This window comes from Comamonas suwonensis, from assembly GCF_012844455.2.
Taxonomy (GTDB): Bacteria; Pseudomonadota; Gammaproteobacteria; order Burkholderiales; family Burkholderiaceae_C; genus Comamonas; species Comamonas suwonensis.
Genome location: NZ_JABBCQ020000002.1, coordinates 1 through 228,519, shown reverse-complemented (window position 1 = coordinate 228,519; position 228,519 = coordinate 1). Strand labels below are relative to the sequence as shown.

The following is a 228,519-nucleotide window of genomic DNA, read 5'->3' as shown; positions in this document are numbered from 1 at the left end:
CTGCAGGCATGCGTGCAAAGGGGGCGTATTTGGGCTGATCCGCATCGACGCGGCTGTCGAAGAACCAGCCGGAGCCGTCCTTGGCATCTTCACGCAGCAGATTGATCTCGTGGTTGCCCAGCACCGCATGGGCTTTGCCCGAGGCCAGCATGGCCCCTACCAGCGCCAGCACGGAAGGACTGTCTGGCCCGCGGTCGCAAAAGTCGCCCACAAAGACCAGGCGTCTGCCGTCTGGGTGATTGCCTTGCAGGTCATAGCCCAGGTTGGCCAGAAGCTGCACCAGCGCGGAGTATTCGCCGTGGATATCGCCAACGATGTCGAGGGCGCCAGGGGGAAGGGGCTGGACTAGGCTCATGGTGAAGGGCTGTGGGCTTGCGCGGTTGGGGAAGGCGACCGGTAACGGACTTGCCATTGTCATACGGCAAGCCAGCGTGAACCTGACGATTGTTGCAATGCAGCAGTCATGCGGCAAGAGGGATGCTGTCTCTTGCTGGACTGTCTATGTGTCAGTTGGTGGAGTTATGGAGCCCGCTGTTCAAAGCGCACAAAGCTGTAGGGAAGGCCATTGGCTGCAGTGTGGCTGCTGCGGCGCACTTCCTTCCACTCGGTGCCCAGCTCGGGCGCGTGGGCATCTCCTTCGTAGTCGCGGCCAATTTCTGTGACTTCGACGGCATCGGCCAGTGGCAGGGCCTGCGCGTAGATTTGCGCGCCGCCTATGACCCAGATATCTTGCGACAGTTTCTGGGCCTGCTCCAGCGCCTCTTCAAGGCTGGCAGCGCGAACCACTTTGTCGGATGCAGGTTCGGGCTGCCAGTCGCCTTGGCGGGTGACGACGATATTGGTGCGACCGGGCAGGGGGCGAAAGCGCACGGGCAGCGAGTCCCAGGTCTTGCGGCCCATGATGACGGCGCAGCCCTGTGTCAGCTCTTTGAAGTGCGCCATGTCTTCTGGCAGGTGCCAGGGCATGGTGTTGTCCTTGCCGATGACGCCGTTGGCTGCGCGGGCATAAATGAGTTGGATGGCCATAGCTATCAATAAAGAAGCTGCTAGCGCTTGTTATTCATAGATTTCAGATACTAAAAATCTTGAAGCCTATTGAAATCAAGCGCAAGCAGCTTTGATTTTTATAGTGAACAGTGTGCGGCTTAAACCGCGACAGGCGCCTTGATGCCCGCGTGGTGCTGATAATCCAGCACTTCAAAGTCGTCAAACTCGTAGTCGAAGATGGAGTCCGGCTTGCGCTTGATGTTCAGCGTCGGGTAGGCAAAGGGCTGGCGCGTCAGCTGGGTTTGCACCTGCTCGAAATGGTTGTTGTAGATATGGCAGTCGCCGCCGGTCCAGATGAAGTCACCTACCTCCAGGTGGCACTGCTGGGCCAGCATATGGGTCAGCAGCGCATAGCTGGCGATGTTGAACGGCACGCCCAAAAAGATATCGGCGCTGCGCTGGTACAGCTGGCAGCTGAGCTTGCCTTCGGCCACGTAGAACTGGAAGAAAGCGTGGCAGGGCATGAGCGCCATCTGGTCCAGCTCGGCCACATTCCAGGCGCTGACGATGATGCGGCGGCTATCGGGGCTGTTCTTGAGCTGCTTGACGACTTCTGCAATCTGGTCGATATGTGTGCCGTCGGCCTTGGGCCAGCTGCGCCACTGCACGCCGTACACAGGACCCAGGTCACCCGTGGTCTTGTCAGCCCATTCGTCCCAGATGGTGCAGCCGCGCTCTTGCAGCCACTTTACGTTGCTGTCGCCACGGAGAAACCACAGCAGTTCCAGAATGATGGACTTGAGGTGAACCTTCTTGGTCGTCACCAGCGGAAAGCCTTCGCTCAGATCAAAACGCATCTGGTGGCCGAACACGCTGCGCGTGCCTGTGCCGGTGCGGTCGCCCTTGGCCACGCCTTGCTCAAAGACATGGCGCATAAAGGATTCGTACTGGTTGCGCACGGGGCGCAGGGGGATGTTGGCGTTCATGGTGCTATTGATGGACGGGACGGCCGAGCGTACAGGACGGGGGCCGACTCTTGAATGGGGCTGGCACCCAGATCAGAACTCTGTGCGGGCGCAATGGTTTGAGTTTGCCACGTGTAGGTTGATTGGCTGTGCGGGATAGGTCAAAGAGCCTATGTGCTGCGGCGTTAAGTGGGCTGATGCATTTTTGCACCTGCACAATTGAGCCATTACCTAAGGAGTTGTTGGATGTCGCGAATTTTGATGACGGCTGCCGCCAGTGCACTGGCCTGCGCGGCTTTGCTGGCGGGCTGTGACCAGACCAAGGCCCCTGCAGCATCAGCCCCGCTTGATGCCCCTGTGCAAGTGCCTGCACCGGCCCCAGAACCAGCAGCCGTGCCTGCGGCCACTGCACCTGAGCAAGCCCCTGCGGCGACCGCGCAGGTCGTGCCTGGCCCTGCCGTTGAGCAAGTGCGCGTGCTGTATGTGGCCAAGGATGGCCAAGAGGGTCTGGCCAGCCTGAAAAGCATGGAAGGCAAGTACCGCTGGGATGGCGTGGACTACCTGAAAACCGGCGTACTGGCCGAACGCCTGAAGGCGCTGACGGGCAAGTACTATGAAACCGTGCTCAAGAATCTGGAGACGGTGGGCCCGCTGGAGACGCAGGAAAATATGCTGACCGTGTTCGGCAACCGCCAGCGCATGGGGGGTGAAGAGTCTGCGGGCGTGGTGATTGACCCTGCCCGCAATGGCCTGCGCATCTGGCTGCTGACGGAGGGCAAACAGATCGTGTTTACCGATGTGGATGGCGCAGACATTCCATGGCCTCAAGATATGCAGACCTTGATTGCCAATCAGCAGCCCGCTTCCTGAGTCGTGAACATGCCAAAAAGCCCTGCAATTCCTCGCAGGGCTTTTTTGTGGGCGCTTGGCAATCAGGCTCGCGTCAGCACCACGCCAGGGTTCATGAGGCCTTGCGGGTCCAGTGCATTTTTGATAGCGCGCATCATTTGCAGGGCAACAGGGGACTGGTATTTTTCCAGCTTGTCCGTCTTCAGCGCGCCCACGCCATGCTCGGCCGAGAAGGAGCCGTCAAACTTCGCCACGGCTTCATAGACGAGGTGGTTGACCAGCGCTTCTTTCTCGCGCAGAAACTGCTTGCCGTCTTCGCCCTCGGGGACTTGCACGTTGTAGTGCAGATTGCCGTCGCCCAGGTGGCCGAAGTTGACCAGGCGTACGCCGGGAATTTCGCGCTTGAGCACCTCATCCGCGTGCTCCACAAAGGCCGGAATGCGCGATGCGGCGACCGAGATGTCGTGCTTGATGTTCAGGCCTTCCTCGGCCTGCGCCAGCGGAATGCTCTCGCGGATATGCCACAGGTCATGGGCTTGGCTCAGGCTCTCGGCCACCACGGCGTTGACCACACAGCCGTCTTCAAAGGCGAGTTCGAGAAGGTGCTCAAAGCGCAGGCGGGCGTGCTGTTCGGATTCGCTGTCGCTGTTTTCCAGCAGCACGCAGTAAGGGGCTTCGTCACCCATATCGGCGAACGGTACGCGCAGCTGCGGCATGTGCTTGACGACCAGAGACAGCGCAAACTGCCCCATGACTTCAAAACCCGTCAGGCCCGCACCCAGATGCTGGTGCGCCAGACCCAGCAGTCGCACGGCGGCTTCCATGCTGGGCACGGCGGCAAAGGCGGTCAGCTGTGCTGCGGGCTGGGGGAACAGCTTCATGGTCGCGGCGGTGATGATGCCAAGAGTCCCTTCGCTGCCGATGAACAGGTCGCGCAAGTCGTAGCCGGTGTTGTCCTTGCGCAAGCCTTTGAGGCCATCCCAGACCTCGCCCTGCGGCGTAACGACTTCCAGGCCCAGACACAGATCACGCGTATTTCCATAGCGCACTACCTGTGTGCCGCCTGCGTTGGTGCCCAGATTGCCTCCAATCGTGCAACTGCCTTCGGCGGCCAGCGACAGAGGAAAGAGCAGGCCTTGCTTGTCTGCCAGTTCCTGCAGGTTTTGCAGAATGCAACCCGCTTCGACGGTGAAGGTCAGGTTGTCCTTGTCGATATGGCGCACGGCATTCAGGCGCGTGAGGTTCAGCACGATTTGCTGGCCGCTGTTGTCGGGCGTGGAGCCCACCGACAGCCCGGTGTTGCCGCCCTGGGGCACGATCTGCACGCCAGCGGCTGCGCAGGCCTTGACCACGGCGGCCACTTCGGCCGTATTGCCGGGACGCACCACGGCCAGGGCCTTGCCGTGCACGCGCTTGCGCCAGTCCTGCTCGTAGGCGGACAGATCGCCGTCGGTCAGCACATGGTTGGCAGTAACGATCTGGCGCAGGGAATCAAGCAAAGCAGTGGAAGTCATGGCAAGCGGGCCGCAGCAGGGGCGGCAGAGAGGAGAAACAGAGGAAATCCTAAGCCACATAGCGGCACTGGCCGAGGAAAACCACGAAGCCGCAAGCGTAGAACATGGCAAACTTCGGGGCAATCGAAATAAATTGATGGGTTATGCCAGTTTTTCCGAATAATGTCAGCCTGCGCCAGCTGCGTGCCTTTGATGAGGTGGCGCGGCAGGGCGCGTTTGCCCCGGCAGCGCGGGAGCTGTGTCTGACGCAGTCGGCCCTGTCCGAATCCATTCGTCAGCTGGAAGACGCGCTTGGTATGCGCCTGTTTGACCGCACCACGCGCACCGTGGGGCTGACCAGCGCGGGCCAGGCCTTTCTGGTCGATGTGCGCCAGGCTTTTGACACGCTGGAGCAAGGCTTTCAGAACCTGGGCGACTTGGCGGCGTTGCGCCGGGGCAAGGTGCGCATTGCGGCTGCGCCATCGGTGCTGGCTGTGTTGCTGCTGCCGGTGTTGCCCGCGCTGCGTGCGCAGTACCCGGGTATTGAGGTGGATCTGATTGAAGACAGCGCCGAAGGTATTGCCCAGCGTGTACAGGCCGGGCTGGTAGATTTTGGCGTGGGTGCGGCCCACCCGGCAGGCGGAGATTTGCTGACCCAGCCGCTGGTGAGCGATGCGATGGTGTTGGTCGCCCGCGCAGATGAGCCATTGCTGCTGGCCACACGACTGGTGGCGGCTGATCTGGCCCATCTGCCGTTTGTGGGGCTGACCACCGATACCGCCATCAGCCAGTTGTTGGCCGCTGCGCCGGGCATGCCGGCGAATGTGCTGCAACCGTCGCTGCGCCTGTCTAACCCGCAGTTGCTGTTTGAGGCAGTGAGTCTGGGGCTGGGCGTGAGCATTGTCCCGGCACTGACGGCGCGGCATCCGTCGCTGGGATTACAGGGGGACTTGGGTTTTCGTCTGCTCGATGCACCGCGCATTCTGCGCCGCACCTTGCTGATTCAGCGGCCACGCCGGGCTCTGTCACCCGCTGCGCAGCTGCTGTTTGAAGCGTTGGCCGCTCAGGTGCAGACGCTGGCGCGCTATGAGGGCATTGCGCCGGATTGAGCTGTGGCAGCAGCCATGGCGGCCTTGGCTGCCTTCTGGCGCAGGCGCACATGGGCCGCGCAGGCGATGAAGAGCAGCACGCACAGTCCCACCTCCATCAGCGCCAGCCAGCGGCTGGGGGCAGGGTCGCTCCAACCGCGCACCACGCCTTCGGTGAAGTACAGCCACACCAGCAGGCTCATCCAGCGATAGGTGTACATGCGGCGCTTGAGCAGACCAATCACGGCAAAGGCCAGCGGCAGCGCCTTGAGGAAGAGCAGCGTGCCGCCGGGGCGCACGGGCGCAAGCCACAGCTCCCAGGCCACGCACAGCACCATCAGCGCAAGCAGACAGCCAACGGCCAGCCAGCGGGTAGCGGCCACGTCAGTGCCGGGCTGATTGATTGGTGAGGAAGTGTTTTCGGGGGCGCGGGGCGAGAGGGCGTCGGTCATAGCAGTGGCATCATATCGACCATGGCAGCTTCCTTTGAATCCGGATTTTTTCTTTTCAATCTTGCGTTTGATTTTGCGCAGGCCCCTGACTCCTTTTTCTCCCTTTTTCGCGTGAAAGGAGTGCAGCCATGAAGAAAAATGACCGCACTGGTTTCTGGACTGCGTTGGAAGGAAATCCGCAGGCACAGCCGCCATCACCAGCGGGTGTGACACCTTTGCCCGAGCCGCATCTGCGCCAAGAGCCCAGCTTGCACGAGCCGCAGTTTGATGCCCAAGAACCTCCGTTCGCGCCGCCATTGAATTCGTCCCATGCGGACCGGCCTCCGCAGCAAGCCGTTCCATCTGGTGCTCCGTCCGTTGCGCCACAGACTGCATCCTTCAGTCAGGCGGGTCAGAGCTGGTCTGGCTACGCTTCGCCTTCAGCACCAAACATGCCGTCAGCCCAGGCGCATCAAGCGGAAACTGCTTCTATTTCAGGAGTAAGTTCAGAAATAAGAAAAGCGTCTGCCGACAGGTTTGGCAAGGCCAAAGTGCTGCTGGCGGGTTGTAAAGACTTGGCCGGGCGCATTCCCAAACCACGCGTGCCCAGCAAGCAAGAGCTGAGGGACGAATTCCACCGCCAAAGCCGCCGCGTGCAGTTGCGCCTGCGTACCTTCCCATGGAAAAACACCGCGCAGGTGCTGCTGGCCCGCTTCAAGGAAGACCGGCTGGGTGTGACGGCCAGCAGCCTCACTTTCACCTCGCTGCTGGCGCTGGTGCCATTTTTTACCGTGGCGCTGGCTTTGTTCACGGCCTTCCCCATCTTTGGCAAGGCGCAACTGGTACTGGAGCGCTGGCTGATGGACAGCCTGATCCCCGAGACCATTGCGCGGCAGGTGCTGGGTTATCTCACGCAGTTTGCGTCCAAGGCCAGCCAGCTGGGTCTGGTGGGTTTTTCCATTTTGATGGTGACGGCGCTTGCGCTGATCCTGACCATTGACCGCACGCTCAACAACATCTGGCGTGTGCGCCAGTTGCGTCCGCTGGGCCAGCGCGTGCTGATTTACTGGGCTGCCATCACGCTGGGGCCGCTGCTGCTGGGTCTGAGTCTGGTGCTGTCGTCGTATGTGATGTCTGCATCCAAAGGGCTGGTCAACGCGCTGCCAGCCAGTTTGCGCTTTGTGTTTGACTCCATCGAATTTGTCGTGCTGGCCGCAGGCATGGCCGGGCTTTATCACTACGTGCCCAACACGCCGGTGCGCTGGCGCCATGCCGTGGTGGGTGGCGTGTTTGTGGCTGTTTTCATGGAAGTAGCCAAGAAGGCGCTGGGTGTTTACCTGGCGTCGGTGCCCACCTATTCGGTGATTTACGGCGCATTTGCCACGCTGCCCATTTTGCTGATCTGGATGTATGTGGCCTGGAGTATTGTGCTGACGGGTGCTCTGGTCACCGCCTATCTGCCCACCATCCTCAGCGGGGTGGAGCGGATGACGGGCCACAGGGGCTGGCAGTTTGAGCTGGCCGTCGAGGTACTGCAATGCCTGGCCAAAGAGCGAGAGCTACCCCACAAAGGCCTGTTTGTGCACCAGCTCTCGCGCCGTCTGCGCATCGAAGCTTCGCAGATTCAACCGGTGCTGCAGGCGCTGGCCCAGCTGGACTGGGTGGGCGCCGTGCAGCCACCAGATGCCTATGTGTCGCTGGAAAGTACGGAGCCTCGTTATGTGCTGTTGGTAGACCCGCAGACCACGCTGGTCGAGCCACTGGTGCAGCGCCTTTTGCTCCAGCCCTCTGAAGCGGTGCAGCCGTTGTGGCAGCGCGCCCAGCTGGATGTGATGACTGTGGCCGAGCTGATTGCGGTCCCTATAGAAAATATTCATAGAGTTGATGAGGTCCGCAAAACTCTATGAATAGTCATCGCGATAAGCTAGCTATTTGATAGCGGGTTCGCCTCTCCTGAAGGGGCGTTGCACAATCAGTTGACCCATTCACCTACTCGGCGGACTGGGGCCTGATGTCGCAAGCACGCTGCTTGCGCAGGTCCAGCCTTCGGGCGAACTTCATTCCAGCCTACAAACATGGTCGGAGCATGGCTCTAGCCTGCGTTTTGTTGCATTTTATTTTTTGATGTTTATGAGCCAATCTGTTTTGGGTCAACCGCTTACCCAACCCTGGCAGCAGCGCAGCCTGGCCCACATGCTGCAAGCGCGCGTGGCGGCCACGCCTGACTTGTCTGCCTATCGTGAATTTGCGGGCAAAGACCAGCCCTGGACTCAGCTCAGCTGGGCGCAGGCAGGTGTCGCCGTCATGCAGTTTCGTGCGGCCTTGCAGCAAAGCGCGCTGCAGCATGGGGACCGTATCGGCATCTGGCTGCCCAACAGCGTCAACGCCATGTGCGTAGATCAGGCTGCCTTGCAGATGGGCGCGATCTCGGTGCCCGTGCACACCACGGACAACCCGGCCAGCATTGCCTATATTTTTGATAACGCCGACATCAGCCTGCTGGTGCTGAGCAGCCTGAGCCAATGGGAGCGCCTGCGCGCCACAGACTATGCCATGTCCAGCCTGCAGACCGTGGTGGTGGCGGACGGCTTGACAGCCCCGCAAGTCAGCCTTGGCCAGCCCCGAGTGCTGGCGCTGGCAGACTGGCTGCAACAAGGCTCAGCCATGGCAAGCCAGCCCGCACCGGCTCTGCCAGAGCCTGGCGATGTGGCAGCCATCGTCTACACCTCGGGGACCACGGGCAAGCCCAAGGGCGTGATGCTGACCCACGCCAATGTGATGGCCGATGTCTCAGACTTTGCCGAGCGCGTGCACCCGCGCCAGGACGATCGCTTTTTGTCCTTTCTGCCGCTCTCGCACACCTTTGAGCGCACCGTGGGCTACTACCTAGCCATTGCCAGTGGTGCCTGCACGGCCTATGCGCGTTCTGCCGCCTTGCTGATGCAAGACATGCAGACCGAAAAACCCACCATCCTTGTCTGCGTGCCACGCATTTATGAGCGCGTGCATGCCAAGTTGCTGGAAAAATTTCTTGCCGGCCCCGAAGCCGAGCGCCAGGCCTTTGAGGCGGCTGTGGAATGGGGCTGGGCCAACTTCTGTGCGCGCCAGAACATTACCGACCTGCATAAGCACGATGCGTCGCTGATTGGCACGCCCGCCCCTGCGGCCCATGCGCAGCTCGGCCAGCAGATCGCCCAGATGTTTGGCGGCTGCGTGCGCATGGCGATTACGGGTGGCGCTGCCATTCCGCAAAGCACGGCCCGTACCTTTCTGGCGCTGGATGTACCGCTGCTGCAAGGCTATGGCATGACGGAAACCACGCCTGTGATCTCCGTCGTCACGCTGGACAGCAATGACCCTGCCACCGTGGGTGAGCCCCTGCCAAGCGTTGAGGTTCGTATTGGCGAGCAGCATGAGTTGCAAGTACGCGGCGCGATTGTGATGAAGGGCTACTGGAAGCGCCCCGAAGAAACGGCTGCGGCGTTCACCGAGGACGGCTGGCTGCGCACCGGGGATCAGGCTGAGCTGGTCAAGGGCCGCATCCGCCTGATGGGGCGACTCAAGGAAATCATCGTCACCTCGACCGGCGAGAAAATATCGCCCGCTGATCTGGAACTGTCGCTGCTGGCCGACCCGCTGATCGAGCAAATCATGGTGCTGGGCGACCACCGTCCCTATGTGAGCGCGATTGCAGTGCTCAATGCAGAAAACTGGGCTTTGTTTGCCCGCGAAAACGGCTGGGATGCAGACAACCCCGAAACCCTGCGCCAGCCATCGGTGGTGCAGGCTGTGCTCAAGCGCCTGCAGGCCCTGAGTGTGGATTTTCCCAGCTACGCCCAGCCGCGTGCATTGCTGCTGACGCTGGAGCCGTGGAGCGTGGAGAACCAGTTGCTCACTCCCACGATGAAGGTCAAGCGCGCCCCCATTCTGGCCCGCTATGCTCATGAAATTGAGAGCATCTACGGCAATCGCCGCATGGGCTAAGCGCCAATTGATTCATCAAAACGGGCCATGCGGCCCGTTTTTTGTTGGTGCGCGTGATCACATCTTGATGCGGCCCAGCAAGATATCGCGCCACATCATCCAGTCGCCGCGAAAGCTGTAGAGCGGGCGCTTGAAGCTGGCAGGCCGGTTCTTCTCAAAACCGAAATGGCCCACCCAGGCAAAGCCGTAGCCGCAGACCAGCGCGGCCAGCAGATACCACCAGTCACCCGTCAAAAATAGCACCAGCAAAAAGCCCAGCGACAGGCTGGTGCCGATGAAGTGCAGCCGTCTGCAGGTGGTGTTGCTGTGCTCACCCAGATAGAAAGGGTAGAACTCGGCAAAGCTCTTGAATTGGCGAGGGTCAACGGTGGTTGCTCCAGCTGCGTTGCCTTCCCGTTCGGTGGTTGTGGACTGAGACATGGCAAACCCCGGTTTGATGTGACCTTTTCTTATACTGCCGAGCGTGCAGCGGAGCCAGCGGGTAAGTGCGTGGCTGCTCGCATTCATCCGTCACCTGCAAGACAGGTCGTGCAAGGCCAGACTGCGCAAAATCTGCCGGGTCCACTACCGTTGCGGCCGCAGGCGCGTTCTTGCTAAGGTCTCAGCTTCGTACCTTGCTCTCAAACCCGAAACTGCCCATGTTTGACAACACCATGCCGCCTGTTGAAATCGCTATGAGTGACATCCGTGTTGCTACGCCTGACGGGTATTTGTTCGTCAAACGCTGGCAGCCGCCTGTCGGGGAGGGTAAAGCGTCTAAAGCTCCACTTGTGCTCATGCATGACTCGCTGGGCAGCGTGGCTCTTTGGCGTGATTTTCCTGAGCAACTGGCCGCTGCAACAGGGCGTGAAGTCATTGCCTATGACCGGCTGGGTTTTGGGCAGTCTGATGCCAACCCGCACCAATTGGGACCGCGTTTTGTCGAGGCTGAGGTGGAGGCAGGCTTTAGCCCCATTCATCAGGCGCTGGAGCTGGATGCCTTTGTCATGCTGGGCCACAGCGTGGGTGGCGGCATGGCGGCCATGGCGGCGGCGGCGTATCCGGCCCAGTGCAAGGCTCTGGTAACCGAATCTGCCCAGAGTTTTGTGGAAGACCGCACGCTGGAGGGCATTCGCGCCGCACGCGACAGCTTTGCCCAGCCGGGCCAGCTGGAGCGGCTCTCGCGCTATCACGGAGACAAAGCGGCATGGGTGCTGTCAGCCTGGGTCGATACCTGGCTGAGCGAGCCCTTTGCCCATTACCGGCTGGATGCGGCCTTGAAGCAGGTGCACTGCCCGGTGCTGGCCATTCATGGCGAGCTGGATGAGTTTGGCTCTCTCACCCATCCCGAAAATATTTGTACCTGGGCGCAAGGCCCGTGCGAGGCCGAAATCATTGCGGGCGGCGGCCATGTGCCGCACCGCGAACTGCCTGAGCGCATTACCGGGCGTATCGCACAATTTTTGTCAAAAATCGCCTGATTCGGGCTCAGCGCTCTGGTTGTGCGTGTGGGCAAAGTCCACCAGATCGGCGGGGTAGTGGGGCAGGGTGCGCAGCTCAGCATCGTCCCAGCCGTAAAGCACAGACAAGGCCCCCACTTCCAGTGCCCAGAAAAACGTGCCCAGCCAGGGCTTACCTTTCTTTTGCTGCGAAGGTGAGAGGCGCAAGAAATCGGCGTACTGAGCTTGAACATAGGCCACCAGCGGCTTGGGTGATGGCTCGCCCAGCAGCTCAAAAAACGGTAGCAGCGCGCCATAGGGGCGCGGGTGGAACAGTGTTTCGTTGACTTCTTCCAGCTCAATAGCCGCAGCGCTCAGGTAGTCGAGCAGGCGGTCGGTATCAAAGTCCAGCACTTGCTCGATGATGGCGGGGATTTCCTCGGGCGCATCGAGCAGCACGGCCAGTGCCATCAGGATGACGGCGTATTGGTACTCCCCGCTGCGGGCGTTGATGGGCGCGGGCACGCCATAGTCCTCACCGGAGGCCTGACGCATGCTGGTGCGCGCGTGGCTGGCCACGGCGGCTGCGTCTTTCCAGAGCGCCACAGTCTCCAGATAAATAGGCCGAAGCACATCGCCGGGCAGGCCCAGATCCATGCCGTAGATCAATAAATGGCAGGCCTCTTGCCCAGCAGCCTGCCAGCCCCAATAGTTCTCCAGCGCTGCATGGGCTTGGAGATCCAGTGGTGCCTGGTAGCCGGGGCTATTGGCAAATCGTTGCAGTGTGGCCAGTGCTGCCTTCCAGTCGGCTTTTTTGTCTGTCAGATTGAGTGTGCGGCGCGCAGTTCTACCGGTCAGAGGGATCTGCTGCCAGCTGGCGCAGGCTGCGGCAAGCTGGCTATAGGGAATGAAAGCTCGGGGCATGAAAGCGGTGGTCATGCCCCAGAGCTTAGTGGCAGATATGCCTGTTTTACGCCGCCAGAAAATCCCGGATCGCAAACAGCGTAGCGTCGGGCGATTCTGTCATCTGGTTGTGGCCGTTGGCGATCATTTGCACTTTGACTGTTTTACCTGCCGCTTGTGCCGCGTCGATCAAGCCCTTGGCGGCCTTGGGCGTGGTCATCTGGTCTTGTTCCCCCAGCACAAACAAAACCGGGCAGGTGATCTGGGCCATGGCCGCTTCACCATTCGCATAGCGGTCGCAGGCGGTGAAGCCTGCGTGCAGCAAGTTGGTATCGGCATTGCTGGCCAGCACGCGGCGGCCCAGCGCCATGCCGGCGCCGAACACCCAGCTGCCCGCGCCATTGGGCGGGGACAATGTTGCGCGCGAAAAGGTGTTGACCATGGCAATGGCTTTTTCGGGTGTGTTCAGGGCCGATTCCAGAAGCGCGGGCGAGACCTTCATGGGGAAGGCAGTGCCCACCAGCACCAGATGGCTGATGCGGTCTTTGAGCGTGGCGGCAGCTTCCATGCAAATCAGACTGCCCCAGCTGTGGCCGATCAGCGCGGCTTTTTGCAATCCCGCGGCATCCATCAGCTGGCCGATGAACGTGGCGGCATCTTCAACCGTCTTTGGCGCTGCGCCGCCGCTTTTGCCATGGCCGGGAAGATCCAGTGCCAGCACATTCCAGCCGTGGTTGGCGATATAGCGGCTTTGCAGCGCCCATACGCTGTGGTCGCACAGCACGCCGTGAATGAAGATGGCGGTGGGCTTGGCGGCATCGAAGGCCTTGCCTCCGGTATAGGCATAGACTTTGGCGTTGTTAACTTCGAAAAACATAGCTGTCTCCGCAATAAGGGTAAGCGCTAGAGGCTGTTTTTTATATAAATATGAGTGATGCAGAGGGCGGTCTCAAAGGTCGGGAATTAGCCGCTTGCCCAGGCTTACTGTCTGGTCGTCGGCATAGTCCAGGCTCTCATAGAAGGCGATCACGGCTTCATTACCAGCGCGAATCTGCAGATTGAGCTTGGGGCAACCTTGCTCCGTCAGTACCTGCTCGGCGCGCTTCATCAAATCTCGGGCATGGCCTTGGCGCTGGTGCGCTGGGTGCACGGCCAGGTAGTTGATCCAGCCGCGGTGACCGTCATAGCCCACCATGATGGTGGCGATGACCTGGCCGTTGACATCGCAGCCCACCCAGAACAGATCGGGCGATACGCTGCGCTTGCGCGCAATGTCTTTGTACGGATCGTTCCAAGGGCGGGTCAGTCCGCAGTCTTGCCATAACTGCACCACGGCTTCGCTGTCGGCGGGGGTGAAGGTGCGAACCTGCATCAAGCCGCTTTCTCTGCCGCCTTCAGCGCGCGCTTGAGGTCGTCGATCAGGTCGTCGGCATCTTCCAGGCCAATCGACAGACGAATCGTGCCTTGACTAATGCCTGCTTGCGAAAGCGCTTCGTCGCTCATGCGGAAGTGCGTGGTGCTGGCGGGATGAATCACCAGAGAGCGGCAATCGCCCACATTGGCCAGGTGGCTGAAGACCCTGAGCGTTTCGATAAAGGTTTTGCCCTGATTGCGGTTGCCCGCAATGTCAAAGCTGAACACCGAGCCCGCGCCGCGCGGCAGCAGCTTTTGCGCCAGCGCATGGGAGGAATGCGTCTCCAGCATGGGGTGGCCCACACGGCTGACCAGCGGGTGGGTGGCCAGAAACTGCACCACTTTTTCGGTGTTCTTCATGTGGCGCTCCATGCGCAGCGGCAGGGTTTCTATGCCTTGCAGAATCAGCCAGGCGCTGTGCGGGCTCAGGCAGGCGCCAAAGTCGCGCAGGCCTTCGCGGCGGGCGCGCAGCAAGAATGCGCCCACGGTTGATTCCTCGCTGAACACCATGTTGTGAAAGCCATCATAGGGCTCGGTCAGCTCGGGAAATTTTCCCGATTTTTCCCAGTCAAAACTGCCGCCATCCACCACGATGCCGCCGATGACCGTGCCGTGGCCCGACAGAAATTTGGTGGCCGAGTGGTAAACAATGTCGGCCCCGTGTTTGAGCGGCTGCATCAGCCAGGGCGAGGTGAGGGTGGAGTCCACCAGCAGCGGCACGCCGGCCTCATGGGCGATAGCGCTGATGGTGGGGATGTCCAGCACATCCAGCCCGGGGTTGCCCACGGTCTCGCCAAAGAACAGCTTGGTATTGGGGCGCACGGCTGCTTTCCAGCCGTCAATGTCGCCGGGTTTGACGAAGGTGGTTTCAATGCCAAAACGGCGCAGCGTGTAGTGCAGCAGGTTCTGGCTGCCGCCGTACAGCGCCGTGCTGGCCACAATGTGGCTGCCCGCGCCCATCAGTGTGGCAATCGACAGATGTAGCGCGGCTTGACCGCTGGCCACGGCAATCGCGCCGACACCGTTTTCCAGGGCCGACACGCGTTGCTCCAGCACCGCATTGGTCGGGTTGCTGATGCGACTGTAGACGTGGCCGGGGCGCTCCAGGTTGAACAGGCTGGCGGCGTGGTCGCTTGATTCAAAGACAAACGATGTCGTCAGGTGAATGGGCGTGGCGCGTGCGCCGGTAGCGGGGTCAGGCTGAGCGCCTGCGTGCAAGCTCAGGGTGTCAAAACCGGGGTCTGAGTAGCCGGGCATGTCTTGTCTCCGTGATGATTTTGATCATTGAAGGCGACATTGCGCCCGCAACAAATGTTCTGATTTGACGAATTGATGATTGATTTTGTAGAAAATCAACTGTTTCGTCGGTATTTTCGTTTTTCTGACCTCGTCCCATTGTGGGCTATATTGGTGCACGCACTCGCATTTTGCGCACAGTGATGCCGCACGTGCTGACACGTGCAGGACAAATACGGCCAGAGTGCAAACCAGATTCGGAGAACAGCAATGAAAGTAAGTGACATACTGCGCGTCAAAGGCAACACCCTGTATACGGTGTCGCCCGATGAAAGCCTGGCTGCTGCGGTGCAGGTGATGTCGGAAAAGGACATCGGCTCGCTGGTGGTCATGGAGCATGGCGATGTGGTGGGCATGCTCACCTTCCGCGAAGTGATTCAGGGCTTTGTGAAAACCGGCGGCGTAGAGCGTGCCTCTGTGCGCGGTGCCATGGACGATGCGCCAATGACCTGCACCATGGAAACGGATATGGATGAGGTGCGCCGAATGATGCTGGACCGCCATGCGCGCTATATGCCAGTGATGGACAAGCGGATGCTGATGGGTGTGATCTCTTTGTATGACGTGGCCAAGGCTGTGGTGGACAGCCAGAACTTTGAAAACCGCATGCTCAAGGCCTATATCCGCGACTGGCCCGAAGGCGAGCGCCAAGGCGCGGACTGAGCGGTCTGTATTTCCAGGTCAGCTTGAGTCTTTCTCACTTTAGGGTGAATGGAGCGGGCTGGTACTGAGGGCACAAACGACACACCCCGCATGCGCGGGGTGTGTCGTTTGTGCGGCCATCGGCGATTTCACATCGCCCGCACGCTATCAGCAAAGCTTGGTTTAAACCATGGCTTCACCGGTGCGGCGTGCTTCGCGTATATCGCGAAACAGGCCCACGCACAGCACCAGCATGACCATGGCGGCCATGAAAGGCCATACCAGAACGAAGGCGGTGAAGAAAAAGCTGCTCATATCAAATCTCCTTTGAGTTACTTTAATAAAACGTTCCAACCGATGCCGCGTCTGACATTCAGTGCGGCGAGCGCTGAAAGGCGACAACGCGCTCGGCAATGCGGTCAAAGTTGAATCGCTTTTGGTTGCGAAGGCTGAGCCCCACGCAGACCAAGGTGCTGACGCCGTACGCCGTGAGTGAACTCAGGAGTACGGGGTAGTCACGCAGGAAATTGAGGCTCAAGGGAAGCATCGCTGCCATGGCCAACGTACCGGCGATCAGGCCTGCGGTACGGCCCAGAAAGCCAAAAGCCATCAAACCGATCACGACGCCGCCGCCCACGGAGCTGAGAAGCTCAAAGAAGATGCCAACCGCGCCCTCCATGGGCAACCAGCCAAAGCGAACGACGAGGAACATGGCAAAACCGGCCAGTACGGCACCGGTAAAGGCAAAGTTGTTCACGCGAGGCCAGTACAGGCTGGCGATGACAGGGAAGACAATCGTGCCCCAGAGTGCGCCAACAAAGATCAGCATGGTCAGGATGTCGAGTTTGAGGCTGGCGAAGACCACGCCCACCACGGTCGCCACAATCATGGTCATGCGGCCCACCCACAGCATGGTGCTGGCTTTGGGCTTGCCCTTGGCGATGTTCTTGCCGTAGATATCGGTCATCACAATGGCTGACAGAGCGGCCAGATCGGAATCCGCTGTGGAGGACAGCGAGCCCAGCACCATGATGAAGAACATGCCGATCATGAAGGGCGGCAGATAGGTCGACGCCATTTGGGGGATCAGGTTGTTGAGGTCGCCATCCATGGGCTCAATACCTGCCAGCAAGGCCAGCACGCCAATCATTCCCAGGCCAATCACAATGGAGCCGTAGCCAATGGTGGCAGTGATGAAAGACGGTTTGATCAGGTCTTCTCGCACGGCAAAAAGGCGTTGGGCAATGGTCTGATTGCCAATGGCGTAAGCCAGTACGGCCACAAAGTAGGGTGCTCCTTGCTCCAGGAAAGCAGTCTTGGAGAAGAAGCTTGCCTGCTCGGGGGTAAGGCGGTGAATGCCTTCGACAAACAGCTCGGAGCCACCCAGCGTGAAATAAATCATGGGAATGATGATCACGGCCGCCAAAATCATGGCGATGAGCTGACCGAAGTCCGTCATCACCGAGGATCTGAAGCCCGACCACAGGGTATAGGACAGAACGCCCAGACCCGCGAGCACCACGCCCTGAATAAAGGACAGCGGGGTGAGCATGTCCACCAAGGTACCCGCGGCGGTGAAGTTCACCATCAGGCTGATGCAGCTGCCCAGGATATTGGAGCCTGCCAGGATGAGCTGACTGGACCGGCCATGGCGCGCGTGCATGATTTCGGCCAGCGTATGAGCCTGAGGTGCAAGGGCGCGAAAGCGTCGCCCGAAGGGGTAGATGAACAAGATCATCAAAGCGCCCCAGAAACCATAGTGCAGTGCGCCGGACAGTCCGTATTTGTAGCCGGAAGAGGCTGCCGCATAAAAAGAAGCGGCCCAGATCCAGGTGGCAGTCATGCTGGCTGCCGACATGCCAAAGCCGATAGAGCTGTTGGAGACCATGTAGCCATCGACATTTTCTTTTTTCTCGCCAATGCTCAGGGACATCAAAAACGTAATGCCATAGAACGCCAGCAGCAAAACGATTGCCGTGGTGGTTGAGAGCTGATACAAAATTCCTCCTTGGCGCGCACGGCAAAGCGCCAGACTTGTAAAAAGTCAGGCCAGTGGGCGCAGTTCAGTAGCGGCGCAGCGCGAAAACGCTGGCGCGGGCCTGCAAGTGGCTAGGCCCAAATCGCTTAATCAATGAAAGTGGCTGACAGGTGGGCTCAAGCCCTTAATCCATCCTGCGCAAGGGGCAGGGCCTGCAGTCGCTAACCAGAGTGACTGGTAAAAGCCGACGCGGAACTGGCGAAAGTAGTGTCCAGGTGTCCGCAACGACCCGGATATTTTAGCAGCAATGGGTTTGCGGTCTTTTGTCGTGTCAATTATTTGACAAAAATCGAAGGTGTGTCGCTCGCTTTGGTACGCGACGGATGGCATGGGTTGGTGGCTGCGCAGGCATAATCCGCAGCCTATGAGCGGCAATACCTTCGGCACAATTTTCACGGTCACCAACTTTGGTGAATCCCACGGTCCAGCCATTGGCTGCGTGATTGACGGCTGTCCCCCGGGCATGGCCTTGAGCGAGGCAGATATCCAGTTCGATCTGGACCGCCGCCGCCCCGGCACCAGCAAGTTCGTCACCCAGCGCAACGAACCTGATGCGGTCGAGATTCTCTCGGGCGTGTACGAGGGCAAGACCACGGGCACGCCAATTGCGCTGCTCATCCGCAATACCGACCAGCGCAGCAAGGATTACTCCAACATTGCGCAGAGCTTTCGCCCTGGCCACGCTGACTATGCTTACTTTCAAAAGTACGGCATCCGCGATCCGCGCGGTGGTGGCCGCTCCTCGGCACGCCTGACAGCGCCCACGGTGGCTGCCGGTGCCGTGGCCAAGAAGTGGCTCAAAGAGAAATTTGGCACCGAATTCCGTGCCTGCATGACGCAGATCGGCGAGCTGCCCATCGGCTTCGAAAGCTGGGAGTACGTTCCCCACAACCCTTTCTTTGCTCCTGTGGCTGATGTGAGCCAGTACGAAGAGTACATGGAGCAGCTGCGCAAGAGTGGTGATTCCTGCGGTGCGGCGCTGCGTGTGAATGCCAGCAACATGCCCGTGGGTCTGGGTCAGCCCCTGTATGACCGTCTGGATGCCGATATTGCCTACGCCATGATGGGCTTGAACGCCGTCAAGGCCGTAGAAATTGGTGCGGGGTTTGACAGCGTGGCCCAGCGCGGCACCACGCACGGTGATTCTCTGAGCCCCGAGGGCTTTCGCAGCAACAACGCTGGCGGCATCGTGGGTGGCATCAGCACCGGGCAAGACCTGGAAGTGCGCATCGGCATCAAGCCCACCAGCTCCATCATTACGCCGCGTGAATCGATTGATGTGCATGGCAATACTGCCGAAGTGATTACCAAGGGCCGCCATGACCCTTGCGTAGGCATTCGCGCTGCACCCATTGCCGAGGCGCTGCTGGCGCTGGTGGTGATGGAGCATGCGCTGCGCCACCGTGCGCAGAACGCAGATGTGGATTCGGGCCAGGCCCCCATTCCTGCTTCAGCTGCCTGACATTAAAAAGACCATTTTGTGCGGTACAACCAGAGGCTCAGGAGAGTCGTGATGGTTGTAGCAAACAATAAGATCAATCAACGCCAGCCCCGCGCTTTGTCACCGGGCTGGCGTTGTGCATTTCGAACCATGGCCGCAGGCCTTGCTGTGGCGCTATTGCCGATAGGTCTGTCGGCCTGCGGTGGTGGCACGATCAAGCCAACCAGCATGGACATTACCTTGCTTGGCTTCAATGACTTTCACGGCAACCTGGAACCGCCCAAACAGGCTGTGGCGGCCAAAAACGCGCAAGGACAGCGCGTAGCGGTGCCCGCAGGGGGCGCAGCCTATCTGGCGCAGGCGGTTGCCGAGCGGCGTGCTGCCAGCCGCCATGTGGCGGTGGTGACGGCGGGGGACATGATTGGGGCATCGCCCATCGCGTCATCGCTGTTTCTGGATGAGCCCACGATTGAAGCGCTGAACCTGATGAAGGTGGACTTTGCCGCGACCGGCAACCATGAATACGACCAGGGCGCTGACGAGCTGCTGCGCATGCAAAACGGCGGCTGCGAGAGGTTCACGAGCAAAGAGCCTTGCCAGCTCAGCAAGCCCTTTAAGGGGGCGTCGTTTCAGTATCTGGCGGCCAATACGCTGCGCGAGGATGGGAAACCGCTGTTCCCGTCCACAGGCGTGAAGTTTTTTGAGCAAGACGGCTTGCGCATTGGCGTGGGTTTTATTGGCATGACGCTGAAGAACACGCCGCACATGGTGCGCCCCAGTGGCGTGAAAGGGCTGCGCTTCACGGCAGAGGCGCTGACGGCCAATGCGCTGGTTCCGCAGCTGCGCGCGCAAGGGGCGGATGTGATTGTGGTGCTGGTGCATGAAGGCGGCAGCACCACAAGTAGTCTGCAGGACCATAGTTGCCAAGGATTGTCTGGCGATATCGTGCCGATTCTGGAGCAGCTCTCTGACGAGGTGGATGTCGTCATCTCCGGCCACACGCATCAGGCCTATCTGTGCGACTACGCCAAGGTCAACCCGAAGAAGCCATTTTTGCTGACCAGCGGTGGCATGTACGGTACGCTGCTGACGGAGGTAAAGCTCACTGTCGATACGCGCACGCGCCGCGTGAGCCAAAAGACAGCACGCCAGAATATCGTCCAAGGCGAGGCCTACACCGGTAGTGCAGGCGTGGTGGCGCTGCAGTCTGATTTTCCGGTCTTTGGTGCTGATGCGGATGTGGCGCAGCTGCAGCCTTGCGCATGCCCCACAGCAATGGCGAAAGCGTGATGGGCCGCATGGTGGCAGACAGCATTCTGGCCGCCACGCGAGATAAGGCAGCAGGCGGGGCGCAAGTGGCCTTCATGAATTCTGGCGGCGTGCGCGCCGATCTGGTGCCAGATGCCAGCGGGCAGGTCACTTACGGCCAACTTTTCAGCGTGCAGCCCTTTGGCAATACGCTGATGGTGATGAGCTTGACGGGGGAGCAGATTCGCCAGGTGCTGGAGCAGCAATTCAACAGCGGCACCAACACTGTGGATGCGCCGCGCATCCTGCAGGTGTCGCAAGGCTTTGGCTACCGTTTTGACCGCAGCCAGAATGCAGGGCAGAGGGTGAGCGATATTCGCCTCAACGGCCGCCTGCTGGACATGGCGCAAACCTACCGCGTGGGCCTGCAAAGCTACCTAGGCACGGGCGGCGACAACTTTAGTATTTTTATGCAAGGCACTGAGGTCGTGGGCGGCATGCTGGATGTGGATGCGCTGGTCGAGCATGTGCGCGCGCAGAGCCGGGTAGCACCCATGGCGCTACCGTTACAGGAGCGTATTGCGCTTGTCCATTAATGAAAATGAATCAAAAAAACCTTGGATCCATTGATTAGAAGGCACTACATGCTCTTGAGTTAATAGCAGTATCAGTTTGGAGCCGCCCAAAAACAAAGCCACCGGAGGGTGGCTTTGATGTGTCTGATCGATGTATCAGCTGGCAGCTGGTTTCTTGGGCGCTTTGGCCTTGGGGCTGCGGACTTCATCCATGATGTTGGTGAAGTCGTCCACATCCTCAAAGCTGCGATAGACGCTGGCAAAGCGGATATAGCCCACTTTGTCCAGGCCCTTGAGCTCATCCATGACCAGCTCACCAAGGCGGCTGGAATCGATCTCGCGCTGACCCAGATTGAGTAGCTTGTCTTCGATGCGCTCTATGGCAGCATCAATGAGCGCGGTGCTCACCGGGCGCTTGCGCAGCGCGATCTTGAAAGAGCCTTGCAGCTTGGCGCGCTCGTATTCGATGCGGCGGCCATCTTTCTTGACCACGGTCGGAAAACTGACCTCGGGCCGCTCATACGTCGTAAAACGCTTGTCGCAGCCACCGCAGCGGCGGCGGCGGCGGATGAAGCCCCCATCCTCGGACTCGCGTGTTTCGACAACTTGCGTGTCCGGGTTGCTGCAGAAGGGGCACTTCATGGTGTGTCAGCGCAGCCGAATTTACTTGCTGTAGACGGGCAGCTTGGCGGTCAGTGCGGCAACCTTTTCACGCACGGCAGCCAGGGTGGCTTCGTCTGTGGGGTTCTCCAGCACGTCGGCCACCAGGTTGGCAGTGATGCGGGTTTCTTCTTCGCCGAAACCACGGGTGGTCATGGCGGGAGTGCCGATGCGGATGCCGCTGGTCACGAATGGCTTTTCGGGATCGTTAGGGATGGCGTTCTTGTTCACAGTGATGTGAGCCAGACCCAGAGCCGCTTCAGCAGCCTTGCCGGTAATGCCCTTGGCGCGCAGGTCCACCAGCATGACGTGGCTTTCGGTGCGGCCGGAGACGATGCGCAGACCGCGAGCGGTCAGCGTGTCGGCCATGACCTTGGCGTTCTTCACGACTTGTTCCTGGTAGGCCTTGAACTCGGGAGTCAGGGCTTCCTTGAACGCGACGGCCTTGCCGGCGATCACGTGCATCAGGGGGCCGCCTTGCAGGCCAGGGAAGATGGCACTGTTCAGCGCCTTCTCGTGCTCAGCCTTCATCAGGATCACGCCGCCACGGGGGCCGCGCAGGCTCTTGTGCGTGGTGGTGGTGACCACGTCAGCATGGGGCACGGGGTTGGGGTAGACGCCCGCAGCGATCAGGCCAGCGTAGTGAGCCATGTCGACCCATAGGATGGCGCCGACTTCCTTGGCGATCTTGGCGAAGCGCTCAAAGTCAATGTGCAGAGCGTAGGCAGAGGCACCGGCCACGATGATGCGTGGCTTGTGCTCACGGGCCAGCGCTTCCATCTTGTCGTAGTCGATGGCTTCGTTGGTGTCCAGACCGTAAGAAACGGCATTGAACCACTTGCCGGACATGTTCAGTGCCATGCCGTGGGTCAGGTGACCGCCTTCGGCCAGGCTCATGCCCAGAATGGTGTCGCCGGGCTTGGCAAAGGCCATCAGCACAGCCTGGTTGGCTTGCGAGCCGGAATTGGGTTGCACGTTGGCGGCTTCAGCGCCAAAAATTTGCTTGATGCGGTCGATGGCCAGTTGCTCGACCACGTCCACATGCTCGCAACCACCGTAGTAACGCTTGCCGGGGTAGCCTTCGGCGTACTTGTTGGTCAGTTGGGAGCCCTGGGCTTCCATCACGGCGGGCGAGCAGTAGTTCTCGCTGGCGATCAGCTCGATATGCTCTTGCTGGCGATGATCTTCAGCCTGAATGGCGGCAAACAGTTCGGGGTCGACTTTAGCGACGGTATCGGTGCGTTGAAACATGGCAGTCCTGTGAACTTGAAATTCCCTTGAGGCCAAGGGCTGCCCAGGCGAACGGCTGAAACGCTTGCGGGTTGCAATCGCTGCGACCTTGGGCGGTACGCTCCCCGGTGGTTCACAAACCTTGCAGTCTGCTGGTTTCCACGTCAGCGGCAGAAAAACTCTGCGCCTATCGCCAGTTGCGTACACCCTCTAGTGTAGCTGAGCTGACATATCTCGGAACCGTATGCCCGCTTTTCTCGCAGGCTTGCGTTCGGGCATAAAAAAAGCTGGCACTCAGGCCAGCTCGAAAAAAATCGACAGTTTATGGTTTGAAGACTTACAGGCTGGAATCAGCCACAGTGACTTGCTGAGCATGAGATACCGTGGTGGCTTCTGCCGCCTTGGGCGCAGCAGACTTGGCTGCTGGCGTCACCGTATTAGCGGCAACCAAAGGATTGGCGGCGCGCAAGCCTGCACCCTGGCGCATACGCTGATGCTCGGCCAGCACCTTGGCCGCATAGCCACCATCGCTCGGCAGATTGGCTGCGCCCACGTAGTAGCGCAAGCCACCTTCGATGGAGCCAGCACGTGCAATGCATTCCTTGAGCACCTTGACGCCGACCTTAAGATTGGTCACGGGATCAAACGCGGCATGTTGGCCGCCAAAGCTCTCGTACTTGTCGGTGTGAATCTTGGTCATCACCTGCATCAGGCCTTGGGCGCCGACCGGACTTTGGGCAAATGGGTTGAAGCTCGATTCAATGGCCATGATGGCCAGAATCAGCGTGGGGTCCAGCTTGTTGGCTTTGCCTTGTGCATAGGCTTCGCTGACCAGAGCGGCAATGGGCTCGGGAGCCACGCGGTACTTGGTGCTGAGCCAGTAGGCGACCGCAGCTTGCTCCTTGGGCAGGCTTTTGGGGTTGACTGCGGTGGCGCGATCGCTGGCGACAATGATCTCAGAAATGGGGGCTTCTTCGATGCTGGCTTCAGCAACCACGGGCAGGCGGGCATCCAGCCACTGACGCAGCTGAGATTCGCCAGCCAGGCGCAGGTCTGGGCGAGAGATGAAAATCAAGGCCGAAATGGCCACGGCCAAGCCCAAGAGGGCGAAACCGTTGTGGGTAAGAGCAAGAAAACCGTTGGCCGTTTTGTGGCCCAACGTTCGCGCAGAGGCGACTAATTTTCCTGACGCTGGCATAGCTTGTCCTTTCTTGGCTATCGCCCGAGGTGGAACCGGGTCTGTGACACGGTGCGACCAGGGCAGCACGCCGATGAGGTTTGCTGCGGGCCGATTAAAAGCGCCCCGGCGGGGCGCTGATCGGTCTGCTCAGTCGTGAGGCAGCGGAAACAAAAAACGCTCATTTCGAGCGCTGGCGGATTCTAAAAGTCCTCTTAATACATAGTCAACACTAACAAAAATATTTTTTAGACTTTTAAATAATATAAAAACTGTATGAATATACAGCATGTAAATAAATTGACAGTAAACCTCACTGTGCGCAAGAGGGGTTCATGCTGATTTCGTGACATCTGTCATGAAGGCGAAAAAAAGTGCAAAAAAGCGGGTAACCCTTCACGAGCACAGATATAGTGAATCTGCCTGCACATCGCAGGTGCTTGCCAAAGGAAAGGGAAAGCAAACTCCGTCATGGCCTTTGATTCCACAGGCTACTGGCACTTGCTCTTTATCTTCGCTTGAGGCACCAAAGGGAGCAATCTTTGCTTCCAGCGGCAGGGACCACACCCTCCTTGACCGCGAAAGACGGCCCCGGTCTTGTACCGGCCGTGAAGCCCGGAATGACGGTTTTGACCGCTTCCGGGCTTTGTCGTTTCTGGGCGGTTGTTGCCTGTCGCCATATGCCGCGCATTGTTTGCATTTCTCTGTGATTTCAAGAGGTGCAAGGCATGGCCTGTGGCGCAAACTTCTCCTAGGAAATCTTCTTGTTCTCTATTTATATATAGAGCGCTGTTTTTCAAGGCCGCAAGTCGCGCAAGGTACAGTTGTCCCATGGCGTGTGATGCGCCTTTTTTCTGAAAGCCGGAGGGGCTTTCAGCCTTTGCTTGAATAAAAAAATACCCATGTCATTGCTCACATCGAATCGCTGGTTGCGCCGACTGCTCGGGTCTGTTCTTGTGCTCTTGCTGCTATGGCTGCTTTTGTGGGCCGTGGTGCCTGTCGTGGCCAAAAGCCAGCTGGAAAAACAGGCTTCTGACAAGCTCGGTCGCGGTGTGCATGTGGGAAAGATCGAGTTTTCGCCATGGGCGCTGTCCATCACCTTGCATGATCTGGTGATTGATAAAGCGATTAAAAAAGTAGCTGCAAGCGCTGATTCAGAAAGCGCTGAAGGCCAAAAAGACCTTGAATCTGCCGCCCAGCCCCAGCTGGAAATCAAGCGCATCTTTGTCAATGCCAGTGCGCAGTCTCTGTTCAGGCTGGCCCCTGTGCTGGATGCCATTGAGGTCGATGCGCCGGTGGTGCGCCTGACCCAGCACTCGCTGGGCAAGCTCGATATTGATGATGTGATCACCAAGCTCTCCGAGCCCAAGGACGAAGAGCCGTCCAAGCCGGTGAACTTTGCGCTCTACAACATTGCGTTGCGCGATGGCCGTGTTGAGCTCAATGATGAGTCTGTGCAGCGCAAGCATGAACTCAAGGGCTTGCAGCTGAGCATTCCTTTCATCAGCAATCTGAAGTCCAAGCGCGAGATCAAGGTCTTGCCACATCTGGCATTTGACCTCAACGGCAGCCAGTTCGACACCTCGGGCGAAAGCACGCCGTTTACCGATAGTCGCCAGACGGCAATGACATTGAAGTGGGGCAAGATCGATCTCACCCCCTATCTGGGCTATGTGCCCGCCAGCGTGCCGGTTCTGCCGCGTTCAGGTGTGCTGGATACGGACTTGCAAATTCGCTTTGAAGCAAAAGACCAGCCGGTGGTGAGCGTCAGCGGCAAGCTGGCCTTGTCGGGTGTGGAGTTGCAGGATCGCCAGAATGCGCCGCTGCTGAGCTTCGAGGCGCTGGAAGTTCAACTCAAGAACGTGCAGCCGCTGCAAAGCCAGATTGCGCTGGAGTCAGTGCGCTGGGTCAAGCCTGAGGTGCACGCCAGCCGTAATGCGCAAGGCGTGATCAACTGGCTGGGCTTGAACACGGCTGCGGCTCCTGCCGAGCCGCAGGCGCAAGCATCGGTAGAGGCGGCTGGCAAGGCGGAAGCAAAGGCTGAAATGCCTGCCAAGCCTTTGACAGTCATCGTGCAGCAGTTCGATATTGATAGCGGAACCCTGCATTGGCAAGACCTTGCAGCAGGCACCAAGCCTGCGGTCCTGACCCTGGCGCCGCTGGCCGTGCAGGTCAAGAACATTGCCTGGCCCATGAGTGAGCCGCTGAATCTGACGGCAACGGCTGGCCTGCATTCTGGCGAGCAAGCCAAGGCCGATGGCGCTGCCCAACTGGTGTTAGATGGCCAAGCAACGGTGAAGGACGGCAAGCTCAAGCTGAAACTGAAGCAGCTGCCGCTGCAGTGGGTACAACCCTATATTGAGGCGCACTTCAAGCCGCAGCTGAGCGCCACACTCAATACCGAGGCTGAAGTCTCCTGGGGTGAGGGCGGTGTAATGGCGCAGGTGGCAGAGCTGACTGCAGACAAGCTGCAGCTGCAAGACAAGCTGGCCCCTGTCGCGGTGGAACAGATCAAAGTTAGCGGCGTCCAGGTCGATCTGGCTGCGCAGCTGGTGCAGGTGGAGTCGATTGCCGTGCAAAAACCCCAGCTGGCCGCGCTGCGTGATGCACAAGGCCATTGGATGTATGAGCGCTGGTTGCCAGCGCCGGGAGCCAAGGCGGCAAAGCAGGGTGCGAAGGCTGATAAAGCAGAGCAGGGCAGGCCTTGGTCCGTCAAGCTGGCTGCGATAGCGGTAGATGGCGGTGTGGTGCAACTCCGCGATGCCGCGCCTGTGCAAGGGCAGAATGCGCAGCCTGTGCAGCTGGATGTGAGCGCGCTGCGTGTGCGACTGGGCGCTTTCGAGCCGCTGGCGACCAAGGCCGCGCCTACGCCGCTGGAAGTATCGGCACAGCTGGCTGCCAATCGCCGGGTACAGGCGGGCAACCTTCAGTTCAAGGGCCAGTTCGGCCTGACGCCTGTGTCTGCCCAAGGGCAGTTGCAGGCCCGCGCTGTGCCTCTGCATGCGTTTGAGCCTTACTTCGGCCACAAACTCAATGTGGATCTGATTCGAGCGGACGGCAACTTTAGGGGCAAGGTCAACTATCTGGCCCATGCCAAGGGCCCACAAGTCGCCGTGCAGGGCGATGCGGAACTCAACGACCTGCGCATGCGCTCCACCCTGGCTGCGCCCGTGCAGGAGGAGGCAGGCAAACCCACTACGGCCAAGGGCGCGTTGACGGCGGTTCTCAACGATTCCACAGCGGACCGCGCCAAGGCCATGGCGGCCAGAACGGGTCTGGGGCTGGGCGATGATTTGCTGGCCTGGAAGACGCTGGCCCTGCGCGGTCTGGATCTGAATATGCAGCCTGCTCAGCCGCTGCGCGTGAGCGTGCGCGAGACGGCGCTGAGCGACTTTTTTGCCCGCGTTATCGTGCAGCGCAACGGTCGTATTAATCTGCAGGATATTGTGAAGACCGAAAAGTCCGAGCAATCCGTGGTGCAAAACGAGCAGAGTAACGCGAAAGTGGCCGCGGGTGAAAAGCCTGAGGGGAATAAGGCCGTGGTTGTGGCTGAACCTGCCAAGCCTGCAGAGAGCGGCCCTGCGCCTGTCATCAAGGTTGGCCCCATCGTGCTGACCGGTGGCAAGGTGCAGTTCTCTGACTATTTCATTCAGCCCAATTACTCGGCTGATCTGAGTGAGCTGAAAGGTCGTTTGAGCGCTTTCTCGTCTGAAGCGCCTGTAGGCCAGGCAGAGCCGCAAATGGCGGATCTGGAGATCAAGGGCAAGGCGCAAGGCACGGCGACGCTGGATATTGGCGGCAAGATCAACCCGCTCGCCAAGCCGCTGGCACTGGATATCCGTACCCAGATGAATGACCTAGAGCTGTCGCCGCTGTCGCCTTACTCCATCAAGTACGCGGGCTACGGCATTGAGCGCGGCAAGCTGTACATGGATGTGACCTACAAGGTGCAGCCTGATGGGCAGCTCACGGCATCCAATAAATTGGTGCTGCGCCAGCTGACCTTCGGCGACAAGGTTGAAAGTGCTCCTGCATCGCTGCCTGTCAAGCTGGCCGTGGCCTTGCTGTCTGACCGCAATGGCGTGATTGATCTGGATGTGCCGCTGAGCGGCTCGCTCAACGATCCTCAGTTCCGTCTGGCGCCCATCGTCTTCAAGGTGCTGGGCAACATCATCATGAAAGCCGTGACTGCGCCGTTTGCATTGCTGTCGGGCGCGTTCTCGGGCGGCGATGAATCCGGTGGAGTGAGTTTTGCTCCGGGCAGTGCGCAGCTTGATGCCAAGGCCAAGGATCAACTGGCCAAAATCGTCAAATCGCTTAATGACCGTCCGGCACTCAAAATGACGGTGGTGGGGGAGGCGCGTGAGGTGGAAGACAAGGAAGCCTGGAAATCGGTTGAGCTCGATAGGCTGCTGCTGGCCCAGAAGCGCCGCGCAGTCATCCGTGATGGCAAGAGTGGTGACGAGGTGTTTGAGATCAGCGATGCCGAGCGTCCCGCGCTGCTCAAGGCGGTTTACGGCCGCGCCGACATCAAAAAGCCCCGCAACATGGTCGGAATGGCCAAAGAGCTTCCCGCCGACCAGATGAAGGCCTTGCTGGTGGCCAGCATCGCCGTGCCAGATGACGCCATGCGTGAGCTGGCGCTGGCACGTGGGGTGGCGGTGCGTGACTATCTGTCCACCCAGCAGCTGCCTCTGGAGCGTCTGTTTCTGGGCGCTCCCAAGCTCGATGTGAAGGATAAGGACTGGACGCCGCGCGCTCAGCTGAGTCTGTCTGCACAATGAAAAAAGCAATGCGAAATCCTTTGTGATTTCGCATTTTTTGGCTTGCCTTTAAATAAAGGCGAAAATACCGCTTTGTCCAAGCATGAAGATGCTTGGACTTGCGCTTGGAAAGCCTGCCCTCATGTGGGTTGGCATTGGTCTGTTGCAGCGTTGACTGCGAGGGCCTCCAGGCATTTTCTGACCCCTACATGACATCTATCTCTCCTAGCAGCACCATGTCTGATGCATCTGAAGTGAACCCGGCCTCTGCCAAGAATTCTGAGCAACATCCGCTGGATGCATTGACAGGTGGTGCTTTCTCCGCCGAAACCTCGGGTGATCGCGCTGCGCGCATCCGCGATTGGCTGGCCACTCAACCCACGGTTGAGCAACTCCAAGACGTTCACAAGGAACTGAGCAAGGGCGACAAGAGTGCCGCCCGCGCCGTGCGTGAGCGTCTGGATGAAATCCGTCGCACTGCCAACCAGGAAAAAATTTCTGTGGAATGGGCCGAAAAGGCTCAGGCCCTGCTGGCTGCCGTGCCTTTCGATGCTGCCGCCGCTGCCGCATGGCAGCGTGACGCGGCCAAGGCGGGTGCCGCTCTGTCGCGTGAGCCGCTGTCGCAGTTCAAGGCCCAGCTGGCCGAGCGTGTGAAGGCTGTGGAAGACCTGCAGCACCGCACGCAAGTGCAGCGCGAAGTGGCCTTGCTGCTGGCTCAGCGCATCGAAGTGCTGTCCACCAAGTCCTGGAAAGACGCCAAGTCCGTGCTTGAGGCACTGGGCGCGGATGTGGCCCGCTGGCAAGACCAGGCCAAGGAACTGACTGGCGACGCCAGCTGGACCAGCGTGGATAGCCGTTTCCCTCCTCAATTGGAAGCAGCATCTGCACAGCTGGCACTGGTTTGGGATGCTTTTCAGTCTGCACTGGCTCAAACCGAAGCGTCTGCCGCTGACGAAACTGCTCCTTTGCCTTCCGTCCCCGTCTGGGCCGATGAAATCCGCGTGGCCCGCGGCTTGCCACCCGAAGCGGCCGCTGCTGAAGCTGCCAAGCCCGCAGCGGCTCGTCCTGCGGCTGGTGGCCGTGGCAAGCCTGCTCCTGAGCAGGTCGAAGCTGCCAAGGCCGGTCTGAACCAGGCTCTGCAAGCGCTGAAGGCTGAAACGGCTGCTGGCAACAGCAAGGCAGGCTCTGAAGCGGTGCAAGCCATGCGCGCTGCCATCAAGGCTCATGGTCGCTTTGTCGACGAGGCTCTGGTCAGCGAAGTGCACGAAGCCCTGATCGCCGCCGGAGAAGCTACTGGTTGGCTGCGCCAGAACGCGGACAAGCTGCGCGAAGAGCTGGTGGCCAAGGCTGAAGCCATGCTCAACCGTCCAGACGGTCAGGTGCTGGGTGGCCGCAAGATTCAGGAAACCCTGCGTAACCTGCGTGAGCAGTGGAAGCTAGCCGACCAGGGTGCCATGGCTAACCATGCGCTGTGGAAGAAGTTTGACGAAGCCTGCAACGCAGCCTACAAGGTGGTTGAATCCTGGCACGACAAGATTCGTCAAGACAGCACCGAAGCCAAGACTCAGCGTCTGGCTCTGGTGGAAGAAATCAAGGCATGGGCTGCTGAAAACGCCGCCAGCCAGGACTGGAAGAACATGCTGCGCGCGCTGCGCCAGTTTGGTGAGCGCTGGCGCGAAAGCGGCCATATCGGCGAAAAGCTGTTTGCTGAGCTGCAGCCGTTGTTCAAGCAAGCGATGGCTGCTGCCGAAGCGCCTTTGCAAGCTGCACAAAAGGCCAGCCTGGAGCGCCGCCACGCCATGATTGATGAGGCAACGGCTCTGGGTGAAGCTGCCAGCCTGCGCATTGATGCTGTCAAGGCGCTGCAGCAACGCTGGCAAGCCGAAGCACAGGTGGTGCCTCTGGATCGCAAGCATGAGCAAAAGCTGTGGGATGCATTCCGCAAGCCTCTGGACGATGCCTTCAACCGCAAGAGCGTGGAGCGTGGTTCGCGCGCGCCAGCTGTTGAATTGTCTGAGCATGATCGCCGTGTGATGGAGGCTTCCAAGTCTGTGGAAGTCGCCAACGCCAGCGGTGATGCGCAGAAGATCCGTTCGGCTCTGGCCGAGCTGGAAGCGGCCATCAAGGCTCAGCCTGCTGCCGCTGCTGCTACCAATACAGAAGAAAAACAAGCGCAAGCCCAGGCAGATCAAGCGCCTGAAGCTACTGAAACAGAAGCAGTTGCAGAAACTCCTGTGGCCGCCAAGCCTGCTCGCCCCGTGGTGGCAGTGCGCGGTGATGACCGTCCCGGCATGAAGAAGGAAGCGGCTCCTGCCGCTGGTGGGCGTCCAGGTGATCGCCGTGATGGCGGTCGTGGTCGTGACGGTGCTCGTGGTGCTGATCGCGGCGGCCGTGATGGCCGTGACACAGGTCGTGGCCCGCGTGAATTCATCCGTGAGGATCGCGGTCCACGTCTGGCTGATCCGGCCTTCCGTGCTCAACGCGATGCGGTCGAGCATGCTCAAGAAGCCCTGCGCAAGCTGGCAGCTCAAGCCCATGGCGAAGCGCTGACACAACTGCTGGGTGCCTGGCAAGCGCGTGATGCAGAGCAACTGCCGTCGGCCCAGCAGCTGGGTGGAAAAGTAACGGCTCCTGTGCGCACTTCATGGTCTGCCGCTGTGGTTGCTGCTCCTAAGGGCAATGCCGCTGAAGCGCTGCTGCGCCTTGAAATGGCTGCCGATGTGCATACACCTGCTGACCAGCTGAACGCCCGTCGTGCGCTGCAGCTGCAGATGTTGACGCGCCGCAATGAGGCATCGCCCCAGCAGACATGGGGTCAGGACGTGGCAACGGTGCTGTCTAGCACCAGCGACGAGGCTTCTGCCCGCCGCCTGCAGACTGCGCTGAAGCAACTGCTGCGCAAGTAAGGAATGGCTGCTGCTGCCCGCTGTGGCGGTAGCAAACGCCAAATTAAAAAAGGGGAGCCATCAGGCTCCCTTTTTCTTTTGTGGCTCAGCGTGTTGTAGAGGCTGAGTTCAAGGGGCATTGGGGTAAACGAAAAAGCCGTTGCATTTGCATGCAACGGCTTTTTGTATTTGGTGCCCAGAAGAGGACTCGAACCTCCACGATGTTACTCGCTAGTACCTGAAACTAGTGCGTCTACCAATTCCGCCACCTGGGCTTTCAGAGTGATTGAATTATATAGCGGGAAAACCAGCACTCAGGCGATTTGCTGCGCTTTTTCCAAAAAATGTAGGTTCGGGGAAAAGGCAGGCAACAAACGAAAAAGCCGTTGCATTTGCATGCAACGGCTTTTTGTATTTGGTGCCCAGAAGAGGACTCGAACCTCCACGATGTTACTCGCTAGTACCTGAAACTAGTGCGTCTACCAATTCCGCCACCTGGGCTTTCAGAGTGATTGAATTATATAGCGGGAAAACCAGCACTCAGGCGAGTTGCTGCGCTTTTCCGAAAAAATGTACGGTCGGAGAAAAGGCTGGCGGGAAACGAAAAAGCTGTTGCATTTGCATGCAACAGCTTTTTGTATTTGGTGCCCAGAAGAGGACTCGAACCTCCACGGAGTTACCCGCTAGTACCTGAAACTAGTGCGTCTACCAATTCCGCCACCTGGGCATCTCAGGAAAGACATAGATTGTATATCAAGAAAATGAACCCTCGCGAAAAAGTTGCCGGTATGAATGAAGAAGTTTTGGGTACTGTGCAGGGCCACCGCGACGGGCATGGTTTTGTCGTTCGTGACGATGGCGAGCGTGACATTTACCTTTCATCCAGCGAGATGCGTGCGGTGCTGCACAAGGACAAGGTTCAGGTGCGCATTGCGCGTCAAGATCACCGTGGCCGTCCCGAAGGGCGTGTGCTGGAAATTGTGGAGCGCCCCGATCAGCCCATCATTGGTCGTTTTTTGCAGGAGAGCGGCGTGTGGCTGGTCGCCCCTGAAGACAAACGCTACGGTCAGGACATTCTGATTCCTGCCAAGGCCACAGGCTCTGCCAAGGTCGGGCAGATCGTAGTTGTGAAGCTGACAGAGCCGCCTGCGCTGTTTGGTCAGCCCGTGGGCCGCATTGTTGAAGTGCTGGGTGAGGTTGATGACCCCGGCATGGAAATTGAAATTGCGGTGCGCAAATACGGCGTCCCGCATATTTTTTCAGAAGCTTGTCTGGAGCAGGCCAAGGCCTTGCCCGAGAAGGTGCTACCCGCCGATCACGCCGGGCGTATTGACCTGACCGATATTCCTCTGGTCACAATCGACGGCGAAGATGCGCGCGACTTTGACGATGCCGTGTATTGCGAACCTGCCAAGGTAGGTAACAGCAAGGGTTGGCGTCTGCTCGTAGCGATTGCGGATGTGAGCCACTATGTGACCACGGGCAGCGCCATTGATATCGATGCCTACGACCGCGCGACCAGCGTCTATTTCCCGCGCCGCGTGATTCCTATGCTGCCGGAAAAGCTCAGCAACGGGCTGTGTTCGCTCAATCCGGATGTGGATCGTCTGTGCATGGTCTGCGATATGCTGATCACGTCGCAGGGCGAAATTCACGCCTATCAGTTTTACCCGGCGGTCATGCACAGTCATGCGCGCTTTACCTATACCGAGGTGGCGGCTATTTTGGCCAATACCCGTGGTCAGGAAGCTGCCAAGCGCAAAGACCGCATGCAAGATTTGCTGAATCTGTATGGCGTCTTCCAGTCCCTGCTCAAGGCGCGCGAAGTGCGCGGTGCGGTTGACTTTGAGACCACAGAGACGCAAATCGTCTGCGACGATAACGGCCGTATTGAAAAAATCGTGCCGCGTACCCGCAATGATGCGCATAAGCTGATTGAAGAAGCCATGCTGGCGGCCAACGTCTGCAGTGCTGACTTTATCGACCAGAGCGGTCAGCTGGGTCTGTTTCGTGTGCACGACAAGCCTTCGATGGAGAAGCAGGAAATCCTGCGTAACTATCTCAAGGCCATGGGTGTGAGCATGAGCATCAGCGAGAACCCGACCACAAAGGAGTTCCAGCAGATTGCCGCGGCGACCAAGGATCGCCCTGACTCCCAGCAGATTCACACCATGCTGCTGCGCTCCATGATGCAGGCCTTCTATACGCCGGAAGGCTCGGGTCACTTCGGTCTGGCGTTTGAGGCTTATACCCACTTCACCAGCCCGATTCGTCGCTACCCCGACTTGCTGGTGCACCGTGTCATCAAGGCTGAGCTGAACGGCACGCACTACAAATTACCTAACTTGCCAGCGCCGGGTGAGGCTGAAGCCAAGATGGCCAAGCGCCTCGCGTCGCGTGTGGTTGCTCCCGATCAAAAGCCGCGCAAGAAGCGCTCTGCAGCCAAGGATTTCCAGGCTTGGGAAGCTGCAGGTCTGCACTGCAGTGCCAATGAGCGCCGCGCCGATGAAGCCAGTCGTGACGTGGAAGCCTGGCTCAAGTGCAAATACATGCGCGAGCATCTGGGTGAAGAATTCTCGGGCGTGGTTTCTTCGGTCACTACCTTCGGTATCTTTGTGACGCTGGACGCCATGTATGTGGAAGGGCTGGTGCACATCACCGAGCTGGGTGGCGATTACTTCCGCTTTGATGAGGCGCGCCAGGAGCTGCGCGGCGAGCGCACCGGTGTTCGTTACGGCATTGGCGCGCGAGTGCGCGTGCAGGTCAGTCGTGTAGATCTGGATGGCCGCCGCATCGATTTCCGTCTGCTCCGCGACGGGGAAGATGCCCCTGTGTCATCGACCCGTGGCAACAGTGCAAGTGGTGTCGGCAAGAGCAACGGCAGTGCTGGTCATGGCGGTGGTGCTCGTACTCAGGGCAAGGATGACGGCCGTGGTCGCCGCGAAAACCGTGGCGGACGCGATGGTCGTGATGGCCGGGATAACCGTGAGCCACGTGCACCGCGCGATGAGCGCGGTAGTGGTGACAAATGGAGCCGCCGGGATGCCAAGTCCAACCGTGCGCAGCGCAATGCCGCCCAGTCGCCCGCACCGGCGCGAGCCCCGGAGCAGAACAAGAGCTGGAAAGATCGCAAAGAGGCTCAGAAGCCTTTGCACGAAAGTGTGAATCTGGCGGCGCTGGAAGCTGAGTATGACCGCGAGCGTCGGGCGATCAAGTCTGCATCTGTGGTGGTGCAGCCTCCTGCCCCGGCAGCGGTGCCCGCCCCCGTGGCCAGCAAGCCGCGCAAAACTGCGGCTAAGGCTGCGAAGAAGGTTGCCGCTAAAGTAGCCGACGAGACGGTAGTTAAGCCGGTGGATAAGGCAGAGGCGAAACCAACAAGCAAGTCCGCGCCTAAAAAGAAGGTTGCAGCTTTGCTTGCGCCTTCTGCTCCTGTGGAGTCCGCTGCCTCTGCGGAACCTGCCAAGGCCGCTAAACCTGTGAAGGCAGCAGCCAAGGCAACCGCTAAAACGGCGGCGAAGACTTCTACCGGCGAGACTAAAAAAGCCGCTGAAAAAGCGCCTGCTAAAACGCCTGTGAAGGCGGTGGCAAAGCCTGTGGCTAAGGCGGCTTCAGCCAAGGCAGCTTCAGCCAAGTCGGCTGCTGTCAAAGCGGCACCGGCCAAGGCCAAGCCCAAGCCTGCAGCCAAGACCAGCAAACGCAAGACAGAGTCTTAATCGGTCCTGTATTGATAGCTAAAAGGCCTTGCCAGATAACGGTGAGGCCTTTTTTTTGTTCAGTGCCGTAAACACAATCCTTGATGCAGCGCTGCTTTGTTTGGTCATACTTTTATGCCGCCTGCGGCTTCGCGGCTTGTCGCAACCGCAAAGCTTGGCTTTGCGGGGGCGCTCTTACTGCGCGAGGTGCATGGCCAGTGCGCCGGCGCTGAACGGTCGATCTGCAGGCCATTGATCTGCGGTGTGACCGTGTTTAAAGGCGCCCTGAATCGCCGCTTCGTCAGCATTGCTGCCTTGTGCCCACAGAGCGCCGATCAGCCCGGCAAGCACATCGCCTGTGCCGCCTGAGGCCAAGCGGGCGTTGCCGCTGGAATTGACCCAGATTTTCCGCTGTGCATTGGCAATCACCGTGCCCGAGCCCTTGAGTAGGGCTGTGCACTGAAATTTTTGCGCCAGTTGCAGGCAGGCCTGCAGGCGATGGGCTTGAATGGCTGTGGTGCTGGTTTGCAGCAGGCGCGCGGCCTCGAGTGGGTGGGGTGTCAATATTGTGGGTTGCTGGCGTGCTGCGCGTGCAGTCAACTGCTGGGCCAGCGCAGGGCTGGCGGCAATGGCGTTGAGTGCGTCGGCATCCAGTACCAGCTGCGGGGCTTGCCCCAGTATGTGCGGAAGCCATGCTTGCACGGCTTCGCCACCTCCGCAGCCGCAAACCACCGTAGGCTGGCTCCAGTCTTGTGCAGATGGCCGGCGCAGCATGATTTCTGGCCAGGGGGGAATGCCTTGCGGTGCGTGCTCGTCCAGCAATGCCAGCATGACTCGGCCAGCTCCGCTGTGCAGGGCTGCAAGAGCAGCCAACCAGGCTGCGCCCGTCATGGAAAGGCCACGCTGGCTAAGGCCTTCGCCGCCCAGCACGGCTACATCACCAAAACTGCCTTTGTGGCTGGTGTGTTGGCGAGGCTTTGCTTGCAAATTGGCAATGGTGCTGAGATGTGCCACGGGTTGAGTAGTGGATGCGTCCGCCTGATGGCTGGCAATGCCGCAACCCAGGTCATTCCACCAGATTTGCCCGCAGGCATCTCTGCCTTGTGCTGTAAACAGGCCGGGCTGCAATGTCAGCAGAGCCAATGTGTGGCGCGGGCTTGGGTTGCTCATGGCGTGGGGGGCAAACTCCGGCAGATATTGACCGGTGTTTGCATCAAGGCCTGAAGCAATGTCTAGGCATAGTACCGGGCAGACGGATTGGGTGACTTGCTTGAGTAATTGCTGCAGGCGCTGGTCTGCGTCTGAGGGTTTACGGTCGGCGCGATGATGAATGCCTATGCCCAGTAGCGCATCTATGCACAGGTCTTGCGGGCTCAGGTCGCTGGGGCAGTTGCTGACCCATTGCACGCCCGCTTGCTGGGCCTTGTGCCATGAGATTTGTGCATCTGCGGGCAGTTGGCTGGGCTCGCGCACCTGGCTGACCATGATGCGCGTGTGAGGTAGCCTCACTTGGAGTTGGGTGGCAGCCTCAAACCCGTCGCCGCCGTTGTTGCCGGGGCCGCAGGCAATCCAGATGCGCTGCGCATGTGGGGCGAGGGCCATGGCCAGTCGTGCAATGGCAAGGCCTGCGCGCTCCATCAAAGTGTGGGGTGGCAGTCGGCTTGCGCAGGCTTTCTCTATCTGGCGGGTGGCTGAGGTGTTGAAAAGCGGCCAGCCTTGATTCTCTGATATGGAGGTGGGAGGGGCGTCGAGAGAGGAAATGCGCAGCATGATTTGAGCATAGCGTCAGGCTGCGAATTTCTGAAATTTGATGTGTTTTATGCCGCTAGTGCTTTGCTGATAAGCGCTAGCAGCTATCAAAAAAGTAGTTAATTGGGATTCAAAACCGCCTCGATGCCTGCGCTGATGTTCAGCACGTCATCGTCGTGCAGGGCTGCGTGCCAGACCATCAGGCCCATGGGGAGTTCGTCTGGCTGGTGGCAGGGCAATGATAGTGCGCAGCCATCCAGCATGTTGACCACGCTGGTGTTGCGCAGCAGCAGTCCGTTGACGCGCACAAACTCCTCATCACGCTGGGCATCGGCTGCGGCATCTTTGCCATCGGCGGGAGCTACCGAGGCAATGGTGGGCGCAACAATAGGGGTGGTGGGCGAGAGCAAAGCGTCATAGGGGGCGATGGCGCTTTGCATCCGGGCGATCCAGTTCTTGCGGGCCGCCAGCAAGTCCAGGTAGTCGGCTGCGCTCATGCGAGCGCCGCGCTCGATACGGGATCGCACGCGTGGGTCGTACAGCGCAGCTTTATCGGGGTCTTGCAGAAAGTGGCGGTGCCAGGCATAGCTTTCAGTGGGCGAGAAACCGCCGATGGCGTTGACGCGGTCCAGCTCATGCAGCTCTGGCAGATCAATCCACTCAATTTGCGCACCAGCGGCTTGCAACTGCGCAATGCTGCGCTCAAAGGCGCTGAGAACAGCGTGCTCGATGTCGTCAAAAAAAACGGCGCGGGGCACGGCCAAGCGCCATTGGCTCAGGCTGCGATCATTCTTGGCGACCTTGCGGTCGGCCAGAACTTCATGAATCAGCACGGCATCGCGCACGCTGCGGGTCAGGGCGCAGGCCGTGTCTAGTGTGGGGGACAGAGGTACGGTGCCATCGGTGGGCACCAGGCGCGCCGTGCTTTTGAAACCCACCAGGCCATTGAGCGCGGCGGGAATGCGAATGGATCCGCCAGTGTCTGAGCCAAGGGCAGCCCATGCAGCTCCGCTGGCGACGGAGACTGCTGCGCCAGACGAAGATCCGCCTGGAATGCGCGCCGGGCGCGAGGGTGCCAGTTGCGGGTTGGCGGGGTGGCGGGCATCGAGTGCGGCGGGTGTGCCAAAGTGCGGGTTGACGCCCATGCCTGAGAAGGCGAACTCCACCATGTGTGTGCGACCGATGATTGCGGCACCTGCCGCAATCAGGCGGGCAACGGCGGCGGCATCGGTCTGGGCTGCGGGCGCATCCTGCAGCACGCGTGAGCTGGCTGCGCTGGTTGAGTCCTGGGTGTCAAACAAGTCCTTGATGGAAATAGCCAAGCCCGCCAAAGGGGCTGCGGGGGGCGTTTCTGCGGCTGCCCAGCGGGCTTTGTCAAAAAATGTCTGACTGAAAACATGGGCGCACAAAGGGCTTTGCGCGGCTGTAATGCTCATTTGCATGAGGTTTGAGGCGCTGTTGCGGCCTTCGCGAATCTCAAGAGCTGCGTGACTGAGGTCGAATTGCATGGCAGTGTGCTAAAATTTTGCGGCTTTGCTAAGGGTTAGTCCGTGAGGGGTAACTTGAAAAGCTCTGGGAGTGATTGATGCAGCGGCGCTTTTGCCTGCTACAGCACTTGCTTTCAGGTCAGCAAGGCAAATAGCAAACCGGCCTATTCAAGGTGTTGCAGCTTCCCGTTCATGGGGCGCTGCAATCGTTGGGCCGGATTTTAGACCCAACCTTTGAGGTAATTAACATGGCAGTAACAATGCGCGAGATGCTGGAAGCCGGCGTCCACTTTGGTCACCAAACTCGTTTCTGGAATCCCAAGATGGCTCCGTTCATCTTCGGTGCCCGCAACAAGATTCACATCATCAACCTGGAAAAGTCGCTGCCGATGTTCCAGGACGCCCAGAAGTTCGTCAAGCAATTGACTGCTAACGGCGGCACCGTGCTGATGGTGGGTACAAAGCGTCAAGCCCGTGAAGTGGTTGCTGAAGAAGCGAAGCGCGCTGGCGTGCCTTTCGTTGACCAGCGCTGGTTGGGCGGCATGCTGACTAACTTCAAGACCGTGAAGACCTCTATCAAGCGTCTGAAGGACATGAAGGCTCAGCAGGAAACTGGCCTGGAAGCTATGTCCAAGAAGGAACAGCTGATGTTTGTTCGCGAACTGGAAAAGCTGGAGAAGGACATCGGCGGCATTCAAGACATGAACGGTCTGCCCGACGCCATCTTCGTGATCGACGTGGGTTTCCACAAGATCGCTATCGCTGAAGCCAAGAAGCTGGGCATTCCTCTGGTCGGCGTGGTTGACACCAACCACAACCCCGAAGGTATCGACTACGTGATCCCCGGTAACGACGACTCCGCCAAGGCAGTCGAGCTGTACGCCCGCGGTATCGCTGACGCGATCCTGGAAGGCCGTGAAGCCCGTCTGAACGACGTGGTGAAGGCTGCTGCTGGTGACAACGGCGACGAATTCGTGGAAGTGGAAGCATCCGCCGCCTAAGCGAAGTCCGGCTGCGCGACCGCATCGCGAAAAAAAGCGGGGCTCTAAGTAGCCCCGTTTTTTTAGCCGAAATCCTGTAACGAATCGAACTGATACTGGAGAAATACGATGGCAATTACTGCAAGCATGGTCGCTGAACTGCGCGCCAAGACCGACGCCCCCATGATGGAATGCAAGAAGGCTCTGACTGAAGCTGATGGCGATATGGCCAAGGCTGAAGAGCTGCTGCGCGTCAAGCTGGGTACCAAGGCTGGTAAGGCGGCTTCCCGCGTGACCGCTGAAGGCGTTGTGACTGCTTTCATCGACGGCGGCAAGGGCGGCTTGATCGAAGTGAACAGCGAAACCGACTTCGTGTCGAAGAATGACAGCTTCCTGGCCATGGCTAACGCCGCTGCCAAGCTGGTCGCTGAAAACAACCCCGCTGATCTGGAAGCTCTGGGCGCTATGGCCTACGAGCAAGACGGTTTCGGCCCCACTCTGGAAGACGTGCGCAAGGGCCTGATCGGCAAGATCGGCGAAAACATGTCTTTCCGCCGCTTCAAGGCCTTCAACGGCTCCGTGGCTGCTTACGTGCACGGCACACGCATTGGCGTGGTTGTCGAGTTCGAAGGCGACGCTGCTGCTGCCAAGGACGTGGCAATGCACGTGGCCGCCATGAAGCCCGTGGCTCTGACTTCCGCTGACGTGCCTGCCGATCTGATCGCCAAGGAACGCGCTGTGGCTGAAGCCAAGGCTGCTGAATCCGGCAAGCCTGCTGACATCGTCGCCAAGATGGTTGACGGTTCCGTGCAGAAGTTCCTGAAGGAAGTTTCCCTGGCTGACCAGGTCTTCGTGAAGGCTGCTGACGGTAAGCAAACCGTGGCTCAGATGCTCAAGGCTGCCAACACAACCGTGAAGGCATTCACCATGTTTGTGGTGGGCGAAGGCATTGAGAAGAAGACTGACGACTTCGCTGCTGAAGTGGCTGCCCAAGTGGCTGCAGCCAAGGCTGGCGCTTAAATCTAAGCCTTAGCAACAATCGCGGCCTTGAGCCGCGATTGATTTATTCCCCTCCCGTTTTCATACTTATTTAATTTCCATCGGAGAAACACCATGTCCAACGCCAAACCAGCTCACAAGCGAATTTTGCTCAAGCTGTCGGGGGAGGCGTTAATGGGAGATGACCAGTTCGGCATCAACCGTGCCACGATCGAGCGCATGGTGTCTGAAATCGGGGAAGTGACCAAGGTGGGTGTGCAAGTCGCCGTAGTGATCGGTGGCGGCAATATCTTCCGCGGTGTGGCAGGTGGCTCGGTCGGCATGGACCGCGCAACGGCCGACTATATGGGCATGCTGGCAACCGTGATGAATGCGTTGGCTCTGGCGGATGCCATGGACAAGCAGGGCATGACTGCCCGTGTGATGTCTGCGATTGCGATTGAGCAAGTGGTAGAGCCCTATGTGCGCCCCAAGGCGCTGCAGTACCTCGAAGAGGGCAAGGTTGTGGTGTTTGCCGCTGGTACAGGCAACCCTTTCTTCACCACCGATACAGCCGCTGCGCTGCGCGGTGCCGAAATCGGCGCTGAAGTGGTTCTGAAGGCCACCAAGGTGGATGGCGTGTACACGGCCGATCCCATGAAGGATTCCACAGCGACTCGCTACGACAAGCTGGCTTTTGATGAAGCCATCTCCCGCAATCTGGGCATCATGGACGCTACCGCTTTTGCGCTGTGCCGTGACCAGAAGTTGCCAATCCGCGTGTTCTCCATCGTCAAGCCTGGCGCACTCAAGCGCGTGGTCATGGGTGAAGACGAAGGCACTCTGGTGTACGCTTGAGCGTTTGCCGCCTACTGCCCGCAAAGGAACAAGAACATGACGATTGCTGAAATCAAAAAGAACACTGAAACCAAGATGGGTCAATCCATCGAGGCTCTGAAGAACAATCTTTCGCGCGTGCGTACAGGTCGCGCCAATCCCGCACTGCTGGACACGATTCACGTGGAGTACTATGGCTCCATGGTGCCCCTGTCTCAGGTGGCCAATGTGTCCCTGCTGGATTCGCGCACCATCAGCGTGCAGGTCTGGGAAAAGCCCATGGGTGCCAAGGTGGAGAAGGCCATTCGCGAAAGCGATCTGGGCCTGAATCCCGCTTCGCTGGGCGACCTGATCCGCGTGCCCATGCCTCCCATGAGCGAAGAGCGCCGCAAGGAAATGACCAAGCTGGCTCGTAACGAAGGCGAAAACTCCAAGATTGCGATTCGCAATCTGCGTCGTGACGCCAACGAAAGCGTGAAGAAGCTGGTCAAGGACAAGGAAGCGTCTGAAGATGATCAGAAGCGTTCTGAAGCGGACATTCAGAAGATCACCGACAAGCATATTGCCGAGATCGATGCGCTGGTGACTGCCAAAGAGCAGGACATCATGGCGGTCTGAGGCTTGGCCACAGGACTTGCACTTTTGACATCCTCAAAAAACGGCGCGGTTCCGCGCCATATCGCCGTCATCATGGATGGCAATGGGCGGTGGGCCAAGCGCCGACTGCTCCCGCGCCTTGCGGGTCACAAGCAGGGCGTGGAGTCCCTGCGCCGCTGTGCTCGCGCTTGCGTAGAGCGCGGCGTGCAGGTTCTCACGGTATTTGCGTTTTCTTCCGAGAACTGGAATCGTCCGCAGGAAGAGGTTTCTGGACTCATGAGCCTGCTGGCATCGGCTCTGGCCAAGGAAGTTGCGCAACTCAGTCGTGACGGCGTGCGTCTGTACTTCGTGGGTGACCGTCAGGGTTTGAGCGACAAGGTGCGCGCAGGCCTGCAAGAGGCGGAGCGCACCACCGCGCACAATACGCGCCTGATTCTCAATGTGTGCTTCAACTACGGCGGTCGCTGGGATATTGCCCAGGCCGCGCAAAAGCTGGTGGCACAAGGCATGGAGCTGACGCCCGAGAATCTGGACCGAGCCATGGCTTTGGCGCATGTGCCGGATCCGGATCTGATGATTCGCACCGGCGGCGAAACCCGCATCAGCAACTTTCTGCTCTGGCAGGCTGCCTACACCGAGCTGTTCTTTAGCAATGCCCTGTGGCCCGAGTTTGACGAGGCTGCGTTGGATGAGGCTATTGCGGTGTTCAGTGGTCGTGAACGGCGTTTTGGCCAGACTTCAGAACAAATTCAACCATCGTCCGCCGTCCCTCAGACGGCTTAACTACAAGAGGTGCCATGCTCAAGCAGCGCGTCATTACCGCCTTGATTTTGCTGGCAATCCTGTTGCCCGCATTGTTTTATTCGGGCAGCAGCGTGCCATTTGCCGTGTTGATGCTGGTGTTCATGGCAGCCGGTGCCTGGGAGTGGGGGCACCTCAACGGTTTTGGGCAGGGAGGTTCTCTGGTTTTGGGAGCCGTCTGCACGGCGATGTGTGCAGGCTCCTGGTGGGCGGGCTGGCTTGACCAGTCTCTGACGACGGTCTGGCTGATTGCTGGTGCTCTGTGGGTGCTGGGTGGCGTGCTGATGCTGCGTGCAGGCGTGGCCGGCTGGCCGCATATCCCGCCTGCCGTGCGACTGGTGGGCGGTGTGCTGGCTCTGTGGTTGTCGTGGATGGCAGTCGTTCAGGCGCGCAATATTGGCATCAATTACCTGATGTCGGTGCTGGTGCTGGTCTGGGTAGCCGACGTGTTTGCCTATTTCGCGGGCCGCACCTTCGGCCTCAAATTCACCAAGAACAAATTGGCACCCTCCATCAGTCCCGGTAAAAGCTGGGAAGGGGTGTGGGGCGGCATGCTGGGGGTGATTGTTCTGGCTCTGGTCTGGAGCTGGGCTGATCGCCACTATGGTGCCAGCGTTCTCAGTTTCTATTCGGTACTGCAGTCGCGCGGGCTTTGGTTCCTGCTACTGGCCGCAGTGTTTATGGCTGCGATGAGTGTGGTGGGCGACCTGGTCGAATCCCTCATTAAGCGCAGCGTTGGTGTCAAGGACAGCAGCGGCTTGCTGCCCGGCCATGGTGGTGTCCTGGATCGCATTGATGCGCTCCTGCCCACGCTGCCGTTGGCGATGATGCTCTCATCCTTTGTGCATCCATGAAACAGAAAATCACGGTTCTGGGTTCTACCGGTTCTATCGGAACCAATACCCTGGATGTGGTGGCGCGCCACCCTGAACAATACGAAATTTTTGCCTTGAGCGCTTCCACGCAAGTGGATCTGATGCTCAGGCAATGTGTCCAGTTCAAGCCGCGCTTTGCGGTGATGGCGAGCGCTCCTCATGCGCAGCAGCTGGCTGAGGGAATCAAGCAAAACGGGCTTGTAACGCAAGTGCTGCAAGCGCAAGATGCTCTTGAAGTCATAGCGTCTCATCCCGATGTCGATGCCGTAATGGCCGCGATTGTGGGTGCAGCCGGTCTGGCACCCTGTCTGGCTGCGGCCAAGGCGGGCAAGCGCCTGATGCTGGCGAACAAGGAAGCGCTGGTCGTGGGCGGTGCGCTGTTCATGGACACCGTCAAGCGCCATGGCGCGACGCTGCTGCCGATTGACAGCGAGCATTCGGCCATCTTCCAGTGCCTGCCTGAAGACAGCAGCACCTGGGCTGATCGCGTTGATTCCTTATTGCTGACCGCATCCGGTGGTCCGTTCCGCCAGCGCGATCCAGCAACGCTGTCTCAGATTACGCCCGAGCAGGCCTGTGCTCACCCCAATTTTTCCATGGGTCGCAAGATCTCGGTGGACTCTGCCACCATGATGAACAAGGCGCTGGAAGTGATCGAGGCGCGTTGGTTGTTCGACATAGCACCCGAGAAAATCAAGGTCGTCATCCACCCGCAGCAGATCGTGCACTCCATGGTGCAGTTCAAGGATTCATCGGTGCTGGCGCAACTGGGCACACCCGATATGCGCGTGCCCATTGCCTGTGGTTTGGCCTGGCCAGAGCGCATTGCCAGCGGGACGCCTGTGCTTGATTTTGCCAGGCTGGCTGCGCTGACCTTTGAAGTGGCTGATGCCCAGCGCTTCCCCGGTCTGCACCTGTCCTGGCAGGCGCTGCGCGCACCTGAAGGTACAACCACGGTGCTGAATGCGGCCAATGAAGTCGCGGTGGCTGCATTCCTGGATCGCCGCTTGTCGTTTGATCGCATTCATGCAGTGAATTTGCAGACGCTTGAGTCTGTCCAGCCCGGCCCAGTCTCCACTCTGGAAGACTTGATGGCTCTGGATGCGCGTGCGCGAGAGCGCGCTGGTGTTATTGCCCAGCAGTGGGTTTGCTGATCTGCTGCACAGTATTGAGTAAGTGCAAGGTATACGTGGGCGGCGATTGAACTTGCCGCCTATTGAGCACTCCAAACTGACATTCAAATAAAGGAGTTCAGGTGCTGCTGACTGTTGTCGCTTTTGTTGTGGCTCTTGGAATTCTGATCGCGGTGCACGAGTGGGGGCACTATCGCGTGGCCGTCGCCTGTGGTGTCAAGGTATTGCGCTACTCCGTGGGTTTCGGCAAGCCTTTGCTGAGCTGGACCAGTAAAAAATCTGGCACCGAATATGTGGTGGCTGCACTGCCGCTAGGTGGCTATGTGCGCATGCTCGACGAGCGTGAAGGCGACGTAAAGCCCGAAGAAAAACACCTCGCTTTCAATAACCAACCCTTGCGCTCCCGTGCACTCATCGTGGCTGCGGGGCCTGTTGCCAATCTGGTGCTGGCCGTTGCTTTGCTGGCAGCGGTGAATTGGCTGGGCATGAGCGAGCCTGCTGCGCGACTGGCGGCTCCACCTGCTGGGTCGTTGCTGCAAACGGCGGGCGTGCAGAGCGGTGAGTGGGTGCAAAGAGTCTCTGTCGGTGGTCAGGAATGGCAGCCTGTGCGCGCCATGGGCGATTTGCGCTGGTTGGTGACCACGGCGGCGATTGAAGGCGAGTCGCTGCAGCTGGAAGTAGTGCGGCAACCGAATGGCGCTGCACGCGTGGTGCCGTTGAATCTTGCCGCTTTGCAGCAAAAAGAGCCCGATGCCGCTTTCTTTGAAAAAATAGGTTTGCAGGGTGCCTGGAGCAGCCCGGTCATTGAAGATGTGGTTGCAGGTGGCCCGGCGGATAAGGCAGGGCTGAAGAAGGGCGATGTCATCATCAGCATCAATGACCAGCCAGCACTGGATGGAGCGCAGGTGCGCGCTGCCATTCGTGCTTCTGGCGCAGAAGGTCATGTCGATGCGCAGGACTGGGTCATCGAGCGGGCCGGGCAGCGCCTTTCCTTGCAGGTTCAGCCCGAGATGCTGCCTGCCAAAGAAGGCCAGCCTGCAAGCGCCCGTGTGAATGCGTTTATCGGCAGCCAGCCAGAGATGGTTCAGGTGCGCCGTGGCTTCTGGGATGGTTTGGGCGCTGGTGTGCAGAAGACCTGGGAGCTGTCTTCCATGACGCTGCGCATGATGGGGCGCATGGTGATTGGCCAAGCCTCGCTCAAGAATATCAGCGGCCCTTTGACGATTGCCGATTATGCTGGCAGGTCTGCCAGCATGGGTCTGGTTCAGTACTTGTCGTTTCTCGCGCTCATCAGCATCAGTTTGGGCGTTCTCAACCTGCTACCATTACCCGTTCTCGACGGTGGGCACCTGATGTATTATCTTTGGGAAGGCGTGACGGGGCGGAGCGTCTCCGATGTCTGGGCCGAAAGGCTGCAACGCGCAGGCGTGGCAGTAATCCTGTTGATGATGTCAATCGCCTTTTTCAACGATATCAATCGGCTCTGGGGCTAACTTTTACCGCTACGGTAGGCCGCACTCGCGGCGATTTCCACTCATGAAAAAACATTTCAATCGCTTGGGCATGCGCTCTGCAACTGCCTTGGCTGCTATGGTTTTAGCTGCGCAGGCAGCATGGGCGCTGGAGCCCTTCAAGGTTCAAGATATTCGCGTCGAGGGCTTGCAGCGTGTAGAGGCCGGTACGGTCTTCGCCTCCATGCCTTTGCGCGTGGGAGATGACTACAACGACGAAAAGGGCGCAGCCGCTATTCGCTCGTTGTTTGCTCTGGGTCTATTCAAAGACATCCGTCTGGAAGCCAATGGCAATGTGCTGGTGGTGGTCGTTGAAGAGCGCCCCACCATTGCCGAAGTGAACTTCGCCGGCACCAAGGAGTTCGACAAAGACACCTTGACCAAGGCCATGCGCGATGTGGGGCTGGCTGATGGCCGCCCATTCGACAAGGCACTGGCGGACCGTGCGGAGCAGGAACTCAAGCGTCAGTACATCAACCGTAGCCTGTACGGCGCGGAGGTGGTGACTACGGTGACGCCTATTGAGCGCAACCGTGTGAACCTGACGTTCACTGTCTCTGAGGGTGACCCTGCCAAGATCAACGAAATTCATATCGTTGGTAACAAGGCATTCAAGGAGTCCACGCTCAAGGACCTGTTTGATCAGGACACCGGCAACTGGATGAGCTGGTACACCAAGTCGGACCGTTACGCTCGCAACAAGCTCAATGCCGATCTGGAGGCCTTGCGTTCCTACTATCTGCAGCGCGGCTATCTGGAGTTCCGTGTGGAGTCCACACAGGTTGCCATCTCGCCAGACAAGCAGAGCATTGGCTTGACCGTCAATGTGCATGAAGGAGACCAATACGTGGTTTCTGGCGTGAAGCTGGACGGCAACTTCCTGGATCGTGACGATGAGTTCAAGTCTCTGGTCAAGATCAAGCCCGGCGAGCCCTATAACGCTGACCAGGTTGCTGAAACGATCAAGGCTTTTACCGACTATTACAGTAATTTTGGCTTTGCCTTTGCCAAGGTTGAAGCGGTGCCTGAAATTGATCGCGCCAATAATCGCGTGAACATCGTCCTGCAGGCCCAGCCTTCACGCCGTGCCTATATTCGTCGTATCAGCGTCAGCGGTAATAACAAGACTCGCGACGAAGTGATTCGCCGTGAGTTCCGCCAGTTCGAAGCGTCATGGTATGACGGCCAGAAAATCAAGCTGTCGCGCGACCGCGTTGATCGTTTGGGCTTCTTCACGCAAGTGGAGATTGAAACGCAGGAAGTGCCGGGCTCTCCCGATCAGGTTGATCTGATGATCAATGTGGTGGAAAAACCCACAGGCTCGATTCAGCTGGGTGCTGGTTTCTCGAGTGCTGAAAAGGTTTCGCTGTCTTTTGGTATCAAGCAGGAAAACGTTTTTGGCTCCGGTAATTACCTGGGCCTGGACGTTAATACCAGCAAATACAACCGCACCATGGTGGTTTCGACCACCAATCCGTATTTCACGGATACGGGCATCTCGCGCACTTACGACCTGTACTACCGTACAACGCGTCCTTACTATGATGATGCTGCTTACAAGATCATCACCAAGGGTGCAAGCGTGCGCTTTGGTGTGCCGTTCAGTGAGGTGGATACCATCTTCTTTGGCGCAGGTGTCGAAGGCAATGAAATCAGGCCCGGCTCGTATATGCCGGGTATCTACAGCGAGTATTGTGGCGGTACGACTGCATCTAATACGGGTTGCTCCAAGACTGGCATTCCTCTGACTTTGGGCTGGTCTCGTGATAATCGAGATAGCGCACTGGCACCTAATGCCGGCCGTTATCAGCGCCTGAATCTGGAAGCGTCGTTCATGAGCGATATGCGCTACATGAAGGCTAATTACCAGGTCCAGCAATACATTCCCCTGAACAAGAAGTACACGATTGCGCTGAATGGCGAGTTGGGCTGGGGTAAGGGTATTGGCGGTAACCCATATCCTATTTTCAAGAACTTCTATTCGGGTGGTCTGGGTTCGGTGCGTGGTTTTGAACAAGGCTCGCTGGGTCGCCGTGATACCGTGAATACGAATCTGGCGCTTGGTGGTACACGCAAGCTGACTCTGAATGGTGAATTCATGGTGCCGTTCCCCGGTGCTGGTAATGACAGAACCCTGCGTCTGTTCACATTTGTAGACGTAGGTAATGTATGGGCGGAAGGTGAAAGCATGGAGCTGAACTCCCTGCGTGCCTCCACAGGTATCGGTATTAGCTGGATTTCGCCATTGGGCCCCCTGCGTTTGGCTTATGCTCAGCCTATTCGCAAGGAAACCGGCGATAGAATCCAGAAACTGCAATTCCAAATCGGAACATCTTTCTAATGAAATCTCTTTCTAGCCATCTTTCTCTGGCTGTGCTGCTGGGCGCCATGGCCGTCTCTGCGCATGCACAGGAATTCAAGGCAGGTTTTGTGAATACGGATCGTATCTTCCGTGAAGCATCTGCAGCCAAGGCTGCCCAAGCCAAGCTTGAGCAGGAATTTTCCAAGCGCGAAAAGGAATTGGTCGATCAAGGTAACACCTTGAAGACTGCTTCGGACAAGTTCGAGCGTGAAGCCCCCACGATGGCTGAAAGCCAGCGTGCTTCGCGTCAGCGTCAGCTGGTGGATCAGGATCGTGAATTTCAGCGCAAGCGCCGCGAATTCCAGGAAGACCTGAATGCCCGCAAGAACGAAGAACTGGCAACGGTTCTGGATCGTGCGAACAAGGTGGTCAAGCAAGTCGCCGAAGCTGAAAAGTACGACGTGATCCTGCAAGAAGCTGTGTATATCAACCCCAAGTTTGATATCACAGACAAGGTGATCAAGACCTTGAACGGCGCAAAGTAATCTCAAGGATACTTTTGTGAGCGTTCTATTGGGACACATTCTCGATGCGCTCGGCGGAGAACTGGTGGGTGGCGATCGCGAGATGACTATTTCTCGCATCGCTCCACTGGACTCCGCAGACCATGGTGATCTGAGCTTTTTAAGCAATCCCCGCTATCGCCAGCAACTGGCCGCCTCTCAGGCGGCTTGTGTCATTGTGGCTCCACCTCTGCGTGATGAAGCGGCGCAGCGCGGTGCTTGCATCGTCACGGCTGACCCCTATGCTTATTTCGCACGGGCTACCCAGTGGTGGAAGGCACATCAGCAGGGTGGAAAGCTGCAAGGCATTCATCCCACAGCCGTGGTCGAAGCGTCTGCACAAGTTCATGTCACGGCCTATGTCGGGCCGCTGTGTGTGGTGGAAGCGGGCGCCGTGATTGGCGCGGATACAGTGCTCAAGTCGCGCGTCACCATCAGCAGTAGCTGTGTGGTGGGCGAGCGCTGCATTGTGCATGCTGGCGTGGTGATTGGTGCGGACGGCTTTGGCTTTGCACCTTCGGCAGGTCAGTGGGAAAAGATTGAGCAGCTGGGCTGCGTACGCATTGGCAATGATGTCGAAATCGGTGCCAACACCTGCATAGATCGCGGGGCACTGGACGACACCATCATTGAAGACGGCGTCAAGATCGATAATCTCGTTCAAATTGCCCATAACGTGCACATTGGTGCCCATACGGTGATTGCAGGCAACACCGGCATTGCGGGCAGTGCGCGCATTGGCAAGCGCTGTCAGATTGGCGGCGCGGCAAATATTCTGGGGCACTTGACGATTGCGGATGGAACGGTGATCTCGCCGACCTCCATGGTCACTCGTTCCTTGCCCAAGGCAGGTTTTTACACAGGCATCTTTCCGTTGCAAGAAAACGAGCAATGGGAAAAGAACGCTGCAACATTCAGGCAGCTGTATGCGCTCCGTGAGCGCATCAAAAAGCTTGAACAAACGCTGGCTGAGGGTCAGCGTAGCAACAACGGAAATTGATGATGGATATTCAAGAAATTCTCAAGCAACTGCCTCACCGCTATCCCTTCCTCCTGGTGGACCGGGTGCTGGAGCTTGAGAGCAACACTCGCATCAAGGCGATCAAGAACGTCACTTTCAACGAGCCGTTCTTCACAGGTCACTTCCCTGGTCGTCCCGTCATGCCTGGCGTGCTGATTCTTGAAGCCCTGGCACAGGCCGCAGGCCTGCTGGCCTTTGATGCCATGGGCCAGGTGCCCGATGAAAACAATATCTACTATTTCGTGGGTATTGATTCCGCACGTTTCAAGCGTCCCGTGGTGCCGGGAGATCAGCTGGCTCTGGAAATCACCATTGATCGCGTGCGCGGTGGCATCTGGAAGTTCAATGCTGTTGCCAGCGTGGACGGCGAAGTGGCTGCGGAAGCGCAACTGATGTGCACCATGCGCCACGTGGGATAAGCATTGATGGCGTCAGCGAGTTTGATTCACCCCACCGCAGTTATCGACCCTGCGGCGCAACTTGATACCTCTGTATCGGTGGGGCCTTATGCCGTCATCGGGCCAGATGTGCGCATTGCTGCCAACACCAAGGTGGGGGCACATTGCGTGATTGAAGGTGCGACCACCATTGGTTGCGATAACCAGATTTTTCAGTTTGCTTCGCTGGGTGCTCAGCCCCAGGACAAGAAGTACGCGGGCGAGCCTACGCGGCTGGTGATCGGCGACCGCAACACGGTGCGCGAGTTCTGTACCTTCAATCTGGGTACGGCGCAGGATCGTGGCGAGACCACGATCGGTGACGACAACTGGATCATGGCCTATGTGCATATTGCGCACGATTGCATCGTGGGCAATAACACCATTTTGGCCAACAACGCCACACTGGCGGGTCATGTGCATGTGGACGACTGGGCCATCTTGGGCGGCCTGACTGGCGTGCACCAGTTCACCCACATCGGTGCGCATGTGATGGCCGGCTTTGCCAGTCATATCTCTCAAGATGTGCCGCCCTTCATGATGGTGGACGGCAACCCGCTGGCGGTGCGCGGCTTCAATGCCGAAGGCCTGCGCCGCCGCGGTTTTACACCGGAGCGACTGGCTGCCGTCAAGCAAATGCACAAGTTGCTGTACCGCCAGGGCTTGACGCTGGAGGCGGCCAAGCAGGCGATTGAAGCCATGAAGGCTGATATGCCTGAGGCCGCGCAAGATGTAGAACGCATGCAGGCCTTTCTGGCGGCATCGACACGCGGTATTGCGCGCTGAGTAAGTCTCAGGCTCTGCAAAACTGATAGCGGCTAGCGCTGCTTCCATCAAAGATTGAGACGTGAATAGCTCTGAAACCTCCAAGCAGATAGCGCAAGCTACTGCAGACTCCGTAGCGCCCAGCATTGCCATGGTGGCGGGTGAGGCCTCGGGCGATTTGCTCGCTTCCCTGCTGCTCGATGGCCTGCGCCAGCGCTGGCCTGATGCAACGTCGATGGGCATTGGCGGCGAGAGGATGCAGGAGCGCGGTTTTGAGGCGTGGTGGCAGTCTGAACGACTGGCCGTGCACGGTTACAGCTGGGAGGTTCTGGCCCGCGTGGCGGAGCTGCTGGGCATTCGCAAAAAGCTGCGCCAGCGCCTGATTGCGCACCCGCCCTCGGTCTTTGTGGGGGTGGATGCGCCGGACTTTAACTTGGGTCTTGAAACCAAGCTGCGCGAGGCCGGTGTTAAAACCGTGCATTTCGTGTGTCCCTCCATCTGGGCCTGGCGTGCGGATCGCATCGAAAAGATCCGCCGCGCGGCCGACCATGTGCTGTGCATCTTTCCGTTCGAGCCAGAGCTGCTGGCCCAGCACGGCATTGAGGCGACCTATGTCGGTCACCCGCTGGCTCAGGTGATTCCGCTGCACCCCGATCGCGCTGCCGCGCGAGGGCGTCTGGGTTTGCCTGAAGAGGGCTTGGTGCTGGCTTTGCTGCCCGGCAGCCGCCGTTCCGAGGTGCGCTATATCGCTTCCGGCTTTTTTAAGGCTGCAGCCCTGGTGCAGAAAGCGCTGCCAGCTACAAAAATTGTAGTGCCTGCCGTTCCTTCTTTGTATGAAGAAGTCAAGCGCATTGCTGCAGAGGCAGGCATGGCGGACAAGGTGCTCATCGTCAAGGGTCAGTCCCACGATGTATTGGCCGCCTGCGATTGCACGCTGATTGCCAGCGGCACCGCCACGCTGGAGGCCGCGCTCTACAAGCGCCCCATGGTCATCAGCTACAGCATGCACCCCTGGAGCTGGCGCCTGATGAAGCGCAAGCAGCTCCAGCCATGGGTGGGGCTGCCCAATATTCTGTGCGGCGATTTTGTCGTGCCCGAGTTGCTGCAAGACGCCGCAAGCCCGGAGGCACTGGCGCAAGCCGCACTGTGCTGGCTCCGAGCCAGCCAGGATTCTCCTGCCACCATTGAAGCGCTGGTTGAGCGCTTCACTGCGCTACATCACGAACTGCGTCGAGATACTGCCGAACTGGCTGCCCATGCGATCGAAAAAATCATTGCCTCCCCTGCTGCTTGAGCAAGATAGCCTGCCCTGGCATCCGCCCGGGCTGGTTGCAGGGGTGGATGAAGCTGGGCGCGGCCCGCTGGCGGGCCCGGTGGTGGCTGCGGCCGTCATCCTGGATGACATGAAGCCCATTACGGGTCTGAACGACTCCAAAAAGCTCACGGCCAACCGCCGTGAGGTGCTGTATGACGAAATCCGCGCCAAGGCGCTGTGCTTTTGCATAGCGCAGGCATCCGTGCAGGAAATTGACGAAATCAACATTCTTCAGGCCACGCTGCTGGCCATGCGCCGCGCGGTGATGGGCTTGCGCCTCAAGCCCGTGCTGGTGCTGGTCGATGGCAATCAGCTGCCGCAGATTGATGTGCAGGCCGAGGCCATCATCAAGGGCGATTCGCTGGTGCAGGCCATCTCTGCCGCGTCCATTCTGGCCAAGGTCACGCGCGACCGCTGGTGCGAGCGGCTGGATGCCCAATATCCGCAATACGGTTTTGCAGGCCACAAGGGCTATGGCACGGCGGCCCATCTTGCGGCGCTGCGCACCCATGGTGCGACGGCTGAGCATCGCCGATCTTTCTCGCCGGTGGCGCAGGTGCTGTTGGCCGGTCAGGTGTGCGAGGGTGCCGCAGCTCAGCCTGTGCTTTGCGAGACCGGGCTTTCCGGCGTGACTTCCACATGGCAGATGTCGCAGGCGTCGCTGTACGCGTAACTTAAACCTGAGTGCGGCACAGGGCCGGCTCAGGCGCTTTATCTTCAGATCATTCAAGCTCGGCAGGCATGAGCAGGCCGGGTTTTCTTTTTTTATCCAGAGGTTGACATGGCTGCACGCCCTCAAGTCACGGAAATTCATTCGCGCGACAACGCATTCGTCAAAGAGCTGCGCCGCCTCTCGCAAGACAGTACGGCCTATCGCAAGCAGGGCCACGTCTGGCTCGAAGGCGATCACCTGTGCCGCGCTGCACTGGCGCGTGGTTTGACGCCTAAAGCCGCCGTCTTTGCGCAGTCTTTCTGGCCTCAAGCGCCTGAGGAATGGGTGCATGCAGCGAGCAAAGTCATAGTGATTGCCGATGCGCTGTTCGATGAAATCAGCAGTCTGGAATCCCCGGCGCGGATGGGCTATGTGATGGACTGGGATGCGGGCGTTCAGGTGCAGTCCGGCGTGGCCACCGTGCTGCTCGATCGTGTGCAGGATGCTGGCAATGTGGGTTCCATCTTGCGCAGCGCCGCGGCCTTTGGTTTTAGGCAGATCGTGGCGCTCAAGGGTACAGCTGCGCTGTGGAGTCAGAAGGTGCTGCGTGCAGGCATGGGGGCTCACTTTGGACTGCATCTGGTGGAGGCCGCTGCGATTGAAGATGTCCAGTCGTTGGGCGTGCCGCTGATAGTGACCAGCTCTCATCAGGGGACATTGATTCATGAAGCCAATCTCCCCTGGCCTTGTGCATGGGCCATGGGTCATGAAGGGCAGGGCGTTGGTGATGCCTTGATGGAGATGGCTGAGCACCGCATCAGCATTGCTCAGCCGGGGGGTGAGGAGTCACTCAACGTCGGTGCGGCTGCTGCAATTTGCCTGCATGCAAGCAGCGTAAGCATGCTTCTGCGAAGAGGGTAATCCCGAGGCCTTTCAAGGGGCTGTAGCCGACCACCCCTATAATGGGCGGCTTTCAAGCATTCCTTCATACGCCTAGCGACGCTTCCTCGCCATTCCCTGCAGACAAAATGTCCCAGCACACATGCCGGGGCTTCGTTGGGCGTAACCGTAATTAAAAAACCGGAGAACCCTGTGCTTTTGTCTCTCAAGGGAAATTTCCCATCCGCCATTCTGGCGCTCGCAGACGGCACGGTCTTTATTGGCAACTCGATTGGTGCGCAAGGCACCACCGTTGGTGAAGTCGTTTTCAACACTTCGCTGACTGGCTATCAAGAAATCCTCACTGACCCCAGCTACTGCCAGCAGATCGTGACACTCACGTATCCGCATATCGGCAACTACGGCGTCAACTCAGAGGACGTCGAGGCTGACAAGATCCATGCCGCAGGTCTGATCATCAAGAACCTGCCATTGCTGGCCAGCAACTTCCGCAGCGAGCAAACGCTGTCGGAGTACCTGATTGCTGGCAACACCGTGGCGATTGCCAACATCGATACCCGCAAGCTCACACGTCTGCTGCGAGACCAAGGCGCACAAAACGGTGCGATCGTAGGCCTGGCTGCCGGCGAAGCCGTGACGCAAGCCAAGATCGACGAAGCTATTGCTGCTGCCAAGGCTGCCCCTAGCATGAAGGGTCTGGACCTGGCCAAGGTGGTGACCACCGACAAGTCTTACGCATGGACAGAGACCGAGTGGAAGCTGGGCCAAGGCTACGGCAAGCTCGAAGCGCCCAAGTTCAAGGTCGTGGCCTATGACTTTGGCGTGAAGAAGAACATTCTGCGCATGCTGGCCGAGCGTGGCTGCGACGTGACCGTCGTGCCTGCCCAGATGCCTGCCAAGGATGTGCTGGCGATGAACCCCGATGGTGTGTTCCTCTCCAACGGCCCTGGCGACCCCGCACCTTGCGACTACGCCATTGCTGCTGCACAAGAGATCATGGCTGCCAAGATGCCTTTGTTTGGTATCTGCCTGGGCCATCAGATCATGGCGCTGGCCTCTGGTGCCAAGACCTTCAAGATGCAAAACAGCCACCACGGTGCCAACCACCCTGTTAAGGATCTGGATTCCGGCCGCGTCAGCATCACCAGCCAGAACCACGGCTTTGCGGTGGAAGTGGAGTCGTTGCCTGCCAACACCCGCGCCACGCATATCAGCCTGTTTGACGGCACGCTGCAAGGCATGGAGCGCACCGACGTTCCAGCCTTCTGCTTCCAGGGTCACCCCGAAGCATCGCCCGGCCCCAACGATATCGGCTATCTGTTTGACCGCTTCACTGCGCTGATGGAGAAGAACTAATGCCTAAGCGCAACGACCTTAAAAGCATTCTGATTATTGGCGCCGGTCCCATTGTGATCGGTCAGGCCTGCGAGTTTGACTACTCCGGCGTGCAGGCCTGCAAGGCCCTGCGCGAAGAGGGTTACAAGGTCATTCTGATCAACAGCAACCCCGCCACGATCATGACCGACCCCGCGACTGCGGACGTCACATACATCGAACCCATCACCTGGCAGACGGTCGAGAAGATCATCGCCAAGGAACGCCCCGATGCCATCTTGCCCACCATGGGTGGCCAGACCGCGCTGAACTGCGCGCTGGACCTGTGGAAGCATGGCGTACTGGATAAGTACAAGGTTGAATTGATCGGCGCCAAGCCTGAAGCCATCGACAAGGCCGAAGACCGCTCCAAGTTCAAGGACGCCATGACCAAGATTGGTCTGGGTTCCGCACGTTCCGGCATCGCCCACACCATGGACGAAGCCTGGGCGGTGCAAAAGGAAATGGGCTTCCCCACCGTCATTCGCCCCAGCTTCACGCTGGGCGGCACCGGCGGCGGCATTGCCTACAACCCTGAAGAGTTCGAAACCATCTGCAAGCGCGGTCTGGAGGCTTCGCCTACCAACGAGCTGCTGATTGAAGAATCTCTGCTGGGCTGGAAAGAGTACGAGATGGAAGTGGTGCGCGACACCGCTGACAACTGCATCATCGTTTGCTCGATCGAAAACCTGGACCCCATGGGCGTGCACACCGGCGACTCCATCACCGTGGCGCCTGCTCAGACGCTGACCGACAAGGAATACCAGATCATGCGTAATGCATCTCTGGCGGTTCTGCGCGAAATCGGTGTGGACACCGGCGGCTCCAACGTGCAGTTCTCGGTGAACCCCAAGGACGGTCGCATGATCGTCATTGAGATGAATCCCCGCGTCTCGCGTTCGTCGGCACTGGCTTCCAAGGCCACTGGCTTCCCCATCGCCAAGATCGCGGCCAAGCTGGCTGTGGGCTTTACGCTGGACGAGCTGAAGAACGAAATCACCGGTGGTGCAACCCCTGCTTCGTTCGAGCCTTCGATCGATTACGTGGTCACCAAGATCCCACGTTTCGCGTTCGAGAAGTTCCCCGCTGCTGATGACCGCCTGACCACCCAGATGAAGTCTGTGGGCGAAGTGATGGCCATTGGTCGTACCTTCCAGGAATCCTTCCAGAAGGCCCTGCGTGGTCTGGAAGTTGGCGTGGACGGCATGAACGAAAAGACCCAGGATCGCGAGATTCTGGAAAAGGAACTGGGCGTGCCCGGTCCCGACCGCATCTGGTATGTGGGTGACGCTTTCGCGGCCGGCTGGACGCTGGACGAAGTGCACAACATCACCAAGATCGACAAGTGGTTCCTGGTGCAGATCGAAGAGATCATCAAGATCGAACTCGAACTGGATCAAGTCGCTGCCGCCAAGGGCGAAGGCGCTCTGGCATCGCTGGATGAGGGTACTCTGCGCGCCTTGAAGCAAAAGGGCTTCTCGGACCGCCGTCTGGCCAAGCTGCTGCACACCACCGACAAGGCCGTGCGTGAAGCACGCAAGGCCTTGAAGGTGCGCCCTGTGTTCAAGCGAGTGGATACTTGCGCGGCCGAATTTGCTTCCAACACGGCGTACATGTATTCCACGTACGACGAGGAATGCGAAGCTGCGCCCACGGACAAGAAAAAGATCATGGTGCTGGGCGGTGGCCCCAACCGTATCGGCCAGGGTATCGAATTTGACTACTGCTGCGTGCACGCCGCCATGGCCATGCGCGAAGATGGTTACGAAACCATCATGGTCAACTGCAACCCCGAAACGGTTTCGACCGACTACGACACCTCCGACCGCCTGTACTTTGAGCCGCTGACGCTGGAAGATGTGCTGGAAATCGTGGATGTGGAGCAGCCCGAAGGCGTGATCGTGCAATACGGCGGTCAGACTCCATTGAAACTGGCCTTGGGTCTGGAACGCGAAGGCGTGAAGATCATTGGTACCACACCCGACATGATCGATGCGGCCGAAGACCGTGAGCGCTTCCAGAAGCTGCTCAACGATCTGGGCCTGCGCCAGCCGCCGAACGCCACCGCTCGTACCGAGCCTGAAGCGCTGGAAAAAGCGGCCGCCTTGGGTTACCCCTTGGTGGTGCGTCCTAGCTACGTGCTGGGCGGCCGTGCGATGGAAATCGTGCATGAGCAGCGTGATCTGGAGCGCTACATGCGCGAAGCCGTCAAGGTTTCCAACGACTCGCCCGTGCTGCTGGATCACTTCCTGTCCAACGCCATCGAGTGCGATGTGGACTGCGTGCGTGACCACACTGGTGCCGTGTACATCGGCGGTGTGATGGAGCACATCGAACAAGCTGGCGTGCACTCCGGTGACTCCGCTTGCTCGCTGCCTCCTTACTACCTGAAGGCCGACACTGTGGCTGAAATCAAGCGCCAGACCGCTGCCATGGCCGAAGGCCTGAGCGTGGTGGGCCTGATGAACGTGCAGTTCGCCATCAAGGAAGTGGACGGTCAGGACGTGATCTACGTGCTGGAAGTGAACCCCCGCGCTTCTCGTACCGTGCCTTTCGTCTCCAAGGCGACTGGCGTGCAACTGGCCAAGGTGGCCGCACGCTGCATGGCCGGCCAGACGCTGGCTGAGCAGGGCGTGACCAAGGAAGTGACACCTCCTTACTTCAGCGTCAAGGAAGCCGTGTTCCCATTCGTGAAGTTCCCCGGTGTGGACACCATTCTCGGCCCCGAGATGAAGTCCACCGGTGAAGTCATGGGGGTGGGCAAGACTTTCGGTGAAGCCTTTGTGAAGAGTCAGCTGGGTGCTGGTGTGCACCTGCCTGCCGAAGGCAAGGTCTTCCTGTCGGTGAAGAATAACGACAAGGCACGCGCCGTGGCTGTGGCCAAGGAGCTGGTCGCCATGGGTTACAGCCTGAGTGCAACCCGCGGCACAGCTGCGGCACTGGAGGCCGCTGGCATGTCCGTGCAGGCTGTGAACAAGGTGACTGAGGGCCGTCCTCACGTGGTTGACATGATCAAGAATGGCGACATCGCCATGGTCATCAACACCGTGGAAGAGCGCCGCAACGCCATCGCTGATTCGCGCCAGATCCGTACCAGCGCCTTGCTGGCTCGCGTGACGACCTTCACTACCATCTTCGGCGCGGAAGCAGCTGTGGAAGGCATGAAGGCCATGCGTGGTAATCTAGATGTGCATTCCGTGCAGGAACTGCACGCCATGCTGATCAAGGCCTGAGAAGCCTGAATCCAGCTCAGTCCGTAAGGGCTGCCGGGTTTTTACCGGATTTTTGCCCTGTCAAACGGGGCATAATCATCGGTAATGTATTTGAACCGCCGCGCGGCAACGTGCGGCGGTTTGCTTTTGGGGCACAGGCCCCTGTTTGGCGTTGCCAGGCAGATCTGTGCGAAAAGTGCCGCGCAGTGCGCGGCGTTTGCTGAATTTGGAGACTCGATCATGGCCACCATCCCAATCACCAAGCGCGGAGCAGAAAAGCTCAAGACTGAACTGCAGCGCCTGAAGACTGTGGAGCGTCCCGCCGTCATTCAAGCCATTGCCGAAGCACGCGCTCAGGGTGACTTGAGCGAAAACGCCGAATACGAATCCGCGAAGGAACAGCAGGGCTTCATCGAAGGTCGCATTATCGAAGTGGAAGGCAAGCTGTCCGCTGCGCAAATCATCGACCCCACCGGTCTGGATGCGGGCGGTCGCGTGGTGTTTGGCGCCACGGTGGATCTGGAAGACGAAGACAGCGGCACTGCCGTGACCTACCAGATCGTGGGTGAAGACGAGGCCGACCTCAAGCACGGCCTCATCAACGTCTCCAGCCCCATCGCCCGAGCCTTGATTGGCAAGGAAGAGGGCGATACCGCTGTGGTGCAGGCACCCGGTGGCGAGCGTCGTTACGAAATCGTGGGCGTTAAATATATCTAACCCCTGAGGGGCGTTGCGTCTTTCCCTCTCTGCTTTGCCGAGGGGAACGACGGCCTCGCTGCGGGGCGGCCCTTGCTCGCTGCCTCTGTGGAGGTCGTGCGGATGTTAAGGATTGCTGACTATGTTTGACCGTTTGCCTGTTTTTTTGGCCGCTTTGTGGTGGGGCAGTCTGTGCTCTATTGGCTTTGTGGCTGTGCCCATGCTGTTCGTTAATTTGCCCGCGCCAGCGATGGCAGGCTTTATGGCAGCCAAGCTGTTTGCGGCGCAGACATGGATTTCGATAGCATGTTGCGGTCTACTGCTGGTCTTTTCAAAGCGAAAGCATGCTGAAAAGATTGAGGAGTGGGCGCAAGCCGCTATTGGTTTTGTGATCGCAGGCATGTTGCTAGCACTGATCGTGCAGTACGGCGTATCGCCCAAGATCGTGGCGCGTGAGAATCTAAAGCTCTGGCACAGCGTTGGCACAGGGATGTATGCCTTGCAGTGGCTGTGTGCCGCCATCGTGCTGTGGCGCGTTGCAGGCGTTCGCAAGCAGGCTTGATCCAGCCCAAGCCCGGCAAAGCGGCTGGGAGTAAACTGCCAAGGCCATGGAATCTCAAATCGTAAAAATCGACGCGACCGACTGGAGCAATGTCCAGCGGCGCGATGAATGGACTGCTGCCGTCGAGGCGGGCAAGTTGCTGTACTTTCCGCAACTGACCTTTCAACTGACCGAGCAGGAAAAAACGCTGCTGCGCCCCGATGTGCGCGACCCCAAGGCGCGCAATATCAGCCTCAATGTGGATGGTTCGATCAAGGGCGTTGCAGGCGATGAAGCCACGCAAAAGCAGGTCGCTGCCATGGTCGGCCGCTTTCGCGATCAGGCCACGGGTCTGATTGCCAGCTTGTTCCCCGATTACATGCCTGTGGTGCGCATGGCGCCCACCAGCTACCGCCCCTCGCAGGTTGAAACGCGCGCTCAGTCATGGCGTGCGGACGACAAGCGCATGCATGTGGACGCTTTCCCATCGCGGCCCAACTACGGCGAGCGCATCTTGCGCGTGTTCACCAATGTGAACCCCGCAGGCCAGCCGCGCGTGTGGCGTGTGGGCGAGCCATTCACCGATGTTGCCAAGCGCTTTGTGCCTCGTGCCAAGCCTTATAGCGCCTGGCAAGCGAAGGCGCTGGAGCTGCTGCATGTGACCAAGTCTTATCGCAGCGAGTACGATCACCTGATGCTGCAGCTGCACGACGGGATGAAGGGCGATATGGACTACCAGCAAAACGCGCCACAGGAGACTGTGCCGTTTGCTGCTGGCTCAACCTGGGTGTGTTTTTCCGATCAGGCTGTGCACGCGGTGATGTCGGGCCAGTACATGCTGGAGCAGACTCTGTTTCTGCCGCCGGGCAGCGAATACAACCCAGCGGCAAGCCCGCTGTCCATTCTGTCGCGCATGAAGGGCTACTCGCTGGTGGATGCCAAGCATCGCAAGTAGGTTGCGCTATCCATTCTGTAGCGCGAAATGCTTAACAAAAAAGGCGTTGAACCTTGTGGTCAACGCCTTTTGTTTTGGCTGCATAGCAATGCAGCAGACAGTTATCAGGGGTGAGGGGTCAGCCCCAAGCCTTTTCGATCCATTTGGCCGGCTCGATATGACGGAAGCGCTTGTTGCGGCGGCCTTCCAGAGCATCGGGTGGGTTCACTTCACCGTGGAAAATCACGATGCGAGCATCCGCAGGCGGCACAGGCTCTTTCCAGTAATTGGTGGGCCAGGTCGGAATGCAGTAGTACTTGAAGCTCGGGCACCAGCCGGCAGGCCAGTAATCCAGCTTGCCTTGCTTGTGCAGAAAGTGCGACAGGTACTCCTGCTCATTGCGGTATTTGGCACGCATTTCTTCGGTGTTGGCGCGGAAGTTCTCAAGAACATCGGCATGCGCACCCAGCTCAAAACGGTAGACCGAGGAATTTCCGACAATGCGCTTGCCAAAGCGCCAAAAGCGCGGGTAGTCGTGAATGATGCGAAAGTCACCGGGCAGCGCAAAGAACTCATCCAGGCTGCCCACAATGACCACATCCAGATCGAGGAATAACGCCTGACCTTTAAGGCCATGCAGGTCTCGCTCAAAGGTCGTGAGCTTTTTCCAGGCTCCGTCACGCTGGCCCGGGGCCAGGTGAATGTTCAAGTCGGGAATGGGCAGGCATTCCACTTCGGAACGAATCCCTTCAGTGCTGTCGGTCAAGCAGACAAAGCGAAAATCTCCGCTGAGATGGCGGCGCACCATGGCATAGAGTCGATTGACGTACTCCGGGCCGTACTTGGTGCCCCATTTCATGCAAAGAATGTGGCGTTGCTGCTGTGTGGTCTGAACCATGGATAAGCGGTCTCAGCGAAGAAAATAGCAAATGAGCGATGTGTGGCGGATCTTGAGGACCCGAATCAGTGGCCTTTTTTGACCGACTTTTGCTTGGGCTTGGCGCGCTTGATCGTGCCGCCAGCTGTCAGGCGCTGGTTGCCCAGTACGCGCAGTTGCTTGACTTCAGGCTTGGAGCCGGCGCGGCCAAACTTCAGCACTTTGATATCACGAGGGCCGGGCATGCGGTCTTCGTCGTGCTGACGTTCCTTCTCAGGAATGGGGCGCCACAGCACGAGCAATTTGCCGATGTGCTGGATGGGCGCTGCGCCGAGTTCGTCGCAAAGCTTCAGATAAATTTGCTCACGGCTGGCACGGTCGTCGCCAAAAACGCGGACCTTGATCAGGCCATGGGCATTGAGTGCGGCGTCCACTTCCTTCTGTACTGCAGGAGTCAAACCATCGCCACCGATGAGGACAACAGGGTCCAGATGGTGGGCTTCAGCACGGTGTTCCCGGCGCTGGGCAGGAGTTAATTCAATTTGGGGCATACCCGTATTATCAAGGCTGCGAGAATCTAGGTATGAAAACGAAAACTAAAAGTAAGAAGGTCAATAAGAATTGGCTGCACGATCACCTCAATGATCCGTATGTAAAAGCCGCTCAAAAGGATGGCTACCGCGCTCGCGCGGCCTACAAACTCAAAGAAATTGATGAGTCTTTCAAGCTCATTAAGCCCGGCCACACTGTGGTTGACTTAGGCTGCACTCCCGGCGCGTGGAGCCAGTATGTGCGCCGTCGCCTCTCGCCCACAGGTGCTGCCGTGGGTGAGTTGAATGGCCGAATCATCTCTCTGGACTTGCTGCCCATGGACCCTATCGAGGGCGTGCAGTACATTCAGGGCGACTTTCGCGAAGAGTCGGTGCTGGCTCAGCTGGAGGAAGCCATGCAAGGCGGCAAAGCTGATATCGTGGTCTCGGACATGGCGCCCAACCTTTCGGGCAGTGGCGTAACCGATGGTGCGCGGGTCGCTTTGTTGATCGAAATGGCCGTTGAGTTTGCCATCAATAACATGAAGCCTGAAGGGACATTGGTGGTCAAACTCTTCCACGGTAGCGGCTACAACGAGTTGGTGGACTTGTTCAAGCAGACTTTCAAGTTGGTTAAACCCATCAAGCCCAAGGCTTCGCGCGACCGTTCTTCCGAGATATTCTTGGTGGGCATTGGCCTTAAATAGCCTTTGAGCCCACTGTGTAAACAGGTTCTAAGGGCATTTTCTTGCATGGCTTGCTTAAGCAAGTCTATGAAAGTGATAGTGCAAAGCCTTGGTAAATCATTGGCTTAGCGCTGTTTCAGCGCAAGACCGCATTCTGCCTATGGCTGCAATAGGAGGAAATAGCCGTCTTTGGCGCTTGAAAGACCTAAAATGAACCTCAACTAGGTTTAGAAGTTCCCTTCTGGGCCTTTTCGTCTGAATATTCCTTTGGAGCCCCGCTTGAACAATCAGTGGTTTTCAAAAGTCGCCGTCTGGCTGGTCATCGCCATGGTGCTGTTTACGGTGTTCAAACAGTTTGACACCCGAGGCGCTGGTGGTGCATCTCATGTTGGCTACTCGGAATTCCTGGAGCAGGTTCGCAGTAACCGCATCAAGTCTGCAACCATTCAGGAAGGTGCCGGGGGCACCGAGGTTGTGGCGACCACAACCGATGATCGCAAGATCCGTACCACTGCCACTTACCTGGACCGTGGTTTGGTCGGCGACCTGATCAATAACAACGTCAAGTTTGACGTGAAGCCCCGCGAGGAAGGTTCGCTGCTCATGACTTTGCTCGTGAGCTGGGGTCCCATGCTGCTGCTGATCGGCGTGTGGGTCTACTTCATGCGTCAGATGCAGGGCGGTGGCAAGGGTGGTGCGTTCAGTTTTGGCAAGTCCAAGGCTCGCATGCTTGATGAAAACAGCAATACCGTAACTTTTGCGGATGTAGCTGGTGCCGACGAAGCCAAGGAAGAGGTTAAGGAAGTCGTTGACTTCCTGAGAGACCCCAACAAGTTCCAGAAGCTGGGTGGTCGTATTCCTCGTGGCCTCCTGCTGGTGGGCCCTCCTGGTACTGGTAAGACCTTGCTGGCCAAGTCCATTGCAGGCGAAGCCAAGGTTCCTTTCTTCTCGATCTCGGGTTCTGACTTCGTGGAAATGTTCGTTGGCGTGGGCGCTGCCCGTGTCCGCGACATGTTCGAAAATGCGAAGAAGAATGCGCCTTGCATTATCTTTATCGATGAAATCGATGCCGTGGGCCGCCAACGTGGCGCCGGCATGGGTGGCGGTAACGATGAGCGTGAACAGACGCTGAACCAGATGCTGGTTGAGATGGACGGTTTTGAGACCAACCTCGGCGTGATCGTGGTGGCTGCAACCAACCGCCCTGACATTCTGGATGCCGCTTTGCTGCGCCCCGGTCGTTTTGACCGTCAGGTGTATGTCACGCTGCCCGATATCCGTGGTCGTGAACAGATCCTCAATGTGCACATGCGCAAGATCCCCGTTGGCCAAGACGTGAACCCCGCGATCATTGCCCGCGGCACGCCCGGTATGTCAGGTGCTGATCTGGCAAACCTGTGCAATGAAGCTGCCCTGATGGCTGCCCGTCGCAATGCGCGCACGGTCGAGATGCAGGACTTCGAAAAGGCCAAAGACAAGATCATCATGGGCCCTGAGCGCAAGAGCATGGTCATGCCTGAGGAAGAGCGCCGCAACACGGCCTACCACGAAGCAGGCCACGCTCTGATTGGTAAGCTGCTGCCTAAGTGCGACCCCGTGCACAAGGTGACCATCATTCCACGTGGCCGTGCGCTGGGTGTGACGATGAGCCTTCCCGAGAAAGATCGGTATTCCTACGACAAGGAGTTCATGCTGAACCAGATCGCGATGCTGTTTGGTGGACGTATTGCTGAAGAAGTGTTCATGAACCAGATGACGACTGGTGCATCGAATGACTTTGAGCGTGCGACCCAGATTGCCCGTGACATGGTCACCCGCTATGGCATGAGTGATGCTCTGGGCACCATGGTGTACTCCGAGCAGGAAGGCGAGCCTTTCCTGGGCCGTTCTTTCAGCCGTGGCTCCAGCCTGTCTGAAGCCACAATGCAAAAGGTGGACGATGAGGTTCGCCGCATCATCGATGAGCAGTACACGCTGGCGCGCAAGTTGATCGAAGACAATAGCGACAAGATGCACGCCATGGCCAAGGCTATGCTCGACTGGGAAACCATCGATGCAGAGCAGCTCGATGACATCATGGCAGGCAAGGATCCCCGTCCCCCCAAGGACTGGACACCTCGTAACCCTCCTTCATCGGATGGTGGTAATTCGTCGGGCGGTACTCCTGCAGCCAGTGCAGACCCAGCGCCGACAACCGCTTAAAAGTTTAAGCACATGAACAAAAGGTCCCTTGTGGACCTTTTGTTTTTTCACTTTCAAGATCGGATCTTTATGTTCCAGCAGTGGCAAACATCGCGCTTTCTTTTGCAACTCGACAAACCTCAGGTCATGGGGATTGTGAATGTGACCCCGGACTCTTTTTCCGATGGAGGTAAACACACCGGCGTGTCTCAGGCGATGGCGCATGCAGAACTGCTTCTGAAGCAGGGCGCGCATATTCTGGATATTGGTGGTGAGTCCACAAGGCCAGGGTCGCCGGCTGTCAACTTGGAAGATGAGCTGGATCGTGTATTGCCCATGCTGCGAGAGGCCGTCAAGCTCAATGTGCCAATTTCCGTGGATACCTATAAGCCAGAGGTCATGCAGGCTGCTCTGGATATAGGCGCAGACATCATTAATGACATCTGGGCGTTGCGCCAACCGGGTGCTTTTGAGGTGGTCAGCAAGCACCGAAACTGTGGCGTTTGCCTGATGCACATGCACAAGACGCCTCAGGACATGCATCTCAACCACATGCAGGGGAATGCGGTTGCTCACGTTGCAGGCTTTCTGCAGCAAGTCACTCTGCCCTTGCTGGATGCGGGGGTGGAGCGCTCGCGCATCGTCTGGGATTATGGCATTGGCTTTGGCAAAAGCGTGGCACAAAATTTTGCCTTGCTGGCACATCAACAGGCGTTGCTGGGACTAGACTTTCCCCTTCTCGCAGGATGGTCGCGCAAAGGCTCTCTGGGGCAGGTTTCTGGTTTGCCTGTGGAAGAGCGGATGGTGCCCAGTGTGGCAGCTGCTTTGCTGGCGGTCGACCGTGGTGCACGAATCGTGCGCGTGCATGACGTGAAAGATACGGTGGCGGCGCTATCTGTCTGGCAGGCCATGCATGATGAAGATGCAATGACCGTTTGAGCGCAAGCGTAAAAGCAAGAATATTGAATCAGTAAAAGGAAAACGAGAACATGGCACGACAGTATTTCGGTACCGATGGGATTCGCGGAACAGTCGGCAAGTCGCCTATTACCCCTGATTTTGCTTTGCGCCTGGCGCACGCGGTGGGTCGTGTGCTGCGTCGCACGCAAGAGCGTCCCTTGGTGCTGATCGGCAAGGACACTCGTATTTCCGGCTATATGCTGGAGAGTGCGCTGGAGTCAGGCTTTAACTCTGCGGGCGTCGATGTCATGCTGCTGGGGCCATTACCCACTCCGGGGGTGGCTTACCTCACGCGTGCTCAGCGCGCCAGTCTGGGTGTGGTGATCAGCGCCAGTCATAACCCGTTTTATGACAACGGCATCAAATTCTTCAGCGCGGAAGGCACCAAGCTGCCGGACTCCTGGGAGGAAGAGGTCGAGGCGGCTCTTGAGGATGAGCCTGTCTGGGCAGAATCTGCCGCTCTGGGCAAGGCCCACCGTCTGGCAGATGCAGCTGGCCGCTATATCGAATTTTGCAAAAGCACGTTTGACCATAGTCTGTCGCTGCGCGGGCTGAAGATTGTGGTTGATGCGGCGCACGGTGCTGCCTATCAGATTGCACCCAAGGTCTTTCACGAATTGGGTGCGAATGTGGTGGCCATCGGCTGCTCGCCGGATGGCCTGAATATCAACGAAGGCGTGGGGGCAACCCACCCCGAGGCGCTGGTGATGGCCGTGCGCGCTAACAATGCTGACTATGGCGTTGCGCTGGATGGCGATGCTGACCGGCTGCAGCTGGTGGATGCACAGGGTCGCCTCTACAACGGCGACGAGTTGCTGTATCTCATGGCGGCTGACCGCCTGGCAGCAGGCGGTGCAGTGCCCGGCGTAGCAGGTACCTTGATGACCAATATGGCGGTTGAGCTGGCAATCAAAGCACAAGGTATGGGCTTTGTGCGCAGCAAAGTCGGTGACCGCTATGTGCTGGAAGCGCTGAAAACCAACGGTTGGCAACTGGGGGGGGAAAGCTCGGGCCATCTGCTGGCTCTGGACAAGCACACCACCGGTGACGGTCTGGTCAGCGCTTTGCAGGTGCTGCAGGCGTGTGTGCGCTCGAATAAGACGATTGCACAGTGGCTGGAGAAGGTGACGCTGTTCCCTCAAGTCATGATCAATGTGCGTTTGCAGCCGGGTCAAGACTGGAAGAGCAACCAGCAGCTGCCTCAGGAGCAGGCGGAGGTGGAAAAGCTGCTGGGCAACGATGGCCGCGTGCTGATTCGCGCCAGCGGAACAGAGCCCCTGGTGCGCGTCATGGTCGAAGCGCGAGATGCCGCCATGGCCAGCACCTGCGCAGAGCGACTCGCTGCAATCGTCAGGGGCAGTTAAATCGTTGAAGACTGTCATAGACAGTCTTCAACGTCACCAATTGGTCATGCGATTGTCACAAAGCGACGGCAGACTGTGAGCATGCCCTCAAGGGCGCTTCAGGCTCTGCAGGCCGCTGTTGACACATGTCCCAATCCTCTCAAGCCAGCTCTGGCTCTGCTTCTTCTTTTCTCAACTCCGCTACAACCCAGGCCGAAGAGGCTTTGGCGCAGCCCTTGCCAGTGCCTGCAAAGGTGGCCGAAACAGGTCCCGCATCGCTGGGGCTGGCTCACGATCTGCATGGTCTGGGTGGACAAGTGTCGCGCCTTGGGTTGGCGGCAGTTGCGAAACCTCAGTCTGACGGGCAACATGGCACGACCGGCAAGGCGTTGGCTGAGCCGGTCAAAGCTGTCACTAAAGCGCCGCGCAGGCGTCGTGCAGCGCCCAAGACTGAGGTTGCCATGCCCACTGCGATGGATCAGACGATTGAGCCGACTCTGGAGCTTCTGGATCGTGATCAAAATATTCTCATCTTCAATGAGCGGGTACTGAGCTGGGCCGAGCGCGAAGACGTTCCGCTACTTGAGCGCCTACGCTATCTGTGCATTGTTTCTTCCAATCTCGACGAATGGTTTGAAGTGCGTTGCGCACCGCATGTCTCTGCTGCCAAGGCAGGAGACGAACTGGGCACCTATACTATTGCCAGCTTTGAGCGGCTGATGGCGACGGCACATGCTCTGGTCGCCAAGCAGTACCAGCTCTACAACCAGTCCATCATTCCCGCGTTCAACAAGCATGCGATTCGCCTGATTTCGCATGGCGATCGCAGCGCGGCACAGCGCAAGTGGGTGCGTGAATATTTTCTGCGTGAAGTTCAGCCTTTGCTGATGCCAGTGGGGCTTGATCCATCACACCCCTTCCCGCAAGTGGCCAACAAGGCGCTGAATTTCATTGTGCGCCTCAATGGCGTGGACGCTTTTGGGCGCGCCAATGAGGTGGCAATTGTCAAAGTGCCGCGCGCCTTGCCGCGACTGATCCGGGTGCCGGAAAAAATCTCGGGCAAGCAAAAACTGTTTGTCAGCATCTCCAGTGTCGTACGGGCGCACTTGGCCGAGTTATTCCCGGGGCGCGAAGTGTCGGAGTTCTCGCAGTTTCGCGCCACCCGCCATTCCGATTTGGCCGTCGATGATGACGATGTCGTCGATTTGCGCATGGCACTGCGCCAAGGCCTGCATCATCGTCACTACGGCCAGGCGGTGCGGTTGGAGGTGTCATCGTCTTGTTCGGTGGAGCTGTCTGATCTGCTGCTGGAGCAATACGGTCTGCCTGCGCAGGCGCTGTTCCGAGTCAAGGGGCCTGTCAATCTGGTGCGCCAGATGCAGCTGATTGATCTGGTGGATGACCCTGCCTTGCTGTTTCCCAAATGGAAGCCCGCATGGCCCACGCAGCTCACGCCCGGTCGCTCCATCATGGCGCAGATGCGCAAGAGCGACATCATCATTCACCAGCCCTTTGAGAGCTTTGATGGCGTGCTGGAGTTGTTGCGCGAGGCCGTCAACGACCCACAGGTGCTGGCCATCAAGCAGACGATTTATCGCACCGGCACCGACTCCGAAATCATGAACTTGCTGGCTGAGGCCGTGAGTCGTGGCAAGGAAGTGCTGGCGGTGCTGGAGCTCAAGGCCCGCTTTGATGAAGAGGCCAATATCAACTGGGCCGAGAAGCTGGAATCGCTGGGCGTGCAAGTAGTCTACGGCGTGGTCGGTCTCAAGACACACGCCAAGATGCTGCTGATTACGCGCCGTGAAAAGCGCACCAACCAGCTCAAGCGCTACGCTCATCTGTCCACAGGCAACTACAACGCGCGCAGCGCAAGGCTCTACACCGACATCAGTCAGCTGACCTGCAATGCAGAAATGACGGCCGATATGGATGCGGTGTTTCGCCATCTCTCCAGCCACAACACCCTACCCAAGCTGCAAAAGCTGGTGATGGCACCGTTTCATCTGCAAAGCAGCATGCTGGAGCTGATTGGCAAGGTGGCTGCTGCTGCCGCCCGTGGCGAGCGGGCACGCATGGTGCTCAAGATGAATGCGCTGACCGATGAGCCGCTGATCCGGGCATTGGTTGCCGCAGGGCAAAAGGGGGCGCAGATTGATCTCATCGTGCGCGGCAGCTGCATGCTGCCGGCGCAGCGCCCCGGGGTGACGGACAACATCCGCGTGCGCTCCATCATTGGTCGCTTTCTGGAGCATTCACGCGTCTTCTACTTTGCGTGGGGCGATGAGGAGGAGCTGCTGCTGTCCAGCGCCGACTGGATGAACCGCAACATGCTCAGCCGCGTGGAGCTGGCTTGGCCGGTGTTGGACAAGAAGCTGCGCCAGCGCGTGATCGACGAGTGTCTGGTGGCTTATATGGGCGACGACCGCGATGCGTGGTTGCTGGATGCCTCGGGTGTTTATCGGAAGCCTCTGCATCCGCTGGATGGCAAGGGTGCCCAGCAGGCACTGATGGCGCGCTATGGCGGGGAGAAACTTGCCAAGTAATCTTTAAAAATGTGAGCTTCTTGCGCTTGATAAGCATGGGTTTCGAAGTTTTTTGATGCTGAAGCTCATGAATGAATTGCGCAAGCAGCTCTCATTCTTATGAGCACTGAATCAAAAAGGGACTGCGGTGCAGTCCCTTTTTGTTGCGTTATCGCTGTATCCGGAGCACCGGTTCAGCGCAGATGCAGCTTCAGGCTCCAGGGCGACTTGCTCCAGGCCATAGCTTCTTCTTCCAGCAGCCGGGCCGATTGTGGGTAGGTCAGCATCCAGCCGATGGGTGTGGTCAGCCTGAATTCCGTGCCTGTGCGTTTGAGGGTAATGCCTTGCATGTCCGGGTCGCGGCGCGTGTGGCATAGCTGTACAGCAAGGCGCAGCGCCATCAGCGGCAGAGCGACTTCGGGGTCGCCAATCACGGCATCCAGCTTGCGCAGCTTGCCTTGGTGGCCCAGCACCAGCTGGCAGATGCGCTCGCGCAGCTCGGGCTCCCAGGTGGCCTGGCTGCAATGCTCGGTAATGTAGGCACCATGACGGTGGTAGTTGCTCAGCGCCACGCGCATGCCCACCTCGTGCAACTGCGCGGCCATGCCCAGCGCCTTGGTCGCTAAAAGCGAGGGCGCTGTGGACTGCATTTGCTGCAGCAGCTCGGCGGCAACGTGCTGTACGCGGTGCGCGTGGGCCTCGTCCACGCCAAAATCCAGCTGCAGACCTCTGATTTCGGCGGCTTCCTTGTCGGCGGGTGGCTCATGGTCCAGCAGGTCATGCAAAACGCCCTGACGCAGCGCACCTTGTGCGACTTCCAGCTCGGTAATGCCCAGCAAGTCCACCACGGCCATCATCACGCTGATGCCGCCAGCCACCACGGCGCGGCGGTCTTCTTTGAGACCGGGAATGCGCAGCTTGTCCACATGGCCGATGTCCAGCAACTGCTCATACAGATGGCGCAACTTGGCTGGCGTGATGACGCGGCCATCCAGGCCTTGTGCCGTGAGCGCATCGGCCACCGCATTGGCCGTGCCGGATGAAGCATAGGCGCAGTCCCAGGCAGTGCCAGGGTAGGCAAACTGGGCGTGAGCCAGACTTTGCCTGGCGGCGGCCATGGCAGTCTGAAAGTTGGCTTTGTTCAGCATGCCATCGCTGAAGTAATGCGCGCTCCATGAGACGCTGCCCAGCGCAAATGAGGCAACCTGCAGCGCCTTGCTGTGCTGGCCGATGATGATTTCGGTGGAGCGGCCACCAATGTCAATGACCAGGCGCTTTTGCTGGCTGGGCGGCAGCGAGCTGGCCACGCCGCGATAGATCAGGCGGGCTTCTTCTTCGCCGGAAATGACCTCAATCGGAAAGCCCAGCAACTGGCTGCCGCGTTCCACAAACTCCTGAGCATTGATGGCTTCGCGCAGGGTCTGGGTGGCCACGGCACGCACTTGCGCGGCCTTGAAGCCCGTCAGGCGTTCACCAAAGCGGGCCAGGCATTCCCAACCACGCTCCATGGCCTCGCGGGAGAGTTCATGGCGTGCATTCAGCCCGTTGCCTTGGCGCACGGTTTCCTTGAGGTACTCCACACGCTCAATGCGCTGGTGGGAGCCGATGCGGCCAATTTCAAGGCGAAAGCTATTGGAGCCAAGGTCTACGGCAGCAAGCAGTGATTCAGGGGCCATTTCTGAGCCAATCTATGTGTTGTTCTAAGAGTGTGAGCGCGGGCGCTAATTCGCGCCGCGCCTAAAGTTCTGAAATATGCAGTACAGACGCGGTTCTGGCTGGCTTCAGGCGGGTTTCAACCTTTTCCAAGTCAGGTATTTGCCAACCATGACGTTGTCGGCGCTGGCTTCTCTGACACGTGCTTTTGCACAGAGCAGGGGCAGAATTTTGCGAATGAAATATGACGGTTGCATGACGCGAAAAACTGCTGTTTCACTCGGCGGCGTATTGAAATGTATGTGTCACGACGCTGTCATAAAAGCTTTTTACAGTTCACCCATCGAATCTTTCAACCCTAAGAGGTCGTTTCATGAAGTTGTCCTTGATTCACGTTCTGGTGGCTGGTGCTTTGTCTGCAGGTGGCATGGCCCAAGCGAACCAGGAAGCCACTGGCGCTGGTGCGAGCTTCCCGGCTCCTCTGTACTCCAAGTGGGCTGCTGACTATCACAAGGCCACAGGCGTCAAGATTAATTACCAGTCGGTGGGCTCCAGCGCTGGCGTCAAGCAGATCGAAGCCAAGACCGTGGACTTCGGTGCTTCGGATGAGCCCCTGAAAGACGATGAGCTGACCAAGAAGGGTCTGGTTCAGTTCCCCACTGTGATTGGCGGCATTGTGCCCGTGGTCAACATCAAGGGTGTGGCTCCCGGTCAGCTCAAGCTCTCGGGTCAGGTGCTGGGTGACATCTATCTAGGCAAGATCACCAAGTGGAACGATGCCGCCATCACGGCTTTGAACCCTGGTGTGGCGCTGCCTGATGCCGCCATCGCCCCTGTGCGCCGCGCTGATGGCTCGGGAACCACCTTTGGTTTCACCAACTACCTCTCCAAGGTCAACGCCGAGTGGAAGGAAAAAGTAGGTGAAGGCAAGGCGGTGAACTGGCCCACAGGTGCGGGTGGCAAGGGTAACGAAGGCGTTGCTGCTTTCGTCGGTCGCCTGCCCAACTCCATCGGCTACGTTGAGTACGCCTATGTGAAGCAAAACAAGATGACCTTCACGCAGCTGCAGAACAAGGATGGCGTCTATGTCTCTCCTGACGACGAAACCTTCAAGGCGGCTGCTGCCGGTGCTGACTGGGCCAAGAGCTTCTATCAAATCCTGACCAACCAGTCTGGCAAGAACGCCTGGCCCATCACCTCGGCCACGTTTATCCTGATGCACAAGTCGCAAGACAAGCCTGCTCAGGCCGCCACCTCGCTGAAGTTCTTTGAGTGGACTTACAAGCAGGGCGACAAGACCGCTGCCGATCTGGACTATGTGCCCATGCCTGAAGCGGTGAAGACGGTGATTTACAAGTCCTGGAACAATATCAAGGACACTTCCGGCAAGGCCGTTTCCCAGTAATGTGTGAGTGGCAAGGTGCCGTTCCGGACGGCACCTTTGCTGCTTCTTTCAACCTTTGCGAATAAAGGCGCCCACGTGTCCACAACGTCGCCCTCCAGCTCGCTGGCTGCTTCTACCGATGCCGCCAAGCGACGCTCTCCCTCACCGCCACGAGCACCGATGATGTCGGGTCGTCTGGCGGATCGCCTGTTTGGTGTCTTAGCGCGCAGCGCAGCGATTTTGACGCTGGTGCTGCTCGTGGCCATCATGGGCTCGTTGATTGTGGGCGCCTGGCCCGCCATTCATCAATATGGTCTGGGCTTTCTGACCAGCAGCGTCTGGGATCCCGTGCAGGACCAGTACGGTGGTCTGGTCATGATTTACGGCACGCTGGCCACTTCCGCCATCGCGCTCTTGATTGCAGTGCCCGTGAGCTTTGGCATTGCCCTGTTTTTGACGGAGCTGTCGCCCGCCTGGCTCAAGCGCCCGCTGGGTACGGCCATTGAGCTGCTGGCTGCGGTGCCATCCATCGTTTATGGCATGTGGGGCCTGATGGTGTTCGGCCCTGTGCTCGCCACCTATGTGCAGCAGCCTCTGCAGTCGCTGCTGACCGGCGTGCCCTATCTGGGCGCTTTTGTCTCTGGCCCGCCCGTGGGTATCGGTATTTTGTCGGCCGGCATTATTCTGGCGATCATGATCATCCCGTTCATCGCCTCGGTGATGCGCGATGTGTTTGAAGTCACGCCTGCGCTGCTCAAGGAATCTGCCTACGGTCTGGGCTCCACGACCTGGGAAGTGGTCTGGAAAGTGGTGCTTCCCTATACCAAGACCGGTGTGCTGGGCGGCGTCATGCTGGGCCTGGGCCGCGCTTTGGGTGAGACCATGGCCGTCACCTTTGTGATCGGCAACATGAACCAGCTCAATTCGTTGTCCGTCTTCGAAGCGGCCAACAGTATCACCTCGGCGCTGGCCAATGAATTTGCGGAAGCGGGCGAAGGCCTCCACCAGGCATCGCTGATCTATTTGGGTCTGGTGCTGTTCTTCATCACCTTTGTGGTGCTGGCCATGTCCAAGCTGCTGCTCAATCGCCTGCAGAAGAATGAAGGAGCCCGCTCATGAGCTCGACCTCCACAAAAATGCTCAATGCCGCCGATCTGGCGGCCGTGCGCCAGGCCAAGTATGACAAGCGCAAGCGTATGAACCTGCTGGCGCTGGCCCTGTCCTTGGCGGCCATGCTGTTTGGTGTCTTCTGGCTGGTCTGGATTCTGTGGGAAACCGTGCGCCAGGGTGTGGGCGGTCTGAGCTTTGCGCTGTTCTCGCAGATGACGCCGCCGCCCAATGATGAAGGGGGCATTGCCAATGCCATCTGGGGTTCTCTGATGATGGTGGCGCTGGCTACGTTTGTGGGCACGCCCATCGGCGTGATGGCAGGCGTCTATCTGGCCGAATATGACAAAAAGAGCTGGTTGGCCGGAGCAACCCGCTTTGTGAATGACATTCTGCTGTCGGCTCCCTCGATTGTGATCGGCCTGTTTGTCTACACCGTAGTGGTGATACGCCTCAAGAGCTTCTCCGGTATCGCCGGTGTGATTGCGCTGGCGCTGATTGTGATTCCCGTGGTCATTCGCACTACGGAAAACATGCTGGTGCTGGTCCCTGCCAGCCTGCGCGAAGCGGCCTATGCACTGGGTACGCCCAAGTGGAAGGTCATCATCATGGTCACGCTGCGTGCCGCACGGGCCGGTGTGATTACCGGTGTGCTGCTGGCGGTGGCCCGTATTGCGGGTGAGACCGCACCGCTGCTGTTTACCGCACTGAACAATCAGTTCTGGAATGCCGACATGACCAAGCCTATGGCCAGTCTGCCGGTCACCATCTTCAAATTTGCGATGAGCCCGTATGAGAACTGGCAGCAACTGGCCTGGGCCGGTGTGCTTCTCATCACCGTGGCGGTGCTGGGTCTCAATATTCTGGCGCGCTACATCACTCGCCAAAAATAATTCGAAAGTTCACGATCATGACTGCAACCACTGCTCCCTCCAACGTTAAGCTGGCTGTGCGCGACCTGAACTTCTACTACGGCAAGTTCCACGCACTCAAAAACATCAATCTCGACATTCCCGAGAAAAAGGTCACGGCCTTTATCGGCCCTTCGGGCTGTGGCAAGTCCACTTTGCTGCGTACCTTCAACCGCATGTTCGAGCTGTACCCCGAGCAGCGCGCCGAAGGCCAGATTTTGCTGGACGGCGACAACCTGCTGACCAGCAAGCAAGATGTGGCGCTGATTCGCGCCAAGGTGGGCATGGTGTTCCAGAAGCCGACGCCGTTCCCCATGTCCATCTACGACAACATCGCCTTTGGCGTGAAGCTGTTTGAAAGCCTGAACTCTTCCGACATGGACGACCGCGTGGAATGGGCGCTGCGCAAGGCGGCGCTGTGGAATGAAGTCAAGGACAAGCTGCAACAAAGCGGCTCTGGCCTCTCGGGTGGTCAGCAGCAGCGCTTGTGCATTGCACGTGGCATTGCCATCAAGCCCGAAGTACTTTTGCTCGATGAGCCATGCTCGGCACTGGACCCTATTTCGACGGCCAAGATTGAAGAACTGATTGCGGAACTCAAGAGCGACTACACCGTCGTCATCGTGACCCACAACATGCAGCAGGCCGCACGTTGCAGCGACTACACGGCTTATATGTACCTGGGCGACCTGATGGAGTTTGGCGAGACCGAAAAAATGTTCTTCAAGCCCGAGCGCAAAGAAACAGAAGACTACATCACTGGCCGGTTTGGTTAAGAGCCTAAAGCGGTCGCTAAGACCTCGAAAAACTGAGAAGGATTAGAGCAATGACAGAAAAACATTTGTCCACCCAGTTCGATGCGGAACTCAACCGCGTCTCGGCCCGCGTCATGGAGCTTGGCGGCCTGGTCGAGTCGCAGATCCGCAATGCCGTCTATGCGCTGACCAGCTTCAACCTCGATACGGTGGAGCAGGTCATCAGCACCGAGCAGCAGGTCAACGGGATGGAGGTCGAAATTGACCATGAGCTGTCTTCCATCATCGCCCGCCGCCAGCCCACGGCGCGGGATTTGCGTTTGCTGATCGCTTTCTCCAAGGCCACGGCCAATCTGGAGCGCATGGGCGACGAGGCCTGCAAGATGGCCCGTATGGTCAAGTCCATCATTGAAAGCGGCGCAGCGCGTTCGCTGCCCAGCGGAGAGCTGCGCATGGCGGCACAGATGGCTTCAGAGCTGTTGCGTAAGACACTGGATGCGTTTGCCCGTCTGGATACCAAGGCCGCGGTAGCGATCCTGAAAGAAGATGACCTGATCGACGAAGAGTTTGATGGCTTTGTGCGCAAACTCATCACGTACATGATGGAAGACCCACGCACCATCTCGGCCAGTCTCGACCTGCTCTTCCTCGCCAAGGCCATAGAGCGTATTGGCGATCATTCCAAAAACGTGGCCGAGCTGATCATCTATCTGGTCGAGGGCAAGGATGTGCGCCACCAGACCATGGCCGAAATCGAATCGGCAGTGCTGTAAGCAGGAGGCAACCGAGGGATGAAGAAGATGCCTATGGTTCTCATCGTTGAGGACGAACCTGCGATTGCAGAGCTGATCGCAGTCAATCTGAGGCATAACGGCTTCCAGCCCGTGTGGGCAGAAGACGGTGTTTCGGCGCAGCGTGAGCTGGATGCCGTGCTGCCCGATGTGATCTTGCTGGACTGGATGCTGCCCGGTGCCAGCGGCCTGTCTCTGGCGCGAAAATGGCGTGCCGACAGCCGCACCAAGGGCGTGCCCATTCTGATGCTGACGGCACGTGGCGACGAGCCCGACAAGGTGGCCGGTCTGGATGCCGGTGCGGATGACTACATCACCAAGCCTTTTTCCACGCAGGAGCTACTGGCCCGCATTCGCGCCGTGTTGCGCCGTCGCGCGCCCGAGCAGGTGCAGGACAAGGTCAGCATGGGCGAGCTGATGCTGGATGCAGCGGCCCACCGCGTGAGCTGGCAGGGCGATTTGCTCAAAATCGGCCCCACAGAGTTCAAGCTGCTCAATTACCTGATGAAGCACCCCGAGCGCGTGCACAGCCGTGCCCAATTGCTGGACAAGGTCTGGGGCGACCATGTCTTTATTGAAGAACGTACGGTGGATGTGCACGTCAAACGCCTGCGTGAATCGCTGGGCGTGGCCGGTGCGCTGATTGAAACTGTGCGCGGTGCGGGTTACCGTTTCAGCGCGCAGGCTCTGGGTTGACAGCGTTTTTCCGAGCCTTGGCTAAACATCACAATAAAGAGCAAATATGGGATGGCGTGCTTTTCGATTCTTAGCCTCTCAGATCGCCGCAGGCCTTGTGCTCTGGCTGATCTGGGTCTATCTCATTCACCCAGAAGCGACACCGGCCCAGCAGGTGATGGTGGTACTGGCTGGCTTTTGTCTGGGTGGCTGGATCTGGTGGCTGGTTGATAGTTGGAATGGCGCGCGGCTGCTGCGCTGGCTGCGTCAGTCAGAGCTGGGCGCTGCGCCTGATCTGTCTGGCATCTGGGGCGAGGCCGGTGTGCGTATGCGCCGCTGGATTCGCCAGGGTGAGCAGCAGGTGCACCAGGGCGATCAGCGCCTGAATGATATTTTGTCTGCTCTGCAGGCCAGTCCCAACGGCGTGGTGTTGCTGGATGAGCAGGGCCGTATTGAATGGTGCAACCAGATATCGGCCAAGCAGTTTGGCTTTGATGCCAAGCGTGATGTGCTGCAAAGCATTGGTAACTTGGTGCGAGACCCGCAGTTCAGCGCTTACTTTGCTGCACATGACTTCACGCATGACTTGGTCATGCAGGGGCGAGAAAGTACGCCTTCGCGGCCTGTGCGCCTTTCTGTGCAGCTTTATGGTTATGGCGAAGGCCGAAAGTTGCTGCTGGCGCGCGATGTGACTGCGCTAGAGCAGGCCGAGGCCATGCGCCGCGACTTTGTGGCCAATGTCTCGCATGAAATTCGCACGCCGCTCACGGTGCTGGCGGGCTTTGTCGAAACGCTGCAGAACCTGCCGTTGGAAGAAGATGAGCGCAACCGCTATCTGGAGCTGATGGCCCAGCAGGCCGAGCGCATGCGGCATCTGGTCGAAGATTTGCTCACGCTTTCGCGTCTGGAAGGTAGCCCGCTGCCCAGCAATAACGATTGGGTGTCGGTGGCGCACTTGCTTACTCGCTGCGAGAACGAGGCGCGCGGACTGTCTAACGCCCTGACGCGCAAGCAGGTCAGGCCTCATGTATTGAATTTCCCCGATGAAGCTGCGCTCAAGCATGCTGGTGAAATCGCCGGTGCCAGTGCAGAGCTACACAGCGCATTTTCCAATTTGCTGGCCAATGCCATGCGCTACACCCCGGCGGGTGGGCAGATTGATGTGAGCTGGCAGATTCTGGATGATGGAACGGCCCGCTTTTCCGTCAAGGATTCAGGCCCGGGGATTGACGAGAAGCATGTCTCACGCCTGACGGAGCGCTTTTACCGGGTAGACCGCAGCCGCTCGCGTGATACAGGCGGCACGGGGCTGGGGCTGGCCATCGTCAAGCATGTGCTGCAGCGCCATGGCGCCAAGCTCCACATTTCAAGCGCAATGGGCAAGGGCTCGGAATTTTCTGTGACCTTCCCGGTGACGCGGGTGCGTTCCAGCAGTGCGGATGCTACGGCCTCGCTGCTCTCTCGGTAAGAGCAGCGAGGCGAGGTTCAGTACTCAGCGCTACTGGGCGGGCTGGACTGATTCAGGGCTGCGAATCACTTTGAACAGAATGCTGCTGAAGGCAATGGCGGTCACAAACAAAGCCGCAGCGCTGCACGCCCAGAACAGCATGGGCGTGGTCTGCCAGTCTTGCCAGGCGGGGCCGGCCTGCCATTCGTAGGTCAGCCAGTATCCTATGCCCAGGCCGCCGCCCCAGAGCAGCACGCAGTAAATGAGCAGCGGAGCCACGGTCACGCGGTAGCAGCGCAGCACAAAGATACAGTAGGTCTGCACACAGTCGGCTATATGGTAGGCGGCCACAGAGAGCAGCAACCAGGAGGCGAGAGCCAGCACCTTGGGGGAGTCTGTGTAAATGTCCACAATCAAGCCACGAGCTATTAAAAGCGTAGCTGCTAGCGTAATTCCAATAAGGGCTGAGAGCTTGAAGCACTGCTGAATCAGGCTGCGCGCCTGCGCTTCATCACCCGCGCCGCGCCAATAGCTGACGCGGGCGCTGGTGGCAATGGCCAGCGACAGCGGCACCATATAGAGAATGGCGGCCAGATTGGCTGCAATCTGGTGGCTGGCTGATGAGAGCGAGCCCTGGCGCGCCACATACAGGGCCATTAGCGTGAAGGAGGTCACCTCCACCAGAATGGCCAGCCCGGCGGGCACGCCCAGACGGCAGAAATACCCGAGTTGTTTCCAGTCTGGTGGTTCCAGCTTGGTCCAGAGCGCCAGTGGCTCATAAAAATCCTGCACGCGCACCAGCCACAGGGCAATGGCAAACATGGTGTAGTTGACCAGCAGCGTTGCCAGTGCGCAGCCCACAGCGCCCATGGGCTGCAGGCCCAGGCCTCCAAATGTGAACCAGATGGACAGCGGTATCTTGATCAGCAGCGAAAGCAGTTGCAGCCAGGTGACCAGCTTTGGGTGGCCCAGCGCCTGATTCAGTGCGCTGTAAATGCGAAACAGCAATGCTGGCGGCAAGCCCCAAGCCAGTACGGCCAGATAGCGTTTGACTTCGTGCTGAAGCGCGTCTGGCACATCGGTCCAGCGCAGCAGCGCATCGGGCATGAGCAGCACGGCCATGCCAAGCATGCAGGCCAGCACGCACAGATACATGGACTGCCGCAGCGACCGGCCAATAGCCAGTGGCTGGCCTGCGCCGCGTTGCTCTGCCCACAGCGGCAGCAGGGCCTGAAAAATGCCCATGAGCGAGGCATAGACGCTGACGAAAATGGCGGAGCCTACGGACAGGGCGGCCAGCGCATCGTCGGAATAGCGGCTAGCGACAATGGTGTCGGTGGTGCCAAAGGCCATGACGGCCAGCTGGCCAGCCAGCACCGTGCCGGCGTGGCGGCCTATGTGTTGCAGCTCGCCCTTCATTGCACAGCTGCGGAATCTGTGCGCTTGAGCAGAATCAGCACTTCCTTGCGGCCGCTCAGGCGGGTGATACGGCTCACTTCATTCCAGCCCTGGCGCAGCTTGATATTGTGGTCGCCCGCCCAGCGGTCGGCATCGACCAGCGCCCAGTTGCATGGGGCGGTTGGGTTGTGGCGCAGCAGGGCGGTATCTACATGGGTGTAGTAACGCACGGCTGCTATTTGCGAGCGACCCAGACCATAAGTCAGCACGCAGCCGGTGGCCTGTGCTTTTTGCATCTCATCGGCCAGTTGGGTCATCTGAAATTCATAGCTGCGCGCATGGTCCAGTGGTGCGATCCAGAGTGTGGACAGAAGCACCCAGCTCAGCGTGGCGCCGCCTGCAGGCAGAACCAGACTCTTCCAGATGGCGGCGCGATTGCGCGAGGTGCGCCAGACCACCAGCGCAAACCAGCTGGCTGTGGCGATCAGTGCAGTCAGAACTGAAATCCAGGAAATGCTTGCTTCAAATTGAGGAGCTAGTCGCGCAATATTGGAGGCGATCTTGGGTGGATATCCTGTCTGAAATGCCAGCCAGACCACCCAGATGGCGATGGCCGAAACGGTGAAGAACAGCAGCGTAAACCAGTCAATTAACGCGCTGATGCTGCGGCGGAAGGTGGGCAGTGCAAAGGCAGCTAGCGTGGCAATGGCAGGCAGGCCGAGCAGCAGGGCGCGGTCTGCGGGGGTGCTGCTCAGGCAGGCGGCGACGGGCACTCCTGCAAACAGCAAGGCAATGGACAAATGAGCGTTTTTGCGGGGCGACGAAATCTGACGGCGCCAGACCCACAGTGTCCACAAAGCCAGCGGCCATGCGGGCCAGCAGAACCACAACAGCAGCTGCAGCAGTCCACTCAGGTCGCTGACGGAATCCACCAGGTGCCAGACCCATTGGTCAAGGGCGGTGGTCAGCATGGCGGCCAGAACCGTGGCCGCCAGCCATGCCGCAGCCCAGATGCGGGCTTGACGATGGGCGCGACCGGGGTTATCGCCCCAGCTGTGCTGCGTGAAGGCAATCAGACTGCCGCCCAGACCAAATAGTATGGCCATGGTAGGCGCGCCGCTCAGGGCCAGACCCAGCAGGCCGATGAGAAGTGCAACAGCAGATTTGTTGGGGTGGTAGGCCATGGCGGCCACCGCAAAAAAGACCAGCGCCGTGCAGCCCAGCTGGGTGACGTAGCTGGTCGTTTCATGGGATGGCTGGGCCAGCCCCAGTGTGGCGACTAGTGCCAGCAATGCCGCATCGGCCATGGCACGGGAGTAGTCAATCAGCTGTGCTTCGCCGCCAAAGGCAAAGGCAACGGGCTGTGCGCCAGGGGTTCGGGCCAGGTAGTAGGCGCCCCACCAGGTAGCACCCAGCGTGAGAACCAGTAGTGCAATAAACGGCAGACGTGTGGCCATCTCGGGCCCGATCAGCCACCCAAAGCCTTGCAACGACAGGGCACCCAGCCAGTAGGGCAGCAGGCCATCCATGCTAGGGGAAAGGCCGGAGAGCTTGGGTGCCAGCCAGCTGGTGTGGCCCAGAGCCAGCTCCCGCATGAAGCCAAAGGCCTCCATGTCGTTGGAGCGCCAGGGGCCACGCATGACAAAGCCAGGAATGACGTAGGCCAGGCACAGCAAAAGCAATGCCCAGCGAGGCAGGCGGCGCACAGCGCTTTGGGCAACGATGGCGGGTGTGGGCTGGTTCACACAATCAATCCAGTAGCGGCGGTGCAAAGTTGCACGGCCAGATCAAGCGGTAGCGCTGGAAAATAAAGCGCAGGGTGCTGCGATGATAGGAGCGTTGAGGGCGCTGCGGAGCAGACCTCAAAAGAAAAGGCAGCACGGTTGCCCGAGCTGCCTTTGTCAGCGAAAAAGTAAAAATTACTTCTTGCCGAAGCGGTTGCGGAACTTCTCCACGCGGCCACCCATGTTGTCCACCGACTTTTGTGTGCCAGTGTAGAAGGGGTGCGACTCAGAAGTCGTGTCCAGCTTGAACAGGGGGTATTCCTTGCCTTCGAAGTTTTCTGTTTCCTTGGTGTTCACGCACGAACGGGTCACAAACTTGAAGCCGTTGGACATGTCCACGAACAGAACTTCGCGGTAGTTAGGGTGAATGCCTTCTTTCATGATCTTCCTTTGGTCAAGTGCGGTAGCCGTGCCTGACCTGCTACAACCCTTGTAGCAGTGGTTAATCAAGCGTACTTTCCGCAATAGAAAAAGCCCACCATTATAACGTGGCGGGCCTGATGAGTTTAATACAGGCTAAAGCCCGTATATGGCAATTTATTAACCGCCGCGACGCATCATGTCGAAGAATTCGACGTTGTTCTTCGTCGCCTTCATGTTCTTGATCATCAGCTCCATGGATTCGATCTCATCCATGTTGTACATGAACTGACGCAAGATACGCGTCTTTTGCAGAATCTCGGGAGCCAGCAGCAACTCTTCGCGGCGTGTGCCGCTCTTGTTGAGTTCGATGGCAGGGAAAACGCGCTTTTCGTAGAGGCGACGGTTCAGGTGCAGTTCGCTGTTACCTGTACCCTTGAACTCTTCAAAGATCACTTCGTCCATGCGGCTGCCGGTATCGACCAGCGCTGTGGCGATGATGGTCAGAGAACCACCTTCTTCCACCTTGCGGGCCGCGCCAAAGAAGCGCTTGGGGCGCTGCAGAGCGTTGGAGTCCACACCACCCGACAACACCTTGCCCGACGAAGGCACGACGTTGTTATAGGCGCGTGCCAGGCGGGTGATGGAGTCCAGCAAAATGACCACATCCTTGCCCAGTTCTACCAGACGCTTGGCGCGCTCGACAACCATTTCGGCCACGTGAACGTGGCGTGTGGCGGGCTCGTCGAAGGTGGAGGCAATGATTTCGCCCTTGACCGAGCGCTGCATTTCCGTCACTTCTTCGGGGCGCTCGTCGACCAGCAGCACCATCACGTGTACATCTGGGTAGTTGGATGTGATGGCGTGAGCAATGCTCTGCATCATCATGGTCTTGCCGCTCTTTGGAGGGGCAACAATCAGTGCGCGCTGGCCGCGGCCGATGGGTGCAATGATGTCAATGATGCGGCCGGTAATGTTTTCTTCACCCTTGATGTCGCGTTCAAGGCGCAACTGCTCCTTGGGGAACAGAGGGGTCAGGTTTTCAAACAGCACCTTGTGCTTGTTTTGTTCGGGTGGGTTGCCGTTGACCTTGTCGAGCTTGGTCAGGGCAAAGTAGCGCTCGCCATCCTTGGGGATGCGCACTTCGCCTTCGATCATGTCGCCGGTGTGGAGATTGAAGCGGCGCACCTGACTAGGGGATATATAGATATCGTCCGTGCTGGCTGTATAGCTTGTGTCGGGGCTGCGCAGGAAGCCAAAGCCGTCGGGCAGAATTTCGAGCACGCCGTCGGCAAAAACTTGTTCGCCCGCTTTTGCGCGCTTTTTGATGATGGCGAACATCAGTTCTTGCTTGCGCATGCGACCGACGTTTTCGATCTCAAGCGCTTCGGCCTGCTTCAAGACTTCAGACACGTGCAGTGCCTTGAGTTCATTAAGGTGCATGAAATGACTCCAAGCGTGGAGTGAGAATAACCAGGGGGGAGGCGTAGAGCCTAACGAAACACTGTGAAAGTGGGCAGGCTTGCCTGAAGAAAAATCCAGCGCGGTCCCATGCGGTGGCCGGCGGTTTAACCATTATGACAGGAAAAGCGGCACAGCCTGCAAGCTATTTATTTAGGGCCTGTCATCTGCTGCCTGCTTTGGGCGATCTGCAGATGTTGGGGGTCAAGCCCAAAAACAAACAGGGCCTCAAATGAAGCCCTGTTTGCTGAGCACATCAGATGTGCTGGTCGAGGAATGCCGACAGCTGAGTCTTGTTCAAAGCCCCCACCTTGGTGGCGGCCAGCTGGCCATCCTTGAACAGCATCAGTGTGGGGATGCCGCGAATGCCAAATTTGGCAGGAATTTCCCGGTTTTCGTCCACGTTCATCTTGGCGATCAGCACCTTGCCTTTGTAGCTTTCAGCCACATCGTCCAGGATGGGTGCAATCATCTTGCAGGGGCCGCACCATTCAGCCCAGTAATCTACCAGCACCGTAGTGCCGGGTTGCAGTACGTCAGATTCAAAGCTTGCATCAGTGATGTGCTTGATCAATTCGCTAGCCATTTGTAGTCCTGGATTTTCTTGAATCAAAAAAGGTTGACGGTGTATCCGCCTAGTGACTTGATTGTGACAGAAACTCATCTCCCGCTGCATTGTGTGGCGGTTGTTTGCAGCTATGACGTTAATAGTGCCTGTCTTATCGCAGAAATGCCTGCGGTGGTATTCTGCGCAGCCTTTGGTAGTCCGTTGGCTGCCTGTTGAATTAGGTAATAGAAGTATGAGTTTCTCGGAGCCGTTGGTGGCCGATTCTGAAGTGGTCTGTGATGTGGCAGTAGTGGGTGCAGGCCCTGCCGGGCTGATGGTGGCTGAGCAGTTGGCGCAGGCTGGTTTGTCTGTGCGAGTGTTTGAGGCCAAGGCCTCGGCTGCGCGTAAGTTCCTCATGGCTGGCAAGGGAGGGCTCAACCTCACGCATTCAGAGGAGTTTGCGAGTTTTGTCACGCGTTATGGCTCTCGTACTGAGGAGTTGACGCCCTGGTTGCAGCATTGGGGTGCAGAAGAATTGAAGGCCTGGGCTGCAAGCTTGGGCTTTGATACCTTTGTGGGTACGTCGGGCCGAGTCTTTCCCGCAGATATGAAGGCGGCGCCACTGCTGCGCGCCTGGTTGGTGCGTATGAAAGCCCAAGGGGTCAAGTTTCATATGCGCCATCGTTGGCTGGGCTGGGATGCAGATGGAAAGCCCGTGCTGCAGACGGAAAATGCGAAGGTTAAGGTGAGCTGTAAGGCTTTTGTGCTGGCAGCCGGCGGTGCAAGCTGGGCTCGTCTGGGCTCTGATGGCGCATGGGCTCCGTTGCTTGAAGGCCAGGGTGTAGATCTTGCGCCACTGCAAGCAGCCAACTGTGGCTTTGATGTGGGTGGGGCAGGGGGGCGTGCAGCAGGCTGGAGCGACCTATTTGTTCAGCGCTTTGCCGGTCAGCCTTTCAAGCCTGTGGTTCTGCGATTCACCGATGACCAGGGCGCCCGCTTTGCGCGCCAGGGTGAATTTGTCGCGACACAGACGGGGGTGGAAGGTAGCCTGATTTATGCTGTTTCTTCCATGCTGCGGGACTGTATTGCTCGTCAGGGGCATGCGACGCTTGAGCTGGATTTGCTGCCGCAATTTAGCGCCGAGCGTGTGCTGAAAGAGGTCATGCACCCGCGGGGTTCGCGCAGCCTCAGTAGCCACCTCAAAGGGAGGTTGGGTCTGGATGGCATCAAGGCCGGTCTTCTGTATGAAGTTCTTGGTAAAGATGGAATGGCAGATTCCTTACGCTTAGCTGCAACGATCAAGGCAGTGCCTTTGACGGTGAATGCGCCGCGCCCTATTGATGAAGCCATTAGTACTGCGGGCGGCGTGCGTCTTGAAGCTCTGGATGAACATGGCATGTGCTCAGCGCTTCCTGGGGTGTTTTGTGCTGGGGAAATGCTGGACTGGGAGGCGCCTACAGGGGGTTATCTGCTGACCGCATGCATGTCATCGGGTGTGCATATTGCCTGTGGCGTTATGAAATACCTGCAAGGTAAGTAATTTTGTGTAGATGTTTTGGCAATAGGCAAACTGCATTAATTTTTGAGAATGTATTTGTCGTGAGAAAGATTGTTCTTGCTTTAACTAGCGGATAAGCAGGCGGCCTTCGTGCCGCTCACGACAAGAGGTCTCCCCAAGTGTTCACACGCGCTTGATTCGCTGAAGCAGCCTTTACTGCGGTTCACCGTCATCAGTATTGTTTTTTCTGGTGCCAATGCTTGGAGGGGTGCTGTTTACATTGTTCAATGTCGGTGATTCCTTGCAAGAAGTGACAACGCATCGGCTGCAGGAAACTGTCAAAACGTTAACGTGCTTTACTGCCAATGAACTGGAGCTGATCTCAGGTGCTTTGTGAAGTCTGGCAGAGCTTGATGATGCTAGAAGAGGGCGCTCAGTCGATGGGGCGCTGCCAGTGATCTTTTTCCTGGTAGTTCTGGAAACAATCCAGTTCCTGGTGGATAGAGGGGTTCTGCCGTCTTCTGGACTCCCTGGGCAACATCAGCTTCAAACTCGAACGTGGATGGATTTCGTTGAAGTGCCCAAATTCCTGTGCCAATTGCGCCGGTACGGCTGATGCACCGCGCAGATCCATGCGGCTTATGTGGTCTCGTTGAGGGTGTGACGACGCTCTCTGTCATGCACATTGCTTTGTGGGCTGCGCATGGGTAATGTTGGTGGCTTGATATCCAGTGACCTTGCAACTGTGCGCGTCTCGTGTGCGATAAAGGTATCGCCGTTGCCGCTGAGGATTATCCATAGGGATGTCATAGGCCGCGCCGAAGCGTTGTTCTGCAGCCTGTGCAAGCATTTTGCGCACGGCTCGCACGGCAGCCTTTTATCCTCCCAAGCCCGCCACGCCAGTATCTCAAGGTCATGGCAGGCCGACAGACTTCATTGGCTGTCCTTGGGCAGTAAGGGCGAGCGCGCAATTCTCTTTTTGCGGCGGTGACCTCCACGGCTTCCTTGAGAATCTCGTCCTCAAAGTTCTTCTTGCTCCGTGTGCGTTACAGCTTGGCGATCTAGGCGCGGGCTGGGGCTAATTGCGATGCAGGCGAAACCGCTTCGAAGGCTCCTGTCGCGACTAGCGCACCGTCCCGCTCGTCTGCGCCAAGTAAGTAGCAAAACTGGCCGATAGGCCTTCCTGGCGGGTCACGAGCGACGTACTCATGCCAGGTGCATGTGTTTTGCGAATCAAGGCCGACTTTTCTGAGGTTGACTAGCGTTGATGGTGCTGATCGTGGGTGTTGACTTCGATCGTATCTATGTGCTTAGTTGTATGTGCGGTCCTATGCCTATGTGAAAGATAAGCGATGAGCCGTGTCTGGGGGGGAGGGGGCTGACTCCCCAAGTTCGTGAAGTCTGGCGCTTGTACTTCAATAAACTAGCCTTCACCAAATGCGGTGTGATTCAGTTCGCTGGCGCTGCTTGAGAAGTTGATTCACTCTCAAGTGGAGGTTCGTTGCAAGATCAAGCGTAGGCTGCATTTGATGGCCTGGATTCTGCGGAGGCGTAGCGGATGCTTTCGCAATTGCGCAGGCATTTTGCATGAATTGAAGTGTTACAAAAGTGCGTGGGTGTAAACCTACATGCTTTATATGGTGCTGATGCAGAATTCTGAGGCATATCGGTGCTTTGCTTGGGGTTGTGTGGGCGGGTAGCTATCCTACGGGGGGAACTCTTGGAGTGGGACAGTTGCTAGAACCTGGACTCATTACGCTGGCAGTGTTGCTTGATGAATGAGTGCGATAGACGCACTTGATCATTAGTAAAGGAGGTCGACATGTTTTTCGGCAAGATTTTTGGCTTTGGGCGCTCCGAGCCGCGCTATATCCGCCGTACACGTGCCTACCTGCAGGAGGCGCGCATGGCCATGCTGGAGCACACGATTGCGGCAGAGCATTACCAGTCATCTGCGCAGATGTATGCCGAACGAGCGACGCGGCTTGAAGAAGAGCTGCACGCCTGGGAGCAGGGTGACCAACATGCTCCTGCGGTGCCGCATCACTATGCCTATCCGACACGTGCAGTGCAAAAGGCCGTTGCAGTAGATGCAGCGCCGGTCAGTGGCGTGGTTCGCGCTGCTTGAGGGTGGCAAAAAAGAAAAGCCTGTATGCGTGAACATACAGGCTTTTTATGGTGGCTCCTCAACCTGGGCTCGAACCAGGGACCTACGGATTAACAGTCCGGCGCTCTACCAACTGAGCTATTAAGGAAGATGTCTTTAAGACCTGCCTTGAGCGATTGCAAGGCAATTAAATTTTGGCTCCTCAACCTGGGCTCGAACCAGGGACCTACGGATTAACAGTCCGGCGCTCTACCAACTGAGCTATTGAGGAAAATGTTGGCTAATGCTTTGAAATGATCAAGGCATTGGAATTCTTGGCTCCTCAACCTGGGCTCGAACCAGGGACCTACGGATTAACAGTCCGGCGCTCTACCAACTGAGCTATTGAGGAAGAAGACCCAGATTATAGGACGGAAAAACAGGCTCGCAGGAAGTTCGCCAGAATTTCACCAAATTCTTTACGTTTGAGCTCATCAATGGCTAGGTCGGAGATGCTGTGCGGGGCTGGCGCTATGCTTTTGAATGTTCGCTACAGCAATGTAGCTCTTTGCTTTGAGGGTATGGAGCGCAAAAGCGGTGGCTCAAAGGCTGCCGCGCATGGTACTTATATGACAGTTCAAACAATTTTAAAAATGGGTGACTCCCGCCTGCTGCAGGTTGCCAAGCCTGTGACTGAATTTGATACGGATGCTTTGCACCTGCTTCTTAAGGACTTGTTGGACACCATGCATGCTGCCAACGGAGCTGGTTTGGCTGCTCCTCAGATTGGTGTCGATCTGCAAGTCGTGGTGTTTGGTTCGGGGCAACCCAATCCTCGTTATCCCGACGCACCTATCGTGCCGATCACGGTGTTGATCAACCCTGTCATCACGCCTGTAGGTCAGCAGGAGTTGCTGGATTGGGAGGGTTGCCTTTCTGTGCCAGGGATGCGAGGCATGGTGCCACGCTGGAATACTGTGCGTTATACCGGCTTTGATATCTATGGTGACCCCATAGATCGGACGGTGGAGGGCTTTCATGCGCGAGTGGTTCAGCACGAGTGCGATCACCTTTGGGGCAAGCTCTACCCCATGCGGATGCGGGACTTCAGTCAATTCGGCTTTACGGATGTGCTGTTCCCCGGCATTGCCCAGGCTGAGGATGATTGATTTCTCTTTGCCTTCGCCTTGACGCTTCGTTTCACGCGCCACTTTTGGGCTGCTGGGGCTGCTTTAGTCAGGCTTAGCGAGAGCAAAAATGTAAGTATTTAGTTCGTTTTTCCACTTTGGAAAGGTTATGGTCAGCACTTTGTATACAAAACTGTAGACAATTTTTGCATTCTGTCGACGTACATTCTCAACTCATGCCCTGTTGGGTATGGCTTTGATTGCGTAATGGAATAGTCCGCCTGACGGACATTGCGCAATCGAAGGAGATTGATGGACTAGCTTAGGTGAATGAAAGAGTTGTTTGCTCTTCGCATGCGCCAGATCGTTCTCGCATAGAAGAGCGACAGGCAGCGACACAAGTCACGAGGCTGCGCATCAAAAAATCGCAGCGTTTGAGTGTGTTGTAAATCGAATAAATAGAGCAAAAGGCCTCCAGAGCCTTAGTACGTTGGACAAATTAGGAGACAGAGATGAGCGATCAGACCGGAGCGCCCCAGAGTTCGGGTGCCCAGCGGCCCGAGGATGAGAACTTGGGCTTCGCAGCCAACCTCATGTATGGCCTGCAACATGTGTTGACGATGTATGGCGGCATTGTGGCTGTGCCTTTGATTGTTGCTGAAGCTGCCGGCATGTCCGCGGCCGATGCCGGTCTGCTGGTGACTGCTTGCCTGTTCATGGGCGGGGTTGCAACGCTGTTGCAGACCTTGGGCCTGCCTTTCTTTGGTTGCCGTTTGCCTCTGGTGCAAGGCGTCTCGTTCGCGGGCGTTGCCACCATGGTCAGCATTTTGCATACCGGTGGCGGTATGCAAGGCGTGCTGGGGGCTGTCATGTATGCCTCGGTACTGGGCTTGATCATTGCACCGGTTTTCTCGCGCATTACCAAATTCTTCCCGCCATTGGTCAATGGCTGCGTGATTACGGTTATTGGCATGTCGCTGATGCCTGTGGCTGCGCACTGGGCCATGGGCGGCAATGCCAAGTCTGCTGATTACGGTAGCATGGGCAACATCGGTCTGGCTGGCCTTTCCCTGTTCATGGTTCTGCTGTTCAGCAAGCTGGGCAATGCCATGCTGTCGCGCCTGTCCATTCTGATGGCGATTGTGGTGGGGACGGTGACTGCCGTGTTCGTCGGTAAGGCTGATTTCTCGCAAGTCCTCAGCGGCCCCATCTTTGCCGTGCCCACACCGCTGCACTTTGGCTGGCCTACCTTTGATATGGCAGCCACCATCTCCATGTTCATCGTGATTCTGGTGATCCTGGTGGAGACCTCGGCAGACGTTCTGGCCGTAGGCGAAATCGTGGACAGCCCTGTGGACGGTCGCCGCCTGGGTGATGGTTTGCGCGCTGACATGCTCTCCAGCATCGTTGCGCCTATCTTCGGCGGCTTCACACAAAGTGCATTTGCCCAAAACGTGGGTCTGGTTGCTGTGACTGGTGTCAAGAGCCGCTTTGTGGTGGCGTTCTCCGGTCTGATCCTGATCGTGTTTGGCGTGCTGCCCGTCATGGGTCGTATCGTGGCTTGCGTGCCTCCCTCTGTGCTGGGCGGCGCGGGCCTGGTGCTGTTCGGCACCGTGGCTGCCAGTGGCATCCGTACTCTGGCCAAGGTGGAGTACAACAACAATATGAATCTGATTATTGTTGCCACTTCGGTGAGTGCAGGCCTGCTGCCTGTGGTGGCTCCCAAGTTCTACGACCAGTTCCCTGACTGGTTTGCGACGATTTTCCACTCCGGTATCAGCGCAACAGCGCTGGTTGCTGTGACTCTGAACCTGGTCTACAACCACTTCAAGCAAGGCAACTCCGATCAGCCTTCCGTGTTTGAAGCGGGCTATGGTCGTGTTTTGAGCCAGCATGTGCTGGAAGCTCTGGCTGATGGTGACCGTGTTGAAGGTGGCAAGGTGTTTGATAAGGAAGGCAAGGAAGTGCCGGTCATTCAAGCCAAGCCTGCTCACGGCCATTGATTTGAATAAGAGCGCTGGCACCCACCCGCTCAACCGACGGTTGAGCCTCAAAAGAGGTGTTGACGGGTCTCAACGAAGTGCGCGCGGTGGGGTCAGATAGCCCCGTCGTGATTGACACCGCTATCCCATGCAGATGGGGTAGCGGTTTTTTTATGCCTGCGGCGCGCAGGCAGAGATGGGCCGGATATTTAGTGAGCGACGCCCAGAATGGCGTGCAGACGGGCGCTGGTGGTCGTGTATTCCAGCAGCGGCTTGCTGCCTTGCAGGTACTCGGCAGCGGCAAATGCGGCCATGGTGGCTTCATGGAAGGCGCAGAGAATCAATCGTTTCTTGCCCGGGTAGCTGACGATGTCGCCAATGGCATAAATGCCTTGGGCGCTGGTGGCCAGCGTGGCAGGGTCTACCAGCAGTTGCTTGCGCTCCAGTGCCAGTCCCCAGTCCGTCACTGGGCCTAGCTTGGGGGAGATACCCTGAAAAATTAGCAATTGCTTGATGGCAAGAGGCTGTTCATTGCCCTCACCATCCATCCATTGCACGGCGTTGAGCTGGCCGCTTTCTTGTTGAATGTCGGTGATCTGACCAATCAGCACCTCAATGGCACCGGATTCGCGCAGCTGCTGAAGCTGAGCCAGCTGCGCAGGCTCGGCATTGAAGCTGTCGCGGCGGTGCATGAGCTGGGTCTTAGCGGCAGTTGCAGCACAGCTGATGGCGGCGTTAACCGCTTCTTCATCACCGCCATAGACCAGCACATTGTGGCCAGCTGCCATATCCAGTTGCAGCGGGTGATAGTGCAACTGGCCCGCTGTCAGCAGCTCTACGCCTGCAACTTTCAAGGCCTTGGGCACAAAAGCGCCCACGCCTGCGGCGACAAAGACGGTGCGGGCGTGAAAGACCGCGCCGGCAGAGCTTGAGACTTGCCAGCGCCCGTCCTCCATGGCTTGCAGGGTCTGAACCTGCTGGCCCAGGTGGCGGGGCACGTTCATGGGCTCAATCTGCTTTTCCAGCAGTTGCACCAGTTCTAGCCCCGTACAGACCGGGATGCCGGGCACGTCGTAGATGGGCTTGTGAGCATAGAGCTGGCTGCACTGGCCGCCGACATGGGGCAGTGCATCAATCAGATGGGCGTGAATGCCCTGCAGGCCTAGCTGAAAGGCCTGAAACAAACCCGCCGGACCTGCGCCAATGATGAGGGCGTCGGTTTCCACGGCGGGTTGTGGGGAAGAGGATACGTTGGGCGTTGCGTTGGACAGGCTCATGCTGTCGAGCGTAGCGCAGACGGCACCCTGAGCGGCTTAGCGCTCGAGCAAATCCACTTTATTTGGCTTGCCATTCCACTCGTCGGCATCAGGCAGCGCAGCCTTGCGCTTGGTGATGCTCTTCCAGGTCTTGATCTGGGAGAGATCGACGTTCAGCTTGATGAAGGCCAGCTGATCAGCAGGCACATCTTCTTCGGCAAAGATTGCGTTCGCTGGGCATTCGGGAATGCAGACTGCGCAGTCAATGCACTCATCGGGATCGATGACCAGGAAGTTAGGACCTTCACGGAAGCAGTCCACGGGACAAACATCCACGCAATCGGTGTATTTGCACTTGATGCAATTTTCGGTAACGACGTGAGTCATTGGGATTCTTCTTGTAGGGTGGGATTGGTAAACCCTGTGATTCTAGGTTTTTTCCCGCTTGGCGCCAGTGCCAGGTTGGATAAGGCCGCACGGTGATCTGGTTTGCAGCCCAGATCACCGTGCGGCCGTGGTGTGTTTGCCGGGTTCAGTGCACCAGCACTGCACCAGCAGTTGCGTTGCTGGCCGTGTCCACCAAAATCATGGCGCCCAGCTGGCGAGCCTGTGTGAAGGGGGCCGCGGGGATGGCTTCCTGCAACACCAGCTCCACCTGGCCGATGGCGTTGGCTTCGAGCTGCTGGGCTTGTTCTTCGCCCAGTGTGTTGATGTTGAGGCGGTGCACCAGACGGCGTGCCTTGGCCTTGACCCAGCGGTGGCCGTGCAGCGCCCAGTAGATGCGGCCGGGCACCAGAGGCTCGTTGTCCATCCATGCGACGGTGGCCGTGATCTCGCGGGTGCTGGGCCATGGGCTGACCGCTGCCGGGGCATCAAAGTCGTCTTCGGCGGCGGCTGCAGGCGCCACGGGTGCTGCCACAATCCAGTCGCCACGCGAGACATCGACCTCGCGGTCCAATGTGATGCCGGCGGACAGGCCTGCGTGCACTTCCCTGGGCGCGCGGGCATGGTCGATGACCTGGGCCACGGTGGCCAGCTGGCCGCTGGGCAGAACCTGCACCTGTGCACCGACCTGCGCCACGCCTGTGGCGACGCGGCCCCAGAACACGCGGCGGCCTTGGCTGGTGTCGGCAGAAGACGAGAACTTCTCGACCCATTGCACGGGGAAGGCCAGCGCCTGCGCGCTGTCGGTAGGGGTGTTGGGTAGTTGCTCCAGCACTTGCAGCAAGCTGGGGCCGTTGTAGCCCGCCCAGCCCGCTTCGGTGTTGACCACGTTGAAGCCCTTGAGGGCTGACACGGGTACGGTGGCTGTGACCTTGATATCGGCAGAGGCTGTAAATTTTTGCAGCGCAGCACTGATGTGGGCGAAGGCCAGAGCCGGGTCTTGCACCGCATCGAGTTTGTTGACCGCGAAGATCAGCGAGTTCACGCGCAGCAAATGGGCAAGCAGGCTGTGGCGGCGGGTCTGGGGCAGCAGCTCCAGATCGGCATTCTTCCAGTCCAGCTTGGTGGCATCGACCAGCACCACGGCGGCGTCGGCGCTCGATGCAGCCGTCACCATATTGCGGGTGTACTGCTCGTGGCCGGGCGCATCACCAATGATGAACTTGCGCGACTCGGTGGCGAAGTAGCGGTAGGCCACGTCAATGGTGATGCCTTGCTCGCGCTCGGCGGCCAGACCGTCGGTCAGTAGCGCCAGATCGGTCTCGCCGCTCTTGGTGACCCCAGCCAGCTGGTCTTGCAGCACGGCGCGGGTATCGACCAGCAGACGGCCAATCAGCGTGCTCTTGCCGTCATCGACGGAGCCGCAGGTGATAAAGCGCAGCGCGTTGCTGTTATCAGTATCAAATTGGCCTGCAGTGCTTGAGGCAGTAGCGCTAGCAGCTACGGAATTAATAGTTTCAGTCATCACATTCTTTCGAAAACAGGCATGTTCCACCCAGAGACACCAAGGAAGCGCCGCCGCGCACCGAGGGTGTCGCCCCCCTTCCGGAAAGCGAAGCGCTGCGAGAGAAGGGGGAAGGCGCGTCAGCGCCTCAGGGGGATGTCGTTAGAAGTAACCGTCCTTTTTGCGCTTTTCCATAGACGCTTCGCTGGTCTTGTCATCCATGCGGGTCGCGCCGCGCTCGCTGACTTCGGCAGACAGGGTCTCAATCACGATGTCTTCGGCCGATGCGGCGGTGCTTTCCACCGGGCAGGTGCAGGTGATGTCGCCCACGGTGCGAAAGCGCACATCGCGCTGCACGATTTCCTCGCCATCACGCGGGGGGGTCAGCTCGGTCACGGGCACCAGCAGGCCCTTGCGCTCCACCACATCACGCTTGTGGGTGTAGTAGAGGCTGGGCAGGGCGATGTTTTCGCGGGCGATGTACTGCCACACGTCCAGCTCCGTCCAGTTGCTGATGGGGAAGACGCGAAAATGCTCGCCTTGAGCAATGCGGGTGTTGAACAGCGTCCACAACTCAGGGCGCTGATCCTTGGGTTGCCACTGACCAAAGCTATCGCGGTGGCTGAAGATGCGCTCCTTGGCGCGGGCCTTTTCTTCGTCACGGCGAGCGCCGCCGATCAGCGCGTCAAAGCGGAACTCTTCAATCGCTTCCAGCAGCGTCACCGACTGGTGCACATTGCGCGATTCGCCGGGGTGAGCCAGTCGCACGGTGCCGCGCGCCATGGAGTCTTCCACGCTGCGCACGATCAGCTCGGCACGCAGTTCCTTGGCCCGCTGGTCGCGGAAATCGGTCACTTCATGGAAGTTGTGGCCGGTGTCGATCATCAACAGCGGGTAGGGAATGCGGCCCACGCCAAACGCCTTCTCGGCGCAGCGCAGCATGACCAGTGAATCCTTGCCGCCCGAAAACAGCAGGGTGGGGCGTTCAAACACGGCAGCCACTTCGCGCAGGATGAAGATGGTTTCTTCTTCCAGCGCATCCAAATGGCGGTTGCTGAGATGGCTCAGGACGGAGGTATCCACTCGGGCGTTCATTGTTTGTCCAATCAAATCGTGCTTTAGCGCTTGTGAGAAAAGCGCTGGTAGCTATCTTTTTAAAAGCAATTTCTCAAAACTGGTGCGACCCGAACAACGGGGCAGCGAGCTAGGGCCGCCCCGGCGCGAGGCTGCCGCCCCCTTGGGGGAAGTAGCCGCGGGCGACTCGGGGAGTTAGTGAGAAATGTGCAGGCCGCACTCGCGGTTGTCTTCACCCTTGGTGGGATCGACGTAGTCAAAATTGTTGGGTAGACCGTGCTTCTGGCAGTACTCGTGCAGGTCCTTGCTGGACCAGTGCAGCAGCGGTGCCACTTTGATCAGGCCGTCGGGGTTGATGCTGACGGGCTCCATGGCAGCGCGCACGGCAGTGTCGGTCGCGCGCAGGGCGGTGAACCAGACCTTGGGAGCGGTTTCACGCAGAGCGCGGGCGAAGGGCTCCAGCTTGACTTCTTCAGTAAAGGCTGCGTGGCGCGGGTCATCCAGCGCTGGCGTGGCCCCTTCTACCGCTTCGCGGTGGGCACGACTGCGCAGAGGCAGGTAAATCTTCAGGTTCAGGCCCAGTTGCTTGGTGACTGCGTCGGCAAACTGGTAGGTCGCTTCGGTGTTGTAGCCGTTGTCCATCCAGATCACGGGCACATCAGGACGGGCCTGAGCGACCATGTGCAAAATCACCGCTTCAAACGGGCGGAAGTTGGTGGTGACGATGGTGGGCTGACCCAGACCTACGGCCCAGCGCACCAGCGCAGCGGCATCGTGGCCCAGCTCAGCGTTGACGCTGGCGAGATTCATGACGGGGGCGAGCTGGCTCATGCGGCCTCCAGCGACGAAGTCTGTGCAAAGTGGGGGTGGTGCTCCAGCGCATCGGCCTGGTAGTAACCGCCAAAGCGCTCAAACTGGCGCTGGGCATCGGCGGCGTCCACGCCTGCGCGGAGCACGGCAGAGCTGAAGCCCGTGCGCTGCATCTGCACCAGCTGGTCGATCAGCACATCGCCAGTGGCGCGGATGTCGCCCGCAAACTTCAGGCGGCGGCGCAGCAGGTAGGCCTGGCTGAATGCACGGCCATCGGTGAAGTTGGGAAAGTTCAGATCGACTTGCGTGATGCCGTCGAGATTGGCGTCCAGTGCGTTCACATCATTGGCCAGTACCAGCACGTGGCCGGTGCTTTCGCTGGGCGCCTGGTAGTCATGGTTTGCCAGAATTTTCATCATCAATTCCTTGCTCTTGGCTTTTTGTTCTTGCTCGCGGCTCAGGCCAGTGCGGCTTCTTCGTCTTCTGCGGGGTGGCGGGCAGCCTTGCCAGCTTCCTTGAAGGGATCGATGCCAATGCGGCGCACGGCGTCAATAAAGTGTTCGCCGCTGTGGCGCAGGTCGCGGTAGGTGCTGAGCACGGCTTCGATCACGTCAGGCACCTCGGCGGCGCTGAACGATGGGCCGATGGCCTTGCCAGCCACGGCGTTGCCCGAGAGAGTGGAGCCGTCAGAGCCGCCCAGCGTGACCTGGTACCACTCCTTGCCGTCCTTATCCACGCCCAGAATGCCGATGTGGCCGCTGTGGTGGTGCCCGCAGCTGTTGATGCAGCCGCTGATGTGCAAGTCAATCTCGCCGATATCGTCCAGCTCGTCCAGATCCTGATAGCGGGCGGTGATGGCGTCGGCAATGGGCAGGCTGCGGGCGTTGGCCAGTGCGCAGAAGTCGCCGCCAGGGCAGGCAATCATGTCGGTCAGCAGGGCCACATTGGTGCTGGCCAGGCCCAGAGCCTTGGCCTCGGTCCACAGCGCATGCAGCTGGCCGACCTGTACCCAGGGCAGCATCACGTTCTGGTCATGCGTCACGCGGGCTTCGCCAGCGGAGAAGGCATCGACCAGTTGGGCCAGTGCATCAAGCTGCTCGCTCTGTGCATCGCCAGGGGCCTGACCCACGCGCTTGAAAGACAGGGTGACGGCGCGCAGGCCTGCCAGCTTGTGAGCGTGCACGTTGCGCGCTACCCAGCGGGCAAAGGCGGGCTCCTTGGCCGTTTGCTCGATCAGCGCCTGTTCATCGGCGGCCGCATCGGCCACGACGGGCAGAGCGGGTGTGGTGAACATGGCTGCCACACGGTCGAATTCGGCCTGGGGAACGGTATGCGGGCCACCGTCTACGTCAACGATCTGGCGGAATTCTTCTTCCACCGCATCGATATAGGCCTGGCCTTCGGCCTTGACCAGAATCTTGATGCGCGCCTTGTACTTGTTGTCGCGGCGACCCAGCTCGTTGTAGACGCGAACAATGGCTTCGATGTAATTCATGATCTGGTTCCAGGGCAGGAACTCACGAATCACGGTGCCGATCACGGGCGTGCGGCCCATGCCGCCACCGACAAAAACCTTGAAGCCGATTTCGCCCGCTTCGTTTTTGACCATGTGCAGACCCACATCGTGCCAGCCGGTGGCGGCGCGGTCTTCCTTTGCGCCGGTGATGGCGATCTTGAATTTGCGCGGCAGAAAGGCGAACTCGGGGTGCAGCGTGGTCCACTGGCGCAGAATTTCTGCGTAGGGGCGGGGGTCAATGGCTTCGTCAGGGGCAATACCCGCCAGCGCGTCGGTGGTGGTGTTGCGGATGCAGTTGCCGCTGGTCTGAATGCCGTGCAGGTTGACGCTGGCCAGCAGGTCCATCACATCGGCAGCTCTGGACAGGGGAATCCAGTTGAACTGCACATTGGTACGGGTGGTGAAGTGGGCGCAGTTCTTGGGCAGATAGGTGGTACCCATCTTGCCCTGACCATCCAGCGCGGCCTGAAAGACGGCGGCTTCCGGCTCGTCATACTCACGGGCGACCTGGGCCAGCACGCGAATCTGGGCGGAATTGATCTCGCCATAAGGCACGGCCACGCGCAGCATGGGCGCATAGCGCTGGACATACCAGCCGTTTTGCAGACGCAGCGGACGGAAATCATCTTCCGGGAGCTTGCCTGCCTGCCAGCGTTCCAGCTGGTCACGGAACTGGTCGGCGCGTTGCTTGACGAACGCTTTGTCGAAATCGGTGTATTGATACATGTCTTCAGTTCTTCCGTGGAGCGAATGCCTTGCCTCGAATGGCATTGCACTGTGATCGTTGGAGCGAACTGTAGAGAGGCTTTATATAAAAACAAACGATTATTTAGTCCTTCATATATAACTAAAAGAATATGTGAGGCCGTAAACAAAGGCTCGCTTTCGGGCCAAAGTGCGCCATATCTGGGAATTTCCTTGCAGTGCACTTGCATTTATCTCTAAGCAAGTCTCGCTGATTCCCTAGAATCGGGGCTTGTTCAATGATTGAGGCGCCTGGATTGAAAGCGGGTGCCTGACTATGGAAATAGCCATACTTTTCGCTCTCATCTGTTTGAACGGCGTGTTCGCCATGTCGGAAATTGCGCTGGTGACCGCCCGCAAGAGCCGCATGCAAAAAATGGTGGATGAGGGCGACAGCGGCGCGGTAGCCGCTATCAAACTAGGAGAGGACCCAACGCGTTTTCTCTCCACCATTCAGATTGGTATCACCTCGATTGGCGTGCTCAACGGTATCGTGGGCGAGGCGGCTCTGGCCGGCCCGCTGGCGCTCAAGCTGATAGACGCCGGCATGCAGGCCAAAACAGCTGGTTACGTCTCTACCGGTCTGGTTGTGGTGCTGATCACTTACTTCTCTATCGTGGTGGGCGAGCTGGTTCCCAAGCGTTTGGGCCAGACCAACCCCGAAGCGCTGGCGCGCCTGATCTCGCGCCCCATCAACTTTCTGGCGCTGGCCACCAAGCCTTTTGTGTGGCTGCTGTCGGCCTCTACACGCGGCCTGCTCAAGCTACTGGGCGTCAAAGAAAGCAACGGCAGCGTGGTGACCGAAGAAGAAATTCAAGCCATTTTGGTCGAGGGTCACAGCGCCGGCGTGATTGAGTCGCAAGAGCACACCATGGTGCGCAATGTGTTCCGGCTGGATGACCGCCAGATCGGCTCGCTCATGGTGCCGCGCAGCGATGTGGTGTTTCTTGATATTGATGACAGCCTGGATGTCAATCTGACCCGGATGGAAGAAGCCGACCACGCGCGCTACCCCGTGGTGCGTGGCGACATGAACAATATCGTGGGCGTGCTCAATGCCCGCCAGTGGCTGGCACAGACCGTGCGCCACAAGGGTGAGCAAAAGCTCGGCGATCAGCCGCTGCAAACGGCGCTCTATGTGCCGGAAACCATCACCGGCATGGAGTTGCTGGACACCTTCCGCAACTCTGATCTGCACATGGCGTTTGTGATCGATGAATACGGCGAGGTGCAAGGCATTGTCACGCTGCAGGACTTGATTGAAGCGATTACCGGTGAATTCCAGCCGCGCGACGATGAAACCAGCTGGGCGGTGTCGCGTCCGGATGGCAGCTGGCTGCTGGATGGACATATCCCCGTGCCTGAGCTCAAGGACCGTCTGAACCTGCATGCTGTGCCCGAAGAGGAGCGCGGCCGCTATCACACGCTCAGCGGCATGGTGATGCTGCTGCTGGGTCGCGTGCCCAGTGAATCCGACGTGGTTGAGTGGGAAGACTGGCGCTTTGAAGTGGTGGACATGGACGGCAAGACGCTCGATAAGGTGCTGGCCACCAAGCTGGAGCCTCTGGTCTCAGCAGACGCGATTACGCTGCCGTAACCTCAGTCTTTTCAGGCATTAAAAGAGCACTGGTTTCTGGCCAAGTGCTTTTCGGGTCACGCATCGCGCGTCACACGACTCCACAGTCGCTGCGTGCCCAGCGATTGCGCCAGCTTGGCATCCAGCGGCAGCGGCTCCCCATGCAGGCGCGCTGCCAGCAGCTCGCCGCAGAGCATGGAAAGCGTCAGCCCGCGCGAGCCCAGTCCCGTCAGCATCCACAGGCCGGGCAGGTCGTCCGCCACTTCACCGGCGGGTCCGGTCAGAGGCAGACGATCATAGGCGGCGCAGCGCACGCGCGACCATGTTTCTGGCCGTTTTTCGGGTTGCTGCGGCGCATCAAAAAAGGATTGCAGCGCCTGCCGGCATGCGGGCAGCAGGGCGGCCAGCTTTTCGCCATTGCCGGCATGTGCAGCCTGCTGGTCCGCAGGGCTGGGCGGCAGCTCGGTCACGTCGCGCTCGAAGGTGGAGCCCATGATCCATTGGTGCGGGCTGGCAGGGGTGTCACCCGGGAAGTCCGGCACCAGATTGCCGTGGCCGTTGACCGGAAAAGGCGGCATGGCTGCCTGCGTCTGCGCCGTATGGTCGGCCATGCTGACTTGCCCGCGTATGGCTTGCAGCTCCCACCGCCCAGCATTCATGCCACTGGCTTGCAGCAGTGTTGTGCTGGCCGGGCCCAGCGCCACGACCAGCATGTCGGCCTGGGCAATGCTCTGGCCCTGCTGGTTCAACACCTGCCACTGGCCGCTGACTTCATCGCGCTGCAGCTTGGCAGCATCGGCATTGCCCTGCCACTGAATAAGGGGCGATTGCATCAAGGCCCGGACCAGTCGCGCAGGCCTGACCCAGCCCGCCTGCGCGTGCCACAGGGCGTGGCTGTCATCAGGCAAGTGGGCGGCTTGCAAGTGCTGAGCGGTCGCGGGTTGGCTCCACTGCAGGCCCCAGCCGTGTTCAGCGCTGTCTGTCTTCAGCCATTGCGGTGGCAGGTGGGCGGGCTGGTTCAGGTTATGCTCCAGCACGCCGCCATGGGCCCAGTCCTCGCCGGGTTGCAGCTTTTGGGCTGTGCTCAGTTGCTGCAAAGTTTGTAGCGTGGTGCGCACGCCGCTGCGAGACAGGCGCGATAAAACACTGTCATCGGAGGAGACATGGGGGCAGAACAGCCCTGCAGGCAGACCCGATGCCCCGGCAGCGGGCTGCGCAGCACTGTCAAGCACGGTCACCTGCCAGCCCCGCCTTGCGAGACTGGCTGCTGCTGCGGCACCGGCCAGCCCCGCACCCAGCACCAGGCAGTGGCCGGGCTGCTTGACGGGGGCAGGCAGCCCATCCGTGCGGTGGCGCGGCTCCCACGCCGGGTTGTAGCTGGCCTGCAGGTTGTGTCGCTTGGGGGGCGTCCCCGGCACTTTTTTGACCTCAAAGCCCTGTGTCTTCAGGGCTTGCCGAACGCTGCCAGCCACGCACCAGGTCGCCAGCTGCGTGCCGCGGCGGCAGTGGCGGGCGATGTTTTTCATGGCATCTTCATCCCACAGCTCGGGGTTGAGCTGGGGCGAAAAACCATCGAGGTAGACGCTATCTGCCGTGATCTGCTGCTTGCGCAGCATGGTCTGTGCCTGGCCTATATACAGCGTCAGCAGCACTTGGCCGCCCTCAAAAGACAGGCGGTGCACGCCTGGCAGCAGCCCCCACCACTGCTCGGCCAGTTGCAGGCCCAGTGCGCGCAGCGGCTCATCCGCAGGCAAGGACTGCAGCAGGTCTTCGCGGGAGACGGGAAACGCCTCAACCGAAACAAAGTGCAGCAGCCGCGTGCGCTGCGGGTCTGCCTTCCAGGCCGCCCAGGTAACCAGAAAGTTCAGGCCAAAGCCGAAACCGGTTTCCAGAATCCGCCATTGCGGTGTGTCGGCCCATGCGGCAGGCAGGCCACAGCCGCCCAGAAAGACATGGGTAGCCTGATCGAGGCCGCCATCTTCGCTGCGGTAGCGGTCGCCAAATCGGGCGTTATAGGGAGTGCCATCCGGCATCCATGTGATGGGTTCAGACATGGAAAGAAAAACTACATGGGTAATGCATGGCGCAGAAAAGCGGGCACAGCGCAAAGATCAGGGGCAGCAAGCAAGAGCCGCCTCGCAGCGAGGCTGTCGTCCCTCACCCGCGTAGCAAGAGAGGGAGAAGGCGCGCAGCGCCACAGGGGGAGCTTGTATCTCATTCCCAGCGCTGCTGGTAGGAGAAGACAGGGAGGCGCCATTTAAAACGAATGGCTGCCATGCGAAAGGCCAGACCACCGGCAAAACATACGATGGTGCTGATATTGGGGCTGACATCCAGATGGCGCAGGCCCAGGAACATCAGGCACACGGCCAGGGACACGCTGGCATACAGCTCGCGGCGGAAGACGACGGGCACCTGGTTGCACAGCACATCACGCAAAATGCCGCCGCTGATGCCGGTAATCATGCCTGCCATGATGACGACGATGGTGGGGTAGCCCAGCTCCAGCGCGGTGTTGCAGCCGATCAGCGAGAAGGCGATCAGGCCCATGGCGTCCAGCAGCAAAAACACCTGCTTGAGTCTGTGCATATGGCGTGCAATCACCGTGGTCAGCAGGCCGAAGCTGATGACCAGGTACACATATTCGGGGTGCTGCGTCCAGCCGATCGGGTAGTGGCCCAGCACCATGTCGCGAATGGTTCCGCCGCCAAGGGCCGTGACAAAGGCAATGACGACGACGCCAAAGATATCCATGTTGCGCCGGCCTGCAGCAAGGGCGCCGGACATGGCTTCGGCCGTGATGGCCACCAGATAGATGACCAGCATGACGGTGAAATTGGCGGTCTGGAACGAGTCCAGCAAAGAGACGGAAGGAAGCATGACGGCACTTGAAAATAGACCAGCCACTCACATCAGCAGGAGTGTCTGGCTTGCCTCTCCCGCTGTCCTTTTACCTGAGAGTTGCGCATGTGCACCTTCGCGGTGGACATGCTTGCCCCTTCGGTGAGCCCTGCAGACTTGTGATTGCGGGCTGCTCTCCAGTTGGCGATATCCGGGCCTTGTCTGACCCACCTGCGGTACTTGTTGCCTGAGCGATTATGGGAGTTTGCGCCTTCGGCGGGAGTCGTTGCCGGCTCCGCTCTCCCGCAGGATGGGCGCGATTTTAGCCAGTTATGGCGGTGTTTTACGGGTTAGTACCTGTGTTGCCGGGGTTAGATGCGCTGTTTCTTTGTTTTATTTGAAGTCTGGTTTTCGTTGGCGACGGCAACGGCGGTGATGGGAAGTTAATTTTGATAGCTGTTCGCGGTTGATGCGAATGGGGTTAAGGCAGATTTGGTTTGAAGTCTGATGGTGAAAAATCTGGCACCTTGGGCTGCAGCCAGCCACAAAAAAAGCCCCGGGCAATGCCACGGGGCTTTTTCTCTGATTCTGTCCCTGAGTCGGGCGAGCTTACTCAGCGCTAGGAGGCACGTAGCCCTGAGCCGCATCGGCTCCGCCGCCAAAGAAATGGTTTTCCATCTGACGGGCCAGGTACTGGCGGGCGCGGGCGTCGGCCAGGTTCAGGCGGTTTTCATTGATCAGCATGGTCTGGTGCTTGAGCCAGTCGGCCCAGGCCTGCTTGCTCACGCTTTCATAAATGCGCTTGCCCAGTTCGCCGGGTGCAGGGGGAAAGTCCAGGCCTTCTGCATCCTGATCCAGCTTGATGCAATGAATGGTACGTGCCATGTGTAGGGTCCTCTTGTGTGATTACAGATGTTTGAGTAATAACAAACTGAAATCTTAGTAGTTTGAGTTTTAAGACTGTGGATCAAAAATGCATAGCAACGGGGGAGAAGAAGCCCGTTATCCATTCACTCCAAGAACACAGTCCAATGAAAAATCGTCGCAACTTTATCAAGTTTCCTCTGGCTGCCGGTCTGATTGCTGGCTTGACCCTCTCCGCTCTGCCCACATTGCCTGCTTTTGCACAACAAAGCGGCGTGCAATTGCTCAACGTGTCCTACGACCCGACCCGTGAGCTGTATGTGAATTACAACCAGGCGTTTGCCAAGCACTGGAAGGCCACGCAAAACCAGGATGTGACCATCAAGCAGTCGCACGGTGGCTCGGGCAAGCAGGCGCGCTCCATCATTGACGGCATTGATGCCGATGTCGCCACGCTGGCGCTGGCCGGTGACATTGATGCATTGGTCAAGAACGGCAACGTCAAGGCCGACTGGCAAAAGCGCCTGCCGCACAACAGCGCACCTTACAGCTCGACCATTGTGTTTCTGGTGAAAAAGGGCAATCCCAAAGGCATCAAGGACTGGGACGACCTGGTCAAGCCCGGCGTGCAGGTGATTACGCCCAACCCCAAGACTTCGGGCGGCGCCCGCTGGAACTATCTGGCCGCCTGGGAGTTTGCCAAGCGCAAGTACGGCGGTGATGCGCAGGCCAAGGACTTCATCACCAAGCTCTACAAAAACGTACCCGTGCTGGACACCGGTGCGCGTGGCTCCACCGTGACCTTTGTACAGCGCGGTCTGGGCGATGTGCTGCTGGCCTGGGAAAACGAAGCCTATCTGGCGCTCAAGGAATTCGGCTCAGAGAAGTTCCAGATCATTGCACCTTCGTTGTCCATCCTGGCTGAGCCCTCGGTGGCCGTAGTCGACAAGGTGGTGGATAAGCGCGGCACGCGTGCCGTGGCGGAGGCTTATCTGAAGTACCTGTACTCCGAAGATGCCCAGCGCATTGCCGGCAAGAACTTCTACCGCCCCACCGATGCCAAGGTCGCGACCGAGTTCGCCAGCCAGTTCCCCAAGCTGGAGTTGTTCACCATCGACAAGGCCTTTGGCGGTTGGGCTGCGGCTGACAAGGCGCACTTTGCCGACGGCGGCAGCTTCGACCAGATTTACGCCAAGAAGTAAGCACAGCGCGGCGGGCCAGCCCGCCGCACACCAGATCACAGCAAATACAGGAGCGGGTAATGAGCAATTTCTGGAGCCGTCTGGGCCAGTCTTTTTTGAGCGCAGGAGCGATGAATGCTCGCCAGCCCCTGCTGGCGTGGGAGGCTTCGTGGGACGAGGCCGAGGCACTGATTGCCAGCGGCAAGCTGTGGCCTGAGTCGCAGCAAACCCAGGCCGGGGGCAGGGAAGTGGATGCATCCCCCGGCACGGCGCAGCAGCCTTAGTGCCTTCAACACCACCCTTGATATCTTGTGCAGCGAAGTCTTGCCGTACTTGGGTACTGCCTGTGGCTTTGCGCCTCGTCTGAAACGCCAATCACCGATTTTCCGGGCCCTGTTCACAGCTCTTAAAGCACTCCAACAAAGATAAGCCAAGCCATGTCGATTTTGCTGATTGCCGGAAGTCCCACGCAGCCCTCGCGCTCCACATCCTTGCTGCATGCCGTGGCGAGTCGTTTGCAGGCGCAGGGCCTGAGCACTGATCCCGTGCTGCAGCTTAACCAGTTGGACCCCGCAGCGCTGCTGCTCGCCCAGTTTGATCACCCCGAAATTCGCGCCATCACAGACCGTGTGGCGCAGGCCGATGCCGTGGTGGTCGCCACGCCGGTCTACAAAGCGGCTTATAGCGGCCTGCTCAAAGTGTTTCTCGACGTGCTGCCGCAGACCGCGCTCAAAGGCAAGCTGGTCTTGCCACTGGCCACAGGCGGCAGCCCCCACCACATGCTGGCGCTGGACTATACCTTGCGCCCCGTGCTGCAGTCGTTGGGTGCGCGCCACATCCTGCCCGGTATTTACGCCACCGACCAAGGCGTGCCCTTGCTGCCTGAAGGCGGCTACGGCCTGACACCTGATATTGCCGAACGACTGGACGACGCCGCCCAGTTGCTGACCACCGACCTGCGCCGCAGCGCGCAATGGGCTGGAAACCACTTTGAAAACATCGCGTTTACTGACGTGCGATGTAGTGTTTGATCTGGCTTTCCTCTGAGCGGCTGCGCCGCTTCCCCTGCGGGGCCGACGGCCTCGTGGCTTCGCTGTAAGGCGGCCTTTGCTGGCCATCCTTTCCTGCGCCCCTAACGTCTCCACCATTGTTTTTGATAGCAGTCCCCGCGCTGTGAAGGCCGAGTTGCGCCTGAAAAGTGCCCAAAACAGGTCTGAGCACCAAAGGCCTGCGGACTGTCCCTTCCAAGGATTGAATTCTCATGACTGATCGCAACTTCACCACCTCTCGCGTTTCGACCCAGCTTTTGAAAACCACCCGCCGCCAGTGGCTGGCGGGGACCGCTGCCTCGGTGCTGGCACTGGCTTCGGGCCAGCTGCAAGCCCAGCCAAGCAATGGCGCACAACGTGTACTGCGCGTGGGTCACCAAAAAGGCTGGCTCTCCATCCTCAAAAATCGCGGCACGCTGGAAAAGCGGTTGACGCCACTGGGCGTGTCTGTGCGCTGGGTGGAATTCAATGCCGGCCCCGTGCAGCTGGAGGCCCTGAACGTCGGCTCCATCGACTTTGGGGATGTGGGCGAAGCTCCGCCCATCTTTGCGCAGGCCGCCGGTGCACCGCTGGTCTATGCCGGTGCCACCGTGGCCCGCCCCGGTCTTGAGGCCGTGATTGTGCCCAAGGGCTCGGCGATTCGCAGCGTGGCCGACCTCAAGGGCAAGCGCATTGCCTATAACAAGGGCTCCAACGTTCATTACTTTCTGGTCAAGCTGCTGGAAAAGCATGGCCTCAAATACGGCGATGTGCAGTCCGTTTTTCTGGCACCCGCCGATGCCCGTGCGGCATTTGAAAAAGGCTCGGTCGATGCCTGGGTGATCTGGGACCCCTTCCTGGCCGCTGCCCAGAAGACGCTGGACGCCCGCCTGCTGGCCGATGCCAAGGGCGTGGTCAACAACCGCGCCTACTACTTCACCTCACGTGACTTTGCCAGCCGTAACGCCGATGTGCTGCGCATTGCAATTGAGGAGATTGCCGTTATCGACAAATGGGCCAGCAAGAACCAGAAAGCCGCAGCCGCTGAGCTGTCGCAGATTCTGGGGCTGGACACCACCGTGACCGAGCTGTACCTGAGCCGCGCCGAGTTCGGTACCCAGGCCGTCAACGGCGAAATTCTGGCCGAGCAGCAAAAGATTGCCGACACCTTCTTCGACCTCAAGCTGATTCCCAAAAAGCTCAACCTGCTGCATGCCGCTCCCGTGGACTTTCTGGCCAGCCGCTGATTCATGAAAGAGATCCGATCATGAGTGCTTCACCCTCTACTCCCCGCTTTTATCGAGGCCGTCGCCAGGCCTTGCAACTGCTGGGCACCACGGCGTTCAGCTGGGTGTTGGCCGACCATTACGCCAGTGCGCAGACCAAGCCTTTGGCCGGGGCACCTGCCCAGTTGCGCATCGGCTACCAGAAGTCAGCGGTCAACCTGGTCTTGCTCAAGCAGCATGGCGTGCTCGAAAAACGCCTGCCGCAGACCCAGATCAGCTGGCTGGAATTTCCCGCTGGGCCGCAACTGCTGGAAGCGCTGTCGGTCGGCAGTCTGGACTTCGGCCTGACCGGTGATTCGCCACCCGTGTTTGCCCAGGCTGCAGGCAAGGACCTGCGCTATGTGGGGGCCGAGCCGCCCAAGCCCGAAAGCTCGGCCATTCTGGTGCAGTCGGATTCGCCGCTGCGAACACTGGCCGAGCTCAAAGGCAAGCGCATTGCGTTGCAAAAAGGCTCCAGCGCCCACTATCTGCTGGTGCGTGCGCTCGACAAGGCCGGCATTGCCTGGGCCGACATTCAGCCCGTGTACCTGGCTCCGGCCGATGCGCGCGCCGCCTTCGAGCGCAAGAGCGTGGATGCCTGGGCCATCTGGGACCCGTACTACGCGGCCACCGAACTCAGCATCCGTCCACGGGTGCTGAGCAATGGCGAAGGGCTGACGGGCAACAACTCCTTTTACCTGGCCTCTAGGGCGCTGGTGGAGCAGCAACCCCAGCTCATCCATGCACTGTTCGAGGAGCTGACCCAGGCCGACCAGCTGGTGCAACGCTCGCGCCAGGAAGCCGTGCAGCTGGTTGCCGCTTTCAGCGGGCTGGAGGCCAATGTGGTCAGTCGTTTCATAGGCCGCCGGCCCAGTTCTCCCACATCGCTGCTCAGCCCCGTCATGGTGGCCGATCAGCAGCGAGTGGCCGATGCGTTTTTTCGTCTGGGCGTGATTCCACGCCAGATCCGGGTCGCCGACATCGTCTGGCAGCCATCCAAGGTCTGAGGAGATATTTCATGCAAGTTTTCTGGTTCATTCCCACTCATGGTGATGCCCGCTATCTGGGCAGCAGCGAAGGCGCACGGCAACTCAGCCACGACTATGTCAAGCAGGTCGCTGTCGCCGCCGACAGCCTCGGCTACGAAGGGGTACTGATTCCCACCGGTCGCTCTTGCGAAGACCCGTGGGTGGTGGCTTCCAGCCTGCTGCCTGTCACCAAACGATTGAAGTTTCTGGTTGCAGTGCGCCCAGGTCTGCACCAGCCCAGTCTGGCAGCGCGCATGGCGGCCAGCTTTGACCGGCTCTCTGGCGGGCGCTTGCTGATCAATCTGGTGACCGGCGGTGATCAGGCCGAGCTGGAGGGGGACGGCGTGTTTCTCGACCATGCCACGCGCTACGAGCAGTCGGCAGAATTCATCAAAATCTGGCGCGAGATTCTGGCGCGCAGCCATGAAGGTGGGGCGCTGGACTTTGATGGCCAGCATCTGCAAGTCAAGGGTGCCAAGCTGCTGTTCCCGCCGCTGCAAAAGCCGTATCCCCCCGTGTACTTTGGCGGCTCATCCCCAGCCGCCCATGAACTGGCGGCAGAGCAGGTCGATGCCTATCTGACCTGGGGCGAACCACCGGCCGAAGTCGCCAAGAAGCTTGCCGATGTGCGCGCCAAGGCCGAGCGCCATGGCCGCAAACTCCAATTCGGCATTCGCCTGCACGTCATCGTGCGCGAGACCGATGAGGAAGCATGGGCCGATGCCGAGCGCCTGATCAGCCGCGTTCAGGATGAAACCGTGGTGCAGGCGCAGGCTGCGTTTGCGCGCATGGATTCGGAAGGCCAGCGCCGCATGGCGGCCCTGCATGCAGGTGGCAGCAAGCGCAGCCGCAAGGATCTGGAGATCAGTCCCAACCTCTGGGCCGGTGTCGGACTTGTGCGTGGCGGCGCGGGCACGGCGCTGGTGGGCAGTGCGCAGACGGTGGCTGACCGCATCAAGGAATACGCCGATCTGGGCATCGACACCTTTGTGTTCTCGGGCTATCCGCATCTGGAAGAAGCCTATCGCTTTGCCGAGCTGGTCTTCCCGCTGCTGCCGCTCAAGGTGCAGCAAAAGCTGGGAGGCGGCAACCCCAGCGGCCCGTTTGGCGAGACCGTCGCCAATCTGTACTCACCGGGCCGTGATCAGGTCCGGGTTTCGCAAAGCTGAAGGAGACGGCATGAGTGATGTTCAAACGCTGGCTTTGAAGCCCGCAACTCAGTCGGTGCCCCGTCTGGAGCAGTTTGCCCGGCAGGTCGGTGTGCGGCTGCTGCCCTGGCTGGTGCCGCTGCTGCTGATCGCCACATGGCAGGCCGCATCGGCCTACGGCTGGCTTTCGAGCCGGGTGCTGCCCGCTCCGCTGGATGTGCTGCGCGCCGCCTGGACACTGGCCGAATCGGGTGAGCTGTGGACCCATGTCAGGGTCAGCGCCGGGCGTGCACTGGCTGGGCTGGCGATTGGCGGCAGTCTGGGTCTGCTGCTGGGTCTGCTCACGGGCTCGCTGCGCTGGGCCGAGACGCTGCTGGACTCCACCATCCAGATGGTGCGCAACATCCCCGCGCTGGCGTTGATTCCACTGGTGATTCTGTGGTTCGGCATTGATGAGTCGGCCAAGCTGTTTCTCATCAGCATCTCGGTGTTTTTTCCCATCTATCTCAACACCTTCCACGGCATTCGCAATGTGGACCCGGGCCTGATCGAGATGGGCAAGAGCTACGGCCTGACGCGCTGGCAGCTGTACCGCGACATCGTGCTGCCCGGTGCGCTGTCTTCCATCCTCGTGGGGCTGCGTTTTTCGCTGGGGCTGATGTGGGTGATTCTGATCGTAGCCGAGACCATTTCGGCGCAGGCCGGTATTGGCTACCTGACCATGAATGCCCGTGAGTTTCTGCAGACCGATGTGGTGCTGGTGGGCATCTTGCTCTACGCGATTCTGGGCAAGCTGGCCGATGTCTTTGCTCGCAGCCTGGAGCGCTGGTGGCTGCGCTGGCACCCGAACTACGGGACCCCCTGAGTCGCCGGGCGACTTGCCCCTGAGGGGATGACATTCTTGCTGCGAGGCGGCCTTTGCTGGCTGTCTCTGATCTGGGGTGTGATGGTTTTTGAGGTCAGTGAAAAGAATGACAGGAGCTTGTGATGAGCAATTTGTGGAGTCGTTTGACGCAGTCGCTGGTGAGTTCCGGTGCCTTGAATGCCCGCCAGCCGCTGGAGGCCTGGGAGGCCTCGTGGGACGAAGCGCAGGTGCTGGAGCTGGCTGGCCAGCTGCGCAATGAAGAGGAGGAGGCCGATCGCATCAAGCCTCAAGGCGTGCAGCTGCAGACCCGGCAGCTGACCAAGCGCTATGGCGAGCGGGAAGTGCTCAAGCAGGTGCAGCTTGATGTCCAGCCCGGCGAGTTCATCGCCATCGTGGGCCGCAGCGGCTGCGGCAAGTCCACGTTGCTGCGACTGGTGGCGGGGCTGGAGGGTGCGAGCGCAGGTCAGCTGCTGATTGATGAAGCCGATGCCAAAGCGGCCAAGCAGGACACGCGCATCATGTTTCAGGACGCGCGCCTGCTGCCTTGGAAGCGGGTGCTGGATAACGTGATTCTGGGTCTACCCGACTCGGCCAAAGAGCAGGGCCGCAAGGTGCTGGCGCAGGTAGGTCTGGCCGACCGTGAAAACGAATGGCCCGCGCGCTTGTCTGGCGGCCAGCGCCAGCGTGTGGCCCTGGCCCGTGCACTGGTGCACCAGCCGCGTCTGCTGCTGCTCGATGAGCCGCTGGGCGCTTTGGATGCGCTGACGCGCATCGAAATGCACCGCCTCATCGAAGGCCTGTGGCGCAGCCACGGCTTTACGGCTTTGCTGGTGACCCACGATGTGCAGGAAGCGGTGGCGCTGGCTGACCGCGTGGTGCTGATTGAAGACGGGCGCATTGCGCTCGATGAACGCATAGACCTGCCGCGCCCCCGTGTGCATGGTGATGCGCGCTTTGCGGCGCTGGAAACCCGCATTCTCGACCGCGTGCTGCAAAAGCCCGAGTCTGAACAAGCGCCCACTCAAGACCGCTGGCCGGGTGTGCCCGTGAGCGGCCTGCGCTGGGCCATCTGATTTTTTATCTCTCTCAACGCTTTCAACACAAAGGAAACATCATGTCCATTCAAGCGATCAACGTGCGCAACCAGTTCAAAGGCAAGGTCAAGGAGATCATCCGTGGCGATGTGGTCTCGGAGGTAGATGTGGAGACGCCTTGGGGCATCGTCACCTCGGTCATCACCACGCGCTCGGTCAATGATCTGGGGCTGGTAGTTGGCTCCGAAGTCGTGGCCCTGGTCAAGTCCACCGAGGTCTCCATCGCCAAGCTGTAAACCTTTAGATACTTGATTAAAAGAGCACCCAGCGCAGGTAATGCTTGCGCTGGGTGCTCTTTTTTAGATAGCTTATGGACGCGGTGCTTAAGACTGGCGTGGCCTGGCAGAGTGACAGCAAGCCAGGCTGCGCCAAAGCCATGCTGTCATCCCGCCTCCCGGCGGAAGGCGCGAAGTGATGCCAAGGGCCTCACTCCAAGTTCATCAACGCCGCATTCCCGCCGGCGGCCGCCGTGTTGTGCGACAGCGCACGCTCATGCCACAGCCGCTCCAGTCGCACGGGCTGGCCCGCATGGCAACGTGTGGGTAGAACAATGGGGCCGCTGCGATGCGCCAGCGCCTGTGCCCATTGCATGAACTGCGCGTCATCGCATTCCAGCAGTGCGGCGTCCATGACTGTGCTTTCAGCGATCTGTGCCGTAGTGAGGCCCGCAGACAGCAGCACCACATGGCTGCGCAGCGCCTGCGGCAAAGCATTGTGCAGGTGGGTGCTGACGGGCGAGTGAGGCCATACCGCTCTGGATCCGCAGGCCAGCACGGCGGCCAGTTGCTGCTGCAGCATGTGTTGGCTTTGCGCCAGGCACAACGTGCGTGGCTTGGCGATGAGAGTGTAGAGATTGCGCTCGCCCGTAGGGCCGGGCAGCAGGCGCGTGGCATGCAGATCGGGCAGGGCGTCTTGCAGGCGCTCACAACTGCTGCTGATGGCCATTTCGCCATTTTTTTCAGCCCAGTGGCCCAGTTGCTGCAATGCGGCGGCTGGCTCAGGCGTACTGACCTCTTGTGCGACTCCCGCTTGCTGCAGCACATGGCAAAGCAGGCGCAGCGGTGAGCTGGGCGCTTGCTGCAGACGTGGCAGGTACAGCGGCCCGCCCGCCTTGGGGCCGGTGCCCGACAGGCCCTCGCCCCCAAATGGCTGCACGCCCACCACCGCACCCACCATATTGCGGTTGACGTAGAGATTCCCCACATGGGCGGACTGAGCGACTTGCTGCACGGTTTCATCAATGCGGGTGTGCAGGCCCATGGTCAGGCCGTAGCCCAGTGCGTTGATGCGCGCAAGCAGCTGCGGCAGCTCGCGCCGCTGGTAGCGCAGCACATGCAGCACGGGGCCAAACACCTCGCGCTGCAAGCTTTGCAGGTCGTTTAGCTCGATCAGCGTGGGCGGCACAAAGTGGCCTTGCGCCATCACCGCATCGCTGATCGGCGACTGATAAACGCGCAGGCCCTGTGCTTTGAGTTTGGCAATGTGCTGCTCAATCCCGGCCTTGGCTTCGGCATCAATCACGGGGCCGATATCGGTGTGCAGCTCGGCCGGGTCGCCGCAGCGCAGCTCCTGCATGGCGCCTTTGAGCATGTCGACCACGCGATCCGCGCAGTCGCTTTGCACGCACAGCAGGCGCAGGGCAGAGCAGCGCTGGCCCGCGCTGTCAAAGGCCGAGGCGGCAATGTCTTGCACAGCTTGCTCAACCAAGGCAGAGGAGTCCACGATCATGGCGTTCTGGCCACCGGTTTCTGCCACCAGCACCACGGGCTCGCCATCAGCGCGCAGGCGTTTAGCGGTTTGCTGGTTCAACAGTCGGGCCACGTCGGTGGAGCCGGTAAACAGCACGCCCGCTACCCGCGCATCGGCCACCAGCGGCGCGCCCACGATTTCGCCCCGACCGGGCAGCAGTTGCAGCACATCGGCGTGAATATTGTGGTTCATGCCTGCCTGATGCAGCAGGCGCATGGCTTCGATGGCAATCAGCGGGGTTTGCTCGGCCGGTTTGGCCAGCACCACATTGCCTGCGGCCAGCGCGGCGGCTATCTGGCCGGTGAAGATGGCCAGCGGAAAATTCCAGGGGCTGATGCAGACCACCGGACCTATGCCGGATGCGAGTAAACCGGCCTCATCCTGCCTGCGAATTTGCGCGGCGTAGTAGCGCAAAAAATCTGTGGCCTCACGCACCTCGGCCACTGCGTTGGCGGCGGTCTTGCCGGCTTCGCGCATCAACAGGGCCATCAGCGGCTGCATCCGGGCCTGGTAGCTGTCGGCTGCGGCCTCCAGCACGCTGGCGCGCAGGGCGGCGGGGGTGTTGTTCCAGGTGGACTGGGCCTTGTGGGCCGCTTGCAGCGCCTGCTGAATTTGTTCGGGCGTGGCATCTGCCACATGGCCCAGCACTTGCTGCAACTGGGCGGGGTTGGTGATGGCGCTGCCTGCCTCGCGCGCTGTGGCAACGGGTGGTGGCCGGGTTTGCGTGAGACAGTGCGACAGCGCAGCCAGCACACGTTCATCGCTCAAATCCAGACCCTCTGAGTTGGCGCGCTGTGCGCCCAGCAAGTCGCGTGGCTTGCTTATGCCCGGGTGGGGCTGGCCTATGTCCTCGCCAGTTTCTATATTTAGGTTTTTTTGGCCTTCAGCCAGCGTCTGATCTGCGGGAGCAGCTATCAAATCTGATATGGGCCAGTCGGGGTTGGCAATGCGGTGCACAAAGGAGCTGTTGGCCCCGTTCTCCAGCAGGCGGCGTACGAGATAAGCCAGCAGCGTCTCGTGCGTGCCCACGGGGGCGTAGATGCGGCAGGGGCGGCGTGCGGCGGTGTCTGCCGCTTCGACCACGTTGCGGTAAAGCGGTTCGCCCATGCCGTGCAGACATTGAAATTCATAGCGCTCAGCGCTGTATGGTTGTGCGCTGGCGAGTGATTCGATGCTTGCCACGGTCTGTGCATTGTGGGTGGCAAACTGCGGGTAAATGGCGTCTGGCGCGGCCAGCAGCTTGCGGGCACAGGCGATGTAGGCCACATCGGTATGGTGCTTGCGGGTGTAGACGGGGTAGTCGGCCAGGCCGTCGATCTGCGCGCGCTTGATTTCGCTGTCCCAGTAAGCGCCCTTGACCAGTCGCACCATGAGGCGGCGGCCGCTGCGCCGGGCCAGATCGACCAGATAGTCGATCACATAAGGGCAGCGTTTCTGGTAGGCCTGAATCACAAAGCCCAGACCATTCCAGCCCGCCAGACTGTGCGCGTGGGCCAGTTGCTCCAGCAGGTCCAGCGAAAGCTCCAGCCGGTCGGCCTCTTCGGCGTCGATATTCAGGCCTATGTCGTAGCTGCGCGCCACCTCGCACAGTTGCAGCACGCGGGCTAGCAGCTCGCCCATTACACGCTGCACTTGCGCACGGCTGTAGCGCGGGTGCAGAGCGCTGAGCTTGATGGAAATGCCCGGCCCGGCGTAAATACCGCTGCCCGCCGATGCCTTGCCAATGGCGTGAATCGCATCCACATAGGACTGCATATAGCGCTGCGCATCTTGTGACGTGAGTGCCGCCTCGCCCAGCATGTCGTAGGAATAGCGAAAGCCCTTGGTCTGCAGATTGCGAGCGCGCTCCAGCGCCTCGGCAATGGTTTCTCCCATCACAAACTGCTCGCCCATCAGGCGCATGGCCATGTCTACGCCCTTGCGTACCAGTGGCTCGCCGCCCTTGGCGGTGATGCGTTTGAGGGACGCCAGCAGCCCTGATTCACTGTGCGTATCGACCAGCTTACCCGTCACCACGAGTCCCCACGCGGCGGCGTTGACAAACAGTGATGGGCTTTTGCCCAGATGCGCCTGCCAGTCACCGCCGCGCAGCTTGTCGCGAATCAGTGCATCGCGCGTCGCGGCATCGGGAATGCGCAGCAAAGCCTCGGCCAGGCACATCAGCGCTACACCTTCTTGTGACGACAGTGAAAACTCCTGCAGCAAGCCCTGCACCAGCCCCTGCCGCCCCAGGCTTGCGGGCTGGGCGCGCAATTGCTCTACCAGTTTTTGGGCATGGGCTGCCACCTGCGCGGCCTGCGGTGCGGCAAGGGTAGCGGCGGGCAGTAGCTGGGCTACGGCATCTGGCTCTGCCATGCGCGTGGCCGCGGTGACGGCGCGGCGCAGTGCATCGGCAGGGCGGCTGGAGTCTGGCAGCGGTGTGAAGATTGGCATTTCAGTGCAGATGATGGAGAGCAGGGCCGCGACAAGGGTGCGCGGTCTTCACCATGTCAACACCTGCATTGCATGCGGCCCGGCTGCAGCTGTCTACATAGGGAAAATCATTGCTGGTTTGCCAAAGAATGAATCACTATATTTGTTGAATTCAAAAGAGGAAATCACCAATGAGTGACGTCTTGGAAGTCGATTTAGACAGGATTGACCGCAAGATACTGGCAATTCTGCAAACGGATGGTCGTATCTCCAACCTGCGACTGGCCGAGCAGGTGGCCCTGTCCCCCACCGCCGTGCAGGCACGGGTCACGCGGCTCACGCGGGACGGCTATATCCTGGGCTACGAAGCGCGGCTCAACCCCAGAAAACTGGGTGTGGGCATGACGGTGTTTGTCGAGGTGCTGCTGGACCGCACCACGCCCCATGTGTTTGACGAGTTCAAGGCCGCTGTGCTGGCTTACCCGGCCATCATGGAATGCCATATGGTGGCGGGCGGCTTTGACTATCTTCTCAAGACCCGTATGGCGGACATGGCGGCTTACCGCGAGTTTGCGGGCAGCGTGCTCTGGCAACTGCCGGGTGTGCGCGAGACGCGGACTTATGCGGTGATGGAAGAAGTCAAGGACGATGCGCGTTTGCCTTTGTAGCGGCGTGGGGTGATTGCTCCCCTGTTTGACAGGCCTCCGGTCATTGACTTATTTTCTGAAAAGGGCTTCCCAACGATGGAGTTGGATTGAGTCTTTCACAGGAGTGCTGCGATGTATAACCCCATTGATTTCACGCTTGCCGGACAGGTAGCGGTGGTGACCGGCGCTGGCGCGGGGATTGGCCGCGCGATTGCCGAGACCTTTGCGGCAGCGGGCGCTGCGGTCATGGTCAGCGATCTCAACGCCGATACGGCAGCAGAGGTGGCGCAAGGAATCAATAACCGGGGTGGGCGAGCCGCAACCCAGGCCTGTGATGTCACCAAGGAGGACGATCTGGGTGCTCTGGTGCGCGAGACCGTACGCCATTTTGGCAAGCTGACCACCCTGGTCAGCAATGCCGGGGGCGGAGGTCCCAAGCCCTTTGAGATGCCGATGGCCGATTTCCGCCGTGCCTACGAGCTCAATGTCTTTTCACTGTTTCGCCTGGCGCAGTTGGCCGTGCCTGAAATGGAAAAAGCCGGTTATGGGGCAATTCTGGCGATTACCTCCATGTCGGCAGAAAACAAAAACAAACGCATGGCGGCGTACGCATCTTCCAAGGCCGCCACCAGCCATTTGGTGCGCAATATCGCTTTTGATCTAGGACCCAAGGCGATTCGCGTGAACGGGATTGCCCCAGGTGCCACGTTGACCGATGCGCTGAAGTCCGTATTGAACGATGAAATAGAGGCACAAATGCTGGCCCACACACCCATCAACAGACTGGGCTTGCCGCAGGACATGGCCAATGCGGCGTTGTTCTTGTGCAGCCCGGCGGCGGCTTGGATCAGCGGACAGATTCTTACGGTTTCGGGCGGCGGCGTGCAGGAGCTGGATTGAGTGCCTGACCCCGCTGTGAATCACCTCAGTGAATTTTGGCAGGCCAGATGCTGCTTTAACCCCAGAGCACCGGCTTATTCACCATCAAATAATACGTAGCCGCCATGGCAATAAATGCGGGGTAGCCCAGGGATTCCCAGCGCAGCTGGTATTGCTGATAGAGCTGGGGCAGGGTTTGATTCTGGGCATTGGCTTCATTCGCCATGGCTGCCATGCGAACCTGCAGCCACACCACGGGCAGCCAGCAAATACCGGCCAGTACATATAGCCCCAGTGACAGCGCCAGCCAGGGCGTGCTCAGTGGATACCCAGCCATATAGGCCATGGCGATGCCGGTGATGGGCTGAATAAAGATGCAGGGCGTGGTGAACCACCAGTCTGCTCGCACGACGAGGCGGCTGACGACGGCTTGAGCGGCTACGGAGCCGCTGCGGTTGGCAAAAAACATGTAAAAGGCCGAGCCAAGACCTGTGCCGACCAGCAACACGCTGGAGAGGATGTGCAGGGTTTTGAGCAGCAGATAGGTATTCATGATTCAAGCGGATGGGTTGCGTTGTGCGCCTGCAGCAAAAACCACAGCATGGCAGCGATGGGCAGGTTTTTGAGCAATGGCCCCAGCGGGTGCAGCCACAGCGTGGGTTGCAGTGCGGTGCCGATGATGGTCATGGCGGCCATCATGAATAGCGCGACAAAATAGCTGGCGCGGCCGGGGCGCAGCAGCAGGGCCAGGCCGATGAGCAGGTCAGCCAACAGCCCTGACCAGATGAGGGCGGCCTGCCAGCGGGGCTCGCTAATGCCGCCGTCGGCCAGTAGGCGCGCGCCTTCATGGTGAAGGCCAGAAAGTCCGAAGTAGTCGAGCACGCTGACGACGGCGGTGCCCAGCCAGACGATGACCAGCGTGGCGTGCATGGCCTTGAGCGGCGGGTGCAGGGCTTTATCCAAGGCGGCCTCCTTTGGGCAGGGTGTCAATCATCTGGTAGATATCCAGGGGCTCGTGCCCCAACAGATTTCGCAGAGTGGCGGGGTCGGTCACGTTGTCGTTCTCTAGCAGGGCCATGGCTTCGCTGCACCAGGGCATCCAGCTGATTTTGTCGCCGAGCTTGGCGCTGGCAGTACTGAGCCTGGTGGGCAGGATGCGCACGGTGGCGGAGCGGTATTTCATTTGCGCGCGCAGGGTGGCGATAAAGCGCTCAATAGACAGAGGCTGCGTGCCGCCGATTTCAATCACGCCGCAGGGCGTATCGCTGGTGGCCAGTTTGGCGATGACTTCGGCCACATCGCGCACGGCGACGGGCTGGATCTGGCTGTTGCGCATGATTTGCGGCAGTGGCAGGATGGGTAAGTTGGCCAGCAGAACGAAGAGCTTGCTGCTGGCCCCGCCGCTGCCAAAGATGATGCTGGGCCGCACGATGGCGGGGTTGAGCTCGCCCGCCTGCCCCAGCGCCAGCAGATAGTCGTCTGCCGCGCGTTTGGTACTGGCGTAGAGCGTGTCGCCCTTGTCCACGCCCAGTGCAGAGACTTGCACCACGCGCCGTATGCCGGCCTGTGCGCAGGCGTCAAACAAGGCGGCTGGCGCTGTCATGTGCAGGGTTTGCAAGTCAGTGTCTGGCCGGTTGCGCAGTGCCCCTACGGCATTGATGACAGCATCAACGCCTTGAAGATGGGGCAGCCAGTCTTGTGCGGTGCTTAGCCGGACAAAGTCCAGTGCCGGGTCGGAGTGGCGGCTGCGCACCACGGGGTCGTGACCTTGCTGCATCAGTGCGTTGACGATATGCCGACCCAGAAAGCCGGTGCCGCCGCAAATCAGAATTCGCATACGTGACTCCTTTGCAATTTTCTGCTGTTGCAGAAATTTAAATCAGTGAGGCTGTTTCCCTTTTGCGAAGCAGAGCGATGCCTCAAGAACTTCGCACAAAACGCTGCACGCTAGCGCCCAGGCGCAAAATCTTGTCCAGCGTGGAGGGCGACAGGCGCAACATTTCATCCGTCCAGACGCCCAGTGAGTCCATCAGGCGCAGTGTCTCGTGTACGCGATCCTGTGCATCGGGCGTTTCCTGCTCAAACTCGGGCTGGGCAATCAGCTCGCGCAGCATGGCGCTGGTGGGGTCAAACTCCCGCTGCTTGCGTTCCCTCACAATGGTGCGCAGCAGCTCCCAGACATCGGCCGATGTCTCAAAGTATTCGCGGCGGTCGCCTGTTTTGCGGCTGCTGCGGATGAGGTTCCAGCTCAGCAGTTCCTTGAGGCTGTTGCTGACATTGGAGCGCGCAGCGCCCAGTGTTTCGCAGATGTCATCTGCATTGAGCGGGCGGCCATGAAAGAAGAGCAGTGCATGGATTTGTGCCACGGTTCGGTTCACGCCCCAGGCGTTGCCCATGTCTCCCCAGTGGTGTACAAAACGTTCGGCGATAGGGCTGAGTTGCATGGGGTGAAGTGTGTTGTTGATTGAAATTTCTGTCAATACAGAAATTTCAATCAATTCAAGCGCTATTTAGCCTGTGCTTTATTGGTTGTAGCAAGGAATGCAGAGCCGGTAAGGGGGGGCAGAAATTTCTGTCTTTGGCGACTGCCACATAGAATGGCGAGCATCCAAGGGGCATGGAGCCTCTGACTGGGAAGGGAGAGAGTTCATGACCGCTGTATCCGTATTGCGTGCCTGCGTGCTTGTGTCGGCCTTCGCCGTGGCTCAAGCCGCATCGGCCGCTTGCTACTTTGTGTATGCGCCGAATAACGAGCTGATTTATCGTTCCAATCTGGCGCCGGTGGATCTTTCTTTGCCGCTGCATATGACGGTGCCCCAGCTCAGCCCCGGTGCGAGAATGTTTTTCTCGCTGGACGAATACAACTGCGCAACGGAGGTCAACCTGATTGCGGAGCGCGCGCAGATTGCTGAAGCGCGCAACAGCCGCGAACTCCGCCGCCGTGAAGATCAACGCTTCTGAATTTGTAGCTGCTTGCGATTGACTGGTAAGCGCTGGAGCTCTTTTCAGCTTGTATTTGAAGTGGCTGAACAGGCTCTTGTCTGGTGAGTGGATGCTGTTACTCGTGCAGGTTTTTGCCGGGTCTGGCTCTCGGGTATGGGGTGGCCTGAGACAATCGCCCACCATGAGTAAATCCAGCGACAACAAAATCCCCGAGAACCTGCCAGAACTAGACACCGATGCGCCCACTTTGCCTGAGGGCTGGCTGCAGGTGTTGTCCATGGATATGGACGCCAAGGGCGTAGCGCGCAAGCCCGATGGCAAGGTGGTCTTTATTGACGGTGCTTTGACAGGTGAAATCGTCAGTGCCAGTACCCATCGCAAGAAAAACAACTGGGAAGCTGCCTCGCTGACCGAGATTCACCGTGAATCCTCGCAGCGCGTGACGCCCGGCTGCCCCAATTTTGGCCTGCATGAAGGTGCCTGCGGCGGCTGCAAGATGCAGCATCTGCATGTGGGTGCCCAGGTCGCCATTAAGCAGCGCGTGCTGGAAGACAACCTCTGGCATCTGTCCAAGGTCAAGCCCGAGACCATGCTGCGCCCCATCGAAGGCCCGGCCTGGGGCTATAGGGACCGTTCGCGCCTGTCGGTGCGCTACGTCATCAAGAAGAGCAAGGTGCTGGTCGGCTTCCATGAGCGCAAGAGCCGCTATGTGGCCGACATGGAAACCTGCAAAATATTGCCGCCCCATGTGGATGCCATGCTGATGCCTCTGCGTGGCCTGGTTGGCAGCATGGATGCGCGTGAAACCCTGCCCCAGATTGAAGTGGCTTGCGGCGAACATGTGACCGCCATGCTGCTGCGCCACCTGGAGCCGCTGAGCGTGGCCGATCTGGAACGCCTGCGCGTCTTTGGCACTGAACACAATGTGCAGTGGTGGCTGCAGCCCAAGGGCCCGGACACTGTGCACCGCATGGAAGAGGGCGGCACCCAGCTGTCATACAGCCTGCCGGAATTTGGCATCACCATGCCGTTCAAGCCCACGGACTTCACCCAGGTGAACCCGCAGATCAACCGCGTGCTGGTGGGGCGCTCGCTGCGCCTGCTGGATGCCCAAAAGAACGAGCGCGTGATCGATTGGTTCTGTGGTCTGGGCAACTTCACCTTGCCGATTGCCACCATGGCTGGAGAAGTGCTGGGTATTGAGGGCTCGGACACGCTGGTGCAGCGCTCGCATGAGAACTATGCCGCCAACAATGCCGTTCGCGCTGAAGGCGAAAAGCTGGCACCTACGACCTTTGTGGCGCGCAATCTGTTCAATATGACACCCGCCATGCTGATTGCCGATGGCAACGCAGACAAGTGGCTGGTCGATCCTCCCCGTGAAGGTGCCTTTGCCCTGTCGCAGGCGCTGGCGGATATTCACCAGATTCGCACGGGTGCCAAGCAAGTCGGCGTGGCCACGGAAGAGCAGCCAGACCTGCTGCCCGCTCTGCCTGAAGGCCAGGAGAGCTGGGAGTTCCCCAAGCGCATCGTTTACGTGAGCTGCAACCCTGCCACCCTGGCGCGCGATGCGGGCTTGTTGGTGCATCAGGCCGGTTACCGCTGTGTGATGGCGGGCGTGGTCAATATGTTCCCGCATACAGCCCATGTGGAAAGCATGGCTGTCTTTGAGCGCATCTGATGGTCCTTTGATCGCCTTTGGTCTTTGAATGATTTGCGCAGAGCTGGCGCAGATCATTCAAGCACTTGGCACTGTTTGTGACTGTTCCCTGCGCGATGGAGCCGTTCTGAGAAAAGGTCGCTGGTAAGTCTTACTCCCAAAGCCACGAAGCTATGACCAGCAAGCCTGCCATGCTGATGAGTAGCCCCAGCAGGGTTTTGAAGGAGCGAGTGCTTTTCTTCATCCAGGCGGTCTCAGTCGGACTCACATTCTTGCCTTGTGCTTTCAAGGCTGGCTTGCGCTGCCACCACTTTTCCATCTTCTGACGACATGTGCAGACGTACCACGCGCAAGGCGTTGGGTTCGTCGACCAGCACGCACTGCTTGCCATTGCGTTTGCAGTGATCCTCGACCCGCCAGTAGTCACCATCGCTGATGCAGCCGGTCTGGCAGATCACCAGATCAGCAGCATGCAGGCTGCTTTCCAGTAATTGCTGCTCAGGTGTAACGGGTAACGACGCTGGCGAGAGCTGTGTTTTTCTGGGGCTAGATTGGGTGAGCAAGCTGGCTGCCAGCTCTATAGCCATGGCATGCCGCTGCTCGCGCTCCCAGAAGAGGGCAGTGTCGCGCGCAATGAGCTGGGCTCTGAGGCGGATGAGCTGGCGTTTGAGCTTTTCAGCCTCGTGCGTCAGCGATTGGATTTGTTCAGTGCAACGAATTTGCACCTCCTGATAAATCTGCATGAGTGCACCATGCTCAAGGCGCAGTTGCTGGAATTCATCATCTGGCATAGCAATCCTCTCTGCATGGTTAGTAAGACATTGCTCGCATAATAAATGAGAATCGTTATCAATAATGATTAGACCAGAAGTTTGTAAGGGTGGATATTGGCCGGGCAATAAAAAAGCCGTAGCACTGCGGCTACGGCTTGTGGGCTTAGCAGGCGGGCTTAGCTGCGGTTGTTACGGCTGGCGTTGTTGTCTGCTTCAGGGACGCTGCGCTTTTCTGGGGCGTTTTGGCCCAGTACAGATGGAACGCCTTCAATTTTGTTGGAGCGCATGTATTCGTCCATGTCCTTCCAGCCTGCGAATACCAGCGCCTTGGGCGCTTTGGGGTTGAGGACGTAGCAATCCTCTAGCCCGCGCATGGCGTGGCGGCAAGCACCGCCGATAGCCTTGGCCTCAGAGTCCTTGGCCACGGCGCGTGGGTCCGGGCCTAGGCCGGGAATATCTTCGATCTTGCAGCCTGCCAGCACCAGGGGCAGCAGAGCAATGGCAAGCGCGCGGGGGAGGTGGTTTGGCTTCATCTTGTCTGGATATCGGCAATGGCTGGCTGAAATTGAGGCCGAATCTGAAATATCCAGCAACATTCAAAACAAAGCAAACAAAAAGGAGTGCCGAGGCACTCCTTTTGAGTCATAGGCGTCTGAAGACGCTTAGTCGCGTTCGCCGCCCATGATGCCCAGCAGGGCCAGCAGGCTCTGGAACACGTTGAACAGGTCCAGATACAGGGCCAGAGTGGCGCTGATGTAGTTGGTTTCGCCGCCGTCAATGATCTGCTTGAGGTCATACAGCATGTAGGCCGAGAAAATGCCGATAGCCAGCATGGAGATGGCCATCATGCCTGCGGTGGAGCCCACAAAAACATTGATGATGCCGCCCACCATCAGCACCAAAGCGCCGACGAACAGGAACTTGCCCATACCCGACAGGTCACGCTTGATCACCGTGGCCAGCATGGCCATGACGAAGAAGATACCAGCCGTGCCGGCAAAGGCCGTCATGATCAGCTGCGTGCCGTTGGAGAAGCCCAGAATCATGCCGATCATGCGCGAGAGCATCAGGCCCATGAAAAAGGTGAAGCCCAGAAGCACAGGCACGCCAGCGGCCGAGTGCTTGGTCTTTTCAATGGCGTACATGAAGCCGAAGGCACCGCCCATGAACACGAGCAGGCCCGTAAAGCCTGTCAGCGAGCGGGTAATGCCTGTGGCAACGCCCAGCCAAGCACCCAGCACGGTAGGTAAGAGGCTCAGTGCCAGCAGCCAGTAAGTGTTGCGCAAAACACGGTTGCGCTCTTGCTGCGAGACACCGTAGCCCGCAGTGCCCAGTGTGGTGACTTGTTCGTTCATGTGGCCATTCCTCCTTCAGGAATTGTGTGTAAAAACATTCTCATTCTAGGTGGGGCTCTTGACAGGAGATTGCAATACCCCCCGGCACTGCGGCAGTTTTAGGATGAAATGTTTTTCACATGACATCTATTGTCAAAGTCTCAGTACCGAATATGCTTGTCGCACTGAAAATCCGACGGATACCTATACCTGTATGAAAACGAAGCACGAACTCGAACTGGCCGACGTTAAGGCAATCGCCGCTGCCGCTGAAGCTGAAGCGCTGAAGAACAACTGGCCTGTGACGATTTCCATTGTGGACGATGGCGGTCACTTGCTGCTGTTGCAACGCATGGATGGTGCTGCTGCTATCTCTGCACACATTGCTCCCGCCAAGGCCCGCTCGGCTGCTGTCGGTCGCAAGGACACCAAGGTGTTTGAAGACATGATCAACAACGGCCGTACCGCTTTCCTGAGTGCGCCTTTTGTGGATGGCCTGCTCGAAGGCGGCGTGGTCATCGTCAAGGACGGCCAGGTGCTGGGTGCCGTGGGCGTTTCTGGCGTCAAGGCCAATGAAGATGCGCAGGTTGCCAAGGCTGGTATTGCCGCTTTGGGTCTGTAATAGTGCGGCTCTGCCGCTAAGGCAGAGCCCAAAACAAAACCCCTGCGCGCGTGAGCGGCAGGGGTTTTGTTTTGGGCGGTTGTGGGTAAAAAGCGCGTGGCTATTGAGGTGTGAGCGAAAGAGAGGGCTTGCGCTCTACAGCAACTGTGGCTGGCGAATACGACACTTTCGGTGTCGCCCCACGATGAAACGGTTTGAAGCGCGCGCTACTTGGTCAAAATCAGTTTGCCCAGCTTGGTGGCCTGCAGGCGGTAAGGCGTGCCGTTGTGCACGATGGTGACGGCCTTCTGGCCATTGAGCAGCAGTGCGCTATCTACGCCTGGGCTGCTACTGGCGGCGGCAGTGGAAGATGCCATGGTTGCGGCGGCCATCTGTGTGGTGGGCTGTGAGGTCGCAACAAGCGGTGCAGACATGCCGTGATTCCTTAATTTCTAAACTGAGTGAATGATAACAATTCTCAGTTGAATTGCAAGTGATAACTACTCGCATTTAAGTTATTTCTTTAAAAATATTTGGTGTTGCTATTCCTATGTCGCGAAGCTTGGATAGGCAAGTCAGTTTTGTAGTGCAATCTGGTGCTTCTGAATTGAGAGCTACAAGCGCACTCTGGTAAAGCACTGGAGCCTTTTTTCTTCTAATTTGACGCATAAAAAACGGCCCTCGAAAGGGCCGTTTGGATCAATAGCGCAAGGGCTTACTTGGCGGGGTCGGTCACAAAGCCAATTTTCTTGACGCCTGCACGCTGTGCGGCGGCCATGGCTTGGGCCACGCGTTCGTAGCGAACTTCCTTGTCGCCGCGAATATGCAGATCGGCTTGGGGCTCCTTGGCGGCTTCGGCCTGAAGATTGGCTTCCAGCTGCTCGTCGCTGACTTCCTGTGCGTTCCACGAGTATTTGCCATCAGCAGTAATGCCCAGCTGCACAGTGGCAGGCTTGGTGTCTTCCGGCTGATTGGTGGCGCGGGGCAGGTCCACGTTGACCGAGTGTTTCATCACGGGGACGGTGATGATGAAGATGATGAGCAGTACCAGCATGACGTCCACCAGAGGCGTCATATTGATTTCGTTCATCACCTCATCACTGCCCTCGTCGTCCATGGTTCCGAATGACATGGCTTAAGCGCCTTTCTTCAGCGGCAGCACATTGCCGGAGACCTGGCCGTCCACGGTTACGCGGGCACCGGTCACAAAATAGGCATGCACATCGTGGGCAAAGCTGTTCAGTGCGTTCAGGATGCCCTTGTTGCCGCGCACCAGAGCGTTGTAGCCTAGAACGGCAGGGATGGCCACGGCCAGACCCAGAGCAGTCATGATCAGCGCTTCACCGATGGGGCCTGCCACCTTGTCGATGGAGGACTGGCCCGAGGTGCCGATAGCCACCAGTGCGTGGTAGATGCCCCAGACCGTGCCGAACAGGCCGATGAAGGGCGCGGTGGAGCCAACGGAGGCCAGAATGGCCAGACCGGACTGCAGGCGTGCTGTGAACTCATTGATGCCATTGCGCAGGCAGCGGGTCACCCAGTCGCTGATGTCCAGCGTGTCATGCAGGTGGGCGCTGGTCTTGCGGTGGTGGGCAGAGGCTTCACGGCCTTCGAGCACCATGAAGCGAAAAGGGTTCTGCTTGTCGCTGCCCAGCTTTTCCAGGCCCGTGGCCAGGTCAGTGCTATGCCAGAAGTCTTGCGCCGTATTGGCGTACTTCTTGAACTTCACGATGTCGATGGCCTTGAGAACGATGACTAGCCAAGACGCCACTGACATGGCGAGCAAGATGATGGCCACGGCTTTGGTCACGAAGTCGCCCTGTGTCCAGACGTGGGCAATGCCGAATTGGGATTCCATGGGTACTCCTGAGAACTTCTGAGTTATTTGAGAACAAAGTTGATGGGGACGATGTGCCACATGGGTTCGGGCACACCATTGCGCTTGCCAGGAACAAATTTCCAGCGTTGCACAGTGTTGATGGCAGCTTCATCCAGACGGTCAAAGCCGCTGGTCTGCTTGATTTCGATCTTTTCGGGCTGGCCCTGCTCGTTGATGTATACGCGCAGCAGCACCTTGCCTTGCTCACCCATGCGCTTGCTCACCGATGGGTAGGCGGGCGATGGATTGTTCAGATAGGCCGCATTGCTTGAAGGCTGCTCAAACTTGGGCGGGGCCGGTGGAGCAGGAGGGGCGGGTGGTGCGGGCGGCGCCGGTGGTGCTGGAGGGGCGGGTGGCGCAGGCGGTGTCTTGTCCGCCTTGCTATCGTTGTCATCCAGCGAGCCTTTGGGGGCTGCGGGCGCAGGCGTCGTGTCCTTGATCGCCTTTGGCAGCGGCGGAGCCTTCTTGATATCCGGCTTGGGCTGAGGTTTGGGTGCCGGCTTTGGTGGCGCAGGAGGTGGCGGAGGCGAAGGCGGAGTGGGTGTTGGCGCAGGAGGTGCCACAAACTCGGCAATTACGCTGGCAGGAACCACTATCTCTCCCGGTTTTTGCTGTGCCAGGCCATGCTGCATGGCCCATAGGGCGGCAGCGTGCACAACAACCACAGCACTAGCAACTGCCACATTGCGGCTGATGCCACTGGCAGGTGCAAATTGATCAGACTGGGACATAGGAGCGGAAAGAGCAACCAGCGCAGGCTGGAGCCGGTAAGGAAAAGCGCTGGTTACGGGTAATGGGTGGCAGGGAAGCAGAGGTAGTCACAGAAGACGCTGGCGGGGCTGCATCACTCGCGCAGAATCCACCAGGTGCAAGCCATCACAAGAATCAGACTGCCGAAGACGGCTGAGAGGACAGTGAAGTGGGCCATGCTTTGCTTTCCAGAATTTGGGTGGCAAGCTGAACTGTCTGTAGGGGCGCACAAGCGTGCGCTTCGTTGTGAATGGCCGCGATCGGGTGGGTTGCACTGCACTGGGCTACCACATCGCGTGCGCAGCCTTCGCAGCGCCCACATTGCATGGCGACTCCCAGTTCAAACTGGATTTCGTCAAAGCTCATCCCCGCGTGAGCGTGGCGTGCTATTTCTCGGTCGGAAACCCGGCGGCATACACAGACGATCATGGCTACAGACAGTTGTTGCTGGCTATTGAAGTGATAGCTGGAGTATAAATGAGAATCCGTCGCATTTGCAATGCATGCCCCTGAATTACTCACATTTGATAAGTGGTTAAGAGATTTTTTTCAATGTTTTCAATGCTTTGGCAGCCGGTCTGGGCCATGGCTAGTTCAAACTCGGCGCGCAGCAAATACAGCATGTGAGCCACGCCCAGCATGCCAGCCACGGCCAGTGCATGCATCTGCGGGCGGCCCACCATCACGGCACTGGCACCCAGCGCAATCGCTTTGAGCACATCGGTGCCGTGGCGCACGCCGCTATCCATCAGCAGGGGTATATGCGCTGGTACGGCTGCACGAATGGGAGGCAGAACCTCCAGCGGCGACACGGCACCATCCAGCACGCGGCCGCCATGGTTGGAGACGACGATGGCATCGGCCCCCAGCGCCACCGCCTTGGCTGCGGCGCTGGCGGAAAGCACGCCTTTGACGATCAGCGGCAACTGTGTCTGTGCGCGCAGCCAGACCAGATCGTCCCAGGTAGGGGCGCTTTGGGTCAGATCGGTGCCCAGCAGAATGTGCTCGCTCATCAGATCGCTGGTCTGGCGCTGCTCGGGCATGCCGCGCAGATTGGCGGCTTCCACACCTGGCGGCAGCGGGTAGCTGGAGCGTTTGATATGCGCATCAATCGTCCAGACCAGTGCCTGATAACCTGCGGTTTCAGCGCGGCGAATCAACTTAAGCGTGTGCTCGCGCGATGGCTGTTGGTACAGCTGAAACCAGAGCGGGCCGCTGCGTCCCAGCTCTTGCGCCGCTGTGTGTGCGGCCTGTGCAATTTCTTCCAGTGTGTAGCTGGAGAGGGTACTGACCACCATGCCGGTGCGCATGGCCATGGCCGCGCGGGCCGTGGCCAGCTCGCCATCGGCATGCGCCAGCCGCTGGTAGGCGACAGGGGCCAGCAGCAGCGGCCATTCAAATGGCTGCCCCAGCAGGTTTTGCCGGGTATGGGCTTGCGACAGATCGGCCAGAGGCTCGGGGCGCAGTCGGATCTGGTCAAAAGCTTTGCGGTTATGCGCCAGCGTCAGGCCCTGGTCGGCACCGCTTTCCAGGTGGGCCCAGGCATGTGCTTCCAGATGCTCGCGCGCCAGTGTGGCGTAGTCGGCCAGATTGCTGACATGGGGCGGAATCTGCGTCAGCGCAGGCTTGACGGGCTGACCTGCGGCATTCAAACGTTCCGTTGTCATGCTTCGGACCACATGCGAAGAAGGTTGTGATAAGTGCCCGAAAGCGATGCGATGCGCGCGTGCCCGGGCTGCTCCTGCGTCAGCTGCTGAATCGACTGGTCCAGATCGAACAGCAGGCGGCGCTGCTCGGCAGATTTGATGAGGCTGTGTGTCCAGAAAAATGAGGCATAGCGCGTGCCGCGGGTCACGGGGTTGACGCGGTGCAGGCTGGTGCCGGGGTAGATGATGGCGTCGCCTGCCGCCAGTTTTACGCTTTGCTCGCCGTAAGTGTCTTGCACCATCAGCTCGCCGCCCTCGTATTCGTAAGGGTCGCTGAAGAAGACAGTGGTGGAGACGTCGGTTCTGACCTTGATGGCGGTGCCAGGAATGGTGAAAAAGGCGTTATCGATGTGGTTGCCATATCCATGATTGCCGCTCTTTCCACCGCCTTCATAGCGGTTAAAGCGCGGGGGCAGCACCTTTAGCGGCAGTGCGGCAGACATGAACAGCGGATTGCGGCCCAGCCTGTCCAGAATCAGGTCGCCAATCTGCTGGCCGGTGGCGCTGTCCAGCGGCAGTTGCAGATTGCTTTTGACCTGTGCGGCCACATGGCCTGCCGTGGTGCGGCCATCTTGCCAGGCGGCGCTCTCCAGTGCCTGGCGGCAGCGGCGCACTTCATCGGGGGTCAGCAGAGCTGGGATGCGAAGCAGCATGATGAGACTTTATGGGGTGTCAGTCTTGGAATAAAACTGTAGCGCCTGCCGCCTGATGCACAGGCTATTCAAGCCAGTTGGGCATTGAAGTCCTCATGGATAAGGCGCAAGACGCTATTGTTTTCAATAGTGTGAAGAGGCGTTGCAAAGGTTGCCGTGCATCTTCAAGAGTCAAGTGTGCATGCAAAAAGCCCCGCTGGCAGTAACGGCCAGCGGGGCTGTGTGTCATGCATTGAAGCAGACCTGCGCCAGATCAAGCGCAGGCGAGGTTCAAATTAGTACGTGAACTTGAGGGACGCCACAGCCGAGCGGCCAGCCGCCATGGTGGCGTAGTGAGGCGAGCGCACGCCGCTGTAGTAGGTCTTGTTGCCCAGGTTGAAGACGTTCAGCTGGAAGGCCAGGTTCTTGTCGATTTGGTAGGCCATCATCGCGTCGTAACGGGCATAGCCGGAAGCGCCCTTGGTCACAATGCCGCCATCTACGGTAGACCTTGCATAAGAAGCATTGACGCTGCTTTGTGCATAGATGCCCAGACCCAGAGTCAGCTTGGCCATGGGCTTGTAGCTGGTCCACAGGCTGAAGCTGTGCTTGGGCGTGTTGGTGAAGCGTTGGCCATTGGCGATGTTGCCGATGCCCATGTTCTTCTGCTCGCTATCCATGAAGGTATAGCCGCCGAACACGCTCAGGTTGGACAGGATCTGGCCGGTGAAGCCCAGTTCCAGACCATTGACTTCCTTGTTGCCGCCCATGTAAGTGATGCCGTTTTCCGTGATACGGACATTGGTCACTTCATTGCGGAAGATGGCAGCCGTCAGGTTCAGCTTCTTGTCCAGCAGGTCCCATTTGGTGCCCAGCTCAATGGACTTGGTCTTTTCTGGCTTCAGGTCAGCCAGCAAATCGCTGCTGATGGCCAGATCTTCGCTGCCGTTGCCCAGAGTCGAGCCGCCAGGACGCGAGGAAGTGCCGAGATTGGCGTAGATGCTGCCATTGGCTGCAGGCTTGTAGACCAGGCCCAGCTGATAGTTGAGCAATGTGTCGCTGCGAGAGTAGTCGAAGGCTGCAGACTTCGCATTGGTCACAGTGTTTGTGTAATCGGGTGCTGTGCTGGACACTTTGTAGTGGTCCGCACGCAGACCGACATTCAGCAACCACTGGTCATTGAACTTCAAGGTATCGAAACCATAGACAGCAATAGTGTCAACCTTGTTTCTTGTCGAGCGGCCTTTGTCCCAGGCATAGTTCCAGGGAGTGGATGCATCGGGGTTGTTCAGCGAAGTGCACCACATGTTGAGTGTCTTGCAGGTGCTGGTGGTGTTGTCTTGAATGGCGCCGGACTGGGCGTCAGACTTTTCCTTGGACAGTTCCAGGCCAAAGGCATAGGTATGACCCACGGATCCGGTCTGCTCCTTGCCGGTGAACTCGGTCACGTTCTGCAGGGTTTCCACATCAGAGAAGCGGAAGTTGCCGCGACGCCAGACATAGCCGTTGAGAACATTGCCCTTGGAGTCATCGGGCTGGGTCCAGACATAGTCCTGCTTGCTCTTGCTGTAGCGCAGGCTGTTGCGCACCTTGTTGGTATCGCTGAACTTGTGCGTGACCGAGGCGGTGAGCAGATCGCTCTTTTCCTTCTGGTAGTCACGGTTATCCATGCCGTACCAGTTGGCGCTGTTGCTGCCGAAGGTGGGGCGAACGGTAGAGCCGCCGGGCAGTTTGGCCATGGCGGCATTGGTCAGCAGATAAGGTACGCCGCCATCGGGCATGCTGTCGGTCTGCAGGTGCTGCCACGACAGAGTCACTTCGGTGGGGGTGCCCATGCCAAAGGTGACAGTCGGAGCAATGCCCCAGCGCTTGTTGTCGGGACCATTGCGGCCGGGAACATCGGCGCTGTGACCCATGGCGTTCAAGCGGAAGCCGGTGGTGTCGTTGATCTTGCGGTTGATATCGACCGTGCCGCGCAGGTATTTGTCGGTGCCAAGGCCCACATCGCCAGCGATGAAGTTCTCGTTCTTGGCTTTCTTGGTGCTGATATTGATCGAGCCGCCTGCGCCGCCACGACCGGCATAGGCCGAGTCTGCTCCCTTGATGACTTCCACGGATTCGACGTTGAACAACTCACGCGAACCGGCGGCGATGTCGCGCATGCCGTCTACAAACGTGCTGGCTTGTGCGTCCATGCCGCGGATGAAGGGCTGATCGCCAGTGGGGTTGCCGCCTTCGCCGTTACCGAAGGTGATGCCGGGGGTGGAGCGCAAAGCGTCCTGCAACGTGGTGGCACCCGTCTGCTTGATGATTTCTTCGTTGATGACCTGAACGGTCTTGGGCGTATCCAGCAAAGGGGCGGTGAATTTGCCTTGTGTGCTGGTTTCCGTCTTGAAGCCGCTGTCAGCGGCTGCTTCGACATTCACAGTGGAAAGCGTGGTTTCCTGCTGAGCCATCGCGCTGGCACCTATCAGGCACAGGCCTGCGGCAATCACGATTTGCTTGAGCTCGCAGCGCAAGCCATTGGAGTCGGTTGGAGTTAGATAGTTGTTGGACATGCTTTTGAAGTAGTCGTCGGTTTTATTGAAAAAGCGATCGAATTCTAGGTGATACTGATAATGGTTCTCGATTAGATTCGCAGTAAAACCAGCTAGAGAGCGTGATTTGTTGCGATGCAGCAACAGCGAAGCCTCCCCTTGTCTATTTTTTGCGCAGATTTGTTGACCGATGCCTGTCAGGTTTCGCTGACTAAAGGATTGGTGTGTGCCGGCATTGGCGCTGAGGTTTGTTTCCGTGAAGTAAAGTAAATAGAAGTGATATGCATTTAGAATTTTCAACTACTAAAATGCCGCACATGCTGTGCAAGCACTGTTGAGCCGCCGGGCAATCTGTCAGGCATACCGGCTCGGTCTGGCGGCTTTGCAATCCCTGAAAGTTTTGAATGACAGCGGCTTCCTCCAACGCTCCGCAGCGGGCGTACTGGCTCAAAAAATTGCACGAATGGCACTGGATCAGCTCCGCGATCTGTCTGATCGGCATGCTGCTGTTCGCCGTAACGGGTTTCACCCTCAACCATGCCGGGCAGATTGAAGCCAAGCCCAAGGTCGAGACGCGCGAGGCGCAACTGCCAGCCGATTTACTGGAAAAACTGCAGCAAGCCCATAAGCAGAGCGCGCAAGCTGCTAGCAAAGATGTAGTGAACTTGCCGGCCGACATTGAGGCCTGGCTGGCGCAGCAGATCAAGGTCAGCGCCAAAGGCTTTGCCGTGGAATGGAGCGAAGAAGAGGCCTATGTGCCCCTGCCGCGCCCCGGCGGCGATGCCTGGCTGCGTGTCGATATGAACGATGGCGCGGTCGAGTACGAAACGACGGACCGGGGCTGGATCTCTTACCTTAACGACTTGCACAAGGGCCGCCACGCTGGTGCGGCCTGGAGTCTGTTTATTGACCTGTTTGCGATTGGCTGCCTGGTGTTCTGTATTACGGGCTTGCTGATTTTGAAAATGCACGCGCAGCGCCGCCCCATGACCTGGCCCATGGTAGGTCTGGGCTTTGTCTTGCCGGTTCTGCTGGTCTTGCTGCTGGTGCACTGAGCTGAATTTTGTGAAGGAAAAAAGAATGGCGAAGAGGATTTTCAAGACCTCGGTGGCATTGAGCGCCGTGATGGGTCTGCCCGCAATCGCAGGTGGCCTGAATGTGTCTGTCACCGTGCCTCAGCTGCAAGTGGCCGAGTACCACAAGCCTTATGTGGCCGTGTGGCTGGAAAAGGCCGAGGGCGGCGTGGCGGCGAATCTGTCCGTCTGGTACGACGCCAAGATGAAAGATGGCGAAGGCACCAAGTGGCTCAAGGACATGCGCCAGTGGTGGCGCCGCACCGGCCGTGAACTGAGCTTTCCCATTGATGGCGTGACTCAGCCGACCAAGCCCGCAGGTGCCCACGCCCTGTCGTTTGCCGAAGGCAAGAACCCTCTGCCCAAGCTGGCCCCCGGTCAATACAAGCTGATGGTGGAAGCCGCACGCGAAGTGGGTGGCCGTGAGCTGGTGTCCATTCCGTTTGAATGGCCCGTCAAGCAGGCAACCAGCCTGAGCGCCAGCGGCAATGCCGAGCTGGGTGCTATTAAATTGAATATCACCCCCTGAGGCGCTTTGCGCCTTTCCCCTCTCTGCTTCGTGGGGGGGATGACGCCTCGCCGCAAGGCGGCTTTTACTCGGCGTCTCTGAGTTGGACCGCGCTTGATTTCTGCGGTATCCCTTTTTCTGATTTGTCACCCTTTTTATTCTCAAGGACCTGATATGAAGTTCAAAACACGTGCTCTCGCTGCTGCCGCTCTGGCGCTGACCGTACTGGGCGCACAGGCGCATGACCTGTGGTTCAAGCCTTCCAGCACTGTGCTGTCCAAGTCTGACTGGGTGACGGTGGATGCCGCGGTGTCCAACGATGTGTTCTTCTTCAACCACCGCCCTCTGGGTCTGGATGCGGTGAAGGTCAGCGCACCTGATGGCTCTGCTGTGGAGATGAAGAACGTCGCCAAGGGCGAGCTGCGCAGCATGTTTGACTTCAAGCCCGAGAAGACCGGCACTTACCGCGTGACCATGCTGATGACTGGCGTGATGGGCGGCTACAAGGACGCCAACGGCCAGCCCAAGCGCCTGCGTGGCTCGGTGGAAGAAGTGCTCAAGCAAATTCCTGCGGATGCCAAGGAAGTGCGAGTGACGGAAAACCTGCGCCGCATGGAGACCTTTGTTTCGCTGGGCAAGCCCTCGAACATCGCCCTGACTGGCAAGGGTCTGGAGCTCAAGCCCGTGACTCACCCCAACGATCTGGTGGCCAGCGAAGAAGCCACGTTTGAGTTCCACATCGACGGCAAGCCTGCAGCGAATCTGGAAATCGAGCTGGTGGCTGACGGCATTCGTTACCGCGACGGTGTGGACGCGATGAAGCTCAAGACCGATGCCAAGGGCCAGGTCAAGATCAAGTTCCCCCGCGCCGGACTGTTCTGGCTCAATACCGATGCGACGGACAACAAGACCAGCATCGCCAAGGCGACCGAGCGTCGCCTGAGCTATATCGCTACCCTGGAAGTGCTGCCCTAAGACTCACCCACGCAACCCTTGATACGTCGGACGAAGCCTTGTCGTACTTGGGTACGGCCATCGGCTTCGTGCCTCGTTTCCAACGTAAACCTCAGGTTTACAGGCTTGTGTAAGCGGCTCCAGGCGCTTGACTCGTTGAATGCGCGCCCGATAAGGGCGCGTCGTCGTTTTCGCTTTTGCTGATTTTTTTGTGGTTTTTCTGAATCGCTGCCCATGACCTCCACACCGCGTGTGCGCTTTGATGCCAGCCTCTGGAAGCTGCCTTCGCAGGCTGCGCCGCCAGCGCAGCCGACTGTCGCCCAGCCCGCACAGGCGGTGAACTTTGGTGTGCAGCGCTGGAGGCCTGCGAGCCTGCAGCATCAGCAAGATGGGCGCATCCATCGGCTGTCTGGCCAGACCATGGGTACGCACTGGTCACTGCGGCTGGCCAACCCTGATTACCTGCCCATGGCACCTGTGCAGGTGCTGCTGCAGCAGGTATTTGATGACGTCATTGCCCAGATGAGCAACTGGGAGGCTGATTCCGTCATCAGTCGTTTTAATCGATCGGAACCCGGTCAAGCGCTTGTGCTGCCTGCGGAATGTGCTCATGTTCTGGAAGCAGCGTTGCATTGGGCCGAGCTTTCGGGTGCCGCCATGGACCCGAGCATGGGCGGTCTGGTGTCGCTTTGGGGCTTTGGCCCGCGCCAGAACCCGCTGCAGCCTCACCAAGGTCAGACCCCTGCGGCACAGGACATTGCGCGACTGCTGCAGACCAGCGGCTACCAGCACTTGCAATGGAATGCGCAGACCCGGCAACTGCGGCAGCCGGGTGGGTTGGAGCTGGATTTTTGCGGCATTGCCAAAGGCTTTGCCGTGGACTGGGCGGTGCACAAGCTGAAAGCCGCTGGCTGGGCTGCAGGCTTGCTGGAGGTTGGCGGCGAGCTGCGCAGCTGGGGTCAGCGCCCCGACGAGCGGCCCTGGCAGGTACAACTGGGCACGGGGGCGGTGACGAAGACTGCGAGGGATAGCGAACCGCTTGTCGTGGCCACCAAGGATGGCGCTTTTGCCACCTCGGGTGATTTCTGGCACCAGTTCAGATTGGATGGTCGTCGCTACTCGCACACGCTGGATCCGCGAACGGGCTGGCCTGTGGCACATGATCTGGCCAGCGTCACCGTGTTTCATGCCGAATGCATGCACGCCGATGCATTGGCGACTGTGCTCACGGTGCTAGGGCCAGATGAAGGTATGGACTTTGCCCGCCAGCACGCCATTGCGGCGGTGCTGAGCTCTCATTCCGATGAGGTCGTGGCAGACAGGCGGGTGCTCAAGACGCCGGCCTGGATCAATCAATTTGGGGCATGACTGTGGAATGGATTTTGACGCCTGAGCGCCTCTCTGGTGCTACGGCTTTAGTAGCTGCTTACGCCGGCCTGTGCTGGGGTATTGCTGCAAAAGTGCGTAAACAACGCCGGGTGGAAGATGCGCAAAGCAGCACCTCGCAAGGCAATGCCGCCGCACCTGCCGTGCTGGTGGTCTATGGCAGTCAGACCGGGCAGGCTGAAGCATTGGCCCGCGCAACCACTCAAATGCTGGTCGATGGCGGCTTGCAGGTGCGCCTGGTGCCCGTGGAGAAGCTGACTGAAGCTTTGCTGCAGCAGCACGCGCAAAGCCTGTGGATGCTTTCGACCACCGGTGAGGGCGATGCACCCGACCATGCGCTGGGCTTTGTGCAGACACTGCTGTCGGCCCGCCTGCAACTGTTACAGCACCGGGCGCTGGTGCTGGCATTGGGCGATCGTGAATACCAGCAGTTCTGCGCTTTTGGCGTGGAGGTGCATGAATGGTTGCAGGCCAGCGGCGCAAGCAGCGAGCTGATCTGCGTGGACAACATGAATGCCGAAAGCCTGCAGTCCTGGCAGGCGCAGGTGGGGCAGATTCGCCAGAGCCTGATGGGCGAATCTGCAGCGCAGGAGCCTGCGCCTGCAGACTGGCTGCAAACGCCTGTCAGCCTGCCATTTGTGCTCAGCCAACGCCGCTTGCTCAACCCTGAAAGCCAGGGCGGGGCGCTGTATCAGCTTAACTGGGTGCCACAGGCGGGCGAGCTGCCGCCGTGGGAGTCTGGTGATCTGGTCTCGCTATGCGTGCCTGCCGACCCTGAGCGGGCGCGCGACTATTCCATTGCCTCGGTCATGGCGGATGGCAGCCTGCAACTGCTGGTACGCCAGAGCACGCGTGCGGATGGCTCGCCGGGCCTGGCCTCAGACTGGCTGTGCCGTGGCATGGCGGTGGGCGATGCGCTGGCACTGACGGTGCGCGCGCACAGCGGCTTCAGGCTGGGTGATAACGCAGAGCGACCTCTGATGCTGATCGGCAACGGCTCGGGCCTGGCAGGCCTGCTCAGCCACATCAAAGCCCGCGTGGAGCAAGGCCGCAGCGATCAATGGCTGCTGTTTGGCGAGCGCAGCCCGCAGCATGATGCCTTGTGTGCCGAGCAACTGGCCGCATGGGTGCAAGGCGGCCAGTTGGCGCGACTGGATCAGGCCTGGTCACGCAACGGTAAAGATTCACGCTATGTGCAAGATTTGTTGCGCAGTCAGGCCGAAGAGGTGCGCAAATGGGTGGAGCAGGGCGCGGCCATCTATGTCTGCGGCAGCTTGAATGGCATGGGGCAAGGCGTGCACCTGACGCTGCAGGCCATTCTGGGCGAAGCCAAAGTGGATGAGCTGCTGGGGTCAGGCCGCTACCGTCGCGATGTGTATTAGGTGCTGTCTTCGGTGCGAAGGGCATTGAAGCCCTTCCTCGGAAACCTTGGAAATGCAAAAAGCTGGCGAATGCCAGCTTTTTTGTGGTCAGAGCAAGCCTTGGCTTACTTGACGTGCTTACCGATCAGGCCAGCCATCTCGAACATGGAGACTTGTGGCTTGCCAAACACTTCCTTGAGCTTGGCGTCGGCGTTGATCATGCGCTTGTTCGCGGCGTCTTGCAGGTTGTTGGCCTTGATGTAAACCCACAGCTTGCTGATGATTTCAGTGCGGGGCAGGGGATCCTTACCAACCACGGCAGCCAGAGCAGCGCTGGGAGTCAGGGGTTTCATGAAGGCAGCGTTGGGTGTGCGCTTCTTAGCGGCGGGAGCTGCTGCGGGTGCGGATGCTGCAGCGGTTGCCTTCTTTGCAGTTGCCATGTTGCTTATTTCCTAATTGGGTAGTGGACTTATCACCAGCGAAAAACAGCTGCAATCCACTGGTTGAGTCTGATGCTAATGGCAAAAAATCTCTCTTCCAAGCTAGAAAGACGTTTTTTTACTTTGATTTGTTGCTACGAGGCTCTTTAGAGCCTGTTTCCGTGGGTTTTCCCCCGGGAGTGTTGTGAAAAAGTTGCTCCCTTTGTCCGGCAGCCTGAGTCTGTGCTAACGCTAAATCGCGGCCCGAGGCAAGATAAGAGCGTAGTTTGAATATCTCCCGGAGACCTTTATGAACGATTCCTCCTCACGCAGTTCTTTCAGCACCTGCGACTTGTGCGATACCCATATCAGCGATGACAGCGGAGACTTCCGCGTGCTCCCGCCCGTTTTCCACAGCTTTGGTGCGCACGTCAGTTTTGCGGGTGAAGTCAGCACTGTTCAGTGTCTGGATGACAACAGTCTGGTGCGCAGTGCTCTGGCTGAGCCGGGCCGGGGTCGTGTTCTGGTGGTGGATGGCGGCGGCTCGCTGCGCCGCGCGCTGGTGGGCGGCAATGTGGCGGCGTCAGCGGCCAAGAACGGCTGGGCGGGCGTGCTGGTCTACGGCTGCGTGCGGGATGTGGCCGAGCTGAATGCCACGGCAGTAGGGCTGTATGCGCTGGCGCTGAACCCTATGCCTACGGTGAAGCAGGGGCAGGGCCTGCGCGATGTGTATGTACAGATCGCCGGCCTGTGGGTACGCCCGGGCGACTGGCTGTATGCAGACGCGGATGGCATTGTGATCAGTCGCCGCAACTTGCTGGATCTCTCTTTAATTTGATAGCGGATAGCGCATTACTGAAAAGGGTTTGATGCGTATTTGGCTTAAAGAATCGCCACTCTGATCCCGGTTCAGTAATGCAATTCGGCTGGTGTGGTTGCCAGTTGCAATGTGTTTATCAATGCTGAGTTGGAGTGTTGCCAGGTCATGACACTGCTTTGGGTTTATGCGCAAACCCCGTGTGTCTTTGCCGCGTCACTCACCGCTGTTTAACTGCTTTTACCTCGGTATTTGCGTGCAAAAAATGAGCGCAGCAGCGTATGCGATGCGACTTTCTCCATACTTCGTTTGAAGGATGCGGCTGTTTTGAAGATTTCAACTTGTGGTTTTTCACGAAGCAAGAGTTGAATTTCTTATTATGAAATTTCATGATGTTGCAGTGCCGCAAATTTTCTCAATATGAGAAATTGATTTTCTTATTGTGAAATTAATAAATAAGTTATTGTTTTTATTTATAAAAATTTGTAGTCTTTTATAAGACATAAGAGTCGTTGCAAAAGCATTGAAGACGTAAAGTTGATTCCAAGGACGAACACCTAACCCTCTCGTTTAACCGCTAAGGAGTGACCTGACCATGCCCCAATCTCTGAACCAACAGCTCAGCCGTGAACAGCAAATTGCCGCCCTCGAAAAAGACTGGGCACAAAACACCCGCTGGAAGGGTGTGAAGCGCGGTTATTCCGCTGCTGACGTGGTTCGCCTGCGCGGCAGCCTGCAGCCAGAGCACACACTGGCCCAGCGCGGTGCTGAGGTGCTGTGGAACAAGATCAATGGCGATTCCAAGAAGGGCTACGTGAACGCCTTTGGCGCTATCTCTGCAGGTCAGGCCATGCAGCAGGCCAAAGCCGGCCTGGAAGCCGTGTATCTGTCGGGCTGGCAAGTTGCTGCTGACGGCAACACGTCTGAAACCATGTACCCCGACCAGTCGCTGTACGCCTACGACTCGGTGCCCACCATGGTGCGCCGCATCAACAACACCTTCAAGCGCGCTGACGAAATTCAGTGGGGCAAGGGCGTGAACCCCGGCGATAAGGAATTCATCGATTACTTTCTGCCCATCGTTGCCGATGCGGAAGCCGGTTTCGGCGGCGTGCTGAACGCCTTCGAGCTGATGAAGAACATGATTCAGGCTGGCGCAGCTGGCGTGCACTTTGAAGACCAGCTGGCTGCCGTGAAGAAGTGCGGTCACATGGGCGGCAAGGTGCTGGTGCCGACCCGTGAAGCCTGCGAAAAGCTGATTTCTGCTCGCTTTGCGGCTGATGTGATGGGTGTTCCCACCATTATTCTGGCTCGCACCGATGCAGAAGCTGCCAACCTGATCACCAGCAACCACGATGCCAACGATCAAGCCTTCCTGACCGGCGAGCGTACACAAGAGGGCTTCTACCGCGTCAAGAACGGTCTGGAGCAATCCATCAGCCGAGGTGTGGCTTATGCCCCTTACGCAGATCTGGTGTGGTGCGAAACCGGCGTGCCAGACATTGGCTTCGCCCGTGAGTTTGCGCAAGCCGTGCATGCTGCCAGCCCCGGCAAGCTGCTGAGCTACAACTGCTCGCCCTCGTTCAACTGGAAAAAGAACCTGAACGACAGCCAGATTGCTTCCTTCCAGGAAGACCTGTCTGCGCTGGGCTACAAGTTCCAGTTCATCACGCTGGCCGGTATCCACATCAACTGGTACAACAGCTTCCAGTTTGCCCATGCATACGCTAACGGCGAAGGCATGAAGCACTACGTGAACATGGTGCAAGAACCCGAGTTCGCAGCGCGTGACAAGGGCTACACCTTTGTGTCGCACCAGCAGGAAGTGGGCGCCGGTTACTTCGACGATGTGACCACCGTGATCCAGGGTGGCAGCTCTAGCGTGAAGGCGCTGACCGGCTCCACCGAAGAGGAGCAATTTCACTGATCGACAGTGAATCTGTCTAGGTATTGAAAAAAGTGGGTTACACGCCCGGGGCGAAAGTCTCGGGCGCTTTTTTCATTGCCGGGTAGAGGTTCTCGGTGGTGTTTAGCTTTGATAGCTAAAGACGCACTGGATCTGTTTGATGGCAGCAATCGACCCATTGCAGTCATCCAAAGGCTTGTTAATCCTGCTTAGCGATGCAAATTCCCAAGTACAAAAAACGCCCTCAATCGTAGGGCGTTTTTCTTGGGTGTGTAGCTAAATTAGTAGCTGTTACCACCGCCATAGCCATCATTGCCATAGCCAACATTAGGACGAGAGCTGGCACGATATTCGCGATTGCCACCAACTCCACGCCCTTCTTCGCGAGGTTTCGCAAGGTTGACGACGATTGAGCGTCCATCAACGGACATTCCATTCAGCCCAGTAATAGCTGCTTGAGCAGCATCAGCAGACGTCATTTCAACAAATGCAAAGCCTTTAGAGCGTCCGGTATCGCGATCCATCATAACTTTGGCTGAGGTAACGCTGCCGAACTCAGCAAAGTTGCTGTTCAGGCTGGAATCGTTCACGGAGTAAGGCAGGTTGCCAACGTAAATTTTGGTGCTCATGGAAGGAGCCTTTTCTATTTGTGACGAGCCAAGGGTTGGCGCATCGTTTGAATATGGCTGTGGGAGTGGGAGTCCGTAGCAACCGGATGAAGTTGAGTGCTTGCTTTCAGCTCAGCACGTTGAGGGCTGCATGGACGCATGCAGCCAGCCTTGCGTCACAGCATAGATTTTTGCTGCTTCGGTTGTGGCGAATGTTTTGTCAAAGCGAAAAACGCGGCAGTAGCTGCTGTTTTGCCTTGTGCGCTGAAGTGCGAAAGAAGCTTGAAAGTGACCGCAATGGGTCTTGTGGGATGAGGGCGTAACGAAGTACTTGCCCATAGCAATAGAAGACAGTGGAATCTAGTTCAGTCAGAGAGCAGGCCGAGTGACCTGCATGAGCTTTCGATAACTCTATTGGCTGCTGCTCGACAGCCAACGGTGCGAAAAATTTCGCGAAAATTGCATGTCAGAGTGATATTTGAGCTCTGACAGAGCGCTGCGAGAAGACTAGTTGAAGTTATTTCGCAACGACTCCCATTATAATGCTTTTATATAAAAAATACAACTTTTATTATTTTTTCACCTTAGCCTTCTTTGTTTGATGCTCTGTGTGTCGATGGCTACTGATCTAGCCTCGATAACTCCTGCTTGTCGATCGTCTGCTATTGGCCGCGTTCTGCCGGTCACAGGACTGCTCGAGCCGACGCTCATCCGCCACGCTGAAGCTCCTTGCGCATCAAGGAATTCTGGACGGTCACACCTCGAAGCACTGGTAGTCGTCGCTCGACGACCTTGAACCCGTGGAGAGCAAAGAACGGCTCGGCAGTCTTACTCACGTCCGACGTCAGCTCGTTCAGACCAAGCAACTTGGCCTCTTCATGGATACGAGCCATCAGCAGTGTGCCGATTCCCTGTCGCGGATGGGCGCCTGACACGAAGAAGTGGTCGACGTAGCCGTCTGGCTGAACGTCCGCATAGCCGACGATTTCGCCGCCAAGCTCAACCACGAAGGGTCGGATTTCTTGAACTTTGTTCGCCCATAGGTCCATGTCAAGGTCCGCCGGCGCCCATGCCTCGACTTGCTCAGGTGAGTAGTTGCGAGAGGCGACCTCATGGATGGCCGTGAAGTAAACACGGAACAACGCAGCTTCATCACCAAGCCTGAACCGACGAATCTCCATGAAGTCCTCAATACGCAAAAAAACTAACCACGAGTCTGTCACACCTAGCCCGAGACGCGAACGTCCGCACCTGGCCGTTTGCGGTAATTTCTTCGAGCTATCCATCACCGGTCCAGCGGTGAGCTTGTCGAGAGGGCGCACTGCTGGACTAGGTTCTCACTTCTTTTTGCGCAGACTTGCAATCACTCCAACCGTAGCGCCTACGGTTGCACCGACAGCAGATCCCACCAGTGGAATCGGGAGGGCAATTACAGCGCCAATCGCGGCTCCTGTTGCTGCGTCCTTGGCCAGGTTGGATGACGCGACCTCCGCTGCTATGGCCTTGACTGCTGAGGCAGCTTTTTCGGTCGCAATCTTCACATCTGCCTGATCGAGCTGTCCATCACCATTCTGATCGAGCAAAGTTGTACCAATCGTTGAAGCCGTGCGGGCTGCACTTGCGCCAACAGCCCCTGCAACACTGCCAGCAACGCGTGCTGCTTTACCGGCTACATGCGTCGCATCAACTACGTTTATTTTTACGGTAGCTAGTCCATTTTGCACACTAGAAGCAGCAGTGCGTGCAACCTGGCCAGTGGTGTTGGACGCTGCTGCAGCTAAGGATTTGCCTGATTCGCCCAGCATTACTGCTTTATCGCCCACTTTGTCGGCAACTGTTCGCACAGTCTTGCCCGCAGAGTGTGTTGCATCAGCTGCGTTTATTTTGGCCTTTGCTAGCCCACTCTGCAGGCTCGAGGACGCTGCGCGTGCCGCTTCCCCTGAGGTGTTTGAAGCAGCGACAACAAGAGATTTCCCGGCTTCGCTGAGTCGTTGTGCTGCATCTCCTGCAGTATCTGTGAGCTGTCGAAAACGTGTCTTCATACTGAGTCCTCCATTCGGAAGAATAGCAGCCAAATGCTGTAGATGGCATGCGAGTAATAAAAAATTTTATTTCTCGATTTTCGGATTTGATGAGTGTTTGTTATAAAAATAATGTCAAATATTTTGCATTTATTTGAGTAAATCGTTAGTTGATAATCTGTGAGCTTTTAAAGCTCATATCCGTTGCCTGCCTTGATTTTTCGAGGTGGGCTTTTTTTATTTCAGAAAGGAAATTATGCAAGTATATAGAGGTATGCTATCTGTTCGTGAAGCTCAGAGTGTATTTTCTAGTGCTGAACTGCGGAGGCTTGTTGGTAGGCGTATTAAGGAGCTAATTGACTATACGGATTTTGACGATCCAACAATTTTTCGAGTAATCGTTTTGGAGCCTACTAATGAGGTTGCTGCATTGAATGGTGTTCTTGGTTTTTCACTGTTTGAGAGGAGGTGCGATGTAATCGAGAGCCATGAAGAATGGTTTGAATTGACGCTGGTGCTCAGTGATGATGGTGTTGGAGTGATTATCTATATTCCAAAGAGTCTCAGTGTCGATCCAAGCCTGTTGAGCTATTGCCATACGCAGATGGAATTGCTTTCGTCATGAGTGCGTTATATTTTGAACGTAGGCCGCTGTATGAAGCGGCTTTTTTTTATTCATTCGTGCAGTTTGCATTATCTGAATGAGTAATTTCTTCCATCTTATTTGATAGATCGTTCGACCTATCGTTTTATTAAACTGCGAGGAAAATTATGAGTGAAGTTGAGAAAATCGAATCTGTGCCTCAGTGTGAACTGATTGGCAGCTTTCACACCGGAAAATGTGCGTCAATCTCAGGGCAAAGCACGCTGACCTATGAGATTGGAAAACATAGGGCAGAAGGCAGCTTGCATCTTCGAATCACCCGCAACACAGGTGGTGGGATGTGGTGCAAGGACTGGGCTTCGTTTGAGGCTATCGAAGCCATTGTCTTGGGGGCGCAGGAGCTCAAGGCAAAGAGCTTTCATTGTTTGCACCCTGGAAAGTCCATCAATACCGGCGGCTTCGTGCTGGCGGTGCTGAGGGACTTGGGGTTGATTCGACCCAGTGAGGCAAATACCCGGCTTCATGAGCATGTGCCTAAGACTACCTTGGAGTTTGTCCTGCAAAGCCCGCCAAAAGCAATGAGCAGCAATGATGCCTCTTCTGCGGCGGTGAAGTTGCATCGGAAGGCCAAGGGGCGAGTTTGACTCCGCGCATCCTGGCCGCCTTAGTCACTGTATTGGCTCTGGGAATGTGGTTCAACACCACCCGTCCTATGTCCATAGCTGCTGCCGCGATCTTGACCTTCATGTATCCGCAGTTGTTGATCTTGGTCCTGATCGGAGCCGGGGTCGCGCTCTGGCTGCGTTGCTTTCGTAAGTAGCCACGTCAGAGGCGTTGCCGCCACGCACCGTGCCCCGTTGCCAGCGGCCACAGGAGTGGGGCAGAGGGGCGCGCTGGGGGCGTGGCAGTAGGGGGGTGATGCCCGCCTCCTCGTGGTGTCACCTCGGGGGCAATCTGCCCATCCGCTGTGGTGCGGGCGTCCCAGCCCCTCCCGCGCCGCGCATCCGCCCCGTGGGGCCCCTGAGGGACTGGCGGATTCCGCCACATCTGCCACTCCGACACGCACGGGGCGATAGTTTTCAACACCGTTGCGGCGTTGCAGATGTTGCGGATGCCATCGGGCGGGACTGCGGTCGGTGATGAGAAGTTCATTTACAAAATCCAACTATTTTGTTTTTGTGGACATGTTCTGAGGGGTTTGCGTGGTTATGCGGCAGTCATTTTCAATGTAAAAGCACGCCGTGCTGGGTATGCCAATTCTTCAATGGTTGGTGTGCAAGCTTTTTTTCCTTTCAATATTTTTAAATTCCCATGTGGAAGGTTCTCTATCTAGGAAAGAAATTTTTTCCCAGTGAGAAGTGCGCCAAAGGTTATTTATTTTTATTTTCCTATTTAATGTATCTTCAGTAACGGTGTTTGTATTTTTCTTTTCTTTAAATAATCTTTGAATATATAGGTGTATAGAAAAATGGGGCTTGGTGAACATATCGCTTGTATGGCAAATTGAATGCATGTTTCGCTGTATGCACACGGCGAACCAGGGATTGGCCAATCCATCGCGCTGAATGAAATCGGCGAATCTATGTCAAAAATTTTAAGTCCCTGAGAAATGAAATCAAAACCTAAGAACTCATCATCTTCAATTATTTTAGATAGCCTGAGCTTGAACGATGTCGAGCCATATCCGAAGGAGGTTGATTGCCATTTATTAATGGAAGATGTGATCGCTGTTGTAAAAAATTATGTGGTGCTCTTGGAGCATGATGCCTTGGCTGTCGCACTCTGGGTAATCAATACGTGGTGTTATTCGAATTTTCAGCGTTGTCCGCTGCTTTTAATCAATGCGCCCGAGAGGGAGTGTGGAAAAACACAGCTTTTGAAGGTGGTGGAGAAGTTGGTGTTTCGTCCAATGGAAACTACAAATGTCACGTTAGCCGCTCTTTTTCGAGTGATTACAAACTATGCACCAACGCTGCTGATCGATGAGGCCGACACGTTTATGGATGGGAAGTCAGAGATGGCCGGCGTGGTTAATAAGGGCTATGAGAAAGGTGGATTTGTTTTGCGCGTGGAAACTGTCGGAAAGGAACTAGTAGAGCGAGCCTTCCCTGTCTATGGTCCTAAAGCAATGGCTGGAATCATGCTTGAGAGGCACTTGCCAGGTGCCACGATGAGTCGAGGTATTCAGATACCCCTGAAGCGTAAGACTAAAGATGACACTGTGCAGCGTTTGCGTGCAGCGGATCCGAAGGATTTCAAAAGCCTGCGTTCTCGGATTCTCAAATTCGTCCTTGAGAACAAAGATACTTTGTCAAAAGGTTGGGAGGATTTTCCGGAAGAGCTCAGTGATCGGCAGCAAGACAACTGGGAGCCATTGCTTGCAATTGCGCACTGCTTTGGTGAGGAGTGGTATCGCAGGGCATGCAAGGCTGCGTTGCAAAACAGCGGGGAAACAGCACCAATCCAGCCCCCTTCTAATCAACTGCTGGAGGATATACGCGAAGTCTTGTTTATCTATGAGGAGAAATACATTCCGTCGGCTGATTTGTTAACCAAGTTGCATGAGGATCCTGATATGGACTGGTGTACCTACAACCACGGGAAGCCCCTCTCGCCGCGCCAGTTGGCTAGGTTTATGGGGGCCTATGGAGTCAAGCCCAAGACTGTGCGAATGAAATCGAACTACACGCCGAAGGGATATGAGGTGCGAGATTTCGAGGATGCCTTTGCACGCTATCTGCCCGAGCGTGTGGTTGATCCGGTCTTGGAAAAGGTGACGCCGCCTCCTAGTTGGAAGTCGTCCAGCCCGAACTTCTAAGGCGATTTTTGGGGCACAACCTCATGGCGAGGTTGCTGCCTTTCTTTCTGTCGATGGCGAGAGGCAAGGGCGCTTGGTCCAAGGCATTTCTCCTAAGTCGATGATTTCCAACATCGTCACCCCGGCGGTGGCTGTCCCAGGCGGGTAGCCCCGCTTCTTTATTTCCCCCAATGTTTTGTGAATGTCCACGGTTATGTGGATGGGCATTCGTGCGCCCTTTACCCAGGTGCCTATCGCAATAGGCCTGTTTCTTTATTCCAACCCAACCATGAAAGGAGGGCGTATGCCCGTTGTCCAACTCAGCGCACATTTTGTGCGTAATGCGGTGTGTCCACCCGGGAAGGCGAAGGTGGACTATTACGATAGTGCTATTAAAGGATTCATTCTGGAAGTGCGATCCTCAGGAGGCAGAACTTTTTACCTGCGCTATCGAGATGTCCGGGGTAAGTTGCGTCAACACAAGATCGGTGACGCGACAGCGATTAGTTACGACAAGGCTCGGCAGAGAGCGATGCGATTGCGCTCTGAAGTGGAGCTTGGCGGCAATCCTTTGGAGGAGCGCAAGGCATTGCGTTCAGTCTTGACGCTGGCGGAGTTTATTCGTGACATCTACGTTCCCCACATTCAACTACACAGGAGAAATTTTCAATCGACGCTGAGCTTCATCAAGTGTCACGTCTTGCCGCGCTTTGGTGCAACGCATCTGGATGCAATCACGACCGATATGGTGACGGAGGCTCATCTCGATTTACGTGCCAAGGGCTACGCATTGGCACAAGCCAATAAGCTACCAATCTTGCTCAAAGTGATGTTCAACTTGGCAAAGAAGAATGGTCTTCCGGGAAGCCAGTGCAATCCCGCCAATGGGGTATCGCTATTCACTCCCAACAACGCAAAGGAGCGGTATCTGAGTTCGGCTGAAACCCAGCGTTTGCATGAGGCACTGTCCCGAAGTGATAACACTCAACTCAAAAGTATTGTCACCTTGTTGTTGCTGTTCGGATGCCGCAAGCGTGAGCTGCTGGATGCCGAGTGGGAGCACTTTGATCTGGAGCGGCGTAACTGGCGCATTCCACTGTCCAAGAGTGGCAAGGCTCGCAACATCCCTATCTCTGACAAAGCGCTGGAGGTGTTGAAAGGTCTGCCGCGCTGGAAGGGGTGTCTTTATGTAGTTCCTAACCCGGATACGAAGCTGCCATTTGGCAATCTGTTCTATCCATGGGACAAGGTGCGAAAAGAGGCGGGACTTGCTGACCTGCGCATGCATGATCTGCGCCATACATTTGCCAGCAATCTGGTGAACTCTGGGCAATCCATCTATGTCGTGAGCAAGCTTCTGGGCCACTCCCAGCTCAAGACGACGGCTCGATACAGTCACCTGGCTGATGAGACGTTGTTATCTGCTGTGGACGCAGCGGCCAAAGTGGTTGCCCCAAGCTGGAAGTAGGGTACCCAGTGCTGTCTAAAATTTAGGCACTCCAAGAGACGATCTGCTCGTGCCCACAACCCACCCGCAGCGTTTGGGTGGATCGTGGGGTGCAGGCGTCCCAGCGTCAGTGAGGCTATTGCGAAAAGGTGGCGAAACCCGCAAGAAGCGCACTTTGGAGGAGTGGGGGATGCGTGGGTGGGGACCGTTTTTAAAGGCGGAAAACTGAAAAAGTCTTTAAAAATCTGGTGCTTACGGTATGGCTAGAGGGTACAACAGCTTCCAGTTTGCCCACGCATACGCTAACGGCGAAGGCATGAAGCACTACGTGAACATGGTGCAGGAGCCCGAGTTTGCAGCGCGTGAAAAGGGTTACACGTTTGTGTCGCACCAGCAAGAAGTGGGTGCAGGCTACTTTGACGACGTGACCACTGTGATCCAGGGCGGCTCTTCCAGCGTGAAGGCGCTGACGGGCTCTACAGAAGAAGAGCAGTTCCACTGATCTGCTGCTGCTTTGGGTAGTGAACCTGCCCAAGTCGTGAAAATTTGAAAAAAGGGTTATGCGTTCGGGGCGAAAGTCCCGGACGCTTTTTTCATTGCCGGGTTAAAATGCCGCGACTTCAATTCACAAGGGCGAGAAAGGCATCAACGGTTATGACACCGCGAACTACATCGGAGATGTATTTCAGCTGCTGATGGCAGCTGGCGGTTCGCGCCTGCCCGAGATTTCTCGACACCTTCATCAAAGCGCGGACTGGTTCCGCGCTTTTTGCTTTCAGGTAACTCCAAAGCTTTGGCGCTGGCTTTCACCCACAAAAATTTGGTTTGACAAGGAATTTCATGATCAACATCACGCTCCCCGATGGCTCCAAGCGCGAGTATCCCGGCCCGGTCTCGGTGGCCGAGGTTGCTGCTTCGATTGGCTCGGGCCTGGCAAAGGCGGCTCTTGCTGGCAAGATCAATGGCAAGGTAGTGGATACCAGTTTTGTCATTGAAAACGACTCCCCTCTGTCCATCATTACCGCCAAGGATGCGGATGGCTTGGATGTGATCCGCCACTCCACCGCCCACTTGCTGGCTTATGCGGTCAAAGAGCTATTCCCCGATGCGCAGGTCACCATCGGCCCCGTGATTGAAAACGGCTTCTACTACGACTTCTCGTACAAGCGCCCCTTTACGCCTGAAGACTTGGTCGCTATCGAAAAGAAGATGACCGAGCTGGCTAACAAGGATGAGCCTGTGCAGCGCCGTGTGCTGCCACGCGATGAAGCGGTGGCGCATTTCAAGAACCAGGGCGAGAACTACAAGGCCGAGATCATTGCCAGCATCCCCAGCAATGAAGACGTGAGCCTGTACCGCGAAGGCGCTTTTGAAGATCTGTGCCGCGGCCCCCACGTGCCCAGCACTGGCAAGCTCAAGCACTTCAAGCTGATGAAGGTGGCTGGCGCTTACTGGCGCGGCGACCACCGCAATGAAATGCTGCAGCGCATTTACGGCACGGCCTGGGCGACCAAGGATGAGCTGAAGGATTATCTGTTTCGCTTGGAAGAAGCCGAAAAGCGCGACCACCGAAAGCTGGGCCGGGAGCTGGACCTGTTCCATATCGACGAGCATTCGCCGGGTACCGTTTTCTGGCACCCCAAGGGCTGGTCGGTCTGGCAGCAGGTCGAGCAGTACATGCGCAAGGTTTACCAGGACAACGGCTATCAGGAAGTGAAAGCTCCCCAGATTCTGGACAAGACTCTGTGGGAGAAGACCGGCCATTGGGACAAGTACCGCGAAAACATGTTCACGACCGATTCGGAAAAACGTGAATACGCGCTCAAGCCGATGAACTGCCCCGGTCACATCATCATCTTCAAGCAAGGCATCAAGAGCTACCGCGACCTGCCACTGCGCTTTGGTGAGTTTGGCAACTGCCACCGCAACGAGCCCACTGGTTCGCTGCACGGCATCATGCGCGTGCGTGCTTTTACGCAGGATGACGGCCACATCTTCTGTACTGAAGATCAGATTCAGGCTGAAGTGACGGCCTTTACAGCACTGCTGCAAAAGGTGTACGCAGACTTTGGTTTCACCAACATCCTGTATCGCCTGTCGACTCGCCCTGAAAAGCGCATCGGCAAAGATGAAGACTGGGACAAGGCTGAAAACGCTCTGGCCGAAGGCCTGCGTGCGTCGGGCTGCGAGTTTGAATATCTGCCGGGTGAGGGTGCTTTCTACGGTCCCAAGATCGAATACACCTTGAAGGATGCGCTGGGTCGTGAGTGGCAATGCGGCACGATTCAGGTTGACCCGAATTTGCCTGAGCGCCTTGATGCGGAATTTGTGGGTGAAGACGGTGACCGTCATCGCCCCATCATGCTGCACCGCGCCATTCTGGGATCGCTCGAGCGATTCATTGGCATTTTGATCGAGCACCACTCTGGCGCACTGCCTGCCTGGCTGGCTCCGGTGCAGGTTTCCGTACTCAATATTACGGACGCTCAGGCGGACTATGCGAAGGAAGTGGCGCAAAAGCTGCAAAAAGCATTGCCGAATCAAAGCCTTAGAGTAGTAACTGATCTGCGCAATGAAAAGATTACGTATAAAATACGTGAGCATTCCATGCAGAAGCTGCCTTACATCCTTGTCGCAGGCGATAAAGAGAAGGCAGCTGGTGCGGTTGCAGTGCGCGCCCGAGGTAACAAAGACCTCGGTGTGATGTCGGTCGATGCATTTATTGAATTGATCGCCCAAGACATCACGGCCAAAGCCTGAGGCAAATTAATTTTTGTGGCGGGTCGGTCTGCGTGCAATGCACGCTAGCCGGCTACGCTGTTGTAGCCATTTCAATCCAAGGTGAAAACCATAGCTACTGAATTTCGCGATCGGCGCCACCGTGAAGAGCGCAAGCATCGACTGAACCGAGAAATCATGGCGCCTGAAGTGCGTCTGTCTGGTCCTGAAAACGAGCCTCTGGGCATCGTATCGCTGCAAGAAGCGCTGCGTATGGCCGGTGAGCTGGACGTTGATCTGGTGGAAATCGCTGCAACAGCGGTTCCTCCCGTTTGCCGTTTGATGGACTACGGCAAGTTCAAGTATCAGGAACAGAAGAAGGCTGCTGAAGCTAAGGCCAAGCAGACCGTCATCGAAATCAAGGAAGTGAAATTCCGTCCTGGTACCGATGATGGCGACTACAACATCAAGCTGCGCAATATCCGCCGATTCCTGGCGGATGGTGACAAGTGCAAGATCACGCTGCGTTTCCGCGGTCGTGAAATCACGCATCAGCAGCTCGGTCTGAATCTGCTCAATCGTCTGCGTGATGATCTGGCTGACTCCATCCAGGTGGAACAATTCCCCAAGCTGGAAGGCCGTCAGATGATCATGATGATTGCTCCAGCTCGTACAGCAGGTAAAAAGCCCGCTCCAAGTGCAAAAGTTTCGGGCGATGGCGCTGCTGCAGCACCAGAGGCTGCAGATAAGGCATAATTGCCGTTTTGCTTTTCAGCAAGAGTGGGCTCTGCCCACTTTTGTTTTGTCAGGCAGACAAGAAAAGAATTTGCAGGCTTGCCTGCAAGACATTAGTGGGGTTTCGGCCTGACTGATGAACAAGTGCCTCGGAGGCTAGCGAAGTGCGTGCAGGTTGCACGCCGCCTTGCGAGCACAAATTCAATAGGAGCATTCACATGCCCAAAATGAAGACCAAGAGCAGCGCGAAGAAGCGTTTTCGCGTTCGTCCCGGTGGTACCGTCAAGCGCGGTCAAGCCTTCAAGCGTCACATCTTGACCAAGAAGACCACAAAGAACAAGCGTCACCTGCGTGGCATTGTTAGCGTGCATGAGTCCGATATGGGCTCTATCGCTAAGATGTTGCCCGGTATGGGCGTGTAATTCACTGACGAACTAGGAGAAAACTCATGCCTCGCGTCAAACGTGGTGTAACGGCCCGTGCCCGTCACAAAAAAGTTCTAGCCCTTGCTAAGGGTTTCCGCGGCCGCCGTGGTAACGTCTATCGCGTTGCCAAGCAAGCCGTAATGAAGGCTGGTCAGTATGCCTACCGTGACCGTCGCAACAAGAAGCGCGTGTTCCGCCAGCTGTGGATCGCCCGTATCAATGCTGCTGCACGTGAACTGGGTCTGACATACAGCCAATTCGCCAACGGTCTGAAGAAGGCTGCCATCGAAATCGACCGCAAGATGCTGTCCGATATCGCTGTGCACGACAAGGCTGCTTTCGCAGCTATCGTCGACCAAGTCAAAGCCAAGCTGGCTGCCTGAGGTCACGATCGGTAGTTGCTTTTAATTGAGTAGCTGCTGGCGCACAAACAGCAAGGGCTAGGGCTTGAAAAGGCACTAGCCCTTGTTTATTTTTAAGATTCGATAAAGAGTCGATATGAACGAGTTGGATTCTCTGGTCGAGAGCGCGCAACAGCTGTTTGCGCAGGCCCATACCCCCGCTGATCTGGAAAATGCTAAGGCGCAGTTTCTGGGTAAGTCGGGCAAGATGACTGAGCTCATGAAGGGCATGGCGCAGCTTTCCGTCGAAGAGAAAAAATCGCGCGGCGCTGCTATCAACGTAGCCAAGCAGGCAATTGAAGCGGCCCTGACCGCCCGTCGCCAGGCCCTGGCCGATGCCGAACTGCAAGCCCATCTGAAGGCCGAAGTGCTGGATGTGACGTTGCCCGGCCGCCGCCGCGGTGCTGGTGGTCTGCACCCCGTGTCCATCACGCTGGAGCGCATCGAGGGCATTTTTGGCTCCATGGGCTTTGATGTGGCCCAGGGTCCCGAGATCGAATCCGACTGGTTCAACTTCACGGCGCTGAACACGCCCGAAGACCATCCCGCGCGTTCCATGCACGACACCTTCTATGTGGAAGGCGGCACGGCACACGCCCCTAACTTGCTACGCACGCACACCAGCCCCATGCAGGTGCGCCACGCGGTTCAGCACGTCAAAAAATACCGCAATGCGCTTGATGCCGGCCAGTCCATGCCCGAAATCCGCGTCATTGCCCCCGGTCGCACTTACCGTGTGGACTCGGATGCGACCCACTCGCCTATGTTCCATCAGTGCGAAGGCCTGTGGATTGGCGAGAACGTGAGCTTCAAGGACCTGAAGGTCGTCTTCACTGACTTCTGCAAGACCTTCTTTGAATCGGACGATCTGGTGCTGCGTTTCCGCCCCAGTTTCTTCCCGTTCACCGAGCCTTCGGCTGAAATCGACATCCAGTTCCAGAGCGGCCCCCTGGCCGGCAAGTGGCTGGAAGTGGCGGGCTCCGGCCAGGTTCACCCCAACGTGGTGCGCAACATGGGGCTGGATCCTGAAAAATACATTGGCTTTGCCTTTGGCATGGGCCCCGACCGCCTGACCATGCTGCGTTATGGCGTGAACGACCTGCGCCTGTTCTTCGACGGCGACATCCGTTTCCTGTCGCAGTTTCAGTAATTGAAAAAGTGAGCTGCGAGCGTCTGTCTTTCAAGCACTTCAAGTAGTTTTGATACTGAAGTCTTTATATACCTAGCGCTTGCAGCTCATCTTTTGAAAGTACGCATGCCCAGCCAGTTGCAGACCGAAGCGGTGCAGCTGGCATGAACGCCAAAGAGTCTGACTATGCAATTTCCTGAATCCTGGTTGCGTGAATACTGCAATCCCAACCTGACCACCCAGCAGCTGGCCGATACTTTGACCATGGCCGGTCTGGAAGTCGAAGAGCTGGACCCTGTGGCTCCTCCTTTCACCGGCATCGTCGTTGGTGAAATCAAGGAAGCCGTGCAGCACCCCGACGCCGACCGTCTGCGCATCTGCCAGGTGGACGTGGGCGGCCCCGAGCTGCTGAACATCGTTTGCGGCGCACCCAATGCGCGCGTAGGTATTCGCATTCCCTGCGCCACCGTGGGCGCAGCACTGCCTCCCGGTGAAGACGGCAAGCCCTTCATGATCAAGGTGGGTAAGCTGCGCGGCGTGCAAAGCTTTGGCATGCTGTGCTCGGCCAAGGAGCTGGGCATTGACGACGACGCCAGCGGCCTGCTGGAGTTCCCTGCCGATGCGCCTCTGGGCCAGAACGTGCGCGAGTACCTGAATCTGGACGACACGCTGTTCACACTGAAGTTGACGCCTAACTTGGCGCACTGCCTGTCGGTCTACGGTGTGGCACGCGAGCTGTCGGCGCTGACCGGCACGCCCTTGAAGGCGCTGTCGTTCCCGCAGGCTGCCGTGGCTTTGCAGGACAAGCTGCCCGTGAAGATTGAAGCGACCGACCTGTGCGGCCGCTTCTCGGGTCGCATCGTACGCAATGTCAACACGCAGGTGAAGACGCCCCAGTGGATGGTCGACCGTCTGGCCCGCTGTGGCCAGCGCTCGGTGTCGCCCCTGGTGGACATCTCCAACTACGTGATGTTCGAGCTGGGTCGCCCCAGCCACATTTTCGATCTGGACAAGATCAGCGGTGGCCTGACGGTGCGCTGGGGTCAGCAGGGTGAAACGCTCAAGCTGCTCAACGGCAACACCATCAAGATCGACGACTTCATCAAGGTTGGCGTGATTGCCGATGACAAGGAAGTCGAATCGCTGGCCGGCATCATGGGTGGCGATGCGACTGCCGTGTCTGACGATACCCAAAACATCTACATCGAAGCCGCCTTCTGGTTCCCCAAGGCCATGGCTGGCCGTTCGCGCCACTTCAACTTCTCGACAGATGCGGGTCACCGCTTCGAGCGCGGCGTGGACCCCGAGTTCACCACCGAGCACATTGAGCGCATCACCGCGCTGGTGCTGGAAATCTGCGGCACGCCCGACACGCAAGTCGCGGCCATGGATGACCAAAAACCCAATATGCCCCAGCCAAAGCCCGTGCAACTGCGCGTGGCCCGCGCTGCCAAGGTGATCGGCATGGCCGTGACCCAGCAGCAGGTGCTGGATGCGCTGAACGGTCTGGGCCTGCCCGCCACCGTGGTCAGTGACGGTGTGGTTTCCGTGACTGCGCCGACGTTCCGCTTCGACATCAATCTGGAAGAAGATTTGATCGAAGAAGTGGCCCGCATGATTGGCTATGAAAACCTGCCGACCACCAAGCCACTGGCGCCCATCTCGCCCAAGCTGCGCGCTGAAAACCAGCGCAGCCCGTTTGGCGTGCGCCATGAACTGGCGGGTCTGGGCTATCAAGAAACCATCAACTTCAGCTTTGTGGAAGAAAAGTGGGAGCAAGAGCTGGCGGGTAATGCCAATGCCATCAAGCTGCTCAACCCCATTGCCAGCCATTTGAGCGTGATGCGCTCGTCGCTGCTGGGTTCCTTGCTGCAAGTTTTGAAGTTCAACGTCGACCGCAAGGCCCAGCGCGTACGCGTGTTTGAGCTGGGGCGCGTGTTCTTCAAGGACGACTCCGTGGTCGACTCCGACACCACCGTCAAGGGCTTTTACCAGCCCATGCGCGTGGCGGGTCTGGCCTACGGCGCTGCCGACCAGCTGCAGTGGGGCAGGGCAGAAGCCAAGGTGGATTTCTACGACGTCAAGGGCGATGTAGAAGCCTTGCTGGCACCGGCCAAGCCCGTGTTCGAGCCTGCTGAGCACCCTGCGATGCACCCCGGCCGCTGCGCCCGTGTGTTGCTGGATGGCAAGGAAATTGGCTTTGTTGGCGAACTCCACCCCAAGTGGCGCCAGGAATGGGATCTGCCTCAGGCACCTGTGATGTTTGAGCTGGAGCTCGATGCTGTGCTGGCCCGTAACGTGCCGGTGTTCAAGCCCGTGGCCAAGCACCAGGCTGTCGAGCGCGACATTGCCGTGGTGGTGAAAGAAGCCGTGACCCACACCCAGGTGATGGCCGCTGTGGAGCAAGGTGTGACGGGTGGCATTCTGCGCAATACCGTGCTGTTTGACGTGTTCCGCGCCAAGAAGCTCAAGGCGGGTGAAGAGGCTGCGCCGGGGGCGCTGGCTCAGGACGAAAAGAGCCTGGCCGTGCGCCTGACGCTGGGCAGCGATACTGCATCGCTGACCGATGCAGAAATCGACGCAGCCATGCAGGGTGCCATCGCCGCTTTGGTGGAGCGCGTTGCTGCGCGCCTGCGTTGATATGTTCAATCACCAAGGAGATCGACCTATGGAGCTAGCCGTAGAAAGCATCGACAGCCCTGCGCTGACCAAGGCGCAGCTGGCCGATCTGCTGTTTGATGAAATCGGGCTGAACAAGCGCGAAGCCAAGGATATGGTGGATGCGTTTTTCGACCTGATCTCGCAAAAGCTGGTGGAAGGTGAGGACGTCAAGCTCTCGGGCTTTGGCAACTTCCAGATCCGTACCAAGGCACCGCGCCCCGGCCGAAACCCCCGAACCGGGGAACTGATCCCCATTGCGGCACGCCGTGTGGTGACTTTTCATGCCAGCAGCAAGCTCAAAGAGCTGATTCAGGGTGAAAGCTCGGAGTTTTAAGCCATTGGCGTGATACCTGATGCCTTGCATGCCGGGGCATCGCACAATTGAAGAGCTGACAAGTCTTGTGCCACTAAGGGCGCAATGTCCTGTCAGCTCTTCGCGTTATATTGCATACCTTCCTGCTTCCAACTTCCACAGACTGCTTGCAACCAGCCATGGGTACCCATTTGCCAGCGATTCCCGCCAAGCGCTATTTCACCATTGGTGAAGTAGCCGATCTGTGCGACGTCAAGCCCCATGTTCTGCGTTACTGGGAACAGGAGTTTGTGCAACTCAAACCCATGAAACGTCGGGGTAACCGCCGCTACTACCAGCACCATGAAGTGCTGATGGTGCGTCGTATTCGAGAACTTCTTTATGAGCAAGGCTTTACCATCAGTGGTGCGCGAAACCGCCTGCGTGACTTGGTGGTAGGCCATGGCAGAGCGTTGTCAACAGACTCATTGCGCGTGCAAGAGATAGCCCAGCCTGCAAACACCATGTCTGCCGAGGTGCTGGCTCAAAGTCATTTGCTCGCAGAAATGCTGGAGCTGCGCACTTCTGAGTCCGCGAGTACGCTGGGCATTGAAGAAGTCAAAGAAGAGCTTTTGCAGATCCGAGCGCTGCTTTCCCTTTGATGGGCTGAATCTGTGTATAATCAGAGTCTTCGGAATGTAGCGCAGCCTGGTAGCGCACTTGCATGGGGTGCAAGGGGTCGCGAGTTCGAATCCCGCCATTCCGACCATAAAAGACAAGGACTTAGCTTCGCAAGGAGCTAAGTCCTTTTTCTTTTTTTGATTTGTGCCCAACAATGTGCCCAACACATTGATTTGGTAGGTCAGCAGAACACCCGCCCAAAGTTGATCCGGTAGGGGCTTGTTGGGTTTGGATGTGTCCTGCAACAATTACCTTCAACGTGCCAAGTGATCAAGATACGGATCGAGGTTCACAAACTTGGTCGCTGCACTTTTGAGGTCACGGGCTGCATGCCCCCAGAACACGACGTGAACGGGAATCCCGCGCTTCTTCAACTTCTCGATGGCTGGAACATAGTCCGCATCCCCGGAAACGAGTGTGATCTCGTCTTCCCCCACTTTTAGAATCTCGTATGAGTCTTCAATCATGGTTGCAACGATGTCAGTGTCAATCTTCTTCTCGTAACCTGCGATGTTTCGGTCATAGACGATAACTTCAAATCCTTGACGTTCTGCTGCCGTCCATAGCGAGTCATTCTTGGGTGGGCGAGACCCAAAAAGACCAGCCTTCTTGATGTTGGCTCGCTCGCCCCCTGCAAACGCGTACAGCTTGCCAAAGTCGATTGTCCAGTCATAGTCACAGATTTTTTGCTGGACTGCGGCCCAAACATTAGGGGCTTTACCACTGGCTGCTGCCGCAACGTGCATCCCTTCAATCCAAACATTTGAGTTATCGACATACAGTAAATTTGCCATTGATTCTCCACGGCGGTTAAAAAAGTTACATCTTACGGGGCAAGACGTACACCGAGAAGCAAAAAGCCCCATTGCTGGGGCGTGACCGGTGGGAGCGTGGTGGGTGCTGGCTACACATGCCGATCCCGCCAAGTCGAATGTGCTGGGGGTAGTCCTTCGGTCGCCATTACGTCTGCACAGATAGACCTGTTGAGGGCTTCGGCTTCCTCTTCTGGATCGGCAGGTATGCGGGCCAAAACCTCCTTCGCGCTCCACATGCGTGTGCTCGGGTTTGGAGAGTCGAGGCCATCCGTAAACACTCGCAAAGCCTTGCGGCGTAGGTGCTTGTGGAATGCGGCATCGTCCATGGAGCGCGAGTAGATTTCGCTCTCCAAGCGGTCATGGAATGTGGGGTCTTGCATCCATGCTGTGACTGTCTGGGGACTGGTGCCCGCAAACTCGGCTGCTGCGGCCTGAGTCATGCCTTCTGCCAGTGCTATCACGGCTTTTATCTGGCGATTTGACAAGAGTTTTTGCGGGGTGGGCTTGGAATAGTTGACGGCCATGGCTTCACCTTTGATCTGGGGACTTCAACCTGTGGAATAGCGTTCGCCCACGTTGGAATAACGCGGCTGTTTGTCAGGGCTGGTAGAGGTCAGGAGTAGGCGCGTATGGTGGTGTGGGTGATGCCTACCCCTGACATCTTGGTTATGCCTTGGGGCCCGCAGCGCTGAAGGCTCGGAAGGCGGTGTTCGTTGGGAGTGGTTTGTCTGTGCCTCCCAGAAGCTGTACACCCAGTTGAGCGCCATGGTTACGGAGGCTCCACGCATCACCAGCGCCACCACGTCCAACATGGTGTTGCTGGGTCGGTGCGATCTGGCTGAAGGCGCTACGCCCGGAATTGAACTGTTCTTGTGCGTCTTGTTTCTTGCTGCGGGCCAGGGCGTTGTCGATCTCGCCCCGCAGTTCCTTGAGGGTGACCGTATCGCGGGAGGGTGCGGGTTGCTTCGGGGTGTTGCTGGCACGGCGTGCCGGTGATGGTGTGGCGTGTAGTGGTTGATTCGGAGCAAGTCCTTGGTGCTGGCGTTCCTCTTGGGTTTGTGCCCGCTCCGACTGGCGTGGTGCCGATGGGCTTGCCGGTGAGGTAGCCCGATTTGTCTCAACGTGTTTTGCAACTGGTTGCACGGATGCTGCCTTCACCACGGTTTGCGGGGCTGGCTTACCACCTCGGAGGATCGCCGCGAATCCCATGCTGGTGGGTTTGGCCTGGACGGGCGCATCGCCCTTGAATACGTGGCGAAGCTGGGTCAGGTCTAGCATTTGACTTTCTCCTTGGGCAGATTTGAGGACGCGGAAGGGGATGCGATTGGCCCCGCGAGTAACCAAGCTGATGAAATTCACCTTCGCTTCTTTCATCTGGCGCATAGTCGTTTTCACTTTCACGTTGGCCTCGTTGGTGGAAGTTGATGATGAATTTCATTATATAAAATTGTTATAAAAAATTCAATCCATATATCGTTTGCAATTGATTGCCAGACGTTGGTTTGACTAACCATTGAGTTGGTGATCGCCCTTCAAGTGCTGGGCCAGAACCTCACCACTGAGGAAAAACGGCTTATCGTCTTCCTCGTCCTCTTCACCCTGTAAAACTGGTTTTGGTGGCGCTGCTTCAAACTTTGGCTTAGGCGGTGTGATCGGTGCTGGAGTATTGAAGCCTGCTGGTGTCTGTGGCTTCCCTGTGTCGTATGGGTTGATTTTTCGGATCAGGACTTCAGCACTCTTATGGTGAAGCTGTTCCAGACGATTTTTCAGCATCAACAAGAACTCCCGTGTTTTGGTCAGGCGAAGCTCAAGGTCGGAGATAAGAGGACTTTTCGGGTTAACTGTGTAGAAATACGTTAGCGAGCGTTCAATCTTTTCGGTCATGCTCTTGGTGTATTCGATCTGGAAGGTGATGTTCGATAACCAGGGCTTGGCCTGCTTCTCCCTCTCCCAGTCGATACCAAGGCCATCCATGAGCGGCTCGTCCTTGATGAGGTCGCCTGATTTCTGGGTGATGGCCGGAACCTTCAGCCGCTTCAGCAATTCATCGTGAATCGCTTCAGGCGTGGGAAATCTGGGCTTGCCGTCTTTGTCCGTGGCAGAGTTGATGCGGTAGCGCATCTGTTTGATGGAATCAGGGGAGTGAGGTTTACCGTGTTGGTTGAGTACACCCTGCTTGGCAAGCTCTGCCGATAACTGTGTGTCGGTGATGGCGATGTCGTTCCAGACGTTCTTGCGGTTGCGACGCTGGTTTGCAGCCTGTGTTGCTTTGTCTGCCCACCTCAGATTACCCGCCACATAGGGCTTGGTGGGGTCGATGCGGTCAATGGAGAGTTTGCCTGGATCGGGGTTCGGCCCCATGTGGTAGCAGATACCCGGCCACACCATGAACTCGGGCGAGGGCTCGCCCCATTGGGCAGTGTCTTCCGTTCGCTGCTTGCGCTTGTTGAACCACTCTGCCAGGGGCTTCAGGTGGGGAAGTGCTGAAGTCTTGAAGCTGTTGGCAGTGGCACCAGAGGCCAGCTTGATCTGCATGTCCAAGTACATGGTCAGGTAAGCAGGGTCAGTTCTGCACATTGCCTTGGCCTGGGAGGACATCTTTTCCGGGTGGGTAACGCCGTTACCAATGAGGAAGGAATCTTCCGGCGCGTTCCCCACGTCCATATTTTCTTGGTGGTGGGCTTTCTTACCCTTCTCTCTCACAGGAGAAGTAACGGTGCCGTTTTGACCTACTGATGCGCCCACAAGAAACGCTGTTTTTTGCGGTGTATGCGTGCTCATTTGATGCTTTCATGGATTCGGTTGGTCTCGATGTGCAGGTAACGCACCGTTCGTTTTGGGTAACGGTTTACGGTGCGTAAGGTGTCAAGTGACACCCACATATCGAGCCGCTGAGGAAGTTGTTCGGAGGTTCTGGGGAGACCACAATTCAGGGGCCGGGTTTGCTCGCCCGGCGTCCTTCATTTGTTGGAACGGATTGCCCCTCGGTCAGTAATGGTCGAGGGGATTTTTTTCGTCCCTACTTCACTGGCTTGGTGCCACCTGCATCAATCCATGCCTGGACACTGGAACGCTTCCAGCGAGGGCGACATCCGGCCATGGCGTCATGGCTCGGGAATGTCTTCATTCCAAGCCAGCGGTAAAAGGTGGGTCGGGAGATTTTTAGCCACCCCTGAATGTCTTGAGGGCCGAGAAGCACGTCAACATCAGCAGGAGGCGTGGGAGTGATCTTCTTGGTGGGCTTGGTGATCATTGCTTGAGTCCAGAGCGCGGAAACGAAAAAGCCATTGGAGGTACGCCAGCCAGTCCAAAGACTTATTGCTTAGCGTCACAATTCCAATGGCTTCTTTGAAGTCCATCCCTACACCCGTATCTTGTGCAGGTTAACGGCCCATGACTCTCTGCCCAATGGTGCAGGGCAGATGTGTTCATTATCTCACCGGCTCTAATCGAGCGTCAACGTGTCATGCAATCAATTTCTGAGGCAGCGTCACCACGTTGGACTGTTCGCCAGTCAGAACCCAGTCGAGATGCGCTCCCAGCTTGTCCCATGCGATCTGCTGCTCTTGGTATCGGCTGGCTGTTTGGTACACGGCAATCAGCGAGTTGGCCGGGGTGTGGTTCAGTGCCTTCTCGATGATGTCCACGGACACGCCAAGGTGGGCCATGATCGTGGCACCAGTGCGGCGGAGGTCGTGAGGCGTCCATTTGCCACCGGGTAGGGCAAGGGTGCCTGTGGCCTTCGTGCGGCCACTCATGGGGGTGTCACGTTCTTGGCGGTCGCCAAACTGCTTTGCCAGGGACTTCGGGCATACGTGATCTGCTGGTGTGCCGTCCTTGCGTGTGTTCCTGCCAGGAAGAACCCATTGGCTGTTGCCGGTCAGTGTGTGGAGTTCACGGAAGTGTCGGAGTGCAAAGGCGCTCAGGTGAATGTGGTGTGCCTTGCCGTTCTTGGTCTCAGGCAGGAACCACATGCCCTTGATCAAGTCCACGTCCTTCCACTGTGCCTTGGCGATTTCGCCCACGCGGGCCAGGGTGGACAACAGAATCCAAATGGTGAGTACGCTTTCACGTTGCAGGCGTGCTGATGGCAGGCGGTCACGGAGTTCTTGTAGTTCAGCTTCTGGCTTGGTGGTGGTAGGTGACACGTCCCAGAGAACGCGGTCGCGTGGGGTGGCCTTGCCGCCTACATGCTTGCGGCGCACATCCTCCAATGGGCTGGTGGTGATGTAGCCCATGACGCGGCACCAGTTGAAGAACTGGGTCATGTCGTTGAGCAGGCGGTTAGCCATGCGGAGCGCACCGCGTTCCTTTACGCTGTTCAGGACGTGGAGGCAATCGGTCTTGCTGACTGCCTGCACTGGCTTGGAGCCGATGGCGGGGAACACGTCCTTGGTGAAGGAGCGCATCAACTCCACACCATTATCAAAGCGCCCGGTTTCCTGTTCACCAGACACGCGCTTGGTCAACTCCACGGACTGCCACTTGAGGGCGAGGGCTTCCACGGTCTCGATCTCATGGATGCGTACTTGTTCGGCCTGAGCCTGCGCTTCCTGCACCTTGGACAGTTGCCGGGTTGCGTTGGGGTTGCGGCCTGCCTTGAGTTCGTCCTGTGCCCACTCATGGGTTTGTCGGATGTTCGCCAGAGAGTCCTTCGGCCAGGAACCTGCCGTGAAGTCCAACAGTTTCCCGCCGTGGCGAAAGCGCCAGCGGAACATGACGGAGGGTGATCCGTCCTTGCCGCGCCTGACTACTCCGTAGAGGCCCGCTTCAGACACGCGGGTGATGGCCGGATTCTTGATCGCTGCCTCAAGTTCCTTGTGCTGCCAGCGGTCGCCCTTGGGCTTTGCTGTGCTGGTGGTGGTGAGGGTGGTGTCGCTCATTGTTCGCCCCTTGTACGGTCTTCTGGTGGCCTTGTTGCACATCCTGTTGGGCTAGGGTACATTCGATTTGTGCCCAACAATGTGCCCAACAACTTCATGAGCTACAGTGTAACTGTTTGGTTCGAGTATGAGACAAAGAGAGAGCCTAACTATTTGACAAACAAAGATTATGTTGGTGTTTGTCGATATGTACTCAGTGAGGTGAAATGTATCATTCACCTAGATGGGGTGCAAGGGGTAGCGAGTTCGAATCCCGCCATTCCGACCAAATTAGATAAGGGTTCCTAGCTATTAAGTTAGGAACCCTTTTTCTATTGCAGTGATTCACTTTGAAATCGAGGTGACTTTTGGGGTCCAGTCAAAAGGACCTACTGTTGGGCAGCCAAGGTTTTGACATTGCTGTCCAACGTAGAGCGATGTTGCCTGCCAATCGCCCGGATAGCCCGGAGATGTCTACCTGCCTGGGGCGGTCCAATCTCCCGTGGAGCAGTCCAAGACCTCAATCCCAATGTCAGTTATGAGATATTCGCAACAGGTTGCGATGTGATACGACAACCACTGCTCAGAGGTTCAATCATTTCAAGCAGCCTCTTGTAGCCTGTACGTTGAATTCGCCATTGCCCAGAGACCTTGACATAGCAGTCCTCGTACAGAGCACTGCCGGTCAAAATGGTCTGTTCATCAAGGTTGATGAACAAGTCATTCAGGTACCAAATTCCAGTGGCTGAGTCGCCTTCTACCTTGATCTCAGGCGTGTGTCCGTTATGCATGCCAAAGCGCCGATGAGTGAACGCATTGCGGTAGAAGTCCATGGCTGCGTTGATGCCATTGATTTCGTACTGGTAAGTCGGGCTGTCGAAGCGAATATGCACATCGTTGCTCAGAACTGTTTGCAGCAGCTCCAGATTGCAGGTGTCAATGCCTCGAAAGTAGCGTGCTTTGAGCTGTTTGATCTCTTCGATGTCAAAAAGAGTTTGCATGATTTTTTCGCCTAGCCTCAGTGAGGCAGGTAGTGACCACCGCTGACATCAAGCTGAGCTCCCGTCACGACACGCGCATAGTCGCTGGCCAAATACAGTGCCGCGGAAGCGCAATCAGCATCATCGGGAATTTCGTTGCGCAGTGGGATCTGTTTGGCAATGACATTCACCAGCGATTCCATGGGGACGCCCTGGCGCTTGGACTCGGCCTGGAAGTAGCCTTTGACTGGCGCACCCCACATCCAGCCGTTGTAGGTGCTGTTGACACGTATGCCAAAGGGCCCCAAGTCTTCGGCCAGATACTGCACTGCTGTCTTGAGGGCACCCTTGGATACCGCGTAGCCTGCCTCCAATTGATTGGGACGGCGTGTCGCCATGGTGTTAATCATCACAATGCTGCCATCTTTTTGTTTCTTCATCTGTGGAACAACAGCCAGGGTCATATTCATGGAGCCATACAGGTTGACCTCCATGACCTTGCGCCAGTCATCCATGGATGAGTTGCTGGAAGAGCCCCAAGTGCCATGCGCATAGGCCGAGTTGATCAGTGCATCGATGCGGCCAAACTTTGCAACGGTCAGCTCAGCCAGTCTTTGGCATTGTTCGGGCAGCGAGATGTCCGTCGCGACTTTCAGTACTTCGCATTGGTGGCCGGCTTCACGGATGGCGATTTCCGTGTCATCCAGCATGGACTGGGTACGGGCTGCCAGCACTACCGCTTTGGCCTGGTATTCCGCTGCACGCAGCGCGAGCTTGATGCCCATGCCGGGGCCGATGCCGGAAATGATGACGACCTTGTTTTTTAAAAGCATGAGGGGGTCTCCTTTGGTTTAGGGATTCTTTGTTCAGACTGAAGCCGTGGTACGTGCGAAATGCAGTTCCTCGGCACGGTTCTTGACGTCAACAGCCACCTGGTCAAAGGCGATCCTTACCCAGGCACCATGCTCGCGCATGATCGTGTCGGCATTGAGGCCCAGGAACTGATCGGTTGTGAAGTAAGTGCAGCGGCTGTCGTCGATTGCTTCGATGTATTGATCGCGGCGCGCGGCGTCCTTGTTTTCCGGTACCGGGCGCTGCTCCCAGGACAGCAGTTGTTCGGGCTCGAAGGCCACCAGGTACTCGTTGACGGGCCAGACTTCACCCGTTAGCGGATGGCGGGTTTTCATCTCGACCAGGTCATTGAGCTGCAGCCCACAGCGAATATCAGGGCAAAAGCGATTCCACAGGCGGTAGTTCTCGAGGTCCGCCAGTACCTCCCAGACCACGCTGGCGGGTGCATTGATTTCGACCTTGATCGAGGTGACGAGATTGGCAGCTTTAGTCATCTTGAACTTCGCTTTAGTGGATGGGCTTGGACGTGATCTGCAATTGATCGCTCAGTGGCTGAATCGTCTCCAGCAAGGTCTTGTAGCCAGTCTCGGCAATCCACCAACGGCCATCGCGCTTGACATAGCGGTCCTCGTAGATGGCTCCGCCCTGCATATGCGTCTTCTCTTCCAGGTTGATAAAGACGTAGCTCAGATACCAGAGTGCGGTTGCTTCGCCCCCCGTGACCTCAATCTCGGGGGTGTGCCCGTTGTGCATGGCCAGACGGGTCGTGGTAAACGATGTCTTGTAGAAGTCCAGGGCCTTGTCAAGGCCTTGCAGTTGGAATTCATAGACAGGGCTTTTGAAGGCCAGTTTCACGTCGGGCGTCAGCATGCCCTGCAGCAACTCCAGGTTGCAGGTGTCAATGGCGCGAAAGTAGCGCGCCTTGAGCTGCTTGATGAGCTCAATGGCTTCGAGGTCCAACATACTTTTGTCTCCTGTTGCGATGGGCCAGTCTTAGACGCTGACTTGATAGAAGCTGGTGAGAATGCAGTCCAGGCTGCTGAAGTCCATGAAGGGTGACACGGATTCGGACATGTACTTCTGCCGCTGGCGCAGCAGCTCTTCATTCCCTTGAGCGTCGTAAAAGCCATCGGCACTACCGATGGCGATAGCGGGAAACTGCTCTTCTACGATGGCGTGAACTTCTGGTGCATCGAGAGTCAGGGGACGGACGACCAGGTTTTGCCGATACCCATAAATCGACTGCAAGGGGTAGGCCTTGCTTCCATGGCCTTCACGCCAGTTGACCATCCATCGTTCAAAGTCCATGCCTGCAGGTTTACGGAATAGTGCGACTTGGCACATTCCTGGTGAGCGCTGGCCCAAAGGCACTTCTGTGCTGAAGCGTTCGATACGGGCTTTGCGCTCCTGGGGGTAGGGCTCGGACTCGCAAACCAGGTAAGCATGCAGGCGAGTGACATGCTGCTCGATCAGCGCCTTTATGGGGGCCAGCATGGAGGTGCTGTCCACCCACAGACTGATCACTCCATCCAGAGGATCTGTGCTGAAAGTGATGCGCTGGCTGGATGCTTTGTCCATGGCTTCGTCAACGACCATTACGCGCATTTGCTTTGCACCACAGGCTTGCAGTGGGCCATGCAGTGCCATTAACGATTGGCGCCAGGCGGCGGCCGATTGCGGCTCGGGTCGCCACAGGCTGAACATGATTTTTTCCATGGTGCTTTACTGGCTGGTGTGCTGCAGATGTCGTGCGCGGTAGGGAGCGTAGTCGTCTTGCATTTGCTGTTCACTCAGACCAAAGGTCTCCAAGCGGTAGTCATGGCCCGCGCGCTTCTCTCGGCTATTGCTGGCGATCCATTGCTGCGCATCAACGCGTGCTTTCTCGGAGAAAGAAAGATTGGCGAACTGATAGACAGTCTCCAGAACCTCCATGGGCTTGGCCACGGTGTCCGAGAAGTGAATGTCCAGAAAGCGCTTGCTATCTTGCTGATCGCGCACTTGCATGGTGTGATGAATGCCACGCGCCATGCGGTGGTTCCACTGCCGACCGGCGGAGCGTGGGTCCGGTTGGTCGCTGTAGATTTGCCATAGCGTGTGCGCCATGCTGGCCATGGAGGGGATCGTCTGCGCGGGCTCGCGGTGGGTCAGAATGACCTGAGCCTTGGGAAAGACGGACAGCAGAATTTCCAGCGTGTGCAGGTGCTGAGGAGCCTTGAGCAGCCAGCGTTGTCCCTGGGCCTGACCACGCTGCATTTTTTGCCACTGCAAAAATTGCAGCATGCGTTTGAGCTGCGTATAGACGGGCCGCTGGTCCTGCTGATCCAGCCAAGCCGTGTAGCTGGGCACGTCGGCGTAGGCGTCCATGGCACAGAGAAATGAATGCTCCATGAGCATGAATTCCTCGTCGCACAGCGTAGCGCTCATGGGGTGGATAGATAGAATCTGGGGGATGGCTTCAATGGTCTGCGCCACTTCGACCTTGGCCATTTCAATGCGCCTGCTGGCATCTTTCAGGTCTTCCTCAGTCAAGGGAGCCGGGTAGCGAGTCTCCCACCAGGCAGCGGAGTAAAAGCGCGGATCCACGGCCAGTGTGCGCTGCAGCATGGTGGTTCCGGTGCGTGGCAGGCCCACGATGACCAAAGGGTCGTCAATCTCAATCTGTTCTATTTCCGGGAAGCGTTTGAAATAGTCTTCCATGAGGAGGCGATTGAGTAGCTGGCCGATTAGGCGCTCGCGCATCATGGCGATGCCAGCTGCAGACAGCTTGGCTTCGGTATTGAGTGCATGCGTCAGCACGTCAAGTGCTTGCTGGTAGTTATCGTCGCCAAAGTAGCTCAGCCCTGCAGCTCTTTCGCGCGCTGCCTGCAGCAGTTCTTCTACCTGGAGTTGATTGGGGTTGTCTTGGACGTTCATGCGGTCTCCGCCAGTTGATCGATGGATAGGACTTGCGTGCTGGGGTGGCACTGTTCTTTGGCTCCTACCCAGCGCAAGCACATGGTTCCTTGGCGGATGCCTGCGGTTTGCAGCCAGTTGGCAACGCCAGGGTCGCGCTCACTCAGAATCAGGATGACACCGCCGTTTTCGTTGTATTGGGCCTGGTGCTTGTTGATGCAGATCTGGTGATAGCGGTAGTCCAGGGACTCCAGCCAGTAATTGTTGATCTGCAGATTCCAGAACGAGCACTCCGGAACCTTGTCCACATGAATGACCAGTGCCTGATCTTCATTGAGTTCCCAGTGGGAGTGGTAGTAGAAGATGTTGGGATCACCGCCCACGGATTGGCAGTAGGCCTGGTCGGCAGGAGGCAGCTGGTTACTATGAGGAAGATAGCTTTGAGCCCAGTCTGCAAAGAGCCTGGAGGTGTTTTCGACAAAAGATGAGACACGCTGCAGTGACTGCGCGAAAGCCAAAGGGTCGAGAGGGCCGGGCTTGTCTTGCGCACCGATACGTTCGATAGCGAGCTTGGCGGGAGTTTCACTCTTGCGATCCATGAAAGTCTGGCGCACCAGGACAGAAACGGAGGCATCCTCCATTGGCAACCAGTTACCAGGCTGGGGATCACGGCTGATGATGATCTCGAAATTGCCGTCCTTATCCGTCTGTAGCTGGTTGGCATCCAGAAACCCCGTCACGATCATGCGGCCATCGGCTTCATAACCGCCTTTTTGCGTGCAGAAACTCAGATACGAAACGCTGCCGCGGTTGCCATGAATGCGGTACCGCATGGTGCCGTTCAAACGAGAGTATTCGTAGATGTTGTCCGGGTTGTCCGCGCCAATCTTGGCTGTTTCATGCGAGGTCTTGAAAAAGCTGGGGAATGCCGGATCGGCAAACTCGACATGCATTTCCAGAGCGATACGCAGCAGGCGTGTCAGGTAGCGAAAGCCCTCGGCCCGCGTGGCCGGGTCTGCAGGGGTTTCGGGACGCAGAATCTGCTCGCCACAGCGTTTGAGGTGATCGCAGAACTCTGACCAGGTTTCGCCGGTAAGGAGTTTTTCGTTAATCGCTTGCTTGTCCATGATCTGGCTCTCTTTGGGTGCCACGCAAAGCCCAGCTTTTCGAGGCATCACGCAGCATATGAAAGAAGAAAGAGCGCGCGCTGCAGTGGTCGGTAGCGCGCAACTCCACCCAATCGCTTTAACTGTCCGCGGCGATGATTTCGCGGGCTACCAGTTCAGCGATGATCTTGTCCACGGCTTCCTCTGCACTCAGGGATAGGGTGGAGATATGGATGTCCGGGGTTTCAGGTACCTCAAAGGGGGAGTCAATGCCGGTGAAGTTCTTGAGCTCACCACGGCGTACCTTTTTGTAGAGCCCTTTGGGGTCGCGCTCCTCGGCCACCGCGAGTGGTGTGTCGATGAACACTTCCAGAAATTCGCTGTTGCTCATCAGCTTGCGCGCCATTTCTCGCTCTGCCTGGAAGGGCGAGATGAATGCCGTGACCGTGATGAGGCCTGCATCCACCAGCAACTTGCCCACTTCCGCCACGCGGCGGATGTTCTCCACCCGGTCCGCATCGGTAAAGCCCAGGTCACGGTTCAGGCCGTGGCGTACGTTGTCCCCATCGAGCAGATAGGTGTGTCGTCCGCGTGCGTGCAAACGGGCTTCAAGCAGATTGGCGATCGTTGACTTGCCTGCGCCCGACAAACCCGTGAACCAGAGCAGTGCCGGCTTTTGCTGCAGGCGTTCTGAGCGATCCTTTTGGCTGACACTCACATGTTGCATGTGAATGTTTTGCGAGCGGCGCAGAGAAAAATCGATCAGGCCTGCACCCACCGTGGAATTGCTCAGCCGGTCAATCAGAATGAAGCTGCCTGTTTCGCGATTGTCTGCGTAGGCATCAAAAGCGATAGGCTGGCTGCTGGAGAGATTGCACACGCCAATTTCATTGAGAGCCAGCTCTTTGGCTGCCAGGTGCTCAAGGGTGTTGACGTTGATTTTGTATTTGGGTGCAGCAAACGTGACCGGAATGGTTTTGCCACTTATTTTCATCAGATAGGGGCGGCCTCCCAGCATGGGCTGCTCGTGCATCCAGATCAGAGTGACCTGGAATTGATCCGCCACATCAGGGGGGGCATCCGCTACTGCAATCACATCGCCACGGCTGCAATCGACTTCATCGGCCAGGGTCATCGTGATGGACTGACCTGCAACGGCCTGCTGCAAGTCACCATCCTGCGTGACGATGCGTGCAACTTTGCTTACCCGGCCACTGGGCAGAATGCGAACCGAATCACCGGGGTGAATCTGACCGCTGGCGATGCAACCGGCAAAGCCGCGAAAGTCCAGGTTGGGGCGGTTGACCCATTGCACTGGCATGCGAAATGGCAGCTTTTGCTGGCGTGCTTCGTCGATTTCCACCGTCTCAAGGTAGCCCATCAGCGTGGTGCCGTGGAACCATGGCATGTGTTCGCTTTGCTCGGTGATGTTGTCACCGCGCAAGGCCGACATGGGGATCGCCGTGATGTCTTCCAGATTGATCTTCTTGGCGAACTCGCGGTAATCGGCCACGATGTCGTTGAAGATTTTTTCGGAATAGCCCATCAGGTCCATCTTATTGACGGCCAGCACAATTTTCCGGATACCGATCAGCGAAGCCAGATAGCTATGTCGCCGAGACTGCGTCAGCACACCGCGGCGGGCATCGATCATGACGATGGCGACATCAGCCGTTGATGCGCCCGTGACCATATTGCGGGTGTACTGCTCGTGGCCGGGAGTATCTGCCACGATGAACTTGCGCTGATCGGTAGAGAAGAAGCGGTAGGCCACATCAATGGTGATACCTTGCTCGCGCTCTGCGGCCAGACCATCGACCAGCAGCGCGAAATCCAGCTCGCCGCCTTGCGTGCCGACTTTCTTGGAGTCCGCGACCAGTGCTTCCATCTGATCCTCGAAGAGCATCTTGGACTCATACAGCAAGCGCCCGATGAGCGTGCTCTTGCCATCATCCACGCTGCCGCAAGTGATGAAGCGCAGCAGGCTTTTTTGCTCGTGTGCCTTCAGGTATTTCTCGATATCTTCAGAGATAAGTGCAGATACATGTGACATCAGAAATACCCCTCTTGCTTCTTCTTTTCCATAGATGCGGCCGAGTCGTGATCGATCATTCGTCCTTGTCGTTCCGAGGTACGGGTCAGCAGCATTTCCTGAATGATCTTGGGCAGACTGTTGGCGTCGGATTCGACGGCACCCGTCAGTGGGTAGCAACCCAGGGTACGAAATCGCACATTGCGCATCATGGGAACTTCGCCACTCTTAAGCGGCATGCGGTCGTCATCGACCATCAGCAGCGTTCCGTCTCGCTCCACCACTGGGCGAGGCGCTGATAAATAGAGCGGCACGATGGGGATGTTTTCGAGATAGATGTATTGCCAGATATCCAGCTCAGTCCAGTTGGATAGCGGAAACACGCGAATTGATTCGCCCTTGTTCTTGCGCGTGTTGTACAGATGCCAGAGTTCCGGGCGCTGGTTTTTGGGATCCCAGCGGTGCTGGTCCGAGCGGAAAGAAAAGATGCGCTCCTTGGCCCGGGATTTCTCTTCATCGCGGCGTGCACCGCCAAATGCGGCATCGAAACCGTATTTGTCCAGCGCCTGTTTCAAACCCTCGGTTTTCATCACATCGGTGTGAATTTGCGAGCCATGCTTGAAGGGGCTGATACCCATCTCAAGGCCTTCGGGGTTGATGTGGACCAGCAGATCCATTCCCAGCTTCGCGGCCATCTGATCGCGAAAGCGATACATCTCCTGGAACTTCCAGGTTGTGTCCACATGCAGCAAAGGAAACGGAGGCTTGGCGGGGTAAAACGCCTTCATGGCCAGATGCAGCATGACCGCGCTGTCTTTGCCAATGGAGTAAAGCATGACGGGGTTTTCTGCCTCAGCAACAACCTCGCGCATGGCCTGAATACTTTCGGATTCCAGCCTTTGCAAATGAGTCAGCACCACAGATTTCTCCTTGGTTTTTTGTTTTGGATGCTGCCAACTGTAGGAGTCGGTTAAAGAAAATTTTTGCGCGAATTGATGTTTTAGAAGTTGCTGCGTCATGCTCGCCATAGGGTCGAGCGTTGGTGGTTTTGGATTCTTTGCTGGGGTGTTTTTCGATGTTCGCGATGTGTCTTGCGCAGCCTCCAAAACGCTGCTGGCCAAGTCGTTCGACTGCCTGAGCATCTCTGTGGCGGCAGGCAGATGGAACAGGCGAAGCTGGTCCTTGCTGTCGTTTGCAAGCGATGAAAATGTGGCGGCGCGCTGCCATTGCATGGCAGGAAGCAACGCAAAAATCTTGCCCTCGCTGGAGCGCCTTAAACGATCAAAGAAATCTTCTAGATGCGCGGCGCACAAACTGCCCTCATAGGGCTGCCAATACACCTTGCCGCGGTTATTGACGGCACGCAGAATGCCGTGCCTGAGGCGTCCGGGGCAGTTGTTATGAGCACCAAAATCGTCGATCCAGACAATACTGGCACTCTCTTTTCTGGCTTGTGCGCAAATGTCCCGATAAGTGCTGGCGTACCAGCGCTGCACATTGGTGGATGCCTGCTGCATACGCTTGATGGGGCGTTGGGCATTGAGATTCCAGCGCTGCAGGTACTGAGCGTTCGTGCGTTCGGGCAACTCAAGCTGCTGGCGCTGAAGGATCAGCTGTTGCATGGCTTCCAGCTGCCACAGCAGAAAAGGCAGGCCATGGTCAGCGGGCTGGGTGCTGACCAGTTGGATGTAAATGTCTTGTTCCTGCATGGCCGACAAGGTGCGGCCTTCTCCCGGTTTACGCCCGCGCTCACGCACAAGGACCGCGTTCCATCCCCCTTCTCGCCAGGCTTTGTGGGCGGCAATGATGGTTGGCGTAGACAGGCCTGTTGCCACGCCGACTTCCTTGAGTGTTTTACCTTCAAGCCGCAATTTGACGGCCTGAATTCGCAGTGGATTGATTTCCTGAACACTGAGTTTCTTACCAACAGCCATGCGCATTCCTGTTAAACATTTAATCGCTTATTGGCGAAGATTCGGATGCATTTACTGTCGGTCTGTCCTTTGATTGGCGCATAGGCCAAACGGACCACATGAAGAACAACACAGGAGACTTTTGTGACTCAGATCCAAGGCGTACTGCTTGAAGACGTGATGGCCATTACCCGCGAAGCGGGTGCTTTAGTCATGGAGATCTACCGCAGCGACTTTGAGGTACGCGGTAAGCAGGATGCTTCGCCTGTGACTGAAGCCGATGAAAAGGCAGAGCATCTGATTCTTGAGCGTCTGAGTACCTTGCAGTCGCGGTTTCCTGTGGTTTCTGAAGAAGCCGCTGCTGCGGGATTTGTGCCTGAGATGGGGCAGTGCTTCTGGCTGGTTGATCCTCTTGATGGCACCAAGGAATTTATTCAACGCAATGGCGAGTTCACCGTCAATATCGCGCTGATCGACAACGGAATCCCTGTGCTGGGCGTCGTTTTCGCACCAGCGCTGGATCGCATGTACGCGGGTGCGATAGGACTTGGTGCATGGCTGGAAGTGCAGGGGAAGCGCCAAGCCATTGAATGCAGAAGCATTCCTGAGGATGGCCTTGATGTGGTCGCCAGTCGCTCTCATGGCGATGCTGATGCGCTGGATCAGTTTCTTAAGGGGCGCTTGGTGCGCTCGCGCAAAAGTGCAGGCTCATCGCTCAAGATTTGTCTGGTCGCCGAGGGAGAAGCGGACCTCTATCCGCGCTTGGGACGCACCATGGAGTGGGATATCGCTGCAGGCCATGCAGTGCTGGTCGCTGCAGGTGGCCAGATTCATGCACTCAATGGAGATGTTCTGAGCTACGGAAAGCGAGATTTGAGCAATCCTCATTTCTATGCCTGCTCGGCAGGTTACCGCTGATTTCAAGCGATCACACCGGAGTTCAGACCTGCCGGAATGCCCTGGATGCGGGCATTCATTCCTCTCCTTTCTGTTTGACGATTGATGAATTTTGCCGCTACGCTAATTCGAGCCAGCCTGCTTTGCGGGCTGCTGCTGACTGGAGCTTGTGCTGACAAAGCAGCATCTCGCCAACCCGTCAAGATCGTTGTTGGCTTCGAAGCTGGTGGTGCGATGGATACCTTGGCACGCGCGTTCGCCACCCGTCTCTCAGCGCGATTGCAGCGTCCTGTCTATGTGGAAAACAGGGTGGGTGCAGGTGGAGCCATTGCTGCGAACTATGTTGCGCAATCCAGACCCGATGGAAATACGCTGCTCTTGGCTTCGCCGGCCGAGATTTTCATCAATCCAATTGATGCCAGGAGACAAGAGTCGGGCGAAGTCGCTGAGATGGTGCCGGTCGCAAAAGTCTCCTCCGCTCCGGTTGTGCTTGCCACGCGGGGTGACTCCGCAATACAGCAGCTGGGTGATATCGCAATTGCCGCCAATAAAAATATCCGCAGCCTGAGCTTTGCATCTTCTGGAGTTGGTAGCTTGCAGCATTTGGTGGGAGAGAGCTTGGGCAAAGCCCTGGGGGTGGAGCTATTGCACATTCCATACGCGGGAGCGGCCTCTGCAACTGCAAGCCTGATGAGCAATCAAGTGGACTTGCTGTTTGCGGGACTTGCTCCCATCGCCGCGCATCTGGAAAGCCAAAAGATGCACGCATTGGGGATTGCATCGGCTCACCGGTCGAAACGCCTATCCGATGTCCCTACGTTTCAGGAGCAGGGGCTCCAGGGCGTCAGCTTTGAATACTGGCAAGGCATTTTTCTCCCGAAAGGGGCGTCATCTGAGCGGGCTCTATTTTTATCAGCCGAGATCAATGAGGTGCTCAAAGACACGGGCTTTGTGGCTCAATTAGACAACCTGGGCTTTGAAGTCGCATACAAAGACTACAAACAATTCAAGCTATTTTTGCAGGCTGAAGATCAGAGCTACCAAAGTTTTTTCAGGAAAAACGGCTTTTTATTTTGACTTCGCTGAATCGCTGCGCATGCTGCGGTCAGTCGTCAACGCGAAGACCAAGAATGCCTGCAAGCGTCCACTGGCAGCTTTGCCAGTCTCTGACCTGGGGCAGGGTCACCAAGGTACATGTCCACAAGCAATTCACCTTGGTCACGGGTATGCAGGTCTACTCCTGCGATCCGCAGAGCACATGGCAGTGGGGAAGTAGCTTGAGGTATTTATCTCCATGGCAGCCTAGCCATAAGGCACAAACCCGCTCACGTTTTCGTTCACCCTCAGCGGCTTACCCACGAAGGGGAAAGCTCGCTGCGGGCAGGCATTGCGCTCACAAACCTTGCAGCCCATGCCTATGGGGGTGGCAGCATCGACATTGCGCAGGTCAAGCCCTCTGGAGTACACCAGCCGTGCGGCATGCTGCACGTCGCAGCCCAGCCCAATGGAGAATGTCTTGCTCGGAGCGCCCCAGCCTGCGCCGGCATGACTGATGGTTCGCGCAATCCACAGATACACGCGCCCATCGGGCATCGATGCGAGCTGCGGAACAATTTTTCCGGGCTGTGTGAATGCTTCATACACCACCCACAATGGGCAAGTGCCACCCGTCTTGGAAAAGTGGAAATGAGTGGCCGATTGGCGCTTGCTGATATTGCCAGCCCGGTCCACTCGAATAAAGAAAAATGGCACGCCTGGTGCCTCTCCTCGCTGCAAGGTGGAGAGGCGGTGGCACACAGTCTCAAACCCCACGCCAAAGTGCCGGGCCAGCAAATCGATGTCGTAGTGCAAGCTCTCAGCCGCTTGCAAAAATTCTGCGTAAGGCAGAACAAAAGCACCAGCCACGTAATTGGCCAAGCCTGTACGTGTCAAGCGCCTTGTGGCGTCGTCTTGCCATGAGGTTGAATGAAGTGCCTCGTCGATCAAGGGCTCAAACTCCAGCAGTGCCAGCTGTGTTGCAAGCTGAAATGCCTGCTGTGATGGGCTCAATCGAGGCGAGACATAAAGTGTGCGAGTGCTTCTGTCAAAGCGACGGTGACTGGGATCCTGCCCAGAATCCGGAGTATTTGGAGCTCGAAATACCAGTACCTTGTGTCGCGCTTGCAAGCGATCTTGTAGCCACTCCAGCATTCCGGTACCTTGCTCTCTGGCCTGTGTGGCCAAATTTTCTGCCGCTCGATCCAGCGCATCAAAGTAATTGTGGTGGGCAAAGAAAAAATCACGCACTGCTTCAAAAGGCATCTGTTTGGGTGCTTCACCCCAAGCCGCACCAATGCCTTCAATATCGGAGCGGCCGTCACCTAAACGTGCTGTTAGAGCCTCCAATCGCTCAGCATCGGCAAGATGGCGCTGATGCATGGCCAACAACGTTTTGGCGAGTTGCGGCAATTTAGACGCGACCTCACGTAACTCTGGTAATGGCACAACGCCGTCAGCTTGCGGCATCGTCGCTAGGGCATCGCGCAACTGGGCCAGCAAACGGGCTTCTTCAGCTTCGGAGAACTGCTGAATGTCCACACCCAGCACTTTGTGGATCTTGAGCAGCACCGGTACGGTGAGCGGTCGTTGATCTTGCTCGATCTGGTTCAGATAACTGGGCGATATCTCCAGCGCCTGCGCCAGCGCAGCTTGCGTCATGCCGCGCTCTGCACGCAGGCTGCGCAGGCGCACTCCCATAAATGTTTTGGCCATCGCGCCTTCTCCGGAATTCGCAAACTTTGCAAACCACAAAAATTCTCTTCGCAATCATTCGCTAATTCAGGTCTATCCCAACGAATTGCAAATGCGTAGATTGCGAAGTATGGCAGATCAGGCAGCGCTGAAAAAACGCTGTGAATCTGCTCCACCAATTTCAGGAGACTTGTATGAGCATCGTGGCCGAACCCACTGTCCAATCCACCGCCCCGGCAACGGGCAGTTTCAAGCCCAAGAAATCGGTCGCACTGTCGGGCGTGACCGCCGGTAACACGGCACTGTGCACAGTCGGCAAGACAGGGAACGACCTGCACTATCGCGGCTATGACATTCTGGACATTGCCGAGGTCTGCGAATTTGAAGAAATCGCCCACCTGCTGGTGCATGGCAAGCTGCCCACGCGGGCCGAACTGAAAGCCTACAAAACCAAGCTCAAGGCTCTGCGTGGTCTGCCCACCAGCGTGAAAGTGGCACTGGAGCAGCTGCCAGCCGCCAGCCACCCCATGGATGTGATGCGTACCGGCGTATCGGCCATGGGCTGTGCGCTGCCTGAAAAGGATGACCACAACCTGCCCGGTGCACGCGATATTGCCGACCGGCTGATGGCATCGCTGGGTTCCATGCTGCTGTACTGGTACCACTTCAGCAATTCCGGTCGCCGTATCGCAGTAGAAACAGATGACGACTCCATTGGAGGCCACTTCCTGCACCTGCTGCATGGAACCAAGCCTTCGGATAGTTGGGTGCGAGCCATGCACACCTCGCTTAATTTGTATGCGGAGCATGAATTTAATGCCTCCACCTTCACGGCTCGCGTGGTGGCAGGCACGGGCAGCGATATGTACTCAGCCATCACCGGCGCGATTGGTGCATTGCGTGGCCCAAAGCATGGCGGAGCCAACGAAGTGGCGTTTGAAATCCAGAAGCGCTATGACAACCCGAGCGAAGCCGAGGCCGATATTCGCCGCCGCGTGGATGCCAAGGAAGTCGTGATCGGCTTTGGTCACCCTGTCTACACGGTGAGTGATCCGCGTAATGTGGTGATCAAGGGCGTGGCCAAACAGCTTTCTGATGAAACGGGCAGCACCAAGATGTATGACATCGCGGCACGTCTGGAGTCGGTGATGTGGGAAGTCAAGAATATGTTCCCCAACCTCGACTGGTTCAGCGCCGTGAGTTACCACATGATGGGCGTGCCCACCGCCATGTTCACACCGCTGTTTGTGATCGCCCGCACCAGCGGCTGGGCCGCCCACATCATCGAGCAGCGTCAGGACAACAAGATCATCCGCCCCAGCGCCAACTACACCGGCCCGGATGATTTGAAGTTCGTTCCCATCGACGAGCGCCAGTGAAGCCTTTGCCCAAAAGCTATGACTGCCCAGCCCATGCAACCCCATTCACTGTGCATCGCCATCGCGAGCAAACTGCGTGAACGCATTCTGAGTCACCAGATACCTCCAGGCAGTGACATCAATGATGGCGTGCTGGCCCAGGAGTTTGGCGTCAGCCGCACACCTGTACGCGAGGCCATGAAACTGCTGTGTCACGAAGGGCTGCTTACAGCGCAGCCCAGGCGAGGCATGACCGTCACTCAGCTCTCTGCCGCGCAGGTTGCCGAGGCCCGGCTGCTATGCCATCTGCTTGCTCAGCACTTGTCGCAACTAAAAGCCCAGCCGCTTAATCGCTGCACAGAGCTGACTGAGCGTTTGCATGCTGTGGCACAGGCAAGGTTGCATTTGGCGCTGGGACCTTCAGCGCATACATCTGTGAGCTTTTCCACCCCTCAAGCAGTGCACCAGCACGCCGCTTTGACGCTCTGAAACCCGAGACAGAACAAAACAATGAGCAAACCCCAACCTCACCCCTACCGCAAGCCGCTACCAGGCAGTGAACTGCATTACTTTGATGCCCAAGCCGCCGTGGATGCCATCAAGCTCGGAGCCTGGGCCACCTTGCCCTACACCAGCCGTGTGCATGCCGAAAACCTGGTGCGCCGCTGTGATCCCTCCATCCTCAGCGAATGCTTGACGCAAATCATCGAGCGCAAGCGCGAGCGCGATTTCCCGTGGTTCCCGGCGCGCGTGGTCTGCCACGATATTCTGGGCCAGACGGCTCTGGTCGATCTGGCGGGCTTGCGTGATGCGATTGCCGATCAGGGCGGTGACCCCGCTGCCGTCAACCCCGTCGTGCCTGTGCAACTGATCGTGGATCACTCGCTTGCCGTTGAATGCGGTGGTTCAGACCCTGAGGCTTTCGAGAAGAATCGCGCCATCGAAGATCGCCGCAACGAAGACCGCTTTCACTTCATCGACTGGTGCAAGCGCTCGTTCAAGAATGTGGAAGTGATCCCACCGGGCAACGGAATCATGCATCAGATCAATCTGGAGCGCATGAGTCCTGTGATCCATGCTATCAATGGCGAAGCATACCCCGACACACTGGTAGGCACGGACAGTCATACACCTCATGTCGATGCGCTGGGCGTGATTGCCGTGGGCGTGGGCGGGCTGGAGGCTGAAAACGTTATGCTTGGCCGGGCATCGTGGATGCGCCTGCCCGAGATCATTGGTGTGAAGCTCACCGGAAAACGCCAGAGCGGTATCACTGCGACCGATATCGTGCTGGCCTTGACACAGTTTCTGCGCCAGCAAAAAGTGGTGGGCGCCTATCTGGAGTTCTATGGCGAAGGTGCCCGTAGTCTGACCATTGGCGACCGCGCCACCATTTCCAATATGGCGCCTGAATATGGTGCCACCGCTGCCATGTTTGCCATCGACGAACAGACCATTGACTACCTGCGCTTGACAGGCCGGGAACCTGCTCAGGTGCAGCTGGTGGAAACCTACGCCAAGCAAGCTGGCTTGTGGGCAGATTCGCTGGCCAATGCCGAGTACGAGCGCACGCTGCAGTTCGATCTATCCAGCGTGGTACGCAACATGGCCGGACCGTCTAACCCTCATGCGCGCCTGGCTACCAGTGACCTGGCTGCCAAGGGTATTGCGGGCGAGTGGACGGAGTCTGAGGGGCAGATGCCTGACGGTGCGGTCATCATTGCCGCCATCACCAGTTGCACCAACACCAGCAACCCGCGCAACGTGATTGCAGCGGGTTTGCTGGCCCGCAACGCGCGCAATCTGGGTCTCACGCGCAAGCCTTGGGTCAAGTCCTCTCTGGCTCCTGGCTCGAAGACCGTGCCGCTGTATCTGGCTCAAGCTGGGTTGCTGCATGACCTTGAAGCAATGGGCTTTGGCGTCGTTGCTTTCGCCTGCACCACCTGCAACGGCATGAGTGGCGCGCTGGACCCTGTCATCCAGCAAGAGATCATGGATCGTGACTTGTACACCACGGCCATACTCTCGGGTAACCGCAACTTTGACGGCCGCATCCATCCCCATGCCAAGCAGGCTTTCCTGGCATCGCCCCCATTGGTCGTGGCCTATGCGATTGCCGGCACGATTCGCTTTGACATTGAAAACGACGTGCTCGGTACCTTCCAGGGCCGGGAGATTCGACTGCAGGACATCTGGCCCAGCGACGAAGAAATCGATGCCGTGGCAAAGGCCGCAGTCCAGCCAGAGCAGTTCCGCAAAGTCTACGAGCCCATGTTTGCTATACAGGTCGACAATGGCGAAAAGGTGGATGCGCTGTACGACTGGCGAGCGCAATCTACCTACATCCGCCGTCCGCCTTATTGGGAAGGTGCCCTGGCCGGAGAACGCACTCTGCGCGGCATGCGACCGCTGGCCATCCTGCCGGACAACATCACCACCGATCACCTCTCTCCCTCCAACGCCATCATGCTGGACAGTGCAGCCGGTGAATACCTGCACAAAATGGGCCTGCCTGAGGAGGATTTCAACTCCTACGCCACGCATCGGGGTGACCACTTGACGGCCCAGCGCGCAACCTTTGCCAACCCCAAGCTGTTCAATGAAATGGTGGTGGATGACAATGACAAGGTTCGCCAGGGGTCTCTGGCCCGCATCGAACCAGAAGGCAAGGTCATGCGGATGTGGGAAGCCATCGAGACCTATATGCAGCGCAAGCAGCCGCTGATCATCATCGCAGGGGCGGACTACGGCCAGGGCTCCAGCCGCGACTGGGCCGCCAAGGGTGTGCGTCTGGCTGGGGTGGAAGCGATTGCGGCCGAAGGCTTCGAGCGCATTCATCGCACCAATCTGATCGGCATGGGCGTGCTGCCGCTGGAGTTTCTGCCCGGCACCACTCGCCACACGCTGGGCTTGGATGGCACTGAGACCTTTGATGTAATCGGCAAGCGCAAGCCCCGTGCTGAGCTGACGCTGCATATCTACCGCACCACTGGAGCCCGTACCGAGGTGCCTGTCACCTGTCGCTTGGACACCGCAGAAGAGGTCAGCATCTACGAAGCCGGTGGTGTGCTGCAGCGCTTTGCCCAGGACTTCTTGGCTGAAAACACTGAGCAAAAAGTGCTTGAACCCCAGGTGTGACGAGCGCAGGCAGCTATCAAAATAGTGCTGGCTGCCGCGCTCAGACATCCTGCATCTCATTCAGAAAGAAAAAGACCAATGAGTGAAATCCAGCGGTTCGCTCCGCAAATCAAAATCCCCGCCACCTATCTGCGTGGCGGCACCAGCAAGGGCGTGTTCTTCAAACTGCAGGACTTGCCCCAAGCAGCGCAGCAACCCGGCCCGGTACGTGATGCTATTTTTTTGCGAGCCTTGGGTAGCCCCGACCCTTATGGCAAGCAAATCGACGGCATGGGCAATGCATCGTCCTCGACCAGCAAGGGTGTCATTCTTTCCAGGAGCAGCCATGCCGACCACGATGTGGACTACCTGTTCGGACAGGTTTCCATCGACCAGCCTTTTGTGGACTGGAGCGGCAACTGCGGCAACCTGAGCGCCGCCGTCGGCCCCTGCGCCATACACATGGGTCTGATCGATATCGCAAAGATCCCGCACAACGGCGTGGCCACCATCCGCATCTGGCAGGCCAATATCGGCAAAACCATCGTGGCCCATGTGCCGATTACGGAAGGTCAGGTGCAGGAAACCGGTGACTTTGAACTCGATGGCGTGACTTTCCCGGCTGCCGAAGTGCCGCTGGAGTTTCTGGATCCCGCTGACGATGGAGAAGACGGCGGCGCAATGTTTCCCTCCGGCAATCTGGTTGACCGGCTGGATGTCCCCGGCGTGGGCAGCTTTGCCGCCACGATGATCAATGCGGGCATTCCCACCATCTTCTTGAACGCCAAGGAGATTGGCTACACAGGGTGCGAGCTGCAGGAAGCGATCAACAACGATGCCGAGGCTCTCGCCAAGTTTGAGAGTATTCGCGCCCACGGTGCGCTGCGCATGGGCCTGATCAAGAACCTCAGTGAGGCTGCTACCCGCCAGCACACGCCCAAGATTGCCTTTGTAGCCCCTGCGCAAAGCTATACGGCATCCAGCGGCAAAGCCATTGATGCCAAGGATATTGATCTGGTGGTGCGGGCGCTGTCCATGGGCAAGCTGCACCACGCCATGATGGGGACCGCAGCCGTGGCCATCGGCACGGCCGCTGCCATTCCTGGCACGCTAGTCAACATGGCTGCTGGCGGTGGTGAGCGCCAAGCTGTTCGCTTCGGTCACCCCAGCGGCACGTTACGGGTGGGGGCCGAAGCCAAGCGCATCGATGGCGAATGGCAAGTCACCAAAGCGTTGATGAGCCGTAGCGCCCGCATCCTGATGGAGGGATGGATACGCATACCCGGCGAAGTCCTCCACGCTAAATAAGTATTCAAACAGGCTGCAGCGCTTGATGGAAGAGCGCTTGCAGCTATCAAAACAAGAGACAGATCATGAACCCCAAGCAACAACTCAAAGCCTTGGCCGACGCGCGCCGTGGCGTGCTCGTGCCCGGCGCCTTCAACGCCATGTCTGCCAAAGTGATCGAAGACCTGGGCTTTGAAGCCATCTATGTCACCGGCGCTGGCGTCACCAATATGTGGTTTGGCATGCCCGACCAAGGCTTTATGGGTCTGAGTGACATCGCCGATCACACCGCCCGCATCCGCGACGCGGTGGAAGTGCCGCTGCTCGTTGATGCCGACACCGGCTTTGGCAATGCCGTCAACACCTATCACGCCGTGCGCACGCTGGAGCGCGCCGGTGCCGACTGCATCCAGCTCGAAGATCAGGTCAGTCCCAAGCGCTGCGGCCACTTCAATGGCAAGGCGGTGATTGAAACCCACGAAATGCTGGGCAAGATCAAGGCAGCCGTCGATGCTCGCCGTGACAGCGGCACCCTCATCATGGCCCGCACTGATGCTGCCGCTGTTCACGGCTTTGAAGCCGCCATCGAGCGCGCACAGCAGTTTCAGGAAGCCGGTGCCGATATTCTGTTTGTGGAAGCCGTGACCCAGGCCGAAGAAGTGCGCGCCCTGCCTCAGCGCCTGCAAGCGCCCCAGCTCATGAACATGGTCATCGGCGGCAAGACCCCCATCTTCAACGCCGACGAACTGGGCGCGCTGGGCTTTGGCTTTGTGCTCTACGCCAACGCTGCCCTGCAAGGCGCGGTGGCCGGCATGCAGAAATGCCTGACCCTGCTGCGAGATGAACACAAGATTGATGAAGACCCCGCCATCGTGGCCCCGTTTCTTGAGCGTCAGCGACTGGTGAACAAGGACTTCTGGGATGGACTGGAGCAGAAGTACAAATAGCTCGCGTACCGAAATTGAGGGTGGCGGCGCCGCTTTAAAGCAGCGCCGCCAAAGATGAGCGGTCAGGAGCGGAATTGGATGACGCCCCGTTCCAGCTCCGTTCCATGAAGCCGCTTTGCCAGTCGTTCTGAAAGGCCGCCCTCTAGCCAAAGCACGAAGAATTTTCGCTCAAACTGAACTAAGGGATGGGAGCGTCGGTTTGAAAGGCATCGCATCCCGTTCTTCGCACAGCGCATTTCTTATTTCGTCGTGGCAATGGTTGTCACGCTTGATGGCTTCAGCGCTTTCAGGCGAGTCGCTGACTGAAACAAGCGTGCACTTTGACCACAGGACATGTTGACCCGTGGAATCGAAGATGTCTGTTTGGGTCTTGCGAACAGACAATTCAACGCATTGAGTCTGGACGATTTTTCCCACGAACTCTGTACGCAACAAGACTTCTGCAGCGACACGAACGATTGCCATAATTTTTGCCCTCTCTGCCGTAGTTGAATGACCGAATCCTGATCGACCGTCATTGTCTAATTTAATAAAAATCCCAATTGAGGTGACCCATATATCAGCCCAAGCCTTTGGCTTGCGCAAGCCAGAGGCTGGTGTTCTGAACTACATTTCGATCTGGTTAATTTACGCTGTTGCAATATCCCAATGCTGCTAAAGAAAATTGAATCTGTTGTGATCTTTGTTGCGAATATTGATAAAGCGGCGGCTTGGTATGCCGAGTTATTTCAAACAGAAATTCGTCGCGAAAATTCCCAATACGCCTTCATCAAAACACCTGGCGGTTTGCTAGGTTTTCATCCCCTTGACAGCAAGTGCCCGGGCGGGCCGGGCGGCACAACCGTGTATTGGGAAGTCGAAGATTTACAGGAAACCATCAAAGCACTAGAGAAACGAGGTGCCGTCTTGTATCGTGGCCCCATCTCAACCAGCTTCGGCGCTCGCGCCGCAATGCTTCTTGACCCATTCGGATGCACTATCGGACTGAACCAGTCCACCGAACAATCTCTGCATGCATTAGCAAGCGATGACAGGGCTGGATGAAATGGCTCCGCAGCCAATACCGGGATTGATATGGACCAATTTATTGAAATCTCGACTGAAAATTTCCCGCAATTTACGCTCCTTTATCAAGAGGTCTTCAACGCTCCTCCGTGGAGTGATGGCTGGACGGTTTTAGCCGCGACAGAGCGACTTGGAAGCTTTGCGGCAATGCCGACTTTTAAAGGGCTAGGCATTTTTCGGCATGGGCAAGCCATCGGCCTTGTTTTAGGCTGGGGTGAACGGTGGGTCAATGGCTGGCTATTTCACATCAAGGAGATGTGTGTCCACGTTGACTACCAGCACCAGGGTGTCGGTAAAAAGTTAATGCGTGAGTTCGAAAGATCACTCGCCCAGCACGGCTTCACCGGGATCACGCTGCAAACCGGGCAACAGGCTCCGGCACGAATCTTTTATGAAGCACTGGGCTATAAGCCGCGCAGCTTGCTCACTTTAAGCAGGCCGCTACAGGCTATCGAATAGCTGCGTCAATATGGCCAGTGAACGGCGCAATCAAATTGCGACCGAGCCCCTGGCCAAAGCAATGAACGCCTGCAAGTAGTCGGTGTGCAACTCAGACTCGCGAGCACCCAGATAGATTTGCTTGGCAATGCCTTTGGAGCCCAGCTTCACCGGTGTGACCGCCATTCTTTCGGCATATTCCAGAGCCAGCCAGCGCGGCAGTGCGGCCACGCCGCGACCGCTGGCCACCATCTGCATCATGATGTCCGTGGTCTCTATGGTTTTATGGCGGTGCGGCGAAATACCTGCGGGCAGCAAAAACTGGGTGTAAACATCGAGTCGGTCCACTGCCACGGGGTAGGTGATCAGCACCTCACTCATCAAGTCCTTGGGGTTCACATGCTTATGGCTGGCCAGCGCGTGATCACTGCTGACCACCAGCACTTGCTCGTAGTCAAAAACAGGCTCGAAGTGCAGACCAGGCTTGAATAACGGGTCGGGTGTCACCAGCAAGTCAATCTCATAGCCATACAGCGCGCCAATACCGCCGAACTGGAATTTCTGTTTCACGTCCACATCCACATCAGGCCAGGCAGCCAGATACGGTGAAACGATTTTCAGCAGCCACTGGTAGCAAGGGTGGCACTCCATGCCAATGCGCAGCGTGCCGCGCTCACCCTGCGCAAACTGCTTGAGCCGGTCTTCGGCCAGATCCAGTTGCGGCAGCACACGGTTGGCCACAGCCAGCAGATATTGCCCCGCCTGCGTCAGGCGCAGGCTGCGGCCTTCGCGCAGCCAGATATCGGTGCCCAGTTGGCCTTCGAGCTTTTTCATGCTGTGACTGAGCGCCGACTGGGTGACGCACAGCACATCGGCGGCGGCCGTCAAAGAGCCTTGTTGTTCAACCTCTTGAATGATGGCGAGATGGATGCGCTCTAGCATTGATGAATTTCATTCATGGATACGTGAGATTTAACCATTTTACTTCATGGCTTTGAGTCTTTAGCATCCACCCCAGTTTCTTTGAGAGGGGGAAGCCATCCCATGAGCACTATAAGAACGACACGACCACTGCGCGTAGTCGCCGTTTCCGGCGGGCTGCAGCGCCCTTCCAAATCAGCAGCGCTGGCTGAGCATCTGCTGGACCTGATTGCCAGCGAAATTCCGTGCCAGCCACATCTGATTGAAATGGGGCAGATCGCACCTGAGATTGCGGGTGCGGTCTGGCGCTCACAACTGCCCGGCGCGGTGGTGCAGCAACTGGTTGCGGTTGAACAAGCGGATGTGCTGGTCGTGGCCACCCCGGTTTTTCGCGGCTCCTACACCGGACTGTTCAAGCACTTCTTCGACTTCATTGATCAGGATGCCCTGATCGATAAGCCCATCTTGCTGGCTGCGACGGGTGGCAGCGAACGCCATTCTCTGGTCATCGACCACCAGTTGCGCCCGCTGTTTAGCTTCTTTCAGGCGCGCACCTTGCCGCTGGGCATCTATGCCACCGACAAGGATTTTTCGGGCTACCGACTGCAAAGCGAGGCCCTGATAGAGCGGGCCAGCCTGGCGGTTCAAAGGGCACTTCCATTGCTGCAATTGGCGCAGCACACCGCGCCCTTGCAGGCCGAAGAATGGCTCGCAGCCTGAAACAAGCGTCTTTTTCATTTTTAAAATTTATTACGGGATCGCCATGAACACCGAACTCACCTTTGAGCTCAAGAGCATTTGCTTCGATGAAACGTACCATCCCGCGGACAGCACCCGCTTAACCACCAATTTTGCCAACCTGGCACGGGGTGCAAGCCGGCAGCAAAACCTGCGCAACACGCTGAGGATGATTGACAAGCGCTTCAATGACTTGGCCCATTGGGACAATCCTGAAGGAGATCGCTACGCCGTCGAACTGGAGATCATCTCAGTCGAGATGTATTTGAATGGCAAAAGCTGCGATGCAAGTTTTCCATTGATCGAGATTTTGAAGCCCAGTATTCTCGACAAGGCCACGAACAAATATATCGACGGCATTGCGGGAAACAGCTTCTCTTCCTATGTGCGCGATTACGACTTCAGCGTTCTGCTTCCTGAGTACAACCTGCAGCGGACTGAATTCAAAACGCCGGAGAATTTTGGCGACTTGCATGGCAAGCTGTTCCAAGAGTTTGTTCACTCGGACGTCTACCAGCAGCGCTTTCACAAGCAACCTGTCATCTGCATCAGCGCATCGACCAGCAAGACCTACCAGCAGACAGGCAATCAGCATCCCGTGTTGGGCACCGAATACCAGCAAAGTGAGCTGTCATCGACGGATCAATACTTTGCCAAGATGGGAATGAAGGTGCGCTTTTTCATGCCGCCCAACAGCGTTGCCCCGTTCGCTTTCTACTTTCATGGCGATCTGTTAAACGATTACACCAATCTGGAGTTGATTGGGACGATCGCCACCATGGAAACCTTTCAGAAGATCTATCGGCCCGAAATCTACAACGCCAACTCTGCGGCTGGAAAGTTCTATCAACCGAGCTTGAAGCACCAAGACTATTCGCTGACGCAGATTGTCTATGACCGGGAAGAGCGCAGCCAGCTGGCTGTCAAGCAAGGCAAGTTCACGGAAGAGCACTTTATCAAGCCCTACCAGCATGTGCTTCAACAGTGGGCTGCCGAGTTCGCGATCTGAGAGATCTGAACAGGCACCAGAAGCTTTGTTGACCCCATGGCTGCACAAACAAGCAGACCCTAGACGCACCCCCCCCATTTTTGAAGGAACTCTCTGATGTTTGAAACTTCCATCGCAGGCAGCCTGCCCAAACCCGCTTGGCTGGCTGAAACCAATAAGCTCTGGCCTCAGTGGAAGGCTGAAGGCGATGCGCTTCGCCAGGCCAAAGCCGATGCAACCCTGTTATGGATCAAGGCCCAGGAGGATGCAGGCTTGGATATCGTGTGCGACGGCGAGCAATCGCGCCAGCATTTCGTGCATGGCTTTTTGGAGCAGGTCGAGGGCATCGACTTCGACAACAAGGTGAAGATGGGCATCCGTGACAACCGCTATGACGCGATGGTGCCGCAGGTGACATCGCCCCTGCGCCTGAAGGGCCGCGTACATGCCTTTGAAGCACAGCTGGCGCGTGCGCACACGAAGAAGAAACTGAAGTTCACCCTGCCCGGGCCTATGACCATCGTGGACACTGTCGCGGATCGCTTTTACGGTGACAAAGTCAAGATGGCTTTTGCCTTTGCAGAGTTGCTGAACCAGGAAGCACTCGCCTTGCAAGCCGATGGCGTAGACATCATCCAGTTCGACGAACCTGCCTTTAATGTCTACATGAAGGATGCCGCCGACTGGGGGGTGAAGGCGCTGGAGCGCGCAGTGCAGGGCTTGAACTGTACGACGGCCGTACACATCTGCTACGGCTACGGCATCAAGGCCAATACCGACTGGAAGAGCTCTCTTGGCGACGAATGGCGCCAGTACGAGACAGTATTTCCCGCACTTGCACGCAGCAGCATTGATCAAGTGAGCCTAGAGTGCATCCACTCCCATGTGCCGCCCGATTTAATGAAGCTGCTGGCGGGCAAGGATGTACTGGTCGGCGTGATTGATGTCGCCAGTGATGTCGTCGAGACCCCCGAGGAAGTTGCGGACACCATTGGCCGAGCGCTGGAGTTCGTACCCAAGGAGCGACTCTTCCCATGCACCAATTGCGGTCTGGCACCAATGAGCAGGGATGTGGCGTGGCGCAAGCTAAAAGCGCTGGCAGCAGGCACGAAGCTGGCAAAGGAGCGCCTCAGTGCCGTGTGAGGCATGGCCTGATGAGGGTGCTGCAGCCATCTTTTGCTATGAAACGTGCAGCGCATAGCGCGCAATAGGTATGGGGTCTGGCAGCTTTTGTCACATTTCTGACCGGCTGCCCTCAAGCTGTCCACGCATAATTGAATCAGCCAAGTAAGCCATGATTCAAGGAGCCACTGACAATGAACAGCCCCCAGACCACCCAAGCCCCCGAAGTGATTGCCGAAGTTCGGGGCAAGCTGGGCATGATTACGCTCAACCGCCCCAAGGCGCTCAATGCGCTGTCTCTGGGCATGGTGCGTGACTTGCTGGCCACGTTGCTGGCCTGGCAAAAGGATGAATCCATTCTGGGCGTGGCCATTCGCGGAAGCAACAAGGAAGGCGTTTTTGGTGCCTTCTGTGCGGGTGGAGATATCCGTTTTCTGCATGCCGCAGGCAGCAGCGGCAATCCTCAGCTGGAAGATTTCTTCACTGAGGAATATGCGCTCAACCATCTGATTCACAGCCTTGGCAAGCCTTACATCGCCTTTATGGACGGCATCGTCATGGGCGGTGGCATGGGCATCAGCCAGGGCGGTTCGCTGCGCATCGTGACCGAGCGCACCAAGATGGCCATGCCCGAAACCGCGATTGGCCTGTTCCCCGATGTGGGCGGCGGCTACTTTCTCTCGCGCTGCCCCGGTGCGGTGGGTGAATGGCTGGGCTTGACCGGCGACACCATTGGCGCGGGCGATGCCGTGGCCTTTGGTCTGGCGGATGGCTGCATTCCCGCCGATCAACAGGCGGATTTGTGGGAGACGCTGGCGACGACGCCGTTTGCCAATGTTGAAGCCCTGAATGCCGTGGTGCGTGCCCGCTTTGTGAGCGCAGAGCCCCGTCTTGCAGCGCATCGTGCGGAGATTGATGCCTGTTTTGGCCTGCCCAGCGTTGCTGCGATTGAGCAAGCCTTGCTGGCCGGCAGCGACTGGGCCAAGGCCGTGGCCCAGACCTTGCGCAAGCGCTCTCCGCTGATGATGCATGTAGTGCTGGAGCAAATTCGCCGCGCCCGCAAGATGACGCTGGCCGAAGACCTGCGCATGGAGCGCGATATGGTGCGCCACTGTTTTTATCTGCGTCCCGGCCAGAGCGAAACGCTGGAAGGCATTCGCGCTCTGGCGGTGGACAAGGATCACCACCCGCGCTGGAACCCCGCCTCTATCGAGGATGTGACGGATGCGCAGTGGCAGGCTTTCTTTGTCAGCCCGTGGCCCGCGCATTCACACCCACTGGTCATGCTGCAAGACTGATTGAGCCTTTGGGAGTACAAAGCCCGGCAAGTGTTGAACTTGGAGGGCTTTGTTTTTGATAGCTACAAGCGCTTGATAGATAAGCGCTCAAGCCTTTTTAGATGATGATTCTGGGGCGTCTGGCTTGCTGCCGCTGATCAGCTCTTGTTCGGTTTTTGGGCGTGAGATTTTTGTGTGAGATGGGTCACGGCCTGTGCCAGCAGCGCAATAGACAGGGGAGCGCAGCCTTCCGCATCGTTGCTGATGGTCACGAACGCTGGCTGGCCTGCGCCAGTGATGCCGGCAATCGTGCGGGCCAGCAGCTCGCGCGTGTGCAGGTCTTCACTGCGAATCTCGCTAAAGGGTTCATGCTTTTTCTGGGCGTCGGCATAGCCATAGGCACCAAAGATGCGGTTCAGGTTCCAGCGGCAGACGAGAGGGCCGGGCCACAGGGCGCGCAGCATGGGGAGCTGCGCTTCAATGGGCGGCATCTTGCCGTGCAAGCCCAGGCAGTAGGTGGCTCCCTGCGTTTTGAGGGTTTGGGTAAGGGATGGGCTGAGCAGCTCGGGGTCGCGCACCTCCACGGCCACAATCACTTGCGGATGCTTCAGTAGCGCTTGCCGCACCGCCGCCAGTAGCAGTCCCAGCCTGTCCAGCACCCGGCTGGGCTGGCTGAGCAAGCCCCAGGGCAGGGGGCTGAGCTGAAACACCAGCACGCCCAGTTTGTCGCCCAGCCCCTCGAGGGTGGGCTCCACAAAATGTTCGACGGCCAGACGGGGGTCCAGAAAGGCCGGGTTGGACTCGCGCGGCTTGCCTTCTTCGGTACGCACCTGGGCGTCGGTAATGCCTGCCGGACATTTGACGACAAAGCGAAAGTCGGCATCGACCTGCGCCGCAAAGGCGGCGTACTGACTGGCCGTCAGCGGTCGCCAGAAGGTGCGATCCACGCAGACAGTGCGCAGCAGCGGGTGCTGGTGATAGGCGCCGAGCCCTTTTTTGGCCAGCACGCTGTTGGCATAGGCACCGTCCCAGACCAGTCCCTCCCAGCCCGGATACGACCAAGTGGATACGCCCATGCGCAGCTGAGGCGGCAACTGTGCAGCCAGTAGCGTGTGCTGCGCAGCGTTGGGTGTCAGCGCCACATCGCTGCGCTTGGCCTGGCGTTGGGTGCTTGCCGCTGCGTCGGCAGGTTCAGTGGATGACTCTGCCGCTTTGGCCCGCGACTGAGCTGCGCCTGCGCTGGGCGGCGGTAAGTCGTCGGCAAAAAAATCATCCTGAAACGGATTTGGCATGGCAGAGGTAATTTTAATGAAATTGGCACGTAGCGCTTATCCCTAAAGCGCTAGCAGCTATGAAAAGCATAGTTTTTACGCTTTGCTTGCAATTGCCTCGGGCATTGAGTCTGGCGAGCCGTTTTGCCTATGGCAAACTCTTTCGTTTCCTCTGTCAGACGCCGTGGGGCGAGTATCGAATGCAAAAAATCATTGGTCAGATTGCTCAAGAACTGAACGTCAAGCCGCAGCAGGTGAGCGCAGCGGTGGAGTTGCTCGATGGTGGTGCCACGGTGCCGTTTGTTGCCCGCTACCGCAAGGAAGCGACAGGTGGCCTGGACGATACGCAGCTGCGTACGCTGGATGAGCGCCTGAGCTATCTGCGCGAGCTCGATGATCGCCGCGAAACGGTGCTCAAGGCGATTGATGAGCAGGGCAAGCTGACCGATGCGCTGCGTCTGGCCATTGCCACCGCACCCACCAAGCAGGAGCTGGAAGACATTTATCTGCCTTTCAAGCAAAAGCGTCGCACCAAGGGCCAGATTGCCAAAGAGTTTGGCATCGAGCCACTGGGCGACCTGCTGTTTGCTGACCCCACGCTCGATCCGCACAAAGAAGCGGAAGCTTTCTGCAAGCCCGCCACGGTGCTGGACGATGGCAAGCCCGGCCCTGACTTTTCCAACACCTTTGCCGTGCTGGATGGCGTGCGCGACATCTTGTCCGAGCGCTGGGCAGAAGATCCGGCCTTGGTGCAAAAACTGCGTGAATGGCTGTGGGAAGAAGGGCTGCTTAAGTCGAAAAAAGTGGAATCTAAGAACGAGAACGACCCGGAAGTCGCCAAGTTCCGCGATTATTTTGAGTATGACGAGCCGATTGGCCGCGTGCCATCGCACCGCGCACTGGCCGTGTTCCGTGGCCGTGCTCTGGAGATCCTCGAAGCCAAGCTGATTCAGCCTATCGAGCCCGAGCCGGGCCAGCCTAGCCTGGCCGAAGGCAAGATTGCCCTGCACCTGGGCTGGAGCCACGCCAAGCGTGCGTCTGATGACCTGCTGCGCAAATGCGTGGCCTGGACATGGCGCGTGAAGCTGAGCCTTTCGACCGAACGTGACCTGTTCAGCCGCCTGCGCGAAGACGCCGAGAAGGTGGCCATCAAGGTATTTGGTGACAATCTGCGCGATTTGCTGCTGGCCGCCCCTGCAGGCCCGCGCACCGTGATTGGTCTGGACCCGGGCATTCGCACCGGCGTGAAGGTGGCCGTGGTAGACCACACTGGCAAGTTGCTGGAAACATCGACCATTTACCCGCACGAGCCGCGCCGCGACTGGGACGGATCGCTGGCCACGCTGGCCAAGCTGGTGGAAAAGCATGGTGTGAATCTGATTGCCATTGGCAACGGTACCGCCAGCCGCGAAACGGACAAGCTGGCCGCCGATCTGATCAAGATTGCCGAAAAAGCCGATAAAAAGATCGAAAAAGTGGTGGTGAGCGAGGCCGGTGCCTCGGTCTATTCCGCCAGTGAATTCGCTTCGCTGGAGATGCCCGATGTGGATGTGAGCCTGCGCGGTGCGGCATCGATTGCCCGCCGCTTGCAAGACCCGCTGGCCGAGCTGGTCAAGATCGACCCCAAGAGCATTGGCGTGGGCCAGTACCAGCACGATGTGAATCAGAGTGAGCTGGCCCGCCAGCTGGATGCCGTGGTGGAAGACTGCGTGAACTCGGTGGGCGTGGACCTGAACACCGCATCGGCCCCGCTGCTGAGTCGTGTGTCGGGCCTATCTGGCTCGGTCGCCAAGTCGGTGGTGCGCTGGCGCGATGCCAATGGCTCGTTCAAGAGCCGCAAGCAGCTGATGGAAGTGTCGGGCCTGGGTGCGAAGACCTTCGAGCAGGCGGCAGGCTTTTTGCGCATTCGCGGCGGAGAGAACCCCCTCGATATGACCGGTGTTCACCCCGAGACCTATCCGGTGGTGGAGCAGATCATTGTATCCACTGGCAAGGCCGTGGACCAGATCATGGGCCGTGCAGAGGTTCTCAAAAACCTGAAGCCCGAGCAGTTTGCCAGCGAGAAATTTGGAGCCATCACCATCAAGGACATTCTGGGCGAGCTGGAGAAGCCCGGCCGTGACCCGCGTCCCGACTTTGTCGTTGCCCGCTTCAATGAGGGCGTGGAAGATATCAGGGACCTCAAGGAAGGCATGACGCTGGAAGGCACGGTGAGCAATGTGGCCCAGTTCGGTGCCTTTGTGGACCTGGGCGTGCACCAGGATGGTTTGGTGCATGTGAGCCAGATGAGCCACAAGTTCATCGAAGACGCACGCGAGGTCGTCAAGACCGGTCAGATCGTCAAGGTGAAGGTGCTGGAAGTGGATGTAGAGCGCAAGCGCATCAGCCTGACGATGAAGCTGGATGCGGCACCCGCCCGCCGCGACGGTCCGCGCGACAATCGCTTTGAAGGTGCTGGCCGTGGCAATAGCTACGGCGGTGATGGCGGCAGTCGGGGAGGGCGCGATGCTTATACCCAGCCGCAGCGTGGTAATCAGCCAACACAGCAAAACGCCATGGCTTCAGCCTTTGCCAAGTTGCAGGGACTGAAGAAATAATCTCCAACCGGGCCGCCAGCTCATGGAAATGACAGGCGGCCTTTTTGTGGGAGATCGGGATGCGAAAAGTCAGGGGCAGAATCTTGCCCGTCATCGGTGTGGTTCTGCTGGTCGTCTTTATCGGCGTCAAGATGACATCACGTGGCTGGGTGTCGCTGGACAAAGTCAAGCAAAAGGCGCAGGCCGGCCAAATTGCACCCTTGGTCTGGCCGCCTGCACTGGCTCCGCAAAGTGACAGTCTCTGCCACACCATCAAGCTCAATCTTGCTCAGGTCGACAAAGCCATGGAAGAGGGCATTCCGGTTGACCAGCAGCGGCGCTGCATCACCCGCACCGCAATGGATGAGTATGAAACGGCAAAAGTGCGCCATGCAGCGCAAAGAACGCTGCGTGCTGCGCATGATGCAGAGCAAGCGCAGATTGAAAAAACAGTTGAGCAGCAGATTTCAGCAGGCACCATCACCTTGCAGAATTTGATGCAGGCGCGCGCGGGCAAGACCACGATGATCTCTACCGCCTTGCTCCCCGCTGCGCATATGCCCATCAAGGCCATGCCTAAGCCTCCGGCGCAGATGTTTTTGCCCATGAGCTATCAGAGTGGCAATCTTTCCCTTAAAGCGTTTGTGACCCCCAACCCGGGCGATGGAAAAAAATTGCCGCTGATGGTGTGGCTGACGGGCGGTGATAGCAATAGTCTGGATGATTTCTGGACGGAGGGTGCCGCAGCCAACGATCAAAGTGCCAGTGCCTTTCGCAAGGCGGGTATGGCCATGCTGTTCCCCACGCTGCGCGGTGGCAATGACAACCCGGGTCAGCGTGAATACTTCTGGGGCGAGGTGCAGGATGTAGCCGCCGCCATCCTGGAGGCAACACAACTGCCTTATGTGGACCCCACGCGTATCTATCTGGGTGGGCACAGCACCGGGGCGACGCTGGCGCTGCTGACGGCCACGGCGGGTTTGCCGGTGCAGGGCGTCTTTGCTTTTGGTCCGGTGGATGAGATCAGTGGTTATGACTGGCCTGTGAAGTGGTCGCTGGTCTCTGCTGATGAGAAGCGCATGCGCTCCCCCATGTACTGGACGCACGCCATAAAGAGCCCGACCTGGATCATTGAAGGCAGCAGGCGTCCAAGCAATATCACTAGTCTGGATAATCTGTGCGCAGCTCGGAAATCGGAGCAGGTGCATTGCGTTTCGGTTCAGGGTGCGGATCACTTTTCCGTGCTACAACCCATCACACGCAAGATTGCAAGCCAGCTGGTAATGGGTCAGCCAGTGCAGCTGCAAAGAGATGAAAAGCTGTGACTGTTAAAGCCTGTCTGTATCCTGTCCGACAGGCCTTGTCGCCCCATTGCAGATGACCCAAGCCATGATCCGCGCCAAACCACTGAATTTGTCAACGCTGCTGGAGCAGCATGCGCTGCTGCCCAGCCAGCCACGTGCGGTTGCACTGCTGTCGAGTGAGCTGCGCCAGCTAGAGCCGGGCATGCGCAGCCTGGTGCAACTGTTTTCAACAGACCCGGTATTGACGGCACGCATGCTGGCTGTGGCCAATGGACCTGTGCACCAGCTGGCCCAGCGTGTGCATAGCATTCCTGAGGCCTTGGTGGTGCTGGCCCCCGTTCAACTGCGCCAGCTGGTGCAAAAATCCGCCCCCACAGGGGCAACTCATACCCAGGGGGGCTGGAGCCTGGCAGGCTTCTGGCGCTACAGCCTTGATACCGCGCGCATTGCGCGTGCGCTGGCGATGTCGGTGCAGGCCAATGCCTCGGCAGCTTATACGCTGGGATTGCTGCATGGTTTGGGGCAGCTGCTTTTGCGCACGGCTGATCCAGAGACCTTTGTGCGACTGGCTGAGCTGCTGGAGCCGATGCACCCCAAGCGCCCGGAGGTAGAGACGCAGCTGATGGGATATTGCACAGGGCAGATTACCGCCCATCTGGCCCGGCAGTGGAACTTTCCATTGCTCATGAGCGATGCCTTTCAGTATATGAATACTCCGCTGGAGCAGCCGACCTTTGAGCCCTTGACCGGCGTGCTGCATTTGGCTATCTGGCGTGCGTCAACTCGGGCTTTGAACTGGAGCGAGCGTCAGCTGGCCGTGTCCTTTCCTGCGGAAGCGGGCCTTGCGTTGGGCATGGATATCGACATGGTGCTGCGCCAAGCATCTATCAACTGGTATGCGGCTAATTCGCTGGATGTGCAGTTTTAGATTTTTATTCGGCTGCGTAAGATAATTTTGTTACATAAATTGCATTTCTTCTTGCGCAGAAATTGCGGATTTATTGTCAAAAATTATTCAATGATGCATTGTCGAGTTTCTGTCTAGGTGGTGCTGGACAGCTCAATTCAGTGCAACATCAAACCAAGGCAGTCAGGAGGGAAAGATGGACTCGAAAGATGCAATCTTTACTAGCGACACGCAGATTGTGCGTTCTCCTCCGATGGAGCTTGGAAGTCCTTCCATGTGGCCTGACCACATGGTGGGCCAGCCCGAAAAGCCGGTTCGGGTGTTGCTGATTGATGATGATGCTCATCTGCGTATGGTGATTGCGCAGGAAATCATGAATGATCGCCGCACCATGGTGGTGGGGCAGGCCGGTAATCTCAAGGATGCGAGAAAAGCCATTCGCCAAAACGACTTCGATGTCATGTTGCTCGATCTGAATCTGGGCGACGGCGATGGACTTGAGTTGATTGACGTGATGAAAAGCCAGCACCCGCATGCAGAAGCCATTGTGGTGTCGGTGATGGAAACCGAAGAGCAGGTGTTGCGGGCTTTTGAACTGGGCGCAACAGGCTACTTGGTCAAAAATTCATGGTTTGGCAATTACCCTCAGGCTGTGCTGCAGGTTGCCAATGGCGGAGCTTCCATTACGCCGAGTTTGGCCAGACGACTGCTTCAGCGCTACGACAAAAAGCCAGCTTCAGATCCGCAGGTCAGCCTTAGCACGACAGACCGACTTTCCAGCCGTGAGAGTGAGGTGCTACGGATGGTGGCTGGCGGCTATACCAGTGTTGAAATTGGTGTACAGCTGCAAATCAGCACTATGACGGTCAACACGCATATCAAGAATATTTATCGCAAGCTGCAAGTGCGCTCGCGTGCGCAGGCCGTGCGCTTTGCATCGTTGCGAGGCTGGTTTTAGTTCACCAAGGTCGCCAGAGGAAGTCTTGAATGATTTACGTTTGGCAGTCACTTCTTTGGGGCATTCAACTGCTGTTGTGGCTGCTTTGCTTTGCTCAGGACTCAGCGGCTTTGCATTCTCTCCAAGGGGGGTACCCTGCGCTCGGTGCGCTGATCAGTGCCGGGACTCTTGTCTGGCTGCTGCCTAAAGCCTATCGCAGCTTGCTGTGGCGCAGGCGCAAAAGTGTCCGTCCTTCACGGGAAGTTCAACTGGAGCGGCGGCGCATGGCTGCTGCCTTGCATGATGGCGTGGGCAGCCAGCTGGTACACCTGATAAGTCTGTCTGAGCAGCACCCTGACCCGGCAATGCGCCTGGCGCTGGAGCAGTGCTTGCTGGACTTGCGCTTGATTGTTGATTCAATGGATGCTCAGAATGAATCCTTAGCCGTACTTCTGGCGAGATTCCGGCACCGCCTGCAACCAGTTCTTGAACGCCAAGGTATGAGCCTGCACTGGGATATCTGGGATCCCGAGGCTCTGGGTGCGGCGGGCTGCTTGCCACGCGGCAGCATGGCCAGAGAAATCATGGCTGTGCTGCAGGAAGCCATCAGCAACGTGCTGCAACATGCACAAGCGCATGAGGTATGGATTAGCTTGGCGGCGACGGCTCAAACCGATACCTCAAGTGCTTTTGTGCATGCGCGTCTTAGCATTGAAGATGACGGCCAAGGTTTGGCACAGACGGATGGGCAAGAGGCGAACACAGAGACCTCCACTGGCATGGGTTTGCGCAATATGCGCCGCCGAGCGCAGGCCATGGGCGGCAAGTTCGAAATTCAGCCGCGCATGGGTGGCGGGACCCAAATTACCATCACGTGGTGACTGCTCTGGGCGTAGTGGTTGCAAGTCGTTCGTCAAGCACAATGGTTGAATGACGTCACCACCAAGAGCATTACGCATCTATGCCGGCCGCAAAGCCCGGCAACTTGTAGAGCAGCAAGGCTTGCAGCCTGAAATGGTCAAAGTCATACCAGCTGCGGCGGGTGGGCCCAAGGGGCTGATTCTCGGACCTCTGGATCGTTTTATTTTTGGACACTGGCTGACGCAAAGTCACCATCAAGTCGATCTGGTTGGCGCATCCATAGGTGCCTGGCGCATGGCGACGGCTTGTTTGAATGATTCTGTTCACGCTTTTGAGCGGCTCGAGCGTGACTATATTGCTCAGCGCTTTGACCCTCCCGAAGGGGAAAAGCGCCCGCCAGCGAGCCTGGTCAGCGAGCGTTTTTCACAAAGCCTGCAAGAGTTCTTCGGTGGCCGTGTCGCAGAAGTCTTGAACCACCCGCGCTATCGTTTGCATGTCATTGCATCCCGGGGGCAAGGACTGCTGTCGCGCGCCACACCTTGGCGTACCCCGCTGGGATATGCAGGGGCCTTTCTCAGCAATGCTTTCAGTCGACAGGCTCTGGGTTCATGGCTGGAGCGTGTGGTGTTTTCAACGTCTCAGGGGGATCGCCTGCACAGCTTGCCATTTGGCGTGAATGACCTGCGCTCTGCACAGGCGGGTCTGACGAGCACCAATTTCATGGATGCTGTACGCGCCAGTTGCTCCATCCCCTTTGTGCTGGATGCTGTGCATGACATTGCGGGCGCTCCCAGGGGCGCTTACTGGGCGGACTATCACATGCATCTGGACTATCTGGCATCGCAGACAGGGCAGGGGGTGGTGCTGTACCCGCATTTTCAGAAAGCCGTGGTGCCCGGCTGGCTGGATAAAAACTGGAAGCGCCGCCACCAGCCCAGTGCGTATCTGGATTCCATGATCGTGCTGGCTCCTGATCCTGCATGGGTGGCCCGTTTGCCCAATGGGAAGCTGCCCGACAGACATGATTTTTTGAGCTATGGCCGTGATCACGGGGCCCGGGCCAATGCATGGAATGCCTCGGTTACGGCCAGTCAGCAACTGGCTGATGAGTTTGCTCAATGGCTGGCTACTGCAGATATGGGGCGGGTAGAGCCGCTCTAGCGTTTGCCCTGTCTGTTTGATTTGGAAATTGCGGTGAATCCTGACAAACAATGTTGATCGGCTCGCGTGCAATGCCTGAGTCTGGGCTTTCCTCACATTAATAACAACAAACAAGGCCGTTTATGTCTGACCTTCCCACAGAATCCTCGAAGCCTGCCAATGCATCTGCTTCGGTTGCTGTCAATTTTGGGGCTGTTGCGCCAAATGAACCCCATGCGGGAGCGCCTGTAGAACTTGAAACTGCAGCGCCGCTGGTGCAGAAGCACCGCGAAGAGCGAGCGGGACGTGGCGATTCAACTCCCTGGGAGGGGGCCGACAGACGTGCTCGGTCGACTATGCTGCCCGGCGTTATGCAGCTGGCTGATCTGATTCCCGCCCTGCGCCTGCTGATTGGGCTACTGATTGCCTCTATCGTGATCCTGGCGCTGTTTTTCGGCAGGGACATGCTGATTCCGCTGGCGCTGGCGATGCTGTTGGGCTTTTTGCTGGATCCCGCAGTATCGCGGCTCAAACGTTGGGGGCTGCCGCGCATGGCTTCGGCCATTGTGGTTGTGGCTTTTGCACTGGCGGCGCTGGGTGGCCTGGGTATGTATCTGGGGAGTCAGGTGCAACAACTTAGCGCCGATCTGCCTACTTATCAGTCTACGATTCGCGAAAAACTGCGTGGGTTGCGCAAGAGCGTCAACATGCCCAGCGCGTGGGATGGTGTTTTCAAAACCTACAACACGCTTGAAAAGGAAATATCCAGCGCTGATGGAGCCACTGCGCGGGTGCAGAAGGTCGAGGTCCAAAGCCCTGAGTCCAAGCCCACCACCCGGATGCTGCAGTGGCTGGTACGTATTGTGGAGCCCGTGACAACTGCAGGCATTGTGCTGCTGTTTGTGATTTTGATTTTGCTGGACAGAGATGATTTGCGTGACAGGCTACTGCGGCTGATGGGCGGTAATCTCCATGTAGCGACAGATGCGCTGGATGAGGCGTCAGAACGTATTGGCAAATATCTGCGCATGCAGTTCATCGTCAATGTCAGCTATGGCATTCCGCTGGCGGCGGGCCTGTGGTTTATCGGCGTGCCGGGGGCGATTCTCTGGGGGGTGCTGGGCGCCATCATGCGTTTTGTGCCCTATGTGGGGGCGATGATGTCGGCCGTTTTTCCGCTGGTGCTGGCCTTTGCGGTGGATCCTAGCTGGAATATGTTCTTGCTGACGCTGGGTTTGATTTTGCTGTTGGAGCTGATCAGCAACAACGTGATCGAACCGTGGCTGTATGGTGCCAGTACCGGCTTGTCCACCCTGTCCATCATTGTTGCGGCGACCTTTTGGACGGCACTGTGGGGACCTATCGGTCTGATTCTTTCGACGCCGCTGACGGTGTGTTTGCTGGTGCTGGGTCGCTATATTCCATCGCTTAAATTCATGGAGGTTCTACTGGGTAGCGAGCCTGTGTTGGGCCCGCAGCAGCGGCTTTATCAGCGTTTGCTGGCTGATGATGCGGATGACGCCATCAGCATGGCCGTGGAGTCTGTGGAAGAGCGCATGCCATCCAAACCCACATCGGAAGACCGTGCCAATGCCATCAGTGGTTTTTACGATGAGGTTGCCATTCCTGCCCTGCGTATTGCTACTCAGCAGCACCTGGAGTCGGCCACTGCTGAGCATCGGCTGCGTCTGTCTAACGGTATGGGTGCCTTGCTTGAAGAGTTGCGTGATCACTATGCTCCTCATGTCGGCGGTAAGCGCCGCGGTGCACCGTTGCCTGAAAGCAATCAACGGCGCCGCTTGCGTATCCATTGCGCTGGCGCACGCTGGGAGGTCGATGCCTTGGGTGCGGCCATGGTGGCGCACACCGAGAGCTTGCATGGCCATGAGGTGAGCTGCTCTGAATGGGCCTTGACCACCGATTCTCTGGCGTTGCTACCAGATGCGAATGGACAACTGGGAGATGGAGAATGGGCCAAGGCCATGCAGATCTCGGACTTGCTGGTGCTCTCCATCTTTAACAACCAGCCCCAAAGCGTGGCGCGGCGCATGGTGCGTCGTATTCGCCGGCACTGGCCACGGGCACGTGTGGTTTTGTGCCTGTGGAATGCACCTACCGTGGCTGCAGACCCTAATTTTGCCGCGCAGTGCGGTGCGCAGGCCTGCGTGACCAGTCTGCATGAGTTGCATCTATGGGTAGAAGCCATGCAGGTCGATGACTCGGGTGAGAGCGTCATTGCCGCGCCGATCCCTGAAGGTGATGCGCTGCGCGTCAAAGCGCTGCATGCCAGTGGTGTGCTGAGCCCGTCGCTGACCCTGCTTTATCACGAGACGGCCAAGCAGGCTATCAACGCCTTCAACGTCAAATGGGCGCAAGTCTCATGGGTGGATGCAGACAGGGTCTATACGCCGGGCAGTTTGCTGCCATCGCCTGAAGAAGGTGTGGCGCTGCACAGTCTTCCGCGCGAAAGCACGGTTTCATCCTATGTGGTGTATGAAGAAGAAGCCATTGTGGTGGGGGACTTGGCGCGAGACCCACGCTTTGCGGCTGACCCGACGGTACAAAGTCTGAAGCTGCGTTTTTATGCAGGCGTGCCCTTGACCGATAAGAAAGGCCATGTGCTGGGCTGCTTTGCCATTCTGGACGATGAGCCCCGCAACTTGTCTGACGATGAACTGGCAGTGCTCAGCAGCATGGCCCAGCAGTTGATGGAGCAAGTGCGCGAGGTGCTGAAGCAAGGGCCCGCAGCCGAGGCTTGAATTTGAGGAGCATGCAACACAGCCCTCCGCATATTGGTGCGGAGGGCTGTGTTGTTTTGGCAGGCTGAATTCGGTGTCGTATCAGAGCGATGTGCTCAGCATCTGCTCGTAGTCCTGAACGGTGGCCAGGCGTGGGTTTGTGGCATGGCAATGATCCTTGAGGGCGCCGCTGATGATGGCTTCAAATTGCGCGCTTCCCACACCCATGGCAGCAAGGCCGGTGGGCAGGCCTAGCCGGGCATTCATCTCGCGAATCGCATTAGGGATGTCACTGCCGCTGCTCAGGTTCATGGCATGGGCAATGCGGTTCAAACGATTTTCGCGCTGCACGCTTTCGGCGTCAGCATTGAATCGCACAACGGCCGCTAAAAACATGGCGTTGAGCGTGCCGTGGTGCAGGCGCGGGTTCACGCCTCCCAGACTGTGGCTCAGACTGTGTACGCAGCCCAGTCCTTTCTGGAAGGCCATGGCACCTTGCATGCTGGCACTCATCAGCTGACGGCGGGCTTCCGCATCTTGCCCATCGCGGGTGGCGCGTTCGATATGTGCCCAGCCACGTGCCAAACCATCGAGCGCAATGCCATCCGCAGGTGGATTGAAGGCAGCCGCCATAAAGGTTTCCATGCAATGGGCAATCGCATCCATGCCCGTGGCGGCTGTCAGCATGGGGGGTAGGCCAAAGGTCAGCTCAGGGTCGCAGATAGCGGTTTTGGGCACCAGATGCCAGCTGTGAAAGCCCAGCTTGCGGTGGTCATCCACGATCAAAATGGCACCGCGTGCCACCTCACTGCCCGTGCCACTGGTTGTGGGTACGGCAATCAACGGTGCCACTTGTTCGGTGATTCGTGGCGAGCCGCCTTCTATCGTGGCGTAGTGCGAAAGCGGCCCCTCATGTGTGGCGGCAATGGCGACGCCCTTGGCGCAATCAATGGCGCTGCCTCCACCCACGGCAATCAGCCCGTCGCAGACCTGGGTTTTGTAGATTCCAGCCGCAGCGCGCACGGCCGCCTCTGTAGGGTTGGAAGGGGTCTGGTCAAACACCGCGTGGGGCAAGCCGCCCAGCGCATCCACCGCTTTTTGCAAAATGCCTGCGGCTTTGACACCAGGGTCGGTCACGATCAACGGTTTGGTAATGCCCACGCGCTCGCACTCAGCGCGCAGCAGCTGGATAGCGCCAAAGTCAAACTGGATCTGGGTGACGTAGTTGATAAAAGCCATGACTTGCTTATGCTGTCGAAACGGAGATCAGAACAATCTATGAGTCCTCAGGCTCAGGGCCAAGAACGCAAACCCTGAGGACCTTCTCTGAATCGTCGCGCCGGGGACATGCGCTGTTCTGAGTCATGACAGCGGGAAAGCAAAAACACGTTTTTACCAGCCTGTCGAGCTCAGCGATGCATCGAATCAAGGATCAGGCGATAGCCCACTTGCAACTCGGTCATCAGGTGCGCGGGCTGTGCCGCATCGGTTTCCACTTTTTGCCGTAGATTGGCCATGTGTACCCGCAGGTAGTGGGGGCGATCCAGATACTCTGGCCCCCAGACCTGCAGCAGCAACTGGCGATGGGTCAGCACGCGGCCTTGCCCGGCGATTAGGGCAGTGAGCAGGCGAAATTCAATGGGGGTCAGGTGTATGGGCGCACCTGCCTTGCGCACTTCATGCGTGGCGAGGTTGACGTGCACATTGCCAAACTGCACCTCGCTGCTGGGTTGCTGGGAGGGTGCCTGCTGGCGGCGGCGCAGCATGACGCGCAGGCGGGCCAGTAGCTCAGGCACGCCAAAGGGTTTGCTCAGGTAGTCATCGGCACCCACATCCAGCGCGGCCACTTTTTCGTCCTCATGATCGCGTGCCGAAAGCACCAGAATCGGCAACTGACTCCAGCTGCGCAACTCACTGATGACGGTCTTGCCATCGGCGTCGGGCAGGCCCAGATCGAGCACCACGGCATCGGGCTGGCGGCTGGCCGCTTCAATCAGGCCGCGTTTGGCGGTCTCGGCTTCAAAGACTTGCCAGCCTTCGTCTTCCAGCGCCAGCCGCACAAAGCGGCGGATGCTGGCATCGTCTTCAATCAACAAAATGCGGGGGCTGGCGGAGTTCATGCGAAATTATTCATCAAGACGAGGCTGGGGCAGCACAGGCAGGCAGATGGTGAAAGCCGTGCCGGGCACATCGGCTGCGGGGCTGGCGGCACTTGCGGTAAGGCTGCCGCCGTGGGCTTGCACAATGCGCTGTGCCAGTGCCAGGCCAAGGCCCATTCCTGAGATGGAAGATTCCGTCACGCCGCGCGTGAACGGGGCAAACAACTGGTCGGCGGGCATGTGTGGTGGCAGTCCGGGGCCATCATCTTGCAGAACCACCAAGCAGTTGCTGCCATCCACCTGCGCGCTGATCGTAATTGGGGTGCCTGCGGGCGTGTATTTGACAGCGTTGTCCAGCAGATTGACCAGCACGCGCTCCATCAGCACGGCATCGACTTGCAGCAGTGGCAAGTCTGCAGGCAATGCAGTGCGCACGGGATGCTGGGCTAGCCGTTCACGCATTTGCGCCAGTGCGCTACCCACCAGCTCATCCACCGGGATCCAGTCACGTTGAAGGTGCACGCCCCCTTGCTGCAGGCGGGCCATGGCCAGCAGGTTGTCCACCAGTTGCTGCAAGGACTGAGCTTGATTGCGGATTTGCCCCAACATATCAGCCAGCAGACCCGGTGGTGCATGGGGTAAGGCCGTCTGTGCGGCTCCCAGAATACTGGTCAACGGTGTGCGCAGATCATGGGAAACGGCAGACAGCAACGTGTTGCGCATGCGCTCGCCTTCCATGGCAACTTGGGTTTGCTGCGCTACTTCGACAAAGTGCACGCGTTCTAGTGCTAAAGCTATCTGGCTGGCGCAGGCGTCCAGCAGGCGGTGTTCTTCTGGCACATGCAGTCGCTGAGGTGTGCGTAGCAACAAAACCAGTACCCCGCGCGAGCGCACGGGAGCCATCAGCGGCACATACAGGGCGGGCGCTGCTGCCAGCGTATCTGTGCCTTGCCCAGCCATCTGGCCGTGTTCCATGGCCCAGCGGGCAATGCTGGCATTCACCGGCGCATCGCTGCCTGCTTGCACATGGAGCTGCTCCTCGGCATCCGGTAGCAGCAGCGCAGTCTGTGCGTCGAATACACCTGACATCGTGGTCAGTGCAATGTTTGTAACCTGCGCTTGCGTGAGAGCACCCGACAGATCACGCGCCAGCCGCGCCAGCGCTGCGGCGCGGCGTTCACGCTCAGCTGCCACGCGGGCTTCGTGTCGAAGCCGGGCCATGAGTTGGCCGCAGATCAGTGCCACGCCCAGCATCAGGAAAAAGGTAAAGACGTATTGTGTGTCGTTGACGTTAAAAGAGTTGAGCGGCGGCACAAAGTAAAAGTCAAACAGCAGCACGGACAGCAGCGCCGCCCATGCGCCGGGTCCGCGCCCCCAGCGCAGGGCCGACAGCACCACCACCAACAAAAACAGCATGACGATATTGGCGGGGGCAAACACCTGTAGCAGCAATTCAGCCAGGCCCGTAGCCGCAAAGCAGGCCAGAGTGACACCCAAGTAGCCTTTCCATGCTACAGGCCGCTGGTGCTCTACCCGCGGGCGCAGGGTGCTCTCCTTTTTATTGACTGGCACGGACAGCACCAGCACATCCAGCCCGGGGTCTAAACGCGTGATTTGCTCGGGCAAGCTACGGCTCCACCACTTCCAGCCGGTGCGGGCCACACGAGCCAGTACCAGATGGCTGGCATTGCGCTCACGGGCAAAGCCCACCAGTGCCTGCGCCACGCCCGCACCGGGAATGGTGGCCGTGTCCGCTCCCAGGCGAGCGGCCAGTGCCAGTGTTTTGAGCATGGAGGCCTGCGCATGCTTTGGGAGATGCTGGCGCTCGGGTGCATCCACATAAACGACCAGCCATTCGGCCTCCAGTCGCCGTGCCAGCCGTGCCACCTGGCGTACCAGAGCATCGTCGCCCGCGCGGCCGCCAATACCCACCATCAGCCGCTCGCGGGTGGGCCAGACCTCTCCAATGGCACGCTCGCGCCGGTAGTCACGCATGTCCTCGTCGACGCGGTCAGCCGTGCGGCGCAAAGCCAGCTCGCGCAGGGCCAGCAGATTGCCAAGCCGAAAGAAGTTGTGCGAAGCGCGCTCGGCTTGCTCCAACGGGTAGACCTTGCCTGCCTTCAGGCGCTTGAGCAGCTCTTCAGGCGGAATGTCAACCACGATGACTTCATTGGCATCGTCAAAGATATGGTCGGGGACGGTTTCGTGCACCTGTATGCCAACGATGCCGCTCACCACATCGTTCAGGCTCTCCAGGTGCTGCACATTCATCGTCGTCCAGACCTCAATGCCTGCATCCAGCAATTCCAGCACATCCTGCCAGCGCTTGGGGTGGCGTGACCCGGCTACATTGCTGTGCGCCAGCTCGTCCAGGAGCAGTACATCGGGGTGAGCCGCCAGCGCGGCATCCAGATCAAACTCGGTGAGCTGCCGGCCTTGATAGACAACTGCACGGCGCGGCAGTTGATCCATGCCGTTCAGTTGCTGTTCGGTCTCGGCCCGGCCATGGGTTTCAACCAAGCCCACCAGCACCCGGCGACCTGACTGGCGCTCTCGCTGGGCAGCGGCCAGCATGGCCCAGGTCTTACCCACTCCGGCGTTAGAGCCAAAGTAAATACGCAGCTTACCGCGCGCAGCCTGCTCTTTCTCCGCCTGCAACTGGGCGACCAGCGCATCAGGATCGGGGCGTGGAACAAGAGGGTTGGAATAGCTTGGCATCGGATTCTTAGCGTATCACTGTCAGGCCATCAGAATGCGGCACTCAGCCCCAGGACCAGACCGCTGCGCCCCAGACTGCGCATACGCCCCTGGCTGTTGACCGCGCTGTAGTAGCGGGCATCGGCCGATGTTCCCACCCAGGCGGCAGAGGCCGTCCATGCGCCCCAGGTCTTGGCCAGAGAGACGCGCCAGTCGGCATACGAAACCTCGCTGTAGTTGCGCACATGGGTATAGCCCGCATGCAGGCCCAGCGTGGCCCAGTCGCCCAGCGGGTGCTGGTAGTTCAGATCCAGATACTGGCTGCCACGGCTGCTGCCGGTAGGTGTGAGGGCCGTGGCAAAAGCAGAGGCTGTCGTGCTCTCGCGCAAGCCGAAATACGGCGTCATCGCCACCGACCATTTGACATTGAAGCCGCCATGCGTGGCCCCCAGGTAAGCCTCGGTGGTATCAAAGCGCTGGGCGCTTCCATCCGCCGCATTCAGGCGCGCACCGGGGTAGCGATAGTGCAGCAGGCCTGCGTCCAGCTTCCAGTCAGTCAACACGTCACCGCGCCAGCCCGCGTAGAGATCGTGCTCTAGGCTCTGGCCTTGCGGGTAACTGTTGCTGGAGACATTGGATAGCCAGGTTCCCAGGTACCAGCCATGAGGCATGGCCAGCTCGACTCCGCCTTGCAATGCAGCGCCCCGCCAGGTTTGCGAAATACCGCGAAAGCGATAATCGGTCAGCAGACTCAGGCTGCCGCTGAGGGCGAACGGAGAAGTTGCTGCAACAGGCAGATCAGACTCCACAGACGATCTAGGGACTACAGAAGCTATAGCTGACTGCGCCTGAAAATCTTGGGCTTGCGCCTTGTTGGATACAAAAAATAAGACACCCAGCGCCACCATCGCTACAGCGCAGGATAAGCAGGTTGGACGTGTTTTGAGAGATAAGGCGTACATGATGAATGATCGACAGACAACACTTTTTCACCCCGGGCCACAGGCCCAGGGCAGGCAAGACGTATTGATTAACGGAGAAAGATGAGAGCGGTGCGGTGCTTAAACCAGACCCAGCGCGGCCAGTAGCATGTCGATGAGCTTGATGCCGACAAATGGCACGATCAGTCCGCCCAGTCCATAGATCAGCAGATTGCGGCGCAGCAGCACGGCAGCGCCCACGGCGCGGTAGGACACACCGCGCAAGGCCAAAGGCACCAGGGCGATGATGATCAGCGCGTTGAAGATCACCGCACTCAAAATGGCCGAGTCTGAGCTGTGCAGCTGCATCACATTGAGTGAAGCCAGTTGCGGATAGGTGCCCACAAAAGCGGCAGGAATGATGGCGAAATACTTGGCAACATCGTTGGCAATGCTGAAGGTGGTCAGTGCGCCCCGCGTCATCAGCATCTGCTTGCCGGTTTCCACCACCTCGATCAGCTTGGTTGGGTTGCTGTCCAAGTCCACCATATTGCCCGCCTCTTTGGCGGCCTGCGTGCCGCTGTTCATGGCCACGGCCACATCGGCCTGAGCCAGCGCAGGGGCATCGTTGGTGCCGTCACCCGTCATGGCTACCAGACGGCCTGCAGCTTGGTGGCTGCGAATCAGCTGCAGCTTGTCCTCGGGCCGGGCTTCGGCCAGATAGTCATCCACACCTGCCTCGGCCGCGATGGCGGCGGCGGTGAGCGGATTGTCGCCGGTCACCATGATGGTCTGGATGCCCATGCGGCGCAGCTCGGCAAAGCGCTCTTTCATGCCGGGCTTGACGATGTCTTTGAGTTCGATCACGCCCAGTACCTTGGCACCATCGGCTACCACCAGCGGCGTGCTGCCTTTGCGCGAAACATTGTCCACCGCCAGCTGTACCTGGCCGGGGAACTGGCCGCCCAGTGCTTCCAGATGGCGGCGCACTGCATCGGCTGCACCCTTGCGCAAGTTACGCGGGCCTATATCGATACCGCTCATGCGGGTCTGGGCGGTAAAGGGGACAAACTCCACCGGTTGGCCCGTTTGAATATCGGCCACGCTGCGCTCTGGCTGGCCGTAGTGTTCACGCGCCAGCGCCACGATGCTGCGGCCTTCTGGGGTTTCGTCGGCCAGCGATGCCAGTTGTGCCGCTTCGGCCAGCAGCTGCATGCTCACGCCGGGGGCTGCAAAGAACTCGCTGGCCTGGCGGTTGCCCAGAGTAATGGTGCCGGTCTTGTCCAGCAGCAGCACGTCCACGTCACCGGCGGCTTCCACTGCGCGGCCCGAGGTTGCGATCACATTGGCCTGCATCATGCGGCTCATGCCCGCCACGCCAATGGCCGATAGCAGGCCGCCGATGGTGGTGGGAATCAGGCAGACCAGCAGCGCAATCAACACCGTGATGCTCACCACGTTTCCGGCTCCTGCCTGCGCCACGGCGAAGGTGGAGAACGGCCACAGCGTGACGATGACGAGCAGGAATACCAGTGTCAGGCCGACCAGCAAAATCGTCAGCGCCAGCTCGTTGGGTGTTTTCTGGCGCTTGGCCGATTCGACCATGGAGATCATGCGGTCCAAAAACGATTCACCGGGGTTGACGGTGACTTCAACCACCAGCCAGTCAGACAGCACGCGAGTGCCACCGGTGACCGACGAAAAATCGCCCCCAGCTTCGCGAATCACAGGGGCTGATTCACCCGTGATGGCGCTTTCGTCCACTGAGGCAACGCCTTCAATGACCGTACCGTCCAGTGCGATGACATCACCCGCTTCGACCAGCAAGGTCACGCCCTTGCGCAACTCGCTGGCGCGCATGGGAAGCCAGCTGCTGTCGTATCGAGGTTGTTGCAGCACCTTGGCCACGGTATCGCGCTTCATGCCGCGCAGACTGGCGGCCTGGGCGCGGCTGCGGCCTTCGGCCAGAGCTTCGGCAAAGTTGGAAAACAGCAGGGTGAACCACAGCCACAGTGCAATGGCCAGCGTAAAGCCTGCATCGGTAGATGCGGGATCATTGAGTGCCTGCACCCACAGCAGGGTGGTCAAAATGGCACCCAGGTAGACGACAAACATGACCGGGTTGGCCCATTGCGTGCGCGGCGACAGCTTGCGCAGCGCATCCCATAGCGATGTACGCACCAGTGCCGCACTGAACAGTGGTGATTTGTTTGTTGTATGTCTCATGACTTACTCCTTAGCCTTGGCAGCGGGTTGCAGTGCATCTAGCGCCAGATTGAGCTGCAGCACGTTCACGCGCGGCTCACCCAGCACACCCAGCGTGCGCTGCTGAGTAGCTTGCTGCAGCAGCGGTTGGACTTGCTCTAGCGGCAGACCGCGGGTCTGCGCCACACGAGGTAATTGCAGCTGGGCATTGGCCAGTGAGATATGTGGATCCAGCCCCGATGCAGATGCCGTAACGGCATCCACCGGCACCAGTGCACTGGTCCCCAGGCGGTTATCAGTCCGGTATTGCGCCACGCGTTCGCTCACGCTGTCCATCAGGCCCTGGTGAGTCGCCCCTTGATTGCTGGCTGCAGACAGCCCGGCGTTATAGGGTGCGTCAATGCTGCTGCCTTCCTTATCAGGGTCAGGCGCTGTGGTGGCGCTGGGGCGGCTGTGAAAGTAACCCGCACCAGCAAAGGATTGGCCAATCAGTGCCGAGCCAATAACCTGGCCGTTGCGCTCGATCAGGCTGCCATTGGCCGCTTGGGGTAGTACCGTTTGTGCAATGCCGGTGACTAGCAAGGGGTAGGCAATGCCGCCCACCAGCATGACCAGAACGGCTGCGCGCAGGCTGCTGCCTAGCAGCAGGGGCCAGCGGACGGGCTGCGCATTCACGGCAGTGTTGGAAAGTGTGAGATTGGTAGTTGTCATGACTTGCTCCTTGACCTGCGAGCACGTGGGCTGCAGGTCTTTGGCAAAAAAAATACTTATGCGTAGAGTTGGCCGATCAGCATTTGCAAATGCTCAATCACCGGACCAAGGGCCAGCGACGGCAAGAAGGTGAGCCCACCCACCACCAGCACCACAAACACCAGCAGTCCCATGAACAACGGCGTGGCCGTGGGAAAGGTGCCGGGCCCTGCAGGGACAGTGGCCTTGGCGGCCAGGCTGCCGGCTACGGCCAGCAAAGGAAGTAGCGTCAGATAGCGGCCGCCGAGCATGGCTAGGCCCAGCGTGGTGTTGAAGAAGGGTGTGTTGGCGTTCAACCCGGCAAAAGCCGAACCGTTATTGGCTGTGGCCGAGGCATAGGCATACAGAATTTCACTAAAGCCGTGCGGACCCCGGTTGTTGAGGCTGGCCGTGGCATCGGGCCATAGAACGGCCAGCGCCGTAAGGCCCAGCATGACAGCCGGGTGTGCCAGCACCGACAGCATGACCAGCTTGATCTCGCGCACCTCGATCTTCTTGCCCAAAAATTCTGGCGTGCGGCCAATCATCATGCCGGCCAGAAACACTGTGAGGATGGCGTACTGGATCAGGTTGATCAGACCCACCCCATCGCCGCCAAACACGCAGTTGAGCATCATCATCGCCAGCGGCGTGATGCTTCCAAGAGGCGTCAGCGAGTCATGCATGGCGTTGACCGAGCCGGTCGTTGCTGCCGTGGTGGTGGCGACAAACAGGGCGGTATCGGCAATGCCAAAGCGCAGCTCCTTCCCTTCCATATTGCCGCCGCTCTGCGTCAGACTGTATTGCTGATCTGCACCGGCGCGGGCCAGCAACTGGCTGCCGTTTTGCTCTGCCACAAACACTAGACTCAAAAAGCCGACAAACATCACCATGCAGGCACCAAACAACACCCAGCCTTGCTTGCGGCGCAGCAGCATGGAGCCAAAGGCATAGGTCAGACCTGCAGGTATCAGCAGCATCGACAGGATGTGCAGCATATTCGTCAGCGGTGTGGGGTTCTCGAACGGGTGCGCCGCATTCATGCTGAAAAAGCCGCCCCCATTGGTGCCTAGGTGCTTGATGCTTTCCAGACTGGCAACCGGCCCCAGCATCAGCTGCTGCTTTGCACCTTCAAGAGTGGTAGCAATGGTCTGGGTATTCAGCGTTTGCGGAATGCCCTGCCAGACATAGACCAGCGCCATGACAAAGGACAGCGGCAGTAACACGCGCCAGAACACGCGCACATAGTCCACCCAGTAGTTACCAACATCCTGACTGCTGGAACGTGCCAGACCACGCACAAAACCTGCGCCAGCTGCTACACCTGTTGTAGCGCCGGCAAACATCAGAAAGGTGATGGCTGCCATCTGCGTGGCATTCGTCAGACTGGCTTCACCCGCATAGGCCTGCCAGTTGGTATTGGTGATGAAAGAGGCTGCGGTGTTGAAGGCCAGATCGGGCGTCTGCGCCGCAATGTCCAGCGGGTTCAGTGGCAGCCATCCTTGCAGCCTAAGCACCAGATAGCCCAGCAGCAGCATCAGTGCATTGCTCATCAGCAATGCAGTGCCATAAGCTTGCCAGCCCATGCGCTGCGCTGGGTTCACGCCGATGATGCGGTAGCTCACCCGCTCCAGCAGCGTGTGGTGTTCACTCGTAAAGCAACGTGCCAGCCATTTACCCATGGGAATGGTCAGCAGCGTCACCGCCGTCAGCACGGCGGCAAATTCGATCCAGGGTAGCCACATGATCCTGCTCCCTTACAGCCGCGCGAGGGCGCGCACAAAGCCCAGCAGCCCGACAAAGCAGACCACGGTGAGGCTTACAAAAATAATGTCTTGCAGCACTTGCATGGCAGCCCCTTAAAAATTTTCGGGGCGCAGCAGTGCATAGCCCAAATAGGCAAACAGGCCCAGTGCGGCCAGCACGGCCAAGGTGGCGATCCAGTCGTATGTCATTGCATTTCCTCCCACAGGCGCTGCATTGCGCCCTGTTGCGATGGAAGAAATGTAGAAATTCACCCGTCAAGAGCGGGTAGAGATTTGCCGCTGCGGTATCAAGACGGCATCAAGATGCCATTGATATCTATCGGTGATGGCTATTGGGTGGTGATTCACCGCCGCGCAGGGGTTATCCAGCTCAGGCCCCGTGCTTCTCGCGCTGCGGTTCATGATTTACGGGGAATAATTGGCGACATGCCGCGCTGAGGTCCGCGCCTCACAATGCCAGCCTGTGTTTTTGTCAAAATCCATCGTGAACATGCCTGACTCTTCTGTGGCTTTGCCCGCCAGCCTGACAACTTCTATGCGCGACGTGCTGCGCCGCATGGAGCGAGCCGCACGGACCCCCATGTACCAATTGGGGGCCGATGGAGCCAGAGCTGCCTATGAGGCTGGGGCAGGCGTGCTTGAAATCCCCAAGCAAGCCTTGCCGCGTGTAGAAGATTTGCAGATACCTGCACGCGATGGCTCGCAGCTGCCCGCACGCCTGTATGCCCCGGTGACGCAGGATGAAGCTCCTGCTGCGGGCCTGCCCGTGCTGCTGTATCTGCACGGCGGCGGTTTTACCGTGGGCAGCGTGGCCACGCATGACCCGCTTTGCCGCCAGCTGGCGCACTTGGCGGGCTGCATGGTGGTGTCGCTGGATTACCGACTGGCTCCCCAGTTTCAATTTCCGGTGGCCCATAACGATGCCTGGGATGCGCTTCAGTGGCTGGCTGCCCATGCTGCGAGTCTGGGCGCAGATGCCAGCCGCATCGCCGTGGGGGGTGACAGTGCGGGCGGCACCTTGTCTGCAGCTTGCGCAATTGAGGCACGCAATGCGGGCCTGAAGCTGGCGCTGCAATTGCTGATCTACCCCGGCACCACTGCGCACCAGGATACGGACTCACACCGTCGCTATGCCCATGGGCTGGTCCTGGAAGAGCCCTCCATCACCTGGTTTTTTGCACAATATATTGCCAATCCCAAGGACCGAGAAGACTGGCGCTTTGCGCCGCTGCTGGCCCCTGATGTGGATGATGTGGCGCCGGCCTGGATAGGCTTGGCCGAGTGCGACCCGCTGGTAGACGAGGGCGTTGAATATGCGGATAAGTTGCGCATGGCTGGAGTGCCGGTAGAGCTTGAAATCTACAAGGGTGTGACCCATGAATTCATCAAAATGGGCCGTGTGATTGCCGAGGCGCGGCAAGCCCACCGAGATATGGCGCAGGCCTTGCGCAGTGCATTTGGACTGAATTAAACCGAGAGAGACAAAGCAATATGAACCGACAGGATTTCCGCAGCTTCACCCGTATTGAAGTGCGCTGGGCCGAGGTGGATGCTCAGAAGATCGTCTTCAACGCCCATTACCTGATGTACGCCGATGTGGCCATCAGCAACTACTGGCGCCAGCTGGCCATTCCGTACGAGACGGGTTTTGCCTCGCTGGGCGGCGAGATGTTTGTGAAAAAAGCCGGTACGGTCTTTCACGGCTCCGCCACCTTGGGTGATGTGCTGGATGTGGGCATCCGCTGCGTCAAGCAGGGCAATACCTCGCTGCAGTTCGAGGCAGGCATTTTCCGCGGCATGGAGCTGCTCAACACGGTGGAGCTGGTCTATGTGTTTGCCGATGCCGCCACGCAGGCTCCCAAACCCGTGCCGCAGTCCCTGCGCGACCTGTTGACTGCGTATGAAGCGGGGCAGGAGGTTGTGACTTTGCAATCGGGCAGCTGGAATGATCTGGGCCGCGATGCAGAGCGCCTGCGCCTGGCGGTATTTGTGCGCGAGCAGGGCGTGCCACGTGAGATCGAGATTGATGAGTTTGACCCTGTGGCCCGCCATGTCGTGCTGTTCAATGGCTTGAGCCAGCCCGTGGCCACAGGCCGACTGGTCAGCGATGCACCGGGTGTGGCCCGCATTGGCCGCATGGCCGTGGACCGCAGCGTGCGGGGTGGCCGCTGGGGTCGCATGGTGCTCGATAGCCTGGTCGCCTCTGCGCGTGACCGAGGTGACAAAGAAATCGTGCTGCACGCTCAGCGCCATGCCGAGAAGTTTTATCTGCGCGCGGGCTTTACGCCGGTGGGCGAGCCTTATGAAGAAGCGGGCATTCCCCATATCACCATGCGCCAAGTACTTTGATACTTTGTTATTGATAGCTGCTTGCGTATATTGGATAACCGGTAGAGCCTGTTTTTAATCAAAATGGAGGTGAGCGATGAGCCGAGTCATGACAATCCTGAGCCTGATCGGAGTGGCCGCAGCAGCCTATGTGGCTTATCGCTACGGTGTGTTTTGAGATCCAACTGAAAAAGCGGCCCCATCAGTAAATGATGGGGCCGCTTTTTTGTGGGCGCTTGCCCGGCTGGTTGGTTATTGCAGCTGGTCTTTCAGAGAGGTGATGGCTTTTTGCGCGCAGGCTTCATCCAGATGACCGCCGGGGGCACCGGCTACGCCAATGGCGCCAATGGTCTCGTTGCCGATCTTGACGGGAACGCCGCCCGCCAGCACCAGAAAGCCCGGAATATGGGCCATGCCAGCCGCATCAGGGTTGGACTGAATGGCCTTGGCAATGCCACTGGTGGGGTTGCGCGATGAGGCCGAGGTAAACGCTTTGGACGTTGCGGCCTGCGTGGTGTGGGGGCCAGCGCCATCGGCACGCACCAAGCCCAGCAGCACGCCAGAACGGTCTACCACGGCGGCGGTGACGTTGTAGCCATCCGCAGTGCAGGCGGCCACGGTCTGCTGGGCCAGTTGCACGGCGGTCGCGCTGGCAATGCTGCGGGTGGATGCGGTGGCAGCGTTTGCCGCAGTCGCGCCAGCCATGGCGGCGGTGACGGTGAGGGCGCAGACGGCGGTTTTGGCGGTGTTCAGCAGGCGTTGGTTCATGTCAAAGCTCCTTGAGGATCGGCTCAGATCAGAGGTGATCAAGCGATGAATGAACTTTAGGGATTGCCGCACGGGTCGCCCATTCGCAAGGCAACGGATGGCTATCGGTAATCCTACGGAGTGCGATACGTTTCAGATGGCTGCAGTCAGCAGCAGCCGGGTCTGCTCGGCCACTGATCCCGTGCCCAATTTTTCAGCCAGTTTGGCGCGGTGCGTATCGACCGTGCGTACTGAAATATCCAGTGCGGCGGCAATTTCCTTGCTGCCCAGCCCTTTGGTAATCAGCTCCAGCACTTCGCGCTCGCGCTCGGTCAAGCTGCGCAGGCTTTGCCGGGCTTCATTGCGTTCAGCCTGCTGGTTCAGGCGGTTTTGCGCAGATTCAATGGCCTGCAGCAGGGTCTGCTCTTCGATGGGTTTGGTCAGAAAGTCGGTAACCCCGGCCCTGAACGCGCGGCGGCAGGCGTGCAGGTCGCCGTGGCCGGTAATCACAATCGTGGGCCAGTCCACGCCCTGTGCCATCAACTGCTCGTGCAACTGCAGGCCGGACATCATCGGCATGCGCAGATCGGTAATCAGAATTCCGGGCTGGCTGCGGTCCAGATGCGCTAGGCAGTCGGCAGGGGACTCAAAGCAGGTGACGGGCAGTTCATAGGTCTGCAGCAGCAAGTGCAGGGCTTCGCGCACCGAGGGGTCGTCATCGATCAAATAAATCATGGGTGTGCGGATAGTCCGTCAGAAGTCATCGTCAGAAGCCAGCGGCAAATGCATGACAAAGCAGGCACCGCGTGGGCTGTGGACATATTCCAGGTTGCCGCCCATGCGCTCCATCAGCGTGGCGCAAAGCGGCAGGCCCAGCCCCATGCCATCGGTCTTGGTGGTGAAGAAAGGCTCAAACATGCGCTGGGCGGTGGCCGCATCCACGCCGGGGCCGTTGTCCTGCACGGTTAGCAAGGCCTGCTTGGCATCTGTGCGCAGCGTGATTTCAATGTTTGCATCGGGTGTGGCGGCATGGCTTAGCGCATCCAGTGCGTTGCGCACCAGATTGTTCAGCACCTGCTCCAGTGAGACCGGATCGGCCCAGACCCAGCAGGGCTGCACCGGTGTCTGCCAGCGCAGTGCAATACCGGCTTGGCGAGCTGGGCCATCGAGCAACAACAGGGCCTGATTGACGGCCTGGGGCAAATCCAGGCGTTGGGGCTGACTGGGAGCGTTGCTGATATAGCCGCGCATGCGCTCCAGAATGGCACCGGCGCGCCTTGCCTCGCGCACATTGGCCTGCAGGGCGGTGGTCAGCAGTTCAGGCTTGCCCAACTCATGGGCGCGTAGGGCGGCCTGGCTCTGGCTCAGCAAGGCCGTGACGGGCTGCGCCAGCTCATGGGCAATGCCAGATGCCATCTCGCCCATGCCGTTGACGCGTGAGGCATGGGCCAGTTGGGCCTCATTCGCCAGCAACTGGGCGCGTTGCTGGTGGCGTCTGGCTTGCTGGCGGCTTTTCCAGATCAGATTGGCAGTGCCCACCAAAAGCGTGCTAAGCAGAACGCTGATCAGCACCATGCTCCAGCTCAGCAGGTTATGAGGGCGGGTGAGCAGTTGCACTTCAAGCGGCTGGTCGTAGCCGGCCAGTGTGAACTGGCCAAAGACCCTTACTTGCCGTAGCGGGGGAGGAGGCTCCAGCAGTGCGTGGCCATTGAGGCGGATGCGCAGACCGCTGTTGGCGGGCAGAGTCTGTTCATCCAGCAACTGGGCGGAATGGATGCGAACGCATAGCCAGTCTGAGGGTGATGCTACTTTTTTGATGAACAGGTAGTCGCCCGCATGTTGTTCGTCGGGCAGGCTGGTGCTCGCGCGAGCCTGCAGCGGGGCAGCGGCTTGAGCCACGGCCGGAACCAGGCAACTGCCTGTGGCCGGCGTGGCTGGGGTGACGAGCTGGATCTCCTGAATGCGTGGGTAGATGGTCTTGATCGACTGAGCGACCCGGCTCAGGGCAGAAGACTCTTCGGTGGCCTGCAGTGGCGCCACTGCCGTCAGCGCCGTCAGGTGGGCTTTGTGCTGGGCTACTTTTTCCAGCATCTGGCGCTGCACTATCTGCGTCAGCTGGAACTGCTCGCGCTGCTGCTGGGCATGAGCCTGCCACCATTGCAGAGCCAGCATCAGCGCGCAGAGCAAGGCCCAGGCCAGTGCCAGCAGCCAGCGACGGCGAGAGTCTGGTGACGTTATGCGCATGCGTAAAAGTGTAGTGTCAGCGGGCAAAAAAATGCCAAGGCAGGGCCTTGGCATGCTTTGGCGCGGGCTTAAACCTTAGATGTCTGCCAGCAACTCATAAGGCAGTGGCTGCACCTGCAGCGCCACGCCGTGGGCCACATCGGCGCTTTGGCCTTCTGCCAGTGCTGCATGAGCAAACAGGTCGTCCCGCGTGGACGAGGCAATCTGCATGGAAACGATGGCAGCCCAGCCGCCTTCAGGCGCAGCGGCCGCCTGCACCACGGTGCCGGTGCCTTGCTCCAGGTCTTCGGCGGTGAAGATTTCCTGACCCACGCTCAGCGCCTTGTCGGCATGCACCAGATAGGCGCGGCGCTTGAGCGTGCCGCGAAACTGGCTGCGGGCCACGATTTCCTGGCCGGGGTAGCAGCCCTTTTTGAAGTTGACGCCGCCCAGCGATTCGTAATTGAGCATCTGGGGTACAAAAGCATCAACCACAGGGGCGGACAGCGTGGCCACCACGCTTTGCACTTCAGACCACAGCCACAGGTCTTCGCTCAGCAGCTCGCCCTCTGGGGCCTGACCTGCTGGGGCCACCCACAGCGCACGCTGGTTGCCTGCGGCGGGGTAGAGTGCCAGCACATGGGCTTCGCCTTCGGCTTTGAGTGCCCAGGGGGCAGAGTCCGCGCTCAGGTATTGCGCAGCCGCTGTGCCGGTTAGGCCGTAAAGCGCAAAGTCTGATGTAGCGTCGCTAAGCTTGCATTGGGCGCGCAGCACAAACATGGACAGGCGCTTGAGCGTGGGAGCGAGCAGGCTGCGGTCACAAATCAACACAATCTCGTCGGTGCTGCGCTTGAAGCCGATGAAACTGGCCAGCATGCGGCCCTTGGCGGTGCAAAAAGCGGCAAGCCTAGCCTGATCCTGTTTGAGCAGCACAAAGTCATTGCTCAGCTGGCCGTGCAGAAAGCTGGCTGCATCAGCGCCAACGGCGCGGATCACACCAAGATGGGAAATGGGGGTCATGCCGTTCAGGGGCAGCGTCTTTGGCAGGGTCATGGCTGAATTATGATCGTCGCTCTGCGTCTTTATGGATTGAGCCTGTGCGTGCCCTTATTCGTGCACTGATATTGTTGTTGCTGTTGGCTGCCCTGGCTGCGGGCGGAGCCTGGTGGTGGCTGAACCAGCCACTGGGCTTGACTGCGCCCAATCTGGAGCTGGAAATCGAGCCCGGTACGACGCCGCGTGGTGTGGCGCAGAACGTGGTCAAGGCCGGCGTGCAGACCGATGCGCGTTTGCTGTATGCGTGGTTTCGTCTCTCGGGCAAGGATCGCGCCATCAAGGCAGGCAACTACGAGCTGAGCACGGGCCTTACGCCTTACGAACTGCTACAGAAGCTGGCGCGTGGCGAGGAAAGCCTGCGCGCGCTGACCATTGTGGAAGGCTGGAACTGGCGCCAGGTGCGCGCTGCGCTGGCCCGTGAAGAATTCCTCAAACAAGATAGCACTGGTCTCAGCGATGAAGCCGTGATGACGGCGCTGGGCCGGGTGGGCGTCATGCCCGAGGGTCGCTTCTTCCCCGATACCTATACCTATGCCAAGGGCAGCTCTGATATGGCGGTGCTGCGCCGCGCAATGCATTCCATGGATAGGCGTTTGGCCGATGCCTGGGCCATGCGCGCGGCCAATACCCCGCTCAAGTCTGCCGATGAAGCGCTGACTCTGGCCAGCATCGTAGAAAAAGAAACCGGCCGCGCAGCCGATCGTGCCCAGATTGCTGGCGTTTTTGCCAACCGTCTGCGCATAGGCATGCGCCTGCAGACCGACCCCACGGTTATCTACGGTGTGGGCGCGAGCTTTGACGGCAATCTGCGCAAGCGTGACTTGCAGACCGACACGCCCTGGAATACCTATACCCGTGCGGGTCTGCCCATCACGCCCATTGCCATGCCCGGCAAGGCGGCGCTGATGGCGGCGGTGCAGCCCGATCAGACCAAGGCCCTGTACTTTGTGGCCAAGGGCGACGGCACCAGCCATTTCAGCGCGTCGCTGGACGAGCACAATAGGGCCGTCAACCGCTACCAGCGCGGTCAGTAATTTTTGAAGGTCGCAGGGTGTGACGACTGCGTCTCGTTTGAATCAACAAGCTGGCGCTGCCATGAGGCGCGCTAGAGGAAATATCTGTGAGTACAGCTTCACCCAAGGGTCTGTTCATCAGTTTTGAAGGCATTGACGGTGCGGGCAAGTCTTCGCACATCGCCGGTCTGGCGCAAGCGTTTCGTGATCAGGGCCGCGTGGTTACTTTGACACGTGAGCCTGGCGGCACGCCGCTGGCTGAAAAGCTGCGCGCCCTGATGCTGCATGACGCCATGGACCCGCTGACCGAGGCGCTGATTGCCTTTGCCGCGCGCCGCGACCACCTGGTGCAGGTCATCGAGCCCGCGCTGGCGCGTGGCGAAGTGGTCATCAGCGACCGTTTTACCGATGCCACTTTTGCCTATCAGGGCGCAGGCCGGGGTTTTGACTGGAATCAGCTATCAGTTTTAGAGCGAATGGCGCAGACTGGTACTGCGTTGCAGGCCGATTTGGTATCAAGCTTCATGCGCGAGCCTGATATGACGCTGTGGTTCGATCTGCCGGCCGAAGTGGCCGCAGTGCGACTGGCGACAGCCCGTGTGCCCGATCGTTTTGAAGCCCAGCCCGGCGAATTTTTTGCCCGTGTGGCCCAAGGCTATGCCCAGCGCGCTGAAGCTGCGCCGCAGCGCTTTGTGCGTGTGGATGCCAACACCTGCCGTGAAGCGGTGTGGGAGCAGATTGCGCAGGCCGTGGTGGCTAAAGGCTGGCTGAGCAGCGCGGCGGAAAGCAAGGCATGAGCAAGGCGGGTATCGAGTCTGGCACTGAAGCCCCGTGGATTGCTGTGCAGCGCAGCCAGTTGCTGGCCCAGCGCGGCCACGCTTGGTTGCTGCAGGGGCCTTCGGGTCTGGGGCAGTACGCGCTGGGCTTGTCCTTGGCGCGTGCTTGGTTGTGCGAGCAGCCTTCGGCGCAAGGCGCTTGTGGTCATTGTGCCAGCTGCCACGCCATCGACGTGCGTGCCCATGCGGATTTGTGCGTGCTCATGCCCGAGGTGCAGATGATGGAGCTGGGCTGGCCGCTGTCTGAAAAAGCGCAGGCCGATATTGACGACAAAAAGCGCAAGCCCAGCAAGGAAATCCGCGTGGATGCCATGCGCGATGCCGTGGAGTTCTGTCAGCGCACCAGCGCACGCGGCCGTGGCAAGGCGGTGCTGGTCTACCCGGCCGAGCAAATGAATGCCATCACGGCCAATGCGCTGCTCAAGACGCTGGAGGAGCCGCCCGGCGACGCCCGTTTTGTGCTGGCCAGCGAAGCGTCGCACCTGCTGCTGCCTACCATTCGCAGCCGCTGCCTAGCCCACACCATGACTTGGCCAGCCGTGCCAGAAGCTGCGCAATGGCTGCAGTCGCAAGGCATGAGTGAAGCTGATGCAGCTGCGGCGCTGCAAGCGGCAGGAGGCCGCCCCGGTGATGCCCTACGCATGGCGGGCGATGCAGGCCGTGCTGCTGCCTGGGCGCAACTGCCGCGCCAGCTGGCCAAGGGCGATGTGGCGGCGCTGGCGGCCTTTGGTCCTGTGGATGCGGTGGAAGCGCTGCAGAAAATCTGCCATGACCTGATGGCGCAGGCGGGTGGCGCTAGCCCTCGTTACTTTTCGCCCGCGGATTTGCCGGGCAAGCCCCTGTCCATGACGCTGCTGGCCAATTGGTCGCGCGAGCTGGTGCAGGCTGCGCGCACGTCCGATCACCCCTTTAACGCCGGTCTGATGGTGGAGGCAATGGCCGCCCGGGCGCGCAGTGTATTGACCTCCGGCAAATCCGCCAGAGCCGCACGCTGAGTCATGGCCGTCGGGTTTGGTGAATGTTTTGCGGGGTGTTACTCTACAAAGCGCTGCCGCTCGGCCGTTTCAAGAATTTTGTCATCCCACTATGAACGCAACTACCGCCCCCCGTCCCAGCGTAATGCAGCTGGCGATCAAGGAAAAGGCCGCTCTCTATGCCGCCTATATTCCTTTGTTCGCCGAGGGGGGGATTTTTGTACCCACGCAGCGAGACTATCGTCTGGGCGATGATGTCTATGTGCTGCTCACGCTGCCTGAAGACCCACAGCGTTACCCCGTAGCCGGGCGCGTGGCCTGGGTCACGCCCGAGCGAGCCTCTGGTAACCGCACTCAGGGCATAGGTCTTCAGTTTCCCAAAGATGCCAAGTCTGCGGAACTCAAAGCCAAGATTGAGCAAATTCTCGGCACGTCACTGGGTTCTGAAAAACCGACGCAAACTCTTTAACTACCTCGCGTAGCCTTCAAAATGTGCTGCCCAAGTCAGGGTAGCCAAAGCAAAAGCCGCCTGGCGATGCTTTCCTCTCCCTCCCGCGACGCGAGATAGGAGAGGTGTGCAGCCGATCAGGGGTGAGATTTTCTATGTTTACCGATTCGCATTGCCACCTGAACTATCCTGATCTGAGCGCCAATCTCGCGCAAATTCGCGAGGCGATGGCCGCTGCCAAGGTCACGCGTGCGCTGTGCATCTGCACGACGATGGAAGAGTTTCCGGATGTGCACCAGCTGGCGCTGGACTATGACAACTTTTGGGCCACGGTGGGTGTGCACCCCGATACCGAAGACATGACCGAGCCCAGCGTGCAGGACCTGGTCGATCGCGCTGCGCTACCCCGTGTGGTGGCAATTGGTGAGACCGGTCTGGATTACTACGGCATGGAAGACCGTAAGGGCGGCCGCACGATTGCTGATCTGGAGTGGCAGCGCGAGCGCTTTCGCACCCATATCCGGGCGGCGCAGATTACGCAAAAGCCGCTGGTCATTCACACCCGCAGCAGCTCTGCCGAAACGCTGGCCATTTTGAGCGAGTGCGGCGAGGCTGATAGCGCCACGCAGGCCGGCGGCGTCTTTCACTGCTTTACCGAGACCGCTGAAGTGGCGCGTGCCGGGCTGGACATGGGTTACTACATCTCCCTGTCGGGTATCGTGACCTTTAAAAATGCGCAGCATCTGCGCGATGTGGCCGCTTTTGTACCGCTGGACCGGTTGCTGATCGAGACCGATAGCCCCTATCTCGCGCCCATGCCTTATCGTGGCAAGACGAATAATCCTTCCTATGTGCCGTTTGTGGCCAAGCAAATTGCCGAGGTGCGCGGTATTCCCGTGGAAGAGGTGGCCGAAGCCACGAGTGCCAACTTTGACCGCCTGTTCAAGGGCGTGACCCAGGCGTAAGCCATCCGTGAATTCTGGAGCCAGTGCATGAATCTGTTCGCAGCCCCATCCCTCTGCACCGCATCGTCATTGAATCGTCGCCACAGCCTGCGCTGGCTGGGCGCGGTCGTTGCGGGGGCGGCTGGTCTGCCAGGCATGGGCTGGGCCAGCGATTTTGAGGACTATTCGAGGGCGCTGGTCAGTGATAACTCCAGCACCATGGTGAATCTGATTTTTCGCGGCTTTGATGCCAATACGCTGGATTCGCGTGGGCGTCCCGGCTTGGTGGCGGCTTTGCATCAGGACTCGCTGAAGGTATTTGATGTGCTGCTCAAAGCGCCCAAGATTGATGTGAATCTGGCCTCTCGCCAGAATGAGACGCCTTTGATGATGGCCTGCATCAAAGGTCATCTCAAACTGGCCAAAGAACTCATCAAGCGCGGCGCTGATGTGAACCGTGAGGGCTGGACGCCGCTGCACTACGCCGCATCGGCGGATACGCCGCAGACGCTGGATATCATCAAGCTGCTGCTGGAAGAAAACGCCTATATCGACGCGGCATCGCCCAACGGAACGACACCGCTGATGCTGGCGGCACAGTACAGCAGCGAGGCTGTGGTCAAGCTGCTGCTGGAGGAGGGGGCGGACATCACGCTGCGCAATCAACGCAACTTGACGGCGGCTGACTTTGCAAAGCTGGTCGATCGCCAGTACATGGCGGATCTCCTGGGCAAGGCTCTGAAACAAGAGCGACGAACACAGCCGTCACGCGGCACTTGGTAACTACGGCCCCCCTGAGCGGTGATGCGGCTTCCCCCAAGGGGGACAACACCCTCGGTGCGCGGCGGCGCTTCCTTGGTGTCCCTGTAATTGCTGCGAACCTATTGCGAGCGATGATCGTAAAAATACAAAGGGCTACAAGGTATTTTGCCTTGTAGCCCTTTATTTATAAGCGATGGCTGCTATTAAATTTGTACCTCGCCGGGCGTCGCTGTACTCCGGACTTGCGTGTGCAGGCGGGCGTACAGGCCGCCCAGTGCAATCAGCTCGGCATGCGTGCCTTGCTCTGCAATCTGGCCGCGCTCCATCACCACCACACGGTTGGCATGTTCAATGGTGGACAAACGGTGTGCAATCACCAGTGTGGTGCGGCCCTGCATCAGGCGGTTCAGGGCTTCTTGCACCAGACGCTCGGATTCGTTGTCCAGAGCCGAAGTCGCTTCGTCCAGAATCAGAATCGGCGCGTTCTTATACAGCGCGCGGGCAATGGCCAGGCGTTGGCGCTGGCCGCCAGACAGCTGGCTGGCGTTGTGGCCGACCAAGGTGTGCAGGCTTTGCGGCAGACTGCGTACAAAGTCGCCCAGGTTTGCGGCTTCAAGCGCAGACCAGACGCGGGCTTCATCCACTTCGGTGCCCAGTGCGACGTTGGCTGCCACGCTGTCGTTGAGCATGACCACATCCTGGCTGACCATGGCGAACTGCTGGCGCAGCGCGTTCAAGTCCCAATCGCTCAGCGGCACGCCATCCAGCGTGATCTGGCCGCTGGTGGGCGAGAAAAAGCGCGGCAGCAAGTTGACCAGCGTGGTCTTGCCCGCGCCCGACGGGCCGACCAGGGCCACGACTTCGCCAGCCTTCACATTCAGGTTCAGGTGAGACAGGGCAGGCGCCTTGTCGGGTCCAAACTGCACGGTGACATCGCTCAACTGCAGCGTGCCGGTGACGGGGCCTGTGGGTTTGAATGTGCCACTTTGCTCGTCGCTGGAGCCTTCCAGCAAAGACAGGCCGCGTTCCAGCGCTGCCACGCCGCGCGTGATGGGGTTGGCTACATCGGCAATGCGGCGAATGGGCGCAATCAGCATCAGCATGGCCGAGATAAAGGCTGCAAAGCCGCCCACGGTCACATCCTGTACGGTGGAGCCAGTGCTTGCGCCCTGGCGGCTTTGCCACAGGGCAATACAGAGAATGACGGACAGCGCAATAGCGGCCAGTACTTGCGTCAGCGGTGTCATGGCGGCTGATGCAATCGTGGCCTTGGTGTTGAGGCCGCGCAATTGGCTGCTCAGTGCGCCAAAGCGCGACTGCTGCGACTGCTGGGCACCATGCAGGCGCACCATGCGGTGGGCGAGCACGTTTTCTTCCACCACATAGGCCAGCTCGTCAGTGGCTGTCTGGCTGGATTTGGTGATGCGGTAGAGGCGGCGCGAGAGCGTCTTCATGACCCAGGCCACGCCAGGAACCATGAAGGCCACGATCAGCGTGAGCTGCCAGTTCAGATAAATCAGATAGCCGAGCAGGGCAATGAGCGTAAAGCCATCGCGCGAAATGCTCATCATGGCCTGCACCAGTTGCTGGGCACCGGTTTGCACCTCGTATACCACGGTGTTGGACAGGGCTGAGGCCGACTGGCGCGAGAACAGACTCATGTCGGCGGCCAGCAGGCGTTCAAACAGTTTTTTGCGCAAGGCCAGCATTCCGTCGTTGGTGATGCGTGCCAGCGCGTACTGGCCGGCAAACTGCGCCAGGCCACGAATGACGAACAAGCCAATCAGGAAGACAGGCACCATCCACAGGTCGAGTGAGCCTTGGGTGAAGCCGCTGTCGAGCAGGGGCTTGAGCAGGGCGGGCATGGCGGGCTCGGTCGCAGCACCGATCAAGGTTGCCAGAATGGCCAGACCCCAGGCCCAGCGCTGGCCCGAAAAATAAGGCGTCAGCCGCTTCAGGCGCTGCATTAAAGGCAGATCGGCTGGGTTGACGGTGGCTGGTTGCGCTGGCGATGGTGCCTGCGCGGTCTTGGTGGCCTCGCTTGGCGGTGTGGGCGGTGTGGCTTGCATAAGCGCGTAATTTTAGGGCTTGCGCTTTCGGAGTTTGCGCTGACCCCGATAGATGAATTTCGAGATGAAGTTGTAACCAACTATGCCTGTTTGGATATAAAGCGCAAGCCTGCGGCAAAATCACAGAGGGTCTTGCCAGAGTCTGTTGCAGTCTCTGGCATGCTCCCGATTGGATTATTTTGTGGCACTTGCGTTTGATCACCCTACTGAGTACGTTCTTACATCAGGAATCCGTCAGTGTGTGTAACATTCGAGCTTGTGTTTGTACCGGGCACTTCCGGAAATTTAGATGGCTGCCAATGACTATTGACCGACTTCCATCCCTGACAACCTGGGCGGCAGGGCCGCGCGCTTCTCGTAGAGCCATGCTGGCAACGCTGGCCGCAACACCGGCCATTCCTGCATTGGCCCAGTTCAGGGTTGAGGTAACAGGCGTGGGCCTGACACAGTTGCCGATTGCAATTGCCCCATTCAAGGCAGAGGGCTCGGCCCCGCAGAAGATTTCCGCCATTATTCAGGCTGATCTGGAGCGCAGCGGCCAGTTCCGCAGCGTGGATGCCTCGAGCATGGCACTTGATGAAACATCGCGCCCCGACGTGGCTCAGTGGCGCCAAAAGGGTGCGGACTCTCTGGCCACCGGCAGCGTGACCCGCTTGGCTGATGGTCGCTGGGATGTGCGCTTTCGCTTGTGGGATGTTGTTAAGAGCCAGGACCTGGGTGGTCAGGGTTTTGCGGTCACTACGGGCGATCTGCGCTTGGTTGCACACCGCATTGCCGACTACATCTACGAAAAGCTCACGGGTGAGAAAGGTATTTTCTCCACCCGTATCGCTTATGTCACCAAGTCCGGTGCGCACTACCGTCTGTGGATTGCGGATGCGGATGGCGAGAACTCCCAGTCGGCGCTCTCCAGTCCTGAGCCCATCATTTCGCCAGCATGGGCACCTAACGGCACTCAGCTGGCCTATGTGTCGTTTGAGTCGCGCAAGCCTGTGGTCTATGTGCACGACGTGGCCAGCGGCCATCGCCGTCTGCTGGCCAACTTCCGTGGTTCCAATAGCGCGCCAGCATGGTCGCCGGATGGCAGTCGTCTGGCGGTGACGCTGAGCCGTGATGGCGGCTCGCAGCTGTATCTGCTCAATGCTCAGGGTGGTGAGCCCCGTCGCCTGATGCAAAGCAGCGGTATTGATACCGAGCCTTGCTTCTCCAGTGACGGTCGCACCATCTATTTCGTCAGCGACCGTGGCGGTGCGCCGCAGGTCTACAAGGTCTCATCCTCGGGCGGCAGCGCCGAGCGCGTGACGTTTACTGGCACTTACAACATCTCGCCCGCCATCAGCCCCGATGGAAAATGGCTGGCCTATGTCTCGCGTGTTGGCGGTGGCTTCAAGCTGCAGGTCATGGACCTGGCTATAGGCACTGTGAATTCCGTTACGGACACCAATGCGGACGAAAGTCCAAGTTTTGCGCCTAATAGTCGCCTGATTGTTTACGCCACCATCCAGGGCGGTCGTGAGGCGCTTATGACCACGACTCTGGATGGCAAGATCAAGGCGCGTCTGGCAGGGGCAGGTGGAGATATACGTGAGCCCGACTGGGGCCCGTTCCAAAAACAGTGATCTGAAGTTTTCGTTCCCCCTTATTAAGTGATGAAGTCCTTTGTGGACTATTCGGAGAATTCTCATGTTGACTATCAAACGTCTTTCTTTGGCTTTGGCCGTAACGGCTCTGGTTGCAGGTTGCAGCTCGGGCGTCAAGCTCGACGACAAGCCTGTGGACGGCTCGCTGTCCAGCCAAGGTGCTGGCGCTAACGGCCAAGGCCAAAGCGGTGTGTCCGGCGTGGACTTGACCGGTTCCGCCGCTTCCAAGGCCGGCCCTCAGGGCGTCAGCCGTATCGTGTACTTTGACTTTGACAGCTACTCTGTCAAGGCTGATGCACAGCCCCAGATTGAATCCCACGCCAAGTTCATCAAGGCCAACCCCGCTGCCAAGGTGCAGCTGGAAGGTCACACCGACGAACGCGGTGGTCGTGAATACAACCTGGCTCTGGGTCAAAAGCGCGCTGAAGCCGTGCGCCGTTCCCTGGGTCTGCTGGGTGTGAATGACTCCCAGGTCGAAGCAGTGAGCTATGGCAAGGAAAAGCCTGCTGTGGAGGGCAACAACGAAAGCGCCTTCTCCCAAAATCGTCGCGTTGAAATTAACTACCGTTAATGATGAAGCAGGCTTTGTTGACTCTCCGTCACGCAACGCTGCCGCAACTGGTGGTAGCTGGCCTGCTGGCCAGCTCTGCCATCAGCGCGCATGCAGCGCTGTTTGGTGATGACGAGGCGCGCCGCGCCATCATCGAGTTGCGCCAGCGCGCCGACAGCCTGCAGCAATCGCAGGAGCAGACTCGCCGTAGCCTGCTTGATCTGCAGTCGCAGATCGAAGCGCTCAAGGTCGATCAAGCCAAGCTGCGTGGTCAGAACGAGCAGCTGATGCGAGATTCATCCGAGCTGCAACGCGGGCAGAAGGAACTGGCCAAGGGCTTTGATGAGCGCCTACGCCAGTTCGAGCCTATCAGCGTGAATGTCGATGGAATCGAGTTCACTGCGGACCGCAGCGAGCAACAAGACTTTGAGCAGGCTCTGGGCTTGTTTCGCTCGGGCAAGTTCCCCGAAGCGGGTCAGGCTTTTGCCGCCTTCTTGCGCCAGTGGCCCAAGAGTGGCTATACGTCTTCTGTGCGCTTCTGGCTGGGTAACTCGCAGTACGCTACGCGCGATTACAAAAACGCCATTGCCAACTTCCGCTCGGTCTTGACCAATGCGCCCATGCATGTACGTGCGCCGGAAGCGGCTCTGTCCATTGCCAACTGCCAGGTTGAGTTGAAAGACACCAAGGCAGCACGCAAGACACTTGAGGATCTGTTGCAGGCCTATCCGAACTCGGAAGCCGCGGGGATTGCCAAGACTAAGCTGGCGGCGCTCAAGTGATGGCCGATCATTCGCAGTCTCAAGCGGAAACAGCGCCCCAGTCCGGCGCTGTTTTTTTGACGAACGATGCAGACCAGCAGCGCCGCTTTGGTGGGCTGGAGCGCTTGTACGGCGTGGAGGGTGCAGCCCACATTCGTGCAGCTCACGTGGTGGTGGTCGGTATTGGTGGCGTAGGTTCGTGGACGGCGGAAGCGCTTGCGCGCAGCGGTGTGGGTCGTTTGACCCTAATCGACATGGATCATGTGGCTGAGTCCAATATCAACCGTCAGATTCATGCGCTAACCAATACCGTGGGGCAGGCCAAGATCGAAGCCATGCGCGATCGCATTGCGTTGATCAATCCTGCTTGTCAGGTGATTTGCGTTGATGACTTTGTGGAACCCGAAAACTGGCTGCAGTTGCTGCCCGCAGATGCGGATGCCGTGATTGACGCCTGCGATCAGGTCAAAGCAAAGGCTGAGATGGCCGCCCATGCCCGCAAGACCAAGCAATGCTTTATTGCCGTGGGTGCGGCGGGTGGCAAGCGACTGGCGCATCTGGTGGATATTGCTGACCTCAGCGCTACCACGCATGATCCGCTGCTCTCACAGTTGCGTTATCGCCTGCGCAAGCAGCATGGTGCGCCTAAAGACGGCAAGCGTATGGGAGTGACCTGCGTGTTCAGTCGCGAAGCGGTTGCGCCCCCTGATGCCTCTTGTGCCATCGAGGGTGACGGTAGCTTGAACTGCCATGGCTATGGCTCGGTAGTGGCTGTGACGGCGACGTTTGGCCAGTGTGCTGCAGGCTGGGTTCTGGACCAATTGGCGCGCAAATCCAATTAATTGGGTCACTTTCCTGCGAGACAGGAAAAATAGATTACAATAACGTCATTCCACTGAATAAGCAAACATTGCTTCTGAAGTGTGGAGGGGTCTTTAGCTCAGCCGGTAGAGCAGCGGACTTTTAATCCGTTGGTCACGAGTTCGAATCTCGTAGGACCCACCAGAATCAGCAAGCCGCTACAGCTATTAAAGTTGTAGCGGCTTTTCTGTTTTATTCCCACCGTGGGAATATTCATCACCCCAAAGAGTTGCGCTTTGCGATCTTTGAGCGGTCATACACTCGCGCAGTGGTCGCTGTATTTGCATGCAG

At 58.3% G+C, this 228,519-nt stretch carries 203 protein-coding genes, 8 tRNA genes, 2 pseudogenes and 3 riboswitches (1 of these 216 only partly in view); of the genes and pseudogenes, 119 read left to right on the top strand and 94 right to left on the bottom strand.

Going from position 1 to position 228,519, the window contains the following annotated elements; all coding sequences use genetic code 11:
- The 3 genes from HF327_RS03160 to HF327_RS03150 all read right to left on the bottom strand — a co-directional run.
- A protein-coding gene (locus HF327_RS03160; protein ID WP_169106983.1) for a metallophosphoesterase crosses the window boundary here: on the bottom strand, positions 1-355 show its start. 728 nt of this gene lie to the left of the window's left edge; only the first 355 of its 1,083 coding nucleotides appear in the window; the start codon lies at positions 353-355; the stop codon falls past the left edge of the window.
- Between the two features lie 164 nt (positions 356-519).
- A complete protein-coding gene (locus tag HF327_RS03155) occupies positions 520-1,026 on the bottom strand; it encodes a dihydrofolate reductase (RefSeq protein ID WP_169106849.1) in 507 nt (168 codons plus the stop codon).
- Positions 1,027-1,145: 119 nt separating this feature from the next.
- Positions 1,146-1,961, bottom strand: a complete 816-nt coding sequence (locus HF327_RS03150) for a thymidylate synthase (protein ID WP_198460404.1) — start codon at positions 1,959-1,961, stop codon at positions 1,146-1,148.
- 237 nt (positions 1,962-2,198) lie between these two features.
- Between HF327_RS03150 and HF327_RS03145 the strand changes: the two genes are divergently transcribed.
- Positions 2,199-2,822 carry a hypothetical protein gene (locus HF327_RS03145; protein ID WP_169106847.1) on the top strand — a complete coding sequence of 208 codons (624 nt, stop codon included), beginning with the start codon at positions 2,199-2,201 and terminating at the stop codon, positions 2,820-2,822.
- 62 nt (positions 2,823-2,884) lie between these two features.
- Here HF327_RS03145 and HF327_RS03140 read toward each other — a convergent pair whose 3' ends face one another.
- Positions 2,885-4,315 carry an FAD-binding oxidoreductase gene (locus tag HF327_RS03140; protein WP_169106846.1) on the bottom strand — a complete coding sequence of 477 codons (1,431 nt, stop codon included), beginning with the start codon at positions 4,313-4,315 and terminating at the stop codon, positions 2,885-2,887.
- Positions 4,316-4,458: 143 nt separating this feature from the next.
- On the opposite strand from HF327_RS03140, the gene HF327_RS03135 reads away from it, so the two are divergent.
- Positions 4,459-5,403, top strand: a complete 945-nt coding sequence (locus HF327_RS03135; RefSeq protein ID WP_169106845.1) for a LysR family transcriptional regulator — start codon at positions 4,459-4,461, stop codon at positions 5,401-5,403.
- Here HF327_RS03135 and HF327_RS03130 read toward each other — a convergent pair.
- Entirely contained in the window at positions 5,379-5,834 is a 456-nt protein-coding gene (locus tag HF327_RS03130) for a DUF2069 domain-containing protein (protein WP_169106844.1), read from the bottom strand. The two genes, HF327_RS03135 and HF327_RS03130, sit on opposite strands and share 25 nt — an antisense overlap.
- Positions 5,835-6,433: 599 nt before the next feature.
- On the opposite strand from HF327_RS03130, the gene HF327_RS03125 reads away from it, so the two are divergent.
- On the top strand, positions 6,434-7,720 hold the full coding sequence (locus HF327_RS03125) for a YihY family inner membrane protein (RefSeq protein WP_328701755.1): 1,287 nt from the start codon (positions 6,434-6,436) through the stop codon (positions 7,718-7,720).
- Positions 7,721-7,943: 223 nt separating this feature from the next.
- Positions 7,944-9,797 carry an AMP-dependent synthetase/ligase gene (locus HF327_RS03120; protein ID WP_169106843.1) on the top strand — a complete coding sequence of 618 codons (1,854 nt, stop codon included), beginning with the start codon at positions 7,944-7,946 and terminating at the stop codon, positions 9,795-9,797.
- 57 nt (positions 9,798-9,854) lie between these two features.
- On the opposite strand, the gene HF327_RS03115 is transcribed toward HF327_RS03120, so the two are convergent.
- A complete protein-coding gene (locus HF327_RS03115; RefSeq protein WP_169106842.1) occupies positions 9,855-10,217 on the bottom strand; it encodes a DUF962 domain-containing protein in 363 nt (120 codons plus the stop codon).
- Between the two features lie 218 nt (positions 10,218-10,435).
- Between HF327_RS03115 and HF327_RS03110 the strand changes: the two genes are divergently transcribed.
- Complete coding sequence (locus HF327_RS03110; RefSeq protein ID WP_169106841.1) at positions 10,436-11,257, top strand: alpha/beta fold hydrolase; 822 nt, start codon at positions 10,436-10,438, stop codon at positions 11,255-11,257.
- Here HF327_RS03110 and HF327_RS03105 read toward each other — a convergent pair.
- The 4 genes from HF327_RS03105 to HF327_RS03090 all read right to left on the bottom strand — a co-directional run bounded on the left by HF327_RS03105 (position 11,243) and on the right by HF327_RS03090 (position 14,788).
- Positions 11,243-12,154, bottom strand: coding sequence for a PoNe immunity protein domain-containing protein (locus tag HF327_RS03105; RefSeq protein ID WP_236024026.1), 912 nt, complete (start codon positions 12,152-12,154; stop codon positions 11,243-11,245). The two genes, HF327_RS03110 and HF327_RS03105, sit on opposite strands and share 15 nt — an antisense overlap.
- A 31-nt stretch (positions 12,155-12,185) precedes the next feature.
- Positions 12,186-12,995, bottom strand: a complete 810-nt coding sequence (locus HF327_RS03100; RefSeq protein ID WP_169106840.1) for an alpha/beta fold hydrolase — start codon at positions 12,993-12,995, stop codon at positions 12,186-12,188.
- A 72-nt stretch (positions 12,996-13,067) separates the two neighbouring features.
- Positions 13,068-13,490: a GNAT family acetyltransferase gene (locus HF327_RS03095; protein WP_169106839.1), complete on the bottom strand. Its 423-nt coding sequence runs from the start codon at positions 13,488-13,490 to the stop codon at positions 13,068-13,070.
- Positions 13,490-14,788, bottom strand: coding sequence for an O-acetylhomoserine aminocarboxypropyltransferase (locus HF327_RS03090; RefSeq protein ID WP_169106838.1), 1,299 nt, complete (start codon positions 14,786-14,788; stop codon positions 13,490-13,492). Before HF327_RS03090 ends, HF327_RS03095 begins: the two co-directional genes overlap by 1 nt.
- 249 nt (positions 14,789-15,037) lie before the next feature.
- Between HF327_RS03090 and HF327_RS03085 the strand changes: the two genes are divergently transcribed.
- A complete protein-coding gene (locus HF327_RS03085; protein WP_099736373.1) occupies positions 15,038-15,490 on the top strand; it encodes a CBS domain-containing protein in 453 nt (150 codons plus the stop codon).
- Between the two features lie 162 nt (positions 15,491-15,652).
- Here the strand turns inward: HF327_RS03085 and HF327_RS21910 are convergent, their stop codons facing one another.
- Both HF327_RS21910 and HF327_RS03080 read right to left on the bottom strand, forming a co-directional pair.
- Positions 15,653-15,784, bottom strand: coding sequence for a putative transporter small subunit (locus tag HF327_RS21910; RefSeq protein ID WP_210768955.1), 132 nt, complete (start codon positions 15,782-15,784; stop codon positions 15,653-15,655).
- Between the two features lie 58 nt (positions 15,785-15,842).
- Positions 15,843-17,468 carry a sodium:solute symporter family protein gene (locus tag HF327_RS03080; protein WP_169106837.1) on the bottom strand — a complete coding sequence of 542 codons (1,626 nt, stop codon included), beginning with the start codon at positions 17,466-17,468 and terminating at the stop codon, positions 15,843-15,845.
- A gap of 403 nt (positions 17,469-17,871) precedes the next feature.
- On the opposite strand from HF327_RS03080, the gene aroC reads away from it, so the two are divergent.
- The 3 genes from aroC to HF327_RS22405 are packed head-to-tail and all read left to right on the top strand — an operon-like array spanning position 17,872 to position 20,792.
- The gene (gene aroC / locus HF327_RS03075; protein ID WP_169106836.1) at positions 17,872-18,969 is read left to right on the top strand and encodes a chorismate synthase; all 1,098 of its coding nucleotides are present in this window, start codon (positions 17,872-17,874) and stop codon (positions 18,967-18,969) included.
- A gap of 51 nt (positions 18,970-19,020) precedes the next feature.
- Entirely contained in the window at positions 19,021-20,238 is a 1,218-nt protein-coding gene (locus HF327_RS03070; protein WP_407927019.1) for a metallophosphoesterase, read from the top strand.
- On the top strand, positions 20,211-20,792 hold the full coding sequence (locus HF327_RS22405) for a 5'-nucleotidase C-terminal domain-containing protein (protein WP_407927018.1): 582 nt from the start codon (positions 20,211-20,213) through the stop codon (positions 20,790-20,792). The genes HF327_RS03070 and HF327_RS22405 overlap by 28 nt, the downstream gene beginning before the upstream one ends.
- Positions 20,793-20,927: 135 nt before the next feature.
- On the opposite strand, the gene nrdR is transcribed toward HF327_RS22405, so the two are convergent.
- The 3 genes from nrdR to HF327_RS03055 all read right to left on the bottom strand — a co-directional run bounded on the left by nrdR (position 20,928) and on the right by HF327_RS03055 (position 23,859).
- The gene (nrdR, locus tag HF327_RS03065) at positions 20,928-21,413 is read right to left on the bottom strand and encodes a transcriptional regulator NrdR (protein WP_169106835.1); all 486 of its coding nucleotides are present in this window, start codon (positions 21,411-21,413) and stop codon (positions 20,928-20,930) included.
- Positions 21,414-21,434: 21 nt separating this feature from the next.
- Positions 21,435-22,682 carry a serine hydroxymethyltransferase gene (gene glyA / locus HF327_RS03060; RefSeq protein WP_169106834.1) on the bottom strand — a complete coding sequence of 416 codons (1,248 nt, stop codon included), beginning with the start codon at positions 22,680-22,682 and terminating at the stop codon, positions 21,435-21,437.
- A 34-nt stretch (positions 22,683-22,716) separates the two neighbouring features.
- Positions 22,717-22,872: riboswitch (ZMP/ZTP riboswitch) on the bottom strand.
- 126 nt (positions 22,873-22,998) lie between these two features.
- A complete protein-coding gene (locus HF327_RS03055; protein WP_169106833.1) occupies positions 22,999-23,859 on the bottom strand; it encodes a lytic transglycosylase domain-containing protein in 861 nt (286 codons plus the stop codon).
- An 881-nt stretch (positions 23,860-24,740) separates the two neighbouring features.
- On the opposite strand from HF327_RS03055, the gene HF327_RS03050 reads away from it, so the two are divergent.
- On the top strand, positions 24,741-28,622 hold the full coding sequence (locus HF327_RS03050; protein WP_169106832.1) for a DUF748 domain-containing protein: 3,882 nt from the start codon (positions 24,741-24,743) through the stop codon (positions 28,620-28,622).
- A 215-nt stretch (positions 28,623-28,837) separates the two neighbouring features.
- The gene (locus HF327_RS03045) at positions 28,838-31,507 is read left to right on the top strand and encodes a DUF349 domain-containing protein (protein WP_169106831.1); all 2,670 of its coding nucleotides are present in this window, start codon (positions 28,838-28,840) and stop codon (positions 31,505-31,507) included.
- Between the two features lie 169 nt (positions 31,508-31,676).
- Here HF327_RS03045 and HF327_RS03040 read toward each other — a convergent pair.
- The 3 genes from HF327_RS03040 to HF327_RS03030 form a co-directional block, all read right to left on the bottom strand.
- Positions 31,677-31,761, bottom strand: a tRNA-Leu gene (locus HF327_RS03040).
- 141 nt (positions 31,762-31,902) lie between these two features.
- Positions 31,903-31,987: transfer RNA gene (locus tag HF327_RS03035), tRNA-Leu, on the bottom strand.
- A gap of 141 nt (positions 31,988-32,128) precedes the next feature.
- Positions 32,129-32,213: transfer RNA gene (locus HF327_RS03030), tRNA-Leu, on the bottom strand.
- Positions 32,214-32,274: 61 nt separating this feature from the next.
- On the opposite strand from HF327_RS03030, the gene rnr reads away from it, so the two are divergent.
- Positions 32,275-35,199: a ribonuclease R gene (rnr, locus tag HF327_RS03025; protein ID WP_407927017.1), complete on the top strand. Its 2,925-nt coding sequence runs from the start codon at positions 32,275-32,277 to the stop codon at positions 35,197-35,199.
- Between the two features lie 174 nt (positions 35,200-35,373).
- Here the strand turns inward: rnr and HF327_RS03020 are convergent, their stop codons facing one another.
- A complete protein-coding gene (locus HF327_RS03020; RefSeq protein ID WP_169106829.1) occupies positions 35,374-36,948 on the bottom strand; it encodes an NAD(P)H-hydrate dehydratase in 1,575 nt (524 codons plus the stop codon).
- 98 nt (positions 36,949-37,046) lie between these two features.
- Positions 37,047-38,435, bottom strand: coding sequence for an amidase (locus tag HF327_RS03015; protein ID WP_169106828.1), 1,389 nt, complete (start codon positions 38,433-38,435; stop codon positions 37,047-37,049).
- Positions 38,436-38,662: 227 nt separating this feature from the next.
- Here HF327_RS03015 and rpsB point away from each other — a divergent pair, with 227 nt between their 5' ends.
- The 21 genes from rpsB to HF327_RS02910 all read left to right on the top strand — a co-directional run bounded on the left by rpsB (position 38,663) and on the right by HF327_RS02910 (position 60,859).
- On the top strand, positions 38,663-39,415 hold the full coding sequence (gene rpsB / locus HF327_RS03010; protein WP_169106827.1) for a 30S ribosomal protein S2: 753 nt from the start codon (positions 38,663-38,665) through the stop codon (positions 39,413-39,415).
- A gap of 108 nt (positions 39,416-39,523) precedes the next feature.
- On the top strand, positions 39,524-40,414 hold the full coding sequence (gene tsf / locus HF327_RS03005; RefSeq protein ID WP_169106826.1) for a translation elongation factor Ts: 891 nt from the start codon (positions 39,524-39,526) through the stop codon (positions 40,412-40,414).
- A gap of 93 nt (positions 40,415-40,507) precedes the next feature.
- Positions 40,508-41,230 (top strand): UMP kinase, encoded by a 723-nt coding sequence (pyrH, locus tag HF327_RS03000; RefSeq protein WP_169106825.1) that lies wholly within the window; start codon positions 40,508-40,510, stop codon positions 41,228-41,230.
- Between the two features lie 36 nt (positions 41,231-41,266).
- Positions 41,267-41,827, top strand: coding sequence for a ribosome recycling factor (frr, locus tag HF327_RS02995; RefSeq protein WP_099736387.1), 561 nt, complete (start codon positions 41,267-41,269; stop codon positions 41,825-41,827).
- 24 nt (positions 41,828-41,851) lie between these two features.
- Positions 41,852-42,589, top strand: coding sequence for a polyprenyl diphosphate synthase (gene uppS / locus HF327_RS02990; protein ID WP_169106824.1), 738 nt, complete (start codon positions 41,852-41,854; stop codon positions 42,587-42,589).
- Between the two features lie 14 nt (positions 42,590-42,603).
- Positions 42,604-43,461 (top strand): phosphatidate cytidylyltransferase, encoded by an 858-nt coding sequence (locus HF327_RS02985; RefSeq protein WP_169106823.1) that lies wholly within the window; start codon positions 42,604-42,606, stop codon positions 43,459-43,461.
- Positions 43,458-44,636, top strand: a complete 1,179-nt coding sequence (gene ispC, locus HF327_RS02980; protein WP_169106822.1) for a 1-deoxy-D-xylulose-5-phosphate reductoisomerase — start codon at positions 43,458-43,460, stop codon at positions 44,634-44,636. The genes HF327_RS02985 and ispC overlap by 4 nt, the downstream gene beginning before the upstream one ends.
- 101 nt (positions 44,637-44,737) lie before the next feature.
- The gene (gene rseP / locus HF327_RS02975) at positions 44,738-46,108 is read left to right on the top strand and encodes an RIP metalloprotease RseP (RefSeq protein WP_169106821.1); all 1,371 of its coding nucleotides are present in this window, start codon (positions 44,738-44,740) and stop codon (positions 46,106-46,108) included.
- Positions 46,109-46,151: 43 nt separating this feature from the next.
- On the top strand, positions 46,152-48,467 hold the full coding sequence (gene bamA, locus HF327_RS02970) for an outer membrane protein assembly factor BamA (protein WP_169106820.1): 2,316 nt from the start codon (positions 46,152-46,154) through the stop codon (positions 48,465-48,467).
- Positions 48,467-48,973, top strand: coding sequence for an OmpH family outer membrane protein (locus HF327_RS02965; RefSeq protein WP_099736393.1), 507 nt, complete (start codon positions 48,467-48,469; stop codon positions 48,971-48,973). The genes bamA and HF327_RS02965 overlap by 1 nt, the downstream gene beginning before the upstream one ends.
- A gap of 16 nt (positions 48,974-48,989) precedes the next feature.
- A complete protein-coding gene (lpxD, locus tag HF327_RS02960; RefSeq protein ID WP_169106819.1) occupies positions 48,990-49,991 on the top strand; it encodes a UDP-3-O-(3-hydroxymyristoyl)glucosamine N-acyltransferase in 1,002 nt (333 codons plus the stop codon).
- Entirely contained in the window at positions 49,991-50,431 is a 441-nt protein-coding gene (gene fabZ / locus HF327_RS02955; RefSeq protein WP_099736395.1) for a 3-hydroxyacyl-ACP dehydratase FabZ, read from the top strand. Before lpxD ends, fabZ begins: the two co-directional genes overlap by 1 nt.
- Before the next feature lie 6 nt (positions 50,432-50,437).
- Positions 50,438-51,235: an acyl-ACP--UDP-N-acetylglucosamine O-acyltransferase gene (gene lpxA, locus HF327_RS02950; RefSeq protein ID WP_169106818.1), complete on the top strand. Its 798-nt coding sequence runs from the start codon at positions 50,438-50,440 to the stop codon at positions 51,233-51,235.
- Between the two features lie 130 nt (positions 51,236-51,365).
- A complete protein-coding gene (gene lpxB / locus HF327_RS02945) occupies positions 51,366-52,508 on the top strand; it encodes a lipid-A-disaccharide synthase (protein WP_169106980.1) in 1,143 nt (380 codons plus the stop codon).
- Positions 52,471-53,202, top strand: a complete 732-nt coding sequence (gene rnhB, locus HF327_RS02940) for a ribonuclease HII (RefSeq protein WP_169106817.1) — start codon at positions 52,471-52,473, stop codon at positions 53,200-53,202. Before lpxB ends, rnhB begins: the two co-directional genes overlap by 38 nt.
- Before the next feature lie 108 nt (positions 53,203-53,310).
- On the top strand, positions 53,311-54,102 hold the full coding sequence (locus HF327_RS02935) for a TrmH family RNA methyltransferase (RefSeq protein ID WP_169106816.1): 792 nt from the start codon (positions 53,311-53,313) through the stop codon (positions 54,100-54,102).
- Positions 54,103-54,273: 171 nt separating this feature from the next.
- Positions 54,274-55,437: a glutamine-hydrolyzing carbamoyl-phosphate synthase small subunit gene (gene carA, locus HF327_RS02930; protein ID WP_169106815.1), complete on the top strand. Its 1,164-nt coding sequence runs from the start codon at positions 54,274-54,276 to the stop codon at positions 55,435-55,437.
- Positions 55,437-58,688 carry a carbamoyl-phosphate synthase large subunit gene (gene carB, locus HF327_RS02925; protein ID WP_169106814.1) on the top strand — a complete coding sequence of 1,084 codons (3,252 nt, stop codon included), beginning with the start codon at positions 55,437-55,439 and terminating at the stop codon, positions 58,686-58,688. The genes carA and carB overlap by 1 nt, the downstream gene beginning before the upstream one ends.
- Positions 58,689-58,907: 219 nt before the next feature.
- Positions 58,908-59,384, top strand: coding sequence for a transcription elongation factor GreA (gene greA, locus HF327_RS02920; RefSeq protein ID WP_099736401.1), 477 nt, complete (start codon positions 58,908-58,910; stop codon positions 59,382-59,384).
- Positions 59,385-59,505: 121 nt separating this feature from the next.
- A complete protein-coding gene (locus HF327_RS02915) occupies positions 59,506-59,925 on the top strand; it encodes a DUF4149 domain-containing protein (protein WP_169106813.1) in 420 nt (139 codons plus the stop codon).
- Between the two features lie 46 nt (positions 59,926-59,971).
- Positions 59,972-60,859, top strand: a complete 888-nt coding sequence (locus HF327_RS02910; protein WP_169106812.1) for a Kdo hydroxylase family protein — start codon at positions 59,972-59,974, stop codon at positions 60,857-60,859.
- Positions 60,860-60,977: 118 nt separating this feature from the next.
- Here the strand turns inward: HF327_RS02910 and HF327_RS02905 are convergent, their stop codons facing one another.
- Both HF327_RS02905 and HF327_RS02900 read right to left on the bottom strand, forming a co-directional pair.
- On the bottom strand, positions 60,978-61,736 hold the full coding sequence (locus tag HF327_RS02905) for a glycosyltransferase (protein WP_198460392.1): 759 nt from the start codon (positions 61,734-61,736) through the stop codon (positions 60,978-60,980).
- Between the two features lie 65 nt (positions 61,737-61,801).
- Positions 61,802-62,266: a YhbY family RNA-binding protein gene (locus tag HF327_RS02900; protein ID WP_169106811.1), complete on the bottom strand. Its 465-nt coding sequence runs from the start codon at positions 62,264-62,266 to the stop codon at positions 61,802-61,804.
- A gap of 32 nt (positions 62,267-62,298) precedes the next feature.
- Here HF327_RS02900 and HF327_RS02895 point away from each other — a divergent pair, with 32 nt between their 5' ends.
- From HF327_RS02895 to ppk1, 5 genes are all read left to right on the top strand, one after another.
- Complete coding sequence (locus HF327_RS02895; RefSeq protein ID WP_169106810.1) at positions 62,299-62,952, top strand: RlmE family RNA methyltransferase; 654 nt, start codon at positions 62,299-62,301, stop codon at positions 62,950-62,952.
- Positions 62,953-63,210: 258 nt separating this feature from the next.
- Positions 63,211-65,133 (top strand): ATP-dependent zinc metalloprotease FtsH, encoded by a 1,923-nt coding sequence (gene ftsH, locus HF327_RS02890; RefSeq protein WP_169106809.1) that lies wholly within the window; start codon positions 63,211-63,213, stop codon positions 65,131-65,133.
- A gap of 69 nt (positions 65,134-65,202) precedes the next feature.
- On the top strand, positions 65,203-66,051 hold the full coding sequence (gene folP, locus HF327_RS02885) for a dihydropteroate synthase (protein WP_169106808.1): 849 nt from the start codon (positions 65,203-65,205) through the stop codon (positions 66,049-66,051).
- Positions 66,052-66,101: 50 nt separating this feature from the next.
- Positions 66,102-67,436, top strand: a complete 1,335-nt coding sequence (gene glmM, locus HF327_RS02880; RefSeq protein WP_169106807.1) for a phosphoglucosamine mutase — start codon at positions 66,102-66,104, stop codon at positions 67,434-67,436.
- Between the two features lie 452 nt (positions 67,437-67,888).
- Complete coding sequence (gene ppk1, locus HF327_RS02875; protein WP_169106978.1) at positions 67,889-69,961, top strand: polyphosphate kinase 1; 2,073 nt, start codon at positions 67,889-67,891, stop codon at positions 69,959-69,961.
- Positions 69,962-70,134: 173 nt separating this feature from the next.
- On the opposite strand, the gene HF327_RS02870 is transcribed toward ppk1, so the two are convergent.
- Positions 70,135-71,616, bottom strand: a complete 1,482-nt coding sequence (locus HF327_RS02870) for a Ppx/GppA phosphatase family protein (protein WP_169106806.1) — start codon at positions 71,614-71,616, stop codon at positions 70,135-70,137.
- Positions 71,617-71,966: 350 nt separating this feature from the next.
- Here HF327_RS02870 and pstS point away from each other — a divergent pair, with 350 nt between their 5' ends.
- The 7 genes from pstS (at position 71,967) to phoR (ending at position 78,684) form a co-directional block, all read left to right on the top strand.
- Positions 71,967-72,998: a phosphate ABC transporter substrate-binding protein PstS gene (gene pstS, locus HF327_RS02865; protein ID WP_169106805.1), complete on the top strand. Its 1,032-nt coding sequence runs from the start codon at positions 71,967-71,969 to the stop codon at positions 72,996-72,998.
- 159 nt (positions 72,999-73,157) lie between these two features.
- On the top strand, positions 73,158-74,096 hold the full coding sequence (gene pstC, locus HF327_RS02860) for a phosphate ABC transporter permease PstC (protein ID WP_099736410.1): 939 nt from the start codon (positions 73,158-73,160) through the stop codon (positions 74,094-74,096).
- Positions 74,093-74,977, top strand: a complete 885-nt coding sequence (pstA, locus tag HF327_RS02855; protein WP_169106804.1) for a phosphate ABC transporter permease PstA — start codon at positions 74,093-74,095, stop codon at positions 74,975-74,977. The genes pstC and pstA overlap by 4 nt, the downstream gene beginning before the upstream one ends.
- A 17-nt stretch (positions 74,978-74,994) precedes the next feature.
- Entirely contained in the window at positions 74,995-75,771 is a 777-nt protein-coding gene (gene pstB / locus HF327_RS02850) for a phosphate ABC transporter ATP-binding protein PstB (protein WP_099736412.1), read from the top strand.
- 50 nt (positions 75,772-75,821) lie between these two features.
- Complete coding sequence (gene phoU, locus HF327_RS02845) at positions 75,822-76,523, top strand: phosphate signaling complex protein PhoU (protein WP_099736413.1); 702 nt, start codon at positions 75,822-75,824, stop codon at positions 76,521-76,523.
- A gap of 18 nt (positions 76,524-76,541) precedes the next feature.
- Positions 76,542-77,237, top strand: coding sequence for a phosphate regulon transcriptional regulator PhoB (gene phoB / locus HF327_RS02840; protein ID WP_099736414.1), 696 nt, complete (start codon positions 76,542-76,544; stop codon positions 77,235-77,237).
- A gap of 46 nt (positions 77,238-77,283) precedes the next feature.
- Entirely contained in the window at positions 77,284-78,684 is a 1,401-nt protein-coding gene (gene phoR / locus HF327_RS02835) for a phosphate regulon sensor histidine kinase PhoR (protein WP_169106803.1), read from the top strand.
- 30 nt (positions 78,685-78,714) lie between these two features.
- Here the strand turns inward: phoR and HF327_RS02830 are convergent, their stop codons facing one another.
- The 5 genes from HF327_RS02830 to trxA all read right to left on the bottom strand — a co-directional run bounded on the left by HF327_RS02830 (position 78,715) and on the right by trxA (position 84,252).
- Positions 78,715-80,082, bottom strand: a complete 1,368-nt coding sequence (locus tag HF327_RS02830) for an MATE family efflux transporter (RefSeq protein ID WP_169106802.1) — start codon at positions 80,080-80,082, stop codon at positions 78,715-78,717.
- Entirely contained in the window at positions 80,079-81,806 is a 1,728-nt protein-coding gene (locus HF327_RS02825; RefSeq protein ID WP_169106801.1) for a hypothetical protein, read from the bottom strand. The genes HF327_RS02830 and HF327_RS02825 overlap by 4 nt, the downstream gene beginning before the upstream one ends.
- 174 nt (positions 81,807-81,980) lie before the next feature.
- Positions 81,981-82,226 (bottom strand): type B 50S ribosomal protein L31, encoded by a 246-nt coding sequence (locus tag HF327_RS02820; RefSeq protein WP_099736418.1) that lies wholly within the window; start codon positions 82,224-82,226, stop codon positions 81,981-81,983.
- 159 nt (positions 82,227-82,385) lie between these two features.
- Positions 82,386-83,648, bottom strand: a complete 1,263-nt coding sequence (rho, locus tag HF327_RS02815; RefSeq protein ID WP_099736419.1) for a transcription termination factor Rho — start codon at positions 83,646-83,648, stop codon at positions 82,386-82,388.
- A gap of 274 nt (positions 83,649-83,922) precedes the next feature.
- Positions 83,923-84,252 (bottom strand): thioredoxin TrxA, encoded by a 330-nt coding sequence (gene trxA / locus HF327_RS02810; RefSeq protein ID WP_169106800.1) that lies wholly within the window; start codon positions 84,250-84,252, stop codon positions 83,923-83,925.
- 214 nt (positions 84,253-84,466) lie between these two features.
- Between trxA and HF327_RS02805 the strand changes: the two genes are divergently transcribed.
- A complete protein-coding gene (locus HF327_RS02805; protein WP_169106799.1) occupies positions 84,467-85,753 on the top strand; it encodes a TIGR03862 family flavoprotein in 1,287 nt (428 codons plus the stop codon).
- 391 nt (positions 85,754-86,144) lie between these two features.
- On the opposite strand, the pseudogene HF327_RS22445 reads toward HF327_RS02805, so the two are convergent.
- Positions 86,145-87,065 (bottom strand): annotated as a pseudogene (locus HF327_RS22445) (transposase).
- 468 nt (positions 87,066-87,533) lie between these two features.
- Between HF327_RS22445 and HF327_RS02795 the strand changes: the two are divergent.
- Complete coding sequence (locus tag HF327_RS02795; protein ID WP_169106798.1) at positions 87,534-87,839, top strand: hypothetical protein; 306 nt, start codon at positions 87,534-87,536, stop codon at positions 87,837-87,839.
- 51 nt (positions 87,840-87,890) lie between these two features.
- Here HF327_RS02795 and HF327_RS02790 read toward each other — a convergent pair.
- The 3 genes from HF327_RS02790 to HF327_RS02780 all read right to left on the bottom strand — a co-directional run bounded on the left by HF327_RS02790 (position 87,891) and on the right by HF327_RS02780 (position 88,209).
- Positions 87,891-87,966 (bottom strand) — tRNA-Asn (locus HF327_RS02790).
- 47 nt (positions 87,967-88,013) lie between these two features.
- Positions 88,014-88,089 (bottom strand) — tRNA-Asn (locus HF327_RS02785).
- A 44-nt stretch (positions 88,090-88,133) separates the two neighbouring features.
- Positions 88,134-88,209: transfer RNA gene (locus HF327_RS02780), tRNA-Asn, on the bottom strand.
- A gap of 217 nt (positions 88,210-88,426) precedes the next feature.
- Between HF327_RS02780 and def the strand changes: the two genes are divergently transcribed.
- Together def and HF327_RS02770 are read left to right on the top strand one after the other, a co-directional pair.
- Positions 88,427-88,966: a peptide deformylase gene (def, locus tag HF327_RS02775; protein ID WP_169106977.1), complete on the top strand. Its 540-nt coding sequence runs from the start codon at positions 88,427-88,429 to the stop codon at positions 88,964-88,966.
- A gap of 470 nt (positions 88,967-89,436) precedes the next feature.
- Entirely contained in the window at positions 89,437-90,927 is a 1,491-nt protein-coding gene (locus HF327_RS02770; RefSeq protein ID WP_169106797.1) for a nucleobase:cation symporter-2 family protein, read from the top strand.
- A 188-nt stretch (positions 90,928-91,115) separates the two neighbouring features.
- On the opposite strand, the gene HF327_RS02765 is transcribed toward HF327_RS02770, so the two are convergent.
- The 7 genes from HF327_RS02765 to HF327_RS02735 form a co-directional block, all read right to left on the bottom strand.
- Positions 91,116-92,183, bottom strand: a complete 1,068-nt coding sequence (locus HF327_RS02765) for an NAD(P)/FAD-dependent oxidoreductase (protein WP_169106796.1) — start codon at positions 92,181-92,183, stop codon at positions 91,116-91,118.
- A 36-nt stretch (positions 92,184-92,219) separates the two neighbouring features.
- Positions 92,220-92,549 (bottom strand): ferredoxin FdxA, encoded by a 330-nt coding sequence (fdxA, locus tag HF327_RS02760; protein ID WP_099736426.1) that lies wholly within the window; start codon positions 92,547-92,549, stop codon positions 92,220-92,222.
- Between the two features lie 145 nt (positions 92,550-92,694).
- Entirely contained in the window at positions 92,695-94,071 is a 1,377-nt protein-coding gene (locus HF327_RS02755) for a sulfate adenylyltransferase subunit 1 (RefSeq protein WP_169106795.1), read from the bottom strand.
- A gap of 141 nt (positions 94,072-94,212) precedes the next feature.
- Positions 94,213-95,145 carry a sulfate adenylyltransferase subunit CysD gene (cysD, locus tag HF327_RS02750; protein WP_169106794.1) on the bottom strand — a complete coding sequence of 311 codons (933 nt, stop codon included), beginning with the start codon at positions 95,143-95,145 and terminating at the stop codon, positions 94,213-94,215.
- 174 nt (positions 95,146-95,319) lie between these two features.
- A complete protein-coding gene (locus HF327_RS02745; protein ID WP_169106793.1) occupies positions 95,320-95,955 on the bottom strand; it encodes a phosphoadenosine phosphosulfate reductase domain-containing protein in 636 nt (211 codons plus the stop codon).
- The gene (locus tag HF327_RS02740; RefSeq protein WP_169106792.1) at positions 95,952-96,350 is read right to left on the bottom strand and encodes a DUF934 domain-containing protein; all 399 of its coding nucleotides are present in this window, start codon (positions 96,348-96,350) and stop codon (positions 95,952-95,954) included. Before HF327_RS02740 ends, HF327_RS02745 begins: the two co-directional genes overlap by 4 nt.
- A gap of 41 nt (positions 96,351-96,391) precedes the next feature.
- The gene (locus HF327_RS02735; protein WP_169106791.1) at positions 96,392-98,176 is read right to left on the bottom strand and encodes a nitrite/sulfite reductase; all 1,785 of its coding nucleotides are present in this window, start codon (positions 98,174-98,176) and stop codon (positions 96,392-96,394) included.
- 295 nt (positions 98,177-98,471) lie between these two features.
- Between HF327_RS02735 and HF327_RS02730 the strand changes: the two genes are divergently transcribed.
- Positions 98,472-99,791, top strand: coding sequence for a hemolysin family protein (locus HF327_RS02730; protein WP_169106790.1), 1,320 nt, complete (start codon positions 98,472-98,474; stop codon positions 99,789-99,791).
- Positions 99,792-99,847: 56 nt separating this feature from the next.
- Here HF327_RS02730 and mnmC read toward each other — a convergent pair whose 3' ends face one another.
- From mnmC to HF327_RS02715, 3 genes are all read right to left on the bottom strand, one after another.
- A complete protein-coding gene (gene mnmC, locus HF327_RS02725; RefSeq protein ID WP_169106976.1) occupies positions 99,848-101,803 on the bottom strand; it encodes an FAD-dependent 5-carboxymethylaminomethyl-2-thiouridine(34) oxidoreductase MnmC in 1,956 nt (651 codons plus the stop codon).
- Positions 101,804-101,984: 181 nt separating this feature from the next.
- Positions 101,985-102,650, bottom strand: coding sequence for a trimeric intracellular cation channel family protein (locus tag HF327_RS02720; protein WP_099736432.1), 666 nt, complete (start codon positions 102,648-102,650; stop codon positions 101,985-101,987).
- 52 nt (positions 102,651-102,702) lie between these two features.
- A riboswitch (glycine riboswitch) is annotated at positions 102,703-102,822 on the bottom strand.
- Positions 102,823-102,835: 13 nt separating this feature from the next.
- A riboswitch (glycine riboswitch) is annotated at positions 102,836-102,927 on the bottom strand.
- A 293-nt stretch (positions 102,928-103,220) separates the two neighbouring features.
- Positions 103,221-103,496: an oxidative damage protection protein gene (locus HF327_RS02715; protein ID WP_169106789.1), complete on the bottom strand. Its 276-nt coding sequence runs from the start codon at positions 103,494-103,496 to the stop codon at positions 103,221-103,223.
- A 146-nt stretch (positions 103,497-103,642) separates the two neighbouring features.
- On the opposite strand from HF327_RS02715, the gene HF327_RS02710 reads away from it, so the two are divergent.
- The 9 genes from HF327_RS02710 to HF327_RS02670 all read left to right on the top strand — a co-directional run bounded on the left by HF327_RS02710 (position 103,643) and on the right by HF327_RS02670 (position 111,320).
- Entirely contained in the window at positions 103,643-104,677 is a 1,035-nt protein-coding gene (locus HF327_RS02710) for a sulfate ABC transporter substrate-binding protein (RefSeq protein ID WP_169106788.1), read from the top strand.
- A gap of 59 nt (positions 104,678-104,736) precedes the next feature.
- Positions 104,737-104,940 (top strand): hypothetical protein, encoded by a 204-nt coding sequence (locus HF327_RS21930; RefSeq protein ID WP_236024025.1) that lies wholly within the window; start codon positions 104,737-104,739, stop codon positions 104,938-104,940.
- Between the two features lie 153 nt (positions 104,941-105,093).
- Positions 105,094-105,687 carry an NADPH-dependent FMN reductase gene (gene ssuE / locus HF327_RS02700; RefSeq protein WP_169106787.1) on the top strand — a complete coding sequence of 198 codons (594 nt, stop codon included), beginning with the start codon at positions 105,094-105,096 and terminating at the stop codon, positions 105,685-105,687.
- Between the two features lie 230 nt (positions 105,688-105,917).
- Positions 105,918-106,931, top strand: coding sequence for a sulfonate ABC transporter substrate-binding protein (locus tag HF327_RS02695; protein WP_169106786.1), 1,014 nt, complete (start codon positions 105,918-105,920; stop codon positions 106,929-106,931).
- 20 nt (positions 106,932-106,951) lie between these two features.
- Positions 106,952-107,956, top strand: coding sequence for an aliphatic sulfonate ABC transporter substrate-binding protein (locus HF327_RS02690; RefSeq protein WP_169106785.1), 1,005 nt, complete (start codon positions 106,952-106,954; stop codon positions 107,954-107,956).
- A gap of 11 nt (positions 107,957-107,967) precedes the next feature.
- Positions 107,968-109,146: an FMNH2-dependent alkanesulfonate monooxygenase gene (gene ssuD / locus HF327_RS02685; protein WP_169106784.1), complete on the top strand. Its 1,179-nt coding sequence runs from the start codon at positions 107,968-107,970 to the stop codon at positions 109,144-109,146.
- Between the two features lie 10 nt (positions 109,147-109,156).
- A complete protein-coding gene (gene ssuC, locus HF327_RS02680) occupies positions 109,157-109,990 on the top strand; it encodes an aliphatic sulfonate ABC transporter permease SsuC (protein ID WP_169106783.1) in 834 nt (277 codons plus the stop codon).
- A gap of 122 nt (positions 109,991-110,112) precedes the next feature.
- Complete coding sequence (locus HF327_RS02675; RefSeq protein WP_169106782.1) at positions 110,113-111,063, top strand: ATP-binding cassette domain-containing protein; 951 nt, start codon at positions 110,113-110,115, stop codon at positions 111,061-111,063.
- A gap of 41 nt (positions 111,064-111,104) precedes the next feature.
- The gene (locus HF327_RS02670) at positions 111,105-111,320 is read left to right on the top strand and encodes a TOBE domain-containing protein (protein ID WP_158385170.1); all 216 of its coding nucleotides are present in this window, start codon (positions 111,105-111,107) and stop codon (positions 111,318-111,320) included.
- Between the two features lie 190 nt (positions 111,321-111,510).
- On the opposite strand, the gene putA is transcribed toward HF327_RS02670, so the two are convergent.
- Positions 111,511-115,266 carry a trifunctional transcriptional regulator/proline dehydrogenase/L-glutamate gamma-semialdehyde dehydrogenase gene (gene putA / locus HF327_RS02665; RefSeq protein ID WP_169106781.1) on the bottom strand — a complete coding sequence of 1,252 codons (3,756 nt, stop codon included), beginning with the start codon at positions 115,264-115,266 and terminating at the stop codon, positions 111,511-111,513.
- Between the two features lie 170 nt (positions 115,267-115,436).
- Here putA and HF327_RS02660 point away from each other — a divergent pair, with 170 nt between their 5' ends.
- A complete protein-coding gene (locus HF327_RS02660) occupies positions 115,437-115,913 on the top strand; it encodes an Lrp/AsnC ligand binding domain-containing protein (RefSeq protein WP_169106780.1) in 477 nt (158 codons plus the stop codon).
- Positions 115,914-116,024: 111 nt separating this feature from the next.
- Positions 116,025-116,792: a 7-alpha-hydroxysteroid dehydrogenase gene (hdhA, locus tag HF327_RS02655; protein ID WP_169106779.1), complete on the top strand. Its 768-nt coding sequence runs from the start codon at positions 116,025-116,027 to the stop codon at positions 116,790-116,792.
- 55 nt (positions 116,793-116,847) lie between these two features.
- Here hdhA and HF327_RS02650 read toward each other — a convergent pair whose 3' ends face one another.
- The 4 genes from HF327_RS02650 to HF327_RS02635 form a co-directional block, all read right to left on the bottom strand.
- Positions 116,848-117,324 carry a DUF2269 family protein gene (locus tag HF327_RS02650; protein ID WP_169106778.1) on the bottom strand — a complete coding sequence of 159 codons (477 nt, stop codon included), beginning with the start codon at positions 117,322-117,324 and terminating at the stop codon, positions 116,848-116,850.
- Positions 117,321-117,701, bottom strand: a complete 381-nt coding sequence (locus HF327_RS02645) for a DoxX-like family protein (RefSeq protein ID WP_169106975.1) — start codon at positions 117,699-117,701, stop codon at positions 117,321-117,323. The genes HF327_RS02650 and HF327_RS02645 overlap by 4 nt, the downstream gene beginning before the upstream one ends.
- A gap of 25 nt (positions 117,702-117,726) precedes the next feature.
- Positions 117,727-118,608, bottom strand: a complete 882-nt coding sequence (locus HF327_RS02640; protein WP_169106777.1) for an NAD-dependent epimerase/dehydratase family protein — start codon at positions 118,606-118,608, stop codon at positions 117,727-117,729.
- 82 nt (positions 118,609-118,690) lie between these two features.
- A complete protein-coding gene (locus tag HF327_RS02635) occupies positions 118,691-119,215 on the bottom strand; it encodes a GbsR/MarR family transcriptional regulator (RefSeq protein WP_169106974.1) in 525 nt (174 codons plus the stop codon).
- Between the two features lie 205 nt (positions 119,216-119,420).
- On the opposite strand from HF327_RS02635, the gene HF327_RS02630 reads away from it, so the two are divergent.
- Positions 119,421-119,732: a hypothetical protein gene (locus tag HF327_RS02630; RefSeq protein WP_169106776.1), complete on the top strand. Its 312-nt coding sequence runs from the start codon at positions 119,421-119,423 to the stop codon at positions 119,730-119,732.
- A 163-nt stretch (positions 119,733-119,895) separates the two neighbouring features.
- Positions 119,896-121,395 carry a 23S rRNA (uracil(1939)-C(5))-methyltransferase RlmD gene (gene rlmD / locus HF327_RS02625; RefSeq protein WP_169106775.1) on the top strand — a complete coding sequence of 500 codons (1,500 nt, stop codon included), beginning with the start codon at positions 119,896-119,898 and terminating at the stop codon, positions 121,393-121,395.
- A 233-nt stretch (positions 121,396-121,628) separates the two neighbouring features.
- Here the strand turns inward: rlmD and HF327_RS02620 are convergent, their stop codons facing one another.
- The 3 genes from HF327_RS02620 to HF327_RS02610 form a co-directional block, all read right to left on the bottom strand.
- On the bottom strand, positions 121,629-122,117 hold the full coding sequence (locus tag HF327_RS02620) for a DUF2325 domain-containing protein (RefSeq protein WP_169106973.1): 489 nt from the start codon (positions 122,115-122,117) through the stop codon (positions 121,629-121,631).
- A 206-nt stretch (positions 122,118-122,323) separates the two neighbouring features.
- The gene (locus HF327_RS02615) at positions 122,324-122,680 is read right to left on the bottom strand and encodes a hypothetical protein (RefSeq protein WP_169106774.1); all 357 of its coding nucleotides are present in this window, start codon (positions 122,678-122,680) and stop codon (positions 122,324-122,326) included.
- A 129-nt stretch (positions 122,681-122,809) separates the two neighbouring features.
- Complete coding sequence (locus tag HF327_RS02610; protein ID WP_169106773.1) at positions 122,810-123,502, bottom strand: Bax inhibitor-1/YccA family protein; 693 nt, start codon at positions 123,500-123,502, stop codon at positions 122,810-122,812.
- A gap of 193 nt (positions 123,503-123,695) precedes the next feature.
- Between HF327_RS02610 and HF327_RS02605 the strand changes: the two genes are divergently transcribed.
- Positions 123,696-124,103: a GlcG/HbpS family heme-binding protein gene (locus HF327_RS02605; RefSeq protein ID WP_169106772.1), complete on the top strand. Its 408-nt coding sequence runs from the start codon at positions 123,696-123,698 to the stop codon at positions 124,101-124,103.
- A 206-nt stretch (positions 124,104-124,309) separates the two neighbouring features.
- Here the strand turns inward: HF327_RS02605 and HF327_RS02600 are convergent, their stop codons facing one another.
- From HF327_RS02600 to HF327_RS02565, 8 genes are all read right to left on the bottom strand, one after another.
- A complete protein-coding gene (locus HF327_RS02600) occupies positions 124,310-124,516 on the bottom strand; it encodes a hemin uptake protein HemP (protein ID WP_099736454.1) in 207 nt (68 codons plus the stop codon).
- Between the two features lie 281 nt (positions 124,517-124,797).
- Positions 124,798-125,214 (bottom strand): ExbD/TolR family protein, encoded by a 417-nt coding sequence (locus tag HF327_RS02595; protein WP_169106771.1) that lies wholly within the window; start codon positions 125,212-125,214, stop codon positions 124,798-124,800.
- Between the two features lie 3 nt (positions 125,215-125,217).
- Positions 125,218-125,940: a MotA/TolQ/ExbB proton channel family protein gene (locus HF327_RS02590; RefSeq protein WP_169106770.1), complete on the bottom strand. Its 723-nt coding sequence runs from the start codon at positions 125,938-125,940 to the stop codon at positions 125,218-125,220.
- A gap of 23 nt (positions 125,941-125,963) precedes the next feature.
- A complete protein-coding gene (locus HF327_RS02585; protein ID WP_169106769.1) occupies positions 125,964-126,692 on the bottom strand; it encodes an energy transducer TonB in 729 nt (242 codons plus the stop codon).
- 154 nt (positions 126,693-126,846) lie between these two features.
- Positions 126,847-127,140, bottom strand: coding sequence for a (2Fe-2S)-binding protein (locus tag HF327_RS02580; RefSeq protein WP_169106972.1), 294 nt, complete (start codon positions 127,138-127,140; stop codon positions 126,847-126,849).
- An 89-nt stretch (positions 127,141-127,229) separates the two neighbouring features.
- Complete coding sequence (locus HF327_RS02575) at positions 127,230-128,363, bottom strand: alpha-hydroxy acid oxidase (protein WP_169106971.1); 1,134 nt, start codon at positions 128,361-128,363, stop codon at positions 127,230-127,232.
- Between the two features lie 11 nt (positions 128,364-128,374).
- On the bottom strand, positions 128,375-129,070 hold the full coding sequence (locus tag HF327_RS02570) for a Fe2+-dependent dioxygenase (protein ID WP_169106768.1): 696 nt from the start codon (positions 129,068-129,070) through the stop codon (positions 128,375-128,377).
- A gap of 275 nt (positions 129,071-129,345) precedes the next feature.
- Positions 129,346-131,607 carry a TonB-dependent receptor gene (locus tag HF327_RS02565; RefSeq protein WP_169106767.1) on the bottom strand — a complete coding sequence of 754 codons (2,262 nt, stop codon included), beginning with the start codon at positions 131,605-131,607 and terminating at the stop codon, positions 129,346-129,348.
- 383 nt (positions 131,608-131,990) lie between these two features.
- Here HF327_RS02565 and HF327_RS02560 point away from each other — a divergent pair, with 383 nt between their 5' ends.
- From HF327_RS02560 to HF327_RS02540, 5 genes are all read left to right on the top strand, one after another.
- Positions 131,991-132,641: a PepSY-associated TM helix domain-containing protein gene (locus tag HF327_RS02560; RefSeq protein ID WP_169106766.1), complete on the top strand. Its 651-nt coding sequence runs from the start codon at positions 131,991-131,993 to the stop codon at positions 132,639-132,641.
- 25 nt (positions 132,642-132,666) lie between these two features.
- Complete coding sequence (locus tag HF327_RS02555; protein WP_169106765.1) at positions 132,667-133,188, top strand: DUF2271 domain-containing protein; 522 nt, start codon at positions 132,667-132,669, stop codon at positions 133,186-133,188.
- Positions 133,189-133,341: 153 nt separating this feature from the next.
- Entirely contained in the window at positions 133,342-134,142 is an 801-nt protein-coding gene (locus HF327_RS02550) for a DUF4198 domain-containing protein (protein ID WP_169106764.1), read from the top strand.
- A gap of 213 nt (positions 134,143-134,355) precedes the next feature.
- On the top strand, positions 134,356-135,489 hold the full coding sequence (locus tag HF327_RS02545; RefSeq protein WP_198460391.1) for an FAD:protein FMN transferase: 1,134 nt from the start codon (positions 134,356-134,358) through the stop codon (positions 135,487-135,489).
- Positions 135,486-136,889 carry a sulfite reductase subunit alpha gene (locus HF327_RS02540; protein ID WP_169106763.1) on the top strand — a complete coding sequence of 468 codons (1,404 nt, stop codon included), beginning with the start codon at positions 135,486-135,488 and terminating at the stop codon, positions 136,887-136,889. Before HF327_RS02545 ends, HF327_RS02540 begins: the two co-directional genes overlap by 4 nt.
- A 104-nt stretch (positions 136,890-136,993) precedes the next feature.
- On the opposite strand, the gene HF327_RS02535 is transcribed toward HF327_RS02540, so the two are convergent.
- Positions 136,994-137,308: an SWIB/MDM2 domain-containing protein gene (locus HF327_RS02535; RefSeq protein ID WP_099736465.1), complete on the bottom strand. Its 315-nt coding sequence runs from the start codon at positions 137,306-137,308 to the stop codon at positions 136,994-136,996.
- A 289-nt stretch (positions 137,309-137,597) separates the two neighbouring features.
- Between HF327_RS02535 and rraA the strand changes: the two genes are divergently transcribed.
- Together rraA and aceA are read left to right on the top strand one after the other, a co-directional pair.
- Positions 137,598-138,125, top strand: a complete 528-nt coding sequence (gene rraA / locus HF327_RS02530; RefSeq protein ID WP_169106762.1) for a ribonuclease E activity regulator RraA — start codon at positions 137,598-137,600, stop codon at positions 138,123-138,125.
- 574 nt (positions 138,126-138,699) lie between these two features.
- Positions 138,700-140,031: an isocitrate lyase gene (gene aceA / locus HF327_RS02525; protein WP_169106761.1), complete on the top strand. Its 1,332-nt coding sequence runs from the start codon at positions 138,700-138,702 to the stop codon at positions 140,029-140,031.
- Between the two features lie 260 nt (positions 140,032-140,291).
- Here aceA and HF327_RS02520 read toward each other — a convergent pair whose 3' ends face one another.
- The 3 genes from HF327_RS02520 to HF327_RS02510 all read right to left on the bottom strand — a co-directional run bounded on the left by HF327_RS02520 (position 140,292) and on the right by HF327_RS02510 (position 142,660).
- Positions 140,292-140,639: an RNA recognition motif domain-containing protein gene (locus HF327_RS02520; RefSeq protein ID WP_169106760.1), complete on the bottom strand. Its 348-nt coding sequence runs from the start codon at positions 140,637-140,639 to the stop codon at positions 140,292-140,294.
- Between the two features lie 686 nt (positions 140,640-141,325).
- Positions 141,326-141,799, bottom strand: a complete 474-nt coding sequence (locus HF327_RS02515; RefSeq protein ID WP_169106758.1) for a GNAT family N-acetyltransferase — start codon at positions 141,797-141,799, stop codon at positions 141,326-141,328.
- A gap of 156 nt (positions 141,800-141,955) precedes the next feature.
- Positions 141,956-142,660, bottom strand: coding sequence for a hypothetical protein (locus tag HF327_RS02510; protein WP_169106757.1), 705 nt, complete (start codon positions 142,658-142,660; stop codon positions 141,956-141,958).
- A 253-nt stretch (positions 142,661-142,913) separates the two neighbouring features.
- Here HF327_RS02510 and HF327_RS02505 point away from each other — a divergent pair, with 253 nt between their 5' ends.
- From HF327_RS02505 to HF327_RS02440, 14 genes and pseudogenes are all read left to right on the top strand, one after another.
- On the top strand, positions 142,914-143,264 hold the full coding sequence (locus HF327_RS02505) for a hypothetical protein (RefSeq protein WP_169106756.1): 351 nt from the start codon (positions 142,914-142,916) through the stop codon (positions 143,262-143,264).
- Between the two features lie 146 nt (positions 143,265-143,410).
- A complete protein-coding gene (locus tag HF327_RS02500; protein ID WP_169106755.1) occupies positions 143,411-143,887 on the top strand; it encodes a hypothetical protein in 477 nt (158 codons plus the stop codon).
- Positions 143,888-144,852: 965 nt separating this feature from the next.
- Entirely contained in the window at positions 144,853-146,061 is a 1,209-nt protein-coding gene (locus HF327_RS02495) for a DUF3631 domain-containing protein (protein WP_169106754.1), read from the top strand.
- A gap of 181 nt (positions 146,062-146,242) precedes the next feature.
- Positions 146,243-147,508, top strand: coding sequence for a tyrosine-type recombinase/integrase (locus HF327_RS02490; protein ID WP_236024023.1), 1,266 nt, complete (start codon positions 146,243-146,245; stop codon positions 147,506-147,508).
- Between the two features lie 250 nt (positions 147,509-147,758).
- Positions 147,759-147,989, top strand: a pseudogene (locus tag HF327_RS02485) (isocitrate lyase); the annotation flags it as partial.
- A gap of 338 nt (positions 147,990-148,327) precedes the next feature.
- On the top strand, positions 148,328-150,247 hold the full coding sequence (gene thrS, locus HF327_RS02480) for a threonine--tRNA ligase (protein WP_169106752.1): 1,920 nt from the start codon (positions 148,328-148,330) through the stop codon (positions 150,245-150,247).
- Between the two features lie 81 nt (positions 150,248-150,328).
- On the top strand, positions 150,329-150,961 hold the full coding sequence (gene infC / locus HF327_RS02475) for a translation initiation factor IF-3 (RefSeq protein ID WP_169106751.1): 633 nt from the start codon (positions 150,329-150,331) through the stop codon (positions 150,959-150,961).
- Positions 150,962-151,158: 197 nt separating this feature from the next.
- On the top strand, positions 151,159-151,362 hold the full coding sequence (rpmI, locus tag HF327_RS02470) for a 50S ribosomal protein L35 (protein WP_169106750.1): 204 nt from the start codon (positions 151,159-151,161) through the stop codon (positions 151,360-151,362).
- A 26-nt stretch (positions 151,363-151,388) separates the two neighbouring features.
- Complete coding sequence (gene rplT / locus HF327_RS02465; protein ID WP_099736470.1) at positions 151,389-151,748, top strand: 50S ribosomal protein L20; 360 nt, start codon at positions 151,389-151,391, stop codon at positions 151,746-151,748.
- A 115-nt stretch (positions 151,749-151,863) separates the two neighbouring features.
- On the top strand, positions 151,864-152,916 hold the full coding sequence (gene pheS, locus HF327_RS02460) for a phenylalanine--tRNA ligase subunit alpha (protein ID WP_169106749.1): 1,053 nt from the start codon (positions 151,864-151,866) through the stop codon (positions 152,914-152,916).
- Positions 152,917-153,081: 165 nt separating this feature from the next.
- On the top strand, positions 153,082-155,535 hold the full coding sequence (gene pheT, locus HF327_RS02455; RefSeq protein WP_169106748.1) for a phenylalanine--tRNA ligase subunit beta: 2,454 nt from the start codon (positions 153,082-153,084) through the stop codon (positions 155,533-155,535).
- A gap of 28 nt (positions 155,536-155,563) precedes the next feature.
- The gene (locus tag HF327_RS02450; protein WP_099736473.1) at positions 155,564-155,890 is read left to right on the top strand and encodes an integration host factor subunit alpha; all 327 of its coding nucleotides are present in this window, start codon (positions 155,564-155,566) and stop codon (positions 155,888-155,890) included.
- A 158-nt stretch (positions 155,891-156,048) separates the two neighbouring features.
- The gene (locus HF327_RS02445) at positions 156,049-156,510 is read left to right on the top strand and encodes a MerR family transcriptional regulator (RefSeq protein WP_169106747.1); all 462 of its coding nucleotides are present in this window, start codon (positions 156,049-156,051) and stop codon (positions 156,508-156,510) included.
- Between the two features lie 30 nt (positions 156,511-156,540).
- Positions 156,541-156,617 (top strand) — tRNA-Pro (locus tag HF327_RS02440).
- A gap of 166 nt (positions 156,618-156,783) precedes the next feature.
- Here HF327_RS02440 and HF327_RS02435 read toward each other — a convergent pair.
- The 15 genes from HF327_RS02435 to cysD (HF327_RS02365) all read right to left on the bottom strand — a co-directional run bounded on the left by HF327_RS02435 (position 156,784) and on the right by cysD (HF327_RS02365) (position 171,087).
- Positions 156,784-157,323, bottom strand: coding sequence for an NYN domain-containing protein (locus HF327_RS02435; RefSeq protein WP_169106746.1), 540 nt, complete (start codon positions 157,321-157,323; stop codon positions 156,784-156,786).
- Positions 157,324-157,433: 110 nt separating this feature from the next.
- Positions 157,434-157,868 carry a helix-turn-helix domain-containing protein gene (locus HF327_RS02430; protein ID WP_169106745.1) on the bottom strand — a complete coding sequence of 145 codons (435 nt, stop codon included), beginning with the start codon at positions 157,866-157,868 and terminating at the stop codon, positions 157,434-157,436.
- Positions 157,869-158,010: 142 nt separating this feature from the next.
- The gene (locus HF327_RS02425; RefSeq protein WP_169106744.1) at positions 158,011-158,745 is read right to left on the bottom strand and encodes a hypothetical protein; all 735 of its coding nucleotides are present in this window, start codon (positions 158,743-158,745) and stop codon (positions 158,011-158,013) included.
- Between the two features lie 105 nt (positions 158,746-158,850).
- Entirely contained in the window at positions 158,851-160,125 is a 1,275-nt protein-coding gene (locus HF327_RS02420) for a hypothetical protein (protein WP_169106743.1), read from the bottom strand.
- A gap of 238 nt (positions 160,126-160,363) precedes the next feature.
- A complete protein-coding gene (locus HF327_RS02415) occupies positions 160,364-160,597 on the bottom strand; it encodes a helix-turn-helix transcriptional regulator (protein WP_198460390.1) in 234 nt (77 codons plus the stop codon).
- A 211-nt stretch (positions 160,598-160,808) separates the two neighbouring features.
- Positions 160,809-162,227, bottom strand: a complete 1,419-nt coding sequence (locus HF327_RS02410) for a tyrosine-type recombinase/integrase (protein ID WP_169106742.1) — start codon at positions 162,225-162,227, stop codon at positions 160,809-160,811.
- Positions 162,228-162,742: 515 nt separating this feature from the next.
- Positions 162,743-163,207, bottom strand: a complete 465-nt coding sequence (locus HF327_RS02405; protein WP_169106741.1) for a nuclear transport factor 2 family protein — start codon at positions 163,205-163,207, stop codon at positions 162,743-162,745.
- 17 nt (positions 163,208-163,224) lie between these two features.
- Positions 163,225-164,019, bottom strand: a complete 795-nt coding sequence (locus tag HF327_RS02400) for an SDR family oxidoreductase (RefSeq protein ID WP_169106740.1) — start codon at positions 164,017-164,019, stop codon at positions 163,225-163,227.
- Positions 164,020-164,052: 33 nt separating this feature from the next.
- Entirely contained in the window at positions 164,053-164,532 is a 480-nt protein-coding gene (locus HF327_RS02395; RefSeq protein WP_169106739.1) for an SRPBCC domain-containing protein, read from the bottom strand.
- Positions 164,533-164,545: 13 nt separating this feature from the next.
- Positions 164,546-165,001, bottom strand: a complete 456-nt coding sequence (locus HF327_RS02390) for a nuclear transport factor 2 family protein (protein ID WP_169106738.1) — start codon at positions 164,999-165,001, stop codon at positions 164,546-164,548.
- Between the two features lie 30 nt (positions 165,002-165,031).
- Positions 165,032-165,742 (bottom strand): hypothetical protein, encoded by a 711-nt coding sequence (locus HF327_RS02385; protein ID WP_236024021.1) that lies wholly within the window; start codon positions 165,740-165,742, stop codon positions 165,032-165,034.
- A gap of 18 nt (positions 165,743-165,760) precedes the next feature.
- Positions 165,761-166,951 (bottom strand): sulfotransferase family protein, encoded by a 1,191-nt coding sequence (locus HF327_RS02380; protein ID WP_169106736.1) that lies wholly within the window; start codon positions 166,949-166,951, stop codon positions 165,761-165,763.
- Entirely contained in the window at positions 166,948-168,057 is a 1,110-nt protein-coding gene (locus HF327_RS02375) for a DUF1214 domain-containing protein (RefSeq protein ID WP_169106735.1), read from the bottom strand. The genes HF327_RS02380 and HF327_RS02375 overlap by 4 nt, the downstream gene beginning before the upstream one ends.
- A 118-nt stretch (positions 168,058-168,175) precedes the next feature.
- Positions 168,176-170,089 (bottom strand): sulfate adenylyltransferase subunit CysN, encoded by a 1,914-nt coding sequence (cysN, locus tag HF327_RS02370; RefSeq protein WP_169106734.1) that lies wholly within the window; start codon positions 170,087-170,089, stop codon positions 168,176-168,178.
- The gene (gene cysD, locus HF327_RS02365; RefSeq protein ID WP_268904621.1) at positions 170,089-171,087 is read right to left on the bottom strand and encodes a sulfate adenylyltransferase subunit CysD; all 999 of its coding nucleotides are present in this window, start codon (positions 171,085-171,087) and stop codon (positions 170,089-170,091) included. The genes cysN and cysD (HF327_RS02365) overlap by 1 nt, the downstream gene beginning before the upstream one ends.
- A 381-nt stretch (positions 171,088-171,468) precedes the next feature.
- On the opposite strand from cysD (HF327_RS02365), the gene HF327_RS02360 reads away from it, so the two are divergent.
- The 3 genes from HF327_RS02360 (at position 171,469) to HF327_RS02350 (ending at position 173,955) form a co-directional block, all read left to right on the top strand.
- Positions 171,469-172,017: a hypothetical protein gene (locus HF327_RS02360; RefSeq protein ID WP_198460389.1), complete on the top strand. Its 549-nt coding sequence runs from the start codon at positions 171,469-171,471 to the stop codon at positions 172,015-172,017.
- A 108-nt stretch (positions 172,018-172,125) separates the two neighbouring features.
- Positions 172,126-172,899, top strand: a complete 774-nt coding sequence (gene cysQ / locus HF327_RS02355) for a 3'(2'),5'-bisphosphate nucleotidase CysQ (protein WP_328701753.1) — start codon at positions 172,126-172,128, stop codon at positions 172,897-172,899.
- A gap of 84 nt (positions 172,900-172,983) precedes the next feature.
- Positions 172,984-173,955 carry a Bug family tripartite tricarboxylate transporter substrate binding protein gene (locus HF327_RS02350; RefSeq protein ID WP_169106732.1) on the top strand — a complete coding sequence of 324 codons (972 nt, stop codon included), beginning with the start codon at positions 172,984-172,986 and terminating at the stop codon, positions 173,953-173,955.
- 225 nt (positions 173,956-174,180) lie between these two features.
- Here the strand turns inward: HF327_RS02350 and HF327_RS02345 are convergent, their stop codons facing one another.
- Positions 174,181-175,629: a short-chain fatty acyl-CoA regulator family protein gene (locus HF327_RS02345; protein WP_169106731.1), complete on the bottom strand. Its 1,449-nt coding sequence runs from the start codon at positions 175,627-175,629 to the stop codon at positions 174,181-174,183.
- Positions 175,630-175,802: 173 nt separating this feature from the next.
- Here HF327_RS02345 and prpC point away from each other — a divergent pair, with 173 nt between their 5' ends.
- From prpC to HF327_RS02320, 5 genes are all read left to right on the top strand, one after another.
- Positions 175,803-176,987, top strand: coding sequence for a bifunctional 2-methylcitrate synthase/citrate synthase (gene prpC / locus HF327_RS02340; protein ID WP_169106730.1), 1,185 nt, complete (start codon positions 175,803-175,805; stop codon positions 176,985-176,987).
- Between the two features lie 33 nt (positions 176,988-177,020).
- Entirely contained in the window at positions 177,021-177,455 is a 435-nt protein-coding gene (locus HF327_RS02335; protein WP_236024020.1) for a GntR family transcriptional regulator, read from the top strand.
- 21 nt (positions 177,456-177,476) lie between these two features.
- Positions 177,477-180,104: a Fe/S-dependent 2-methylisocitrate dehydratase AcnD gene (gene acnD / locus HF327_RS02330; protein ID WP_169106728.1), complete on the top strand. Its 2,628-nt coding sequence runs from the start codon at positions 177,477-177,479 to the stop codon at positions 180,102-180,104.
- Positions 180,105-180,182: 78 nt separating this feature from the next.
- Positions 180,183-181,391 (top strand): 2-methylaconitate cis-trans isomerase PrpF, encoded by a 1,209-nt coding sequence (gene prpF, locus HF327_RS02325; RefSeq protein WP_169106727.1) that lies wholly within the window; start codon positions 180,183-180,185, stop codon positions 181,389-181,391.
- A gap of 65 nt (positions 181,392-181,456) precedes the next feature.
- Positions 181,457-182,317: an isocitrate lyase/PEP mutase family protein gene (locus tag HF327_RS02320; protein ID WP_169106726.1), complete on the top strand. Its 861-nt coding sequence runs from the start codon at positions 181,457-181,459 to the stop codon at positions 182,315-182,317.
- 168 nt (positions 182,318-182,485) lie between these two features.
- Here HF327_RS02320 and HF327_RS02315 read toward each other — a convergent pair whose 3' ends face one another.
- Complete coding sequence (locus tag HF327_RS02315; RefSeq protein WP_198460388.1) at positions 182,486-182,902, bottom strand: hypothetical protein; 417 nt, start codon at positions 182,900-182,902, stop codon at positions 182,486-182,488.
- A 63-nt stretch (positions 182,903-182,965) separates the two neighbouring features.
- Here HF327_RS02315 and HF327_RS02310 point away from each other — a divergent pair, with 63 nt between their 5' ends.
- Both HF327_RS02310 and HF327_RS02305 read left to right on the top strand, forming a co-directional pair.
- The gene (locus HF327_RS02310; RefSeq protein WP_236024019.1) at positions 182,966-183,361 is read left to right on the top strand and encodes a VOC family protein; all 396 of its coding nucleotides are present in this window, start codon (positions 182,966-182,968) and stop codon (positions 183,359-183,361) included.
- Positions 183,362-183,391: 30 nt separating this feature from the next.
- The gene (locus tag HF327_RS02305) at positions 183,392-183,841 is read left to right on the top strand and encodes a GNAT family N-acetyltransferase (RefSeq protein WP_236024018.1); all 450 of its coding nucleotides are present in this window, start codon (positions 183,392-183,394) and stop codon (positions 183,839-183,841) included.
- A gap of 30 nt (positions 183,842-183,871) precedes the next feature.
- On the opposite strand, the gene HF327_RS02300 is transcribed toward HF327_RS02305, so the two are convergent.
- Complete coding sequence (locus HF327_RS02300) at positions 183,872-184,762, bottom strand: LysR family transcriptional regulator (protein ID WP_169106723.1); 891 nt, start codon at positions 184,760-184,762, stop codon at positions 183,872-183,874.
- A 102-nt stretch (positions 184,763-184,864) separates the two neighbouring features.
- On the opposite strand from HF327_RS02300, the gene msuE reads away from it, so the two are divergent.
- The 4 genes from msuE to HF327_RS02280 all read left to right on the top strand — a co-directional run bounded on the left by msuE (position 184,865) and on the right by HF327_RS02280 (position 188,887).
- Complete coding sequence (gene msuE, locus HF327_RS02295) at positions 184,865-185,461, top strand: FMN reductase (protein ID WP_169106722.1); 597 nt, start codon at positions 184,865-184,867, stop codon at positions 185,459-185,461.
- A gap of 43 nt (positions 185,462-185,504) precedes the next feature.
- The gene (locus HF327_RS02290; RefSeq protein ID WP_169106721.1) at positions 185,505-186,488 is read left to right on the top strand and encodes a DUF1852 domain-containing protein; all 984 of its coding nucleotides are present in this window, start codon (positions 185,505-185,507) and stop codon (positions 186,486-186,488) included.
- Between the two features lie 96 nt (positions 186,489-186,584).
- A complete protein-coding gene (locus tag HF327_RS02285; RefSeq protein WP_169106720.1) occupies positions 186,585-187,610 on the top strand; it encodes a methionine synthase in 1,026 nt (341 codons plus the stop codon).
- A gap of 173 nt (positions 187,611-187,783) precedes the next feature.
- Positions 187,784-188,887, top strand: a complete 1,104-nt coding sequence (locus HF327_RS02280; RefSeq protein ID WP_169106719.1) for an enoyl-CoA hydratase/isomerase family protein — start codon at positions 187,784-187,786, stop codon at positions 188,885-188,887.
- 137 nt (positions 188,888-189,024) lie between these two features.
- Here the strand turns inward: HF327_RS02280 and HF327_RS02275 are convergent, their stop codons facing one another.
- Positions 189,025-190,158: a DUF72 domain-containing protein gene (locus tag HF327_RS02275; protein WP_169106718.1), complete on the bottom strand. Its 1,134-nt coding sequence runs from the start codon at positions 190,156-190,158 to the stop codon at positions 189,025-189,027.
- A gap of 179 nt (positions 190,159-190,337) precedes the next feature.
- Between HF327_RS02275 and HF327_RS02270 the strand changes: the two genes are divergently transcribed.
- From HF327_RS02270 to HF327_RS02240, 7 genes are all read left to right on the top strand, one after another.
- The gene (locus HF327_RS02270) at positions 190,338-192,734 is read left to right on the top strand and encodes a Tex family protein (protein ID WP_169106717.1); all 2,397 of its coding nucleotides are present in this window, start codon (positions 190,338-190,340) and stop codon (positions 192,732-192,734) included.
- A gap of 59 nt (positions 192,735-192,793) precedes the next feature.
- Positions 192,794-194,038, top strand: coding sequence for an alpha/beta hydrolase family protein (locus tag HF327_RS02265; RefSeq protein WP_236024017.1), 1,245 nt, complete (start codon positions 192,794-192,796; stop codon positions 194,036-194,038).
- Positions 194,039-194,102: 64 nt separating this feature from the next.
- Entirely contained in the window at positions 194,103-194,945 is an 843-nt protein-coding gene (locus tag HF327_RS02260; RefSeq protein ID WP_236024016.1) for an HDOD domain-containing protein, read from the top strand.
- Positions 194,946-195,177: 232 nt separating this feature from the next.
- Positions 195,178-195,882: a response regulator gene (locus HF327_RS02255; RefSeq protein ID WP_236024032.1), complete on the top strand. Its 705-nt coding sequence runs from the start codon at positions 195,178-195,180 to the stop codon at positions 195,880-195,882.
- A gap of 263 nt (positions 195,883-196,145) precedes the next feature.
- Entirely contained in the window at positions 196,146-196,742 is a 597-nt protein-coding gene (locus tag HF327_RS02250) for a sensor histidine kinase (protein ID WP_236024015.1), read from the top strand.
- A gap of 133 nt (positions 196,743-196,875) precedes the next feature.
- Entirely contained in the window at positions 196,876-197,883 is a 1,008-nt protein-coding gene (locus tag HF327_RS02245; RefSeq protein WP_169106966.1) for a phospholipase, read from the top strand.
- A 335-nt stretch (positions 197,884-198,218) separates the two neighbouring features.
- On the top strand, positions 198,219-200,621 hold the full coding sequence (locus HF327_RS02240; protein ID WP_169106714.1) for an AI-2E family transporter: 2,403 nt from the start codon (positions 198,219-198,221) through the stop codon (positions 200,619-200,621).
- A gap of 81 nt (positions 200,622-200,702) precedes the next feature.
- On the opposite strand, the gene HF327_RS02235 is transcribed toward HF327_RS02240, so the two are convergent.
- From HF327_RS02235 to kdpF, 8 genes are all read right to left on the bottom strand, one after another.
- The gene (locus HF327_RS02235) at positions 200,703-201,839 is read right to left on the bottom strand and encodes an iron-containing alcohol dehydrogenase (RefSeq protein ID WP_169106713.1); all 1,137 of its coding nucleotides are present in this window, start codon (positions 201,837-201,839) and stop codon (positions 200,703-200,705) included.
- Between the two features lie 170 nt (positions 201,840-202,009).
- Positions 202,010-202,720 carry a response regulator gene (locus HF327_RS02230; RefSeq protein ID WP_169106712.1) on the bottom strand — a complete coding sequence of 237 codons (711 nt, stop codon included), beginning with the start codon at positions 202,718-202,720 and terminating at the stop codon, positions 202,010-202,012.
- Between the two features lie 6 nt (positions 202,721-202,726).
- Positions 202,727-205,417: a sensor histidine kinase gene (locus tag HF327_RS02225; RefSeq protein ID WP_169106711.1), complete on the bottom strand. Its 2,691-nt coding sequence runs from the start codon at positions 205,415-205,417 to the stop codon at positions 202,727-202,729.
- A 29-nt stretch (positions 205,418-205,446) separates the two neighbouring features.
- Positions 205,447-206,205, bottom strand: a complete 759-nt coding sequence (locus tag HF327_RS02220) for a TorF family putative porin (protein WP_328701752.1) — start codon at positions 206,203-206,205, stop codon at positions 205,447-205,449.
- A 252-nt stretch (positions 206,206-206,457) separates the two neighbouring features.
- Complete coding sequence (gene kdpB / locus HF327_RS02215; protein ID WP_169106709.1) at positions 206,458-208,542, bottom strand: potassium-transporting ATPase subunit KdpB; 2,085 nt, start codon at positions 208,540-208,542, stop codon at positions 206,458-206,460.
- A 3-nt stretch (positions 208,543-208,545) separates the two neighbouring features.
- Positions 208,546-209,232 carry a K(+)-transporting ATPase subunit C gene (kdpC, locus tag HF327_RS02210; RefSeq protein ID WP_169106708.1) on the bottom strand — a complete coding sequence of 229 codons (687 nt, stop codon included), beginning with the start codon at positions 209,230-209,232 and terminating at the stop codon, positions 208,546-208,548.
- 56 nt (positions 209,233-209,288) lie between these two features.
- A complete protein-coding gene (gene kdpA, locus HF327_RS02205) occupies positions 209,289-210,995 on the bottom strand; it encodes a potassium-transporting ATPase subunit KdpA (RefSeq protein WP_169106707.1) in 1,707 nt (568 codons plus the stop codon).
- Positions 210,996-211,109: 114 nt separating this feature from the next.
- On the bottom strand, positions 211,110-211,205 hold the full coding sequence (gene kdpF / locus HF327_RS02200) for a K(+)-transporting ATPase subunit F (RefSeq protein ID WP_099737476.1): 96 nt from the start codon (positions 211,203-211,205) through the stop codon (positions 211,110-211,112).
- Positions 211,206-211,506: 301 nt separating this feature from the next.
- Between kdpF and HF327_RS02195 the strand changes: the two genes are divergently transcribed.
- Together HF327_RS02195 and HF327_RS02190 are read left to right on the top strand one after the other, a co-directional pair.
- The gene (locus HF327_RS02195) at positions 211,507-212,487 is read left to right on the top strand and encodes an alpha/beta hydrolase (RefSeq protein WP_169106706.1); all 981 of its coding nucleotides are present in this window, start codon (positions 211,507-211,509) and stop codon (positions 212,485-212,487) included.
- Positions 212,488-212,507: 20 nt separating this feature from the next.
- Complete coding sequence (locus tag HF327_RS02190; RefSeq protein ID WP_169106705.1) at positions 212,508-213,365, top strand: GNAT family N-acetyltransferase; 858 nt, start codon at positions 212,508-212,510, stop codon at positions 213,363-213,365.
- Positions 213,366-213,596: 231 nt separating this feature from the next.
- Here HF327_RS02190 and HF327_RS02185 read toward each other — a convergent pair whose 3' ends face one another.
- The 4 genes from HF327_RS02185 to ygfZ form a co-directional block, all read right to left on the bottom strand.
- Positions 213,597-214,112 carry a GlcG/HbpS family heme-binding protein gene (locus tag HF327_RS02185; RefSeq protein ID WP_169106704.1) on the bottom strand — a complete coding sequence of 172 codons (516 nt, stop codon included), beginning with the start codon at positions 214,110-214,112 and terminating at the stop codon, positions 213,597-213,599.
- A gap of 132 nt (positions 214,113-214,244) precedes the next feature.
- Entirely contained in the window at positions 214,245-214,826 is a 582-nt protein-coding gene (locus HF327_RS02180; RefSeq protein WP_169106703.1) for a response regulator transcription factor, read from the bottom strand.
- Between the two features lie 18 nt (positions 214,827-214,844).
- Positions 214,845-216,335 carry a sensor histidine kinase gene (locus HF327_RS02175; RefSeq protein WP_169106702.1) on the bottom strand — a complete coding sequence of 497 codons (1,491 nt, stop codon included), beginning with the start codon at positions 216,333-216,335 and terminating at the stop codon, positions 214,845-214,847.
- Between the two features lie 75 nt (positions 216,336-216,410).
- Positions 216,411-217,367 (bottom strand): CAF17-like 4Fe-4S cluster assembly/insertion protein YgfZ, encoded by a 957-nt coding sequence (ygfZ, locus tag HF327_RS02170; RefSeq protein WP_169106701.1) that lies wholly within the window; start codon positions 217,365-217,367, stop codon positions 216,411-216,413.
- Between the two features lie 44 nt (positions 217,368-217,411).
- On the opposite strand from ygfZ, the gene mltG reads away from it, so the two are divergent.
- From mltG to HF327_RS02140, 6 genes are all read left to right on the top strand, one after another.
- Positions 217,412-218,404, top strand: coding sequence for an endolytic transglycosylase MltG (gene mltG, locus HF327_RS02165; RefSeq protein ID WP_169106700.1), 993 nt, complete (start codon positions 217,412-217,414; stop codon positions 218,402-218,404).
- Positions 218,405-218,490: 86 nt separating this feature from the next.
- On the top strand, positions 218,491-219,180 hold the full coding sequence (gene tmk / locus HF327_RS02160; protein ID WP_169106699.1) for a dTMP kinase: 690 nt from the start codon (positions 218,491-218,493) through the stop codon (positions 219,178-219,180).
- Positions 219,177-220,214 (top strand): DNA polymerase III subunit delta', encoded by a 1,038-nt coding sequence (locus tag HF327_RS02155; RefSeq protein WP_169106698.1) that lies wholly within the window; start codon positions 219,177-219,179, stop codon positions 220,212-220,214. The genes tmk and HF327_RS02155 overlap by 4 nt, the downstream gene beginning before the upstream one ends.
- Positions 220,215-220,305: 91 nt before the next feature.
- Entirely contained in the window at positions 220,306-220,662 is a 357-nt protein-coding gene (locus tag HF327_RS02150; protein ID WP_169106697.1) for a PilZ domain-containing protein, read from the top strand.
- A 134-nt stretch (positions 220,663-220,796) separates the two neighbouring features.
- The gene (locus HF327_RS02145) at positions 220,797-221,606 is read left to right on the top strand and encodes a TatD family hydrolase (protein ID WP_169106696.1); all 810 of its coding nucleotides are present in this window, start codon (positions 220,797-220,799) and stop codon (positions 221,604-221,606) included.
- 27 nt (positions 221,607-221,633) lie between these two features.
- Positions 221,634-222,368 carry an ankyrin repeat domain-containing protein gene (locus HF327_RS02140; RefSeq protein ID WP_169106695.1) on the top strand — a complete coding sequence of 245 codons (735 nt, stop codon included), beginning with the start codon at positions 221,634-221,636 and terminating at the stop codon, positions 222,366-222,368.
- Between the two features lie 182 nt (positions 222,369-222,550).
- Here HF327_RS02140 and msbA read toward each other — a convergent pair whose 3' ends face one another.
- Positions 222,551-224,416 (bottom strand): lipid A export permease/ATP-binding protein MsbA, encoded by a 1,866-nt coding sequence (gene msbA / locus HF327_RS02135; RefSeq protein WP_169106694.1) that lies wholly within the window; start codon positions 224,414-224,416, stop codon positions 222,551-222,553.
- A 299-nt stretch (positions 224,417-224,715) separates the two neighbouring features.
- Here msbA and tolB point away from each other — a divergent pair, with 299 nt between their 5' ends.
- The 5 genes from tolB (at position 224,716) to HF327_RS02110 (ending at position 228,372) form a co-directional block, all read left to right on the top strand.
- Positions 224,716-226,035, top strand: coding sequence for a Tol-Pal system beta propeller repeat protein TolB (gene tolB, locus HF327_RS02130; RefSeq protein ID WP_169106693.1), 1,320 nt, complete (start codon positions 224,716-224,718; stop codon positions 226,033-226,035).
- Between the two features lie 64 nt (positions 226,036-226,099).
- Positions 226,100-226,627, top strand: a complete 528-nt coding sequence (gene pal / locus HF327_RS02125) for a peptidoglycan-associated lipoprotein Pal (RefSeq protein ID WP_169106692.1) — start codon at positions 226,100-226,102, stop codon at positions 226,625-226,627.
- Positions 226,627-227,388, top strand: coding sequence for a tol-pal system protein YbgF (gene ybgF, locus HF327_RS02120; RefSeq protein WP_169106691.1), 762 nt, complete (start codon positions 226,627-226,629; stop codon positions 227,386-227,388). The genes pal and ybgF overlap by 1 nt, the downstream gene beginning before the upstream one ends.
- Complete coding sequence (locus HF327_RS02115) at positions 227,388-228,209, top strand: tRNA threonylcarbamoyladenosine dehydratase (protein ID WP_169106690.1); 822 nt, start codon at positions 227,388-227,390, stop codon at positions 228,207-228,209. The genes ybgF and HF327_RS02115 overlap by 1 nt, the downstream gene beginning before the upstream one ends.
- Before the next feature lie 87 nt (positions 228,210-228,296).
- Positions 228,297-228,372 (top strand) — tRNA-Lys (locus HF327_RS02110).
- Positions 228,373-228,519: the final 147 nt, after the last annotated feature.

What these genes read in the sequence shown, in the direction of transcription:
- HF327_RS02310 (WP_236024019.1), top strand. Translation starts at nt 182,966, where the DNA reads ATGCTGCTAAAGAAAATTGAATCTGTTGTGATCTTTGTTGCGAATATT.
- HF327_RS02805 (WP_169106799.1), top strand. Translation starts at nt 84,467, where the DNA reads ATGAGTTTCTCGGAGCCGTTGGTGGCCGATTCTGAAGTGGTCTGTGAT.
- HF327_RS02535 (WP_099736465.1), bottom strand. Translation starts at nt 137,308, where the DNA reads ATGGCAACTGCAAAGAAGGCAACCGCTGCAGCATCCGCACCCGCAGCA.
- pstA (WP_169106804.1), top strand. Translation starts at nt 74,093, where the DNA reads ATGAGCTCGACCTCCACAAAAATGCTCAATGCCGCCGATCTGGCGGCC.
- kdpF (WP_099737476.1), bottom strand. Translation starts at nt 211,205, where the DNA reads ATGACATACGACTGGATCGCCACCTTGGCCGTGCTGGCCGCACTGGGC.
- HF327_RS02185 (WP_169106704.1), bottom strand. Translation starts at nt 214,112, where the DNA reads ATGAACCAACGCCTGCTGAACACCGCCAAAACCGCCGTCTGCGCCCTC.
- HF327_RS02415 (WP_198460390.1), bottom strand. Translation starts at nt 160,597, where the DNA reads ATGATCACCAAGCCCACCAAGAAGATCACTCCCACGCCTCCTGCTGAT.
- glmM (WP_169106807.1), top strand. Translation starts at nt 66,102, where the DNA reads ATGGCACGACAGTATTTCGGTACCGATGGGATTCGCGGAACAGTCGGC.
- frr (WP_099736387.1), top strand. Translation starts at nt 41,267, where the DNA reads ATGACGATTGCTGAAATCAAAAAGAACACTGAAACCAAGATGGGTCAA.
- HF327_RS02115 (WP_169106690.1), top strand. Translation starts at nt 227,388, where the DNA reads ATGGCCGATCATTCGCAGTCTCAAGCGGAAACAGCGCCCCAGTCCGGC.
- HF327_RS03145 (WP_169106847.1), top strand. Translation starts at nt 2,199, where the DNA reads ATGTCGCGAATTTTGATGACGGCTGCCGCCAGTGCACTGGCCTGCGCG.
- HF327_RS02550 (WP_169106764.1), top strand. Translation starts at nt 133,342, where the DNA reads ATGAAGTTCAAAACACGTGCTCTCGCTGCTGCCGCTCTGGCGCTGACC.
- HF327_RS02285 (WP_169106720.1), top strand. Translation starts at nt 186,585, where the DNA reads ATGTTTGAAACTTCCATCGCAGGCAGCCTGCCCAAACCCGCTTGGCTG.
- HF327_RS02145 (WP_169106696.1), top strand. Translation starts at nt 220,797, where the DNA reads ATGTTTACCGATTCGCATTGCCACCTGAACTATCCTGATCTGAGCGCC.
- phoU (WP_099736413.1), top strand. Translation starts at nt 75,822, where the DNA reads ATGACAGAAAAACATTTGTCCACCCAGTTCGATGCGGAACTCAACCGC.
- ispC (WP_169106822.1), top strand. Translation starts at nt 43,458, where the DNA reads ATGAAACAGAAAATCACGGTTCTGGGTTCTACCGGTTCTATCGGAACC.
- HF327_RS22405 (WP_407927018.1), top strand. Translation starts at nt 20,211, where the DNA reads ATGCCCCACAGCAATGGCGAAAGCGTGATGGGCCGCATGGTGGCAGAC.
- HF327_RS02770 (WP_169106797.1), top strand. Translation starts at nt 89,437, where the DNA reads ATGAGCGATCAGACCGGAGCGCCCCAGAGTTCGGGTGCCCAGCGGCCC.
- ssuD (WP_169106784.1), top strand. Translation starts at nt 107,968, where the DNA reads ATGCAAGTTTTCTGGTTCATTCCCACTCATGGTGATGCCCGCTATCTG.
- HF327_RS02395 (WP_169106739.1), bottom strand. Translation starts at nt 164,532, where the DNA reads ATGACTAAAGCTGCCAATCTCGTCACCTCGATCAAGGTCGAAATCAAT.
- thrS (WP_169106752.1), top strand. Translation starts at nt 148,328, where the DNA reads ATGATCAACATCACGCTCCCCGATGGCTCCAAGCGCGAGTATCCCGGC.
- HF327_RS02500 (WP_169106755.1), top strand. Translation starts at nt 143,411, where the DNA reads ATGAGTGAAGTTGAGAAAATCGAATCTGTGCCTCAGTGTGAACTGATT.
- HF327_RS02510 (WP_169106757.1), bottom strand. Translation starts at nt 142,660, where the DNA reads ATGAAGACACGTTTTCGACAGCTCACAGATACTGCAGGAGATGCAGCA.
- HF327_RS02570 (WP_169106768.1), bottom strand. Translation starts at nt 129,070, where the DNA reads ATGCTGCTTCGCATCCCAGCTCTGCTGACCCCCGATGAAGTGCGCCGC.
- cysD (WP_169106794.1), bottom strand. Translation starts at nt 95,145, where the DNA reads ATGAACGCCCGAGTGGATACCTCCGTCCTGAGCCATCTCAGCAACCGC.
- HF327_RS02390 (WP_169106738.1), bottom strand. Translation starts at nt 165,001, where the DNA reads ATGTTGGACCTCGAAGCCATTGAGCTCATCAAGCAGCTCAAGGCGCGC.
- HF327_RS02385 (WP_236024021.1), bottom strand. Translation starts at nt 165,742, where the DNA reads ATGTTCAGCCTGTGGCGACCCGAGCCGCAATCGGCCGCCGCCTGGCGC.
- HF327_RS02580 (WP_169106972.1), bottom strand. Translation starts at nt 127,140, where the DNA reads ATGATCGTCTGTGTATGCCGCCGGGTTTCCGACCGAGAAATAGCACGC.
- HF327_RS02630 (WP_169106776.1), top strand. Translation starts at nt 119,421, where the DNA reads ATGACCGCTGTATCCGTATTGCGTGCCTGCGTGCTTGTGTCGGCCTTC.
- HF327_RS03110 (WP_169106841.1), top strand. Translation starts at nt 10,436, where the DNA reads ATGTTTGACAACACCATGCCGCCTGTTGAAATCGCTATGAGTGACATC.
- tolB (WP_169106693.1), top strand. Translation starts at nt 224,716, where the DNA reads ATGACTATTGACCGACTTCCATCCCTGACAACCTGGGCGGCAGGGCCG.
- nrdR (WP_169106835.1), bottom strand. Translation starts at nt 21,413, where the DNA reads ATGAAGTGCCCCTTCTGCAGCAACCCGGACACGCAAGTTGTCGAAACA.
- HF327_RS02410 (WP_169106742.1), bottom strand. Translation starts at nt 162,227, where the DNA reads ATGAGCGACACCACCCTCACCACCACCAGCACAGCAAAGCCCAAGGGC.
- aceA (WP_169106761.1), top strand. Translation starts at nt 138,700, where the DNA reads ATGCCCCAATCTCTGAACCAACAGCTCAGCCGTGAACAGCAAATTGCC.
- HF327_RS02895 (WP_169106810.1), top strand. Translation starts at nt 62,299, where the DNA reads ATGAAAACGAAAACTAAAAGTAAGAAGGTCAATAAGAATTGGCTGCAC.
- HF327_RS02755 (WP_169106795.1), bottom strand. Translation starts at nt 94,071, where the DNA reads ATGACTGAAACTATTAATTCCGTAGCTGCTAGCGCTACTGCCTCAAGC.
- HF327_RS02400 (WP_169106740.1), bottom strand. Translation starts at nt 164,019, where the DNA reads ATGCTTTTAAAAAACAAGGTCGTCATCATTTCCGGCATCGGCCCCGGC.
- ppk1 (WP_169106978.1), top strand. Translation starts at nt 67,889, where the DNA reads ATGGATCAGACGATTGAGCCGACTCTGGAGCTTCTGGATCGTGATCAA.
- HF327_RS02560 (WP_169106766.1), top strand. Translation starts at nt 131,991, where the DNA reads ATGACAGCGGCTTCCTCCAACGCTCCGCAGCGGGCGTACTGGCTCAAA.
- cysN (WP_169106734.1), bottom strand. Translation starts at nt 170,089, where the DNA reads ATGTCACATGTATCTGCACTTATCTCTGAAGATATCGAGAAATACCTG.
- HF327_RS02965 (WP_099736393.1), top strand. Translation starts at nt 48,467, where the DNA reads ATGAAATCTCTTTCTAGCCATCTTTCTCTGGCTGTGCTGCTGGGCGCC.
- HF327_RS02495 (WP_169106754.1), top strand. Translation starts at nt 144,853, where the DNA reads ATGAAATCAAAACCTAAGAACTCATCATCTTCAATTATTTTAGATAGC.
- HF327_RS02690 (WP_169106785.1), top strand. Translation starts at nt 106,952, where the DNA reads ATGAGTGCTTCACCCTCTACTCCCCGCTTTTATCGAGGCCGTCGCCAG.
- folP (WP_169106808.1), top strand. Translation starts at nt 65,203, where the DNA reads ATGTTCCAGCAGTGGCAAACATCGCGCTTTCTTTTGCAACTCGACAAA.
- ssuC (WP_169106783.1), top strand. Translation starts at nt 109,157, where the DNA reads ATGAGTGATGTTCAAACGCTGGCTTTGAAGCCCGCAACTCAGTCGGTG.
- HF327_RS02245 (WP_169106966.1), top strand. Translation starts at nt 196,876, where the DNA reads ATGGTCAAAGTCATACCAGCTGCGGCGGGTGGGCCCAAGGGGCTGATT.
- HF327_RS02140 (WP_169106695.1), top strand. Translation starts at nt 221,634, where the DNA reads ATGAATCTGTTCGCAGCCCCATCCCTCTGCACCGCATCGTCATTGAAT.
- HF327_RS02605 (WP_169106772.1), top strand. Translation starts at nt 123,696, where the DNA reads ATGAAAACGAAGCACGAACTCGAACTGGCCGACGTTAAGGCAATCGCC.
- HF327_RS02270 (WP_169106717.1), top strand. Translation starts at nt 190,338, where the DNA reads ATGCAAAAAATCATTGGTCAGATTGCTCAAGAACTGAACGTCAAGCCG.
- tsf (WP_169106826.1), top strand. Translation starts at nt 39,524, where the DNA reads ATGGCAATTACTGCAAGCATGGTCGCTGAACTGCGCGCCAAGACCGAC.
- HF327_RS02155 (WP_169106698.1), top strand. Translation starts at nt 219,177, where the DNA reads ATGAGCAAGGCGGGTATCGAGTCTGGCACTGAAGCCCCGTGGATTGCT.
- acnD (WP_169106728.1), top strand. Translation starts at nt 177,477, where the DNA reads ATGAGCAAACCCCAACCTCACCCCTACCGCAAGCCGCTACCAGGCAGT.
- HF327_RS02675 (WP_169106782.1), top strand. Translation starts at nt 110,113, where the DNA reads ATGAGCAATTTGTGGAGTCGTTTGACGCAGTCGCTGGTGAGTTCCGGT.
- HF327_RS02345 (WP_169106731.1), bottom strand. Translation starts at nt 175,629, where the DNA reads ATGGCCAAAACATTTATGGGAGTGCGCCTGCGCAGCCTGCGTGCAGAG.
- ybgF (WP_169106691.1), top strand. Translation starts at nt 226,627, where the DNA reads ATGATGAAGCAGGCTTTGTTGACTCTCCGTCACGCAACGCTGCCGCAA.
- HF327_RS02420 (WP_169106743.1), bottom strand. Translation starts at nt 160,125, where the DNA reads ATGAGCACGCATACACCGCAAAAAACAGCGTTTCTTGTGGGCGCATCA.
- HF327_RS02545 (WP_198460391.1), top strand. Translation starts at nt 134,356, where the DNA reads ATGACCTCCACACCGCGTGTGCGCTTTGATGCCAGCCTCTGGAAGCTG.
- pyrH (WP_169106825.1), top strand. Translation starts at nt 40,508, where the DNA reads ATGTCCAACGCCAAACCAGCTCACAAGCGAATTTTGCTCAAGCTGTCG.
- HF327_RS02180 (WP_169106703.1), bottom strand. Translation starts at nt 214,826, where the DNA reads ATGATTTATTTGATCGATGACGACCCCTCGGTGCGCGAAGCCCTGCAC.
- HF327_RS03055 (WP_169106833.1), bottom strand. Translation starts at nt 23,859, where the DNA reads ATGCCAGCGTCAGGAAAATTAGTCGCCTCTGCGCGAACGTTGGGCCAC.
- HF327_RS02405 (WP_169106741.1), bottom strand. Translation starts at nt 163,207, where the DNA reads ATGCAAACTCTTTTTGACATCGAAGAGATCAAACAGCTCAAAGCACGC.
- HF327_RS02255 (WP_236024032.1), top strand. Translation starts at nt 195,178, where the DNA reads ATGGAGCTTGGAAGTCCTTCCATGTGGCCTGACCACATGGTGGGCCAG.
- mnmC (WP_169106976.1), bottom strand. Translation starts at nt 101,803, where the DNA reads ATGCCGGATGGCACTCCCTATAACGCCCGATTTGGCGACCGCTACCGC.
- rpmI (WP_169106750.1), top strand. Translation starts at nt 151,159, where the DNA reads ATGCCCAAAATGAAGACCAAGAGCAGCGCGAAGAAGCGTTTTCGCGTT.
- HF327_RS02915 (WP_169106813.1), top strand. Translation starts at nt 59,506, where the DNA reads ATGTTTGACCGTTTGCCTGTTTTTTTGGCCGCTTTGTGGTGGGGCAGT.
- HF327_RS02280 (WP_169106719.1), top strand. Translation starts at nt 187,784, where the DNA reads ATGAACAGCCCCCAGACCACCCAAGCCCCCGAAGTGATTGCCGAAGTT.
- HF327_RS03155 (WP_169106849.1), bottom strand. Translation starts at nt 1,026, where the DNA reads ATGGCCATCCAACTCATTTATGCCCGCGCAGCCAACGGCGTCATCGGC.
- HF327_RS02450 (WP_099736473.1), top strand. Translation starts at nt 155,564, where the DNA reads ATGGAGCTAGCCGTAGAAAGCATCGACAGCCCTGCGCTGACCAAGGCG.
- HF327_RS03015 (WP_169106828.1), bottom strand. Translation starts at nt 38,435, where the DNA reads ATGCAATTCGACCTCAGTCACGCAGCTCTTGAGATTCGCGAAGGCCGC.
- HF327_RS03020 (WP_169106829.1), bottom strand. Translation starts at nt 36,948, where the DNA reads ATGCTGCGCATTTCCTCTCTCGACGCCCCTCCCACCTCCATATCAGAG.
- phoB (WP_099736414.1), top strand. Translation starts at nt 76,542, where the DNA reads ATGAAGAAGATGCCTATGGTTCTCATCGTTGAGGACGAACCTGCGATT.
- HF327_RS02320 (WP_169106726.1), top strand. Translation starts at nt 181,457, where the DNA reads ATGAACCCCAAGCAACAACTCAAAGCCTTGGCCGACGCGCGCCGTGGC.
- HF327_RS02240 (WP_169106714.1), top strand. Translation starts at nt 198,219, where the DNA reads ATGCTGCCCGGCGTTATGCAGCTGGCTGATCTGATTCCCGCCCTGCGC.
- HF327_RS02445 (WP_169106747.1), top strand. Translation starts at nt 156,049, where the DNA reads ATGGGTACCCATTTGCCAGCGATTCCCGCCAAGCGCTATTTCACCATT.
- kdpB (WP_169106709.1), bottom strand. Translation starts at nt 208,542, where the DNA reads ATGAGACATACAACAAACAAATCACCACTGTTCAGTGCGGCACTGGTG.
- bamA (WP_169106820.1), top strand. Translation starts at nt 46,152, where the DNA reads ATGAAAAAACATTTCAATCGCTTGGGCATGCGCTCTGCAACTGCCTTG.
- HF327_RS02150 (WP_169106697.1), top strand. Translation starts at nt 220,306, where the DNA reads ATGAACGCAACTACCGCCCCCCGTCCCAGCGTAATGCAGCTGGCGATC.
- lpxA (WP_169106818.1), top strand. Translation starts at nt 50,438, where the DNA reads ATGGCGTCAGCGAGTTTGATTCACCCCACCGCAGTTATCGACCCTGCG.
- HF327_RS02300 (WP_169106723.1), bottom strand. Translation starts at nt 184,762, where the DNA reads ATGCTAGAGCGCATCCATCTCGCCATCATTCAAGAGGTTGAACAACAA.
- lpxB (WP_169106980.1), top strand. Translation starts at nt 51,366, where the DNA reads ATGGTGGCGGGTGAGGCCTCGGGCGATTTGCTCGCTTCCCTGCTGCTC.
- rpsB (WP_169106827.1), top strand. Translation starts at nt 38,663, where the DNA reads ATGGCAGTAACAATGCGCGAGATGCTGGAAGCCGGCGTCCACTTTGGT.
- HF327_RS02650 (WP_169106778.1), bottom strand. Translation starts at nt 117,324, where the DNA reads ATGAATACCTATCTGCTGCTCAAAACCCTGCACATCCTCTCCAGCGTG.
- HF327_RS02645 (WP_169106975.1), bottom strand. Translation starts at nt 117,701, where the DNA reads ATGCACGCCACGCTGGTCATCGTCTGGCTGGGCACCGCCGTCGTCAGC.
- HF327_RS02610 (WP_169106773.1), bottom strand. Translation starts at nt 123,502, where the DNA reads ATGAACGAACAAGTCACCACACTGGGCACTGCGGGCTACGGTGTCTCG.
- HF327_RS02190 (WP_169106705.1), top strand. Translation starts at nt 212,508, where the DNA reads ATGAACCGACAGGATTTCCGCAGCTTCACCCGTATTGAAGTGCGCTGG.
- hdhA (WP_169106779.1), top strand. Translation starts at nt 116,025, where the DNA reads ATGTATAACCCCATTGATTTCACGCTTGCCGGACAGGTAGCGGTGGTG.
- fabZ (WP_099736395.1), top strand. Translation starts at nt 49,991, where the DNA reads ATGATGGATATTCAAGAAATTCTCAAGCAACTGCCTCACCGCTATCCC.
- pstC (WP_099736410.1), top strand. Translation starts at nt 73,158, where the DNA reads ATGATGTCGGGTCGTCTGGCGGATCGCCTGTTTGGTGTCTTAGCGCGC.
- HF327_RS02600 (WP_099736454.1), bottom strand. Translation starts at nt 124,516, where the DNA reads ATGTCTGCACCGCTTGTTGCGACCTCACAGCCCACCACACAGATGGCC.
- HF327_RS02235 (WP_169106713.1), bottom strand. Translation starts at nt 201,839, where the DNA reads ATGGCTTTTATCAACTACGTCACCCAGATCCAGTTTGACTTTGGCGCT.
- rnhB (WP_169106817.1), top strand. Translation starts at nt 52,471, where the DNA reads ATGCGATCGAAAAAATCATTGCCTCCCCTGCTGCTTGAGCAAGATAGC.
- trxA (WP_169106800.1), bottom strand. Translation starts at nt 84,252, where the DNA reads ATGGCTAGCGAATTGATCAAGCACATCACTGATGCAAGCTTTGAATCT.
- HF327_RS02935 (WP_169106816.1), top strand. Translation starts at nt 53,311, where the DNA reads ATGGCTGCACGCCCTCAAGTCACGGAAATTCATTCGCGCGACAACGCA.
- HF327_RS02515 (WP_169106758.1), bottom strand. Translation starts at nt 141,799, where the DNA reads ATGGAGATTCGTCGGTTCAGGCTTGGTGATGAAGCTGCGTTGTTCCGT.
- HF327_RS02265 (WP_236024017.1), top strand. Translation starts at nt 192,794, where the DNA reads ATGCGAAAAGTCAGGGGCAGAATCTTGCCCGTCATCGGTGTGGTTCTG.
- HF327_RS03140 (WP_169106846.1), bottom strand. Translation starts at nt 4,315, where the DNA reads ATGACTTCCACTGCTTTGCTTGATTCCCTGCGCCAGATCGTTACTGCC.
- HF327_RS02275 (WP_169106718.1), bottom strand. Translation starts at nt 190,158, where the DNA reads ATGCCAAATCCGTTTCAGGATGATTTTTTTGCCGACGACTTACCGCCG.
- HF327_RS02715 (WP_169106789.1), bottom strand. Translation starts at nt 103,496, where the DNA reads ATGGCACGTACCATTCATTGCATCAAGCTGGATCAGGATGCAGAAGGC.
- HF327_RS03045 (WP_169106831.1), top strand. Translation starts at nt 28,838, where the DNA reads ATGTCTGATGCATCTGAAGTGAACCCGGCCTCTGCCAAGAATTCTGAG.
- HF327_RS02870 (WP_169106806.1), bottom strand. Translation starts at nt 71,616, where the DNA reads ATGGCCCCTGAATCACTGCTTGCTGCCGTAGACCTTGGCTCCAATAGC.
- HF327_RS03130 (WP_169106844.1), bottom strand. Translation starts at nt 5,834, where the DNA reads ATGACCGACGCCCTCTCGCCCCGCGCCCCCGAAAACACTTCCTCACCA.
- HF327_RS02175 (WP_169106702.1), bottom strand. Translation starts at nt 216,335, where the DNA reads ATGCGCATAACGTCACCAGACTCTCGCCGTCGCTGGCTGCTGGCACTG.
- HF327_RS03070 (WP_407927019.1), top strand. Translation starts at nt 19,021, where the DNA reads ATGGTTGTAGCAAACAATAAGATCAATCAACGCCAGCCCCGCGCTTTG.
- phoR (WP_169106803.1), top strand. Translation starts at nt 77,284, where the DNA reads ATGGGATGGCGTGCTTTTCGATTCTTAGCCTCTCAGATCGCCGCAGGC.
- HF327_RS02555 (WP_169106765.1), top strand. Translation starts at nt 132,667, where the DNA reads ATGGCGAAGAGGATTTTCAAGACCTCGGTGGCATTGAGCGCCGTGATG.
- HF327_RS03135 (WP_169106845.1), top strand. Translation starts at nt 4,459, where the DNA reads ATGCCAGTTTTTCCGAATAATGTCAGCCTGCGCCAGCTGCGTGCCTTT.
- HF327_RS02820 (WP_099736418.1), bottom strand. Translation starts at nt 82,226, where the DNA reads ATGAAAGAAGGCATTCACCCTAACTACCGCGAAGTTCTGTTCGTGGAC.
- rnr (WP_407927017.1), top strand. Translation starts at nt 32,275, where the DNA reads ATGAATGAAGAAGTTTTGGGTACTGTGCAGGGCCACCGCGACGGGCAT.
- HF327_RS02795 (WP_169106798.1), top strand. Translation starts at nt 87,534, where the DNA reads ATGTTTTTCGGCAAGATTTTTGGCTTTGGGCGCTCCGAGCCGCGCTAT.
- HF327_RS02740 (WP_169106792.1), bottom strand. Translation starts at nt 96,350, where the DNA reads ATGAAAATTCTGGCAAACCATGACTACCAGGCGCCCAGCGAAAGCACC.
- ygfZ (WP_169106701.1), bottom strand. Translation starts at nt 217,367, where the DNA reads ATGACCCTGCCAAAGACGCTGCCCCTGAACGGCATGACCCCCATTTCC.
- HF327_RS02505 (WP_169106756.1), top strand. Translation starts at nt 142,914, where the DNA reads ATGCTATCTGTTCGTGAAGCTCAGAGTGTATTTTCTAGTGCTGAACTG.
- HF327_RS02620 (WP_169106973.1), bottom strand. Translation starts at nt 122,117, where the DNA reads ATGCAGATTTATCAGGAGGTGCAAATTCGTTGCACTGAACAAATCCAA.
- HF327_RS02905 (WP_198460392.1), bottom strand. Translation starts at nt 61,736, where the DNA reads ATGGTTCAGACCACACAGCAGCAACGCCACATTCTTTGCATGAAATGG.
- HF327_RS02590 (WP_169106770.1), bottom strand. Translation starts at nt 125,940, where the DNA reads ATGGAATCCCAATTCGGCATTGCCCACGTCTGGACACAGGGCGACTTC.
- HF327_RS02670 (WP_158385170.1), top strand. Translation starts at nt 111,105, where the DNA reads ATGTCCATTCAAGCGATCAACGTGCGCAACCAGTTCAAAGGCAAGGTC.
- HF327_RS02910 (WP_169106812.1), top strand. Translation starts at nt 59,972, where the DNA reads ATGGAATCTCAAATCGTAAAAATCGACGCGACCGACTGGAGCAATGTC.
- HF327_RS02720 (WP_099736432.1), bottom strand. Translation starts at nt 102,650, where the DNA reads ATGCTTCCTTCCGTCTCTTTGCTGGACTCGTTCCAGACCGCCAATTTC.
- HF327_RS02765 (WP_169106796.1), bottom strand. Translation starts at nt 92,183, where the DNA reads ATGAGCCTGTCCAACGCAACGCCCAACGTATCCTCTTCCCCACAACCC.
- HF327_RS02380 (WP_169106736.1), bottom strand. Translation starts at nt 166,951, where the DNA reads ATGAACGTCCAAGACAACCCCAATCAACTCCAGGTAGAAGAACTGCTG.
- HF327_RS02695 (WP_169106786.1), top strand. Translation starts at nt 105,918, where the DNA reads ATGACTGATCGCAACTTCACCACCTCTCGCGTTTCGACCCAGCTTTTG.
- HF327_RS02520 (WP_169106760.1), bottom strand. Translation starts at nt 140,639, where the DNA reads ATGAGCACCAAAATTTACGTTGGCAACCTGCCTTACTCCGTGAACGAT.
- HF327_RS02430 (WP_169106745.1), bottom strand. Translation starts at nt 157,868, where the DNA reads ATGGCCGTCAACTATTCCAAGCCCACCCCGCAAAAACTCTTGTCAAAT.
- HF327_RS02595 (WP_169106771.1), bottom strand. Translation starts at nt 125,214, where the DNA reads ATGTCATTCGGAACCATGGACGACGAGGGCAGTGATGAGGTGATGAAC.
- HF327_RS02260 (WP_236024016.1), top strand. Translation starts at nt 194,103, where the DNA reads ATGATCCGCGCCAAACCACTGAATTTGTCAACGCTGCTGGAGCAGCAT.
- HF327_RS03120 (WP_169106843.1), top strand. Translation starts at nt 7,944, where the DNA reads ATGAGCCAATCTGTTTTGGGTCAACCGCTTACCCAACCCTGGCAGCAG.
- prpF (WP_169106727.1), top strand. Translation starts at nt 180,183, where the DNA reads ATGAGTGAAATCCAGCGGTTCGCTCCGCAAATCAAAATCCCCGCCACC.
- HF327_RS02900 (WP_169106811.1), bottom strand. Translation starts at nt 62,266, where the DNA reads ATGCCCCAAATTGAATTAACTCCTGCCCAGCGCCGGGAACACCGTGCT.
- HF327_RS02225 (WP_169106711.1), bottom strand. Translation starts at nt 205,417, where the DNA reads ATGCCAAGCTATTCCAACCCTCTTGTTCCACGCCCCGATCCTGATGCG.
- prpC (WP_169106730.1), top strand. Translation starts at nt 175,803, where the DNA reads ATGAGCATCGTGGCCGAACCCACTGTCCAATCCACCGCCCCGGCAACG.
- HF327_RS03050 (WP_169106832.1), top strand. Translation starts at nt 24,741, where the DNA reads ATGTCATTGCTCACATCGAATCGCTGGTTGCGCCGACTGCTCGGGTCT.
- kdpA (WP_169106707.1), bottom strand. Translation starts at nt 210,995, where the DNA reads ATGTGGCTACCCTGGATCGAATTTGCCGCCGTGCTGACGGCGGTGACG.
- HF327_RS02375 (WP_169106735.1), bottom strand. Translation starts at nt 168,057, where the DNA reads ATGGACAAGCAAGCGATTAACGAAAAACTCCTTACCGGCGAAACCTGG.
- pstS (WP_169106805.1), top strand. Translation starts at nt 71,967, where the DNA reads ATGAAGTTGTCCTTGATTCACGTTCTGGTGGCTGGTGCTTTGTCTGCA.
- HF327_RS03090 (WP_169106838.1), bottom strand. Translation starts at nt 14,788, where the DNA reads ATGCCCGGCTACTCAGACCCCGGTTTTGACACCCTGAGCTTGCACGCA.
- HF327_RS02250 (WP_236024015.1), top strand. Translation starts at nt 196,146, where the DNA reads ATGGCTGCTGCCTTGCATGATGGCGTGGGCAGCCAGCTGGTACACCTG.
- HF327_RS02735 (WP_169106791.1), bottom strand. Translation starts at nt 98,176, where the DNA reads ATGTATCAATACACCGATTTCGACAAAGCGTTCGTCAAGCAACGCGCC.
- HF327_RS02565 (WP_169106767.1), bottom strand. Translation starts at nt 131,607, where the DNA reads ATGTCCAACAACTATCTAACTCCAACCGACTCCAATGGCTTGCGCTGC.
- HF327_RS02305 (WP_236024018.1), top strand. Translation starts at nt 183,392, where the DNA reads ATGGACCAATTTATTGAAATCTCGACTGAAAATTTCCCGCAATTTACG.
- HF327_RS02730 (WP_169106790.1), top strand. Translation starts at nt 98,472, where the DNA reads ATGGAAATAGCCATACTTTTCGCTCTCATCTGTTTGAACGGCGTGTTC.
- rraA (WP_169106762.1), top strand. Translation starts at nt 137,598, where the DNA reads ATGAACGATTCCTCCTCACGCAGTTCTTTCAGCACCTGCGACTTGTGC.
- HF327_RS02540 (WP_169106763.1), top strand. Translation starts at nt 135,486, where the DNA reads ATGACTGTGGAATGGATTTTGACGCCTGAGCGCCTCTCTGGTGCTACG.
- HF327_RS02585 (WP_169106769.1), bottom strand. Translation starts at nt 126,692, where the DNA reads ATGTCCCAGTCTGATCAATTTGCACCTGCCAGTGGCATCAGCCGCAAT.
- HF327_RS02195 (WP_169106706.1), top strand. Translation starts at nt 211,507, where the DNA reads ATGCCTGACTCTTCTGTGGCTTTGCCCGCCAGCCTGACAACTTCTATG.
- def (WP_169106977.1), top strand. Translation starts at nt 88,427, where the DNA reads ATGACAGTTCAAACAATTTTAAAAATGGGTGACTCCCGCCTGCTGCAG.
- HF327_RS03105 (WP_236024026.1), bottom strand. Translation starts at nt 12,154, where the DNA reads ATGACCACCGCTTTCATGCCCCGAGCTTTCATTCCCTATAGCCAGCTT.
- aroC (WP_169106836.1), top strand. Translation starts at nt 17,872, where the DNA reads ATGAGCGGCAATACCTTCGGCACAATTTTCACGGTCACCAACTTTGGT.
- HF327_RS02335 (WP_236024020.1), top strand. Translation starts at nt 177,021, where the DNA reads ATGCAACCCCATTCACTGTGCATCGCCATCGCGAGCAAACTGCGTGAA.
- carB (WP_169106814.1), top strand. Translation starts at nt 55,437, where the DNA reads ATGCCTAAGCGCAACGACCTTAAAAGCATTCTGATTATTGGCGCCGGT.
- rho (WP_099736419.1), bottom strand. Translation starts at nt 83,648, where the DNA reads ATGCACCTTAATGAACTCAAGGCACTGCACGTGTCTGAAGTCTTGAAG.
- pal (WP_169106692.1), top strand. Translation starts at nt 226,100, where the DNA reads ATGTTGACTATCAAACGTCTTTCTTTGGCTTTGGCCGTAACGGCTCTG.
- rlmD (WP_169106775.1), top strand. Translation starts at nt 119,896, where the DNA reads ATGAGTAAATCCAGCGACAACAAAATCCCCGAGAACCTGCCAGAACTA.
- HF327_RS03085 (WP_099736373.1), top strand. Translation starts at nt 15,038, where the DNA reads ATGAAAGTAAGTGACATACTGCGCGTCAAAGGCAACACCCTGTATACG.
- cysD (WP_268904621.1), bottom strand. Translation starts at nt 171,087, where the DNA reads ATGACGCAGCAACTTCTAAAACATCAATTCGCGCAAAAATTTTCTTTA.
- HF327_RS02830 (WP_169106802.1), bottom strand. Translation starts at nt 80,082, where the DNA reads ATGAAGGGCGAGCTGCAACACATAGGCCGCCACGCCGGCACGGTGCTG.
- HF327_RS02985 (WP_169106823.1), top strand. Translation starts at nt 42,604, where the DNA reads ATGCTCAAGCAGCGCGTCATTACCGCCTTGATTTTGCTGGCAATCCTG.
- HF327_RS02490 (WP_236024023.1), top strand. Translation starts at nt 146,243, where the DNA reads ATGTCCACGGTTATGTGGATGGGCATTCGTGCGCCCTTTACCCAGGTG.
- HF327_RS02615 (WP_169106774.1), bottom strand. Translation starts at nt 122,680, where the DNA reads ATGAAGCCAAACCACCTCCCCCGCGCGCTTGCCATTGCTCTGCTGCCC.
- HF327_RS02745 (WP_169106793.1), bottom strand. Translation starts at nt 95,955, where the DNA reads ATGAGCCAGCTCGCCCCCGTCATGAATCTCGCCAGCGTCAACGCTGAG.
- glyA (WP_169106834.1), bottom strand. Translation starts at nt 22,682, where the DNA reads ATGTTTCAACGCACCGATACCGTCGCTAAAGTCGACCCCGAACTGTTT.
- HF327_RS02290 (WP_169106721.1), top strand. Translation starts at nt 185,505, where the DNA reads ATGAACACCGAACTCACCTTTGAGCTCAAGAGCATTTGCTTCGATGAA.
- ssuE (WP_169106787.1), top strand. Translation starts at nt 105,094, where the DNA reads ATGTCGATTTTGCTGATTGCCGGAAGTCCCACGCAGCCCTCGCGCTCC.
- rplT (WP_099736470.1), top strand. Translation starts at nt 151,389, where the DNA reads ATGCCTCGCGTCAAACGTGGTGTAACGGCCCGTGCCCGTCACAAAAAA.
- HF327_RS02635 (WP_169106974.1), bottom strand. Translation starts at nt 119,215, where the DNA reads ATGCAACTCAGCCCTATCGCCGAACGTTTTGTACACCACTGGGGAGAC.
- pheS (WP_169106749.1), top strand. Translation starts at nt 151,864, where the DNA reads ATGAACGAGTTGGATTCTCTGGTCGAGAGCGCGCAACAGCTGTTTGCG.
- fdxA (WP_099736426.1), bottom strand. Translation starts at nt 92,549, where the DNA reads ATGACTCACGTCGTTACCGAAAATTGCATCAAGTGCAAATACACCGAT.
- HF327_RS03095 (WP_169106839.1), bottom strand. Translation starts at nt 13,490, where the DNA reads ATGCAGGTTCGCACCTTCACCCCCGCCGACAGCGAAGCCGTGGTGCAG.
- HF327_RS03115 (WP_169106842.1), bottom strand. Translation starts at nt 10,217, where the DNA reads ATGTCTCAGTCCACAACCACCGAACGGGAAGGCAACGCAGCTGGAGCA.
- msuE (WP_169106722.1), top strand. Translation starts at nt 184,865, where the DNA reads ATGAGCACTATAAGAACGACACGACCACTGCGCGTAGTCGCCGTTTCC.
- HF327_RS02710 (WP_169106788.1), top strand. Translation starts at nt 103,643, where the DNA reads ATGAAAAATCGTCGCAACTTTATCAAGTTTCCTCTGGCTGCCGGTCTG.
- HF327_RS21930 (WP_236024025.1), top strand. Translation starts at nt 104,737, where the DNA reads ATGAGCAATTTCTGGAGCCGTCTGGGCCAGTCTTTTTTGAGCGCAGGA.
- pstB (WP_099736412.1), top strand. Translation starts at nt 74,995, where the DNA reads ATGACTGCAACCACTGCTCCCTCCAACGTTAAGCTGGCTGTGCGCGAC.
- putA (WP_169106781.1), bottom strand. Translation starts at nt 115,266, where the DNA reads ATGCCAATCTTCACACCGCTGCCAGACTCCAGCCGCCCTGCCGATGCA.
- HF327_RS02640 (WP_169106777.1), bottom strand. Translation starts at nt 118,608, where the DNA reads ATGCGAATTCTGATTTGCGGCGGCACCGGCTTTCTGGGTCGGCATATC.
- HF327_RS02435 (WP_169106746.1), bottom strand. Translation starts at nt 157,323, where the DNA reads ATGGCAAATTTACTGTATGTCGATAACTCAAATGTTTGGATTGAAGGG.
- HF327_RS02360 (WP_198460389.1), top strand. Translation starts at nt 171,469, where the DNA reads ATGAGCACCAAAATCGTCGATCCAGACAATACTGGCACTCTCTTTTCT.
- HF327_RS03100 (WP_169106840.1), bottom strand. Translation starts at nt 12,995, where the DNA reads ATGTTTTTCGAAGTTAACAACGCCAAAGTCTATGCCTATACCGGAGGC.
- HF327_RS02660 (WP_169106780.1), top strand. Translation starts at nt 115,437, where the DNA reads ATGAGTGACGTCTTGGAAGTCGATTTAGACAGGATTGACCGCAAGATA.
- pheT (WP_169106748.1), top strand. Translation starts at nt 153,082, where the DNA reads ATGCAATTTCCTGAATCCTGGTTGCGTGAATACTGCAATCCCAACCTG.
- kdpC (WP_169106708.1), bottom strand. Translation starts at nt 209,232, where the DNA reads ATGACAACTACCAATCTCACACTTTCCAACACTGCCGTGAATGCGCAG.
- msbA (WP_169106694.1), bottom strand. Translation starts at nt 224,416, where the DNA reads ATGCAAGCCACACCGCCCACACCGCCAAGCGAGGCCACCAAGACCGCG.
- HF327_RS02230 (WP_169106712.1), bottom strand. Translation starts at nt 202,720, where the DNA reads ATGAACTCCGCCAGCCCCCGCATTTTGTTGATTGAAGACGATGCCAGC.
- HF327_RS02350 (WP_169106732.1), top strand. Translation starts at nt 172,984, where the DNA reads ATGAATTTTGCCGCTACGCTAATTCGAGCCAGCCTGCTTTGCGGGCTG.
- HF327_RS21910 (WP_210768955.1), bottom strand. Translation starts at nt 15,784, where the DNA reads ATGAGCAGCTTTTTCTTCACCGCCTTCGTTCTGGTATGGCCTTTCATG.
- greA (WP_099736401.1), top strand. Translation starts at nt 58,908, where the DNA reads ATGGCCACCATCCCAATCACCAAGCGCGGAGCAGAAAAGCTCAAGACT.